Source organism: Streptomyces boninensis (assembly GCF_048572725.1).
Taxonomy (GTDB): Bacteria; Actinomycetota; Actinomycetes; order Streptomycetales; family Streptomycetaceae; genus Streptomyces; species Streptomyces boninensis.
This window is the reverse complement of record NZ_CP183837.1, coordinates 2,930,517-3,159,527: the sequence shown is the minus strand read 5'-3', so window position 1 is coordinate 3,159,527 and position 229,011 is coordinate 2,930,517. Positions and strand designations below refer to the sequence as shown.

Below are 229,011 nucleotides of genomic sequence, written 5' to 3'. Positions count from 1 at the left end.
ACTGGGGGCCCACGGAATGAGCCTGGACCGGCTGGCCGCCCTGCACGGCGTCGCGACCTCCTTCTCGCCCGCGCCGGGCCGCACCGTCGCGGTGCCGGAGGAGACCGTCGTGGCCGTGCTGGCCGCGATGGGCGTGGACGCCTCCACCGCGCGGGCGGTACGCGCCGAGCTGGACGCACACAGCCGCGCCCGCCCGCTGCTGCCCGCCGTCGTCACCAGGCGCCCGGCCACCGGGCCCGGCGCACCGGCGCCCGCGGGCCTCCCGGACGGCACTGAGTTACGGGTCGAGGCCGAGGACGGCGCCGCCCTCGACTGGGGCGCCGACCTGCCCCCCGGCGTGCACACCCTGCACGCCACCGCCCCCGACGGCCGTACGGACACCGCCACCCTCGTCGCCGCGCCGCCCCGGCTGCCCGCGCTGGAGAGCCGCGAGTGCGGCCTGACCATCCAGCTCTACTCCCTCCTCTCCGACCGCTCCTGGGGCATGGGCGACCTCGGCGACCTGGCCGAGCTGGCCGGCTGGGCGGCCCGCGCCCACGGCGCCGGGTTCGTGCAGACCGGCCCGCTGCACGCCGGAGTCCCCGCCGCCCCCGGCGAGGCCGCCGACCCGTCCCCGTACCGCCCGTCCTCGCGCCGCTTTCCCGACCCGGTGCACCTGCGGATCGAGGACATCCCCGAGTTCCGCTATCTCCCGCCCGAGCGCCGGGCCCTCGCCGCCGAGCTCGGCGAGCGCGCCGCCGCCCTCCGCCGGGGCGTGCTCGGCAAGGGCGAGCTCATCGACCGCGACGCCGTCTGGCAACTCAAGCTCGACGCCCTGGAGATCATCCGTGAGGTCGGCCTGACCCCCGGTCGCCGGGTCTCGTACCACGCCTTCCTCGCCGAACAGGGCCCCGCCCTCGACGACCACGCCACCTGGTACGCCCTCGCCGAACTGCACGGCCCCGACTGGCGCTCCTGGCCCGCCGGCCTCACCGACCCCCGCTCACCGGCCACCTCCCGGGCCCGGCACGAGCTGCTCGACCGCGTCGACTTCCACTGCTGGCTGGCCTGGCTCACCGACAACCAGCTCGCCCGCGCCCAACGCATCGCCAAGGACGCCGGGATGGCGGTCGGCATCGTCCACGACCTCGCCGTGGGCGTGCACCCGTCGGGCGCCGACGCCTGGGCGCAGCAGGACGCCTTCGCCGCAGGCATGTCCATCGGCGCCCCACCCGACGCCTTCAACCCGTACGGCCAGGACTGGGGCCTCCCGCCCTGGCGCCCCGACGCCCTCGCGGCCGGCGGCTTCGGCCCGTACCGCGAAGTGCTGCGCAACCTGCTCCGGCACGCGGGCGCGCTGCGCATCGACCACGTCATGGGCCTGTCCCGGCTGTGGTGGGTGCCGGAGGGCGCGAAGCCCGCGCACGGCACGTATGTGGCGTACGACCAGGACGCGATGCTCGGCGTGCTGGCGCTGGAGGCGCACCGCGCGGGCGCGCCGGTGATCGGCGAGGACCTCGGCACGGTCGAGCCCGCGATGCGCGACGGGCTGGCGGAGCGGGGGGTGCTGGGGACGTCGGTGCTGTGGTTCGAGCGGGACTACGAGGAGCGCGCGGGGGGTGGCGCGCGTTCCGGCGGTGGTACGGCCTCCGCCGGCGGCACGCACCGCCCCCCACCGCTGCGTCCGGACCGCTGGCGCGAGGCCTGCCTGGCGACCGCGACCACGCACGACCTGCCCAGCACCGCGTCCCGCCTCACCGGCGACCACGTCGAACTCCGCCACCGCCTCGGCCTCCTCGACGTGCCGCAGGAGCAGGCGGCGCAGGAGGAGTCGGCGGAGGTGGGGGAGTGGCTGCGGCTGCTCACCCGTACCGGCGTGCTCGGCCCCGGCGAGGGCCCGTACGACGCGGAGACGACGATCGCCGCCGTCTACCGCTTCCTGGCCCGCACCCCGGCCCGGCTGGTCGGCGTCTGGCTCCCGGACACGGTCGGCGACCTGCGCCCGCAGAACCTCCCCGGGACGGTGACCGGTTACCCGAACTGGCGCCTGCCGATCGCGGACGCGGAGGGCGCGCCGATGACGCTGGATGAGCTGGCGACCTCGCCGAGGGTGCATGAACTGCTGACGCAGCTGCGGGACGAACTCGGCCACTGATCCGAGGAATCAGCCGCAAGGTCTTCACGGCAGCGCACCTTTACGGGACTATCCCAACTCAACACCCCCTATAGGTCCGATCACTTGGGAGAGGTCCCGTCGTGAGAAGAGCCGTCCCCGCGCTCGTCGCCGCGCTCCTGTCCGCCATGCTGCTCCCGGCCTCCACCGCCCGCGCCGCCGACTGCTCGTCGAGAATCGAGCCCGCCACCTTCATGAAGATCGAGGACTGCGACACGCCGGACCGCATCATCGAGAAGGCCGCCAACGTCGTCCCCAGCAAGGGCCAACTCGGTTGGCAACAGCGCGAGATCACCGCCTTCACGCACTTCGGCGTGAACACCTTCACCAACCGCGAGTGGGGCTCGGGCGCCGAGGACCCGAAGACCTTCGCACCGGAGAAGGTGGACGTCGCCCAGTGGATGGACACGTATAAGTCCATGGGCGCCGAACTGGCGATGCTCACGGCCAAGCACCACGACGGCTTCAACCTCTACCCGACCCGCTACTCACCCCACAGCATCAAGAACAGCGCCTACGACGGCGACCTCCTGCGCACCTACGCCACCGAGGCCCGCAAGCGCGACATGAAGGTCGGCGTCTACCTCTCCCCGGCCGACGGCTCCGAGGTCCCGCACGCCTGGCACGCCGACTGGCTGGAGAAGCTCAAGGCCAAGCAGGACGCGGGCGAGCAGCTGACAAGCGTCGAGAAGACCGCCCTTGAGGACGGCGGCCCGCCGTCAGGCCTCGGCCGGTACGGCAACGGCAGCGCGGAGACCGTACGCACCATCCCGACGCTGGTCGAGGGCGACGACCGGCGGGAGAAGGTGGCGAGCGGCGAGCTGCCGACCTTCAAGGTGAAGGTGAACGACTACGACGCGTACTACCTCAATCAGGTCTACGAGATCCTCACGGAGTACGGGCCGATCGACGAGTTCTGGCTGGACGGCGCGAACCCCTGGCGGGACGCGGGCGTCGAGCAGAAGTACAACTTCCGCGCGTACTTCGACCTGATCCACGCGCTGTCGCCCAACACCGTGATCTTCCAGGGCTTCAAGGGCATCCGCTGGGTCGGCAACGAGAAGGGCATCGCCCGCGAGACGGAGTGGTCGGTCACCCCGCACTCGGTGGACCCGCGCTCGAATCTGGCTCCGCTCCCGAACGACTCCACCGACCCCGACATCGGCTCCCGCTCGAAGCTCCTGGCCGACGGCGTGAAGTACCTGCAGTGGTACCCGGCAGAGGCGGACGTCTCCAACCGCCCCGGCTGGTTCCACCACCCCGACCAGCAGCCGAAGACGGCGGCGCAGCTGACGGATCTGTACGAGAAGAGCGTGGGCCGCAATGCGCCGCTGCTGTTGAACGTCCCGCCGGGGAAGGACGGCCGCATCTCGGACGCGGACGTCCGCGAACTGAAGGCCTTCGGCGACAAGGTGCGATCGGTGTACGGCGAGAACGTCCTGTCCCGCGGCGGCCCGGGCAGCCCGCGGACTCCCGCGACCTTCGACCGCGTCCGCCTCGCCGAGGACATCAGCCGCGGCCAGCGGGTGGAGGCCTTCACGGTGCAGGCCCGCGACCCGGCGTCGGGCGCCTGGCGGGACATCGCCTCGGGCACGACGATCGGCGCGTACCGCATCCTGCCCCTCGCCGAGCCGGTGACGGCGGACGCCCTTCGCGTACGGGTGACCGAATCCCGCGCCACCCCGCACCTCAAGCGGCCCACGGCCCATCTCAGCACCGCAGGTCAGGGCGGGTAGCGGGACCCCGGGCGCGCGGGGCGTCCACACGTTCGCTAGTTTGGACGTGTGGTCAACAAGAACGCCCTGCGCGCCGGGACTCTCTCGGCCGGCACCTCGCTGATGCTGCTGCTGTCGTCCCCCGCCTTCGCGTACACCCCGGACGACGGCGACGACCCCGGTTCCGGCCTGAGCGCCGCCCAGACCCTCGGCCTGTACGTCGGCCTGCCGCTGCTCGCCTTTGTGGTGATCGCTGGGCTGGTGATGACGCTGGACCGCTCGCGGGACAGTGACGTCGAGGCGGTCAGCGCGCAGGCGAAGTCGCGCGGCTGAACGCCGCATCATTCAGTAAAACTGAAGAGCACCATCGAAAACTTTCGATGGACCTGACAGTTCCTCTCGGGTGAAGATCGGTCCCGTAAGCAATCGGGAAACGATCACCTGAAGGGGAACTGTGTCAGTCCTGGACCGCCCGCGTACGACGACGACTACTACCACTGCTGCAGGCACCACCACTGCCGGCACCTCCACTGCCGCCCGGAAGGGCGCGCGCTTCGGGCTCGCCCTCGCGGCCGTCGCGACGGTGGTCTGGTCGGGCAACTTCGTCGTCGCCCGCGCGCTCCACGACACGGTGCCGCCCATCCAGACGGCGTTCTGGCGCTGGGTCATAGCCCTGCTGGCCGTACTCCCGCTGGCCTGGCCCCAGCTGCGCGCGCAATGGCCGCACTTGCGCCGCCACGCGGGCTATCTGACGCTGGCGTCGCTGCTGGGCATCGCCTGCTTCAACACCTTCATCTACCAGGCCGGCCAGTCCACCTCGGCGACGAACATGGCGGTGATCGCCGCCGCGTCTCCGCTGCTCATCGTGGCTTTTGACCGACTGGCCGGCAGGCGCATCGGCGGCCGGCGGGCAACGGGCATGCTGATCGCCCTGGCGGGCGTGCTGGCCTTGGTGGCGAAGGGCTCTCCGGCGGCGCTGCTGGGCCTGGACTTCGCGACGGGCGACCTGTGGATGCTGGCCGCGGGCGCCACCTTCGCGGGCTACAGCGTGCTGCTCCGCCGCAGGCCGAAGGAGATCAGCGGCATCGTCTTCCTGTGCGCGACCTTCGCGCTGGGCGTGCTGGTGCTGGCTCCGGTGTACGCGATCAGCGTGTCCGTGCAGGGCGGCTTCGCTCCGACGATGTCGACGGTGGGCCCGCTGCTGTACGTGGGCGTGTTCTCGTCGGCGATCGCGTACTTCACGTGGAACAAGGCGGTCGCGTTGGTCGGCGCTGCTCGCGCGGGGATCGTCTACTACCTGCAGCCGCTGGTGGTCGCTGTGCTGTCCTTCGCGCTGCTGGGGGAGGCGGTGACGGCGGTGCAACTGGGGTGCATGGCAGTGATCGTCGCGGGCGTCGCCTTGGCCGCGAAGGAGTGACCGCCGCATGGTGCCCACCCGCCCGCCCGTTGCTGAGTGCGACAGGGCGGGCGGCTTGGCATCGGATGGTGACGGCCGCGTCGCCGGGTTGCGGCTGGCTCGGTGCCGGCTGGTTTGGCTGGCTGCGGAGGAGTGGGGGCGTGGGGGCCGGCTGGTCTGCCGGGCGGCGGCTTGGCTGGGGAGGGGCGAGGCCGCAGAGGCCGGGCGGCGGCCTGTCCGCGGGAGGGGCGGGCCTTCTTCGGGTTCGGCTGCCTTCGCCCGGCCGGAGGTCGGGAGGGAGAGGGAGAAGGGGCGGCACCGGCAGCGGGGGAGGGAGCGGAGGCGGCAGAGAAGGGGGGCGCGGATAGGCCGTGGGGGGCGCCCGCAGGGTACCCGTGCGCCCTTTTTCGTACTGCCGTGTCGGGGCGCTTGGTACCAAGGCTTCGTACCGGCGTGAGGGCGGCCAACCGACCGCATCCGGGCCGCCAGCACCTCGGTACCAAGTGCCCAGACACACCCCCAAGAAAAAGAGCGCCCAGCCACCACCCGCGCGCCCCCCGCCGACCAGACACGCCCCCACCCCCCACCTCCATAGCCGCTCCCACAGCCACCCTCACGCCCACGCCCCCGGCCCTTCCCGCCGCCCGGCAGGCAAACCGGCCCCCACGCCCCCACTCCTCCGCAGCCAGCCAAACCAGCCGGCACCGAGCCAGCCGCAACCCGGCGACGCGGCCGTCACCATCCGATGCCAAGCCCCCCGCCCTCGCCCCGCGACAGCAACGGGTGGGTGGGTGGGCCAAGATCCGGTGCCCCGGCAACCGTAAGGTTGCCATCGTGGTCGACTGGGACATCAAGAAACTCCGCATCCTCCGCGCCCTCGCAGACACCGGCACCGTCACCGCCGCTGCCGAGGCGCTGCACATGACCCCCTCCGCCGTCTCCCAGCAGCTCACCGGCCTCGCCAAACAAGTCGGCACCCCCCTCCTCGAAGCCCACGGCCGCCGCGTCCGGCTCACCGAAGCCGCGCATCTCGTCCTCCGTCACGCCGACACCGTCTTCGCCCAGCTCGAGCGCGCCGACGCCGAACTCACCGGCTACCTCGCAGGTGACGTCGGCGAGGTTCGCGTCAGCGCCTTCTCCACCGCCGTCCCCGCCCTGGTCGTCCCGGCCGTCGCGGAGCTGCGGCGCACCCACCCCGGCCTGCACATCCGCGTTACGGAAGCCGAGGCCGAAGCCGCCTACGAGCTTCTCGCCGCCGGCGAGGCCGACCTCGCCCTCTCCCTCGCCGCGCACGCGCCCGCCGCCCGCGACCCCCGCTTCAAGCGCGTGGAACTCCTCGCCGAACCCCTCGACGTAGCGCTCCCCGCCGCCCACCGCCTGGCCGCCGCCCCCGGCCTCCGCCTGGCCGATCTCGCCGAGGACCCGTGGATCTACGGCAGCAGCGGCCCCTGGTCGGACATCACCCTCGCCGCCTGTGAGGCCGCCGGCTTCGTACCCGAGCAGGCCCACGCCGCCGCCGACTGGACGGCGATCCTCGCGATGGTGGCCGCGGACATGGGTGTGGCGCTGATCCCGCGCATGGCCCTGGCCGGCGGCGAACCTCCGGCAGGCGTGGTCGTGCGCGCCCTCCAGTCCGACCAGCCCCGCCGCCACGTCGTCGCGGCCGTACGCAGCGGCGCCGAGGTCGCACCCGGCGTCTCCCGCGTCCTGGCCGCCCTGCAGACCGTTCACGCAGACTGACCGTTCACGCAAACTGAACGTTCCCATCAGAAAGTTTCGATGGACCTGATGGTGGTTTCACCGGCATCGTCAGAGCCATGACGACAACCCCGAACCCCAACGACGCCGCCCCCTACGTCTCCGGCGACCCCTACGCCGACTACCGCCCCGCCACCGACCCGGCCTTCGCGAAGCTCACCGAGCTCACCGACCTCGCCGACCGGCGCCTCGGCGGTGCCGTCATCGCCGCCAACGACGAGTTCTTCGCCGAGCGCGAGAACCTCCTCGTCCCCACCGCCGCCGTCTTCGACCCGGACGCCTTCGGCCACAAGGGCAAGGTCATGGACGGCTGGGAGACCCGCCGCCGCCGCGGCACCGCAGCGGCCACGCCCCACCCCACCGCCGACGACTACGACTGGGCGGTCATCCGCCTCGGCGTCCCCGGCGTGATCCACGGCGTCCTCGTCGACACCGCCCACTTCCGCGGCAATTACCCGCAGCAGGTCGCGGTCGACGGCGCCACCAGCCCCGACGGGCCGTGGCAGGAGCTCGTCGCCCGTACCGACGCCCGCGGGCACGCCGCGAACGGCTTCGCGGTCGCGTCGGAGCAGCGCTTCACCCACCTCCGCCTGCGCCAGTACCCCGACGGCGGCGTCGCCCGCCTGCGCGTCTACGGCGACCCCGTCCCCGACCCGCAGTGGCTGGAGCTGCTCGGCGGCTTCGACCTGGCCTGCGTCGTCAACGGCGGCTCGGTGGAGGCGGCTTCCGACCGCTTCTTCAGCGACCCGGCGAACCTGATCCGCCCCGACCTCTCCCGCAAGATGGACGACGGCTGGGAGACCCGCCGCCGCCGTGACGACGGCCACGACTGGGCCATCGTCACCTTCGCCGGCGAGGGCGAGATCCGGGCGCTGGAGCTGGACACCGCGTACTACAAGGGCAATTCGGCCGGGTGGGCCTCCGTGGAGGCCTACGCCGACGGCGAGTGGCGCGAGATCCTGCCGCGTACGCAGCTGGCCCCCGACGCCCCGCACCGCTTCCCGCTGGCGGCCCCGGCGCGGGCCACGCGGCTGCGCGTGAACATCTACCCGGACGGCAGCATCGCCCGCCTGCGCGCCCACGGCACGCTCACGGAGGACGGCTGGACCGCCCTCCGCAAGCAGTACAACGCCTAGCCGCTACGCGAACTCCGGCATCTCGCCCTCGGCCTTCGTCACATCGATGACCGTGAGCACCGACCCCTGCGGATCCGCCACCGTCGCGATCCGCCCGAAGGGCGAGTCCTCCGGGCCCCACGTGACCTGGCCACCGTGCTTCCGTACGGTGGCCACGGCCGTGTCGCAGTCCGCCACCGCGAAGCAGATGTTGAGGTGGGACGGGGCGTCGGCCGGGAAGTCGCCGTCGGTCATCGCCATCCGGCCCATCACCGGCATGTCCTGCCCCGGCAGGCTCCACACCGAGTAGTCCATGTGCTCGTCGGCCATTTTCTGCACGCCGTAGCCGAAGACGGCCGGCCAGAAGGCGTCGGTCTTCGCGGTGTCCCGGGTGTTGACCTCCGCCCAGCAGAAGGTGCCGGGCGGGGGCTGCTCGCCGGGCGGCGGAAAGCCCGCGTGCTCGCCGGCCTGCCAGAGCCCGAAGGCGACGCCGGCCGGGTCGGTGGCGAGCGCCATCGTGCCGAACGGGCCCACCTGCATCGGCTCCATGTGCACCTGGCCGCCGTTCGCCTTGATCTTCTCCGCCGTGGCCGCGGCGTCCGGCGTCGCGAAGTACAGCGTCCAGGCCGACGGCGCGTCCTCCCCGCCCGGCATCGGCGGCGCCAGCGCGGCCGCGGGCCGGCCGTCGGCGGCGGCGCGGGCCTGGGTGTAGTGCCCGAACTCCGCGCTACTCGTCTCGAAGGTCCAGCCGAAGAGGTCGCCGTAGAACTCCCTGGCCTTCTCCAGATCCGGGAAGGTCGCGTCCGCCCAGACGGGCGTCCCCTCAGTCACTCCACTCATGGTGCTTCGCCTCCGGAGGGAAAAACCGTAGTTATCCCTCCACGCTAGCCTCGCTCGACCGCACCAGCAGCCGCAGCAGCCCCGTGAGCTGCTGTGCCTGCCGCTCGTCCAGGCCCGCCATGGCCTCCCGCTGCACGGCCACCCCCACGACCACCGCCTCCTCGGCGAGCTCCCGCCCGCGCTCGGTGAGCGTGACCCGCAGCCCGCGCCGGTCCTTGGGATCGGGGCTACGGGTGATGAGCCCGGCCCGCTCCAGCTTGTCCAGCCGTCCCGTCATGCCGCCGGTGGTGAGCAGCGTGGTGGCGGCGAGCTCGCGCGGGGAGAGGGCGTACGGCTCGCCTGAGCGGCGCAGCGCGGACAGCACGTCGAACTCGCCGCGGGAGATGCCGTACCGGCCGTACGTCTTCGTCATCCGGGCGCCGACCGTGTCCGCGATGCGGAAGATGCGGCCGATGACGTCCATGGGCACGGTGTCGAGGTCCGGCTTCGCCGCGCGCCACTGGGCGTTGATGGTGTCGACGGGATCCGGGGTCGAGGTCATAGGAACATTCAAGCGCTGCGCGTGGTTCTCCCGCAAGCAACTGGGTTACCAGTAAGTGACTTGCGAGAGAGTTGCTTACTGCTAAGCTATTAGCAGCCAAAAGCACTCTGAGGGGGGTCGTCTCATGTCGAACACCACTGGCACCAGCCGCATCGGCACGGTGGCGCTCACCGCGCTAGCGCCGCTCGCCTTCGGTTCCACCTTCGCGGTCACCACCGAGTTCCTGCCGCCGGACCGGCCGCTGTTCACCGCCGCGATGCGCGCGCTGCCGATCGGCCTGCTGCTCCTCGCCCTGGTCCGCGTCCTGCCGCGCGGCGCCTGGTGGGGCAAGGCCGCGGTGCTGGGGGTGCTGAACATCGGCGCCTTCTTCGGCCTCCTCTTCGTCGGCGCGTACCGCCTCCCCGGCGGCATCGCCGCCGTGCTCTCCGCCGTCGGCCCGCTGCTCGCCATCGGCTATGCGGCCGCGCTGCTCTCCGAGCGCCCCACCGTCCACGGCGTCGTCGCGGGTCTGGCCGGCGTCTTCGGCGTCTCCCTGGTGGTGCTGCGCGGCGACGCGGCGCTGGACGCGGTCGGCATCGCCGCCGGTACGGGTGCCGTCGCCTCGATGACGCTCGGCGTCGTGCTGGCCAAGCGCTGGGGCCGCCCGGCCGGGGTCGGCGCGCTGACCTTCACCAGCTGGCAGCTGGTCGCCGGCGGCCTGTTCCTCGCGCCGCTCGCGCTGCTCGTCGAGGGCGCCCCGCCGGCGATGGACGGCGCGGCGATCGGCGGCTACGCGTACCTCGCGATCTTCACCACGGCCGTCCCGTACTTCCTCTGGTTCCGCGGCATGGCCCAGCTCCCCGCCACCTCGGTCGCCTTCCTCGGCCTGCTCAGCCCGGTCTCGGCCGCGCTGATCGGCTGGGTCGCCCTCGGCCAGGCCCTCGCCCCGGTGCAGATCGCCGGCATGGCGATCGCCCTCGGCAGCACGGTCCTCGGCCAGCTCCGCCCGCGCGCCACGGGGCCGACGCGGCTGGTGGCGGCGGGCGGGCCCGCGGTCCGGCGGGAGCCGGTTGCCTCCTGATTGCGTCACGTGGAGGGGACGTGATGTATTGCGCGGGTGCGGCGGTGGCGATTATTCGTCACGCCGCACCCGCGTGATGTTTGTGCGGCAGGGGTGCGACGTTGGGGGAGGACGGTCATGCCGGAGGAGACCGCCTGCGGCAGCTGCGGCAAGCCGCGGCCGGAACGCGGCGGCCGCCGGGGCCGGGCGTCCGTGTACTGCTCCGCGGCCTGCCGCCAGCGCGCCTACCGGGAGCGCAAGGCGCCGGAGGGCGCCGGGGTCGCGGAACTGATCGCCGACGTGGCGGCCCGGGCCGGGCGCCTCACGCCGCGGCCACCGGAGGCGTTCGCCGCGGACGTGGCTGACCTCGCCTCCGCCGTCGGGCGGCTTCGGCGGATCGCCCGTACGGTGGCGGAGGCGAAGCGCGAAGCCGCGCCGGCGGGCCCCGGGGCCGAGTCCGGCCCCGATTCCGTAACGCCGCCGTCCGTGACGGATTCCGCACCCCAGCCGCCCGCAGCGCCGCCGCTCTCCGAGGACGACCTCGCCGCCCGCCTGGAAGCCCACCGCCGCGAGGTCCAGGCGCACTGCTACCGCATGACCGGCTCGTACGACGAGTCCGAGGACCTGGTCCAGGAGACGTTCCTCAAGGCCTGGCGGGCCCGCGACAGGTACGACGACCGGGCGGCGAGCCTGCGCACCTGGCTCTATCGCATCGCCACCAACACCTGCCTCGACCACCTCCGCCGCCACTCCCGCACCCCCGCCCGCTACGAGCGCATCCCCGGCATGGCGCACGGCGACGCCGACCCGCCCGCCTTCATCTCCTGGCTGCAGCCCTGCCCCGACGAGCTGCTCGCGGACGTGCCCGACGCCGCCGCCGACCCCGAGGCCCAGGCGGTCGCCCGCGAGACGGGTGACCTGGTCTTCCTCGCCGCGCTGCAGTATCTGCCGCCGCGGCAGCGGGCCGTGCTGGTGCTACGGGACGTGGCCGGCCTCGCGGCAGCGGAGACCGCGGACCTGCTGGAGCTGAGCACCGCCGCCGTCAACAGCGCGCTCCAGCGCGCCCGCCCCGCGCTGCGCGAGCGCCTGCCGGCGGACGGGCGGCTCGACTGGTCGGCGGGCCCCGCGGGCCCCGAGGAGCGCGCGGCCGTGGAGCGCTACCGGGCGGCCGCGGCGAGCCTCGACATGGCCGCGATGGCGGCGGTGCTGACGGAGGACGCGAAGCTGACCATGCCGCCGAACCCGTTCTGGTTCATCGGGCGGCAGGCGATCGCGGACTTCGTGGCGACGTCCCTGGATCCCGTCCTGCCGACGTTCTTCGGCGAGTGGCGCCATGTGGCGACCCGCGCCAACGGGCGCCCGGCGGTGGCCGGTTACGTCAAGCGGCCCGGGACCACCATCTTCCGCGCGCAGACGCTGGAGGTGCTGCGGGTGGAGGGCGGGCTGATCGCGGAGATCACGACGTTCGAGCCGCATCTGCTCCCGGCCTTCGGACTGCCGATGACGCTGTGAGGCGGTGAGCGATGAGTCCGCGTGCCGCGCTGCGTATGTATGGGTGACACCGATACAAGGGAGCTCATCATGCTGCTGCACGACAAGAACGCGGTCATCTACGGCGCCGCCGGAAGCATCGGCGCCGCCGTCGCCCGCACCTTCGCCCGGGAGGGCGCGCGGGTGTTCCTCACCGGCCGTACGGAGGCCACGCTGGCGGCGGTCGCGAAGGAGATCGAGGCCGCGGGCGGCCGCGCCGACGTCGCGGTCGTGGACGCGCTCGACGAGCGGGCGGTGGAGGAGCACGCGGACGCGGTGGTGGCGGCGGGCGGCTCGCTCGACGTATCGCTGAACCTGGTCCCGCGCGGCGACGCACAGGGCACGCCCCTGCTCGACATGTCGGTCACCGACTACACCTCGGCCGTGACCACGGGCATCACCACCAACTTCATCACCGCACGCGCCGCCGGCCGCCGCATGGCCGACCAGGGCTCGGGCGTCATCCTCGCCCTGAACAGCGGTTCCGCGCACGCCACGCCGATGATGGGCAGCACGTGCCCGACCGACGCGGCGATCGACACGCTGATCCGCCAGCTGGCGCAGGGGCTGGGGTCGAGCGGGGTGCGGGCGCTGGGAATGTGGGTGGCCGGGGTGCCGGAGACGATCACGGCGGAGAAGCTCGGTGCGGTGGACCCGGCGCTGGGGTCGCCGGAGGCGGTGCAGGGGGTGCTCGCGAACTTGGACAGCCTGCGGATGCTGCCGAAGTCACCGCGCCTGCAGGAGATCGCCGAGCTGGCGACCTTCCTGGCATCGGACCGGGCGGGCGCGGTGACGGGGACGTGGGTGAACGGGACGGCGATGTTCGCGAGTTGAGCGATACGAGAGGGAGCCCGGCACTCTGTGCCGGGCTCCCTCTCGTATCGGAAAAGTGTCAGCTTGCCGCCGCGTCCGCGGCCTGCGCGCGCAGCGCTCGCTCCACGCCCGCCCGCGACTCCGTCACCATCCGGCGCAGCTTCGCGTTCGGCTGCGCCTCGGCCAGCCACGCGTCCGTGGCGTCCAGCGTCGCCTGCGACACCTGCAGCGTCGGATACAGCCCGACGATGATCTGCTGCCCGATCTCATGGCTCCGCGACTCGAAGACGCCCTTCACCGCCGCGAAGTACTTCGACGTGTACGGCGCCAGCAGCTCCCGCTGGTCGGTCTGGATGAAGCCGCCGATGACCGCCTCCTGCACGGCGTTCGCCAGCTCGCTCTTCTCGACGACCTGCTCCCAGGCGGCGGCCTTGGCCTCAGCCGTCGGGAAGGAGGACCGCGCCATCGCCGCATGCCGCTCACCGGCGGCCGTCTTGTCCCGCTCCAGCTCGGCCGCGATCTCGTCCTCGCCGACCCGGCCCGTGGCGGCCAGCCGCTGCAGGAACGCCCACCGCAGCTCGGTGTCCACGACCAGCCCGTCGAGCGACGACGTCCCGTCGTACAGCGACCGCAGCAGCGCAAGCTGCTCATCCGTACGGGCCGTAGCCGAGAACGCCCGCGCCCACGCCAGCTGATGGTCGCTCGACGGCTCCGCCGCCCGCAGCTGCTCCAGCGTCGCCGCGCTCCACTGCGCCAGGCCCGACTCGCGCCAGTCCGGCGCCGCGTACAGGTCGAGGGCCAGCTTCACCTGCCGGTGCAGCGACTGCACCACGCCGATGTCGCTCTCCTTGGGGATGCCCGACAGCACCAGCTTCAGGTAGTCGCGGGCGGCCAGCTCGCCGTCGCGGGTCATGTCCCAGGCCGAGGCCCACGACAGCGCCCGCGGCAGCGTGCTGTCGAAGTCGCCGAGGTGGCGGGTGACGACGGCCAGCGACTCCGCGTCCATCCGCACCTTCGCGTACGACAGGTCGTCGTCGTTGAGCAGCACGACCGCAGGCCGCCGCCGCCCGACCAGCTGATCGACCTTCGTCAGCTCGCCGTCGACGTCCAGCTCAATCCGCTCCGTACGGGTGAGCTTGCCGCCCTCCAGCTCGTACAGCCCGATCGCGATGCGATGCGGCCGCAGCACCGGCTCGCCGGTGGCGCCCGCGGGCAGCGCCGGGGCCTCCTGCTTGATGGCGAAGGACGTGATGACGCCGTCCGGGCCGGTCTCGATCTCCGGCCGCAGGATGTTGATCCCGGCCGTCTGCAGCCACGCCTTCGACCAGGCCTTCAGGTCCCGGCCGGAGGTCTCCTCCAGCGCGCCCAGCAGATCGGTCAGCCGCGTGTTCCCGAAGGCGTGCCGCTTGAAGTACGCCTGCACGCCGCGGAAGAACTCGTCCATCCCGACGTACGCGACGAGCTGCTTCAGGACGGAGGCGCCCTTGGCATACGTAATGCCGTCGAAGTTGACCAGCACGTCATCCAGATCGCGGATCTCCGCCATGATCGGGTGCGTCGACGGCAGCTGGTCCTGCCGGTACGCCCACGTCTTCATCTGGTTGGCGAAGGAGGTCCAGGAGTTGGGCCACTTGCTGCCCGGCGCGTACGACTGGCAGGCGATCGACGTGTAGGTGGCGAACGACTCGTTCAGCCACAGGTCGTTCCACCACTCCATGGTGACGAGGTCGCCGAACCACATGTGCGCGAGCTCGTGCAGGATCGTCTCGGCCCGCGCCTCGTACGCCGCGTCGGTCACCTTCGACCGGAAGACGTACTGGTCGCGGATGGTGACGGCACCCGCGTTCTCCATCGCGCCCGCATTGAACTCGGGCACGAAGAGCTGGTCGTACTTCTCGAAGGGGTACGCGTAGTCGAACTTCTCCTGGAACCAGTCGAAGCCCTGCCGGGTGACGGCGAAGATGTCGTCGGCGTCCAGATATTCGGCGAGCGAGGGCCGGCAGTAGATCGCCAGCGGGACGATGCGCCCGTCGCCCTCCCACGTGCTGTGCACCGAGTGATACGGGCCGACGATCAGCGCCGTGATGTAGGTGGAGATACGGGGCGTCGGCGCGAAGGTCCACACCCCGTCGGCGTCCGGCTTCGGCGTCGGCGAGTTGGAGATGACCGTCCAGCCGTCCGGCGCCTTCACCGTGAACTGGAAGGTCGCCTTCAGGTCCGGCTGCTCGAAGTTCGGGAAGACGCGGCGGGCGTCCGGGACCTCGAACTGGGTGTAGAGGTATGCCTGGTCGTCGACCGGGTCGACAAAGCGATGCAGACCCTCGCCCGTGTTGGTGTAGTCGCAGTCGGCGGTGATCTTCAGCTCGTTCTGCGCGGCCAGCCCGGGGAGGGCGATCCGCGAGTCGGCGAAGACGGCGGCCGGGTCGAGCGCGGTGCCGTTCAGCACCACCTCGTGCACGGTCGGCGCGACCAGGTCGATAAAGCTCTCGGCGCCGGGCTCGGCGGCCGTGAAGCGGACGGTCGTCACCGACCGGAAGGTGCCCCCCTCCTGCGCACCGGAGAGATCAAGATCGATCTCGTACGACTCGACGTCCAGCAGGCGCGCCCGCTGCTGCGCCTCTTCGCGGGTCAGGTTCGTGCCAGGCACCAGGGCATCTCCTTAACGGGTGGGCTTCCGGCCATCCTCGCACGCACGGATGGCCAGGAGCGCCCCGGTTTCGCCCTCGGCGTCAGCCTCCGACCGAGATACGCCACGGGCCGTCCGCGCGGACGCGGAGGAGGCCGGGGCCGGTGACCGGGGCCAGCAGGTTGATGCTGCCGATCTCGTTGACCAGCAGGTCGCTCTCCTCCGGCCACTCGGGGTCGCCGGATTTGGTGAGGTGGTCCACGACCACGTTGTCCTCGCCCTGGAAAGCCACGCTGAGCACGCCGGCCGCGCCTTCGTAGAGCACCAGGTCGTGGCCGTAGCCGTCCAGCGCGGGCGTCAGCCGGCGGGCCTGGTGCAGCGGCAGCACGCGCAGCGTCCACGGCTCGTCGGCCTCCACCAGCAGGCCGAGCGGGCGGTCGCCGGGGGTGAGCGCCGCGGTGCGGGCGTGGACCTCGTCCAGGTAGCTCTCGAGGACATAGTCGCCCGAGGACCGGCCGTAGACGTCGAGGTTGCAGATGCTGGCGGAAGGGCTCCCGCTGCAGTGGAACTCCAGCACCACCCAGGCGCCGCGCGGCAGGCCGGGGTCGCAGGTGATCCGGTCCCGGCCGCGGCCCTGGTACATGAGCGGCGGGAAGTCGAGGGAGAGGTCGGCGAGGGCGGCGGCGTCCGCGGCGGCGGCGTGGGACAGGTGGGCGGGCGGGGCTTCGTACGGGGCCGAGGCCGGGGTCGGGGCCGGTGCGCCGAAGGCGCCGGGATACGGGTCGGGCGCCGGGGCGGCGAATCCGGTGGGCGGGGCGGCCTGCGGTGCCGGTGCCGGTGCCGGTGCCGGTGGCGGGATCGGGGCAGCGGGCGGGGCCGGGGCGGGCGGGGCGTCCCCGACGGATATGCCGAAGTCCGTCGCCAGTCCCTCCAGCCCCGTGGCGTAACCCTGGCCCACCGCGCGGAACTTCCACTCGCCCGCCCGGCGATAGAACTCGCCGAAGACATACGCCGTCTCCGTCGTCGCGTCCACGATGGCGAAGGACGCGACCGGCCGCCCGTTTGGCAGCGAGACCCAGACGTCGAGCCGCGGGATCCGCCCGAAGGTGCCGCCGTCGGCGGACGCGGCCACGACGACGCGCTCGATCCCCGGCTCGATTGCCCGCAGGTCCACCTGCAGCCAGTCGGCGGCCGTCGGCTCCTGCGCGCCACCGGACCTGCCGAGGTGGCGGACGCTGCGCGACGGGTGCTCGCGCTGGTTGTAGAAGACGAGGTCGTCGTCATTGCGGACGGTGCCCGACGCGTCGAGGAGGAGGGCGGAGACGTCGACGTCGGGCATCCCCGGGCCGTGCTGCCAGGTCACCGCGACCTGCAACTGGTCGACCGGGACAGGGAGGTTGGCTCCCTTGGTCATCTGGGTCATGGCGGGATTTTTACACGCCGATACGGCGGAATGTTCGATTCCATCACCAACAGAAACCAACAAAAGCGACGGGGCGGGCATCTGTCGAGATGTCCGCCCCGTCGCTTTTGTTTTGTGCCGGTCAGCCCTTGAGCTCCTGCGCCACCAGCTCGGCGATCTGGACCGCGTTCAGGGCGGCGCCCTTGCGGAGGTTGTCGCCTGAGAGGAAGAGGGCGAGGCCGTTTTCGGCGGTCTCGTCGTGACGGATCCGGCCGACGAGCGAGACGTCCTTGCCGGCGGCCGCCAGCGGCGTGGGGACCTCGGCGAGCTCGACGCCCTCGGCGGACCCCAGCAGCTCGGTGGCCCGCTCCGGGGACAGCGGCCGCGCGAAGCGGGCGTTGACCTGCAGCGAGTGGCCGGTGAAGACCGGGACGCGGACGCAGGTGCCGGAGACCTTGAGGTCCGGGATCTCGAGGATCTTGCGGCTCTCGTTGCGGAGCTTCTGCTCCTCGTCGGTCTCGTTCAGGCCGTCGTCGACGATGGAGCCGGCCATCGCGAGGACGTTGTACGCGATCGGCGCGACGTACTTCTCCGGCTCCGGGAAGTCGGCGGCGCCGCCGTCGCGGGTGAGCTTGGGCGCGTCCGCGCCGACCTTCTCGATCTGCCCGTACAGCTCCTCGACGCCGGCGAGGCCGGAGCCGGAGACGGCCTGGTACGTGGCGACGACGAGGGAGGTGAGGCCGGCCTCGGCGTGCAGCGGCTTCAGCACCGGCATCGCGGCCATCGTGGTGCAGTTCGGGTTCGCGATGATGCCCTTGGGGCGGTCCTTGATCGCGTGCGGGTTCACCTCGGAGACGACGAGGGGGACCTCGGGGTGGCGGCGCCAGGCGGAGGAGTTGTCGATCACGACCGGGCCCTGGGCGGCGACCTTCTCGGCGATGGCCTTGGAGGTGGCGCCGCCGGCGGAGAAGAGCACGATGTCCAGGCCGGAGTAGTCCGCCGTGGACGCGTCCTCGACCGTGATGTCCTGGCCCTTGAAGGGGATCGTTTTGCCGGCGGACCGGGCCGACGCGAAGAGCCGCAGCTCCGTCACGGGAAAGTCACGCTCGGCGAGGATGTCGCGCATCACGCCGCCGACCTGTCCGGTCGCTCCGACAATTCCGATCTTCATGGGTCTCCTTCTCCCGGTGGGAACGCCATCCATCATGCCGGGCGGTCCGGGGCACGTTCCAATCGTTTCGCCTGCCCGGGGGCGTACGCCGAGGAACTGAGACGCGCGCCACACGAGCGCCGGGCGCAAAACCTCACGCCCGCGACGCGCCCGGTCGGCGTGCGCCGCCCAGCAGCCTGCCCTTCGGCTTGTAGATGGTCAGGGCGGTGGCGGTCAGGAGCATGATGAGCTGGACGGTGACCGCGGTGACGTTGCGCCACTGCTGGCCGGAGGTGAGGGTGTCGTTCTCGTACGCGGCTGCCAGCGCCTCCGGCTGGAAGAGGGCGGCGCCGATGATGATGACGGAGAGGTTCAGCAGCAGCTTTCCGGCCGTCCAGACGTGCCGCAGCACGCCCCACTTGGTGCCGAGGCCCAGCAGGACGCCGGTGGCCAGGGCGGTCAGGCTGAGCGGAATGCCGCCGGTGTAGGTGAGCACGGTCATGAGCTCGTACGCGGTGTGCGCCATGTCCGCGTCGGCGCTGGTCGTCACGTACACATTCAGCGACGTCAGCGCCCACACCTCCCCCAGCAGCCCCACGGAGGCGATGACGTGGAGGGTGAGCACGAGCTTGCGGGTCGCGGGCCGCATCCGCCACGAGGGGCGTGCCATGGGGGCCGCGGTGGCTTCGGTGGTCATGCCGCCAAGCTCCCAAAAGGCGCGGCCCGGGTCGTCGCACCCGGGAAGGCCGCGGGCGTACTCCGCGGGGTGTACTCCCGTGGGAGCAAGGGCCGCCGGCGGCAGGCCTCAGCCGCTGAACCGCAGCAGCCGTGGCACCCGTATCGCCACCGTCGTCAGGAAGGCGACCAGGGCCAGGCTGCTGACCAGCGTGGTCGCCTGGACGCCGTACTCCTCGGCCAGCGCGCCCAGGCCCAGGGAGGCCACGGGGATCGCGCCGATGGCCAGTTCCTGGATGCCCAGCGCGCGGCCCTGGACCGAGGGGTCCGTGGTCATCAGGAGGAGGGTGGTCTGGAGGACGCCGAAGCTCGCGCTCAGGATGCCGATGCAGGCCATCAGGGCGTACGCCACCGGCACCGCGTCGGAGGCGGCGAAGAGGGCCCACAGGCCGCCCCATACCGCCGTGCCGATCACGAAGACGCCACCCTTGAAGCGGAAGTCGCCCATTCGCGCGATGATCAGCGAGCCCACCAGTCCGCCCACGCCGCTGCACGCCAGCAGCCAGCTCAGGCCCGTCGCGTCCAGCGACAGCTCATCCGCGAAGGCCGGCATGAAGCCCTGGAAGATCGGCCACAGGAGAATGTTCGTCGACAGGGTGACGCCCAGGACCGCCGCCGCAAGGCGGTTGGTGAGCACGGTGCGCAGGCCCGAGGTGAGCATCCGGGCCACCGACTCGCGGCCGCCACCCCCAGCCGGTGCCCCGCGGGCGGCAGCCCGCCCGCGTAGCGGCCACAGCGCCGCCAGCGACACCCCGTACCAGGCCGTCGAGATCCACAGCGACGCCTCCGCGCCGATCGCGCTGATCATCGCGCCGCCGATCGCGGGCCCCACCACCTGGGTCATGTTCATCGCCATCGCGTTCAGCGCGTTGGCGTTGGACAGGTTCTCCCGGCCCACCAGGTCCATCACCAGCGCCATCCGGGCCGGCTGGGAAGGGGACTGGGACAGGCCCAGCACCAGACCGCCGAGCAGGAGCAGCCAGTACGGGACGGTGTACAGCGACTCGGCCGCCGCCACCACCGACACCGCCACCAGCGCCCAGGTGCAGGCGACCATCAGCAGCCGCACCCGGTCGTAGCGGTCCGACAGGACCCCCGCGACCGGGCCGAGCAGCATCGGCGCCAGTCGTACGGACGTGAACAGGGCCAGCAGAAACTCCGAGTGCGTGGACTCGAAGACGAGCCAGCCCAGGATCAGGGTCTGGGTCCATGTTCCGCAGAAGAAGAACAGGTTGGAGCACCAGAGCCAGCGGAATCCCGGGCTGTCCCGCAGCGAGGAGAAGGCGCCCATCTACGACGTCGTGCGGCTGCCGAGCCGCTCCGCGGCCACGTACACCACCAGCGCCACCACCAGCCCGCTCACGGCGTCCGAGAACTGCGGTGCGTACCAGTGCACGAGGCCACCGACCAGCGCACCCGCCGCCCACGCCGTGAAGGCGGTCGGGCGGATGGCGGTCTCCCGGCGGCCTTCGAGGCCGCGCCGCAGCAGCACCTGGTCGGCGATCAGCACGCCGCCCAGCGGCGGGACGAAGACCGACAGGATGACCAGCCAGTCGAGGAAGTGGTTCCAGACGCCCGCCAGCGCGGCCACCGTGCCGATGACGCCCAGGATCAGCGTCATCAGCCGCATCTTCGTCTTGGTCAGCTGCGCCCAGCTGAGCGCCCCGTTGTAGAGGCAGTGGCTGCACACCGAGCCCAGGTTGACGAAGACGAAGATCGCGGCGAGGGCGTCCAGGACGATCCCGTGGCCGCCGGTCAGGATCGGCAGGAAGTTGCCGCCCACCGTCGCCGCCGAGGCGATCGCGCCGGCCGCCACCACGATGCCGCCGGTGAGCTGCGCGACCAGCGACGCCACCGGGAAGGCGGTGGCGGTCGCCAGGACCGCTTCCTTGCCGTTACGGGACCAGCGGGTGAAGTCCGCCGTCATCGTGCCCGAGTCGGCGAAGGTCGCCATGATCATGGAGACAGCCGCGCCGAAGGTGATCGCGCTGTCGCCCGCCACCCCCTGGTAGTCGAAGATCGCGCCGAGGCTGTGATCCCGCGCCACCAGGACGATGGCGATGACGCCGACGAGGATGAACAGCGGGGCCGCCACCGCGCCGAGCCAGGACAGCGCGCGGATGCCGAGATACGTAATGCCGATGAAGAGCACGCCCGCGATCACCGCCACCAGCTGCTCCTGCCAGCCGAAGGCCTGGTGCAGCGTGGCCCCGGTCGCGCCCGTGTTGAAGGCGAACCAGCCGACCACGACGGTGGCCAGGAAGCCGGAGGCGACGACGTAACCGATGCGGCCGAAGGTCTTCGTGGCCTGGAGCGCGAAGTTCTCGCCGGTCTGGCCGGAGCGGTAGCTGAGCAGCCCGACGTAGGCGAGCATCACCAGGTTCGCGACCATGATGGCGCCGAGGCCGCGCCAGAAGCCGAGCATGGCGACCACGACGCCGCCCGGGACGGCGTTGGTGAGGATCATCGGGAACCCGAACCACACCGCCGACACGGTCAGCAGCGACTTGCGGTGCTCCGGTGGTACGGGGCTGTGCTCGTATTCGGACTCGGCCGCCGCGGTGTCCGCGGTGGCGTCCACGCCGGCCATCAGCCGATGACCTCGGCCAGCGCGGCGGCGGCCTTCTCGAAGGCCTCGACGGGCGGGTTGACGACGCCGGCGCCGATCATGCCGATGCCCGCGTCCTTGTGGGCGATGGCGGTGTTGATGATCGGGAGGATGCCGGTGCCGAGGACCTTGCGTATGTCGATGCCCGTGGGGATGCCCTGGAAGTCGAGGGCCGGGATGGTGACGTTGGGGTTCTGGGCGGTGGTGATCTCGCCCATCTCCCGGGTGTACTGCATCGCCTCCTGCACCGTGCCGCCGACGAGCGCGACGATCGCGGGCGCGGCCGACATGGTGAAGCCGCCGAAGCCGTACGTCTCCGTGATGGCGGAGTCGCCGATGTCGCGCCCTGAGTCCTCGGGCCGGTAGCCGGCGAACATCGGGCCGACGACCGTACCGGCCGGTCCGGTGAACCACTGGTTGCCGGGCAGCCCGGAGACCCGGATGCCGAATTCGACGCCGTTACGGGCCATCGTCGTCACGACCGTCGAGCCCTCGATGCCGTGCGCGGCGTCCAGGGCGGCCTTCGCGGTGGCCATCCAGGTCGGTCCCGAGAAGTAGTCGGAGGAGGCGATGAAGTCGAAGACCTCCTTCTTCTGCTCCGTGGAGAAGGAGGTCTGCAGGATCGGCGCGGACAGCGCCTGCTGGAGCAGCAGCGTGCCGGCGATGTTGCGGTTGTGGCACTCGTCGCCCATGTGCAGCGCCTGCGCGAGCATCAGGCGCAGGTCGATCGGGCCGCCGATCTCCATGGCCTCCTTGAGGACCGGGCCGAGGACGTCGCGCATCCACACCAGCCGCTCGACGACGGAGTCGTCGTTGGCGCCCATCCGCAGGATCTTCGCCATCTGCTCGGAGAGGTTGGTGTACGCGTAGTTGCCGTACGTCTCGTTCTTGACGATGTGCATGTACATCGACGCGGAGGTGACGCCCGCCATCGAGCCGACGGCGTCGTGCTCGTGGCAGGGGGAGAAGGTGATCTCGCCGGAGGCGGCCAGGGTGGCGGCCTCGTCGAGGTCCTTGGCGAGGCCCTCGAAGACCAGGGCGCCGGTGACCGCGCCCTGCATCGGGCCGTTCATCCGGTCCCAGGTGATCGGCGGCCCCGAGTGCAGGATCGTCGTCGGGGTCATGCCGGGGACGACGTCGAGGGCGCGGCCGAAGCCGACCAGCATCGGCTGGGAGCTGGTGATGCGCTCGACGGCGAGCTGGTTGGCGGCCTCGGTCTTCGCGGCGGCCGCCGGGGCCTCCAGCGCGTCGAGGGCGGCGAGCACCTCGGGCTTGCCGCCGGCCGGCGGGGTCCAGTCGAGGGTGGTGACCTGGGCGCCCTGGGCGGCTATGTCGTCCTCGAACATGGCGAGGCCGACGTTGACGACGTTGAGGTCAGCGCCGAAGAGGGGGTTGGTGGTGCTCATGCGTGGGTGGCCTTCCGGGCGATGGCGCGGGCGTACTGGCCCGTCTCGGTGCTGCTGGCGGTGACGGTGACACCGGCCTCGGTGAGGGCGGCGACCTGGGCGTCGAGGGCGGGGGCGTCGCGGTCGGTGCCGAGGACGTACCCGACGATCTCCAGGTGGCGGCCGGCGTCGGCGGCGATCTGCTTGGCCTCCCGGATGGCGGGGAGGGTGACGCCGACCGGGTCCTCGTGGGAGCCGAAGCCGAGGATGAAGTCCATGACGATGACGGCGACCTCGGGGTCCCGGGCCTCCTCGGCGAGGCGGGCGAGGCGCAGCGACGGGTCGATCATCGGGTGCGGACGGCCGTTGGTGAACTCGTCGTCGCCGAAGTCGAGGAAGGTGTGCCCGGTGCTGGGGGCGTCGGCGGAGAGCTTGAAGGCCGGGTTCTTCTGGATGTTGGAGTAGACGGCGTCGGTGTCCTCGAGGAGGGCGTACACCGCCTCGTCGGTGAGGGTGCCGCCGCAGAAGAGGCCGCGGACGTAGCGCTGTTCGGCGCTCAGCTTCGTGACGACCTTGTCGATACGGGCGGCGTCGAGGTCGCCGGCGGTGGGTGTGAGGCCGGTCCCGAGCCGTACGGCCTGCACCGCCGCATCCTCGGAGCCGGTGGCGAAACGCCCGCCGGCCGCGACCACCGCCTCCTCGGAGCCGCCGACGAACCACACCACGACCGGCTTCCCGGCGGTGGCTATCTCTGCCAGGACCTTCTTCTCCACGGCCGCGGCCGGCGGCTTGGAGATGAGGACGATGACGGAGGTCGCCGGGTCGGCGGCGAGGGCCCGGATCCCGTCGATCATCATGATGCCGCCGACCTCTTCGCTGAGGTCGCGGCCGCCGGTGCCGATGAGCTGCGAGACCCCTGCCCCGAGCGCGTGCACCCGTACGGAGACCTCCTGCGAGCCCGTACCGGAGGCGGCGACGATGCCGACGGTGCCGGGGCGGACGGCGTTGGCGAAGCAGAGGCCGACGTTGTTGATGATGGCGGTGCCGCAGTCGGGGCCCATCATCAGCAGGCCCTTGTCGTGGGCGAGCCGCTTGAGGGCGACCTCCTCCTCGACCGGGACGTTGTCGCTGAAGAGCATCACGTTGAGGTCGTTCTCGAGCGCCTTGCGGGCCTCGCGCCCGGCGAAGGTGCCGTTGACCGCGATGACGGCGAGGTTGGCGTCCTTGCGGTCCTGCACGGCGGCCGCGATGGTCCGGTACGTAACGGCGCTGTCGCCGCCCGCCGGGGCCTTGCGGACGAGGAGGTCCTCGATGCCGGCGAGGATCGGGTCGGTGCCGGCGCCGTCGGCGGCCACCACCACGATCATGAGGTCGCCGGTGCCGGCCGCCTCCAGCTCGGGGGTGAGCAGGCCGAGATTGCCCAGCACCCCCTTGTTCATCTCCGTGCCCATGGCCACGAAGGCCTGCTCCACGCCGTCGAGGCCGTTGGCCTTCGTCGAAATGGCCATCAGGGATACGGAGTCGAAGTAGGTGTTCTTCTTCACGACCGCTGTGCTGCTCAAAGCGGACCTCGCAATTCTTTCTCCAGGTGCAGCCCGGTCACCAGACCGGACACGGTGTCGGTGCCAGAGGTGTGGCCGTGGGCCAACGCGCGGCGGACCGGGTCTTGGATGGTGTCGGCCGCGTGCGCCGGGTCCTGGCCGCGGGTGGCGGCGAGGGCGAACAGCACGTCGGCCAGGGCGGCGCGGACCCGCCCGGCGAGCGCTTCGCGCAGGGTCGTGACACTCAAGTGGGTGGTGCGGTCGGGCTGTTCGGCGAGGACGTCGCCGAGGGTTTGGGCGTACGGGCCGAGCCGGCTGCCGTCGATGGCGGAGAGGACGGCGAGGCCGGTGAGGAAGTCGTCGCCGGCGGGGGTGAGGCCGGGGCCGAGGCCGAGGAGGGCGAGGATGCCGGTGCGTATGCCGGCCGGGTCGCCGGTGCGTACGGCACGGGCGAGGGTCGCCCGGCCCTCGTCGAGCGCGGCGCAGACGACGGACTCCATGGGCCAGGCGCCTTCGGAGGGGCCGAGCATGCCGCCGGGGGAGCCGTGCTCGCGGGTGACGCGGTAGAGGGCGCGGGCGGCGACGGCCAGCTCGTCGGCGGTGAGGTCGGCGAGGGTCGTCGGCAGGGTGGTATGCCATTCCTTGGCGGCTTCGAGGTCGATCCGCAGGGCGGGGGAGGCGGCCGGGAGGGCGACCCGGCCCGGCGTGAATTCGACCGGCTGCCCGGCGTCCACGCCGCTGCCGGGCCAGTGGCCGATGTCGACGACGAGGGTCCAGGGAGCGTTGTCACCGTCCCGGGCGGCCAGGGACATCAGCCTGCCGTCCGGGAGCAGGAGATTGATCACACGCTGGAAGACGCTCTCCACCCGGCCGCGGCCGAGGGGGGCGCGCAGGTGCGCGAGGAGGGTGGCGTCGCCGGAGAGCGCGCTGAGCTCCGTATCTGTGCTGCGCACGGTCCTCACCGCCAGTCCTGTCCGCTCCGAATCCACATCGCTCAGATTGGTATACCATTTTTTGTCCCAAGAGCAATCCGGTCGGAGGAGAACTTCATGCGCATCGTCGTGGCCCTCGGTGGCAACGCACTGGCCCGACGGGGCGAGCCGATGACGGCCGACCACCTGCGGGCCAACGTCAAGGCCTCGATGGAGGCCCTCACCGCGCTCACCCGCGAGCACGAGGTGGTCATCACCCACGGCAACGGCCCGCAGGTGGGGCTCCTCGCCCTGCAGAACCTCGCGTACCAGGACGTGGCGGCGTATCCGCTGGACATCCTGGGCGCGGAGACGCAGGGGATGATCGGTTACGTCATCCAGCAGGAGCTCACGAACGCCATGGCGGGGGAGCGCGAGGTCGCCGCGGTCCTCACCACGACCGAGGTCGACGAGTCGGACCCCGCCTTCGACCGCCCGACCAAGCTGATCGGCCCGATGTACTCGGCGGAGGACGCGGCCGACGCCGCGGCGGAGTACCGCTGGACCATAGCCCGCGACGGCAAGGGCTTCCGCCGGGTGGTGCCGTCGCCGGAACCGCTGCGGATCATGCAGGCGCCGCTGGTCCGCGATTTGCTGGACGCCGGTCGCCTGGTCGTGTGCGTCGGGGGCGGCGGCGTGCCGGTGCGCACGGACGCCAAGGGCCGCCAGGTAGGCCTCCAGGCCGTGGTCGACAAGGACGCGGCGAGCGCGGCGCTGGCGGCGGACCTGGAGGCGGACATGCTGGTGATGCTCACCGACGGCGACTTCGTCAGCGAGAACTGGGGCACCCCGGAACAGCGCGACATCCTCACGGCCTCGGCAGACGCCATCGCCGAACTCTCCTTCGCGGAGGGCTCAATGAAGCCGAAGATCGACGCGGCGATCAGGGTGGCCAAGGCCGGCGGCCGGGTCCTGATCGGCCCGCTGGACCGCCTGGACGACCTGATGGCCAGGCGGGTGGGCACGGAGATCCGCCCGGACTTGACGGAGGGCATCATCTGGGCCTGAGACCGCCCACCGACCAGGCCAAAGCCCCGGCAGGCGGGCGCGCGGGGGACTACTCCTTGCCTCGCAAGTGGGCGGCGGCCGCGCTGCGCCCCGTCTCCAGGTGCTTCAGCACCAGCTCCTCCACCCGCGGCACGTCCCGCGCAGCGATCGCGTCGTAGAGCTCCTCGTGCTCCTCCGCCACCGCCATCAGGTCGTCGTGCCGGCTGAGCAGCCAGCGCATGCGGCTGCGCAGTGTGCGCTCCAGCTCCGTCAGGAGTTCGTTGTCCGCCAGGGCGGTTACCGTCTCGTGGAAGTCGGCCGCCGAGCGCCTCGCCTTTACCGCGTCGCCCTTGCCGGCCGCCGCCAGCTCCGCGTCCAGGTCCGCGCGCAGGCGCTCCAGGCCCTCTCGCGTGCCGCGCTGCGCCGCCAGGCGGAAGGTCAGCGTTTCCAGCGCCGAGCGCACCTCGTCCAGATCGGATACGTCGGTCGGGCTGAACTCCCGTACCACCGCCCAGGTCCGCGGCCGCGGCGTGACCAGGCCCTCGGTCACGAGCGCGCGCAGCGCCTCGCGGACGGGCAGGCGGCTGACGCCCAGCTCGGCCGCGACCTCGCGCTCGACGAGCTTGCTGCCCGGCTGCCGGACGCCGTCGATGATCTCGTCGCGCAACTGCCGGGTCACCCGGTCCGACTCGGGTTCAAAGGCTTCTGGACTTGCCATGCGTACATTCTGTCATCAGCCCACGACATTCGGGATTTTGGTATACCAGAGAGAGCCCGCATCATCCGATCGGTTGACGCAATCCCCTCCGGATCAACGACCCGAACGCCCACGAACCACCCCGACCATGGACGTACGGTCCCTCAGCCACCCCACAGAGAAGAGGAACCCCATGTCCTCGACCCGACGCATCCGAAGCAGCCGCAGCGCCCGCCGCACCACCCTCCTCCTCGCCTCCCTCGCCGGATCCGCCCTGCTCGCGACCGCCTGCAGCACGCCCTCTGAAGCCGAGGAGCGCCCGAAGGCGGCCGCCTCCCAGTCCTCCGAGTCCGGCAGCGACGCCGGCCCCTCCGCCGGCAAGAGCAAGGAAGCCGACCCGGGCGCGAGCAAGGACCTCCTCAAGGCCGCGGAGAAGGGTGACGCCGACGCCGTTCGGGATGCCATCGAGCGTGGTGCCGATCTGGAGACCCGTGACGGCGAGCGCCACACGCCGCTGCTGCTCGCCTCCACCGGCGACCACGTCGAGGCCGCGAAGGTGCTCGTCGAGGAGGGCGCCGACCCCGACGCCGTGGACCACCAGCAGGACACCCCGTGGCTCGTCACCGGCGTGACCGGCAGCGCCGAGATGGCCCGGGTGCTCGCCGAGGCCGACCCGGACTACAAGCTCCTCAACCGCTACGGCGGCACCTCGCTCATCCCGGCGGGCGAGCACGGCCACGTCGAGTACATCCGCGAGGTCACCACCAACCCGAAGATCGACGTCGACATCGATCACGTCAACAACCTCGGCTGGACCGCCCTGCTTGAGGCCGTCATCCTCGGCGACGGCGGCGAGCGCCACCAGGAGACCGTGAAGCTCCTCCTCGAAGGCGGCGCCGACAAGTCCATCGAGGACAAGAACGGCGTGACCGCCCTCGAACACGCCGAGGACAAGGGACAGGACGAGATCGCCGAGCTGCTCCGCTAGGCGGCTTCGCCGCGGCCCACAGCGGAAAAGGGGTCCGGGGGCTTCGCCCCGGACCCCCAACCGCTACGGCACCACCTTCTCGATCGCGACCGACCCCTTCCCGGTCGCCGTCCCGCGCCCGTTGAGGAGCTGGACCTCGCCGAAGAACTCCCGGCCCGCCGGCGCCGCACCGGCCGCCGTCACCGTGGCCTTCACGTCCGCCGACGCGCCATTCCCCAGCTTCACCGGCGCATCATCCACGCCGACCTTGCCGAGCGACTCCGCGAAGTACACATCCCGGTAGTCGTACTCCGTGGTGCCACCCGGCACCGCGTATCCGTCCACCTCGATCGTGTACGTGCCCGGTGCCGGCTTCTCGATCGACACCGCCTCCTCCGAGTCGCCGTCCGCGGACTGGGCGACCAGCGCCCCGTCGCGGAAGACCAGGAGGTCCAGGTCGGCGCCGCGGTCGGAGGTGTTGCCGATCACCGCGTCCAGGCGCTCCACGCCCTCGCCGATCACGACCTCCGTGGTCTGCGCCTCGCCTTCCTTGATGGACGGCCGGGCGTTCTTCGCCGAGCCGAGCGAGCCGCCCTTGAGCTTCCCGTCGATCGGCGCGAAGCCGTTGATGACCTTGAAGTCGACCGGCGTCGGGGTGCCCGCCTTCGCCTCGGCCACCGTCGCGGTCTCCGGGTCGAAGGTGGTGCCGAGCGCCGTCGCCTCCACCGTGTACGGGTTGTCCAGCAGCGGTGACGTACGCCGCGACTCGACCTCGATCTCCCACACACCCGGGATCGGGTTCGGATACGAGCGCAGGTCGGGGCGGCAGGTGTTGGCCGGGTTGTAGTTCGGGTAGCACCCGGTCGTCGCCGTCGGATCCGCGGGCAGGCCCCACGGGTCGATGGCGATCCAGCGGGTCTGGCTCGTGCCCTTCAGCCCGCTCATCGCCACCTCGAGCGACTTGGCGCCCTCCGGCACCTTCACGAAGTACGACTTGGTGCTGTTGCGCTGCACCGAGCCGGACTCCTGCACCGCGTACGAAGGCTTCGCCTGCGCCTTCGACGTGACCACCGTGGCCAGCAGCTGCCGGTCGGTGCCCTCGGTCCGCGGGTCGTTGACCTTGAGGATCGCCGAGTGCGCGCCCTGGCTGCGCGGCTTCGCCTGCACCTTCACCGTGACCGGCTTGTTCAGCGGCAGCGAGACCACCGGGGAGCCCAGCAGCCGGAAGGTGCCGTCGTTGTTCTTCCAGGTCAGCGTGTGCAGCGACGACTTCGACGAGCCCGAGGTCCGGGTCAGCGTCATCTCGTACGTCTCCGACTTGCCCACCGCCGGACCCGACTCGCGGTCATAGATGCCGGTGCCGAAGCCCGGCGTCTTCAGGAAGCCGTCGAGCGCGCTGTCCACCGGTGCCTTCACGCTGTAGTCGTGCGCGGTGGCCTCGTCCTCGACGGAATCCCACGCCTCTTCGATGTCGATGAGGCCCGCCCCTTCCTCGTACGCCTGGACGCCGGGGATGTGGCGGGCGGTCGAGGTGAGCGCGGTGCGCAGGGTCAGCGGCGAGAGCTCGATGTCCTCGCGCTTCGCCGCCGAGAGCAGCAGCGCCGAGGCGCCCGCGGCCTGCGGGGAGGCCATCGAGGTGCCCTGGAGCATCCCGTAGCCCGGCGGCAGCTGGTAGCCGGCCTCGGCGACCGGCTCGCCCGGCTGCCAGGTCGGGATGGAGTTGACCGAGGCGCCGGGGGCGCTGAGGGTCGGGGTCTGGCCGCCGTCCTCGCGCGGGCCGCGGGAGGAGAAGGGCATCATCGCGTAGCGCTTCTCGACCTTCGAGCCGTAGTTGGCGGCCCAGGTCTCGCGCGACACCGTGGCGCCGACGCTGATGACCTTGTCCGCGAGGGCCGGGTCGCCGATGGTGTTCAGGCCGGGGCCCGAGTTGCCCGCGGAGATCACGAGCTGCACGCCGTATGTGTCGATGAGGCGGGTGTAGAGCTCGGAGCGGGCGTTGTTGCCGTCGTTGAGCGGCGGCAGGCCGCCGATCGACATATTGACGATGTCGACGCCGCGCTTGGTGACCAGGTCGATCATGCCCTCGGTCAGCGCCACGTTGGTGCAGCCGCCGTTCCAGGTGCAGGCCCGGGAGGAGACGAGCTTCGCGCCGGGCGCGGCGCCGCGCATCTTGCCGCCGAAGAGGCCGTTCGCGGAGGTGATGCCCGCGACGTGGGTGCCGTGCGCGCCCTCGACGACGCCGATGGAGACGAAGTCGCGCTTCTGCCCGAGCCAGTCGCCGCCGAGCGGGTCCATCGGCACGTCTTTCCGGATCTCCACGACGAACGGGATCCGCTCGGCGATCGCCGTCGCCGGGTCGTCCTTGCCGAAGTAGCCGACCTGGTGGTCGCTGCCGTACGGCTTCATGACCTCGTCATTGCCGAAGTCGGCGTCATCGCCGAGGTCCACCCGGACCGTCCCGGCCTTCGCGTCGTACAGCACCGCCCACGAGTCGGTGGTGTCGCCGTCGCGGTTGAGGTCGCCCTGCATCTCGCCGCCGGTGGTGGCGGACTCCCTGAAGAGGCTGATCCCGTACGACCCTGCCGGGGCCTTGTACGTGCGGTTGTTGAAGGTGAAGGACGGGCCCTCGACCTTCGTGAGCATCGGCCGCCAGGTGCCGTCGCCGTCCACGATCGGGTCGGTGGCCGTCACCCAGTCGGTGATCTTCCGCTCGCCGGTGGTGGTCTTCTGCAGCGCCGGATGCGCCAGGTCCACGCCGGAGTCGAGGACGCCGATGGTGACGCCGCGGCCGTCGGCCTTCGGGTGGTCCTCGGTGAAGTCGACGGCGCCGGTCTCGAAGGCCGGCTGATACGGATTCTCGGCCGGGGTGTTCTCGCCGGGCGCCGGATAGGTGCCGCCGCCCTTCGCCTTCTCGCCCTTCGCGGCGTCCGCGCGCGGCGACGGGTCCGGCAGCTTGACGACCTCGCGGAGGTCGATGCCGTGCACGCTGCCCAGCTTCTGCGCGGCCGCGAGGGCGGCGTCGGCGCGCTTGGTGGGGATGGTGGCCCGCACATACCCGAGCTTGTCGTACGTGCGGCCCACGGAGCCGCCCTTGACGGCGTCGAGCTGCTTCGCGACCTGCTCGGTGGCGCCCGGCGCGGTGGCGACCATCAGCGTGACGTTCCTGTCACCCTTCGCCTTGGCCTTGGCCAGCCGCTCGGCATCGGCCGAGCCGAGCTTGTCCCCCTTGCCATCGGCCGATTTGACCGTACGCGGCCCGGGGTCCGGCTGCTGTGGCGCGGCCCCGGCCATCCCTGGCGCGGAGGCGGAGAGCGCGGCGACGAGACCGGCGGCGAAGGCTATGCGGGCGGTGCGTCTCGCACCGGATATGCGTTTGGGCATGCGGCATCCCTGTCATGACGTGAGACGGGACCGGCCCGGAGGGCCGATTGTCCGCATAGATAACCGCAAGTGGCCCTCGTTCCGGGAGGGTTGCCGGTGGCGGGATTCCGAAATGGCGGAAACCCGCCATGCCCATGTCCGGTTAACGGACGATGAGCGCGGGTGTACGACTCGACGAGGATTCCGTGTCCATTCGCGATGGCGATGATCCACGTAGCGAACGTGACGCGCGCGTTTCGGACCCGTTCAGCCTGCGGTCATCCGCCCTGCCAAAGCTCCCTGGCAAGGGGCCGAACTGCGGCCGCACATTGCATTCGCATCTGGGGAGCAGCAATGAACCGGCTCAATCGCCGCGCCTTCCTCACCGCCGCCGGCGCCGCCGGAGTCGCGGGCGCAGCCACGGGCTTCGGCGTCAGCCTCGGCTCCGGCGGCGCGAGGGCCGCCGCCGGCACTCACCCACCGTCCCTTGCCCTCCTCCACCGCGGGCGCGAACATGGCCCGATGGGCGCCGCCGGAGCCGCCGCCCCCACCGCGGCGGGCACCACCCTGGAGACGGCGGCCGCCGCGCGCGGCCACGCCGGCTACCGGCGGCTGGCCAAGGGCCCCGGCTGGAAGCGCGTCATCCGCAACGAGCTGGCCGGCGGCAAGAAGGGCCGCACCGACCGCCGCATCACCCTCGCCGCCTTCGCCCAGTTCACCGACCTGCACATCGTCGACGTACAGCACCCGCTGCGCTACGAATACCTGCGCTCGGAGACCGCCAGCGCCTGGCGCCCGCAGGAGGCGCTGACGATCCCCGCGACGGTGGCGCTGATCGAGCGCGTCAACGCGCTCCGCCACGCGCCCGCGACCGGCGCCCCGCTGTCCTTCGTCATGACGACGGGGGACAACACCGACAACAACTCGAAGCTGGAGCTGGACTGGTTCCTGACCGCCATGTCCGGCGGCCCGATCGTCCCCAACAGCGGCGACCCGAAGGCGTACGAGGGCGTCCAGAACAGCGGCCTGCCGCTCTACTGGCAGCCGGAGTCCGACCACCGCGACAGCGACAAGAAGATCGGCTTCCCGCGCGTCGACGGCTTCCTCAAGGCCGCCATCCGGGAGGCGAAGTCCCCCGGCCTGCAACTCCCCTGGTACTCCACCATCGGCAACCACGACCTCCTCCCCGGCGGCTGCTACGGCTCCTCCGTCAACGGCTTCTTCGCCGACTTCGCCGTCGGCGGCCGCAAGCTGGAGGAGCTCCCGCCCGAGCAGGCCGCCCGCGCCTGGCGCGCGGTCAAGAAGGGCCTCGACCCGAAGGGCCGCGACTTCGAGGACCTGCTGCGTACGCACCACAAGAAGATGCGCGGCATCACCCCCGACCTGCGCCGGGCCCCGTTCAGCCGCCGCGAGTACGTGGAGGCGCACCTGGACCCGCGCAACAAGGGCGCGGGCCCGGTCGGCCACGGCTACACCCGCGCGAACCTCATGGAGGGCCACCTCTACTACACCTTCGAGGTCGCCCCCGGCGTGCTGGGCATCAGCCTGGACACGACGGACCCCGGCGGCGACTACCGGGGTTCGGTGGGCACGGCCCAACTCCGCTGGTTGGAGCGGATGCTGAAGCAGCACAAGGACGCGTACACGATCGTCTTCAGCCACCACACCAGCAGGACGATGACCAACACCCAGCCCGACCCGGCGGCCCCCAAGGAAAAGCGCCACGACGGCGACGAGGTGCTGGCGCTGCTGAAGGACCACCCCAAGGTGCTGGCCTGGATCAACGGCCACAGCCACAAGAACAAGATCACACCGCATGGCTCGCTGTGGGAGATATCCACCGCCTCCCACATCGACTACCCGCAGCTCGCCCGCATCATCGAGCTGACGGACAACGGCGACGGCACCCTGTCCCTCTTCACCACCCTGATCGAGTCCGCGGCCCCCGACCACGCCGACTTCACCGACCTCACCCAGACCGGCCTCGCCGCCCTCTACCGCGAACTGGCCTTCAACGCCCCCGCCCCTGACCGGCGGGAGCCGCTGACGGGCCAGCCGGCGGACCGGAATACGGAGCTCCTGCTGCAGAAGCCGTAGCAGCCGAGGAGCGGCTGCCCGCCGCCCACCGCGCGGCAGGCACCATCCCCGCCCCGGCCCCCAGGAATACGACCCCGAGCAGCAGCCACCCCCCGGCCCCCCACCCGAGGACGAGCGAGGTCAGCAGCAGCGGCCCCAGCATCCGCGCCACGGCCGTCCCCGACCCGAAGAACCCCTGGTACTGCCCGTGCTTCCCCTCGGGCGCAAGCCCGAAGCTGAGCTCCCAGCCTCCGGACGCCAGCATCATCTCGGCGGCCACCTGCACCACGGCCCCGGCGAGCAGCAGCAGCGCGGCGATCCAGGCCCCCGACCCGTACGCCGCCGCCGCGAACCCCACGCAGGCGACCAGCATCAGCGCCCCGGCCGCGCGCACGGCCCGGGCGGCGGAGGCGGTGCCGTTGACGCGCCCCGCGACCCGGACCTGGAAGACGACGACGCTGACGGTATTGAGCACGAGCAGCGCGGAGACCAGCCACGCGGGGGCGTCGGTGCGCCGGACGATCCAGAGCGGGATGACGAGGCTGAGCAGCGGCATGTAGAGCAGCAGCACGGCGTTGAGGAGCGTGATGAGCGCGTAGGGCCGGTCCCGTACGACATGCGGCTTCGCCTCTTCACCCGCCACGACGGGGACGGGCGCCGGCGCGACGGCCGGCAGCCGCAGCAGCGCCAGCGCGGAGACCAGGAAGCAGCAGGCATCGAGGGCGAAGGCCGCGAGATAGGCCCCCTCGCTCCCCACGGCGAGCGCCGCCCCACCGAGCGCGGCACCAACCGCGAGACCGGCATTGGTGGTCGACTGCAGATACGCCCGCACGGCGGTCCGCTGCCCGGCCTCGACCACCCCGGCAAGCAGCGCCTGCCGCGCTGCCTGCAGCCCGCACTGGCAGCAGGTGTAGAGCAGCGCGGCGGCGAGGAAGGCGGGCCACGACCGGGCGAAGAGGAACGCCCCGACGGCGGCCGCGGTGGCGACGGACAACAGCACGGCGGTCCCCCGCGCCCCCCGCCGATCGGCAAGGTGCCCCAACGGCACCCCGGCCAAGGCCCCCAGCCCCCACCCGAGAGTGAGCGCGAGCCCTACCCGGGCAGGGGAGAGGCCGACGACGTCGGTGAAGTAGAGGGCGGAGGTGACGTAGTAGGCGCCATCGCCAACGGAGTTGGTGAGCTGGGCGTAGGCGAGACGGCGGGGCGATCCGGGTGGCGGGACGATCTGGTGTCCTGGCATGGGACGAGCGTGGCAGGGGGGTGGACGGGGAGGGAGGGCCAGTTGTGGGAGGTCTTACTGGGCCATTCAACCTGACACCCTGGCCGCACCCACAACCCGACCGCACCCCCAGCCCGGCCGGCGTTTGAGGCCGAGGCGCGAAGCGCCGATACGGGGTCCGGGGCGGAGCCCCGGGGGCGAGGGCCGCGGGACCCCTCCCGCAGATTCGGGTAGGGGCGGGTCCGGGGCCCTCTCACCTCGGCAGCACCACCACATACGCCGCAGGCTCCCGCTCCGAAGCCGCCAGCAGCGCGGCTCGTACGACCTCCGCCTGCTGCTCCAGCGCCTCCCGCAGCTTCTTCGGCGTCACATGCACCACGGTGATGCCGAGCCGCTCAAGGGTCTCCCGCTTGCGTGCGTACTCCGACCACAGCGCATCGTCATCCTGCCGCGGCGACCGCGCATCGATCTCCAGCGCCACCGCGTGATCGGGCCAGTACGCATCGAGCCCACCCAGCGGCGGCCCGCCCGGCAGCCGCAGATCCACGTTCCACAGCGGGTCCGGCAGCGCGTGCACCCGCACCATCTCGTACAGCCGGCTCTCCGCCATCGCCCGCCCCTCGGCGATGAGGGTGTCGACGGCGTCGACGACATGCGGCCGCGACAGCAGCCGCGCCTGCGTCAACTCCCGCACCACGGAGGCCGCCTCACAGTGCCCGCCGCGCACCGCCTCGGTGAGCAGCCGCCGCACGGCGGCCGCATCGGTCAGCTGCCCGACGGCGTCGGCGAGCGCCCGCGGCACGGGGGCGACGGGCAGCCCCGTGACGTTCAGCGGGCGGGGGATGGCGTGCGCGCGCACGATGTGTACGTGTTCGGTCGAGCGCAGCCGCCGCGTCCGCGGCACCAGCACGTCGATCCGGTCAAGGGCGGGTAGCGGCGGCGCGGTCGCGAAGCCGTGCAGCGTCAGCGCGGCGAGACCGGTGATCATGGCCTCGCCGTACGGATTCGGCGCGCCGCCGCTGCGCCGCGCATCCGGGGTGCTCTGCGCCGGTACGGACCCGCGCTGCCCGGCGGCGGGGACCCGCCCGGCGTACAGCAGCACCGCATGCAGCCGCTCCTCGCCGGTGGGCGGCCCGGGGTGCAGTAGATACACGCCGGGCAGCAGCTGCTGCCAGGGTCCGCCGGGGCGGCAGCGCTCCGCGGCGAGCGCGGCGGTGATGCCGTGCTCGCGGAGCTGGCGGGCGGAGAGCACGCGGCGCTGGGCGCCGGAGAGCTCGTTGAGGGGTCGGGGGCTCAAGGGGGTGTTGTGGTTCATGCGCCCTGGATTCCCGGCCCGGTCCGCCCTCCTAACCGCTGTTACAGGCCCGTCGACAAAACCGGACAGCCCGGCACTAAAGGTCAAGCGTTCGAGTGCCGATCAGCATTGCTCGTACGGCCTAACGCCCGAGGTCACGCCGTCCCGTCACGCCATCCCGTCGCACCGCTGCGCGCGCAGCGCCCGCGCCAGGTCGTCGCGCGCCTCCAGCACCAGCCGCCGCAGCGCCGGCGGAGCGTCGCCATGGGCCTCGAGCCACTGGTCCGTGGCGGCGACGGTCTCCTGGCTGTCCTGCAGCCCCGGATACAGCCCCCGCACCACCGCCATGCCGATCTCGATCGAACGCTCCCGCCACAGCCGCTCGATCACGTCGAAGTACTGCGTGGCGTACGGCGCCAGCAGCGCGCGCTGCTCCGGCTGGGCCCAGCCGGAGATCGTGGCCTCGGTGAGGGCGTTGGACAGCTCGTCGGAGTCGACGACGTCGGCCCAGCCCTTCGCCTTCACCTCGGCCGTCGGGCGGGCCGCCATGCAGCGGGTCTCCCAGCGCTTGCCGGAGGCGGTGTTGTCGCGGGCCAGCTCGGCGCTGATCCGGGAGGCGTCGGCGCGGCCCTTCGCCGCCAGGGTGAGCAGCAGCGACCAGCGCAGCTCCTGGTCCACCTCCAGGCCGTCGATCCGGGCCTGGCCGTCCAGGAGGTGCTCCAGCAGCTGCAGCTCGGGCTCCGCGGTCGCCGCCGAGGCGAAATAGCGGGCCCAGGCCAGCTGGTGGTCGCTGCCCGGCGCCGCGCGGCGCAGCTCCCGCAGCGCCCCCTCGGCGGCCTTGGCCGCATAGGCGTCGCGGTGCGCGGGCGCGGCATAGTGCGCCAGCGCGTAACCGGCCTGCTGGTGCAGCGACTGCAGCACGCCGATCTCGGTCTCGTCGCCCGCATAGCGCAGCACCAGGTCGAGATAGTCACCCGTGGGCATCAGCCCGTCCCGGGTCAGATTCCACACCGCGGACCAGCACAGCGCCCGGGCGAGGGGGTCCTCCAGCCGGCCGAGCTGCTCGCGGACGGTGCGCAGCGAGTGCTCGTCGAAGCGGATCTTGCAGAAGGTGAGGTCGTCGTCGTTGACCAGCACCAGGTCGGGGGCGGCCTGGCCGACCAGCTCGGGCACGACCGTGCGCGGCCCGGTGACGTCCACCTCGGACTGCGCATAGCGCACCAGGGCGCCGCTGTCGGCCTCCCGACGGCGGTACAGCCCCACTCGCACCCGGTGCGGGCGCAGCTCGGGGTGCGTGGGGCTCGCCGCCTCCTGGTGCACCACCAGCTCCGTGATGTGGCCCTGCGCGTCGTACGTCACCTGCGGGGTCAGGACATTGACGCCCGCGGTCTGCAGCCAGGACCGCGACCAGGTCTGCAGGTCCCGGCCCGAGGTCTCCGCCAGCACGGCCAGCAGGTCGGCGAGGCGGGTGTTGCCGTACGCATGCCGCTTGAAATAGCGCCGCGCGCCCTCCATGAAGGCGTCCTGGCCGACATACGCCACCAGCTGCTTCAGCACGCTCGCGCCCTTGGCATACGTGATGCCGTCGAAGTTGAGCTTGGCGTCCTCCAGGTCGTGGATGTCCGCCGTGATCGGGTGGGTGGTGGGCAGCTGGTCGGCCCGATACGCCCAGGCCTTGCGCTGGTTGGCGAAGGTGATCCAGGCGTCCTTGAAGCGGGTGGCCCGCGCGAGCGCCAGGGCGCCCATGAAGTCCGCGAAGGACTCCTTCAGCCACAGGTCGTCCCACCACTCCATGGTCACCAGGTCGCCGAACCACATGTGCGCCATCTCGTGCAGGATGACGTTGGCCCGGCGCTCGTACGACGCCTCGGTCACCTTGCCGCGGAAGACGAACTCCTCCCGGAAGGTGACGAGACCCGGGTTCTCCATCGCGCCGATGTTGTACTCGGGGACAAAGGCCTGGTCGTACTTCCCCCAGGGATACGGGAAGTCAAAGGCGTCGTGGAAGAAGTCCAGGCCCTGCTTGGTGACCGTGAAGATGTCGTCCGGATCGAAGTGCTTGGCGAGGGACTTGCGGCAGAGGGCGCCGAGCTTGATGTCGAGCGTGCTGCCGTCGTCGAGGCGGCGCTGATAGCGGTCGTTGACGTAGTAGTACGGCCCGGCGGCGACCGCGGTGATGTAGGTCGAGATCGGCTTCGTCGGCTCGAAGCGCCAGGTGGCCGAGGCGTCGTGGTGCTGCTCGGGGGCGCCCTTCTGCTCGCCATTGCTGAGCACAAGCCAGTCGGTGGGTGCGGTCACCGAGAAGGTGAAGGGGGCCTTCAGGTCCGGCTGCTCGAAGTTCGCGAAGACGCGGCGGGCGTCAGCCGGTTCGTACTGCGTGTAGAGATAGACCTCGGCGTCCTCCGGGTCCACGAAGCGGTGCATGCCTTCACCCGTACGGCTGAAGGCGCACTGGGCGTCCACCACCAGCACATTCTCGGCCTGCAGCCCGTCCAGCTGGATGCGGGTGCCGTCGAAGACGGCCGCCACGTCGAGGCTCACGCCGTTCAGCTCCACCGACTGGACGTACGGCGCGATCAGGTCGGCGAAGGTCGAGGCGCCGGGGCGGGCGCAGCGGAACCGGATCGTGGTCTGCGAGCGGAACGGCTGCGGGCCCACGGGGGCGACCGCGGGGCGCAGGTCCAGATCCACCTCATAGCCGTCCACGGTGAGCAGCTGGGCTCGCTGCTGGGCTTCCTCGCGGGTGAGGTTTTCACCGGGCACGACCGGACTCCTTTGTCTCGCATCCTGGATAGACGAATCATGTCACGGGGCGCTGACAGCGGCCCGCTCGAGATGCCGTTTGCGGTTCGGTCACCTAGCTTCCGGGCTATGGACACACCTGTGCCGATACCCCCGCTGGGCAGGGACGGCGGCCGCGCCGAGCCGTACCTGACCGGCGACATCGCCGCCGCCCCGTACGGCAGCACGATTCCGCGCTTGCGCGACCATCTGGTGCGGCTGTCCTGCCGGGTGCTGGCGGGGCTGTGGCGGGCCATGGGGCTGCGGCATGCGGCCGGGATGCTGCGGCATTACGCGGCGGGGTCGGGGCTTCCGTACCGGGCGGATGCCGCCTCGCTGATGGCCGTGCCGGCCGCGCAGGAGGCGGTGGCCGAGCAGCTGGCGCGGTGGCGGGCGGAGGCGATGCAGCGGTGGGCCGAGGACGGGCGGGGGGAGAAGATCTACCGGGCCGACAGCGGGTGGCGGGGGCTGGTCATTGAGCGGGCGGCGAGTCTGGACTGGTGGCTGGCGCTGCGGGGGCTGAGCTATCGGATGGCTGGGACGGTGCATGTGGGCTGCGACGGCACGGTGACGGTGGATCACCGCTTCCAGGTCCACAAGAGCTGGAACTTCGACCATGGGGAGGCGGAGTACGGAATCCCGTTCACGCCGTTCGCGCGGCTGCACGAGGCGGGCATCGCCCGCGAGTACGAGGTGGTGGGCGAGGTCGACGGCCTCAGCTTCGTGCGTCCTGGGGGCGCTGCCCCCAGACCCCCGGATCGGCGCCGGCGCGCCTCGTCCTCAAACGCCGGACAGGCTTGAATTCGCGCCTGGCGGCGCTCGTCCGCAAGCGCCGGACGGGCTGAATGCGCGGCTGCGCCGCCAGCTGGGAAGCGGGCTGGAGATTCGGCGCTGCGCGCCCCGCCGCCCCACCCGAGACAGCAACGGGCGGGTGGGTGGGCACATCAGTCCCGGCAGATCAAGAGCAGCGCCCGATCATCCCGCACATCCTTCGCCACCGCCTCGATCAAATGCCACGCCGCCCCCCGAAAGCTCGTCGACGCGTACTTGTCCGCCTCCCCCGTCAGCCGATCGATCCCCTCCGTCAGATCCCGATCCGGGCTCTCCACGAGCCCATCCGTGAAGAGCATCAGCACATCCCCCGGCCGCAGCGTCCCCTTCACCGGATCGAACTGAGCCGCATCCAGCACCCCCAGCAGCGGCCCCTCCGCCGACTTCTCCTCCCACACCCCCGTGCCCTTGCTCAGCTGCAGCCCGGGCACATGCCCTGCCGACAGCAGCTCGTAATCCCCGGACTCCAGATCCAGCACCAGATGCACCGACGTGGCGAAGCCTTCCTCCCACGTCTGCCGCAGCAGATACCCGTTCGCCGCCGGAAGGAAGGAATGCGGCGGCAGCGAGCCCAGCAGCCCGCCGAAAGCCCCCGACAGCAGCAGCGCCCGCGAGGCCGCGTCCATGCCCTTCCCGGATACGTCCGTCAGGACGACCTCCAGGATCTGCCCGCGCTGCGTACGAGCCGCCACCACAAAGTCGCCGGAGAAGGACTGCCCACCCGCCGGCCGCAGCGACATCTCCGCATGCCACCCGCGCGGCAGCCGCGGCAGCTTGCTCTGTACGCGGATGCGTTCGCGCAGGTCGAAGAGCATCGTGCCGCCGCGCAGCCAGGGCACGCCGACCCGGCTGCGGAACTGGGCGATGGTCAGCCCCGTGAGCCCCACCGCCGCGACCACCAGCACCGTCCCGGGCGTCACCCGTGCCGGCCCCTCCTTGTACGGGCCGAGCACCACCGTCTCCACTATCAGCGCGGCCGCCGCGGCCGCGTACAGCGCCAGCAGGCTCGCCGGGCGCAGCACCAGGCCGCCGACGATCACCGGCAGCACCAGCGCGGAGGCGGAGATCCACTCGGGGGCGGTGATGGTGCCGAGCGCGATGGCCGGCACCGAGGCGAGGAGGACGACGAGGGCGATCCAGTCGGAGCCGTCGCCGCGGAAGTAGTCGACGCCGGAGCGGCGCACGCTGATGCGGACGCGGTGGAAGGACTTCCGCCACCGCGCCAGGAAGGGCGTCTTCCCTGCGCCCCCTGTGCCCGCACCACCTGCTGCCATGCCCCGGGACCCTATCCACCCGATCGGCGGCGCGTCGATTCACGGCGCGCCGTCCATGCTTTGCCCCGAAATCGTATGCGAATTGGAGTGCGTGAGGGTGAATTCCCCTGTTACGGATAGGGGATGACGATTGAGCTGCGGGAACTGCAAGCGGATGGTGTGGACGGCTGGTTGCGCGCCGCGGAGACGGGTTTCGGCGGGGTGCCGCTGCCCGCGGACCGGCGCGAGCACTGGGTGTCGGTGATCGAGACGGAGCGGGGCATCGCCGCCTGGGACGACGGCCAAGTCGTGGGCACCACAGGGGCGTACAGCTTCCGGATGGTGGTGCCCGGCGGCGGCCTCGTGCCGGTCGCCGGTGTGACACTTGTCTCGGTGCTGCCCACGCATCGCAGGCGCGGGCTGTTGACGTCGATGATGCGGCGGCAGCTGGACGGGGTGCGCGAGCGCGGCGAGCCGATGGCCGTCCTCCTCGCCTCCGAGCCGGACATCTACGGACGATTCGGGTACGGGACCGCCACCCAGACGCTCTCCGCGGAGATCGACACCGCCCGCGTCACGCTCCAGGTGCCGGACGGGACGGACGCGGTCCGGGTGCGGCTCGCGGACCCGGAGAAGTCCCTCGGCGCCTGCGAGGGCGTCTACGAGCGCCTGCTGCGCGCCCGCCCCGGCACCTTCGCCCGGCTGCCGCGCTGGCCGGAGAAGCTGCTCACCGACATCGGCTCGGGCGACGCCCGCACCTCGCCGCTCCAGGCCGTGCTGGCGACCGCGGGCGACGCCGACGAGGTGGTCGGCTACGCCCGCTACACCGTCACCCCGAAGTCCCGCCGCGACGAGGGCGTCGTCACCGTGCACGGCGTGCAGGCCCTGACCCCGGCGGCGGAGGCGGCGCTCTGGCGCTATCTCTTCGGGATCGATCTCACCTCGGTCGTCCATACCGGCGGCCACCCGGTGGACGCCCCCTGGCAGTACCTCGTCTCGGACATCCGCCGCTGCCGCGTCTCGTACGGGGACGGGCTGTATGTGCGCCTCGTCGACCTCGCCGCTGCCCTGGAGGCGCGTACGTACGCCGCCCCCGTCGACGTCGTCCTTGAGGTGACCGATCCCTTCTGCCCCTGGAACGAAGGCCGTTGGCGACTGTCGGGCGACTCCTCCGGCGCCTCCTGCAAGCGCACCGAGGACCCGGCCGACCTGGCGCTCTCGGTCCGCGACCTGGGCGCGGTCTACCTCGGCGGCAGCACCCTGAGCGCGCTGGCCGGCGCCGGGCGCGTGACGCCGCTGCGGGACGGGGCGGTGGCGGCGGCCTCAGCCGCCTTCGGCGGGCACATCGCGCCCTGGTTCCCGCACGGTTTCTGATGCCGTCAGCGGCGCTGGCAGCGCGGGCACCAGAAGAGATTCCTGGCGGCGAGCTCGGCGGTACGGACCTTCGTACCGCACAGATGGCAGGGCATCGCCGCCCGCCGGTACACGTACACCTCGCCGCCGTGGTCGTCGACCCGCGGCGGCCGGCCCATCGCCTCCGGGGTGTGCTCGGGCCGCACCGTGTCGATCCGGCCTGTGCGCACGCCCTCGCGCATGAGGGCGACGAGGTCCGACCAGATGGCCCGCCACTCGCCGGGCGCCAGGTCGCGGCCCGCCCGGTACGGGTCGATGCCGTGCCGGAAGAGGACCTCGGCGCGGTAGACGTTCCCGACGCCCGAGATGACCTTCTGGTCCATGAGGAGGGTGGCGATGGGCGTACGGGACCGGGAGATCCGCTCCCACGCCCGGTCGCCCGCCCCGCCGCGCAGCGGGTCGTCGCCGAGGCGCGCGTGCAGGGCGTCCTTCTCGGCCTCCGTGATCAGCTCGCAGGCCGTCGGGCCGCGGAGGTCGGCGTATGCCGACCCGGTGAGCAGGCGGAGGCGGACCTGGCCGACGGGGGCCGGCGCGGGACCGTCGCCGAAGGTGACCTTCCCGTACAGGCCGAGGTGGATGTGCACGTGCCCCACCGCGGCGAAGTCCAGGAAGAGGTGCTTGCCGTGGGCGTCGGTGCCGGTGAGGCGGGCGCCGTCCAGCAGCGCCGCGCCGTCGGCGAACTTGCCCTGCGGGCTGGCGGCCCGCAGGACGCGGCCGGCGAACCTGATGCCGTACTCGGCCGCCAGCCGGTGGATCGTGTGACCCTCGGGCATCAGGCCTGCGGGTGGTGCGCCGGGATGTCCGGGAGCTTGCCAGTCTCCTCGTACGCGCTGAGCATGTCGATGCGCCGCTGGTGGCGCTCCTCGCCGGTGAACGGGGTGGTCAGGAAGGCCTCGACGAAGCTCGTGGCCTCCTCCAGGGTGTGCTGGCGGCCGCCGATGCTGATCACGTTGGCGTTGTTGTGCTCGCGCGCCAGCTTGGCCGTGTCCAGGTTCCAGGCCAGGGCCGCGCGCGCGCCCTTGACCTTGTTCGCGGCGATCTGCTCGCCATTGCCGGAGCCGCCGATCACGATGCCGAGGCTGCCCGGGTCGGCCACGGTGCGCTCGGCGGCGCGGAGGCAGAACGGCGGGTAGTCGTCGACGGCGTCGTAGATGAGCGCACCGCAGTCGACGGGCTCGTGGCCATTAGCCTTCAGCCACTCGACGAGATGGGACTTGAGTTCAAAACCGGCATGGTCGCTGCCGAGGTAAACGCGCATGGGCATGAGTTTGCCAGACGCCCGGAAGACAACGATCCGGAGACGGCCCTTCCGTTTCGCCGCTCCCACAAGATCTAATCGTCCGGCTCGTCACCCGAGGCGCGAAGGACACCCCCCACATGAGCGTGAACGCACGCACCGAGAGCACCAAGACCGGCGATCCCGGCGACGGCGATCTACGGGCAGGGCTCAAGAACCGGCACCTGTCGATGATCGCCATCGGCGGCGTGATCGGCGCCGGCCTGTTCGTCGGCTCCAGCGCCGGCATCGCCAAGGCAGGCCCCGGCATCCTGATCAGCTACGCCCTCGCGGGTCTGCTGGTCGTCCTCGTCATGCGGATGCTGGGCGAGATGGCCGCGGCCAGCCCCGCCTCCGGGTCCTTCTCGGAGTACGCGGACCGGGCCCTGGGCCGCTGGGCGGGCTTCACCATCGGCTGGCTGTACTGGTTCTTCTGGGTCGTGGTGCTCGCGGTCGAGGCGACCGCGGCGGCGCAGATCCTCACCGGCTGGATACCCGACGTCCCGCAGTGGTCGTGGGCGCTGCTGGTGATGGTGATCCTGACCGTCACCAACCTCGCGTCGGTGGGCTCGTACGGCGAATTCGAGTTCTGGTTCGCCGGCATCAAGGTCGTCGCGATCGGCGCCTTCATCGTCATCGCGGGCCTGGCCGTCTTCGGCCTGCTGCCGGGTACGGACATGGCCGCCCCGGGCACATCGAACCTGACCGGGCACGACGGCTTCCTGCCCAACGGGCCGGGCGCGATCCTCTCCGGCATGCTCCTGGTCGTCTTCTCCTTCATGGGCAGCGAGATCGTCACCCTCGCCGCGGGGGAGTCGGCCGAGCCCGCCAAGATGGTCTCCCGCGCCACCAACTCCGTGATCTGGCGGATCGGCATCTTCTACCTGGGCTCGATGGCTCTGGTCGTGACCCTGCTCCCGTGGGATTCGAAGAAGCTGGAGGACCAGGGTTCGTACGTGGCGGCGCTGAACCAGATCGGCATCCCGCACGCCGGCACCATCATGGACGTGATCATCGTCACTGCGGTGCTGTCCTGCCTGAACTCGGGCCTGTACACCGCCTCCCGGATGGCCTTCTCGCTCGGCAAGCGCGGCGACGCGCCCGCGGCCTTCGGGCGTACGAACCAGCGCGGTGTCCCGGCGGCGGCGATCTGGGCGTCGGTGGCCTTCGGCTTCGTCGCGGTGATCTTCAACTACACGTCGCCGGAGACGGTCTTCACCTTCCTGCTCAACTCGTCCGGTGCGGTGGCGCTGTTCGTGTGGCTGGTGATCTGCCTCTCGCAGCTGCGGTACCGGAAGATCATCGAGCGGGAGATGCCGGAGCGGCACACGGTGAAGATGTGGCTGTTCCCGTATCTGACGTACGCGACGATCGCGCTGATCCTCTTCGTCGTGGGCTACATGTTCTACGACAAGGACGGCCGCGAGCAGATGGTGATGTCGGTCGTGGTCGGCGCCCTGGTCCTGGCACTCGGCCTGGTCCTGGACCGCCGCCGCCGCCGGCAGTCCAGCGCCATCGGTTAACGTCGCCTACGTCCCAGCAAACCCTCATGTCCCCGGAGCCCCGATGAGCAGCAACGCCGCCGTCATCCGCCCGGGCAGCGTCCTCGCCGACGTCCTGCCCGCCACCACCGCCGCCCGCGCCCGCGTCCGTAACGCCGCGCTCGTCATCGGCGGTGCCGCACTCACCGGCGTCTGCGCGCAGATCGCGCTGCCGGTGCCCGGCTCCCCGGTCCCGGTGACCGGGCAGACCTTCGCCGCGCTGCTGGTCGGCGCGGGCCTCGGCGCGCAGCGCGGCTTCCTCGCGCTCGCGCTGTACGCGATCGCGGGCGCGGCGGGCATGCCGTGGTTCGCGGAGGCGTCTTCGGGGGTCGGGATGCCGTCCTTCGGTTACGTGATCGGCATGCTGATCGCCGCCACGGCCGTGGGCTCGCTGGCCCGCCGCGGCGGCGATCGCAAGGTGTGGCGCACGCTCGGCACGATGGCGCTGGGCAGCGCCATTATTTACGCGGTCGGCGTCACGTACCTGGCTCTCTCGCTGAACATCGGTGCGGGTCAGGCCGTGAGCCTCGGCCTGGCCCCGTACCTTCTGGGCGATGCCCTGAAGGTGGCCCTGGCGATGGGCCTGCTGCCGGCTGCTTGGAAGCTCACCGGGCGCAACGGCTGACGCTCGGCTGTTCCCACCCGCCCGCCCGTTGCTGTGTGCGACAGGAGGCGGTGCGGGTGGGATCGAGCGGTGCGGGCGGTGGGGCCGCGGTTCCACACCGCCTCCGCGCCTAGCCCGCCTCCGCGCCTAGCCCGCCGCCGCGGGCTCCGGGGTGCGGTCCTCTGGCTTTGGGCCGTTCCCGGTCCCCGGGAGGTAGCGGCCCAGCCAGTCCGCGCGGCCTGCCGCCAGCGGGCCGAGGACCGCCAGCACCAGCACGTATCCCGCGATGAACGGGGACAGCCGCGGGTTCAGGCCCGCGCTCGCCGCCATCGTCGCGAGGATCAGCGCGAACTCGCCGCGCGCCAGCAGCGTCGTCCCGACGCGGGCCGCGGGTCCGCTGCCGAAGCCGTACATCCGGGCCGTCGCCACACCCGCCAGCAGGTTCATGACGATGGTCAGCGCGACCGCGATCGCCACCGGACCGGCCACCGAGGGCAGGTCTCCGGGGTTGATCGACAAGCCGAAGGCGAAGAAGAAGATCGCGCCGAAGGCGTCCCGCAGCGGGTGCACCAGCGTCATGATCCGTTCCTTGGACGACGTGGAGCCGAGCATCAGGCCGACCATGAAGGCGCCGATCGCGTCGGCCACCCCGAACCACTCGGAGACCCCGGCGACCAGCACGGCGGCGCCGAGGAACGAGATGACCAGCAGCTCGTTGTCGCGGGTGTCGAAGAGCCGGCCGATGACCTTCGTACCCCAGCGGGCGGCGATGGCGAGCAGCAGCAGGAAGGCGAGCGCCTTGGCGGCCTTGAGGGCGGCGTCGCCGGGGCCGTTGGTGCCGGACAGCAGCGGCTGCAGCACGGCGAGATAGACCGCGAGGAAGACGTCCTCGACGACGATGATGCCGAGGATCGGCTTGGTCTCGGGGGAGCCGACCCGGCCCAGGTCGACCAGGATCTTCGTCACGATCGCGGACGATGAGATGCCCAGAACTCCGGCGAGCACCAGCGCTTCGCGCGTGCCCCAGCCGGTGAGGAAGCCGAAGGCGAGTCCGGCGCCGACGTTGAGCAGGAGGTACGAGCCACCTGCCAGCGCCATCCGCCGGCCGCCCGACTTCAGGTCGTCCATGTGGAACTCGAGGCCCAGGTAGAACAGCAGCAGCACCAGGCCGAGTGCGGAGAGCATTTCCAGGTCGTGGGGGTCGGCGACCAGGACGATGCCGGGGGTGTTGGGGCCGAGCAGGATGCCGGCCAGGATGAACAGGGGAATCGTCGGCAGTCCGATGCGGCCGCCCAGGCGGGCGAGCAGGGCGGCGGCCACGAAGGCGCCGCCCATCGCTATCAGTGTGTCGGCGTGTCCGATGCTTTCACTCCCAAAGAGTCGTTGGTCCCGTGAGGCAGGGGACGGAAGGCTTTTACTTAGTTTACCTTACTGTTGGTTGGTCCCTCGATCGGTGCTCGGGTTTTCCCCACCCCCGATCCGCCAGCAGCCGCCATGGTTCGCGGACGTCGTGCTCCGTAGCTTCGAGATATCGGCTCGAGGAGAGGACACGACATGGGGCTGCGCCGCAGCAAGCGACACCAGGCGGACCAGGGACCGGAGATCGCGGGTACCCCTGGCCTCGCCGTCGAACTCCGCGGCGTCCGGCGGCAGTACGGCCGCGGGAGCTCTGCCGTGCACGCGCTCGCGGGTGTGGATCTCGCGCTTCTGCGCGGCACCTTCACCGCCGTGATGGGCCCGTCCGGGTCCGGAAAGTCCACCTTCCTGCAGTGTGCCGCGGGCCTCGACCGGCCGTCGGCGGGATCCGTACGGCTCGGTGGCACCGAGATCACCGGCATGAGCGAGAACAAGCTCACCGAACTGCGCCGCAGCCGCCTGGGCTTCGTCTTCCAGGCCTTCAACCTGCTGCCGTCCCTGACCGTGGAGCAGAACGTCCTGCTCCCGATGCGCCTCGCCGGACAGCGGCAGGACCGCCGCCGCGCGGCCGAGGTGCTGGCCCGGGTCGGGCTCGCCGACAAGGCGCGCCGCCGGCCCGGCGAGCTCTCCGGCGGCCAGCAGCAGCGCGTCGCCATCGCCCGCGCGCTGGTCACGTCGCCGGACGTGGTCTTCGCGGACGAGCCGACCGGCGCGCTGGACACCGGCACCGCGACCGAGGTCCTCGGCCTGCTCCGGCACGCGGTGGACACCCTCGGCGCCACGGTCGTCATGGTCACCCACGACCCGTCGGCCGCCGCGTGGGCGGACCGGGTGCTCTTCCTCGCCGACGGCGTCTTCGCCGACCGCCTCGACGGCGGCTCCGCGGAGCAGATCGCGACGCGGATGACCGCGCTCACGGCCCGTACCGGAGCAATGGTGGGGGCCGCGGCGTGAGAGGCCCCAATGGCCTCGCCCGCGCGGCCATCCGCTTCAAACCCGCGTCCTTCGCGGGCACTTTCGTGGCGCTGATGATGTCGGCGCTGATCGTCTCGGCCTGCGGCATCCTGCTGGAGACCGGCGTACGCGCCTCGGCACCGCCGGAGCGGTACGCGGACGCGCCGGTGGTGGCGGCCGCGGACCAGTACGCGCACATGGTCACGGGCAGCGGCGACGACCGCTCGGACTCGCCGCAGCTGCTGCCGGACACGGCGCGGGTGGACGCCGGGCTGGCGGCGAAGGCCGCGCGGGCGCCGGGGGCGAAGGCGGCGGTGCCGGACTTCACCTTCCCGGTACGGACCGGGGACGGCGGTTCGCGGGCGGCCGGCGACGGGTCCCAGGAGCCGGCGGGCTCCGCGCCCGCGCGCGAACTGCGGGTCCCGGGCGGTGCGCTCACCGCCCACGGCTGGGGCGCGCACGCTTTCACCGGGACCGGACTCGCTTCCGGTGCCGGGCCCGGCACGGGCGAGGTCGCACTCGACGCCGCCACCGCCCGCGCCGCCAAGGTCGCCGTCGGCGACACCGTCGCGCTCGAAACGGCCGCCGGACGGCAGGAGTTCCGCATCTCAGGGCTGGCCACCCCCGGCGCCGGGGACGCGGCCGGACCCGCCGACGCCGACGCCGGGACGGGCGGCAAGGCGACCGCCTGGTTCGCCGACTCCCAGGCCCCCGCCCTCGCAGGCCACCCCGGCAAGGCCGACGCCATCGCCGTACTCGCCAAGCCCGGCACCGACCCGGGAGCCCTCGCCGCCTCCGTAAAGAAGGCCCTCGCCGGCTCCGCCGCCAAGGTCCACACCGGCGACGACCGCGGCGCCGTCGAGGACCGCGGCGTCGACTACAGCAAGGAGATGCTCACCGGGCTCGGCGGGTCCTTCGGCGGCATCGCGACCATGGTCGCGGCCTTCACCGCCGCCGGAACCGTCGCGCTGTCCGTCGCCCAGCGCGCCCGCGAGTTCGCGCTGCTGCGCGCCATCGGCGCCACCCCGAAGCAGATCCGCCGCGCGGTCGCCGCCGAGGCGCTGCTGGTGGCGCCCCTCGCCGGGCTCGTCGGCTGCGTGCCCGGCATCGGGCTCGCGCACTGGTGGTTCGGGCAGCTGCAGGACCGCGGGGCGATTCCGGATGCCGTGCAGGTGCACGTCTCGTTCATCCCGCTCGTCACCGCCGTCGGCGCCGGGCTGCTCACCGCGCTCATCGCCGGGTGGGCGGCGGGCCGCAGGCCGTCGAAGATCAAGCCGGGGCAGGCGCTCACCGAGGCGTCGCTGGAGCGGCTGCGGCCCGGCATCATCCGTACCTTCCTGGGCCTGGCCGCCGTGGCCGGCGGCGCCTTCTTCGCCGCCTTCGCGGGCAGCGCGGCCGGGGAGGACGCGGCCACCGCGTCGCTCGGCGTCGTCATGTGCTTCATGCTCGCCGTCGCGCTGCTCGGCCCGCTGGTGGCGCGCGCCTGCGCGGGCCTGTTCGGGCTGCCGCTGCGCGGCGCGGGCGCCCCCGCCGAACTCGCCGCCGCCAACTCCCGCGCCGGCGCCCGCCGCCTCGCCTCCGCGATCACCCCGATCGCGCTCGCCATGGCCTTCGCCTCGACCCTCGTCTTCATGCATACGAGCGAGAGCCACGTCGCGGACAAGCAACTGCGCGCGGGCGTCACCGCCGACCACGTCGTCACCAACCCGGCCGGCCTCCCGGCCCACGCGGCGACGGACGCCGCCCGCGCGCCCGGCGTCAAGGCGGCCGTCGGCGTACTCAACGCCCAGCTGCTGGTACCCGTCGGCTCCGGCGGCGACAAGTGGCTGCAGGGCACGGCGGCGCAGGGGATCTCGGCGTCCGGCGGGCAGCTCGCGAAGGTGCAGGACCTGGACGTACGGGAGGGGAGCCTCGACCGGGTCGGCAAGGGCCGTATCGCCATCGACAAGACCCTGGCGACCGGCGCCCACGTCGGCCTCGGCGACCGGCTGCCGGTCTATCTCCCGGACGGCACCAAGGCGCGCCCCGAGGTCGTCGCCGTCTACGGCCGCGGCATCGGCCTCGCCGCCGTCACCATGGACCGCGCGTCGCTGGCCGGGCACGTCACGTCGCCGTTCGACAGCACGCTGCTGGTACGGGGCGGATCGGACAAGCCGCTCGCGGCCCTCGGCGCGGTCACCGACGCCTCCGGCTTCGCGACCGAGCAGAACCTGGACCGCGAGCTGAACGCCTGGGCCAACAACACCATGGCCGCGGTCCTCGGCGGCTTCGCCGCCATCGCCGCCGCCAACACCCTGGTGATGACGGTCCTCGCCCGCCGCCGCGAGCTGAGCACCCTCCGCCTGGTGGGCACCACCCGCCGCCAGGTGATGGGCATGCTCCGCTGGGAGAGCCTGCTGGTGTCGCTGGCGGGAGTGGGCCTGGGCACGGCGATCGCCGTGGTCACGCTGGTCCCGATGATGCGCGGACTGACCGGGGAGGGGCCGTACGTACCCCCGCTGGTGTACGGCTCCTTCGCGGCCGCCGCGGCGGCGCTGGCGCTGCTGGCGGTGACGCTGCCGGGGCGGGCGGCGCTGCGGAACCGGGCGTAGCCCGGACCGCTCGCGCCCGCCCGCGCCTCAGAGCAGCGACTTCAGCTTTCCGCGGTGGTTGCTCTTGGCGGCGTCCTTCTTGCCGGTGTTCTGCTTGAAGGCCCAGTCCATCTTGGGCTCCATCGCCCAGCGGAAGGCCCGCTGGAACGGTGGCGTGCACAGGAAGGTGATCAGGCCGACGGCGAGGATGGTGACCACGATCGCGCCCCACGGGGTGTGGACCCAGTCGTTCTCCTCGTACCAGCCCCAGAAGCGCGAGCCCTTCGCGACGAAGCCGTGCAGCAGGTAGCCGTACAGCGTGCCGGTGCCGAGCACGGTGAACCACATCTTGCGGCGCGGCACCCAGGCGAAGAAGCAGGCGCACAGCACCATCGAGGCGCCGAAGAGGGCGAGCGTCATCACGCCGCCGTACCAGGCGTGCGGCGCCGCCAGCTCCTGGGCGGAGTCGCGGCGGTAGAACCAGGCGGCGCTCATCCGCGGGGCCGCCCAGTAGGCGACCAGCAGGGCGAAGCCGAAGACCGGCAGCGACATGAAGCGGCCGCGCCAGCTGTGCACCAGCTGAAAGTGCTCAGGCTTGATGAACAGGCCGATGACGAAGAACGGCATGAACTGCAGCACCCGCTGCAGATCCAGGTCGTCGCCGATCTCCGGGCTCATCGCGGCGAGGGCGGCGATCGCCAGCGCGAGCGGCACCGGCCACTTGATCACCTTCCAGATCGGGGTGGTGACCCGCCAGACGAAGAGGGCGATCAGGAACCAGGTCAGATACCAGGGGTCCAGGATGCTGAAGGCATAGCCCGGGTCGTCGTCCGCGTACCTCTTGAAGAGGGTGTACGCGATCTCGAACAGGATGTACGGCACCAGCACGCCGGTGACCAGGCGCTGGATGCGCTTGCCGGTCATGTCGAAGTTCCGCGACATGAAGCCGGAGATCATGATGAAGGCCGGCATGTGGAAGGCGTACACGATCATGTACAGGGCGGCGGCGGCCCTGCTGTCGCCGCGCAGCGGCTCCCAGGCGTGGCCGCAGGCGACCAGGACGATCGCGAGGTACTTCGCGTTGTCGAAGTACGGGTCGCGGCCCTTCGGCTTCGGCTTGGGCGCGGGCGGCCCGGCCTGAGCGGCGGCGTCGTCCTGGCCCGGGCGGGGCCGGTCGGGGCGCCGGGGGGCTTCCTGGTGGGGGGCCGGGAAGCGGGTGTCGGCATCGGCGGGGGCGTGCGGGTGCAGCGAGCTAGTCACAGGCGCCCTCCCACCGGTGGCCGGGGGTGGGGGACCCGTGCCGCACTGCACGAGCGGGGATAAAGGCAGCGGGGAACATCCCAGGAACCATAGCCTCCACGTACCTCGGGAGTAAATTCAAAGTGGACTCATCTCACACTTCCCGTGTCGAGTGCCCGTTCGTCTATGAATTACTCGTGCTCCGGCAGCCGGGATGACGTGCTTTGATCGGCAACTTGTCAGGGTTTGTCCGACCTAAAAGCGACATAACCGCCGCGGATGGCGATCGCGATATGCCCGACTCATCGTGACTTGCCGGACCGTGTTCGTATCTGCGGCGCATCAACTGGGCCGTCTCCACGGGCGATCTCCGCGGCGCTTCCGTGAATTCCCTGTGCGGTATTGGTGTGTATGGAAACCATCGCTCGAAAATGCCTGCCCAATCGCCGCGGGGGGCGCACGGGGGCGGTCCGATTGCTCCGGCTCCCTACCACGCGCGCCGATTAGTGGCAGGATGGAACTGCAGGGCGGCGTGCGGGCGGTGCGCCTCTCTGGGCGGCGTTCGTGAAGCAAGGGGTGATCAGGCGTGGCCATTTCACTGTCTGTGGTGCTGATGCTGGGGATCATCCTCGTCGTGCTCATGCGCGGCGGCTCCATCAAGGCCGGCCCAGCCATCGTCGCGGTGCTCTTCGGCTTCTTCCTCGCGTCCACGGGAGCGGCTCCGGAAATAAGGGACTTCCTCGACCAGATCGCGGAGTCGATCAGCGCGGTGGGCACGTAGCGGCGGGCGCGGCCCCTGGTCTCAGCCCTTGGTCTCAGCCCCGGTCCGGGCCCGGCGTAGATCCGGCGTAGATCCGGTCAGGATCTGAGAAGCACTCGCGCCCCGGCCCGCATAGCCTGTCGGTCATGGACTCGAAGAAGACCGCGGCGCAGCCGCACCCCGCCGACAGTCACGATCTTCTCCGCGTGCACGGCGCCCGCGAGAACAACCTCAAGGACGTCGACGTCGAGCTGCCCAAGCGGCGGCTGACCGTCTTCACCGGCGTCTCCGGCTCCGGCAAGAGCTCCCTGGTCTTCGACACCATCGCCGCCGAGTCGCAGCGGATGATCAACGAGACCTACAGCACCTTCGTGCAGGGCTTCATGCCCACGATGGCCCGTCCCGAGGTCGACGTGCTCGACGGCCTGACCACCGCCATCACCGTCGACCAGCAGCGGATGGGCGCCGACCCGCGCTCCACCGTCGGCACCGCCACCGACGCCAACGCGATGCTGCGCATCCTCTTCAGCCGCCTCGGCAAGCCGCACATCGGCCCGTCCAGCGCCTTCTCCTTCAATGTCGCCTCGGTCAGCGCCAGCGGCGGCATCACCGTCGACCGGGGCGCGGACAAGACCAAGACCGAGAAGGTCACCTTCACCCGCACCGGCGGCATGTGCACCCGCTGCGAGGGCCGCGGCAAGGTCTCCGACATCGACCTCACCCAGCTCTACGACGACTCCAAGTCGCTCTCCGAGGACCCCTTCACCATCCCCACCTACACCGGCGACGGCTGGGTGGTGCGGGTGATCAGGGACTCCGGCTTCTTCGACCCGGACAAGCCGATCCGGGACTACACCAAGAAGGAGCGGCACGACTTCCTCTACCGCGAGCAGTGCAAGGTGAAGATCAGCGGGGTCAACCTCACGTACGAGGGCCTGATCCCGAAGATCCAGAAGACCTTCCTGTCCAAGGACCGCGAGCAGATGCAGCCGCACATCCGCGCCTTCGTCGACCGGGCGGTCACCTTCGCCGAGTGCCCCGAGTGCGACGGCAGCCGGCTGAGCGAGGCGGCCCGCTCCTCGAAGATCAAGAAGGTGTCGATCGCGGACGCCTGCGCGATGGAGATCCGCGACCTGGCGGAGTGGGTACGGGGCATCAAGGACTCCTCGGTCGCCCCCCTGCTCACGGCGCTGCAGCAGACCCTCGACTCGTTCGTGGAGATCGGCCTCGGCTATCTCTCGCTGAACCGCGCCTCCGGCTCACTGTCCGGCGGCGAGGCCCAGCGCGTGAAGATGATCCGCCACCTCGGCTCCTCGCTCACGGACGTCACCTACGTCTTCGACGAGCCGACCGTCGGCCTGCACCCGCACGACATCCAGCGGATGAACAATCTCCTGCTGCGGCTGCGCGACAAGGGCAACACGGTCCTGGTCGTCGAGCACAAGCCGGAGGCCATCGCGATCGCCGACCATGTGGTGGACCTCGGCCCCGGCGCGGGTACGGCGGGCGGCACCGTCTGTTACGAGGGCACGGTGGAGGGGCTGCGGGCTTCGGACACCATCACCGGGCGGCACCTGGACGACCGGGCCGCACTGAAGGACTCGGTCCGTACGCCCAAGGGCACGCTGGAGATCCGCGGCGCGAAGGCGAACAACCTCAAGGACGTCGACGTCGACATCCCGCTCGGGGTGCTCACGGTCGTGACGGGCGTCGCGGGCTCCGGCAAGAGCTCGCTGATCCATGGCTCGCTCGGCGCGTCCAACGACGACGTGGTGTCCGTCGACCAGACCGCCATCCGCGGCTCCCGGCGCAGCAACCCCGCCACGTACACGAGCCTGCTCGAGCCCATCCGCAAGGCCTTCGCCAAGGCCAACGGCGTGAAGCCGGCGCTCTTCTCCGCCAACTCCGAGGGCGCCTGCCCCACCTGCAACGGCGCCGGGGTCATCTACACCGACCTGGCGATGATGGCGGGCGTCACGACGACCTGCGAGGAGTGCGAGGGGAAGCGCTTCCAGGCCTCGGTTCTGGAGTACACCTTCGGCGGCAAGGACATCAGCGAGGTCCTGGCCATGCCGGTGACCGAGGCGGTGGACTTCTTCGCTACGGGCGACGCGAAGACCCCGGCCGCCCACAAGATCCTGCAGCGCCTGTCGGACGTCGGCCTCGGCTACCTCACCCTCGGCCAGCCGCTCACCACCCTCTCCGGCGGCGAACGCCAGCGCCTGAAGATGGCCACACACATGAGCGACAAGGGCGGCATCTACGTACTCGACGAGCCGACGACGGGCCTGCACCTGGCGGACGTGGAGCAGCTGCTGGGCCTGCTGGACCGCCTCGTCGACTCCGGCAAGACGGTCATCGTCATCGAGCACCACCAGGCGGTGATGGCGCACGCGGACTGGATCATCGACCTGGGTCCGGGGGCGGGCCACGACGGCGGCGAGATCGTCTTCGAGGGGACGCCGGCGGCGCTGGTAAAGGACCGCTCGACCTTGACGGCGGAGCACCTGGCGGAATACGTAGGAGCCTGAGCGAGGGCTCGCCGTGCGCGACGATGAGATGGGGGTACGTCGATGTACGAGTTCTACCTGGCGGATGCGGCAAGGGCGGCGGGGGCGACGGTCGGCCGCCTGTTCATGCTGGCCGTTCTGATCCTCGTAGTGATCTTCGTGATCCGGCGGATCAGCAACCGCCGGAAGTGAAGTGACCGGCCGCCGCCCTGACCCGGTCGACATGTCCCCGGTCAGCAGCAGCGGAAGCCTGTCGCCAGGGCCGTCACTGCGTCGTCGCCTCCCCGGGAATCCGGCCGCCGCCCGAGCCGAGCCCCGCGGCCGCCAGCTCCGCCTTCTCCTCCTTGGTGGGGAAGAGCTGCGCCGGGGCGGCGTACCGGGATTCGGTGTGCGGCTCCTCATGGCTGACCACCGACTCCGGGTTGCGCAGCGACTTGATGCAGACGCGAGCCGCGTCGACCATGACCACGACCACCAGGATCGCGAAGATCGCGGAAAGCACGCCGTCCACCGTCGTGTTGGTGACGACGGTGTGCGCGTCGTCGAGGGCCTTGCCCTTCAGCTCGCCGGAGTCGATGCCCTTCTGCGCGACATCGCCCTGCGCGAAGAAGCCGACCCGCGGGTCGTCGGAGAAGACCTTCTGCCAGCTCGCGGTGAGCGTGACGACGGCGACCCAGGCCAGCGGAACGCCGGTCACCCAGGCCCACTTCAGCCGCCCGGACTTGATCAGCAGGGTGGTGCAGACGGTGAGCGCCACGGCGCCGAGCAGCTGGTTGGAGATGCCGAAGAGCGGGAAGAGCTGGTTGATCCCGCCGAGCGGGTCGCGGACGCCGACCCACAGGAAGTAGCCCCACAGCGCCACGACGACCGCGCTGGTGGCGACCAGGCCGGGCCACCAGCTGACCCGCTTGAGCGGCTTGTAGAGGTTGCCCAGGGTGTCCTGCAGCATGAACCGGCCCACGCGCGTCCCCGCGTCGACGGCGGTGAGGATGAACAGCGCCTCAAACATGATCGCGAAGTGGTACCAGAACGCCTTCATGCTGTCCCCGGTCACCTCGGAGAAGACCTGCGCGACCCCCAGGGCGAAGGTCGGCGCGCCGCCCGTACGGGACAGCAGCGTCGGCTCCTCGACGGATGCCGCGGCCGCGGCGAGCGCCTCGGGCGAGATGGTGAAGCCCAGCCCGCGGATGGCCTCCGAGGCGGATTGCGCGGTCTCGCCGATTACGGTCGGCGCCGAGTTCATCGCGAAGTACAGGCCCGGGTCCAGTACGCAGGCGGCGATGATCGCCATGATGGCCACCGACGACTCCATCAGCATCGACCCGTAGCCGATCATCCGGATCTGCGGCTCCTTCTCGACCATCTTCGGCGTGGTGCCGGAGGAGATGAGCGCGTGGAAGCCGGAGAGCGCGCCACAGGCGATGGTGATGAAGACGAACGGGAACAGCGAGCCGGCGAACACCGGGCCCGTACCTGCCGTTGCGAACTCCGTAACGCCCTCCATCTTCATGGTCGGTGCGGCCACGAGGACGCCGATGAAGAGCAGCGCAATCGTGCCGAGCTTCATGAAGGTGGAGAGGTAATCGCGGGGTGCGAGCAGCATCCACACCGGCAGGATCGACGCCACAAAGGCGTAGATCACCATCCAGATGACCAGCGTCTCCTTGCTGAGCGTGAAGGCGTCGGCCCAGGAGGACTCGGCCACCCAGCGGCCCGCGATCAGGGCGAGGAGCAGCAGCGCGACGCCGATCAGGGAGACCTCGGCGACCCGGCCCGGCCGGATCACCCGCAGATAGAAGCCCATGAACAGCGCGATGGGGATCGTCATCCCGATGGAGAACACGCCCCACGGCGACTCGGCCAGCGCGTTGACGATCACCAGCGCCAGCACCGCCAGCAGAATGATCATGATGGCGAAGACCGCGACCAGCGCGGCCGCGCCACCCACCGGCCCGATCTCCTCGCGCGCCATCTGGCCGAGCGAGCGGCCATTGCGCCGGGTGGAGAAGAAGAGCACCACCATGTCCTGCACGGCACCCGCGAAGATCACGCCGGCGACGATCCAGATCGTGCCCGGCAGATAGCCCATCTGCGCGGCCAGCACCGGGCCGACCAGCGGCCCCGCGCCCGAGATCGCCGCGAAGTGGTGTCCGAGCAGCACTCTGCGGTCGGTCGGGTGGAAGTCGACCGCGTTGTCCAGCCGCTCGGCCGGGGTGGCACGCGTCTTGTCGACCTTCAGCACCCGATGGGCGATGAATTTCGAGTAGAAGCGATAGCCGATCGCGTACGAGCCCAGGGCCGCGGCCACCATCCAGGCCGCCGACACCTCCTCCCCACGGGACAGGGCCAGCACCGACCAGCCGATGGCGCCGACCACGGCGACGAGCGTCCAGATCAGGATGGATTTCGGGGCGGGTCTCGTGTTTCGGGCGCCGTTGAGGGACACGATTGCTCCAGGTATCGGGGTCGATGGGCCGGCGGATGCGCCTGCGTGAAGGTGGTTGCTGTCGGCCGCGATTCGGTTGACAGCGGCGTCAGCGTTCGTCGCCCGTCGGGACTTCGGGTCGCTCCGCCCGCTGCCTGATGACGTAGGCGCAGGTCAGCAGGATCGCGCCGAGCGGGACCCACAGGAACTGGTACCAGTAGAAGAAGGGCCAACCGAACAGCTGCGGATCCTGCCGCATGAACGCCGGTGTGAGCAGCGGCCCCGCGATCACGGCCGCCAGGCAGACGCGGCCTGCCGTACGGGTATGCGTCGGACCGACCGGCGAACGGCGTTGTTCGGACATGCCTCAGCCACCTCTCGATAGCCGCCGGAACCATTATCCGTGCAGGTCAGAGATAACTCTGTACGGAATCCTTCCCGGCGTTACAGGACTGTTCAATGGCTTGAATGGATGGTTCACTCCTGGATTGTCAGGCCCTTTCTCCTCCTAGCTGATGACGCTTCCGGCCCTCGCCGTGCCACCCGGCAGGGGGCCGCGTCCGGTAGTTGCGTACGGGCCCGTGAGGGTTTACCGCGCTGTGGCCGGATTTCCACCGACGAGCGTGGAGGAGTCATGAGCAACGTCGTCCCGGCGATCACCTGTGCGGCCGTGGTGCTGGTGGCCTCGGCCATCGCGCTGAGAGGTGCTCGCTTATCGTCGGCCGGCACCGGGGTCAGGGCGGACCTCGAGGACTGGGCACTGGCCGACCGCCGCCAGGGCAGTGTCCTCATCTGGTGTCTGCTCGGCGGCACCATCTACACCGCGTACACCTTCACGGCCGTGCCCGGCGCCGTGTTCACCTCGGGCGGGATGGGGTTCTACGCGCTGCCGTACACGGTCCTCATCTGCGTGATCGCCTTCGTCCTGCTGCCGCGCCTGGCGGCCACGGCGCGGGCCCACGGGCACATCACGGCCGCCGACTTCGTACGGGAACGCTACGGGTCGCCGCTGCTGGCCCTGGCCGTCTCCCTCACCGGCATCTTCGCCACGATGCCGTACATCGCGCTCCAACTGCTCGGCCTCAGAGCGGTGCTGAGCGTGCTCGGCCTGCGCTCCGACGGGCTCGCGGGCGACGCCGCGCTGACGGCAGTCTTCGCCGTGCTCGCCGTCTCCACCTTCCGGTACGGGCTGCGCGCGCCGTCCCTGGTCTCGGTGGTCAAGGCCGTGCTGATCGTGGGCTCGACGCTCGCCCTCGGCGGCCTCATCCTGTCCCGGCTGGGCTCGCCGGCCACCCTCTTCTCCCGGGCGGGCGCCGCGCTCACGGCCGACGACGGGGCCTCCGCCCTCGTGCCCCACCCCGAACTCGCCCCGGCGTACATGTCCCTCGCCGTGGGCTCGGCCCTGGCGCTGTTCGCCTTCCCGCATGTGCTGATGGTGGCGTTCTCCGCGCGCTCCAACCGGGTGCTGCGCCGGTCCTCCGTCACCCTCCTGGGCTGGACGGCCATGCTCGGCCTCTTCGCGCTCTTCGGCATCGCGGCGCTCGCGGCCAAGGCCGAACCGCCGCCGGGCCGCAGCGAACTGGCGATACCGCTGCTCATCCTGGACCTCGCGCCGGGCTGGGCGGCCGGGCTGCTGCTGGGCGCACTCATCGTCGCGGCGCTGGTGCCGGCCGCGGTGATGTCCATCGGCGCGGCGACGCTGTTCGCGCGGAACGTGTACCTGGAGTTCGTCAACCCGACCGCGACGGCCGCCCAAGTGACCAGGATGGCCCGGCTGATATCGCTGATCGTCAAGCTGGGCGCGCTCGCCTTCGCGCTCGGGCTGCGCGACCAGGCCGCGATCAACCTGCATCTGCTCGGTGCCGTATGGGTGCTGCAGATCGTGCCCGCCATCGCGCTCGGGCTGCTGCGCCGGACACCCCACTGGGGCGCCCTGCTGGCCGGCTGGCTGCTCGGCATGGTGACCGGGACCGGGCTGGTCAACACGGGCGCGTTCTCCTCGCTGGTGCGGGTGTCGGTCGGGCCGGTCGACACCCAGATCTACGCGGGCGTGATCGGACTCGCGGTCAACATCGCCGTCGTTGCGGTGGCCAGCCCGCTGTTGGGCCGGCTCGGCGTGCCGCGCGGCCTGTCCGGGGTGCTGCGGCCGGACGGCTCCGCCCGTAACGGCGAGGCCGTGTCATGAGCGATGTCGTACGGAACACCGACAAGCCCTGGCGCCGCATCGCGCCCGTGCCGGTCGCACCGCCCGCTACCGAGGCCGAGCCGGGTGTCGACCTGCGGGACGTGGAGCGGGAGACCGCGCTGATCAGACTCTTCGACGGGCACCACGCCAAACTGGTGCGCCTGGCGGCTCTGCTGGGCGCGGAACAGGACGCCGAGGACCTGGTCGCCGAGGCGTTCTGCGAACTGCACCGCCGCTGGTACCGACTCCGTGCACCCGAGGCCGCACCCGCCTATCTTCGTTCCGTGGTGTGCAACCTCGTGCGGATGCGGATACGGCGCCTGCAGGTCTCGCGCCGCCATGCCAGCGTGGAGGTGGTCGACATCGCCTCCGCCGAGACCACCGCGATGCTGCACGAAGACCAGCGCCAGGTCGTGGAAGCGCTGAAGAACCTGCCCACCCGCCAGCGGGAAGCGCTGGTGCTCCGCTACTGGATGGACCTCAAGGAGAGGGAGATAGCCGAGGCGATGGGCATCAGTCCGGGTGCGGTGAAATCGCATACCTCCCGGGGGATGCACGCACTGTCCCGCGCCCTGGAGAACCGGTGATGAGCGTGGACGACCCCGAGGCCCGGCTGCGGGACACCCTCGACTCCCTGGCGTCGACGACGCAGCCGTCCCCGGACGCGTATGCGCGGGCCCGCGCGGAGTGGCAGCGGCGGGACCGGCGCCGGCGGCTGATCATGCTGGTGCTCGCCGTGCTGACCGTGATCGTCGCCGACGTGGTGGGCCTGTGGGCGCTGCACTCCCTCGCAGAGCCGGACACGCCGCCGCGCAAGGAGCGGGTCGACGTGATCGTGCAGCCCTGAACGGCGCCTGCGGGCCGCGGAGTCGACTCCGCGGCCCGCAGGTCCTTGCTGCCCGTACGTACCCTCAGCTCATCTCGCGGGACAGCCGCCACATCGCGTCGGCGACCCGCTCCACGTCCTCCTTCTGGTGGAACAGGTGCGTGGAGACTCGTACCACCTGGTGGTTCTTGGACGAGCCGATCACCGGGAAGTCGCTGGTGCGGATCACGATGCCGTGCTCGTCCTTGAGCCGGGCGACGAACTTCGTCGCCTTGTCCGCGTCGTAGATATCGTCCCGGTCGCGGAAGGGTGCGAACGAGGTGAGCGCGCACACCAGCCGGGGGTCGTCCTTCGGCGAGTACAGGGACTTCACGCCCCACCGCTCGGCGATGAGCTCCTTGAGATAGCCGGAGAGCCCGAGGACATGCTTCTCGATCCGCTGCCGGCCGATGCGGTCCCAGATCTCGCAGACATTGCCGACGCCGGCCATGATCGCCAGGCTGCCGTTGCCGACGGACTGCAGGTCTGCGGCGATGTCGTAGCTCTCCTTGGGTCCGTCGGAGCGCGGCGGCCGGCCGCCCTCGGCCGGATAGCCGCTCGACACCACGGGCCAGAACTCCGGCAGCGGGTTCGGGTTGTGGCGCGACAGCACCTTGTTGCGGATGTAGAGGACGCCGGTGCCGCCGGGCCCGCACTGCCACTTCGCGGCCGAGCCGGCGAGGAAGTCCACGCCCAGCTCATGGAAGTTGTACGCCATCATCCCGGGTATGTGCGCACCGTCCACGAGCGTGGTCAGCCCGTGCTCCTGCGCGAGCCTGGCCAGCATCTTGATCGGCAGCATGGTGCCCGTCTTGTACGTGGGCGCGGAGAACAGCAGCACCTTGGTGCGCGAGGTGATGGCCTTCCGGAACAACTCCACGTAGTCCTCGGCCCGCTGGTCATTGCCGACGGGAAGCGCCACCCGCTTGATCACCACGCCGTGGCGGTCGTGGGCCAGCGCCATCGGCACGTTGCCGCCGGAGTGCTCGTGGTTGGTGGTGAGGATCTCGTCGCCGTCCTTCAGCGCGAGACCGGCGATGACCTTCGACATGCCGTCGGTGGTGTTGTGCGAGATGACGAGCTCGTCCGGGTCACAGCCGTAGCCGCGGGCCGCCACCGCGCGTACGTCCGCAAAGTTGCTGTACGCGGAGATCGCCCCGACGGCCACCTCGCGGTGCACCCGGTCCACGGTCTGCAGCACCTCGCGCGGCGGCGACCCGACGGTGCCGACATTCATGAAGAGCACGTCCTTGTCGAGGACGAACAGGCGCCGCACGGCGTCCCAGTAGCCCTTCGACGAGGGCGGCGGCAGCGCGGCCGAGCGGGCGGCCGACGCGGTGCCGGCCGCGGTGGGCGTTGCGGCGCGGGCGGAGGGGACGGCCAGCGTCCCCAGTCCCACGCTCGCGGCGCCGCCCCCGATGAGACCGGCGAAGGCGCGGCGGGAAACCCCGGTCGCCGGGCCGGTGTTGAGCCTCGGTATCGCCATGTCAGATCCCTTCATCGTACGGCGATTGCTGATATTTCGACCTTGGCGTCCCGCGGCACCCTGGCCGCCTCGACCGTGGCTCGCGCGGGCGGCGCCCCCGCGCCGAAGAACTCGGCATAGGCCGCGTTGAAGCGGTCGAAGTCATCGAGATCGGCGAGATAGACGGTGGTCGAGACGACGCTCCGCAGCGACATCCCGTCCGCCCTGAGCACGGCCCGGACATTGCGCAGCACCTGCCGGGTCTGCTCCTCGACGGTGGCGCCCGCCGGGATGGACCCGGTCTTCGGGTCGATGGGGAGCTGCCCCGAGATGAAGGTCAGGTTCCCGGCGGAGATCCCCTGCGAGTACGGCCCGATGGCGGCGGGCGCGTCGGGGGTGGAGATCACCCGGTGCCGGTGCTGCCGGTCCCCGTGATCGGCACTGGCCGAGGCCCCACCAACCCCCACCACCAGCAAGCCGGCCGCAGCCACGGCCCCCAGGACCCGCCCCCGGCCCCGGGTCCGAAGTGAATTCGAGCTCTGCATTCGTTGCCCTCCCGCACACATCAGCACATGGACGCGCCCGCCCTTTCGGGGCGCTGTGTGCTGTTTGGTTGCGGAAGGGCGGCCGGGGGTTTACCGGTTCCCGCGGTTTACGGGCGGGTGGCGGTGCCGATGATGTGTGCGGTCTTGGGGGCGAGCGGGGAGAAGGAGAATCCGAAGCGATCGAGGCGCTCGGTCCTGAAGCCGGCCGCGGCGATGGCCTTCCCCGTATCCCTGTTGACGTTGCAGCCGCCGGCGGCGCGGCGCCACAGCGGGTTGATCGCGTCCTCCAGCCATCCGCCGAGGCGGTTCCGGGCGCGCACGTGCTCGTAGAAGCGCAGCTCTCCGCCCGGGCGCAGCACACGGGCGATCTCGGCCAAGGCCGCGGGCGGGTCGCCGACGGTGCACAGCACCAGCGAGACGACCACGGCGTCGAACTCGCCGTCGCGGCCGGGCAGTCGGGCGGCCTGGCCGGCCAGGACCGTCACCGGCACGGCCGCGTCCGCGGCGGCGCGCTCGGCGGCCTCCCGCAGCGTGGCGTCGGGCTCGACGGCGACCAACTCCGTCACGGCGTCCGGATAGTGGCGGAAGCTGCGGCCCTGCCCCGCCCCGACCTCCAGCACCCGCCCGGCGAGCCCGTCGACGAGCCGGCGCCGGTGCTCGGCCGCGCCGCGCTGGTCGGCGACCTTGGCCATCCTCAGGTACTGGCGGGCGAAGCGCGGATTCTGCAGCGGCTCCAGATCACTCATGTGCCCTCCTTCGCTCGTTACGGCGGACGCGGGCGGGGCGCTTCAGGTTGCGGTGTTACGCGGTTACGCGCAGCAGTCGCAACCGGAGCGGCAGGCGTCGGCGTGCTGCGCCGGGTTTCCGCTCGCGTGGATCGCGCCTGCGGGGGCAGCGCAGCAGCCGTCGCCCTGCCATGCCGCGCGGCCTTCCTTCACGGCGATGGCGGCGATGGCCAGGGCGGCGATCGGATCAGCCAGGGACCAGCCGAAGAGGGAGTTGGCGAGCAGGCCGAGCAGCAGCACCGCGGAGAGATAGGTGCACAGCAGCGTCTGCTTGGAGTCCGCGACAGCCGAGGCGGAGCCGAGTTCGCGGCCGGCGCGGCGCTGGGCGGCGGACAGGAACGGCATGATCGCGAGGGAGAGGGCGGCGAGCACGATGCCCGGCGTGGAGTGCTCCGCTTCGGCGGCGCCGGTCAGCGCGCGCACGGATTCGAAGGTCACGTACGCGGCGAGGACGAAGAAGGACCCGGCAATGATCCGCAGGGTGCGCTGCTCGCGGGCCGCGCGCACCGCCTCGTCCTTGGCGGCGAACTGCCAGGCGACCGCGGCCGCGGAGGAGACCTCGATGACCGAATCCAGGCCGAAGCCGATGAGCGCGGTCGAGGATGCCACCGTCCCGGCAGTGATCGCGACGACCGCCTCGACGACGTTATAGGCGATGGTCGCGGCGACCAGCAGCCGTATCCGCCGGGCCAGCACGGCCTTGCGGTGCGGGGCGGGCCCGAGCGAGATCGCGGTCATCGTCAGCAGCAGCCCTTCTCGCCGGCGTCCGGGCAGCTGCGGTCCTCCGCCACGGCCAGGACGGCGTTGCGCAGGTCGTCGATGGCGTGCCCGAGGCGCGAGTCGGCGAGCTCGTACCGCACCCGGCGCCCGACCGGGGTGGCGACGACCAGGCCGCAATCGCGCAGGCAGGCAAGGTGGTTGGACAGCCGGGTACGGGAGATGCCGAGGGACTCGGCGAGATCGGCGGGGTAGGCGGGGCCCTCGCGCAGGGCCAGCAGCAGGCGGCAGCGGATCGGGTCGGCGAGCGCACGGCCGAAGCGGGAGAGCGCGTCGATGTCGGTGGCGAGAGTCAGCACACCCCTGACGATACAAGTCTTTCTGAATTCAGCAAATCATGAACCATCACGTCCGTCACGCTCTCGCGGGACCGCCCGCTCTCATTCGTGATCATGGGTCTGCGTAGCCGTCCACGAAGTAATCAAGGTCCGGGTTCGGTGGCCCGCAGCCCAAGATCTGATCGATGGCGGGCCAGGCATCGCGAGGCACCGGATAGCTGTGTACGTACCAGGGGTCGTCGAGAGCGGGTGGAACGCACTCGCGGATTGCGGCCAGTTGCTCTTTCGAGACCTGGTACTCGACGTGGAGTCGCTCGTCTTCCTTGCCGAACCCCGAGAGGACCCACTTCATGGCCGGAGGCTACCGCGCGGCCGGCGCGGGACCCTGAGAACGATCAAGGCCAGGCAGAGGAAATAGCCTCTGACCTGGCCTTGTGCCGTATCCGAGCGGGCGACGGGAATCGAACCCGCGTAGCCAGTTTGGAAGACTGGGGCTCTACCATTGAGCTACGCCCGCGGGTGCCGCCGATTGGTGTGCGGCACGGTGGGCATCGTAGCGGGTCGGGTGGGGCTTGCGCACACTCGTTGCCGTAGGTGATCGCCTGGGGTGGGCGTGCGGTGCGACCTGCGGGGTATTCGGGCGCTGCGGGGTGCTCCAGGCGTGTACCCTGCTGCTCGCACCAGCGGGGTGTGGCGCAGCTTGGTAGCGCGTCCGCTTTGGGAGCGGAAGGTCGTCGGTTCGAATCCGGCCACCCCGACCAGCAGTCCACCGGTCGCCGACGGTAGTCGGCCGGTGGCATGAGGTTCCTCACGATGATCCCGTTTCGGGAGCGCTTCAGCCTGCCGGTACTATGCAAGCTGCGCTCCCGTGTGTGCCCGCGCGGCACAGTGGCCATCGGCCCGGGCGGGGCGCTCCCCAAGCAGATCCCCCAAGATGTCAGCCCCAAGGAGACCGTACCGTGAAGAGCGCCGTGGAGAACCTGAACCCGACCCGGGTTCGGCTCACTGTCGAGGTGCCCTTCGAGGAGCTCAAGCCCAGCCTCGACGCGGCGTACAAGAAGATCAACCAGCAGGTCACGGTGCCGGGCTTCCGGAAGGGCAAGATCCCGGCGCGCGTCATCGACCAGCGGTTCGGTCGCGGCGCCGTGCTCGAGGAGGCCGTCAATGACGCGCTTCCGAAGTTCTACACCGAGGCTGTCAACGAGGGTGACCTCAACCCCCTCGGCCAGCCCGAGGTCGACATCACCGACCTCAAGGACAACGAGACCCTGACCTTCACCGCCGAGGTGGACATCCGCCCGGCGATCGAGATCCCGGACTACTCCGGCATCGAGGTCGAGGTCGACGCGGTCGAGGTCAGCGACGAGGACGTCGAGAAGGCCGTGGAGCAGCTGCGTGAGCGGTTTGCTTCTACGAGCCCCGTCGAGCGGGCCGCGGCCGAGGGTGACGTCGTCACCGTCGACCTCGAGGCCAAGGTCGATGGCGAGGTCCTCGAGGACGGCGTCGCCAGCGGCGTCTCGTACACCATCGGCTCCGGCGAGCTGCTCGACGGCATCGACGAGGCCGTCACCGGCCTGGAGGCCGGCGGCGAGGCCACCTTCACCTCCGAACTCAAGGGCGGCACCGCCGCGGGCAAGGAGGCCGAGGTGACCGTCAAGGTCACCCAGGTCGCCGCCCGTGAGCTGCCCGAGCTGGACGACGACTTCGCCCAGCTGGCCAGCGAGTTCGACACCCTCGAGGAGCTGCAGGCGGACAGCCGCAAGCGCCTTGAGCAGACCAAGAAGTACGACCAGGCGACGCAGGCTCAGGAGAAGGTCCTCGACGAGCTCATCGGGCTCATCGAGATCCCCGTCCCGGAGAAGCTCCTCGCGGACGAGATCCAGACCCGCAAGCACAACCTCGAGCACCACCAGCTCGGGCAGATGGGTCTCGACCTCGCCGGCTACCTGAAGATGCAGGAGAAGTCGGAGGAGGAGTTCGAGAAGGAGACCGAGGAGCAGGCGACCAAGGGCATCAAGACCCAGTTCGTCCTCGACGAGCTCGTCAACAAGGAGCAGGTGAACGTCGGCCAGGAGGAGCTCACCGAGCACCTCATGCGCCGTGCGGCCGGCTCCGGTATGTCGCCGGACCAGTTCGCCCAGGCTGTCGTCGAGGGCGGCCAGGTGCCGATGCTCGTCGGCGAGGTCGCGCGCGGCAAGGCCCTCGCCATCGTGGTCGAGGCCGCGACGGTCAAGGACACGAACGGTGAGGTCGTCGAGCTCGACGATGAGGATGAGACCGCGGAGACCGTGTCCGCGGAGTCCGCGGACGCGGGCGAGGTGACCGAGGCCGCCGACGAGAAGGCCGAGGCCACCGAGGCCAAGGCCGACGAGAAGGCCGAGGCCTGAGCCCTCCTGTACGTCCCTGGCGGGCCCCTGTCGCGCAGCTGCGTGGCGGGGGCCCGTCGGCGTCGTCCCTGGGGGCTCCGCCCCCAGACCCCCGTATCGCGCCTGGCGGCGCTCGTCCTCAAACGCCGGACTGGCTTGTAGTGGGCCTGCGCTCACAGCGAACAGTTCCGGAACCGGGATGGCACCTATCGACCAGCGCGTTAGGGTCCATAGCAAGTTAAAGAGAACCAGTAGGCGGCCCAGGGCCGCCGGACTACGCGAGCAGGTGGACACGTGACGAACCCGATGCTTTCCGCCCCGGGCGAGATGGCCGGCGGCCTCGGCGACCAGGTCTACAACAGGCTGCTCAACGAGCGGATCATTTTCCTCGGGCAGCCGGTCGACGACGACATCGCCAACAAGATCACGGCGCAGCTGCTCCTCCTTGCCGCCGACCCCGACAAGGACATCAACCTTTACATCAACAGCCCGGGCGGCTCGGTGACCGCCGGCATGGCGATCTACGACACGATGCAGTTCATCAAGAACGACGTCGTCACCATCGCGATGGGCCTCGCCGCGTCCATGGGGCAGTTCCTGCTCAGCGCCGGCACCCCGGGGAAGCGGTACGCGCTGCCGAACGCCGAGATCCTGATCCACCAGCCGTCGGCCGGCCTCGCCGGCTCCGCGTCGGACATCAAGATCCACGCCGAGCAGCTGATCCGTACGAAGAAGCGCCTGGGCGAGCTCTCCGCGCAGCACACCGGCCAGACCCTTGAGCAGTGGACCCACGACGCGGACCGCGACCGCTGGTTCAACGCCGAGGAAGCCCGGGACTACGGCCTCCTCGACCAGGTCATCGGCTCCGCCGCGGACATTCCGGGCGGTGGCGGCACCGGGGCGTAAGCGCCCGCGAGCCTTCTCCCGACGCCCCAGACCACCCCATCGCAGGACGGAACACCACGATGCAGAACTTCCCCGGCAGCGGCCTCTACGACCGCATGCAGGCCGAGCAGGCCGAGCGAGCCGACCGCGCCGCCCAGGGCGCCGGCGGCCTCGGCGCCGAGTCCCGTTACGTCATCCCGCGCTTCGTCGAGCGCACCTCGCAGGGCGTGCGCGAGTACGACCCGTACGCGAAGCTCTTCGAGGAGCGGGTGATCTTCCTCGGCGTGCAGATCGACGACGCCTCCGCCAACGACGTCATGGCGCAGCTGCTGTGCCTGGAGTCGATGGACCCGGACCGGGACATCTCCGTTTACATCAACTCGCCCGGCGGCTCGTTCACGGCGCTGACGGCCATCTACGACACCATGCAGTTCGTCAAGCCGGACATTCAGACCGTGTGCATGGGGCAGGCCGCCTCCGCCGCGGCCGTGCTGCTCGCCGCCGGCACCGCCGGCAAGCGGATGGCGCTGCCGAACGCCCGCATCCTCATCCACCAGCCGTACAGCGAGACCGGCCGCGGCCAGGTCTCCGACCTGGAGATCGCCGCGCAGGAGATCCTCCGGATGCGGACCCAGCTGGAGGAGATGCTGGCCAAGCACTCCAGCACCCCGATCGAGAAGATCCGGGACGACATCGAGCGTGACAAGATCCTCACCGCTGAGGACGCGCTCCAGTACGGCCTGGTCGACCAGATCGTCTCCACCCGCAAGATGTCCACGTCGATGGGCGGCTGAACCAGCTGATACGGCTGGCCGCAGCGGCGTATCGTCGAACCCCGGCCCCCCTGTGACGACCACTACCAAGTGAGTTGAGCGCAAGGGGGGCCGTTCGGGGGGTCCGGCAAGGTACCGTCGATAGGCAACCAGGTTCCGCCCGGCAAGCAAGCGCGGATCCCATGGCGAAGGGGAAGCACCTCGTGGCACGCATCGGTGACGGCGGCGACCTGCTCAAATGCTCATTCTGCGGAAAGAGCCAGAAGCAGGTGAAGAAGCTCATCGCAGGTCCCGGCGTGTACATCTGCGATGAATGCATCGACCTCTGCAACGAAATCATCGAGGAGGAGCTCGCCGAGACCTCCGAAGTGCGCTGGGACGAGCTGCCCAAGCCGCGCGAGATCTACGAGTTCCTGGAGAGCTATGTAGTGGGGCAGGAGGCCGCCAAGAAGGCGCTCTCCGTCGCCGTCTACAACCACTACAAGCGCGTCCAGGCCGGCGAGAACGGCACGATGAAGGGCGAGGACGGCATCGAGCTGGCCAAGTCCAACATTCTGCTGCTGGGCCCCACGGGCTCCGGCAAGACGCTGCTGGCCCAGACCCTCGCCCGGATGCTCAATGTCCCCTTCGCGATCGCCGACGCCACGGCGCTGACCGAAGCGGGCTATGTCGGCGAGGACGTCGAGAACATCCTGCTGAAGCTGATCCAGGCCGCTGACTATGACGTCAAGAAGGCCGAGACCGGCATCATCTACATCGACGAGATCGACAAGGTCGCCCGTAAGAGCGAAAACCCGTCGATCACGCGTGACGTCTCCGGCGAGGGCGTGCAGCAGGCGCTGCTGAAGATCCTTGAGGGGACCACCGCGTCCGTACCGCCGCAGGGCGGGCGGAAGCATCCGCACCAGGAGTTCATCCAGATCGACACCACGAACGTGCTCTTCATCGTGGGCGGCGCCTTCGCCGGCCTCGAGAAGATCATCGAGTCGCGGGCCGGCGCCAAGGGCATCGGCTTCGGCGCCACCATCCGCTCGAAGCGGGAGCTGGACGCCAGCGACCAGTTCCAGGAGGTCATGCCCGAGGACCTGGTGAAGTTCGGGATGATCCCGGAGTTCATCGGCCGGCTCCCCGTGATCACCTCCGTGCACAACCTCGACCGCGAGGCGCTCCTGCAGATCCTCATGGAGCCGAAGAACGCGCTGGTCAAGCAGTACCAGCGGCTCTTCGAACTCGACGGCGTCGAGCTGGACTTCGACACCCCCGCGCTGGAGGCCATCGCCGACCAGGCGATCCTGCGCGGCACCGGCGCGCGCGGGCTGCGCGCCATCATCGAAGAGGTGCTGATGTCGGCGATGTACGAGGTGCCGTCCCGCAAGGACGTCGCCCGCGTCGTCATCACCGAGGACGTCGTGCACTCGAATGTGAACCCGACGCTGGTCCCGCGCTCGCGCAGCGCCGAGTCCGGGCAGCGGCACGAGAAGAGCGCGTGAGCTCAAGACGTACGAAAAGGGGCCGCCCTCCGGAGGGCGGCCCCTTTTCCGTGTCCGTACGAACCCTTACTTGATCTCGACCCGCGTGTCCTGCCGCACCTGCGCCGTCGTCGACGACGCCTCCTCCAGGCTCGGGCCCTGCCCGGTCAGCACCGCCGTCGGGTCCGCGATCTGCACCAGCGCCATCGTGGAGCTGTCCGCCCACAGGCAGTTCGGGACGGTCGCGCTCTTGCCCTTCAGCTCGCCGCTGAGGATGGTGACCTTGATGTCCTGGCACTTCATCTTGGCGCCCTGGTCGAGGCCGGAGGGGTTCATCTCCTCGGGGCTGCCGACCAGCTCGGTCTTGGTGTTCCCGGACGCGTCGGAGTCCTTCGCCATGCCCTCGGCCATCTTCTCGAAGGCCTTGTCCAGGAGCGCCTCGGGGTCCTTGAAGGTGCCGTAGGCGCCGGCGAAGTTCAGGTTCTTCGCGCTCTCGCCCGTGCCCGACTTGTAGCCGGCGGAGACGTCGTCCGTGATGGTCGCCCCGAGCTGCTCCAGCTCGGCCTTCTCGGACTCGCTGAAGCCGGTGGTCGGGGTGTTGGACGGGTCCTTCTTGTACTGCCCGGCCACCGTCTCCGGGGTGGTGAGCTTGTACTTCTTCGCCGGGACCTTGGGCTTCTCCTTGCCCCCGTCCTTGCCCGCGATCTTGTCGTCCTTCTTGCCGTCGTCGTCATCGCCGCCGAGCAGCAGGTAACCGCCGCCGGCTATCACCGCGATGGCGGCGACGACGGCCACGATGATGCCGATCGTCTTGCCGTTGCCGCCGCCGCCCTGGCCGGGGGCCTGCGGCGGGGGCGGGGGCTGGCCGTAGGGGGTCTGCTGCTGGCCGTACTGCTGGTCGTAGCCGGGCTGCTGCTGGCCGTACGGGCCCGGGGCCTGCGGGGCTTGCGGCGCCTGCTGGCCGTAGCCCTGCTGGCCGCCCTGCTGCGGGTAGCCGTAGCCGGGCTGGCCCTGCGGCTGGCCGTACGGGTTCTGGTCCGGCTGCTGCTGGGGCTGGCCGTAGGGACCGGGCTGTCCATACGGACCTGGCTGACCGCCGCCGTACGGGCCAGGTTGCTGTGGCGGCTGGTTGTAGCTCATGTTGCGGTCCCCTCCGTGTGTGACTACTGGCGCACATACTGTCGAACCTCAGCTCTCTATGCGCGCCCGCCGCCGGTATTCGTCCGCTTCGCCCCACAATTCCTTACGGAATCTCCTCGACTGTTTGCGCGGCCCAAGGCATGCGCCACACCCCCGTAGACTGCATGGCGTGACCGACGCGACGAATCCCCAGAGCAGCGCAGCAGAACTTCCCACGCAGTACACCCCGGCGGACGTAGAGGCTCCGCTGTACGAGCGCTGGGTAGATCGCGGTTACTTCAAGGCGGACGCGAAGAGCGACAAAGAGCCGTACACCATCGTCATCCCGCCGCCCAACGTCACCGGCAGCCTGCACCTCGGCCACGCCTTCGAGCACACCCTGATCGACGCCCTCACCCGGCGCAAGCGGATGCAGGGCTACGAGACGCTGTGGCAGCCGGGCATGGACCACGCCGGCATCGCCACGCAGAACGTCGTCGAGCGCGAGCTCGCCAAGGAAGGCAAGTCGCGGCACGACCTCGGCCGCGAGGCGTTCATCGAGCGCGTCTGGCAGTGGAAGAACGAGTCCGGCGGCAAGATCTCCGGCCAGATGCGCCGCCTCGGCGACGGCGTCGACTGGGACCGCGAGCGCTTCACGATGGACGAGGGCTGCTCCGACGCCGTCCAGACGATCTTCAAGCGGCTGTACGACGACGAGTTGATCTATCGCGCCGAGCGCATCATCAACTGGTGCCCGCGCTGCCTGACCGCCATCTCGGACATCGAGGTGGAGTACCAGGAGGACGACGGCGAGCTCGTCTCCATCCGCTACGGCGAGGGCGACGCCTCGATCGTCGTCGCCACCACCCGCGCCGAAACGATGCTCGGCGACACCGCCGTGGCCGTGCATCCCGAGGACGAGCGCTATGCCCACCTCGTCGGCACCGAGATCGAGCTGCCGCTCACCGGCCGCCGCATCCCGATCGTCGCCGACGAGCACGTCGACCCCGAGTTCGGCTCCGGCGCGGTCAAGGTGACCCCGGCGCACGACCCGAACGACTTCGAGATCGGCCGCCGCCACAACCTGGAAAACCTCAACGTCCTCGACGAGCACGGCGTGATCACCGCGCACGGCCCGTTCCTCGGCCAGGACCGCTTCGAGGCCCGTAGCGCCATCGTCGCCGCGCTGCGCGCCGAGGGCCGCATCGTCGCCGAGAAGCGCCCGTACGTGCACTCCGTCGGCCACTGCTCGCGCTGCAAGACCACCGTCGAGCCGCGCCTGTCGATGCAGTGGTGGGTCAAGGTCGGCCCGCTCGCGAAGGCCGCGGGCGACGCGGTCCGCGACGGCCGGGTCAAGGTGCACCCGAAGGAGATGGAGTCCCGCTACTTCGGCTGGATCGACAACCTCAACGACTGGTGCATCTCCCGCCAGCTGTGGTGGGGCCACCGCATCCCGGTCTGGCACGGCCCGAACGGCGAGATCGTCTGCGTGGGGCCCGACGAGCAGCCCCCGACCGGCGACGGCTGGACGCAGGACACGGACGTCCTCGACACCTGGTTCTCGTCCGGCCTGTGGCCCTTCTCAACACTCGGCTGGCCCGAGCAGACCGAGAGCCTCGAAAAGTTCTATCCGAACTCCGTCCTGGTCACCGGCTACGACATCCTCTTCTTCTGGGTCGCCCGGATGATGATGTTCGGCCTGTACGCGATGGACGGCACCCCGCCGTTCCACACGATCGCGCTGCACGGCATGGTGCGCGACCAGTTCGGCAAGAAGATGTCGAAGTCCTTCGGCAATGCCGTGGACCCCCTCGACTGGATGGACAAGTACGGCTCCGACGCCGTCCGCTTCACCCTCGCCCGCGGCGCCAACCCCGGCGTGGACGTGCCGATCGGCGAGGACTGGGTGCAGGGCTCCCGTAACTTCGCCAACAAGGTCTGGAACGCCACCCGCTTCGCGCTGATGAACGGCGCGACGGTGGCGGGCCCGCTGCCCGCCGCGGAGTCGCTTTCGGCCACGGACCGCTGGATCCTGTCGCGCCTCAACGCCGTCGTCGCCGAGGTCGACGCGCATTACGAGGACTACCAGTTCGCGAAGCTCTCCGACGCCCTCTTCCACTTCGCGTGGGACGAGGTCTTCGACTGGTACGTGGAGCTGTCCAAGACCACCTTCGCCGAGGGCGGCCCGGCGGCCGACGCCTCGCGCCGCGTCCTGGGCGAGGTCCTGGACGTGACGCTGCGGCTGCTGCACCCGGTCGTCCCCTTCGTGACCGAGACGCTGTGGACGACGCTGACCGGCGGCGAGTCGGTCGTCGTCGCCGACTGGCCGTCCGACTCGGGCTTCCGCGACGCGGCCGCCGAGGCGGAGATCGCCAAGCTCCAGCAGGTCATCACGGAGGTCCGCCGCTTCCGCTCGGACCAGGGCCTGCAGCCGGGCCAGCGAGTCCCCGCCCGGATCGAGCTGTCCGGTACGGGCCTGGAGGCCCACGAGGCCGCCGCGCGGCAGCTGCTCCGGCTGCAGCCCGAGGGCGACGCCTTCAGCGCGACGGCGTCGCTGCCGGTGGCCGGCGCGAAGGTCTCCCTCGACCTCTCCGGCGCCATCGACTTCGCCGCGGAGCGCAAGCGCCTGACGAAGGACCTGGCGGCCGCCGAGAAGGAGAAGAAGCAGGCGGAGGCCAAGCTCGGCAACGAGGCCTTCCTGGCAAAGGCGCCCGACCAGGTGGTCGACAAGATCCGCACCCGCCTCACCACCGCCGAGGCGGACATCGCCCGCATCCAGGCGCAGCTGGAGTCGCTGCCGCAGGCGTAAACCCGCGGCCGCCCGCCCAAGGAGGGGTCGGGGTGGAGCGACGCCGCCGAAAAAACCCCCTTGGTCCTGCCAAGGTGCCCACAGAGGTTTTTTCGGTGGTGTCGTGGAACCCCGGCCCCGGCCCCGCTACTCCGCCGGCAGCGTGAACGCCACCAGCAAAAACTCCCCCAGCAGCATCAGCGTGCACGCAAGAAATGCCTTCCGCCGCGCTATCCCCTGCACCCGGTGCACATGATCCGTGCACTGCCACGCCAGCCACCCCCAGCACAGCGCCCGCGGCACCTCCAGCCACGCGGAGCCGACGGGCGCGACGTACGCGATGGCGCACACCGGCAGCGCGGAAAGCGGCGCCACGGTCCAGGGCACCGCGAGCGTGGCCCGAGCCGACCCCGTCCCGCCGAAGGCGACCCGTGCCGTCCAGGCCGCCGTCAGCCCCATCGCGATCCGCGCCAGCAGCAGCGCGACCACCATGCCGGCGAACCACACGGCTCCCTCGCCCACCGGCGTGCGCCCCTCGCTGATCATCCGGGCCTGGCCCGTATGCGCTGCGGCAAGGGCCACTTGAGCCCCGAGCGCCCCCAGCATGATCAACCCGCGCCGCAACCGCCCGGCCCGCGCCAACCACGGCCCCACGTCCAGCCGCCGCAGCCCCCGGCCGATCGCCCGCGGCACTGGCCCGGGACGCAACCCGCCCCCGGCCGTCCGGCGGGCGGACGACGCAGGGGCGGAACTCATGCGCTCACCCTACGGTGTCGGACAGACGCACGATCAAGGAATACGGGAGTCCGGAACCCCGCCACCCACCGGACCGGCCGACCGCCAGGTCACCCCGCCAGCACCAGCCTCCGCGAAGTCCCCGTATCCATCACGGACTTCAGCCGCTCGAAGTCCTCCACGCACTGCCCCGTCCCCTGCACCACACAATTCAGCGGATCATCCGCCACCGTCACCGGAATCCCCAACTCCTGCCGCAGCCGCTGATCGAGCCCCCGCAGCAGCGCCCCGCCACCCGTCAGCACCATCCCGCGGTCGACGATGTCCCCCGCCAGCTCCGGCGGACAGTCGTCGAGGGTGTCCCGTACCGCCGAGATGATCGCCTCGACCGGTTCGGCCAGCGCATGCCGGATCTGCTCCTCCGACAGCTCCAGCGTCCGGGGCAGCCCGGTCGCCAGCTCCCGCCCGCGGACCACGCACTTGTCCGGGGCCCGCAGCCCCGCCGTCTCCTCGGGGTCTCCGGCCGCCGCCGCGCGCAGCTCCGGGTCCTTGCCCATCTGGTCGATCAGCGCGCCGAGCCCGGCGGGGGAGAGGACTCCGGGCGACGCGGACCCGATGGACATCTTCAGCTCCTCGGCGGAGCGTTCGCCGAGCGCCAGGCCCATCTCCTTGTGGACGTACGTGGAGATGGCGGTGTCCATCGCGTCGCCCGCGACCCGTACCGAACGGGACGAGACGATGCCGCCCAGCGAGATCACCGCGACCTCCGTCGTGCCTCCGCCCACGTCCACGACCATGCACCCGGTCGGCTCCGCCACCGGCAGCCCCGCGCCGATCGCCGCCGCGAGCGGCTCCTCGATGAGGTGCACCTGCTGCGCGCCCGCGCGGTCCGCCGCCTCTATGACAGCACGCCGCTCAACGCCCGTAATGCCGGAGGGAATGCAGATGACGACCCGCGGGCCGCGTCGGAAGAGGCGGCTGCCGCTGACCTTCTTGATGAAGTGCCGCAGCATCCGCTCGGCGATCTCGAAGTCCGCGATCACGCCGTCGCGCAGCGGCCGTACGGCGACGATGCCGGAGGGGGTGCGGCCGATGGTCTTCTTGGCCTCGGCGCCGACGACGAGGACCTCGCCGGCGGAGCTGACGGCGGCGACGGACGGCTCGTTGAGGACGACGCCCTTGCCCTGGGCGTAGACCAGGGTGTTCGCGGTCCCGAGGTCTATGCCGAGGTCCCGCCCGCGATACGACTGCTGCTTGGTCATCGTGCTCCCACCCTCTGCCGGTCCGAGTGACCGATTATGGCAAATGGGGCACGGAGGATTTAAAGCGGCCTCGCACGCTCATTACGTCATGTACGCGTCTTTATGCTCCGCACGACTCCCGGACCCGCAGCTGCGGCAGGAGTTCGACATGGGTGCCTGGGTCGGAGGTGGCGCCCACGCGCCGCAGCGCCAGCCGCACCGCCGTCTCGCCGACGGCCCGCTTGGGCGGGGCGACGGCCGTGAGCGGCGTATCCGCGAGCGCCGCCATCTCGTCGTCGTACGCGATGAGGGCGAGGTCATCGGGCACCCGCACGCCGTGCGTGTGCAGGCGCTGCACCAGGGCGATCGCGTCGATGTCGTTGTGCACCAGCACGGCCTGGGTCTCGCCGGCCGTGACCGCCGCCGCCAACTGGTCCGCCGCCCGCTCCAGTTCCCCCGGCCCGCCGGAGAGGGGCTCCTGCGCCGGGAGGTCCAGCGCCTTCGCCGCCGCCGCGAAGCCCGCCCGTACCGCCGTCGCGGTCGGGCTGTCCGCGCGGGCGACGAGGCGGATCCGGTCGTGGCCGAGGGCGGCCAGGTGCCGTACGGCGAGGAAGCAGCCGTGGGTGTGGTCGGAGCTGACCCGGTCGAGGTCCGCGACGGGGGTGCCGGGGGCGGCGCGGCGCTCGACCAGCACGGCCGGGGTGGTGAGGCGGCGCAGCTGGTCGGACTCGGCGGCCGTGGGGTGGCCGTCCGGCCAGCTCGGGCTCAGCAGCAGGGCGTCGGCGCCGGACTCGGCGAGGCGGTCGAGCTGGGCGCGGTCCTCCTCGGGTCGGTAGCCGGAGATGCCGAGTACGAGCCGGGCGCCGGCCTCGGCCGCGGCCGCGCGGGCGCCGCGGATGATGTCGGCGAAGTAGTACGCGGCGTCCGGGACCAGCATGCCGAGCACCGCGGTCGCCGGGCGGTCGGGGGCGGCTGCGGCGCCCGCGGCAGCCGCCGGGCGCACCGCGCCGTGCGTGCGGTGCAGCAAGCCCTGCTGGGCGAGGGCCTCGACGTCGCGGCGGACGGTGACGGGGGAGACGTTCAGCCGCGCGGCGAGGTCGGCGAGGCGGATGACGCCCTGGTCCCGCACCACCGTGACGATCTGCTGGCGGCGCTCGGCCGCGGGCGTACGCATGGAGCACACCCTAGACCAGCTTCTGATCGATTGACCGAACGATCCGAGAACCCTTGACGTACGATCAGTCGCTCCCTAGCGTCCGGGGCCGTGATCCGACTCCGAGCGCTTCTTGGCATGGCCCTGGCGGCGGCAGCAGCAGCCCTAGCCGTCCCCGGCCCGTCCGCCGCGGCGAAGCCCGCCGCGTCCACCTACTACGTCGACTGCTCAGCCACCGCGAGCGGGAACGGCACCAGCGCGTCCCCCTGGAACTCCCTCGCGGCCGCGGGCGCCCGCACCTACGGCCCCGGCGACCGGCTGCTCCTCAAGCGCGGCGCCACCTGCACCGGCCAGCTCAAGCCCAAGGGCTCCGGCAGCGCGGCCGCGCCGGTCAAGGTCGGCGCGTACGGCACCGGTTCGTCCCGCCCGGTGATCGCGGGGGAGGGCAAGGTCTACGCCCCCGTGCACCTGTACAACGTCCAGTACTGGGAGGTCAGGGACCTGGAGGTGACCAACAACGCCGCCACCCCGGCCGAGCGCAACGGCGTCCTCGCCGAGCTGGAGGACTTCGGCACGGGGCACCACATCGTGCTGCAGAACCTGTACGTCCACCACGTGTCCGGGGACGACAACAAGCGGTCCAACGGCATCCAGTTCCGGGTGAGCGGGACGAAGAAGCCGACCCGCTTCGACGGCGCGTACGCCCTCGACAACGAGATCTACAAGGTCGACCGCGAGGGACTCACCAACGTCTCCACGTGGATGTGCCGCCCCGAATACGGCACCGGCGACGGCTGCTCGGGCAAGAACAACTGGCTGGCGTCGACGAACGTCGTCTTCCGCGGCAACGAGATCCACGACATCGGCGGCGACGGCATCGTGCTGCGCGCCTCCGACCGCGGGCTGGTCGAGCACAACGAGGGCTACGACCTGTGGATGCGCTCCAAGGGCAACAACGCCGGCTTCTGGACGATCAACAGCGACAACCCGGTGTTCCAGTACAACGAGGTGCACCACGTCCGCTTCCCGGCGCTCAACGACGGGATGGCCTTCGACGCCGACTTCGGCGTGAACAACGCCCTCTTCCAGTACAACTACAGCCACGACAACGAGGGCGGCTTCATGCTGCTGTGCGGCGGCTGCGGGGCGGGGTCGAAGTCGACCGGGACGGTCGTCCGCTACAACACCAGCGTCAACGACGGCGCCAAGCTGCTCCTGGCCGCGGGCGAGAAGAACGCCCACTTCTACAACAACACCTTCTACCTGCCGGAAGGCTCGACCACGGACTTCATCAAGCAGGACCAGGCGACCACGGTGAAGTGGACGAACAACCTCTTCGCGAACTACGGCAGCGGCGGCTTCGACTACATCGCCGGCGACCACACCTGGTCGAACAACCTCTTCCACGGCAACCACCCGGCGAACGAGCCGACCGACCCGGCCAAGGTGACGGGCGACCCGCGGCTGGCGGACCCGGGGGCCGGGGACGTACACCTCGGCTCCGGCTCCGCGGCACTGAAGGCGGGCAAGGCGGTGTCCGGCAACGGCGGCCGCGACTATTACGGCAACCCGGTCCCGGGCGGCTGCGCCCCGGACATCGGCGCCCACCAGGCGACCCGAGCCTGCTGACGCACCGGGGCGCGCGCTCCTCCTACACTGGCCCCGTGAGCGCGCGCCCCGATTCCGCAGGTCCTGACCCCGACGACGACCCCACCCCCGACGACGACGCCTTCGACGAGATCGTCGGCGAGGAGACCAACCGCGACCCCGACCTCGCCGTCATCGAGGCCGGCAGCCGCACCCTCCGCGCCCAGGCGGGCGCGCCGCAGGGGGACGGCATTCCGGCCCGGCCCAGCGACCCCGAGGTCGACCGCGAGCTGCGGGAGGTCGAGGCCGAGCTGCAGCAGCGGTGGCCGGAGACGAAGATCGATCCGACGCTCGCGCGGATCGAGATGCTGATGGACATCCTCGGCGAGCCGCAGCGCTCGTACCCGTCCATCCACATCACGGGCACCAACGGCAAGACCTCCACCGCCCGCATGATCGAGGCGCTGCTCCTCGCCTGCGACCTGCGCACCGGCCGCTACACCAGCCCGCACCTGCAGTCGATCACCGAGCGCATCGTGCTGGACGGGGCGCCGATCGCGCCGGAGAAGTTCATCGAGGCGTACCGGGACATCAAGCCGTACGCGGAGATGACCGACGCCCGGCAGGAGAACCCGCTCTCCTTCTTCGAGCTGATGACCGGCATGGCATACGCGACCTTCGCGGACGCGCCCGTCGACGTCGCGGTGGTCGAGGTCGGCATGGGCGGCAGCTGGGATACGACCAATGTCATCGACGCGCCGGTCGCGGTGATCACGCCGATCGACCTCGACCACACCAGCGTCCTCGGCGACACCCCCGCGGCGATCGCCGCCGACAAGGCCGGGATCGTCAAGAAGGACGCCACGGTGGTGCTGGCGCAGCAGCCCGTCGAGGCGGCGCAGGTCGTGCTGAAGCGGGCCGTCGAGGTGGATGCGACGGTGGCGCGCGAGGGCATGGAGTTCGGCGTCGTCGCGCGCGAGGTCGCCGTCGGCGGGCAGCTGGTGACGCTGCGCGGCCTCGGCGGCGAGTACGACAACATCTTCCTGCCGGTGCACGGCGAGCATCAGGCGCACAACGCGGCGGTGGCGCTGGCCGCGGTCGAGGCGTTCTTCGGCGTCGGCTCCGAGCACTCGCGCACGCTCGACGCGGACACCGTGCGGCAGGCCTTCGCTTCCGTGGTGTCGCCCGGTCGGCTCGAGGTGCTGCGGCGCAGCCCGAGCGTCGTCCTGGACGCCGCGCACAATCCCGCGGGGGCGCGGGCGGCCGCGGCCGGGATCTCGGAGGCGTTCGGTTTCAGCCGCCTTATCGGGGTCGTCGGCGCGACGGTCGGCAAGGACGTACGCGGGCTGCTGGAGGCCTTCGAGCCGGTCTTCGCCGAGGTCGTGGTGACCCGCAACGCCAGCGAGCGGGCGATGGACGTGGACGAGCTCGCGGGGCTCGCGGTCGAGGTCTTCGGCGAGGACCGGGTGGTTGTCGAGCCGCGGCTCGACGATGCGCTGGAGGCCGCGATTACCCTGGCCGAGGAAGAGGCCGAGTATGCCGGGGCCGGCGTGCTGGTGACGGGGTCCGTCATCACCGTGGGCGAGGCCCGGCTGCTGCTGGGCAAGGAATAGGGGTTACGCGCGATGCGGACGCTGTGTGCGAGCACGCTGATCGGCGAGTTCTTCATCATCGGCTTTGCCGGGCTGGTGGCGATGCAGCTGAGCTCGCTGTCGGCGGGTGCGGTGTGGGGGATCTTCGGCACCGCCATGGCGCTGAGCGTGCTGCTGTGCGGGATGCTGTCGCGGCCGGGCGCGGTGCAGCTGGGCTGGGCGCTGCAGATCGGGCTGATCCTGAGTGGCTTCGTCGTACCGCTGATGTTCTTCCTCGGCGCCTGCTTCGCGGCGCTGTGGTGGGCGGCGGTGCATTTCGGCCGCAAAGTCGACGAGATCAAGGCGGCCCGGGCGGCAGCTGACGAGGGCCCGGGCTCGGCCGCCCCGGCCGCCGGGTAAGGTCTGCGGCACCGTCCCGTACGCAAAGCCTTTGCAAGGAGCCGCACCGTGAGCCAGCGCAGCCTCGTCCTTCTCAAGCCCGACGCCGTCCGCCGCGGACTGGTCGGGGAGATCGTCGGCCGTATCGAGCGCAAGGCGGGCTGGCAGATCGCGGCGATGGAGCTGCGCACGCTGGACCGGTCGGTCCTGGAGCAGCACTACGGCGAGCACGTCGGCAAGCCCTTCTACGAGCCGCTGGTGGAGTTCATGGCCTCCGGTCCGGTGGTGGCGCTGGTCGTTGACGGCGAGCGGGTGATCGAGGGCCTGCGCACCCTGGCGGGGCCGACGGATCCGATCGCGGCGGCGCCGGGCTCGATCCGGGGCGACTTCGGCACGATCGTGCGCGAGAACCTGATCCATGCGAGCGACTCGGAGGAGTCGGCCGAACGCGAGCTGAAGCTCTTCTTCCCCGGCCTGGCCTAGTTGCCCACCCGCCCACCCGTTGCCCCGTGCGACGGGGGAGGGCAGCTCGTCGGCCGAGCGACCTATGCGGGCGCTGCCCGCGGCCCCTTTCGGGTGGGCGGGCGCGGGTGCTGCCCCGCGGGCCCTTTGGGGCGCGCTGCCTCGCGAGCGCTGCCTCGCGCGCTCTTTCCGGGGCGTGCGGGGACCGCGCGGGTGCTGTGCGCGGCTCTGTGGCCGTGCGACTGCCGGTGTGCCCGGCGGGCTTGTTGGGCCGTGCGGCTGCCGCGGGTCGCTGTGTGGCTGCCGCGGGTGGTGCCCGCAGGCTCTTTCGGGTGGGCGGGCGCGGGCGCTGCCTCGTGGGTCCTTTCGGGCGGGCGGCCTGGCGGGCGCTGCCCGCAGGGTTCGTTGGGCCGTACGGCGCACACAAGGGCTCGCGGGCTCTCTGGGCCGTGCGGCCCAACGCAAGTCCGCGGGTCGTGTGGTCGCCGCGGGTGCTGCTCATGGGCTCGTAGGGGGCCGTGGTGCCGCGGTCGCGCGTTCGGTGGAGGCGCTGGTCACCGGGGGGCTTCTGGCTCTGCGGCACGCCCGAGGTTGCTGCCCACGGGCTCCGCGGCGGTCGTGGACCGCCGAGGTTGCTGTTCACGGGCTCCGCAGCAAGTCGCGGCCCGCCGAAGTCGCAGCTCACCGGCTCCGTAACGGTCACGGACCCGCCGAAGCCGCCGCCCAGCGGCTCCGCAGGGGCTGCGGCCCGCCCAAGCCCAGCCCACCCCCTGCCACGCGACAGCAACGGGCGGGTGGGTGGGAGGATCACGTAAGGTGAACGCCCAGCTCACACCCCGTAACAGCCTGACCCCCAGTCAGAAGAAACCCAGAATTCGAGGCCCCCGACCGGCATATGCCGCCCCCACCCCGGGAAGGGGCATCGCACGACACGGGCCAAGATTCGGCCGGGTGGCGTCTCACTCGTAGCGACCTCGCGTGACTACGATGTCCCTACGGGACCAGTAGACGTACTGGCCGCCGCCGATCATCGCCCACCACCCACCAGAGCTCGGAAGGCCTGACGCATCCCATGGGGAACAACATGAGCTTCATCGGCCGCGACATGGCCGTCGACCTTGGGACGGCCAACACCCTGGTGTACGTGAGAGGCCGCGGCATCGTCCTCAACGAGCCATCCGTCGTCGCGATCAACACAAACACCGGCGGCATCCTCGCCGTCGGCGCCGAGGCGAAGAAGATGATCGGGCGCACGCCCGGCAACATCGTCGCCGTCCGGCCGCTGAAGGACGGCGTGATCGCCGACTTCGAGATCACCGAGCGGATGCTCCGCTACTTCATCCTGAAGATCCACAAGCGCCGCTACCTGGCCCGCCCGCGCGTCGTCGTCTGTGTCCCCTCCGGCATTACGGGAGTCGAGCGCAGAGCCGTCATCGAGGCCTCGACCCAGGCCGGCGCCCGCCAGGTGCACATCATCGAGGAGCCGATGGCCGCCGCGATCGGTTCCGGGCTCCCGGTCCACGAGGCCACCGGCAACATGGTCGTGGACATCGGCGGCGGCACCACCGAGGTCGCCGTGATCTCCCTCGGCGGAATCGTCACGGCACAGTCCATCCGCGTCGCGGGCGACGAGCTGGACAACGCGATCATCCAGCACATCAAGAAGGAGTACAGCCTCCTCCTCGGTGAGCGGACCGCCGAGTCCATCAAGATCTCGATCGGCTCCGCGTACGACACGGACAAGGAAGAGCACACCGAGATCCGCGGCCGTGACCTGGTCAGCGGGCTCCCGAAGACCGTCGTCATCTCCTCCGCCGAGGTCCGCAAGGCCATGGAGGAGCCGGTCAACGCGATCGTGGACGCCGTGAAGACCACCCTCGACAAGTGCCCGCCGGAGCTCTCCGGCGACATCATGGACCGCGGCATCGTCCTCACCGGCGGCGGCGCCATGCTGCGCGGCCTCGACGAGAGACTGAGGCACGAGACAGGGATGCCCATCCATATCGCCGAGGAGCCTCTCGACTCCGTGGCGCTCGGCTCCGGCAAATGTGTCGAGGAGTTCGAGGCGCTGCAGCAGGTGCTCGACGCCCAGCCCCGCAGATAGCACGGGGCGGGGGAAATAACTCGTGAGGGACACACGAGAGAGCAGGATCCTGCTGCTCCTGCTGGTGACCGTGGCATTCGCGCTGATCACCCTCGACATTCGCGGCGGCGACGACTCGCCGCTCGACTCCGCCAAGCGCGGCGCCGCCACCGCCTTCGGGCCGGTGGAGAACGGCGTCGCCACCGTGGTCGACCCGGTCGGCAATGCCATCGCGGCCGTACGGGACTCCGACGACCGGCACAGCCGGGTCGCCAAGCTCGAGCGTGAGAACGCCGAGCTGCGCGGCCGCCTCGGCAGCGACGACCGCAACCGTGAGCGCGCCCGCGAGCTCGACAAGCTGCTGAAGACCGCGGGCGCGGGCCAGTACGGCATCAAGGGCGCGCAGGTCATCGCCATAGGAGCGGCCCAGGGCCTGAACTGGACCGTCACCATCGACGCCGGCGAGCAGGACGGCCTCCGCCGCGACATGACCGTGCTCAACGGCAGCGGCCTGGTCGGCCGGGTCACCACCGTCGGCCCGACCACCGCCACGGTCCTCCTCGCCAACGACCCGGACTTCACCGTCGGCACCCGCCTGGAGAAGTCCAACGAGCTCGGCTTCGCCACCGGCCAGGGCGAGCGTGCCATGCGCGTACAGCTCCTCAACGGCAAGGCGAAGGTGAAGAAGGGCGACCGCCTCGTCACCTTCGGCTCCGAGGCCGACAAGCCGTTCGTGCCGGGCGTGCCGATAGGGCGTATCACCAAGGTCATGCCCGTCGGCGGCGACCTGACCAGGACCGTGTACGTGGAGCCGTACGCCTCCTTCACCAAGCTCGACATCGTCGGCGTCGTCGTACAGCCGCCGCGCGAGGACCCGCGCGACACCGTGCTGCCGCAGAAGCCGGCCAAGCCCAAGCCGGCCCCGACCGTCACGGTCACCGCCAAGCCCGACGAAGAGGGCGGCCAGGGCGGCGACGGACAGCCGGTCGACGAGCCGTTCGCCAACGACGGCGGCAACAACCCTGACGAAGGTCTCGACGACGGGAACTGAGAACGATGCACGTCAACCGTCTGCTGCTGGCGGCCTCCCTGGTCGTCGTGGCCCTGGTCATCCAGGTGAGCGTGCTCGCCCGGCTGCACCTCCCGGGGGCGGTCCCGGACCTGATGCTCCTCGTCGTCCTCGCCCTCGCCCTCGTCTACGGGCACACCGGCGGCGCGCTCGTCGGCTTCGGCGCGGGCCTGCTCGCCGACCTCGCCCCGCCCGCCGACCACGCGGTGGGGCGGTACGCCCTCGTGCTCGCCGTCATCGGCTACTTCGCCGGACTGGTCAAGCCCGAGAAGGGGCAGGTCAGATCGGCCGCCGGGCCGATGGTGGTGGTAGCGGGCGCGGCGATCTGCTCCACGCTGCTGTACGCCGGCGTCGGCGCCCTGGTCAGCGACAGCTCGGCGCGCGGCATCGGCCTCGGCGGGCTGATCTTCTCGTCGACGCTGTACGACCTGCTGCTGGCGCCGTTCGTGGTCCCCGCGGTCATGGCGCTGGCGCGGAAGGCCGAGCGCGAGGTGGTCGCGGACGGCACGGACGGCACCGCAGGATCGGCCGCGGGTGACGCGGCGTACCGCTGGCTGGCCGCAGGCACCGCGACGGGCCGCGGCGGCCGCCGCAACCGCGGCCGCGGACTGATCGGCCGCCAAAAGGGTGGGGTCTTCACGGGCAAGGCGCCCTCGAAGGTGAAGGTGAGCAAGATCAAGGGGGTCAAACGCCTGTGACCAATATTCCTGCCACCGGCCGGAACACCCGAGTCACGATCCGCCTGATCGCCATCCAGGTGCTGGTCTTCTCGCTCCTGGCCACGCTCGGCGGGCGGCTCTGGTATCTGCAGATCCGCAATGGGGACGAATACGAGAAGGAAGCCTCCGGCAACCACGTCCAGCAGGTCATCGAGCCCGCCGTGCGCGGCTCGATCATCGATGCCCGCGGCGTCCCGCTCGCCGACAACGAGACCCGCCTCGTCGTCTCCGCGTCCCGTACGGCGCTGATGAAGATGGACGACGACGGCAAGGAAGTGCTCACCAAGCTCGCCGGCGTGCTCGGTCTGCAGCCCAAGGACGTCATCCAGAAGGTCCGGCTCTGCGACGCCGAGACCCCCAAGCCGTGCTGGAACGGCTCCCCGTACCAGCCGATCCCGGTCACCGACGAGGCCACCCCGCGGCAGGCGCTGCAGATCCGCGAGCGCGCCGAGGACTTCCCCGGCATCTCCGCCGAGCCCGCCGCCCTGCGCCGCTACGCCGCCCCCGCGGGCGCCAACACCGCACAGGTGCTCGGCTATCTCTCGCCCGTCACCGACGACGAGATCAAGAAGGCCGAGGACAGCAAGAACCCGCTGCTGCGCACCGACCAGATCGGCCGCTCCGGCATCGAGCGCTCGTACGATGCGGACCTGCGCGGCCAGGCCGGCGTGAAGCGCTATCAGGTCGACAAGCTCGGCCGGGTGATAGGAGAGGCGAAGGGGCAGAAGGGCGTGCCGGGGTCGACGCTCGTCACCTCCATCGACTCGCGCGTCCAGGGCATCGCCGAGAAGGAGCTCGACAAGGCGATGAAGGCCGCCCGCAAGGAGTTCGACCGCAACACGGAGCGGAACTACAAGGCGGACTCCGGCGCGATGGTCGTCATGGAGGCGAAGACGGGCCGGGTCGTGTCGATGGCTTCCAACCCGACGTACGACCCGAACGCCTGGGTCGGCGGCATCGACGGCAAGGAATACCAGAAGCTGACGAGCAAGAAGTCCAACTACCCGCTGCTGAACAGGGCCATACAGGGTCAGTCGGCCCCCGGCTCGATCTTCAAGGTCATCCCGACGACGGCGGCGGTGAACGCGGGCTACCCGTTCGACGGCGGCTACCAGTGCTCCAGCTCGTACAACATCGGCGGCCAGGTCTTCAAGAACTTCGAGTCGCAGAGCCACGGCTCGATCTCGCTGGGCCGGGCGCTGGAGGTCTCCTGCGACACCGTCTTCTACCGCCTCGCGCACAAGGAGTGGCAGAAGGACGGCGGCAACAAGCCGAAGAAGAAGCCCAAGGACTGGTTCTTCAAGACCGCGAAGCAGTTCGGGCTGGGGAAGGAGACCGGCATCGACCTGCCGAACGAGGTGGCAGGGCGGGTCCCGGACCGGCAGTGGAAGGCGGACTACTGGCGCGCCAACAAGGACGCCTGGTGCAAGCAGGCCAAGTCCAAGAAGAAGGACTACGTCACCCAGATCGCGCGCGAGAACTGCCTGGAGGGCATGAAGATGCGCGCCGGTGACGCCGTCAACTACTCCATCGGCCAGGGCGACACCCAGGTCACCCCGCTGCAGATGGCGGTGATCTACGCCGGCATCGCCAACGGCGGCACGATGTACGACCCGACCGTCGGCAAGGCGGTGATCAGCCCGGACGGCAAGGACGTCAGGGAGATCAAGCCGAAGTCGCACGGCAAGCTGCCGATGGGCGAGGGGACCCGTAAGGCCATAGACAAAGCGCTGGCAGGTGTCGCCACCCGGGGCACCGCGGCCTGGCGCTTCGAAGGGTGGCCGCAGAAGCAGATCCCGATGCACGCGAAGACCGGTACGGCCGAGGTCTACGGCAAGCAGACGACGTCGTGGTTCGCCACGTACACCAAGGACTACACGATCGTGATGACGATCTCGCAGGGCGGCACGGGCTCCGGCGCCTCGGCGCCGGCGGTGCGCGCGGTCTACAACGCCCTGTACGGCGTCAACAAGGACGGCAAGATCAACCCGAAGAAGGCCCTGCTCCCGAAGCCGCAGCGCAAGCTGCCGAAGATCTCCGCGGATGGGACGGTGCAGTCGCCGTGATGAGCTCTTCCTCGTCGTCGGGAGGCTTCTACGTCCGGCGGTACCAGCCCGAGCAGGGTGCGTGGGGCAAGCTGACGGCTCCCGGCTCGCTGGTGCGGCGGCTCGACTGGCAACTGCTGCTGGCGGCGATGGCGCTGTCGGTGATCGGGTCCGCGCTGGTGTGGTCGGCGACGCGCAATCGCGATGACATCGGGGAAGGGTTTCTCTTCCGGCATGTGATGTTCACGGGCATCGGCTTTGCGCTGATGGCGGGGACGGTGTGGCTGGGGCATCGGACGCTGCGGGGGGCGGTGCCGTTCTTGTACGGCGCGTCCGTCCTGCTCATCATTCTGGTGCTGACGCCGCTGGGCGTCACCATCAACGGCTCGCATGCGTGGCTGAGTCTGGGCGGCGGCTTTACGGTGCAGCCGTCGGAATTCACCAAGATCACGATCATCCTGGGTATGGCGATGATCCTGGCGGCACGGGTCGACGCGGGGGACCGGGAGCATCCGGATCACCGGACGGTGCTGCAGGCGCTGGCGCTGGCCGCCTTGCCGATCGCCATCATCATGCTGATGCCGGACCTCGGGTCCGTGATGGTCATCGCGATGACGATTCTGGGTGTGCTGCTGGCGTCGGGGGCCTCGAATCGGTGGGTCATCGGGCTGGTCAGCGCGGCTGTGGGTGGCGCGGTGGCGGTCGTGTCGCTGGGGATGCTCGACGAGTATCAGGTGGCGCGATTCGCGGCCTTCGCCAATCCGGCGCTGGATCCGGCGGGGGTCGGCTACAACACGAATCAGGCGCGTATTGCGATCGGGTCGGGCGGGGCGCTGGGCAAGGGGCTGGGCGAGGGCAGCCAGACGACCGGGCAGTTTGTGCCGGAGCAGCAGACGGACTTTATTTTTACGGTGGCGGGGGAGGAGCTCGGGTTTGTGGGGGCCGGGCTGATCCTGCTGCTGATCGGTGTGGTGCTGTGGCGGGCGTGCCGGATCGCGCAGAATGCGAAGGATCTTTACGGCACGATTGTGGCGGCGGGGATCATCGCGTGGCTGGGGTTCCAGGCGTTCGAGAATATTGGGATGGCATTGGGGATCATGCCGGTGGCGGGGTTGCCGCTGCCGTTTGTGTCGTACGGAGGGTCGTCGATGTTCGCGGTGTGGATCGCGGTGGGGCTGCTGCAGTCGATCGCGGTGCAACGGCCGATGTCGGCGTAGGGGCCCACCCACCCGCCCGTTGCTCCGTGCGACTGGGTACCTGGCGGGGAGAGCCCACCCGCCCGCCCGTTGCTCCGTGCGACGGGTGCGTGGGGGCGGTGAGACTTGGCGCTCCGGTGCCACAGGACCCCTCAGTGGCTCCCGGTGCCCCGGCCCTCCGGTGCCCCGGTGCCCCGGTGCCCCGGCCCTCCGGTGCCCCGGTGCCCCGGTGCCCCGGCGCCCCGGTGCCCCGGCGCCCCCGTTCCGCCCGGCGCTCCGGCTCGCCCGACCCGGGACATTCCGCGCAACCGTCCCTACGTGCTGACCTACGTGCCTGCCAGCCCCATGCGACGCGTTACGCCCGCCTGCCCCCAGTCGCACCGAGCAACGGGCGGGCGGGTGGGAAAAACATCCGCTACAGCTCGCTCTCGGAAGGCCCCGGGTCAGGCTCCGGATCGTCCGGATCCGCCGGCGGCTCCTCCGGGTCCGGGGACGACGGCGGCGTGTCCTGCGGGTTCGCCTCCGGGATCTCCGGCGGCGCCGAAGAGCCCGGCTCCTCCGCCGGCGGCTCCGGCGCGGACGGCGGCGACGGGGCGAGCGGGCCGCCCTGTGACGGCGGGAGGGCGGGGGCCGGGGGGTCCTGTGTGGAGAGGGTGAAGGGCTGCACGGCAGTGCCTCGCAGGGCCGCCTCCTGGTACGCCGCCCAGATCCGCGTCGGATAGCCGCCGCCGTTGATGCGCGCCTCGCCCAGCGCCCCGTGCAGCGACTCCTGCGCCCCAGTCTTCGGATCCTGACCGAAGATCGCGACCGACGTCGCCAGCTCCGGCGTATAACCCGCGAACCACGCCGAGCGGTTGTGCTCGCCCGTACCCGTCTTCCCGGCCGCGGGCCGGCCCACCGCCTGGGCCGCCGCGCCCGAACCGTCGTCCACCACACCCCGCAGCACCGACGTCGTCGTATCCGCCGCCTCCCGCGACACCGCCTGCTTCGACACCGCCTCCGGCAGCTCGACCGCCTCCCCCTGCCGCGTCAGCTTCGACACGAAGACCGGCTCATGCGACTGCCCGTGCGCCGCCAGCGACGCGTACGCCGACGTGATGTCCAGCACCGAGGCCGTCGCCGGACCGAGAGCGATGGAGGGATACGCATTGAGGTCCGGCGTGTCCTTCGGGATGCCCAGGGCCACCGCCGTATCGCGGACCGCCTCAGGCCCCGCGTCCTGCGCCATCTGCGCGTACACGGAATTCACGGAGGCATCCGTGGCCCGCTGCACCGATATCTCGCCGTACGAGACGTCGTCCTCGTTCTGCGGCCGGTAGTCCGCGAAGCCCGTCACCGGCCGCCGGCTCGTCCCGTCGTACATCGTGTCGGGCCCGATCGGCTGCCCGTCAGTCGTCGTCGCGCCCTTGTCCACCGCCGCAGTGAAGACGAACGGCTTGAACACCGACCCGACCTGATAGTCCCGCCGAGTGGCGTTGCTGACGTACCGCTCGGCATAGTCGCGCCCGCCATACAGCGCGACCACCTGCCCATTGCGTGGATCGATGGACGCCGCCCCCGCCCGTACGCTCGCATCCGCCTTCCGGGAGTCGGAGAGCTTCGCCACCAGCTCGTCATTGACCGCCTTGACCAGCGCGTCCTGCCGCGGCTTCTGGATCGTCGTGGTGATCCGATAGCCCCCTGCCGCCAGCTCCTTCTCGGAGAGCGTGCCGGACGCCAGCAGATGCGACTTCACCGCCTCGACCAGATAGCCGCGCTGCCCGGACAGCCCGCGGTCGTCGCCCTGCTCGGACAGCTCGGGGAAGCCCGCCGCCCGGCGCTCCTTGGCGGACAGCCAGCCCTCCTTGCGCATGCCGTCGAGGACGTACGTGACGCGCTGCCCGGCCGCCTTCTTGTTCTCGGGGTGGGCGACCACGTCGTACGCGCTGGGGGAGTTGAGCGCCGCCGCCAGGAAGGCGCCCTCGGAGACGTCGAGGTCCTCGGCGTCCTTGGCGAAGTAGGCGTGCGCCGCCGCCTGCAGGCCGTACGCGCCGCGGCCGTAGTAGCTGGTGTTGAGGTAGCCCTCGAGGATGTCGTCCTTCGACATCTGCCGGTCGACCTTCACCGCCATGAAGATCTCCCGGACCTTGCGGGAGACCGACTGCTCCTGCGTGAGGTAGAGGTTCTTCACGTACTGCTGCGTGATCGTCGAACCCGACTGCACGCCTTCGCCGCGCAGCGTCTTCCAGCCGGCCCGCGTCATCGCGACGGGGTCGACGGCCGGCCGGTGGTAGAAGTCGCGGTTCTCGGCCGCGAGGACCGCGTGCCTGACGTGTTCGGGGACCCGGCTGAGCGGCATGTTCTCGCGGTCCACGTCGCCGTCCTTGGCGAGCAGCGACCCGTCCGCGTAGAGGTACGTGTTGTTCTGCGCGAGCGCCGCCTCATTGGCGGCCGGGAGCTTGGTCGTCGTATAGCCGTACGCGACCGCGCCGGCGCCCGCGACGAACAGGACGGCGGCGGTGAGCAGGGTCCACTTCAGCACCCGCCGGCGCCGGGACCGCGGACGCTCATCTGACGCGGAACGGGCAGACCGGGAGCGAAGCATGTAGACGACGTTAACCGGGCAGAGTACCCATTCCTCGGCTGGCCGATATCGGCCACCTCTCTGACCTGCGGTTTCATCAGGGGTGTGCGGGTAATGTCACATTCATGGCGGCTCGCCCCCTGCCTGCCCGCGTCATCCGCAGCTAGATTCAGGCCATGGCGGACACAGTGCGGGAGATCGAGCGTAAATACGAGTTCACTGCGACCCCTGACGGCCACGACGAGCGACTGCCCGACCTCACCGGAGTCCCCGGTGTCGAGGCGGTCGTGGACAAGGGCGCCGACGCCCTGGACGCCACGTACTACGACACCGCCGCCCGGCGCCTCGCCGCCGACGGCATCACCCTGCGCCGCCGCACCGGCGGCGACGACGCCGGCTGGCACCTGAAGCTGCCGGTGGCCCCTGGCGTACGCGACGAGATCCGGGCACCGCTCGCCGAGCAGGTCCCGGCGCGGCTCACCGCACTGGTCCGCTCCCGGGTGCGGGACAGTGCGCTCAACCCGCTGGTACGTATCGAGTCCCGCAGGACGGTGTGGCAGCTGCTCGGCGCCGAGGGCGTGCCGCTCGCCGACGCCTCGATCGACCGGGTCACCGCGAAGCGGCTGACGGACGGCGAGCTGCGTGCGGCGTCGTGGACCGAGGTGGAGGTGGAGCTGGCGGAGGGGCAGGAGCCGGCGCTGCTGGATGCGGTCGAGGCGCGGCTGATCGAGGGCGGGCTGCGGCCGTCCGATGCGCCGTCGAAGCTGGCGAGGGCGCTGGCGGAAACGGAGTTCGCCCCGAAGAAGAAGGGGAAAGGGGGCGGCAAGAGCGCTGGAGGCAAGGAGGCCGCCAAAGGCAAGAAGTCCACCAAGGGCAAGAAATCCGCCAAGGGCAAGAAGCCTGCCACCAAGCCCACCGAGCCACCACCCCCGCCGCCCCCCACAGCCGCCGACCACATCCTCGATTACCTCCGCGCCCAAGTCACCGCCATCGTCGAGCTCGACCCGGCCGTCCGCCGCGACCTCCCCGACTCCGTGCACCGCATGCGCGTCGCCACCCGCCGCCTGCGCAGCGCCTTCCGCAGCTACCGCAAGATCCTCGACCGCGCCGCCACCGACCCGGTCGGCGAGGAGCTGAAGTGGCTCGCCGCCGAGCTCGGCATCGACCGCGACCGCGAGGTGCTCACCGCCCGTATCCAGGCCGGCCTCGACGGACTCCCCCGCACGCTCACCGCCGGCCCGGTCCGGGGCCGCCTGCGCACCTGGTCGGCCGCCCGCCGCCAGGGCTCGCGGCGCCGGCTCGTGGCCGTACTCGACGGGAAGCGCTACCTCACCCTCCTCGACACCCTGGACGCGCTGCTCGCCGACCCGCCGCTCAAGCCCGCCGCGGCGAAGCCGCCGGAGGCGGTCATCCCGGACGTGGTCAGGCGCGACTACGAGCGGCTGGCGGCATACGTGGCCGACGCGCTCGACCGCCCGTCGAGCCCCGAGACGGACCTCGCCATGCACGAGGCCCGCAAGGCCGCCAAGCGCACCCGTTACGCCGCCGAGGCGGCCAGGGCGGCGGTCGGCAAGCCCGCCAAGCGGTTCGCGGCGCGGATGACCGAGGTCCAGGAGCTGCTCGGCGACCACCAGGACAGCGTCGTCGTACGGGAAGCGCTGCGCGACCTCGCCGCCCAGGCGGCCGCCGCCGGCGAGAACGCCTTCACCTTCGGCCTCCTCTACGGCCGCGAGGAGGCGCGCGCGGAGGCGTGCGAGCGCGAGCTGCCGGAGCTGTGGGAGCGGGTGAGCGAGCCGGGGCTGCGGGCGGAGCTGGGCTGAGGGGAAGCCTCTGACCTGCGGGAAGAGGAAGGTGCGCGGAGGGCACGTTACGCTGAATGGTCACCTTCGTAATCCCGGAACCCGCAGCTCAAGGACATTCCCCATGCCTGTCGAATCGGTCTTCCCGCGCCTGGAGGCCCTCCTCCCGCATGTCCAGAAGCCGATCCAGTACGTCGGCGGCGAGCTCAACTCCACCGTCAAGGACTGGGACGCCTGCGACGTCCGCTGGGCGCTGATGTACCCGGACGCGTACGAAGTGGGCCTGCCCAACCAGGGCGTCATGATCCTTTACGAGGTCCTCAACGAGCGCGAGGGCGTCCTCGCCGAGCGCACGTACAGCGTGTGGCCGGACCTCGAGGAGAAGATGCGCGCGGAGGGCGTCCCGCAGTTCACCGTGGACGCACACCGCCCGGTGTCCGCCTTCGACGTCCTCGGCGTCTCCTTCTCCACGGAGCTGGGTTACACCAACCTGCTCACGGCGCTCGACCTGGCCGGCATCCCCCTGGAAGCCGCCGACCGCACCGAGGACCACCCGGTGGTCCTGGCCGGCGGCCATGCCGCCTTCAACCCGGAGCCGATCGCCGACTTCATCGACGCGGCGGTCATCGGCGACGGCGAGCAGGCGGTCCTGGAGATCACCGACATCATCCGCGCCTGGAAGGCCGAGGACCGCCCCGGCGGCCGCGACGAGCTGCTGCTGCGCCTGGCCAAGACCGGCACGGTCTACATCCCGCGCTTCTACGACGTCGAGTACCTGGAGGACGGCCGCATCGCGCGCGTCGTCCCCAACCGCTCGGGTGTGCCGTGGCGCGTAGCGAAGCACACGGTCATGGACCTGGACGAGTGGCCGTACCCGAAGCAGCCGCTGGTGCCGCTGGCGGAGACGGTCCACGAGCGCATGTCGGTGGAGATCTTCCGCGGCTGCACGCGCGGCTGCCGCTTCTGCCAGGCGGGCATGATCACGCGCCCGGTCCGGGAGCGCTCGATCACGGGCATCGGCGACATGGTGGAGAAGGGCCTCAAGGCGACGGGCTTCGAGGAGGTGGGCCTGCTGTCCCTCTCCTCGGCCGACCACAGCGAGATCGGCGAGGTCGCGAAGGGCCTGGCGGACCGCTACACCGAGGACAAGATCGGCCTGTCGCTGCCGTCCACGCGAGTGGACGCCTTCAACGTCGACCTGGCCAACGAGCTGACCAGGAACGGCCGTCGCTCGGGCCTGACCTTCGCCCCCGAGGGCGCCACGGAACGCATCCGCAAGGTCATCAACAAAATGGTCTCCGAGGACGACCTGATCAATACGGTCGCCACGGCGTACGGCAACGGCTGGCGCCAGGTGAAGCTGTACTTCATGTGCGGCCTGCCGACGGAGACGGACGACGACGTCGTCCAGATCGGCGACATGGCCGCGAAGGTCATCCAGAAGGGCCGCGAGGTCGCGGGGTCCAACGACATCCGCTGCACGGTCTCCATCGGCGGCTTCGTGCCCAAGCCCCACACCCCCTTCCAGTGGGCCCCACAGCTCTCGGCGGAGGCCACGGACGCCCGCCTGGAGAAGCTCCGCGACCGCATCCGCGGCGACAAGCGCTACGGCCGCAACATCGGCTTCCGCTACCACGACGGCAAGCCGGGCATCGTCGAAGGCCTGCTCTCCCGCGGCGACCGCCGCGTGGGCGCGGTGATCCGAGAGGTGTACGAGAACGGCGGCCGCTTCGACGGCTGGCGCGAGTACTTCTCGTACGACGGCTGGATGAAGGCCGCGGCCGCGGCGCTGCCGCAGTTCGGCGTCGACGTCGACTGGTACACGACGCGCGAGCGCTCGTACGAAGAGGTCCTCCCCTGGGACCACCTGGACTCCGGCCTCGACAAGGACTGGCTCTGGGAGGACTGGCAGGACGCCCTGGACGAAACCGAGGTCGAGGACTGCCGCTGGACGCCGTGCTTTGACTGCGGAGTGTGTCCTCAACTCGGCCTCGACATTCAGGTCGGGCCCACTGGTCAGAAGCTTCTCCCGCTGACGGTCAAGAACTCATAGGGCAGCCATGTCCCGACAGAAACGGTGGCTTCCCTGCCGTGACAGCCCTGGGCGGGGTTGGTTTTCAGGAGTTCGCCGCGAATGCGTCCTGCCGGACAACGAGGCCTGCACGCACATCGTGAGGAATCTTCAGTCGCAGGCCAACTGATGGTGCGCGCACTCCCTTGACCTTCTGCCGGGTGACCTCGCAGGTGATACCGGCGCGGCGCAAGTCCTCGGCCATAGCTGCCATGCCCCCGGCTTCCCACGCCTCACGGAATGTCTTTCCGCTGTATGTGAGCGTCCACCGGTCCCGGGTCGATCCGCCGCCGGTGCCGGGCGTGTATTCACGGACCTGGACGGGGATATCGCCGAGGCTGCTCAGGACTTCTTGCACCAATCTGCCGTACACACCTTGCGGGTCGGGGGCGCCGAGACCACCGCTCTTGCACTTCCGGCAGCGCAGGTACGTGTACTCCCGATCCGTGCGTCTGGTCTTCTGCACTGTCATGTTGGTCGAGCAGTCGGCGCAGATCAGTACCCCCAGAAATTGTGTGGCCCCGCCCGAGCGCCGGGGCGGCTGGTCCTTGCCCCGGACATCGAGTGCGGCCTGGAGGGTGTCGTACTCATCCACCGTGAAGATCGGCGGAGCGATGAGCATCGGCCTGCCGTCGCGGCCGCGTACCGTGCGGCTTCGCCGCTTCCCGCCCTGCTTGTTCTCTTCCACCCGATAGCCCAGGAGCGCGGGGTTACGGAGTCGCCGGATGAGGGTCGCAGTTGTGAGGCCGGGCGACATGAGTCCGGAGCGGACGAGGCAGTGGGCCATGCGCCGGGCGGAAACGCCGCGGAGGGCCATGCGTCGGGCCCAGGACAGGGACCTGGCGGCGTCCGGATCGATGGCGAGGACGGTCCTGCCGCTCTCCGCTTTCGTCGGCATGTACCCGTACGGCGGCTTGCCGACGAGCCAGTCGGTCTGCGTGCGTGCGTAGTCCCAGAGGCTCGTGCTCCGTGTACTGGTGTTGGCCGCTTCGATCTCCGCGAGACCGCCGATCAGCCTGGCCATCAGGCGGCCATCAGGTGTGGACAGATCGATGGTGTCGTTTCGCGAGACGAGATTCTTCCCGTACTGCTCACACCACTCGATCATGGTTGAGAGGTCGGACATACGCCGGATGAAGCGGTCGAGTTTCCAGAAGAGGATGGCGTCGAACTCGGGGATGCGATCGTTGAGCCAAGTACCCAGTGCCTTCCGCTTCCACGGCGGCACCTTCGTCGCCGATACGTTCAGGTCCGAGGCAACTCCGATGACCCGGTAGCCCTTCTCGCTTGCCAGTCGGCGCAGGTCGAGTTCCTGACGGACCGGTGAGGTGGTGTTGTCCGTCAGCACTGACAGCCGGACGGAGAGTAGGGCGCGAGGGGCGTCCGGAGGGAGCGACGCCTCCCATTCGTGTAACTCCATCAGATGGGCGAGATCTGCAGGTGTCCACTTGGCCTTGATGTCGTATGTCGCCATGTTTGGGAAGCGTATTACGCGGCAACGGATGTGTGTTCATTTTTGTGAACTCCCTCGCTTTCCGCTGCCGCTGAAATGTTTCTTCAGTTCTGGTGCCTGGTTATCCTGGCTAATGTGATGCTGTTCCCGGAGGGGTGGTCGATGGCCAAGGCTGTATTCGATCTTGATGAAGAGGTGCTGCGGGAAGCGGCGAAGGAGCTGGGTACCAAGACCAAGGAGGACACCGTCAATGCCGCGCTCGCGGAAGTAGCGGCACGCGGCAGGCGCGAGCGGGCGTTCGTCGATCTCATCGAGCTGGATGAGGAGGGTGCCTTCGACAAGGGGCGGGAGCCTGGGTTCAAGGAGGAGGTCAGGCGCGCACGGAGCGGAGTCACGGAGCGGACTGCGGGGCCGGCGGAGCAGAGTGCGCCACAATGGCGCGATGCCTGAACTGAGCACACCGGATACGCGGTTCCATGCCTCCTTCCTGGAAGCGATGAAGGAGTTCGCCGCCGAGGGGCGGGGCGTGCCCGAGGACGGGTCCAATGTCGGGCGGGACCTGCGTGGTTGGGGTAGCCGCTGGGAGGACCCTGCGGTCTTCGCGGCGTATGCGGCAGGCCTGCGCGAGGAGGCCGATCACGCGGTGCCGCCGCGGCCCGGCTGGGTGCACTGCACGCAGCTGTGGGTCGTGGACGCGGACACCGACACGTATTACGGGCGCATCGCCGTCCGGCACGAACTCAACGAGTTCCTGCGCGACATCGGCGGTCATATCGGCTACGACATCCGCCCGACCGCCCGCCGGCGCGGCTACGCCACCGCGGCGCTGCGTGCGGTGCTGCCGGTGGCGCGGGAGTTGGGGCTTCGTTCCGTTCTGGTCACGTGTGACACCGGCAATGTGGCCTCCCGTAAAGTGATCGAGACCTGCGGGGGCGTGTTCGAGGACCAGCGGCACGGGAAGCTGCGGTACTGGGTCGATACGGGGGCGGGACATGGAGCCGGTGAAGCTCGAGAAGGCGGCGGCTGAGCCGCACCCACAGCGCGAACTGCCCGCCGAGGGCTGCCTGACGACCGCTATCCGGATTCCGGTGCGGATCGTGGTGCTGGTCCTGGTGCTGCCGGTGCGGTTCGTGTGGGACGCGGTCGTTGCCGGGGCGCGGGCGTTCCGGCGCGGGGTGCTGAGTCCGGCGGGGCGCGGGCTGGGCTGGCTGGGCCGGATGCTGGTGGTGGCGCCGCTGGCGTGGATCTACCGGGTGGTGCTGACCCCGGTCGGGCACGGCGTCGCGTGGCTCGTCCGCGGGCTGGCGGCCGGGACCGGGGCCGTATTGCGCGGCATCGGGGCGGGGCTCGGGTGGCTGTGGCGGTACGTGGTCGTGACGCCGGTGGCGTGGGTGTGGCGGTATCTGGTCGTCGCGCCGATCGCCTGGACCTGGCGCTATCTCGTGGTGGCCCCGCTCGTCTGGACCTACCGCTCGCTCCTCACCCCGGTCGGTCACGCCGTGATGTGGCTCCTCCGCCACGTGGGCCACGGCGCCTCGGCTACGGGACGCGGTCTGCGCACGGCGCTCTCCTGGCTACTGCACTGGCTCCTGGTGGCCCCGGCCGGCGCGCTCTACCGCTATCTCCTCACACCCGTCGGGCACGCGGTCCGCTGGGTGGCCCTCATGGTGGCCGCGGGGGTGGCGGCGGTCGCGCTCGGCATCGCCGCCGGGGCGGCCTGGCTGTGGCGGTACCTGGTCGTGGTGCCGGTCTCCTGGGCGTACGCGCAGATTCTCACCCCGCTCGGCCACGGGCTGCTCTGGACCGGGCGGATGCTGGTGGCGGGGCTGGTGTGGCCGTTTGTGGCGGTGTGGCGGTGGGTGCTGCTGCCGGGCGGGCGGCTGATCGGCACCGGTGTGGTGGTCGTGGCGCGGGAGACGTGGAACGCGCTGGGGCATGCCTGGCGGGCGGCCGGATATATCTCGCGGGCGATCTGGCGGGGCATCGCCTGGGTGGGGCGGGCGCTGTTCGCACCGTTCCGGTGGGTGTGGGGGTCGGTGCTGCGCCCGGCAGGGCGGGCGGTGCGTGAGCATGTGCTGCGGCCGGTCGGGGCGGCGTTCCGGGGGGCGGGGCGGGCCGTACGCGAGGCGCTCCGCGATGCCGGGCGGGCGACACGCGCGGCCCTGACGGCGGCCAGGGACACGGCCCGCCAGACGCGGGCGGACATCCGGCGGGCGCTCTTCGGCGCCCCGAAGCAGGCGCCGGAGCCGGTGGCCCTGGATAAGGGCGGCCGCCACCGCTGAGGGCGCGAGGCGCCGATTCAGCCCGGCCGGCGTTCGAGGCCGAGCGGCCGAACCGCTCTGTACGCGGCGTAACCTTGACGGAGTCACACCGTACGGAAAATCACGACGAAGGACTGACCGACCCTGGGCAAGCGCCAGCCCGAAGGCCCGCCGCCAGCACCCCCGGTGCAGCGCATCAGACTGCGCTACACCAAGCGCGGCCGCCTGAGGTTCACCAGCCACCGCGACTTCCAGCGCGCCTTTGAGCGCGCGCTGCGCCGCGCCGAGGTCCCCATGGCCTACTCCGCGGGCTTCACCCCGCACCCCAAGGTCTCGTACGCGAACGCCGCCCCGACCGGCACCGGGAGCGAGGCGGAGTACCTGGAGATCGCGCTCACCGCGCACCGCGACCCGCAGCCGCTCGCCGAGCTGCTTGACGAGTCGCTGCCCGACGGGCTCGACATCACCGACGCCGTCGAGGCCCGTACCCCCGGGCTCGCCGACCGGCTGGAGGCGTCCGTATGGGAGCTCCGGCTGGACGGCGTCGAGCCGGACGCCGCGCGGAAGGCCGTCGAGGCCTTCTCCGCGGCGGAGAAAGTCGAGGTCGAGCGGCAGACGAAGAAGGGCATGCGGACCTTCGACGCGCGGGCCGCGGTGGTGTCGCTCGAGGCCGTCGGGGAGACGGACGACGGGGCCGGTTATCCACAGGCCGATAGGCCAGGGGCGGGACCCTGTGCGATACTGCGCCTGGTAGTACGGCACCTGACACCTGCCGTACGACCCGACGACGTCCTGTCCGGCCTTCGAGCCGTGGCCGACCTGGCGCCGCCGGTCGCCGCAGCGGTGACCAGGCTGGCGCAGGGGCCGCTGGCTGAGGAGACCGGTTCGGTGACCGACCCGCTAGCGCCCGACCGCGACGCCGCTCCGGCCCCACCCACGGCCACGGAGCAGCCCGTCGCGAAGGCGCCGGACGGCACTGAATAGGGCTGCGTCGTAATCGCGCCGCCGCGGCACGAGGAGCCACCCGTCCTCGGCGAGCGCACGGACCAGCAGACTTTCGCCGGTCCGTCCCACTTCAGGTGGGGCGGGTACGGCGAGCGAGACAAGAGCTCCCGTGCGGCGCTTACGCCCCGGGCCGCGGCTCCGCGACGCAACGCGTCGCGGGCTGCCCGGCCGAGTCAGGGGCGTGGTGCCCGGGAGCGTGACGGGAGTACCACCCGCATGCTCGAGCCCATCGAGCCCACGGAGAACGAATCCGGGGCCAGCTTCGAGGTCAGCGACAGTCCCAGCGACACCCTGCCCCCGCGGCGCCGCCGCGCGGCGTCCCGCCCGGCGGGGCCGCCTGTAGGGGCGACTGGTGCCGAAGGCACCGCGAGCGCCGCTAGCGCCGCGGAGGCGGCGACGATACGGCAGGAGGAGCCGTCGGTGGCGGCGTCCGAGGACGCCCAGGTCACCGGGGGCGTAGAGCCCGGCGCGGGGGAGGCCATCGCGGCCGAGCCGCAGGCCACCGCGAGGGCGGCCACCGCGCAGAGCGACCTGCTGGATCCGGCGGCCGAGCCCGCACCGCTGGCAGCGACCGCACAGGACGAGCCCGCGACTCTCGCGGAGCCCACCGCGGAGCGGGCCGAACCGGCCACCGCCGCGGCCGAGCCCGCCGCGGCCGACCCGGCAGCGGCCGATCCGGCAGCGCCCTCCGAGCCGCAGCCGGAGACCGCGGCCCCTAGGCGCCGCCGCCGGGCGACCCGCAGCGTGGCTGCGCCTCAGGGCGAGGCCGCGGGCGAGATCGTCATGACCGCCGCCGAGGCCGCACCGGCCGCCGAGGCCGGGGCCGCCGCTGAGGCCGAGCCCGCCGCCGCGGCTTCCGAGCCCGAGCCTGCCGCCGCCTCCGCCGCGCCGCCCCGCCGGCGCCGCCGCGCCACCCGTGACGTCAGCGCCCCGAGCGCGGTGCAGGCCGAGCCCGCCGTAGTGGCGGAGCCCGCCCCCTTCGACGACGAGGCCGCCGCGGAGAGCCACGAGCCGGACTCGGCCGCCCAGCCCGACGCGGTCATCGAGACCGCCCAGCTCGACCCGGCCGCCCAGGCCGACGCGCCTGCTGAGGCCGACGCATCCGCCCAGGCCGCCCAGGCCAGCGCACCGGCCCAGGCTGACGCATCCGCCCCGGCTGACGCGCCGGCCCACGCCGACGCATCCGCCGAGACCGGCGCGGCCGCCCAGGCCGCACCCGACACCGCCCCGGAGCCCGCCACCGAGGCCCCGCGCCGCCGCCGTCGCGCCACGCGCCGCGTGACCGCCCCGGCCGCCGCGCCGGAGCCCGCCGAGCCCGCGCTCGCGGCCGCAGAGGCCGCCCCTGCGGCAGCACAGCCGGCGAGCCCCGAGCCCGAGACCGCCGTAACCGCCGAGGCAGCACCCGCGGCCCCCGCGCCCACCGCGGAGCCCGCCGCCCCCGCCGCCGACGCGGCCCCCCGCCGCCGTCGCGTAGCCCGCCGTGCGAGCGCCCCCGCAGGGGCCCCGCAGGCCGCCGCCGACGAGCAGAGCCAGACCACCACCGAGCAGGCCCCCGCCGAGGCAACGGCTGACGCCGCCGCCGGGCCGGAGGCCACTCGTAACGAAGCGGAACCGGTGGCGCGCAGGCGCCGTCGTACCACTCGCAGCGCAAGCGCACCCGCCGTTGCGCAGGAGGCTTCCGCCACAGCAGAGGAGCAGGTCATCTCGCAGACCGAGGACAGCACCGAGGCAAGCACCGCAGACCGGGCCGAGGAGCAGGCCGCGCAGGCCGCGCAGGCCGGAAAGGCCGAGGCCGCCGAGGAGGCGGCGCCGAAGCGGAGCCGTCGCCGGGCGTCCCGTAAGGCCGCTTCGCCTGAGGCAGCTCCCGAGGCTTCTCCGGAAGCCGCCGAGGCCGCCCCCGAGGCCGAGGGCGCTGCCCCCGAGCCGCAGGCCGCAGCCGAGCCCCCCGCCCCCGCCGCCGCGTCCACATCGCTCTTCCAGGCCCCGGTCTTCACCGAGCCCGCCTTCCAGACCCCGCAGCGCGCCGCCGTCGCCCTCGAGGCCGAGGAGAAGCAGGCCGAGGACGCCGACGAGGAGGCGCAGGACGAGGCCGCGGAGGCCGATGACAGCGGCGACAGCGAGGGCGAGGGCGGCGAGCGCTCCGGCCGCCGCCGCCGTCGTGGCGGCCGTCGCCGCAAGCGCGGCGAGTCCGCCGAGCAGGATGACGCCGACGGCTCCGAGCAGCGCGCCGCCGCCGATGCCGACGAGGCCGAGGACAAGGACGCCGGCGAGGCCGACGACAGCGCCGAGGACGAGGGCGAGCCGAAGTCCGGTGGGGGCGGCAGCTCCAGCCGCCGTCGCCGCCGCCGGCGTCGCCGGGACGCCTCCGACGCCGCGGGCGATGCCGCGGGCGACGACCCGGAGCGTACGGTCACCAAGGTCCGCGAGCCGCGCCCCAAGAGCGAGCCCTCCGACGAGGTGCAGTCCATCAAGGGCTCCACCCGCCTGGAGGCCAAGAAGCAGCGCCGCCGCGAAGGCCGCGAGCAGGGGCGCCGCCGGGTGCCGATCATCACCGAGGCCGAGTTCCTGGCGCGCCGTGAGGCCGTCGAGCGGGTCATGGTCGTACGGGAGAACGGCGACCGGACGCAGATCGGCGTGCTGGAGGACAACGTCCTCGTCGAGCACTTCGTGAACAAGGAGCAGGCGACCTCGTACGTCGGGAACGTATATCTCGGCAAGGTCCAGAACGTGCTCCCGTCGATGGAGGCCGCCTTCGTCGACATCGGCAAGGGGCGGAATGCCGTCCTGTACGCCGGTGAGGTCAACTTCGAGGCGCTCGGGCTCGCCAATGGCCCGCGGCGGATCGAGAACGCGCTCAAGAGCGGGCAGTCCGTCCTCGTGCAGGTCACAAAGGACCCGATCGGGCACAAGGGCGCGCGGCTGACCAGCCAGGTCTCGCTGCCGGGCCGGTATCTCGTGTACGTGCCCGAGGGGTCGATGACCGGCATCAGCCGGAAGCTCCCGGACACCGAGCGGTCGCGGCTGAAGCAGATCCTCAAGAAGATCGTCCCCGAGGACGCGGGCGTCATCGTCCGTACGGCCGCGGAGGGCGCCAGCGAGGACGAGCTCACCCGCGATGTCGAGCGGCTGCAGGCGCAGTGGGAAGAGATCCAGAAGAAGGCCAAGGGCGGCAATGCGCCGACGCTGCTCTACGGCGAGCCGGACATGACGGTCCGGGTCGTCCGCGACATCTTCAACGAGGACTTCAAGAAGGTCGTCGTCAGTGGTGAGAAGGCCTGGGAGACCATCCACGGGTACGTGGAGGGTGTCGCTCCCGACCTCGCCGGGCGGCTTGAGAAGTGGACGTCGGACACCGATGTCTTCGCCGCCAACCGGATCGACGAGCAGCTGATGAAGGCGCTGGACCGGAAGGTCTGGCTGCCGTCGGGTGGCTCGCTGGTGATCGACCGGACCGAGGCGATGGTCGTGGTCGATGTGAACACCGGCAAGTTCACCGGCCAGGGCGGCAATCTCGAGGAGACGGTCACCAGGAACAACCTGGAGGCGGCCGAGGAGATCGTGCGCCAGCTGCGGCTGCGCGACCTCGGCGGCATCATCGTGATCGACTTCATCGACATGGTGCTGGAGTCGAACCGGGATCTGGTGCTGCGGCGGCTGCTGGAGTGCCTGGGCCGGGATCGCACGAAGCACCAGGTGGCGGAGGTTACGTCGCTGGGTCTTGTCCAGATGACCCGGAAGCGGGTCGGGCAGGGGCTGCTGGAGTCCTTCTCCGAGCCGTGCGTGCACTGCAACGGCCGCGGCGTGATCGTCCACATGGATCAGCCGTCGGCGAGCGGCGGTGGCGGCAAGAAGAAGGGCAAGGGCAAGTCCAAGGAGGCCCGGGAGGCCAAGGACACTGCCGCCAAGGACGCCGCCGCTGCCCAGGACGCCGAGGCCAAGGAGCAGGCCAAGGAGCGGGCGCAGCAGGTGCACGAGGCCGCTGTCGCGGCTGAGACGACCATTGCGCCCGACGAGGAGCTGTACGGCAGCGCTGCCGAGGCGGAGGCCGCGGCGGGCGCGAAGCCGGCGCGGCGGCGCGGGTCGCGTAAGGCGACCGCGCCGGCGGGGGCGCCGAAGGTGTCGGAGCCGGAGGCTGTGGTGGTCGCGGAGCCGGAGCCGGTGGCCCCGGAGCCGGTTGCGGAGCCGGCGGAGGCCAAGGCCGAGGCGGAGGCGCCGGCGGAGGAGCCGAAGCCGCGTACGCGCCGCCGGGCGACGCGGAAGGCGTCGTCGCCTGCGGGTCCGCCGAAGGCGGCGGAGTCGGCTGCGGCTGAGTCGGCTCCGGCGGAGGTCGCTGCCGGGGAGGCGCCTGCGGAGGCGGCCGCCGAGGCCGAGGAGAAGCCGAAGAAGCGGGTCCGTAAGACCGCGGCCAAGAAGACGGCCACCAAGAAGACCGCGGCGAAGAAGACGACCGCTAAGAAGGCCGCGTCGAAGAAGACCGCCGCAGCTGAGCAGGAGACAACCCCGCAGGTCACGGCCTCCGCGGACGAGTAGAGGGCTGTACCCACCCACCCGCCCGTTGCTCCGCTCCGCGGGGTGGCGGGCGGGTTTGGGTGGGGCCCCACCGTTTCCCTGCCTCTGACCAGGCCGGGAAGAGGTCTCGTGGCCCCGTCAGACCTGGTTTGACCTGGTCGTAATCGGTCCCGTAACCTGGAGCGTCGGTGTGTGAGTAGTGCACGCCGATTGTCTCTGAGCCACCTTCCCTCCCGGCCCTCGGCCAGGAGAGGCCGCTCGGGATCAGACGGGTCATCGGCCCGCCCGGCCCCGGGGGCTAGCGTCAGAGGCCCCACCACGAGCAAGAGAGAGAGTTCCGCGTGTACGCGATCGTGCGCACCGGCGGCCGTCAGCAGAAGGTTTCTGTTGGCGACGTCATCGAGGTTGACCGTCTTTCCACCACCAAGCCCGGCGACAGCGTCGAGCTCTCCACCCTGCTCGTCGTGGACGGCGACACGGTCACGAGCGACCCGTGGGTGCTGGACGGTGTGAAGGTCACGGCCGAGGTCGTCGACCACCACAAGGGCGACAAGATCCGCATCCAGAAGTACAAGAACAAGACGGGCTACAAGAAGCGGATCGGCCACCGCCAGCTGCACACCGCGCTGAAGATCACCGGCATCCCCGCGCCGGCCGCGAAGTAAGGACTGAGGAGACATGGCACACAAGAAGGGCGCATCGTCCACCCGGAACGGTCGCGACTCCAAGCCCCAGTACCTTGGCGTTAAGCGCTTCGGCGGCCAGAACGTCAAGGCCGGCGAGATCATCGTCCGCCAGCGCGGCACCCACTTCCACCCGGGCGCCGGCGTCGGCCGTGGCAAGGACGACACGCTGTTCGCGCTGGACGCGGGCGCCGTGGAGTTCGGCACCGCCCGCGGCCGCAAGGTCGTGAAGGTGGTTCCGGCCGCTGCCGAGTAGGGCAGCCACCGACCAAACGCTGAGGGCGGATCGCGCTCCCGGGCTTACGCAGCACGGGAAGCGGGTCCGCCCTCAGCGTGTTACGTCTTAGAACATTCCGCACGTATCGGAGGACCCTCCACAATGACCACCTTCGTCGACCGCGTCGAGCTCCATGTCGCCGCGGGCAACGGCGGGCATGGCTGCGCCTCCGTGCACCGGGAGAAGTTCAAGCCGCTCGGCGGCCCCGACGGGGGCAACGGCGGCCGCGGCGGGGACGTCATCCTCGTCGTCGACCAGGACGTCACCACGCTCCTCGAATACCACCACTCGCCGCACCGCAAGGCCACCAACGGCAAGCCCGGCGAGGGCGGCAACCGCGCCGGGGCCGACGGCAAGGACCTCGTCCTGCCCGTGCCCGACGGCACCGTCATCCTCGACAAGTCCGGCGAGGTCATCGCCGACCTGGTCGGCCAGGGGACCACGTACGTCGCCGCCCAGGGCGGCCGCGGCGGCCTCGGCAACGCCGCCCTGTCCTCCGCCCGCCGCAAGGCCCCCGGCTTCGCGCTGCTGGGCGAGCCGGGCCGTACCGACGACGTCATCCTCGAGCTGAAGACCGTCGCCGACGTGGCCCTCGTCGGCTATCCGAGCGCCGGGAAGTCGTCCCTCATCTCGGTGCTCTCCGCCGCCAAGCCGAAGATCGCGGACTACCCCTTCACCACCCTGGTCCCGAACCTGGGCGTGGTGACCGCGGGCGCCGTTACGTACACCATCGCCGACGTCCCCGGGCTGATCCCGGGGGCCAGCCAGGGCAAGGGGCTCGGGCTTGAGTTCCTGCGGCACGTCGAGCGCTGCTCCGTGCTGGTGCACGTACTCGACACCGCCACGCTGGAGTCGGAGCGGGACCCGCTCAGCGACCTGGACATCATCGAGGCGGAGCTGGCCGAGTACGGGGGGCTCGAGGGGCGGCCGCGCGTGGTCGTCCTCAACAAGATCGACATCCCGGACGGCAAGGATCTGGCGGAGATGGTCCGGCCCGACCTGGAGGCCCGCGGCTATCAGGTCCTCGAGGCGTCCGCCGTATCCCGCGAAGGGCTGCGGGAGCTGTCCTTCGCGCTCGCCAAGCTCGTCGACGAGGCGCGCGCCGCCAAGCCGAAGGCGGAGGCGACGCGGATCGTCATCCGGCCGCAGGCGGTGGACGACTCCGGCTTCACGGTGAAGCAGGAGGGCGACGTCTATCGCGTACGGGGCGAGAAGCCCGAGCGCTGGGTGCGGCAGACGGACTTCTCGAACGACGAGGCCGTGGGCTACCTCGCCGACCGCCTGAACCGCCTCGGCGTCGAGGACCAGCTCAAGAAGGTCGGCGCCCGGCCCGGCGACGCGGTCGCCATCGGCCCCGGCGACGACGCGGTCGTCTTCGACTGGGAGCCGACGATGGCCACCGGCGCCGAGATGCTGGGCCGTCGCGGCGAGGACAACCGCTTCGATACGCCCCGGCCTGCTGCTCAGCGCCGCAAGGACCGCGAGGCGGAGCAGGCGGATGAGGAGTACGGGGACTTCGATCCGTTCGGGGCGGACGGGCCCGTGTAGGGCCCGTAGAGGCCACGAGAGAAATCCTGGGGGCTTCGCCCCCAGACCCCCGGCCATGACTACGGCCCCGAGGCGCTGCCTCGGGGCCGTAGTCATCTACCTGGGCGCGGGTCAGACCTCCGCGACCTCCGACTCCGACACCTCCGCCGACTCCGACGGGTCCAGCTCGAGCTCCTCCGCCGCGTCCTCGCGCTCGCTGCGCGGGCCCGGGACGTCGCTCTCGCCGCGCAGCTCCATGCGGCGGGCGCGCTCCTCCGCCTTGTCGCGCAGCGCCAGCGCCGCCGCGTCGAAGCGGACCAGGGACGGCGGATCCGACGGGCCCAGCAGGTGCTCCTTGAGCTCCGCGCGGGCGCCGGACAGGGCGTCGAGCGACGGGTCGCGGACGTACGCCAGCAGGTCGCCGACCTGCTTCGCGTCGGGCGTCAGGATCGTCGCGGCCCGTACGGTCGGGAACTCCGCGATGAAGTCGGCCTCCGCCTTGCCGCTGGTGTTGGCGACGGCGTAGGGCTTCTCGCTGGACAGGTAGTCCGAGATCACCGAGGACACGTCCGCGATCAGGACGTCCGCCTTGTTGTAGCAGGAGAAGACGCCGGGGCGCGGGCCCGTGACGACCTGGTGCTCCCAGTCCGGGACCGAGGCCCAGAAGGCGGCCTCCCAGGCGTCCACGGCGGCCTGGATGGCCTCCGCGCGGCCCTCCTCGACCTTGGACTGCAGCAGCATCCGCTCGACCTCGTCGGCGCCCTTGCGGAAGCCGGTCGCGGTGAGGTGCTCCAGCTCGGCCGTGGCCTTCTCCAGGGCGGCCGTGGTCTCCGGGCCCGGGCGGGCGCCGGAGCGCCGCGCCGCGGCGTCGGCGATCATGGCGCGCATCCGCTGGTCGGCCTCGCCGGCCCGCTTGTCGACCGAGCCGGTCATCGGGTGCGGCTTGTAGATGAGGCGGACCTTGGGGTCGGCGAGCAGCTCGCGGACGATGTTCTCGCCGGCCAGCACCACGGAGGTGTTGCCCGGGTTGCCGTCCCAGCCCTCCCAGGTGGGGGCGTAGAGCACGTCGGTGTAGCCGTCGGCGGCCGGGGGACCGGCGTAGGCGGTGATCGGCGCCAGCTGCGGGCGGCCGACCTCCACGACGTCCTTGTCCTCGACGCCGACGTCGGCGAGCTGGTAGCGGTCGCGGGCCGCGGGCCCGGCCACCCAGACCTCGTCGTAGGCCTTGGCGTACGGGTTGCAGGACGACAGCTTGTCGCTCTCGCCGTGGTTGGTGAAGGCGTGCTTGATCGACGGGATGCGCAGGACCTGCGAGGTCTTGCCGGAGTTCGCCGGGTGCAGCAGCACCTTCAGCGTGGAGTGCTCCAGCATCATCAGGTCGGCGACCTTGGGGATGCAGACGATCGGCACCTCGGTGGCCTCGATCTTCTGCACCATGAAGCGCTCACGGAGCACGATGATCGGCTTGCCGTCGAGGGCGGCCAGCGTGGAGAGCCACATGTTCGCCTGGTACGCGGACGAGGCGCCGCCGGAGAAGTACATGCCGACGGTCGGCTGATACGCGTCCAGCCAGCCCTTCATCCACGCCCGCACCTTGTCGTCGGACGGGGTGCGCTTGCCCGGCAGCAGCCAGGTGGCGAGGTAGACGGCGCCGCCGATGGACAGGGCCAGGGCGAGGCCCAGGCCGATGTCGCCCCATACGGCGTCGCGGGTGCCGGTGGTCAGCAGCAGGCCGATGGTGGCCGGCACGGAGACGTACAGCAGGCGGTGGCTCGGGCGGCGCGCGAGGATGCGCGGCGGGCCGGCGGTGAGGCCGAGCGCGGAGGCGTCGATGTTACGGGTGACGATCGGCAGCTGGCGGGTGCGGCGGACCAGCACGGCGAGGGCCTGGCTGACGAAGTGGGTGCCGTACAGGGCGAGCAGCATCACCGTGATCGGCGACTGCTCCTCCAGCGGAGCGATGCCGTCGATCTGGAAGAGGCCGAGCAGGATGAACATGTCGCGCAGCAGCTGGCGCAGCTGCACATCGAAGCGCACCTTGCTGAGCAGGGAGAGCAGGCCGGGCTGCTTGTGCTGGAGGTACAGATCCAGCGCGAGGCCCGCTGCCGATGCCGCGATCAGCATGGGCACACTGGGCAGCAGGGCGCCGACGAGCTGCACGGCGAAGGCCGCTAGCAGCGCGAACAGCGCCGAGAGCTGCACGGCTCGGCGATTGGAGAATCCGGCGATCTGCACGGGGGGTAGCTCCTGGCAGGAAGGGGGGTCGGACAGTGCCGGGACGGCTTTATCACCGCCCTGGCGGGGGCTGCGGTGCAAGATTGACCCCTGACCGTATGACGGCCACAGCCTTATAGACAATCTTCCGCTGCCCACAAGCCGCTAAATAGGGTCAAAGGTACTTTTGTCGTTGACGCCGTCCGTACGGTGAAACGAAGGGGCGGCCGCGTGGGTGCCTGCCGTAGATTGCGGCCATGGCAGGTGTACGACGCAAGGATGTGGCCGAGGCCCGCAGGGTCGTGGTGAAGGTGGGGTCCTCCTCGCTGACCACGGCGGCCGGCGGGCTGGACGCGGACCGGGTGGATGCCCTGGTGGACGTGCTGGCCAAGCATGGCGAGCGGGAGATCGTCCTCGTGTCGTCCGGCTCGATCGCCGCTGGTCTGGCGCCGCTGGGGCTCTCGCGGCGGCCCCGGGACCTGGCGCGGCAGCAGGCCGCCGCTTCTGTGGGGCAGGGGCTGCTGGTGGCCCGTTACACAGCGTCGTATGCCCGTTACGGGCGGCGCGTCGGGCAGGTGCTGCTCACGTCGGACGACATGGCGCGGCGGGCGCACTACCGGAACGCGTACCGGACCTTCGAGCAGCTGCTCGCGATGGGTGCGGTGCCGGTGGTCAACGAGAACGACACGGTCGCCACGGATGAGATCCGCTTCGGCGACAATGACCGGCTGGCGGCGCTGGTGGCGCATCTCGTACGGGCCGATCTGCTGGTGCTGCTGTCGGATGTGGACGGGCTGTACGACGGGCCGCCGTCCAGCGGCGGGGCGTCGCGGATCGAGGAGGTCCGCGATCACGCGGAGCTCGACGGGGTCGAGATCGGGCAGCGGGCGGGTGCGGCCGGGGTCGGCACGGGTGGGATGGCGACGAAGGTGGAGGCGGCGCGGATCGCTGCCGCGGCCGGGATGCCGGTGGTGCTGACGTCGGCGGTGTACGCGGACGCCGCGCTCGGCGGGGCGGCGACGGGGACGTACTTCCACCGGACGGGGCGGCGCGGGCGGGGGCGGCTGCTGTGGCTGGCGCACGCGTCTACGCCCCAGGGGGCGCTGGTGCTGGACGCCGGGGCCGTCGAGGCGGTGGTGGACCGGCGGAAGTCGCTGCTGCCGGCGGGGATCAAGGCGGTGGAGGGTGTCTTCGCGGCTGGGGATCCGGTGGAGCTGCATGACACGGGGGGGCGGGCGGTCGCGCGGGGGCTGGTGAACTTCGACAGCGGGGAGCTGCCGCAATTGCTGGGGCGCTCGACGAGGGACCTGGCCCGGGAGCTCGGTCCGGCGTACGAGCGGGAGGTCGTCCACCGGGACGATCTGGTCCTGCTGCGCTGAGCGCGCGGGTCCTTAGTGTGGGCCGGGCCGGGGTTCCACGACACCACCGAAAAAACGCTGTGGTCGGCGCGCTGCTCGGTGCTGGGTTTTTTCGGCGGCGTCGTTCCACCCCGACCCTCCCTGGGCGGGCGGCCTACGTCTCCGGGTCCTGCGGCAGGGGCTTGACGCCCATGCATAGGTCTGTCGAGTCTGACGTACCCGGGTACGACGCCGCCTTGATGCGGGCAAAGCCCAGGGCGTACGCGTCGTGGACCGAGTCGTCGTCCACCTTCACCAGCGTCTCGTCGTTCTCGCGCAAGGACGGGCCCGTGTAGTTGTGGCTGCCCGTGAAGGTCAGCTTGTCTCTTGCGCCCAGGTACATGCCGTCCACCAGCAGGTATTTCGAGTGGATGATGTACGGCGTCGACAGCGGCTTCGACGGGTCGTTCGGGTTGCGCGGGTCGTTGTAGCAGCGGACCGACGGGCCGCCCGTCGCGTGCAGCGCGTCCCATGTGCCCGGGGAGCCGTTCTGGCTCCGCGCGCTGTCCGCCTCCGCGTAGACGACGTCTACCGTGCAGCCTGCCTTCTGGAGCGCGGTCAGCTTGTCCGCGATCACCTTTCGCGTGATCTTGAAGATGCCGACCCGCACCTTCGTGCGCTGCGTCGCACCGCTCGCGTCCTGGTACGTGCACTGCACGTTGTTGAGGATCGCGTCGATCGTGTCCGTGGAGTTCGTGGTGCCGGCCCGCGGGAAGAAGTAGGCCTTGTACGGGTCCGTGCCCACCGTCCGGTACCGCCAGGCCTGCCAGTTCGTCGCCAGCAGATCGCGGAAGTAATTCGAGTACGCCGTGTGCAGCGTCGGGTTGTCCGGGAGGATCAGGGCGTCGTTGTTGAAGCGGGAGAAGGCTCCCGGGGTCATGTTGGAGGTGGTCTGCACGACCACGTTCGAGGCGCCCGCCACCTGGGAGAAGAGGAAGAACTTGTTGTGCATGATCGAGACGCCGAACTGCGGGTCGCCAAGGCACGACTTGCCGGTGGGGCAGAGGCGTATGAACGACCCCTGGGCGGTGTTGGAGCCCAGCTCGGCGAGGAGCTGGTTGTAGGCCGGGGTGCCCTTCGGGTCGGACTTGTTGGTGGAGTCCAGGAGGATCTGGACGTGGACGCCGCGGCGGTGGGCGGCTATCAGTGCGTCTATGACCGGCTGGTCCCAGATGTGATAGATGGCGACCTTGATCGACGAGCCGGGCACGGCGGACGCGGTGAGCTGGAGTATGCGCTCGCGTATCGCGTACTTCTGGGCGTCGGTGCCGAGCGGATCGTTGAAGACCGGGCCCTCGGCCAGGATTCCGGGCGCCGGCGCGGCCGGCTGCGCGGCGGAAGGCGATGCCCCCAGGGCGGGCTGCGCGCCCGCGGCGGTCATGATCACGGCGATGGCAAGCGTGCGTAGCCCGACCAATCGAAACCCCTCTCTCCGGCGCATCCGCCCCCACGAACGCGCGTTGCATGTGTACGTGTTCGACTGGTCAGCCGGGTGAGGATCTCATCGGGATATGACCTTGTTCAAGGACGCACGCGGCCGAAACTGCCCGCCGGATCGCAGCGGTTCAACGAAAAGCGCCCCATCGCGCCGCTGAGACTGGTCAACTTTGTTGATGGGACCGTCGCTGGAAGGCGGTCAGTGAAGATACGTATTCAGGAGGCCGCCCGTGAGTCGAGGGCGCCCGGGGGCGCTGCCCCGAGTTGTGGCGGAACGGAACCTGTCCAGCGTCGGGACGGGTCCGGGAGCGGACGGGACGGAGGGAGACGGCACAGCGGCGGTGGACGGCCGCCAGGCGGGGCCGCGGAGCGTCGAGCACCTGAGGGGCCTGGGCAGCGGGGAGCCGGAGCGGGAGACCGCGCGGCTGTGGCACATCACGCTGAGCGTCTCCGGTCCCGAGGCGCCGCTGAAGGAGGTCCGGCGGTCGCTGGAGCAGTTGGCGCACGACCACCCGTTCCTGCTGACCAGCCGGTACGCGAACGACCACGCCGAGATCAGATACTGGGAAGAGGCCCGCGACCTGCACGACGCCGCCGCGGTGGCGCTGCGGCTGTGGGGCGAGCACCGCACCTCGGCCAAGCTGCCGCCGTGGGAGATCGTCGGCCTTGAGGTGATCGACCGGGAGACGTATCACCAGCGGGTGGCCGATGGGTACGGGCCGCCGCCGGCGCATCCGGTGGGGGTGCACCCGTTCTGAGTGCGCCCTGACCGTGCGCTGAGAGCCCCGGAAGATCTCAGCCTGTGGAAAACTCGGCCCGCCGCACCCGCGCCTCGCTACCCTGCATCGCATGAGCAGCAGCTTCAGCAGCGGTAGCGGCAGCGACTCCTTTCGTCTCAGCGCCCCCGACCCCATGCCCCAGTCCCCGGTGCTCCGGGCCGCCTATCGCGCCCGGGCCGCGGCCGCCGACCTGGCCCCGCTGCCGCGGGCCGCCAAGGACGATGTGCTGCTCGCGATCGCGGACGCCCTTGAGGTGCGTACGAGAGAGATCGTCGAGGCCAATGCCGAGGACGTGGCACGGGCCCGTCAAGCCGGCACCTCCGACGCGATAATCGACCGCCTCACCCTCACCCCCGAGCGGGTCCGCGCCATCGCCGCCGATGTGCGGGATGTGGTGCGGCTCCCCGACCCGGTCGGCGAGGTGGTCCGCGGCTCCACGCTGCCGAACGGTCTGGAGATGCGCCAGGTGCGGGTCCCGCTCGGCGTCGTCGGGATCATTTACGAGGGCCGGCCCAATGTCACCGTGGACGCCGCCGCGCTGTGCCTGAAGTCCGGCAATGCGGTGCTGCTGCGCGGCAGTTCCTCGGCGTACAAGTCGAATGTCGCGCTGGTCACCGTCCTGCGGGACGCGGTCGGCGGCGCCGGGCTGCCCGCCGACGCGGTGCAGCTGGTGCCGGGGGAGTCGCGGGAGGCGGCGCAGGAGCTGATGCGCGCCCGCGGGCAGGTGGATGTGCTGATCCCGCGCGGCGGGGCGGGCCTGATCCGTACGGTCGTGGAGCAGTCCACGGTCCCGGTGATCGAGACCGGCACGGGCAATTGTCATGTGTACGTGGACCAGCACGCCGATGTGGACCTCGCCGTCGACATTCTGGTCAATTCCAAGGCCCAGCGACCCAGCGTGTGCAATGCCGCCGAGACCGTGCTGGTGCACCAGGAGGTGGCCGACGCCTTCCTGCCGCGGGCGCTGGCGGCGCTCAAGAACGCGGGCGTGACGGTGCACGGCGACGAGGCCTGGGCGAAGGCGGGCGCGGCCGCCGGGGTCGAGGTGGTGCCGGTCACGATGGACGACTGGGACACGGAGTATCTGTCGTACGACATCGCGGCCGGCGTGGTGCCGTCCCTCGACTATGCCGTCCAGCACATCAGGACCTGGTCCTCGGGCCACACCGAGGCGATCGTCACCCGCGACACCGCCGCCGCCCGGCGCTTCGTCGCCCATGTGGACTCCGCGGCCGTGATGGTGAACGCCTCCACGCGCTTCACCGACGGCGCCGAGTTCGGCTTCGGCGCCGAGATCGGCATCTCCACGCAGAAGCTCCATGCCCGCGGGCCGATGGGCCTGCCCGAGCTGACCTCGACGAAGTACGTGGTCACCGGCGACGGACACCTGAAGGGCGGCCCGCGGCCATAGCCTGGCGGCGCTTTGGTCATCCGGCACGCCCTGCCCAAATTGACCGGTTCGGTCTACGCTTTGGGTGTGCCGGACGACGTGGGGGGCAGGCCGCCGTTCCAGGACGGCGAGGAGCCCGACAGCCATTCTGTCTATGAGGGCAGCGACGCGGCCGCGGAGGATGAGTTCGCCGCGGTCATTCTTGACGAGGAATTCGTGCACGCGGCGCGGATTCACGAGCCCAGCGCGGTGGAGCGGATGGTCGCGGCCGCCGAGGCGCGGGTCGAGGCCGAGGCGGCGCTGGCCGGGGAGCCGGAGTTCGACGACGGCCTCGACGAGGACGGCTATGGCCCGTACGGACCCTACGGCGGGCGGCTCAGCCCGTATCGCGGACACCTGCGCTGGCAGCGCCCGGTCGCGCTGATCCTCGCCGTCGTGATGGGCGTCGGGATCGTGGCGCTGGTCTTCACGGCCGTGTACCGCAGCAGCGGGTCGGGGCAGGACGAGGCGCCGACTCCGGGCGGCTCCAGCAGCTCCTCGACGTCGGCGGAGTCCGGCGTGCCCTCTGCGCCTGTGGCGCAGCGTTGACGCAGGTAATCGCCTGCCGTGCGTAACTTGTGGTGACGGGGGCGGTTTACGAACGGGCGGGGCGACCTACCCTTCTGTTATGACCGGGCGTGGAGACCCTCCAGAGGGGACACCCGACGGCGTTCCGGGAGGCGGCGAAGACGAGTTCCGATCCGTCGTATTCGACGAGTCGTTCGTCAATGCTGCCCGCCTGGAGGAGTACTCGGCCCAGGAGCGGATGGGCGATCACTCGCCCGCCGTCAGACGCCGGCGCAGCAGCGTCAGCGGGGTGTCGAAGCAGGCGCTGGTGCTGGTGCTGCTGATCGCCGTGGCCTTTGGCACGGCGATCTACATGGGCATCCGGCATCCGTACCAGCAGCCGCCCGCGCGCGCCGACACCGATCCGCTGCATGCGTCGGTGGTGCCGCTGACGCCGTCGGGCCCGGTGCCCGGGGGCGGCGCTAAGCGGCTGTACGAGCACAGCCCGGCGGTGCACTTCCGTACCGGGGCGGCCGGGGTGATCCTGCCGTCCGGGCGGGGCACGGCGCACTTCTCCCGGGAGCAGGTCAGCGCGGCGCTGGACCTGGCCAAGGAGTACGTCCTGAACTCGGCGATCACGCCGCGGACGCTCACGGGCGGGGACACCCGGGCGGTGCGGCTGCAGCTCGATCCGGATCTGCTGGCCCAGTTCGACCGCAGCGTGGACCGGCCGGTGGCGGACGGGGAGCATGCGGCGACGGGGTGGATGGTGCGGTTCAACCCGGCGCGGGTGGCGCTCGCGGACCGGAAGGTGCGGGTGGACGGCACCGTCACGTATGCCGAGGCCAATGCGCAGGAGCTGGAGGTCGTCGCGGATCACACGTTCGTGTACGCGCTGCGGCCCGCGGAGGGGGCGTCGTCCGCGGAGGACGGGCGGGAGCCGGCGTCGCTGTTCACGGCGCACCGGGTGGTGCGGATGCGGTTCGACCGCGACAACCTGCGGCAGCATCAGCTGCGGCCGGTGGCGAGCACGCTGGCGGCGGGGCCGCTGGGCTGCTCCACGGATCCCTCCGGGTACTTGCAGCCGCTGCTCGCGGGTGAGAAGGACCGGGGGCTCGGGCGGGCCGGCACGGACCCGTACGCACGGGCGGGCGACCGCCAGGCGAACCTCTGCGGCGTGCTGTCGCCGAGCTCGCAGCCGTCGCCGTAGCCCGGGCGTCCGCTCGCCAGGCTTGGGCTCGGTGCGGGCTGGGAGGGGCGGCTGCGCGAAACGTCCCGGGCCAGCCCGTCCCGCCTTGCGGGACGCCCTCCCCCGGAGTGCGGGACGGCCTTCCGGGAGTGCGGGATGCCCTCCCCCGGAGGAGCGGGCGGCGTGACCGCCCGCTCCGCAGGAAGTGCTACTCGCCCGAGTCGCGCGGAGGCGGCGGTGTGGAGCCGCCGTCGTCGCCGCCGCGGCCATTGCCGCCGAAGCGGTCCTTGATGCGGCCGCCGATGTCGCCCGCGCCGCCGGCCAGGTCGGTGACCAGCTTCATCAGCGGGTCCTTGGAGGTCTTGACCGACTCCGTGTAGCTGGCGGCGGACTCCTTGAAGGAGTCGCGGGCCGAGGCGTCCTTGTCGTCCTGGCGCTTCGGGTAGTGGCCGTCCATGATCCGCTGGTAGTCCCGGGACTCCGCCCACTTCTTCAGCTCCGCGGCGCGGATGGTGGTGAAGGGGTGGGAGCGCGGCAGCACGTTGAGGATCTTGAGGACCGAGTCGCGGAGGTCGCCGCCGCGCTCGTACTCCTCGGCCTGCCCCAGGAAGGCGTCCACGTTCATCTCGTGGAGGTGGTTGCCGCCGGCGATCTTCATCAGGCCGCGCATCGACGCCTGCAGGTCCTGGCCGACGAGTAGCCCGGCGCGGTCCGCGGAGAGCTCCGACTTGCGGAACCACTCGCGCAGCGCCGTGATGATCGCCATGATCGCGAGGTTGCCCAGCGGAATCCAGGCGACCCGGGCGGCGATCGAGGTGAGGAAGAGCAGGATGGTGCGGTTGACCGCGTGGCCCGACAGGGCGTGGCCCACCTCGTGGCCGACGACGGCGCGCATCTCCTCCTCGTCCAGCAGCTCGACGAGGCCCGTGGTCACGACGATGATCGGCTCGTCCATGCCGATGCACATCGCGTTCGGCTGCGGGTTCTGCGTCACGTACATCGGCGGGACCTTCTCCAGGTCCAGGATGTAACAGGCGTCGCGCAGCATCGCGTTCAGATGCGCGAACTGCGCATCGCTGACGCGGACCGAGTCCGAGAGAAACAGCAGCCGCAGTGAGCGCTCCGGCAGCATGCCGCTGAGCGCCTTGAAGACCGTGTCGAATCCGGTGAGCTTACGGAGCGCGACGAGCGCGCCGCGGTCAGCCGGGTGCTCGTATGCGCGGGATGAAATACCAGGGAACCGCTTGCGTTCCCGGCTGGGTACGTTCTTGTGAAGGTCCGACATCGGTGGCCTCCCCCTCCTGATCCCCGTAGTCAGCGTCCGACTGGCTGCCCAGCCTAAAGGGTGGAACTCACAATTGCCGTGGTTGGTTCCAGTGCGGTCTCAACTGGCCCGTACGCAGGTGTGATTGAGCGCACATTCCCCGTAAGGTAATGGCTTCGGGACGGAGAGTGAGGGGGAGCGATGAGTGAAGGCGTGATGATCGCCGTCGAGCCGAAGGACGCCGCCGCCACACCGCAGGCGGTGGACCGGCTGGAGCGATGGCTCGGCGCGCAGGAGGAGTTCAAGGGGCTCGTCCGCCCTGTGGACCGGCCGGACGCCGACCCGGCGATGGGCGTGGTCCAGGACCTGCTCGTCGAGCTGGGCCCGGACTCCGTCCAGGTGCTCGCCGGCGCGCTCATCCGCTCCCTCGTCGCGCACCTGAAGACGCAGCGCAATGACGACCTCAACATCGTGATCCACAACGGCGAGGAGCGCCTCGACATCCAGGCGGACGGCATGGACCGCGGCCGGCTCGAGGAGCTGGAGCTGCGGATCCGGCAGTGGCTGCGGGGGTCGTGAGGACGTAGGCGGGACCAGGGGGAGGAGACGCCATGCCGTACGCGGCCACGCCGGCCGCCTCCCGCGCCCTGCTCATCGGCGCCGGTCACTTCGCCCACGGCGGTGACTTCGAGCGGCTGGACGCGGCACACCGCAATATCGAGGTCTTACGGGACGCGCTCACCGCCCCGCAGACCGGCCTGCTGCGCCCGAGCGGCGTGCGGCTGCTCACCGACCCGCCGAGCCGGGACACGGTGCTGCGGGCGATCGACGGCGCCCAGAAACGCGCGACCGACCTGCTGCTCGTCTATTACGCGGGGCACGGCTTCCACAACCTCGACACCGGCGAGCTGTATCTCGCCGTGCGCGAGTCCAGCCTCGACCGGCCGGGCCTGACCGGGCTCAGCGTCGCCGACCTGATGGCCCAGCTGAGCACCGGGCGCAGCAAACGCGTCGTGCTGATCCTCGACTGCTGCTTCTCCGGCAACTTCCCCTTGGATCTGCTGCCCCCGGGCCGCGCGGTATCCCTGATCACGTCCTCCGGCTTCAACGCCCTCGTCTCCCCGGGGGACCTCCCCGGCGCCCCCACCCCGTTCACGGCGGCCCTCGCCGAGGTGCTGCGGTGGGGCATCTCGCCCGACGAGTACGTGACGGTGCAGAGCCTCGGCGCCAGGCTGCGCGAGCTGGCGGAGGGCAAGGACAACAACGAGATGTTCCCGTACCAGCCACGGGAGATCTCCACCTCCGGTGGCGCCGACACCGTCCTCTCCCTCGCCCTCGGCACCGCCCGCGTCCCGCGCGAGCAGCAGCTCCGCCGCGCCGTCCGCCGCGCCGCGGGCCTGGTGCCGCCGCCGCGCGCCCTGTGGCATCCCGTGGTGCCGAACCGGGTGCTGTCCCTGGGCCTGGGCCTCCTCCTGCTCGCCGGCGGCATCTTCGGCGGCATCACCGGCTATCAGAACGCGACCCGCGAAGACCCCTGCCCGCCCCCGCTCGAACTGCGCATGGCCACCGCCCCCGAGGAGGTGGCACCCATGTCGGAGCTGGTGGAGGCGTTCGAGAAGTCCGGCAAGGACCATGCCGACAACGGCCGGGCGCGCGACTGCCGCACGGCCCGTATCACCGTCTACGGGACCGGCCTCGACGCGCTCGGCGCCGCCTTCGCCCACGCCGGGGACTGGGGCGCCGGGGCCCGCGGCGTGCTCGCCGACGTCGGGCCGCAGCCGGATCTGTGGGCCGCGCAGTCCAGCGCCGAGGTGGAGCTGATCAGGGGCGGGCTCTCCGGGCTCGGCAGCCAGCAGCGGGAGAATTTCTTCGTCACGAAGCTGATGGCGAGCGACCGGCCGGTGCTCGTCGTCACCGACGCCGCCCGCAAGCGGCTCGGGCTCAAGGACACCGGCGGCGCGGTCGGCACCACCGACTGGCGGCAGTTGCGCGCGGCGCTCAAGAAGGAAGACGGCACAAAGCTGCTGCGGCCCAACCCCGCCGTATCCGGCGTCGGCCTCGACCACGCCCTCGGCATGTACGCGAAGGAGCCGGTCACCGACCAGCCCTTCGACTACGCCCAGGGCGTCCTGGACGACCAGGCGATCCGGAAGCTGGAGACCGGCGCGATCAGCCAGGCCAGGTCCGTATCGGACGCCGGGCAGGCGCTCTGCGAGCTGCGCACCGCCGCCAGGGACGGCACCGGCGACGACGACGGCGCGCCGGCCGGGGCGCTGGTGACCGGTCGGCAGGCCCAGCAGCTGATCGACGGCGAGCCGCTCGGCGGCCAGTGCCCCGGCGGCAGCCCGCCCGCCGCATCCTCGGACTTCCAGCGCTACGAGCTGAGCGGCGTCCCGCGCTTCGACTATCCCCTGGTCGCCGTCCGCTGGCAGGCCGCCGACCGGAAGGCCAGGGACGACGCCATCAAGGCCTTCCGCAGCTGGCTGCGGTCCCCGGCCGGCCGCGACAAGATCGACAAGGCCGGGTACGAATCGCAGGCCGCCCTCGCCGTCGACATCGGCGCCACCGAACTCGACGACCGCCTCGACACCTTCCGCGCCGCCCACCCCGACCTGCGGCTCACGGTGCTCTTCGACGTATCCGCGTCGATGCGCGAGCGCGGCCGCTTCGAGGCCGCCAGGGAAGCGGTCGGGGAGTCGCTCGGCCGCCTGGGGGCCAAAGACCGGTTCGCGTTACGAACTTTCCCCAGCGGCAAGGACGGCGGGGGCACGGACGAGGTGACCGACGGCTGGCGCGAGCCCGGCGCAGGCCTCGGCCTGGAGCGGTCGGCGCTGCGCCCGGTCGGGCAGCGGCAGGCCGACCTGCTCGAGGCCGTACGGGAGGCGGCCGAGGGCGGCACGGAGGACGGCACCCAGCACGCCGTGCTGCTCGTCACCGACGGCGACTACCTCAAGGGCAAGGAGCCGCGCACCGCGCAGCTGCGCTCGCTGGGCCGGGAGTTGCACCGCCGCGGCGTCCCCGTGGTGGTGGCGTCGATGCGCCCGTACGGCTGCGCGGACTCCAAAGCGGCGCCGCACGAGCCCGGCGCCCTGGCCACCGCCTCCGGCGGCGCCTGCGCGGCCCTCTCCGGCGACCTGCCCGCGCAGCTGTCGCGGGCGGTGGCGGCGCTGACGGAGGGGAGGCGGCGGTGAGGTCCTGTCTTCGAGCACCCGTCGTTCGCGCGAAGCGCGGCGCAGCGGCGGTCGGTGCGTGCGCTCGGCGTGCGCTGTCCCCGGTCATGTGGCGGAGCCACCTGTCCGGGGGCGGCGTGCGGCGAGCGTGCGTGCCGGGCGTCGCTGCGCAGGCGGGGGCTCGAAGACAGGACCTCAGGCGGCTGCTGGTGATCGCGGCGGTGGTGGCGCTGCTCGCCGGTGGGTGCGCGGCGCCGCGCGAAGGCGGTGCGGGACCCGTGCCGCGCGAGCCCGGTGCGGGGCCCGTCGAGCTGCGCATCGCCACCGGCACCGACCTCACCAACAGCGGGATCCGGCGCAAGCTCATCGAGGCCTGGGACCGCGACCACCAGGACGTCACCGTAAAGATCGTCGAACTCGCCGACGACGCCGACCGGCAGCGCAGCCAGCTCGCCGCCGCGCTGCAGGCGGGCAACAAGGACCATTACGACATCGTCAACCTCGACGTCACCTGGACCGCCGAGTTCGCCGAGCAGCGGCTCATCGCGCCGCTCGGCGCCGGCCTCACCAAGCAGCTGCGCGGGCTGTGGCCGCGGGTGCGGCAGACGGTCCAGTACGAGGACAAGGACTGGGCGGTGCCCTGGAACACCGACGTCGGGCTGCTCTACTTCCGCGCCGACCTGCTCGGCCGCGACTTCGCCCCGGACGACTACGGCGACCTGACCGCGGCCGTGGCCCGCTTCCGTACGGCCAAGGACCAGCAGGTCAGCGCCGGGCTGATCACCCAGCTCAGCCCGTACGAGGGGCTGACCGTCAACGCCCACGAGGCCGTCTGGCGGCACAAAGGCACCATTGTCGACGGCGACCGCTCCCGGGTCGCGGAGCGCCGCGCCCGCGCCGGGCTGGACGAGCTCGCGGCGAGCTTCAAGCCCGCGGGCCCGTACGACCAGGACAATCCGCCGCTGCCGCTGCTCAGCGCCGACTCCCTCGGCGCCACCGAGACGTCCAGCGTCGAACGCTTCCTCGCGGGCGAGACCCTCGCCATGCGCAACTGGCCCTTCGCCCTCGACCGCCTCGCCGACGCCCAGACCAAGCGGGACGGCGGGCCGCGGGCGGAGTACGGCGTCACCACGCTGCCCGGACCCGCGGCGCTGGGCGGGCAGAACCTGGCGCTCACCCCCGGTGCGCCGAAGGAGGCGCGGCAGCTGGTCGCCGACCTCACCGGGACCGCGGCGGGCCGGTGCCTGCGCGAGGGCGGCTTCGTGCCCGCCAAGCGGGCGGCGCTCGAAGGGAGCTGCGGGGCGCGGCTGGTCGCGGGCGACCGGCCGCAGCAGGCGGAGGTGCCGGGCCCGCTGCACACGGCGTACGACAAGGCGCTGCGGGCCGCGCTCGAGACGGCGAAGGCGCGGCCGGTCACGCAGTACTACGCGGCGGTGACGCGGGACATACAGGAGGCGGTGTACGAGCAGCTCTCCGCCAGGCAGCGGGGCAAGGACGTGCCCAAGGGGGCGGATGTGGAGTCGCTGGCGAAGCGGCTCGATGAGGCGCTGCAGGGGCGCTGACCTGGCTCGGACCGGGTGCCGCGGCCCGGACACGTTCCTGATCGGCGCAGGCCGACGTGAGGCGGGCGGGCCGTCCCCCTTACGATGTGCCCGAGAACACTGCCCGCCCACCGACGAAGCAGGTCTGCTGACGATGAGCGCTCTCCACACCGTCCACACCTTCGCCGCCACCCTTGCCGCAGAAGGCCACGGTGAGCTGAACCCCAACACCGGCAACCACGAAAGCCTCAACGCCTACGCCATCGGCGGCGGCGCCCTGGCCACGCTGCTGTTCCTGCTGATCGTCGTCACCCGCTTCAACCGGGACCGCTGACCCGATCGGCACGACCGGTAGGCTCTGACCGCATGGCAGCAGACGGCAGCACGGAGGCCGGTGCGGAGGCCGCTCCCGCGCCCGGGGCGCCGGTGAAGCGGCGGCTCGGCGTCATGGGCGGCACCTTCGACCCGATCCACAACGGGCACTTGGTGGCCGCGAACGAGGTGGCGCACCGCTTCCACCTCGATGAAGTCATCTTCGTCCCCACCGGCCAGCCCTGGCAGAAGAGCGACCGCAAGGTGTCGCCTGCCGAGGAGCGGTATCTGATGACGGTGATCGCCACCGCCGAGAATCCGATGTTCTCGGTCAGCCGCATCGACGTCGACCGCGGCGGCGCCACATACACCATCGACACGCTGCGCGAGCTGCGGGCCGAACACCCGGACGCGGACCTGTTCTTCATCACGGGAGCGGACGCCCTCGGCCAGATCCTCACCTGGCGGGACGCCGAGGAGCTGTACTCACTCGCCCACTTCGTCGGCGTCACCCGCCCCGGGCACGTATTGCACGACCCCGGGCTTCCGGACGGTGGATCCTCGCTGGTCGAGGTGCCGGCGCTGGCCATTTCGTCGACGGATTGCCGGGAACGGGTGGCTAACGGCGAACCGGTCTGGTATTTGGTGCCCGACGGTGTTGTGCGGTACATCAGCAAACGAAACCTTTACCGCGAGGACGTTTAGCCCGCAGGATGCGGGTAGCGACTGACGGGGCGGGGGGTACGACCGGGACCGGCGGGGACCGAGAGCACGGCCACACGGCCACCATGGAAGGGGCACCGGTGAACGACAGACGGCGCTACGGCGACGGAGGTCCCCAGGACGGCGGCCGCGGACCGTACGGGCAGGACCCGTACGGACGGGATCAGTACGGGCAGCAGGATTACGGCCAGCAGCAGCAAGAGCAGCAGCAGTACGGCTATGACCCGTACGGCACGAATGGCCAGGGATACGACCACGACCCGTACGGGACGAATGGTCAGGGATACGACTACCAGCAGGGGCAGGGGCAGGGTCAGCCGCCCGGCCAGGGCTACGGCTACGACCCGTACGGGCAGCAGCAGCCGTACCAGCAGCCCCCGCAGCAGGCCCCCCAGCAGGCGCCCGTCTACGACCCCTACGGCCCCGCCGCCGACACCGGTCAGCAGTGGTCCACCCAGCAGATGCCGCAGGTCCCGCAGCAGCGTCCGGCGCCGGGGCACGGTCCTGGTCCTGGTCCCGGTCCTGGGCAGCACCCGCCGCGGGAGTACCACACCGAGCAGTTCTCCTTCATCGAGGACGAGCCGGAGCAGGCCGAGGACGTCATCGACTGGCTGAAGTTCACCGAGTCGCGCACCGAGCGGCGCGAGGAGGCGAAGCGGCGCGGGCGCAACCGGCGCACGTTCCTGGTGGTCACGCTCTGCGTCGCGCTGCTCGGCTGCACCGGTTACCTGTGGTGGGCGGACAAGCTGCCCTTCGTCTCCGGCGGTACGGAGAATGCCGCCGCCGCGGGCGACAAGCGTGACGTGATCGTCGTCCACCTGCGCAACACCAAGGGCGGCGGCAGCTCCACGGCGCTGCTGGTGGACAACGCCACCACCAAGAAGGCCACCACCGTCCTGCTCCCCAACTCCGTCGCCCTGTCCACCGACGAGGGCGGCGCCACCACCCTCGGCAAGTCCGTCGAGGCGGAGGGCGCGGGCGCCACCCGCGACGGCATCGGCCAGCTGCTCGGCTCCAAGCCCAAGGGCACCTGGCGCCTCGACACCCCGTACCTGGAGCTGATGGTCGAGAGCCTCGGCGGCATCCAGGTGAACGCCGACACCACCGTCCCCGGCGCCAAGAAGGGCGACCAGCCGCTCGTCAAGAAGGGCGCCGCCCAGGAGCTCAACGGCAGGGCCGCGGTGGCGTACGCCACGTATCGCGCCAAGGGTGAGCCGGAGGGCAAGCAGCTGGAACGGTTCGGCACGGTCATGCAGGGCGTCCTCAAGAAGATGCCGAGCGACAGCTCCGGCGCCCGCCAGATCGTCAAGACGCTCGGCCAGATCCCCGACCCGTCGCTGACCGAGGGCCAGCTCGGCGCCTCGCTCGCCGCGCTCGCGGAGCACGCCAAGTCGGGCGCGTACGCCACCGAGCTGCTGCCGGTCCAGCAGAACGGCACGCTCAGCGCGGCGAAGACGGAGCGGGTGGTCAAGGACGTGCTCGGCGGCACGGTCAAGAACACCGACCAGGCGGCGGAGCCGCGGGTGAGCGTCCAGAACGCCACCGGCACCAAGGCGCTCGCCGAGAAGGCCAAGGTGGCGCTGGTCAACGGCGGCTTCTCGTACACGGGCGGCAGCGCCGCCGCCGGCGCGCAGCCGGCGACGCGGATCACGTACGGCGACGACCAGCAGGCGGAGGCCGCCAAGGAGGTCGCCCGCACGCTGGGGCTGACCGACAAGGCCGTGAAGAAGGGCAAGGTGCCGGCGAGCGCCGACATCGCGGTGGTGCTCGGGCGGGACTTCCGCGGGTGAGCAGGCCGAGGGCGGCCGGGGCGGTCGCCGGTGAGCGGGAATGCCCGCCGGTGAGCGGGGGCGGCTGCTGTCGGTGGGGCGTGCGATCCTTGGTGCGTAACCGCTCATCGACTGGAAGCCAGCTACGTGACCGCTGAAGACCGCTCCATCGAGCTGATCCGCACCGCCGCCCAGGCGGCCGCCGACAAGCTCGCGCACGACATCATCGCCTACGACGTGAGCGACGTCCTCGCCATCACCGACGCCTTCCTGCTGGCGTCGGCGCCGAACGACCGGCAGGTCAAGGCGATCGTCGACGCCATCGAGGAGACCCTGCTCAAGGAGCAGGCCGCCAAGCCGGTGCGCCGCGAGGGCGAGCGCGACGGCCGCTGGGTGCTGCTCGACTATGGCGACATCGTCGTCCATGTCCAGCATGCCGAGGAGCGCGTCTTCTACGCCCTGGAGCGGCTGTGGAAGGACTGCCCCACGCTGCCGCTGCCCGCGGACGCCGAGGCCACCCGCGGCAAGGCCCGGGAGTATGCGGAGGCGCACGCGGAGGCTGTGACACCTGTCGCCGGCGCTCCGGACGCCGGGAGCTCCGGCAATGACTGACCGCCGCATTGTCCTGTGGCGGCATGGCCAGACCTCCTGGAATCTTGAGCGCCGCTTCCAGGGCTCCACGGACATCGAGCTCACCGAGACCGGCGTCGAGCAGGCCCGCCGCGCGGCGCGGCTGCTCGCCTCCCTCCAGCCGGACGCGATCATCGCCTCCGACCTGCGGCGCACCCGCGCCACCGCCCACGAGCTGGAGGCGGTGACGGGCCTGGAGGTGACGTATGACTCCGGGCTCCGGGAGACGTATGCCGGCAGCTGGCAGGGGCTGACGCACGACGAGATCATCGCGCGGTTCGGCGACCAGTACGCCGCCTGGAAGCGCGGCGAGCCGGTCCGCCGTGGCGGCGGCGAGCTCGAGACCGAGGTCGCCGACCGGGCGGCCCCGGTGGTGCTGGCCCACACGGACAAGCTCCCGGAAAAGGGCACCCTCGTCGTGGTCAGCCACGGCGGCACCATCCGTACCACCATCGGCCGCCTCCTCGGCCTGGCGCCCGGCACCTGGGAATCCCTCGGCGGCCTCTCGAACTGCTGCTGGTCCGTCCTCGGCGAGGGCGCCCGCGGCTGGCGCCTGCTGGAACACAACGCGGGCACGCTGCCGGAGCCGGTCCTCGGGGATGACGACTGACGCCCGCTGAACAGCCGATTTCTCTTTTCGGCAGGTCCCCGGTTAAGCTTTTCCTCGTTCGCGGCGCTCCCCGGAGCAAGGCGGCGAGTGCGGGGCTATAGCTCAGTTGGTAGAGCGCTTGCATGGCATGCAAGAGGTCAGGAGTTCGATTCTCCTTAGCTCCACATCAGACAGAATCCCGCCCGGTCGAGTCGACCGGGCGGGATTTTTGGTTTTCACGGCTTGAGCAGGACCTTGCCCGTGGTGCGGCGCTGTTCCAGAGCGGCGTGGGCCGTTGCGGCTTCGGCGAGCGGGAAGGCCTGGACGGCGGGGGTCAGATCGCCCTCGGCGGCGGCTGCGAGGGCGCGGTGGCGGTGGTCGTCGCTGATGCCGCCGAAGGTTTCCAGGATGTGGAGGAGGGCGTTGGTGAAGGTCTGGTCGCGGGCGGTCAGCAGATCCTGCGGGGGTTCGGCGAAGCCCTGCTGGGAGCTGGCGCCGATGGTCAGGAAGCGGCCGCCGTCGGCCAGGGTGGCGTAGGCCGCCGCTGCCTTGGCGCCGCCGACGCCGTCGAGGACGACGGTCACCCGGCGGCCGCCGAGGGCCTCGCGGACGGACTTGTCCCACTCCGGTTCGTTGTAGTCGACCGCGTGGTCGGCGCCCCCTTCGCGTACGGCCGCCGCCTTCGCCGGGCCGCCCGCGGCGCCGACCACCGTGGCGCCGACGTGCCGCGCGTGCTGCACCGCGAGCGCGCCGATGCCGCCGGCGGCGGAGGTCACCAGCACCACGTCGTCGGCGGTGATCTCGGCCAGGTCCAGCAGGGCGATGGTGGTCCCGCCGGTGGTGATCATGGCCGCGGCGGTGTCGTAGTCCATCGCGTCGGGGACGGGGATGAGGGTTGGGACGTCCGCGACGGCCAGCTCCGCGTAACCGCCGGGCTGTGCCTCCGCGGTGACGACGCGGCGGCCGGCCCAGGTGGGGTCGACCCCTTCGCCCACCGACTCCACCACCCCGGCGAGCTCCCCGCCCATGACGGCGGGCAGGTCCGGCGCCGGTGGTGAGGTGTCGCTTCCGCCGGTGCGCATCACCGTGTCTACGAAGTGCACCCCCGCCGCGCGCACGGCGATACGGACCTGGCCGGGCCCCGGCTCCGGGTCGGGGACGGTTTCGTAGCGGAGGCTTTCCGCGGGGCCGTACTCGTGCAGGACGACGGCGTGCATGGCTGCTCCCGGTGGGCTCGGTGGTTGTGTCCTGGTGCTGATTCGAGCCTCTGACCTGAACCTTGGTTCAGGTCAAGTCCCTTCCTTTACCGGGAAGGCCAGGCGGCGGGAGAGGTACGCGTAGACCGCGTCGTCCTCGACACCTCCGCGGCGCGGACGCACGCCAACCTCGCAGCGCCCCTACTCGCCGTCGGCCACAGCTCCGGCAGCGACCTGCTGCATGGCCTCTGCGCCGGGGCGCGGCTGATCGGCGGCACGGCAGCCGCAGCCGCGCCGTAGCAGGAGCCGGAGCGCTCACACCGCGGCGGCCGCAGCCGCCTCGGCCTGAGCCTCCGCCTGCGCCGCCAGCGCCTCCGACAGCGGGCGGGCGTGGTACTCGCAGCCTATGAGCGGGTCTTCGAGCGCCATCAGCTGTCGCATCTTGGCCTGCGACTCCTCGCCATGCGGCGTATAGACCACGATCCTGGTCTCCGGCGCCCCGCTCACCGCGAGCGAGGTCGTCACGCATTCCAGGCGGTCCACCGACGCATGCTGCACCACCTTGACCCGCGCCCCGGGCGGGGCCACATTGCCGCTGTCCCACAGCTCCTTGAAGTACGGGCTCTCGCCGCACAGGTCGGCTATGAACTCCTCCCACGCCGGCTCGCCGACATGCGGCCCGTACGCGCCGCGCAGGGTGGCCACCAGCGTCGGCAGCTCGGCCTCCCGGTCGATCATCACGCAGCAGCAACTGGGGCCCGTGAAGAGGCTCCAGAGGACATTCCGCCGGTTCCGCCGCAGGTGTACGGACGGGAACAGGTGGAGGTAGGAGGCGTTGGCGGCCAGGACGTCGAAGCGGGAGCTGTATGCCGCCGCGGGCAGCGGATTCAGGGCGTCGAGTATGCCCAGGACCTCGCCCGGCAGCTCGCCGAACGGTGGCTCCTCGTCCCGATCCTGCTCATACGGCACCTCGGCCAGGTGATACAGGTGCATGCGCTCCGCGGTGTCCAGCCGAAGCGTGCGCGCCACGGCATCCAGCACCTGGGCGCTGGCGTTGATCGGGCGGCCCTGCTCCAGCCACGTGTACCACGTGACTCCCACGCCGGAGAGCTGCGCCACCTCCTCGCGGCGCAGCCCGGGCGTGCGGCGGCGCAGGCCCGGAGGCATGCCCACATCGGCCGGTGTCACCCGCGCTCTGCGGCTGCGCAGGAAGGCCGCCAGCTCGGGCCGGCGACGGCTCGTCGATTTCGCCACGGTATGGCTCACCCCCTCAGCATCCGGCGTGCGGCGGACGGCTGCCAGGTGCTGTCAGTACCAGCATCGGCAGGCTCTCGTTACCAGTACTCGGCCGGGTCCACGCTCTGTCCCATGACCGAATCCGCCACCGCAACGTCAACTTCCGAATTCAGTAAAGCGGATGCCACTGACAACGCCTCCGCGCCGGCCCCTCGCAGCCGGCCGGGCTGGCTGCTCGCCATCGTCCTGACCGGCCAGTTCATGGCCCTGCTCGACGTTTTCATCGTCAACGTGGCCGCGCCCACGATCCGTACGGAACTCGACGCGGGCGGCGCCGAACTCCAGCTGATCATCGCCGGATACACCATCACGTACGCGGTCCTCCTCATCACCGGCGCCCGCCTCGGCGGCATCCTCGGCCACCGCCGGGTCTTCCTCGCCGGACTCGCCGTCTTCACCGCCGCCTCCCTCGCCTGCGGCCTCGCCGCGGACGCCGGGCAGCTGATCGCCTTCCGGCTGGTGCAGGGCGCGGGCTCGGCGCTGTTCATCCCGCAGGTGCTCAGCCTGATCCAGCGCACCTTTACGGGACCGGCCCGGGTCCGGGCCCTCGGCTGGTACGCGGCCGTGCTGGCCACCGGCGCCGCCGCCGGGCAGATCGTCGGCGGGGTGCTGGTCAGCGCGGACCTGTTCGGCGCCGGCTGGCGGCCGGTCTTCCTGGTCAACGTGCCCATCGGCCTCGCGCTCCTCGCCCTCGGCCTGCGCCTGCTGCCGCACGATGAAGCCGCCCCCGGCGCCTTCGGCCGCGCGGTGCGCGCCCTGGACCGGGGCGGCCTGGTGCTGCTGGCCGCGGTCGTCTCGCTCTTCACCGTGCCGCTGGTGCTGGGGCAGGAGCTGGGCTGGCCGCTGTGGGGCTGGTTCTCGCTGGCGGCGAGCGCCCTGCTGGCGGTCGTCTTCGCCGTGCACGAGGCGCGGCTCGCCCGCCGCGGCGGCGCCCCGCTGTTCCCGCCGCGGGTGCTGCGCGCGCCAGGGATGCCGGTGGCCGCTGTCCGTACGGGCCTGTCGCTGGCGATCAACGGCGGATTCCTCCTGGTGATCACCCTGCACGTCCAGGGCGGCCTCGGCTACAGCGCACTGCGCTCCGGCCTCACCCTCGTACCGGCGGCGATCGGCTTCGGCATCACCGGCCTCACCTGGCAGCGCCTGCCCGCCCGGCTGCAGCCGCTCACGGTCCCGTTCGGCTTCGCGCTCGCGGCCGTCGCCTCGGTGGGGATGGGCGCGGTGCTGCGCGACGGCGGCGACGGGGGCCTCGCCTTCTATGTCGCGATCGCGGGCGTCGGCGCAGGTCTCGGCCTCGCCTTCAGCCCGAACCTGACCCTCGCGCTGGCGACCGTACGACCAGAGGACGCGCCGCACGCCAGCGGCCTCCTGGTGACCACCGCCCAGCTCGGCATCACGGTGGGTGTGGCCACGATCGGCACCCTCTACCTGAACCAGCTCGACGCCCCCGGCCCCGCGGCCTCCGCCGACGCCCTGTGGGTGGCGGCCCTGGCACAGGCGGCCGCGGCCGTGGCGGGCATGGCGGCGGGCATCATCAACCGGGCGCGGGCGCGCTGAACCGGGTCGGGGGCCGGGGCGGCGCGGTCCGACCCTTGGCCCCCTCCGTACGGATGGTGCCCTCCTCCGCCCGCCGTGGCAGAATCAACCAGGCCGGGAAGGGGGACCCAGAGCACCGAAGGGAGGGGTCTGCGCGATGCCGCCGAGCAGCACCGCGGAGCGACCGGGGCGACACCCCGGCCCGACCGCGGCAGCCTCGGCAGGACACGGCGCGGCCGCCCTCCAGTGCCCGGCCTGTGGATCGACGCATGTCGCCCAGGTGCTCGGCGACAACGGCGGAGTGACCTATGTGTGCACGGCCTGCGGCCATAGCTGGAGCTGAGTAGATGGGGGCCCACAGCAGGAAGTGCGACTGGTGCGGCAACGGCACCCCCATCGTCCGGGACATGGAGCCCCTGAACCCGGACTACCAGTACTGGTGCGAGGAGTGCGCCCGCGCCCTGATCATCAAGGGCGACCCGATCGAGACGTACCGCGAGCTGGAGGGCGAGCCGATCTACGGACGGCTACTGGACGAACACTGCACGCTGAAGCGCTTTTACTCCTTCGCGACCGCCTGACCAGGTCGTGTAAAGTAGGCGAAGCCGCAGGCCGGACGACGACCGGCGAGCGGTGTGATGCGGGGCTATAGCTCAGTTGGTAGAGCGATTGCATGGCATGCAATAGGTCAGGAGTTCGATTCTCCTTAGCTCCACGTTTTACGGATCCTGCCCGGTAGAGACGACCAGGCAGGATCTCGGCGTTTCCGACGGCGTGTAGCTCAGCAGCAGAGCACCGGGCTCGCATCCCGGAGGGCGCGGGGGCAGCACCCGCCACGTCGGCTATGGACGACGAAGAGACAGGGCGGATACGTCCCGCCGCGACCGCCAATCCGGACTATGCGCAGCGGCAGCTGGCCGCCGCGTTCCGCACCGCGCTCGCCCATGAGGACGCCGGCACCCGTGAGCGGGCCGAGCGACGGGTCGAGCGGTGGCGCGCCGTACTCGGCGGGATGGCCGACGGCAGCCTGCAGATCGGATCCCGTACTCCCGTCGCGGGACTGCCCGCCTGGGTCACGCCCGAGGTGGTGCGCGGCGGCTTCGCCACGGGGGCGCCCGCGGCCGGTGGCCCGCTGGAGCCGTACGAGGAGGAGGCTGCGCGGCGCGGGGGTCTGCCCGCCGAGCGAGGGGCGCTGTTCGCGTACGCCCTGACCGAGGGCGGGTTCGCGGAGCTGGAGGCGCTGCTCGACAGCGGGGCGTACGAGGTGCGGCTGCCTGAGGAGGCGGCGCTGCTGACCGTGGTCTGGCTGCTCCGCAATGGTGACCGGGGGCGGGCCGTCGAGTTGCTCGATGAAATCGAGCCCTTCGCCGGGCAGTTGCGATTCTGGCCGCGGCCCGGGCAGGCCGCCGTCTCCGGCGGGGACTCGTCCTGCGTGCACCGGCGGACCGCCGGGCAGGCGCGGGCGGTGGTTGCCGCGCGTCCGCTCAAGCCCGCCATCGCGGCGATGAACGAGGCGCTCATCGTCTGGAATCCGTTTGCCGACGAACTGCTCGTCCACTGGCTTGAGTCCACCGACGACGGGGGGCGGATCCTCGCCCGGTTGCCCGTGGGTGGCTGGGAGCCGTGGTACGGCCGCGGGCGGGCGCTGCTCGCCCGCTACCGCGAGCTGGCGGCCGCCCACCCGCACTGCGGCAAGCACCGGCGGCCGCAGGGCAACCTGGCCATCCTGCGGGCCGGGTTGGAGGGGTTGCAGCCACTCGCCGACGGCGGGCAGCCCGCGCTCGGCGCCCGGCAGCGCGGACTGGTCCAGCACGCCGTGGACTCCATGGTGCGACGCCGCGGAGCCCCGGGCAGCCCGGCGCATGCCGCGCTGCGCGCCCGGCAGGCCGCCGATGGCGCGCGGCCGACCCATCACGCGCTGGCGCAGCTGGTGGCGCGCCGACTGTCCGGGCTGCAAGTGGACGCGGGGCTGCCGCGCACCGAGCCGTACGTGGCGCCCGTCACCGACGCCGAGCAGGCGGATACCGGACTCCCCGCGGGCACGCGGATCCCGGTCGCCATCCGTAAGGCGGTTGAGGGCGCGTTGAGTGCACCGGTGGAGACGCTGATGGAGCGCGGAGTCGTCCCCTCCGCCGACGTCCTCGCCGAGCTGGTGCCACAGCTCGTGGCGCACACGACTGCCCTCGGCTACGCCGATCCCACCGTGCGCACCCTCATGGCGGCCACGTACCGCGCCTTCCGTAACCGCCGCTCCCTGCTCCTGCTCAACCTCGAGCACCAGGTGACCATCGACGAACTGCCCTGGGTACGGGCCGTATCGGACCACCGCGGCGGGCCGGACCCCCGCACGGGCTTGCGCCGCCCGGGCCGGGACGAGGCCCGTACTGTCCTGCGGCAGCTCGGCGAACTTGCGCTGCACGGCTTCCCTGCCGCGATCCTCCCCAACCCGCTGATCAGCGAGCTGGTCGCGCTGTCCAAGGCGGCCGGTCTCAAGGATGTGCCATGGACGGAGGAGCTGGCGGCGGACATCTTCATGGGGACGTTCACCGGGAAGTTCCTGCGGGCGGCTCAGGAGGCGGGCGAGCTGCTCTCCGGGAGTCTGTACGAGCGGTATTACGGCATCGATTACGCGGCCGTCTCCGGCCTCGCCACCCCGACCGCCTTCGCCGGGCTGTGTACGGAGCGGGCAGACTCGCGCGGGCCGACAGACGGCTGGTCGGTGGCGGCGAACGGCGCGATCGTGGAGCAGGCGCAGATCCTCACCACCCACAATCTCGCGACTCTCGTACGCCACGCATCGGTCGCCCCTACCCCCGGCTGGACGGACCTCGCCCGCCGCAGCTTCACCACGGCCTGCCTCCTGACATCCCGACTGGCCGGCAACGCGCGCCCGCTACCGATGGTCAAGAACGCCGCTTACGCCTGGCGGCAGTTCGTCTTCTACCTGTCCATGGCCACACCCGAGGAGCGCGCCGCAGTCCTGGCCTGGCTCGACGAGGACACCGCGGACCATCGCGCCGCGGCGCTCGCCCCCGCAATCAACGGCCTCCGGATGGTGGCGGCGGGCGGAGCCTTCGGGGCTGACGGGACGGCGGAGGGTGGACGTTCGCGGCGACTGCTGGGGTGGACGACGGCGGGGCACTGGTTGCTGCCTGAGGGGAGGACGTGAGCTGAACTCTAGATATTCGTTTTCTGCGGGCCGGGTGGCGGCCCTAGCGTTCGGGGCATGACAACAGAAGACGATGCGCTTCTTGCCGAGCAGGTCACCTACTACCGGGCCCGGGCCGGTGAGTACGACCGGGTCTATGACGAGCGTGCGGATCTGCGGGACTTACGGGGCGTGGTGGATGAGCTCCCCATTGCGGGGGATGTGCTGGAGCTGGCCTGTGGGACGGGGCAGTGGACGCAGGGGCTCGCCGGGCGGGCGCGGACGGTAACCGTGCTCGATGCGTCGCCCGAGGTGCTGGAGATTGCCCGTAGCCGGACTGCTGCCGCCAACGCGCGCTTCGCCCAGGCCGACATCTTCGCGTGGCAGCCGCCGCGCCGCTATGACACCGTCTTCTTCGCCTTCTGGCTCTCGCATGTGCCGGCTTCCAGATCGGGCGCGTTCTGGAGCACTGTCGCGGGCGCGCTCGCGCCGGGCGGCAAGGTGGTCTTCGTCGACGAGGGGCCCGCTGAGGCCGTACGTGAGGAAGTCGCCTCGACAGTGCGGCAATTGGAGGACGGCAGCCGGTATCGCATCGTGAAGATCTTCCACGACCCGGGCGCCCTTACCGACGACCTCGCGGGGCTGGGCTGGTCCGCCGACGTCCGGCTCCGGGGCAACTTCATCGTCGGCGTCGCGGAACCTGCGGCGGAAGCGCGCTGATCGTCCCCGTGGCGGCGGGAGTTGTCAGACCCGCCTGGCACGCTTGGGCATCGCGGAAGCAACTGCGGAGGGGGACCCGTTGTGTCGAAGCGAGAGCGCCGGCCCGTGCAGCCGGGAAGTGATCGGTATCTGTGCCCAGGGCCTGTGTCCGGGGTGCTCGGAGTCAAGCGACGCGTCGTTGCCGAGGCCATACGGCAGTCCGGGCGCGAGGAGCCGCTCACCGCGGCAGAGGCCAGGTCGTGGCGTGATTGTCCGGAGAATGCATCCGAAGTCGGGGTGGCCGTGCTCGCCGCCGTGGCCGCTGTGAAGGCCGCGCGTGATCATCGTGACCGTCAGGCCGACATCGAGGCCGAGCGGCGCATGCTCAGCCTCCCCGACAAGGTCGCCAAGCGATTACTGGCCGGGGCGAAGCACTTTCGCAGCCCGGACGCCGAGTTGATCGCCCAGGACATGGCGTGGCGTGCGAGCAAGGAGCTGTGCCGCGCCCATACGGACGTGTGCGGTGCTATCGATCCGGAACTGCTCTCCGCCCTCGACGTAGCCGCGCTGAGGTGGGCCGGCGTCGACCCGTCCGACCACTCGACATGGATCGTGCACCGAGGGGACTGTCCGGACTGAAGCATTACCCGGCCGCAGCCGGGTTTCGTGGTCCGAGCGCGCGGCTTGGCACTCCCGCGTGCCCACCCGCGGCCGCGGGGCCACGAGTGGGCAGGCAGCGTCAGTTGTTCTCGGCGGCCTTGTAGACCTCCAGGAACTCCTCGAAGGACAGGGTGCCGTTGGCGTCGCGGTCCTTGGAGTTCAGGACTGCCTGGGCCATGCCTACCGTGTAGTCGAGGTCGCCCAGTTCCAGCATGACCTGCTGGAATTCCGCGGCGGTGACCTGGCCGTCCCCGTTGAGGTCGAACTTGTCGAAGACCTTGCGCGCTGCCGTCTCGTCGGCCACGGGGCTACCTCCTGCTGCTCAAGAAAGGATTATCGCAAATGCGTGCCCACCCTACGACGAGCCGATCAGCGGCCGTCACCGCGTCAGGCGCAGCGCCAGCGCGGGGCAGCGGTGGACCGCCTGGCGGGCGCGGGCCGTGAGGTGTGCGGGGAGTGGGGTGTCGGTGCGGGACGGGTAGCCGTCGGCGTCCAGGCGTACGGCCTCGGGGAGCAGGTCGGCGCACAGGCCGTGTGCTTCGCAGAGCGTCCAGTCCACGGTGAGGCGGGCGGCGGGCGGGTCCGTGAGGTCGGATGGCGATGGGGTGCCACTGCCGGGCGGGGCAGCCGTGCCTGGTGTCCCCGGCAGTGGCAGCACGCCCTGCACCGGGCGGCCGCAGCCCGCGCCGAGGACGTGTGCGGCCAGGTCGTCCGTGAAGGCGGCCAGCGCCGAGAGCACCATCCGGGACGAGCCGTCCGGGTGCTTGCAGGCGCCGCGCCGGCGGACCGACCGCGCCGTGTCCCGCAGCGCCGCCAGCGGGGCCCGGCCCTCGCCCCGTACCACCGCGTCCAGCTGCCCGGCGAGCGTCGGCAGGCCCAGGCGGCAGGGGCCGCACTGGCCCGCGGACTCGGCCGCCAGCCAGTGCGCGACGCGGGCGGTCTCGCCCAGGGGGCAGGTCGAGGCGGGGAGGGGGAGTATCGCGCCGGCGCCGAGGGTGCGGCCGCTCGCGGCCAGGGTGGTGTGGGCGAGCGAGATCTCCCGCGCGGCGTACGGGTCGGCCCAGGCGCCGTGGTAGCCGCCGATCAGCACGCCGGAGAGGTCGGGGGCGGCGCCCAGGGCCTGGAGCAGGTACGCGAGCGGGGTCCCCGTCGGGGCCTCGACGACGGTCGTCGCGGGGACGCCGCCGGAGAGGGTGAGGAGGAGGGTGCCGGGCTCGGCGGGGATGCCGGTGGTGGCGTACGCGTCGGCGCCCAGGCGGGCGGCGATGGCGAGCTGGGCGTACGTCTCGGCGTTGCAGAGCAGCACGCCTTCGTCGCTGGCGTGTGCGCGGGCCGCGGCGCCGGCGGGGAGGGAGGGGCCGCCGCGGACCGCGCGGAGGAGGGCGGAGGCTTCGCCGGAGACCATGCGCTCGGGTACGCGCACGACGGAGGTCTGGGGCGCGCGGTGGCGCAGCGAGCGGCTGCGGCTGCGGCTGCCGGCGCCGCGCCGGTGCAGACCGCGTTCCGCCAGGGCGGCCCGTATGCAGGCCTCGGCCCGCGGGCGGGCGACGCCGAACGCGACCGTGTCCGCGCCCAGGGCGGCCGCGGCAAGCAGGGCGCCGTCCAGGACGAGGTGGGGGGTGCGGGTGAGGAGGACGGTGTCCTTGAAGGAGGCGGGTTCGCCTTCGCAGCCGTTGACGATGACGGTGGGGCGGGGACGTTCCCCGGCGCCGTCCGTCGCGGCGGCGACCGCGCGCAGCTTCCGGGCCATCGCGAATGCGGCGCCGCCGCGGCCGCGTAGGGCGATGGCCTCGGTGAGGGAGATCAGGTCGGGGAGGGGGAGCGGTGAGAGGCGGCCGTGGGCGGCGAGGTGTGCGCGGTGGGTGAGGCGCGGTGCGCCGGGGGTGAGGCCGGCGGTTAGGCGGGGGAGGCCGAGGGTGCGGAGGCCGGGGGTGCTGAAGTCGGGGGTGGGGGTGTCCGGGGTCATGGGGTGCCGCCTTGGATGGTGCCGTCGGCGTCGTGGTGGGGGGATCTAGGCGGCGAAGTGTCGTCCTCGTGGCGCGGGATCCAAGGTGGCGAGGTGTCGTCCTCGTGACGCGGGATCCAAGGTGGCGAGGTGCTGCCCTCGTGACGCGGGGCCCAGGGCGGCGAGGTGCTGCCGACGGCGGGTGGCATCGCTCCGGGTGTGGTGGTCCCGGGACGGGGCGGACGCGGGGTGGGGGCGCGCCATGGCGGGGCGGGGGTGGGTACGGGCTGAGGGAGTGCGAGCCAGGGGCGGTAGGCGAGGCCTTGGTGGTTTGGGCGTATGGGCGCGTCTGAGTCCACCGGGTTGGCGGCGTCCGGGTCCGTACGGAGCCGTGGCCGGGCGTCGTCCGTACGGAGCCCCCTCCAGGCGTCGCCGGCCGGCAGGCCTCCCCAGCGCGATGCGTCGTCGGCCGGTAGGCCTCCCCAGCGCGATGCGTCGCCGCCCCCCGGCCACGCCGGAATCTCGCCCCGACCGCCCCGACCGCCCCGACCGCCCCCGCTCGGCTCCGCGAGCAGCCCGTACGCCGCCCCCGCATCCAACGCCCCCTGCCCGCCACCCGCCCCCCGCGCCTCCGGCGCACCTCGCACACCCCGGGCACTCCGGGCGCTCCGCGCCCCCAGCCCCCACGTCCCCCGCCCCCGCGCGCACCGCCATGCCAGCACCCCCGCCACCGCCGCCAGGCTCATTGCGTACGACGCCGTCACCCAACCCGCCGGCTCGCGGCCCGACTTCAGGCCGTGTACCAAGGCCGCGCACCACGCCGGATAGGCGCACGCGTGCAGCGCGCGCCAGCGCGCCGACGCGCGCCCCCGGCCCGCCAGCGCCCCGCGCAGCACCCCCGTCACCACCGCCGCGAGCAGCAGCCACGCCGCCAGGCTGCCGATGCCGATGACCAGCGCCCGGCCGTCGACACCAGCCCGGCCGCCCGCGGCAAAAGGCACCAGCACCCCCCGCACCCCCACCCGCGCCTCCGCCACCTTCACCCCCACGTGCAGCGCGAGCGCCCCCAGCGCCGCCACCGCCGTGGCCCGGTGGATCGCCTGCGCGAGCAGCCGGTGCCGGGCCGTCGCCAGGGCCGTACGCTCGCCGGCGAGCAGTCCCCAGCACACCGCGGCGGTCAGCAGGACCAGGGTGAACACCCCGGCCGCGTAGTCGAGGAAGCCTCGCATGGGCGGCACGCTAGGCCGCCGCCACCGCACCGGACCGCAGTTGCGCCAATACGCGCCGCCACCACCCCGCACCCTGCTAGCGTCCGACCGGCCCGCTCCTCCCCGCCTCCAGAAGCGCCAGCAGTGCCCTCAGCGCCCTCAGCGCCCTCAGCGCCCTCAGCGCCCTCAGCGCCCCGATGGACCCGGAACCCCGCCGTCGCCGCTCCCGCACCGCCCCAAAGCCGGTCGGCCCCCCACCCGCGCATGCGCTACCCTGACCGCATGCGTGCCGTACGCCTTCTGCTTAGCGGGCCGCGCTGAATCCAGGGAACACTCAGCGCGGCGACCCCTCCTGTGCGAGGGGTTTTTTCGTTCCTGCACGAAGCGAACCCGCAAGTCCGCAGACATGGCGTAAGACGATCCCGATGGAGCTTTGACGACGATGAGCGAGAACACGCCCGCCCCCAACGCCGAGGCGGCAGCCAACCCGCACCGCTACACGGCCGCCCTGGCGGCCGACATCGAGGCACGCTGGCAGGACGTCTGGGAGCGGAACGGCACGTATGAGGTCGATGACGACAAGGTCGCGGGCTCCGAGAAGCCGCACCAGTTCATCATGGACATGTTCCCGTACCCCTCGGGTGCGGGCCTGCACGTCGGCCACCCCCTGGGGTACATCGCGACCGACGTCTTCGCCCGCTACCAGCGCATGACCGGCAAGAACGTCCTGCACACCCTGGGCTTCGACGCCTTCGGCCTGCCCGCGGAGCAGTTCGCGGTGCAGACCGGCACGCATCCGCGTATCACCACGGAAGCCAACATCAAGACGATGAAGGGCCAGCTGCGCCGGCTGGGCCTGGGCCACGACAACAACCGGTCGTTCGCGACGATCGACCCGGACTACTACAAGTGGACCCAGTGGATCTTCCTGCAGATCTTCAATTCCTGGTACGACCAGGAGCAGGACAAGGCGCGGCCGATCGCGACCCTGATCGAGCAGTTCGAGTCCGGCGCCCGTAAGACCCCCGACGGCCGCCCCTGGGGCGAGCTGAGCGAGATCGAGCGCGCGAACGTCCTGAGCGGCTACCGCCTGGCCTACGCCTCCGACTCGCCCGTCAACTGGTGCCCGGGCCTGGGCACCGTACTGGCGAATGAGGAGGTCACCGCCGACGGCCGCTCCGAGCGCGGCAACTTCCCGGTCTTCAAGGCCAAGCTGCGCCAGTGGAACATGCGCATCACGGCGTACGCGGACCGCCTGATCGACGACCTGGACGGCCTGGACTGGCCCGAGGCGATCAAGCTGCAGCAGCGCAACTGGATCGGTCGCAGCCATGGTGCGAAGATCAGCTTCCCGGTAGGGGATGCCGGCGCGATCGAGGTCTTCACCACCCGCCCCGACACCGTCTTCGGCGCCACCTACATGGTGCTGGCGCCCGAGCACCCCCTGGTCGAGCAGGTCACCCCGGCCGCCTGGCCCGAGGGCACTCACGACGTGTGGACCGGTGGCCACGCCACCCCGGTCGAGGCGGTGGCGAAGTACCGCGCCCAGGCGGCCGCCAAGTCGGACGTGGAGCGGCAGGCCGAGGCCAAGGACAAGACCGGCGTCTTCACGGGTGCGTACGCCATCAACCCGGTGAACGGCGCCCGCGTTCCGGTCTTTATCGCCGACTACGTGCTGATGGGCTACGGCACCGGCGCGATCATGGCCGTACCCGGCCAGGACCAGCGCGACTGGGACTTCGCCGAGGCCTTCGAGCTGCCGATCATCCGTACCGTGCAGCCGTCCGAGGGCTTCGACGGCAAGGCGTACACGGGCGAGGGTGCCGCCATTAACTCGGCAGGCGACGGCATCTCCCTGGACGGCCTGGACATCGACGAGGCCAAGCGGAAGATCATCGACTGGCTGGTGGCGGAGGGCCACGGCGAGGCGACGGTGAACTACAGGCTGCGCGACTGGCTGTTCAGCCGGCAGCGCTACTGGGGCGAGCCCTTCCCGATCGTCTACGACGAGAACGACGTCGCGCACCCGCTGCCCGAGTCGATGCTGCCCCTGGAGCTGCCCGAGGTCGAGGACTACTCCCCGCGCACCTTCGACCCCGACGACGCGAACACCCAGCCGGAGACCCCGCTGTCCCGTAACGAGGACTGGGTGTACGTAGACCTGGATCTGGGCCGGGGCGATGGCGTGAAGCGCTACCGGCGCGAGACCAACACCATGCCCAACTGGGCAGGATCCTGCTGGTACGAGCTGCGCTACCTGGACCCGCACAATGACGAGCAGCTGGTCAGGCCCGACCTGGAGAAGTACTGGATGGGCCCGACGGCGGCGAAGCCGCACGGCGGCGTCGACCTGTACGTCGGCGGCCAGGAGCACGCGGTGCTGCACCTGCTGTACGCGCGTATGTGGTCGAAGGTGCTGTTCGACCTGGGGCACATCTCGTCCCCCGAGCCGTTCCACAAGCTGTTCAACCAGGGCATGATCCAGGCGTACGTCTACCGCGACGACCGCGGCTTCCCGGTCCCGGCCGCCGAGGTCGAGGAGCGCGAGGACGGCTGGTACTTCGAGGGCGTGAAGGTCTCCCGCGAGCTGGGCAAGATCGGCAAGTCGCTGAAGAACGCCGTCACGCCGGACGAGATCTTCGACGAGTACGGCGCGGACACGCTGCGGCTGTACGAGATGGCGATGGGCCCGCTGGACGTCTCGCGGCCGTGGGACGACCGGGCGGTGGTCGGCCAGTTCCGGCTGCTGCAGCGGCTGTGGCGCAATGTGGTGGACGAGGGAACGGGCGCGGTCACCGTCGTCGACGAGGAGCCGGACGAGGCCACGCTGCGCGCCCTGCACAAGGCGATCGACGGCGCCGGCGCCGACATGGACGGCCTGCGCTTCAACACCGCGATTGCCAAGATCACCGAGCTGAACAACCACCTGACCAAGCAGTCCTCGGTCCCGCGCTCGGTCGCCGAGGACACGGTCAAGCTGATCGCCCCGCTGGCTCCGCATATTGCCGAGGAGCTGTGGCACAAGCTGGGCCACGAGTCGTCGGTGGTCTTCGAGCAGCTGCCGGAGGCGGACCCGCGCTATGTGGTCGACGAGACGGTGACCTGCGTCGTACAGGTGAAGGGCAAGGTCAAGGCGCGCCTGGAGGTGCCGCCGTCCATCGCGGAGGCGGAGCTGGAGGCGGCGGCGCTGGCCGACCCGGCGATCGTCAAGGCGATCGGCGACGCGCAGATCCGCAAGGTGATCGTGCGGGCGCCGAAGCTGGTCAACATCGTGGTGTGAGCGGTCGCGGGATGGCCGGCTGAGCCCCGGGAGTGACGTACGCGCTCTCGGGGTCCTCCTCAGGTCTGGCTCATCCCCAGGGTGGGGTCGTTCTGGGGGATGGTCCAGGGTCGCGTACGGCCCCGCACCTTGCCTTTCCCTTTACGCTGGGACTGACGGAGCGAGAGGAGTCCTCATGGAGGTCGGAGTGGCGGTGGTCGCGGCGCTGCTGGCACTGTTCGTGGTCCTCGCGGTGATCGTCGCCGTACGGGCCGGGCGGGCGGTCAAGCGCGGCGTCGAGCGTACGGTCTCGGACACCCGGCGCACCGTCGAGGAGACGTCGCTGCGCGCCCGCCGCGCGGTGCAGCCCGGCCCGGTCGGCGAGATCGCGGCGCTGCGCCTGGGGCTGCGCGAGTCCATCGACTCCACCCGGCGCGAGCTGGAGACCGCGGTGCCGGGCGACCCTGGGCTGCGCGAGTCCCTCGACCTCCTGGACCGCCTGCACGACTTCGGCCGCCAGCTGGACGGCGAGCTGCGCCAGCTGGAGCGCGAGCCGGACAAGGGCCGGATCGCCGACCGGCTGCCGGAGGCGCGACGCCGGGCGCAGCGGATCCGTAACTCGGCGGACTCGCTGCGCTTCGCGGCGCAGGACCGGCGGCGGCATACGGCGGGCGATGGCCTGGAGGCGCTGAGCGCGCAGATCGAGGTCGAGGCGGGGGCGCTGCGGCATTGGGCGCCGGCGGATGAGGGGGCGGGGTCGGGCTCGGGTTCGGGTTCTGGCTCGGGTTCTGGCTCGGCGGGAAAGTCGGAGGTTCCCGAAGCCCGGGATGCCCAGTCCCAGTCCCAGCCCCAATCCCAGTCCCAGGATGAGCTGACTGACGGCAAGTCGGGGTCGCTGTCGCAGGACGCGTTCCAGGCGCTGCTCAACAAGATCGAGAAGGTGCGGCGGCCGGAGTCGCCGGCGTAACCGCCGGTCGGCAAGCGTTTACGGCCAAGGGCGCAGTGCGGCGGACGCCCGCCCCCCAGTAATGTCTTGAGCATGTCCTCCGATGTCGCGATCGTCGCCGATTCCACGGCCTATCTGCCGCCGCAGGCGCTGCGCCGGCACGGCATCACGTCCGTACCGCTGACGGTGGTCCTCGGCGACCGCGCGCTGGAGGAGGGCACGGAGATCTCGGCCCGTTCGGTCGCCGAGGCGCTGAAGAAGCGGCGCCCGGTGACGACGTCGCGGCCGAGCCCGGAGCAGTTCGCGTCGGTGTACCGGGCGGCGGCGGAGGCGGGCGCGACCGGGGTGGTGTCGCTGCACCTGTCGGCGGAGTTCTCGGGCACGTACGACGCGGCTGTGCTGGCGGCGAAGGACGCGCCGGTGCCGGTACGGGTCGTGGACACCGGCATGGTGGCGATGGCGCTGGGCTTCTGCGCGCTGGCGGCAGCTGAGGCGGTGGCGGCGGGTGCATCGCTCGACGAGGCGGTGGCGGCGGCGGAGAAGCGTGCAGCGGGCACATCGGCGTATTTCTATGTCGATACGTTGGACTACCTGCGCCGCGGCGGCCGTATCGGCGCGGCCCAGGCGCTGCTGGGTTCGGCGCTGGCGGTGAAGCCACTGCTGCAGCTGGAGAACGGCCGGATCGAGCTGCGCGAGAAGGTCCGCACGGCATCGAAGGCGATCGCCCGGCTGGAGGAGATCGTGGTGGGCCGCGCGGGCGCGGAGCGGGTGGACGTGGCCGTCCACCACTTGGCGGCCGCTGAGCGGGCAGAGCTGCTGGCGGAACGGCTGCGGGAGCGGGTGCCTGCGCTGCGGGATGGGGTGGGCGAGCTGCACTTGAGTGAGGTGGGTGCGGTGATTGGGGCGCATACGGGGCCGGGGTTGCTGGGGGCTGTGGTGTCGCGGGGGTGATGGGGCTCGGGGGTGACGAGGTTTTCCACAACCGGCAGGTAATCCACAGCTCTCCCGCTTGATCAACTCGCCAGTCCGGCGTGGCCGTAGCGTCCCCGGACATGAGCACACGTATCGCAACGAGGGGCCCGGGCGGCCCCCCCGACAGCCGCATCCGCCACCGCGCCCGGGCACGCTTTCTCCGTGGACCGGGTCGGGCGGGTGGTTCTGGTGGCTCGGCTGGCCCGGGTGGACGGGGCGGATCGGGTGGCCCGGGTGGGCGGGGTCGAGGCGGAGGGCGGGACCGCGATGCTGACCCGCGGGGACCGGCGGGTGCGGGCGGTTTCCGGGGCCGTGCGCGGGTCCGTTCCCGCGATGTGAGCAATCGAGCCCGTGCAGCGGCCCTCTTCGACTTGAAGGACCTGCCGACCCCATCGCCCAGCCGCCGCGACTGGAACCGCCTCCCGGTCCCGAGGGATGCAGGCCGTCCGCGGCGAGCTGCTCCACCGCGGTGGGAGGAGCGGACGCTGGATGAGGCGATGGAGGGGGAGGGCGAGCGGGATGGTGCGCGCGAGGGAGTAGCGGAGGGGGAGGGTGAGCGCGAGGGCGCGGCGGAGGCAGATGCGGGGCGACGGGGCGCGGCGTATCGCGGGTTGGCCGCGGGCGTCGGGCTAGCCCCTTCCGGGCGCCGGGGGCTGCGCGGTGGCCGGGTCCCGCGCCGCAGCCCAGCTGTGCGCGGCGATCCGACCTCGCCATACGGCCTGGGGCCGCGTCGCGGTGTGGCACTGCGGTCGCGATCCGCGGAATGGCGTGCAGGTGCGCAGGGCCGCCATGCAGCCGACGACCCTGCAGGTACGGGTCCGTCGGCGCGGGCGGGACCAGTGGCGTTGCGGGGCGGGGTGCCACCGGGCCTGCCGGGCGGGATCCTGGCCGCTCGGCCGGGCCGAGCTGCAGAGGAGAGGCCCGGCCGAGCTGCGGAGCAGAGGTCTGGCCAAGCTGCGGAGCAGAGGCCTGAGCGGGCCGCAGAGAAGGGGCGGTCATGGGAGGAGAGGCCAGCACTTGGCCGGTCGGCTGCCGCAAGTCCCCGGCGAACAGCTGAGGCAGTGGCCGACCGCGCAGCCGCGGGGGCGGCCCGTGGAGTCGCGGAGGCGCTGCCCGGAACGGGAGCGGGCTCGCCGCCGGCGGGTGTGGGCCGGTCCGGGCCGGCGGCAAGCTCGCCGGAGGACGTGGCTCAGGAACGTCGTCCGGTCAGGTCCGGCTGGTGGCAGGACGTGCGGGACCGGTTGCCGCTGTGGCTGCAGTTGCGCTGCGGTGTTGAGCCGCGCGCGGCGGCCGCGCTGGGCGTCGTACTCGTGGCCGCGGTCGCCTTTGCTGCGTACCACTTCTGGGCCGGGCGCCCGGAAGCGATCAGTCCGCCGCCCGCCGCGCAGCGGGCCGAGGTGCAGACGTCCGCGGCGGGTGCGGGCGGTGGCCCGCAGGACGACCAACCGCCGTCGGGTGGCGGATCGGGCGGGCGCCGGCTGGTGATCGACGTGACCGGGAAGGTGCGGGACCCGGGCGTGCACCATTTGCCGCCCGGCACCCGTGTGGAGGACGCGCTTGAGGCGGCAGGCGGCGTACGCCCCGGGGCTGATCTGCGCGGGCTCAACCGCGCCCGTCTGCTCGTGGACGGCGAGCAGATCGTCGTCGGTGGATCGGGAGCGTCCGGCTCGGCCGCAGCGGCAGGCGCCTCGGGCGCAGGAGGGGCGGGCGGCGCGACCGGTACGGGAGGGACGGCCGGTGTGCCTGGCTCGTCGGCGGGCGCGGCCGGTTCGGCGGGCCTCGGCGGTGCGCCTGGCAGCCCGTTGAGCCTGAACTCCGCCACCGCCGAGCAACTGGACGCCCTGCCCGGCATCGGCCCCGTACTCGCCCAGCACATCATCGAATTCCGCACGCAGAAGGGCGGCTTCACCTCCGTCGACCAGCTCCGCGAGGTAAACGGCATCGGCGACCGCCGCTTCGCCGACCTCAAGCCCCTGGTCCGCCCATGACCCGACCAGCCACGACCACGACCACGTCCGGCCTCACAACCACGTCCACTGCCACCGCCACGGCCGCCGGCACCCCCGCTTCGGCGAGCACGGCCAATTCCGCCCGCTCTCCGGTGCACGCGGCGGCGAACTCTCCGATGGGCGCCTCTGACCCCCATGCGGACGGCCCGGCGGATCTCCGCCTGCTCCCGCCTGCGTTGGCGGCTTGGGCGGCTGCGGCAGCCGCGCTGACGGCACCCGCAGCGGTGGTGGTGGTTGCGTGCGGGACGGCGGTGGCCATCGCAGCAGCCTTGCTGCTCGTCGCCCGGCAACGGGACAGAACCGGGGCCTCGGGACGGTCAGAGCCGGCAATGCGACCGACGGCACCACACCAATCCGTGCCGGTGCCGCCCCCGCCGTCGAGGCTGCGAGCGGTTGCCCTCGCTCTCCTCTGCGCCACGGCAGCCGCCACCACGGCGGCGTTGCACGGGGCGCAGGCGCGCAGCGGTCCGCTCCCGGCCCTGGCGCGCACCTACGCCCACGCCACCGTCGAGCTCGAACTCACCACAGACCCGCGCCCCACCCGCCCACACGTCAGCGGCGCCACCCGCGCACCGGCGGGCATCGTGGCCGAGGCCGAGGCGCTCCGCGTGACGCCTTCCGGCGCACCACCGAAGTCACCCACTGCCACCCGCACACCGGTCCTGCTGATCGTGCAGCACCGTCCCAGCCCTGGGGAGGACACCTCCCACTCCCCGCAGCGGGCCACCGCCTGGCAGCAGGCCTGGCTGCAGCTGCTGCCCTCCACGCGTGTGCGCGTTCAAGCGCGTCTCGCCCCGGCGACCCGTGCCGGTCCCGGGGGCGACCGCATCGCCGCGGTCCTCCGGGTCGTGGGCGCAGAGGCCCCGGCGCCCGCCATCACCCGCACTCCCACCACCCTCCAGCGCGCCGCAGGCGCATTGCGGGCGGGGCTGCGGCGGGCCACCGACGGGCTGCCTGCAGATGCTCGTGCGCTGCTTCCCGGGCTCGTCATCGGCGACACCACGCGCATCCCCGCCGAGCTCGACGAGGCCTTCCACGCCACCGACCTCACCCATCTGCTCGCCGTCTCGGGCGCGAACTTCACCATTCTCCTGGCCGTGCTCATCGGGCCTCCGCACCTGGCCACCCGCCCCGAGCGGCGCGGGCTGGCGCCGCGCGTCGGGATATCCCTGCGCGGCACCGCGCTCCTCGGCGGCGCGCTCACCCTCGGCTTCGTCGTCGTGTGCCGCCCGGAGCCCAGCGTGCTGCGCGCAGCCGCCTGCGGGCTGATCACGCTGGTCGCCATTGGCACCGGGCGCCGCCGCTCACTGTTGCCCGCGCTGGCCGCCGCCGTGCTGTTGCTCGTCCTTTACGACCCTTGGCTGGCACGAGACTTCGGCTTCCTGCTGTCCGTACTCGCCACCGGCGCGCTGCTCACCATCGCCCCGCGCTGGAGCTCCGCCCTGCGCAGGCGCGGCCTGCCGCCCCGCCTCGCCGAGGTGCTGGCGGCGGCTGCCGCCGCCCAGGCTGCGTGTGCGCCCGTGGTCGCGGTCCTCGCCGCTCGGGTCGGCCTGGTCGCCGTCCCCTGCAACCTCCTTGCCGAGCTCGCCGTGGCCCCGGCCACCGTGCTCGGCTTCGCCGCGCTCGCCGCCGCACCGCTGTCGCTGCCGCTCGCCAAGGCGGCTGCCTGGCCGGCGGCGTTGCCCGCCGAGTGGATCGCCGGCGTTGCCCGTACCGGTGCCGCGCTGCCCGGAGCCGAGGTCAGATGGCCCGGCGGCTGGGCAGGAGGCCTGCTGCTCGCGGCACTTACCGCCCTCGTACTCGGCGCGGGCCCGCGGCTGCTGCGGAGCAGGGCGGCCCGCCGGTCACCTCTGGGTGTGGGGGCGGACGTTCCTGGTGCGGGACCGGATGCGCCGGGCGCGGGACCACCGCCCCCGCTCTCCCGCCGCCCCACGCCATGGCTCGCGGGTGGCGTCGTGCTGCTCCTGCTGCTAGCCGTCGTCCGGCCGCCGCCGCTCACGCGCGTGCTCACCGGGTGGCCGCCACCCGGCTGGCGGTTGGTCGCCTGTGACGTCGGGCAGGGGGACGCACTCGTCCTCGCCACGCGGCGGCCGGGGACCGCCGTGGTGATCGATACCGGGCCCGAGCCGCGGCTCGTCGATCGCTGCCTGCGCCGCCTGGGCGTGGACCGCATCCCCCTGCTGATCCTGACCCACTTCCACGCCGACCACGTCGACGGCCTCCCCGGCGCGCTGCGCGGCCGCGCGATCGGCGCGATCCAGACGACCACCTACGCCGAACCACCCGGCCAGGCGGCCTTCGTACGCCGCACCGCCGCCTCTGCCCGCATCCCGGTGATCACGGCGGCGGCGGGGGAGCGCCGCCGCCTCGGTCCGGACCTCAGGTGGCAAGTGCTGTGGCCTCCCGCCCAAGCCCCCGCAGGCGACGCAGGCGAGCCGCACTTCGAGGACGTCAACGACGCCAGCGTCACCCTCCTAGTCCGCACCGCAGGCCTCACCCTCTTCCTCCCAGGCGACCTCGAGCCACCCGCCCAGCAGCAACTCCTCACCGCCCACCCGGACCTCCCCGCCGTGGACGTACTGAAGGTCGCGCACCACGGCAGCTCGTACCAGGACCCGTCCCTCCAGCAGCGCCTCCACCCCCGCCTCGCCCTGCTGAGCGTCGGCAGGCGCAATCCGTACGGTCACCCCTCCCCGCGCACTCTCGCGGCCCTCGCCGGCCAGGGCGCGAGCGTGCTCCGCACGGACCTGGACGGGGCCGTGGCCGTGGTCGCGGGGCGGCGGCCGGGCGCTGACAAGGAAGCAGATCGCCCTCGACTGCTTGTAAAGACTTCTTTAGAAAGGTAGCTTTAGATGCATGCCCAGTCCCAGCTCCAAGCCCGGCCGCGACTCCGAGCAGCCCAGGCACTCCGTCGTCCATGTCACCGACCCCCGTGCGTTGCGCGCTCTCTCCCATCCCACGCGGATGGAGCTGGTCGGCCTGCTCCGCATCGAGGGTCCCTTCACCGCGACCCGCGCCGCGGAGCTGACCGGCGAGTCCGTCGCCAGCTGCTCGTACCACCTGCGAATGCTTGCCAAGTACGGCCTGGTAGAGGAGGCGGAAGGCGGCCGCGGCCGGGAGAAGCCGTGGCGGGCGACGGCGAAGTACACCACCTGGAGCGACGCTTTCAATACGGACAGCGAGGTCAGGGTGGCCGCCGCAGAGGTGCTCAGCGCCGCGGTCGCGGAACGGTATTTCTCGCAGTTCTCACACGCCATCGAGACCCGCCGCCACCTTCCCCAGGCGTGGCGCGAGGCGGAGTGGTCCGGCGACGACCTCATCTATCTCACGGCCGCCGAACTCGTCGACCTGACCGAGAAGATCTCCGCGCTGGTCGATCAGTACGCGGGCCGTTTCCATGACCCGTCCCGGCGCCCGGAAGGCGCAGAGCTCGTGAACCTGATCCGCTTCGCCTTCCGCGACCGCCGCTACGTCCCCGAACTCCGCGGCCCGAAAGGCGAATCCGACCGCCGGCAGACCGAGGAACAGGAACAGGAAGAGGAACAGCCATGACCCTCCACCCCTACGTCCACGAACACCTCCACGCCCTCCGCAGCACCACCCTCCGCGCCCAGGCCACCGCCCACGCCCAGGCCACCGCCGCCCACGCGCAGGCCACCGCCCACGCCCAGGCCACCGCCGCCCACGCGCAGGCCACCGCCGCCCACGCCCAGGCCGCTGCCGACCCCGCCGCCCTTGCCCGCCCCCACCCCAACCCCCTCCGCACCCGCCTAGGCTGGCTCCTCGTCGAGACCGGCCTCCGCCTCATCCGCCCCCCGGCAAGGGCAAGCGACCCCCTCACATGACGACGACGCCTCACAAGCACTCCCTCCGCAAGCGCCCCCACCTCCCCACCCTCCTCCGCAGCCCCCCTTTCCGCCGCTACTGGACCGGCCAGACCATCTCCGTCCTCGGCGACGAGATATCCGCGATCGCCATGCCCGCCACCGCCGTCCTCCTCCTCGACGCCGGCTCCGCAGACATGGGATGGCTGACCGCCTCCGTCCTCCTCCCCTCCCTCTTCTTCTCCATCCCCGCCGGCGCCTGGGCCGACCGCCGCCGCAGCCGTCGCCGGGTCATGCTCCTCGCCGACCTCGGGCGCTTCCTGCTCCTCTGCTCGATCCCCCTCGCGTACGTGCTCGACGCGCTCACCCTCCCGCAGCTCTACGTGGCCTCCTTCGCCGTCGGCACCCTCGCCGTGCTCTTCGACGTCTGCGCCGGCACGCTCTACGTATCGCTGCTCAAACCCGCGCAGTACGTGGACGGCGCCGCGCTCCTCCACGGCAGCCGCTCGCTCGCCCGCGTCGCGGGCCCCGGCACCGGCGGCGCACTCGTCTCCGTACTCACCGCACCGGTCGCCGTCCTCGCCGACGCGCTCAGCTATCTCGCCTCCGCCGCCTGCCTCGCCCGCATCTCCCCACCCGAACCGCCCCCCGCAGCCCCGCAGAAGGGCCACCTCACCGCCGGCCTCGCCTGGCTCGCCCGGCACCCGGTCATGCGCCCCACCCTGCTCGCCTTCGCCACCCTCAACTTCTTCAACTTCATCTTCCAGGCCCTGTTCTTCCTCTACGCCAACAAGGAACTCGGCCTCAGCCCCGGCTTCCTGGGCGCCGTCATGAGCGCGGGCGCCATCGGCGGGCTCGCGGGCGCGGCTGCCGCCGGGCGGATCGTCCGGCGGTTCGGGTACGGGCCCGTGATCACGGGCGGGTTCGTCGGCTTCGCGGCGCCGCTCATGCTCATACCGGCCGCTTCCGGTCCGCAGGCCGCCGTCATCGCCCTGCTCTTCCTCGCCTACCTCGGCGCCAGCTTCGGCGTGATGGTCGTCGACATCACCGCCAACGCCTTCCAGGCCGCCCTCATCCCCGACGACCTCCGCTCCCGCGTCCTCGGCGCCTTCCGCACCGTCAACTACGGCGTCCGCCCCCTCGGCGCCCTCGCGGGCGGCGGTCTCGGCACGGTGCTCGGCCTGCGCCCCACCCTCTGGATAGCCACGGCGGGCGCCCTGCTGGGCATCCTGTGGCTGCTCCCATCCCCGCTGCCCCGGATGCGCGAGCTGCCCGCCCCCACATCCCCCGAACCTGGCGCCCCCGCCCCCGCCCCCGATCAGCGATAACAGACCCCATGGACTCAACCCAAGCCGACGCCTACCTCGCCCGCATCGACGCCCGCCGCCCCGCCGCCCCCACCACCGAGGCCCTCCGCGACCTCCAGCTCCGCCACCTCACCGCCGTCCCCTTCGAGAACCTCTCCATCCACCTCGGCGAGCCCATCGTGCTCACCGAAGAGGCCCTCTACGCCAAGCTCGTCGAGCGCCGCCGCGGCGGCTTCTGTTACGAGCTCAACGGCGCCTTCGCCGCCCTCCTCACCCATCTCGGTTACGAGGTCGACCTGCTCGCGGCCCGCGTCTTCACCGACGAAGGGCGACTGGGCCCGCCGTACGACCACATGGTGCTGCGCGTCCGCACCCAGGACGGCGACGGCCCCTGGCTCGCCGACGTCGGCTTCGGCCGGCACGCCGTACGCCCGCTGCACGCGGCGGACCGCGGCGAACAGCACGACCCCGCCGGCGTCTTCCGCATCGCCGAGGCGAGCGGCGGCCCGTACCCGGCCGACGACCTCGACTGCCACCACGACGGCCGCCCCGTCTACCGCCTCGAGCAGCGTCCCCGCGAGCTCGCCGCCTTCAACGCCACCTGCTGGTACCAGCAGACGTCCCCCGAGTCCCACTTCGCCCGGTCCCTCACCTGCTCCCGCCTGACCGCCGACGGCGGCCGGATCACCCTCAGCGGCGACAAGCTGATCACCACGAGCCCCGGCCCGGACGGCGGCGAGCGCCGCGAGGAGCGGCTGCCAGGCGCCGCCGCGATCCTCGCCGCCTACCGCACTCATTTCGGCATCGACCTCGACCGGGTCCCACCTACCCCGAAGTAACCATTCCAGTGCAGATAGCCCACGAGGCCGAGTTTGCCTCGAAACCCCCAGCGGTGTTCGAATGATGCTTCTGAGCTCAATCATCTTGTTTTCTCACCCGCGGGGGGTAGCACCACATGCTGGGACTGCGACGGCGTCGGCACACCGGGTCCGGATCCACCACCGCCCTGCGGCAGTCAGGCCTCGCCGGCCTGCGGCTGCCGCAGAGCGCGGGACTGCTGAGCTGCCGGGTCCTCGACCCGGTCAACCAGCCCCTCGCGCAGGCCGCCCTGACCATCAGCGACGCGGCCGGGCGCAAGGTCGTCAGCGGTGAGACGGACCCGTACGGCACCTTCGTCGCCGCCGTCCCGGCCGGCAGCTACCGGCTCGCCGTCGGCCACGAGGGCTTCACCCCGTACCGCGGCGATGCCGACGTCGCCGAAGGCGGCCACACCGCGCTCGGCGATCTCCCGCTCGCCCCGGTCGAGCTGCCGCAGCTGCCGCCGCCCGGCGACTGGGAGATCGACCCCGCGCACACCACGATCGCCTTCATCGCCCGGCACATCGGTATGGCCCGGGTCCACGGCCGCTTCAACAACTACTCCGGCGCGCTGCGCATCGGGCAGCGGATGGAGGACTCGGCGATGCACGTCATCATCGACGCCGCCTCCATCGACACCAACATCAAGATGCGCGACGACCACCTGCGCTCCGCCGACTTCCTGGACGTCGAGCGGCACCCGACGCTGGAGTTCTACAGCGACTCCTTCGCCCACCGCGGCGGCAACCGCTGGGCGATCACGGGCGCCCTGTCCATCCACGGCGTCAGCCGGACGGTGACCCTCGACACGCAGTACCTCGGCACCGGGGTCGGCATGGAGGGCGAGATCCGCGCCGCCTGCCGCGCCGTCACCGAACTGCACCGCGAGGACTTCACCCTCAACTGGCAGCACATGCTCGCCCGCGGCATCGCCGTCGTCGGCTCCAGCATCCAGATCGAACTGGACATCCAGGTCACGGGCAAGAGCTGAGGACCGCGGCCGCGCGGCACAATGATCGCGTGAGCGACGTACGACATGTGCTGGTGCTGCCCGACCGCGACGCCGCGGAAGAGGTGGCCGAGGAGGCGGCGGAACGTTTCGGCCTGGGCGAGGAGCCCCAGCTGGTACGCGACGCCCTGGCCGGCGAGGACGACGCCGAGGACGCCCAGTGGCTGGTCGTCATCGAGGACCCACAGACCCGCCTCGCCCCGGCAGACCTGGACGCGCTGGCCGCGGAGCACGAGGGCTGGCTCGAGGCGCCCTGAGACAGCCGCCCGGGCGGCGTTGTCGGTGCCGCATGGGATGCTGTACGACGATGGCAGCCAGGAACGCAGCGACCCAGAGCGACGACCCCCTCGCACCCGTGACCATCGCGGTCGGCCAGGAGGACCTCCTCCTGGATCGCGCGGTGCAGCAGATCGTGTCCGCGGCCCGCGCCGACGACCCGGACACCGATGTGCGCGACCTTGCCTCGGCCGATCTGCAGCCCGGCACCCTCGCCGAGCTCACCAGCCCGTCCCTCTTCGCCGAGCGCAAGGTCGTCGTCGTACGGAACGCGCAGGACCTCGGCGCCGACTCGGTCAAGGCGGTCAAGGACTATGTCGGCGCGCCCGTCGAGGAGATCATCCTGGTGCTGCTGCACGCCGGCGGCGCGAAGGGGAAGGGCCTGCTCGACGCCGTCCGCAAGGCCGGCGGCCGCGAGGTGCCCTGCGCCAAGGTCACCAAGCCGTCCGACCGGCTGGCGTTCGTGAAGGCCGAGTTCCGGCACGCGGGCCGCAAGGCCACGCCCGGCGCCTGCCAGGCCCTGGTGGACGCCATCGGCAGCGACCTGCGCGAGCTGGCCAGCGCCTGCGCCCAGCTGGCCGCGGATGTCGAGGGTGCGATCGATGAGGCCGTCGTCGGGCGCTATTACACCGGCCGCGCCGAGGCCTCCAGCTTCGAGGTCGCCGACCGCGCCGTGGAGGGCCGCGCCGCCGAGGCCCTGGAGTCGCTCCGCTGGGCGCTGGCCACCGGCGTCGCGCCCGTCCTGCTCACCAGCGCCCTGGCCCAGGGCGTACGGGCCATCGGCAAGCTCGCCTCGGCCCCGCGCGGCATGCGCCCAGGCGACCTGGCGCGCGAGCTCGGCATGCCGCCGTGGAAGGTGGACCGGGTGCGCGGCCAGCTGCGCGGCTGGTCCGCGGACGGGGTGGCGGCCGCGCTGCGCGCGGTGGCGGAGGCGGACGCCAATGTGAAGGGCGGCGGCGATGATCCGGCGTACGCGCTGGAGAAGGCCGTGGTGACGGTGGCCCGAGCAGCGCGCAGCCGCTGACGCAGGCTGCTCAGCCCTTCATCTTCTTCAGCGTCGCCTCCGTCGCCTCGCGCAGCATCCGCTCGACGGTGTCGGCGTCCGGGGTGCTGTCGTCGTCGCCCGAGGTCAGCGGCGTCCAGCTCATCTGGTAGGACATCCAGCCCTGTCGCACCGCCAGGTAGACCGCGCCGTTCTGGGAGGAGTCCTTGGGCTTCACCAGGTACGCGTCGTCGCCGAGCCCGCTGACCTTCTCCACCTGGTAGCTGGTGTCGCCGTTGCTGCGCTGCTCGTAGCTCTCGTACGTGCCGCGGAAGTTCTCGGCCGGGTCGGTCTTCTTGTACAGCCACATCTCCATGGCGACGCTGGCCTCCGCCGTGCCCTCGGAGCCCTGCGGGGAGTTCCAGCACCACATGGCGTCCACGGCCCGGTGCGTCGAGGACTGGTCCTCGGAGTTGCCCAGGTCGTTGTACTCGCTGCGGAAGGCCGAGAAGTCGGTCTTGGCGCAGGGATCCTTCTGGTACGTGTAGCCGCGCAGGTCCGGCTTCGCCGCCTCGTCCTTGTCGCCCCCGAGCGGCCCCGCGAAGACCAGCCCGGCCCAGACGGCGGAGGCGACCACGGCCCCGGCGAGCCCGCCCCACAGCCACCCGAGCCCCTTTCCCCCGCCGCCGCCTCCCGGCCCGACGGCCGGCACCGGTGGCGTGGGGTAACCAGGGGCCGGCTGACCCGGCTGCTGCCCCGGCTGACCCGCCTGACCTGGGATGTAGCCCTGCTGCCCGTAACCCTGCTGCCCGTACCCACCCTGCTGATAGCCCGGCTGCTGATACGGATTCGGCTGCTGCTCGCCCCCGGATTGCCACATGTCCGGGAGCGTACTCCTCCGCCAGGAACGGCTGTCAGCCCGCAGTGAGCTTCGCCGCCCAGGCCTCCCAGGCGGGCTGTTCGCGGTCGCGGGCTGCCGCGCCGTCCGGGCCGTAGAAGGCACCCCGGGCGACAACCATTCTGGTGTCGCCCCACTCCGCGGTGGCGAGCTCGAAGATGCCGGCGGCGGGCTCCGTGGCGCGGATGGTGACGGTCTTGCCGTCCACCGCCTCTACCGTGCCGCGCACACGCGGTGCCGTCGAGGCGCTCTCGACATCCTGGCCGGGCCGGACGCCCGCGAGGCCGGCGGCCGCGAGGACGTCGGGCATGGGCGCACCCTCGGGCAGTTGGTGCATGACCTGCAGGGTCGTGACCGGCAGGCCCGCGAAGTGGGTGAGGTAGATCCGCAGGTTGCGAAGGGCGGCGGTCCAGCCCTCGAGCGTGCCGTCGATGTCCTCGTGCCAGTCGTCGCCGCCGGCGAGGAAGCCCGAGGACAGCCGCACCACGCAGGTGTCGCCCGAGACGGCCTCGACGAGGATCTCGGTGTTCCAGGGCGGGACGGGGGTGTCGGGCCCCTGCCAGTCCGGCTCGTCGTAGCCGAGCCGGTGCGGCGGCTCCCAGGCGGTGACGACACCCTCCGAGGCGCCGAATTCCCCGTGGTACGTGACGAAGCGCCCGCCTTCCCGCGGTTCGACCTCGGCGGGCACGAACCAGGCCTCGATGCCGGGACCGGTCGCGATGACCTCCCAGACCTCCTCCGGAGTGCCGGGAACCTCGACCTCGCACACGGCGCGGTAGCGGCCGTCCTCGTCGTCGAGATGGCTGTGAACGTCCGTCATGGCTGCTGCTCCTCTGCGGAGGGAAGGGGGTAGGCGCCGACGACGAGACGGTGGACGCGACCGCCCGGTGTCCCCTCGTCGTGATAGCGGGCGACGACGCCGGTCACCGCCGCGGCGAGATCCCGGGCGAAGTCCGCACGCGCGGCCGGTGACGCCAGGGCCACGTCGGCCTGGATCGCGAAGGTCTCGGCGGCCTTGCCGGTCCGCCGCGAGCGGGCGAGCAGGGCGCCGAGGTGCCGGACTGTCTGGGCGGCGAGCGCTAGGAGGAACGCGGCCGAGAGGCGGTCCGGGCGCTCGGTCGGCGCCGGTGGCGGTGCCGAAGGCCCGAGGGCCTCGGGCGAGATCACGTACGCCTTGGCCGTCGCGATCACGAGGCGTTCCGTTATCCCGCCCCACTGCCGTTCGCCGGCGCCGACGACCAGCCCGTGATTTTCGAGCTGCCGCAGGTGGTACGTGACCCGCTGCCGGGGCAGCCCGAGCTTGCGGGCGAGGCCGCTCGCGGAGTGGGGTTCGCGCAGGTGGGCCAGGAGCTGGGAGCGCACCGGGTCGAGGGCGACGATCGCTGCGTCCGAAGCGCTGATGACATCCACGGGGGTCGGTTCCACAGCGCCAGAGTGCCTTTGACAAATTTTTTTGTCAAAGGGTGGGCATACGAAGACGGGCCCCGACCCGGCTCCTGGGGAAGGAGCGAGGCCGGGGCCCGACTACAACAGGCTTTGCTGTGCGCCGACCGCACCCGCGTGGCGAACGCAGATCGTGTGCGGCGGCATGATGCAGGCTCCGGAGCGGAGAGAGGGGCCGCTTGGCCCGGAAAACCGGCGAATAAAGGGCTTCTCAGCCCTTCAGCGAGCTGACCCGCTTGGCGAGCGCCGACTTCTTGTTGGCGGCGGCGTTCTTGTGCAGCACACCCTTGCTGACGGCCTTGTCGAGCTTGCGGCCGGCGGCGCGCTGCGCCTTCTCGGCAGCCTCGGCGTTGCCCGCCTCGACGGCCTCACGGGTCTGACGGATCGCGGTACGAAGCTCAGACTTGACGGCCTTGTTGCGCAGGCGCGCCTTCTCGTTCGTCTTGATCCGCTTCATCTGGGACTTGATGTTCGCCACGAAATTAAGCCTCTGCTGTAGATCAGTGTTCTTTACCCAGTACCAGGGCATACCAGGGCCCAGGCACAGTGGACCAGGTTATCAGCAGGCGCGAGGCCCTCCCAAACCGCGCCGACTCCGTCGCGCATGGGACGATGGGGACGGCAAAGCCAGAGTCAAACACAGCCAGCCGCCGACCCCGACAAGCCCGACAGGATCCTAGGTGCCCGCGACCCCTGCCAATGTGCCCGAGCCGAGCCGTACCGACCCGGCCGTGATTCGCAATTTCTGCATCATCGCGCACATCGACCATGGCAAGTCCACGCTTGCCGACCGCATGCTCCAGATCACCGGCGTCGTCGAGCAGCGCCAGATGCGTGCGCAGTACCTCGACCGCATGGACATCGAGCGCGAGCGCGGGATCACGATCAAGTCCCAGGCGGTCCGGCTGCCCTGGGCGCCCACGGAGGGTGACGGGTCGGACACGACCCACATCCTCAACATGATCGACACCCCGGGCCACGTCGACTTCACGTACGAGGTCTCCCGCTCCCTCGCCGCCTGCGAGGGCTGCATCCTCCTCGTGGACGCGGCCCAGGGCATCGAGGCCCAGACCCTCGCCAACCTCTACCTGGCGATGGAGAACGACCTCACGATCATCCCGGTGCTCAACAAGATCGACCTGCCGGCCGCGCAGCCGGAGAAGTTCGCCGCCGAGCTCGCCGGGCTCATCGGCTGCGACCCCTCCGATGTGCTGAAGGTCTCGGCGAAGACCGGCGAGGGCGTGGAGGCGCTCCTCGACCAGGTGGTACGGGACGTCCCGGCCCCGGTCGGCGTCAAGGACGCCCCAGCCCGCGCGATGATCTTCGACTCGGTCTACGACTCGTACCGCGGCGTGGTCACGTATGTGAAGGTCGTCGACGGTCAGCTCAACAAGCGCGAGCGGATCAAGATGATGTCGACGGGCGCCCAGCACGAGCTGCTGGAGATCGGCACGAACTCGCCGGAGATGACCCCGGCCGACGGCCTCTCCGTCGGCGAGGTGGGCTATCTCATCACCGGCGTGAAGGACGTCCGCCAGTCCAAGGTCGGCGACACGATCACGCAGTACACCAAGGGCGCCACCGAGCCGCTCGGCGGCTACAAGGACCCGAAGCCGATGGTCTTCTCCGGCCTGTATCCGCTGGACGGCTCCGACTACCCGCTGCTGCGCGACGCCCTCGACAAGCTGCAGCTCAACGACGCCGCCCTGGTCTACGAGCCGGAGACCTCCGCGGCCCTCGGCTTCGGCTTCCGCGTCGGCTTCCTCGGCCTGCTGCACCTCGAGGTGATCCGCGAGCGCCTGGAGCGCGAATTCGGCCTCGACCTCATCGCCACCGCCCCCAACGTGATCTACCGCGTGATCATGGAGGACGGCGAAGAGCACGAGGTCACGAACCCGAGCGAATTCCCGACCGGCAAGATCGACACGGTCCACGAGCCGGTCGTACGGGCCACCATCCTCGCCCCCAGTGAGTTCATCGGCTCGATCATGGAGCTCTGCCAGAACCGCCGCGGCTCGCTGCTCGGCATGGACTACCTCTCCGAGGACCGCGTCGAGATCCGCTACACGCTGCCGCTCGCCGAGGTCGTCTTCGACTTCTTCGACCAGTTGAAGTCCAAGACCCGCGGCTACGCCTCCCTCGACTACGAGCCCACCGGCGAGCAGACCGCCGACCTGGTCAAGGTCGACATCCTGCTCCACGGCGACAAGGTCGACGCCTTCTCCGCGATCACCCACAAGGACAAGGCGTACGCATACGGCGTCCGGCTCGTCGCCAAGCTGCGCGAGCTGATCCCGCGGCAGAGCTTCGAGGTGCCGGTGCAGGCCGCCATCGGCGCCCGCGTCATCGCCCGCGAGACCATCCGCGCCATCCGCAAGGACGTCCTCGCCAAGTGCTACGGCGGCGACATCTCCCGTAAGCGGAAGCTGCTGGAGAAGCAGAAGGAGGGCAAGAAGCGGATGAAGATGGTCGGCAGCGTCGAGGTGCCGCAGGAGGCCTTTATCGCGGTGCTGTCGTCCGACGACGGGGACAGTGGCGGCAAGGGGAAGAAGTAGTCACTGGTTCAGCACGTTGATGTTGACCTCGTGGTGGTTGAGGAAGTTCTGCAAGAAATTGCCCACCACGGGGGAGCCGGCGGGCTGCGCGGCGGGAGCCGGCTGGGCGGGTGCCGGGTCCTGTCGCGCGGTGGCGGCCGCGTCCTTCGGCTCGGGCGCGCAGGCCTGGGCCGAGCCCGCGGACAGGCCCGCCATGGCGATTCCCGCGCTGGTCAGGAGGGCTGCGCTGAGGATCCGCTTGCCAGTAGCCATCGAGTCGTCCCTTTCGTGAAGTTTTGAGCTCTTCACGAGGCTAAAGGGGGAGTCAGTGGCAAGTTTCGTTTAGCTGCCCATTGCCACCCGGCCGGACGATTTGTAACTTCGTAGCTCCGAGCAGCGGATACGAGCGTGACGACCCCCCTTACGCTCCACCCCCGAAGGGCTCTAATCTGCTGGTTACTCGTGAGTTAGTTACCCAGCAGTGCAAAGAGGCAGGGCCGGAGGAAGCAGCGTGACCGACATCGAGACCAACCTCGAGAACCGACCGCCGTCTGTGGCGCACCTTCTTCTTGAGAGAGTGGCTGCGACCCCGGACGCGGTCGCGTACCGCTACCCCGTGCCCGCCGCCTCCGGCGAGGGCCCCGACGAGTGGCGGCCGCTGACCTGGACGGACGCCGCGACCCGGGTCTTCAACATCGCCGCCGGGCTGATCGAGCTCGGCCTGCTGCCGGAGCAGCGGGTGGCGCTCGCCGCCGAGACCAGCGCCGACTGGATCCTCTCGGACCTCGGCATCATGTGCGCGGGCGGCGCCAACACCACCGTCTACCCCTCCACCAACGCCAGTGAGACGCAGTTCATACTCGCCGACTCGGGCAGCCGGGTGCTGATCGCGGAGGACGGCGTACAGCTGGCCAAGGTGGTCGAGAAGCAGACCGAGCTGCCGGAGCTCACCCACGTCATCGTGCTCGCGGAGGCCGAGGCCGTGCTGCCGGCCGGGGAGATCGCGCCCTTCCAGGTGCTCTCGCTCGCCGAGCTGGAGCGGCGCGGGGCCGCGTACCTGGAGAAGAACCCGGACGTGGTCAAGGAGCGCATCGCCGGGCTGCAGCCCGAGCAGCTCGCCACGCTGATCTACACCTCCGGCACCACCGGCCGCCCCAAGGGTGTGCGGCTCTCGCACGACACGTGGTCGTACATGGCGTACGGCATCGAGGCGACGCGGCTGGTGGAGCCGCACGACGACCAGTTCCTGTGGCTGCCGCTGGCGCACGTCTTCGGCAAGGTGCTCACCGCCGGGCACATCAAGGTCGGGCATGTGATGAGCGTCGACGGCCGGGTCGACAAGATCATCGAGAATCTGCCGGTGGTGCAGCCGACCAAGATGTGCGCCGTGCCTCGGATCTTCGAGAAGGTTTACAACGGCGTCGCCGCCAAGGCGAAGGCCGGCGGCGGCGCCAAGTACAAGATCTTCCAGTGGGCGGCCGGCGTCGCCCGCGACTACGCCAAGACCACCCAGGCCAACTACATCAAGACCGGCAAGCGCAGCGCCCCCATGGGCCTGTCGATGAAGCACGCCGTCGCCGACAAGCTGGTCTACAGCAAGCTCCGCGACGCCTTCGGCGGCCGCATCGTCGGCACGGTCTCCGGCTCCGCGGCGCTGGCCCCGGAGATCGGCTTCTTCTTCGCCGGCGCCGGCATCCCGATCCTGGAGGGCTACGGGCTGACCGAGTCGGCCGCGGCGTCCTTTGTCAACCGCGAGGAGTCGTTCCGTACCGGCTCGGTCGGCAAGCCGCTGCCGGGCTGCGAGGTCCGTATTGCCGAGGACGGCGAGATCCTGCTGCGCGGGCCCGGCATCATGCAGGGCTACCACGGGCTGCCGGAGCAGACCGCCGAGGTGCTGGAGGCGGACGGCTGGTTCCACACCGGGGACATCGGCGAGCTCTCCGAGGACGGGTTCCTGCGGATCACCGACCGTAAGAAGGACCTGATCAAGACGTCCGGCGGCAAGTACATCGCGCCGACGGAGGTCGAGGGCCAGTTCAAGGCGATCTGCCCGTACGTGGGGTCCGTGCTGGTCATCGGGGCCAACCGGAACTTCTGCACGGCGCTCGTGTCGCTGGACGAGCCGGCGCTGCTCGGCTGGGCCAAGGAGGCCGGGCTCGAGGGCAAGTCGTACGAGGAGCTGGTGCAGTCGCCGCAGGCGGCGGAGCTCATCGACGGGTATGTGAAGGAGCTGAATCAGGGCCTGCAGCGGTGGCAGACGATCAAGCAGTTCCGCATCCTGCCGCGCGACCTGGACGTTGAGCACGGCGAACTCACGCCGAGCCTGAAGCTCAAGCGCCCGGTCGTCGAGAAGCGCTTCGGGGACCTGATCGAGGACATGTACGCGGGGTCGCGCGAAGCGTAGCGACTTCGGCGGGCTTCTTGGATTTTTCCCGCCCATCCGCCCGTTGCTGCCGCGGCAGCAACGGGCGGATGGGCGGGTTCAGCTAGTCGCCGTAGCGATACTGCAGCTCCCTGATGCTCTCCTCCAGCGAAGCCACCCGCCCCGCCAGGTCAGGCGCGTCCGGGGCATCCCCCGTCGTCAGCTGGCGCTCCACCGCCGCCAGGCGGTCGGCTACCTCCGTCAGCTGGGCGCGGTCGCGGTCCAGGAGCTGCTGCAGCTGGCGGTTCTTGCGGTGCAGCTCCAGGAAGACGCTGACCTTCGCGCGGAGCATCCACGGGTCGAAGGGCTTCTGCAGGAAGTCCGCGGCGCCCGTGGCATAGCCGCGGAAGGCGAAGCCCGAATCGCCGTCATTGCCCGTGAGGAAGATGATCGGGACGTCCTTGGTCTGGTCGAGGCGCTTGATGTTCGCGGCGGTCTCGAAGCCGTCCATGCCCGGCATCAGCACGTCGAGGAGGACGACGGCGAAGGGCTGCCGCAGCAGCGCCTTCATGGCCTCCTCGCCGGAGCGGGCGCGCACCAGCGGCTCGCCGAGCGCGCTGAGGATCGCTTCGAGGGCGGCGAGATTGTCCTCCATGTCGTCGACCAGGAGGATGCTGGCGCGGTCGGTGTCCGTGGTGGTGGCAGTTGGATTCACGGCAGTCAGTCCTGGGTCGGGGTGGGTCTGCCGGCCGGGTCCCTGCGGTCGGCCCCGGCGAGCAGGCGCAGGGCGACGGTGAGCAGGCGGTCGACATCCACGGGCTTGGGCACATAGTCGGAGGCGCCCGAGGCCAGGGCGTCCTCCCGGTCGCCCGGCATGGCCTTGGCGGTCAGGGCGACGATGGGCAGGCCGGCGTGGAGCGGCATCGCCCGTATCCGCCGGATGGTCTCGTAGCCGTCCAGCTCCGGCATCATGATGTCCATCAGGATCAGTGAGACGTCGGGGTTGCGCTCCAGCACCTCGATCCCCTCGCGGCCGTTCTCCGCGTACACGACGGACATGCCGACCCGGCCGAGGACGTGGGTGAGGGCGAAGACATTGCGGATGTCGTCGTCGATGATCAGCACCTGCAGGCCGGTGAGCTCGTTCGTCGCGCGCACCCGCAGATCCGGGTCGGGCGTCGCGGCCTGCCATTCCGGCTCCGGTACGGGGGCCAGCTCCGGCGTCGCCTCCGGTTCGGCGGCGCCCGGCACCTGCACGGGGATGCGCAGCGTGAAGGTCGAGCCGCGGCCCGGCTCGCTGGTGGCGGTGATGCTGCCGCCGAGCAGCCCGGCGATCTCCCGGCTGATGGACAGGCCGAGGCCGGTCCCGCCGTATTTGCGGCTGGTGGTGCCGTCCGCCTGCTGGAACGCCTCGAAGATGCCCGGGAGTTTGTCCGCGGCAATGCCGATGCCGGTGTCGGAGACCATGAAGTCCAGCAGGTCGGCGCCGTCCTGGCCGTCCACGACGGCGCGCTGCACGCGCAGCACGATGCGCCCTGACGGGGTGAACTTCACCGCATTGGAGAGCAGATTGCGCAGCACCTGCTGCAGCCGCCGCGGGTCGGTGACCAGCTGCTTCGGCACGTCCTCCGCGACGGCGACGTCGAAGGCGAGGCCGCGGTCGAGCGTGAGCGGGCGGAACGCGTCGTGGACGAAGTCGAGCACCTTCACCAGCGGCAGCGCCCGGGGGCGTACGTCCATCCGGCCGGCCTCGATCTTCGACAGGTCGAGGATGTCGCTGATCAGGGTCAGCAGGTCGGTGCCAGAGCGGTTGATGGTTTCTGCGAACTGGACCTCCTGCTCGCTCAGATTGCCGTCGGTATTGTCCGCGAGCAGCCGGGCGAGGATGAGCAGCGAGTTGAGCGGGGTGCGCAGCTCGTGCGACATATTCGCCAGGAACTCCGACTTGTACTGCGAGGCGGCCGCCAGCTGCGCGGCCTTGACCTCCAGTTCGTCGTTGGAGCGGCGCAGCTCGGCCTGCTGGCCCTGCAGCTCGTCGGAGCGCATCCGCAGCTCCTTCGTCAGCCGCTGCGACTCGCTGAGCAGGGACTCCGTGCGGGAGTTGGCGAGGATGGTGTTGATGGCGACGCCGATGGTGTTGCCGAACTGGTCGAAGAACGCCAGGTGGACGTCGCTGAACCGGCCGAAGGTCGCCAGCTCGATGACGCCGAGCACCCGCTGCTCGAACATCACCGGCAGGATCACCACCGACGCCGGGCGGGCCTCGCCGAGCCCGGAGCTGATGGTGATGTAGTCGGCCGGCACATCCTCTACGAGGATGCGCTCCTGCTGCGCGGCCACCTGCTGGACCAGGCCGCCGCCGGTCTGCCGCCCGCCCAGCGCGATGCTGCCGCGGTCGGTCGCGTACCCGGCGATGAAGTGCACTGAATCCGGGCTGCCGCTGCCGCCGCCGTTGGTCGCCTCCCCGGCCAGATAGAAGGCGCCGAACTGGGCGTTCACCAGTGGGGTGAGCTCGCGCAGGATCAGGTCGGCGACCTCGACCAGGTCGCGGTGGCCCTGCATCAGGGCGGCGAGGCGGGCGAGGTTGGACTCCAGCCAGTCCTTGGCGCGGGTGGTCTCGCGGAGCGTGGAGACCATGATGTTGACGTCTTCCTTCAGCTCCGCCACCTCGCCGCGGGCCTCTACGTCGATGGCGCGGGTCAGGTCGCCGTCCGCGACCGCGGAGGCCACCTCGGCGATGGCGCGGACCTGGGTGGTGAGGTTGGCCGCCAGGTCGTTGACGCTGGCGGTGAGGGACTTCCACGTACCGGAGACGCCCTCGACGCGGGCCTGGCCGCCCAGCTGGCCTTCGGTGCCGACCTCGCGGGCGACGCGGGTGACTTCGGCGGCGAAGGCGGACAGCTGGTCCACCATCGTATTGATCGTGGTCTTCAGCTCCAGGATCTCGCCGCGCGCGGTCACGTCGATCCGCTTGGAGAGATCTCCCGCGGCTACGGCGATGGACACCTGGGCGATGTTGCGTACTTGGCCGGTGAGGTTGTCGGCCATGAAGTTGACGCTTTCGGTGAGGTCTTTCCAGACCCCGGAGGCGCCGATTACCTGGGCCCGGCCGCCCAGCTGGCCTTCGGTGCCGACCTCGCGGGCAACGCGGGTGACTTCGGCGGCGAAGGCGGACAGCTGGTCCACCATCGTATTGACCGTGGTCTTCAGCTCCAGGATCTCGCCCTTGGCGGCGACGCCGATCTTCTGGCTCAGGTCGCCCTGGGCCACGGCCGTGGTGACCTGGGCGATGTTGCGTACTTGGCCGGTGAGGTTGTCGGCCATGAAGTTGACGTTCTCGGTGAGGTCTTTCCAGACCCCGGAGGCGCCGATTACCTGGGCCCGGCCGCCCAGCTGGCCTTCGGTGCCGACCTCGCGGGCAACGCGGGTGACTTCGGCGGCGAAGGCGGACAGCTGGTCCACCATCGTGTTGACCGTCAGCTTCAGCTCCAGCAGCTCGCCGGCCGCCTGCACCGTCACCTTGCGGTTCAGGTCGCCCTGCGCCACCGCCGTGGTCACCACCGCGATGTCGCGGATCTGCGCGGTCAGCCCGGCCGCCATGTTGTTCACGGCCTCGGTGGTCTCCCGCCAGCTGCCCTGCAGCCCCTGCACCTTGGCGCGGACGCCGAGCCGGCCGGAGGTGCTGACCTCCTCCGTCATCCGGCTCACCTCGCCGGTGAACCTGGACAGCTGGTCGACGCAACGATTCACCGCCTGCCCCAGCCTGCGGGTGTCCCCGCGCAGCTGCCGGGTGCCGTCGTGCAGCGCCATCCGCTGCTGCAGATCCCCCGCGGCGACCGCGTCCAGCACTCGCGTGGCGCTGGAAACCGGCACCGTAAGGGCGTCCAGAAGCGCATTGCCGGCGTGCACATTGGTCGTCCACGCCCCCCGCCCCGGGCTCTCCGACAGCCGCTCGTCGAAGCGCCCGTGCCGCACCACTTCGCGCCGCACCCGGTCGAGCTCCTGCGCGAAGTGCCGGTTACGGTCCGCGACCCGGGCCACGGCGGCGGCCAGCTCAGCGGCCATGCCGTCGTGCGCGCCCATGGGGCGCGCGGCGAAGTCGCCGTCCGCCAGCGCCGTCAGCGCGGCGAGCAGCGGCCGCAGCTCTGCCGTACGCACCCAGCCCCCGTCGGCGAACGCGCCATCTTCCGGAGCGTTGTCCACGGAGTGACGCGGGGCGCCCAGTGCCGGATTACCACCCATGTACCCCACCACTTACGTAACTTCCTGCGTATGGGCGGACTCAGTCTGTCACTCTTTCCGTGTGGGATCCGGTGCTATGCCGGAACTGGTCAGGGAGTGCACAGTGGGTTCCTTCTCAGCGGCGCAATCGGCGTCCGAAGGGGCAGTGGGGGAAGGCTCTCGCGTGGGTTCGAAGGCGAAGCGCGCGGAGGCGTCCATCAGCCTGCCCGGCGACGCGCTCGCGGCCGCGGCCGCCCGCAGGTTCGTCCGTACAGCCCTCGATCAGTGGGCGACCGGACGGGGCCTCGCGGACGCCGGGCTGACCGAGCGGGTGGCCGCCGATGCGGTGTTACTGGTGAGCGAGCTGGTGACGAATGCCGTGGTGCATGCCGGCACGGACGTCGGCCTGCACTGCCGCGCGGAGCCGGCGCCCAGCGCCGGGCCCGACTCGGCCAAGGGCGGCTGCCACCTGATCGTCGAGGTCACCGACCGGCATGCGGCCCGCCCGGTGGGCGGCGCCGCCCCCGACCCGGACGACTACGGCGGCCTCGGCGACGTCGACGACGGCTCGCTCGGGCGCACCGGGCGCGGGCTGCGGCTGGTCGCCGAGCTCGCCGAGTCCTGGGGCGTGACGTACCGGCGGGTGAGCAAGACCGTCTGGTTCCGGCTCGTACTCGACGGCTCGGAGGCGGACGACTGCCTGGAGCAGATGCCCGCGCCGGCCTCGATCGTGCCGCGGTCCCGCGGCGCCGCGGAGGACCGCGGTGACATGCGGTGGACCGGGCACAGCGCGTTCTCGTTCCTGGCGGAGACCTCCGACATCCTCGCCGGGCAGTTCGACGAGGAGATGGTGGCCTCGCTCGCCACCCAGCTGCTGGTGCCGCGGCTCGCCGACTGGAGCGCCGTGTGGCTGCGCAGCGAGACCGCGGGCGGCGGCGCCGGGCGGGCCCGGCTCGCCCAGGTGTGGCACACGAAGGAAAGCCGCATCGAGCCGCTCCGCCGCGCCCTTGAGAAGGACCCGCCGGTGCTGCCGGAGTCGCTTCGGGCCGGCGCGGTCCCGTGGAAGTGGCCGGGCGGCCCGGCGGCGTACGGACCCGGGGGCGCCACACTCGCCTGCCGGCTGGTGGCGGGCGGCCGCGAGGTCGGGCTGCTGCTGCTCGGCCGCGGCGGCCTCCTCGGCATCCCCGGCGAAGTCGCTGGCGTGGTCGAGGACTTCGCCCGCCGCGTCGCGCACGCGGTGCTCGCCGCCCGGCAATACACCCGACAGGCGACGATCAGCCAGGTGCTGCAGCGCGGCCTGCTGCCCAGCGGCATCTCCCGGCCGCCGAACCTGGAGACCGCGATCGTCTACGAGCCGACCGAAGGCGCGTGGGCCGGCGGCGACTTCTACGACATCTTCCCGGCGGGCGAGAGCCGCTGGTGGTTCGCGCTCGGCGACGTCTGCGGCAAGGGGCCGGAGGCCGCGGTCGTCACCGGGCTCGCCCGCCCTGTGCTGCGGCTGCTGGCGCGCGAGGGGCACGGAGTCGGGGAGGTCCTCGGAAAGCTGAACCGCACCCTGGCCGAGGAGACGGCCGCCGCCGTCGAGGCGGCTGCGGCCGCGGTGTCGGCGGCCGGGGTGCCGGTGGCCGGGACCGGTGGCGGCGGCAAGTTCCTGTCGATGCTGTGCGGGCAGCTGGTGCCGTATCCGGAGGAGGAGGGCGGCGGCGTGCGATGCACTCTGGCGAGTGCGGGGCATCCGCTGCCGCTCATACTGCGGCCGGACGGCTCCGTGCAGGCCGCGGCCAAACCGCAGATGCTGCTCGGGGTGATGGAGGACGTGGAGTACGCGTGCGAGTCCTTCGACCTCGCGCCGGGGGACACGCTGCTGTGTGTCACGGACGGGGTGACGGAGCGGCGGAGCGGGCGTCGTCTCTTCGACGACGGCGACGGTCTTTCGGCGGTGCTGGCGACGTGCGCGGGACTTACCGCGGCGGGAGTCGCCGAGCGGGTGCGGCGTGCGGTGGACGAGTTCGCGGCGTCGCCGCCGGAGGACGATCTGGCGATGCTGGTGCTGCAGGCGAGGTAGGGCTGGGGCGTCAGAGGCGGCGTGGCAGCGGGACGCGCATCAGGTCCGCTGCCACCGTCAGCTCGCCCTCGTAGCCCGCCGCCCTCGCCTCCGCCTCGAAGGCCGAAGGGTCGCCGTAGCGCTGGGAGAAGTGGGTCAGGACCAGGTGGCGGGTCTTGGACTCGGCGGCCACCTGGGCTGCCTGGTGGGCGGTCAGGTGGCCGTACTCCTCCGCCAGAGCCGTCTCGCCCGCCAGGAACGTCGACTCGATGACCAGCATGTCCGCCGACGCCGCCAGGTCGTAGACCGCATCGCACAGCGCCGTGTCCATCACGAAGGCGAAGCTCTGGCCCGGGCGGGGCTCGCTGACCTCCTCCAGGCGGACGCCGCGCAGCTCGCCCGCCGCCTGCAGGCGGCGGACCTCCGGGCCCGCGATGCCGGCCGCGGCCATGCGGTCGGGGAGCATGCGGCGGGTGTCCGGTTCCTGGAGCCGGTAGCCGTACGACTCGACCGGGTGCCGCAGCCGCCGCGCGGTCAGGGCGTACGCGTCCGTCTCCGCCGCCACCGCCGCCGCACCGGACAGCGGCCGTTCGGCGATCTTCGCGGTCTCGCGGTACGCCGTCGCGTACCGGAGGCGGTCGAAATAGTGCTGGCCCGAGGCCGGATAGTGGGCCGCGACCTCGTGCGGCACCGCGTCGAGGTTGATCCGCTGGATCACCCCGGCGAGGCCGAGGGAGTGGTCGCCGTGGAAGTGGGTGATGCACACCCGGTGCAGGTCGGTGGCCGTGACCCCGGCGTGCAGCAACTGCCGCTGGGTGCCCTCGCCGGGGTCGAAGAGGATCGCCTCGGCGTCCCACCGCAGCACATAGCCGTTGTGGTTGCGGCGGCGGGTCGGGACCTGGCTGGCGGTGCCGAGGACGACGAGTTCGCGTACGGACATGCCGGTACGGGCAGGTGGTCTAGCCGGGCGGCCAGTTGAGGCCGCGGCCGCCCAGGACGTGGGCGTGGGTGTGGAAGACCGTCTGGCCGGCGCCGGAGCCGGTGTTGAAGACGATGCGGTGCGCCTCCAGCTTCTCCTCCTCGGCGACCGCGCCCGCCTCGCGCAGCAGGTCCGCGGCGAGCTGCGGCTCGGCCGCCGCGAGGGACGCGGCGTCCGGGTAATGCGCCCTGGGGATCACCAGGATGTGCGTGGGCGCCTGCGGGTTGATGTCCCGGAAGGCGATCGTCGTTTCCGTCTCGCGGACGACCGTCGCCGGCACCTCCCCGGTGACGATCTTGCAGAACAGGCAGTCCGCCTGCGGCTCCCCGGCCATGCTCCCAGGCCTCCTTAGCCCTCGATCGGCCCGCATCGGGTCGGCTCCCGGCGCATGTTACCGGTCTGGGGGCCGGATCCGGTCATCGTGCGGCCGCGGCGGCGGCCGGGTCCCAGCCCGGGCGCGGCACGGCCGCCAGCAGGGCGCGGGTGTACGGCTGCGCGGGGGCGGCGAGGACGTCGGCCGTGCGGCCCTGCTCGACGGGCCGGCCGCGGCGCATCACGACGGTGTCGTCCGTGACGTGCCGGACCACGGCCAGGTCGTGGCTGACGAAGACCAGTGCGACGCCGGTCGCCGCCCGTATCTCCGCCAGCAGCTGGAGGATCTGCGCCTGGATCGAGACGTCGAGGGCGGCGACCGCCTCGTCCAGGACCAGCACCTGCGGGTCCACGGCCAGCGCCCGGGCGATGGCCAGGCGCTGGCGCTGGCCGCCGGAGAGGCCGTGCGGGCGGGCGTCGGCCTCGCGGGCGCCGAGGCCGACCTGGTCGAGGAGCTCGGCGATCCGGTCGTCTTCGGTGCAGCCGCGGGCCTCGGGGCGACCGTGCAGGCGCAGGGCGGTGCGCAGGCACTGGCGGGCGGTGAGGCGCGGGTCCAGGGAGACGTACGGGTCCTGGAAGACCATCTGGATCTCCCGGGCCCGGGCGAGCCGGGCGGCCGCACCGCGCGCCCGGGTGGAACGGGCCTGTCCCGCCACGGCGATGGCCCCGGAGTCGGGTCGTACGAGGCCGACGAGCATGCGGGCGACGGTGGTCTTGCCGGAGCCGGACTCGCCGACGATGCCGGTCGAGCCGCCGCGGGGGACCGTGAAGGAGACGTCGTCGACGGCGGTTAGGCGGGTGCCGCCGGGGAGGGGGTAGGTCTTGCGGAGGTTTTCTACGGACAGGACGGTGTCGGTGGTGGGCTCGGTGGCGGTGGCGGTGGCGGTGGCGGGGTCTGGGCCGGTCGGTGCCGGGGGAGTGGTCACGGCAGGCTCCTTGTGGCGGAGGGCGACTTGGCGGCCGGGGCGGCTTCCGCCTCTGCGGCGGGCGTGGGCGCGGTGGGGGCGTCGCCGGGCGCGGTGGCCGTGCCGGCGGGCGGGGACAGCAGCCGGCACGCCGCCGTGCCGCCGTCGGCTAGCGGCACCGGCTCCGGCGTCCACGTACCGCAGGCGTCCTCCGCCTCAGGGCAGCGGGCGGCGAACGGGCACCCCGTATAGCCGTCCGCGAGCGACAGCGGCCGCCCGGGTATCGGGCGGATCGGGCGGTCGTCGCCGAGCTCCGGCGAGCAGGCGAGCAGGCCGCGGGTGTACGGGTGCCGGGGCCGGTCGAACAGCGCGTCCGCGGGCTGCTCTTCGACGACCGCGCCCGCGTACATCACGTACACGCGGTCGCAGTACGCCGCCGCCAGGTGCAGGTCGTGGGTGATGAACAGCATGCCGAGCTCCCGCTCCGCGCGCACCCCGCGCAGCAGCGCGAGGATCTCCGCCTGCGTGGTGACGTCGAGCGCGCTGGTGGCCTCGTCGGCGAGCAGCAGCCGCGGCTCGGCGGCGAGCGCGCCCGCGATGACGACGCGCTGCAGCATGCCGCCGGAGAGTTCGTGCGGCCGCTGCCGGATGCGGCGGTGCGGCTCCGGCAGCCCGACCGACTCCAGCAGCGCCACGGCGCGGTCGCGGGCGGTGGTGCGGTCGAGGCCCGGGGTGCGCAGGGCCAGCCGCTCGGTGAGGAAGTCGCCGATGCGGCGGACCGGGTTGAGCGCGGCGCGCGGGTCCTGGTGGATCATCGCGACCGTACGGGCCCGGTGGGCGCGCAGCTCCGCCGCGGGCAGCGCGAGCACGTCGGCGCCGTCCACCAGCACCCGGCCCGAGGTCTCGGCGCCCGCGGGCAGCATCCGCTGCACCGCCTTGGCGGTGGTCGACTTACCGGAGCCCGACTCGCCGACCAGGCCGACCACTTCGCCGGCGGCGACCCGTAGCGACACGTCGGCGAGCACCGGGCGGGCACCGCCGGGCAGCCGCAGCGTCAGGCCTTCGAGGGAAAGAAGCGACACGGGGCTACCTCCTGCTGCCGAGCCGGTCGGCGAGCCAGACGCCGACGATGTTGAAGGACACCACCACGGCCGCGATGGCCGCGCCCGGCACCAGCGCGGGCAGCAGCGCCTCCTGGACGACGGCCGCCTGCCCCTCCTGGACCATCAGCCCCCAGTCGGAGCTGGGCGGCTGGGCGCCGAAGCCGAGATAGCTGAGCGTGGCCAGGCTCATCAGCGCCTCGCCGAATAGCACCACGAGATAGCCGACGACCAGCCGCCCGAGGTTCGGCACCAGGTGGGCGACGCAGATCCGCGCCCCCGACATGCCCTGCACCCGGTACGCCTCTATGTACGGCTTGGCGCGCTCGGACATCGCGATGCTGCGGGTGTATTTGGCGACGGTCGGGGTGTACGCCAGGCCGAGCGCGAGCACCGATGTGGTCATCCCGGCGCCGAACACGGCGATGATCAGGACCACGAACAGCAGCCCGGGGAAGGCGTACATCACGTCGGTCGCCCGCGACAGCAGGGTGTCCACCCAGCCGCCGCGCCAGGCCGCGACCGTGCCGAGCGTGATGCCGAGGACGGCGGCCACGGCGAGCAGGGCCAGCGGCGCGACGAGGCTGCCGCGGGCGCCGTGCAGCACCCGGGAGAGCAGGTCCTGGCCGGAGGCGTCGGTGCCGAGCAGATGGGCGCCCGACTGGCCTGCCAGGGACTGCGACAGGTCGACCTCGTCGGGTGCGTACGGCGCCAGCAGCGGCGCGAACACCGCGGCCAGCACCACGAGTCCGAGGAACGCCCCGGCGGCGAGCACCGCCCAGGGCCGCTGGGCGCGCGGCCGGGAGGGGAAGAGGGTCCCGGCGGGGGCGGAGGCCGCCGCGGGGGCGGGCGCGGTGGTCATACGGGGCTCCTTCCGGCCTTCACGCGCGGGTCGAGCAGCGGATGGGCTAGGTCGACGGCCGTGGTCACCACGACATAGCCGGTGACCATGAGCAGCAGCACCGCCTGGGCGACCGGGAAGTCGTGGGTGTTGATGGCGTTCACCAGCAGCGAGCCGATGCCGCTCAGGCCGAAGGCGGTCTCGATGACGACCGTCCCGGCCAGCATCCCGGCCATGATCAGACCGCACATGGTGGCGATGGGGGCGAGGGCGTTGCGCAGCACGTGCCGCAGCACGATCTGCCGCTCCGGCAGCCCGCCGGCCCGCGCCGCCTCGACATGGTCGGCCTCGCCCGCCTCCACCATGGACTGGCGGGTGACGCGGCTGATGACGGCGAGGGCGCCGAGCGCCATCGACAGCGCGGGCAGGGTGAGATGGTGCAGCGTGCCCGTGAAGCCGGAGCCGCCGCCCGTCACCGGGAACCAGCCGAGGCGGACGCCGAACAGCGACACCAGCGCGATGGCGGCGACGAAGTTGGGCACCGACGCGGCGAGCGTGGTGCCGCCGACCACCGTCGAGTCCACCCAGGTGCCGCGCCGTATCGCCGCCAGCATCCCGGCGCCGACGCCGAGGACGACGAACAGCACCGTGGCATACCCGACCAGCGCGAGCGTGGTCGGCAGCCGGCTGGTGAGCAGGTCGGCGACCTGGTCGTTGTACTTGAACGAGCGGCCGAGGTCGAGGTGCAGGCAGTCCCACAGCCAGCGGCCGTACTGCACCACCAGGGGCTCGTCCAGGTGGTACTGCGCCCGCACCTCGGCGAGCCGCTCGGCGGTGAGCTTGTCGCGGCCGCCGGCGAGGAACACCGCGGGGTCGCCGGGCGCCACGTACACGGCCGCGAAGATGACGAACGAGGCGGCCAGCAGCGTCGCGAACAGCCCCGCGGCGCGCCGCCCGGCAGCGGCGAGCAGGCGGACCGGTGCAGACCCGGCGGCCACGGTTGACAGGGCGGACACGGCGGATCAGCCCTTCTTCGCGCCGAGGTCGGCGGCCCACGGGTAGTAGAGGTACGCCATGGACGCCGGCGCGCCGGTCAGCTTGCCGCTGAGGATCAGCGTGGACGGTATCTGCGCGACCGGGATCCACACGCTCGCGTCCGTGAACAGCCGCTGCGCCTTGACCGTCAGCCGGGCCCGCTCGGCGTCGTCGATGGTGGCGAGCGCCTTGTTGACGGCGGTGTCGTACGCCTTGTCCTTGAAGCCGGTCCAGTTGTTCTCGCTGCCGGACAGCGCGTTGTCCAGCACGCCGACCGGGTCGCTCTTGGAGATGTACCAGTCGCCGACGAAGAGATCGACCTCGGAGCGCTTGGCCTTGTCGCCGTAGAAGGTCTCGAACTCCGACGGCGGCACGGTCTTGATCTCGCCCCGGAGCCCGATCTGCTGCAGCGCTGCCCGCACCGCATTGGCCATCACCGTACGGCCCTGGGTGGAGTCGGTGCCGATGAGGATCGGGTCCTTGGGTCCGCCCGCCTCCTTGACCAGCTCCTTCGCCCGGGCCAGGTCCTTCGCGCCCGGCTTGGCGGGGGCGTAACCGGTCTCCTTCTGCGCGGCGGCGAAGGCCGTCTTCTCGTATCCCCACGCGCCGGAGCCCGCGGGCAGGTTCCACGGCTCGACCAGGCCGCCATAGCCGGACTTGGCGATGCCGGTGCGGTCGAGGGCCAGGGACAGGGCGCGGCGGATCTTCGGGTCCGCGAGGCCGCCGCGCTCGGTGGGCATCAGCGTCAGGACGGCGGTGGACGGGCCGAAGTGCAGGTCGACGCCCTTGGCGGAGTCCAGCGCGGCGGCCGTGTTGGGCGCCTCGGTGTACGCGCCGTCGGCGGCGCCGGTCTTCAGCGCATTGACCATGGCGCTGTCGGCGGCCCAGGTGAACTCCACCTTGCCGGTCAGGGGCTTCTTGCCCCAGTAGTCGTCATAGCGGGCGATGGCGACCGAGTCGCCGGACTTCCAGCTCTTCAGTGCGTACGGCCCGGTGCAGGCGTCGGGGTGCCCGGGGGTGCCGAACTCCTTGCCCGCCTTCTCCACCGCCTTGCGCTGGTAGATGATGCCCGCGTCGCCCGCGAGGGCCTTGGCGAACATGGCGTCGGGGCGGCTGAAGCGGACCGTGATCTCGCGCTCGCCGGTGGCCTTCATCGACTTCACGTGCTCGAACTCGTCGGCCTGCTCCATGCCGTCGGCGGCATGCCGCTTCAGGCTGAACAGCACGTCGTCCGCGGTCATCTTCGACCCGTCGTGGAAGGTGACGTCATCCCGGAGCGTAAGGACGAGGGTGCGGTCGTCGGGGCGGCTCTCCTTCGCCGCCAGATGCGGCTGTACGGACATGTCGGGACGCAGCTGGTACAGCCGCTCGCAGACATTGCTGAGGATGACGCGGCCTGCGCTGGTGCCCTGGGTGTCCAGGTCGAGGGAGTCGGGCTCGTCCTCGAGCAGCCACTTGACCGTGCCGGTCGGGCCGCCGGCGGCCGGGGTGGTGGCGGTGAGCTTCAGGTCGGCGGCCTTCTTGGCGGAGCCGCCGGCGCTGTCCGGTGCGCCGCCGCAGCCGGCGAGGGCGAGCGCACCGGCCGTACAGGCGGCGGCCGTGGCGAGCGTGTGGGTGAGCTTCATGGCGGGGCTCCCTGAGGGCGTCGGGCGGGTCAGCCGGCGTGCGGGCCGTCGTAGAGGTTCCAGGGCAGGTGCTGGTACTCGCGGTCGCAGGGGGTGCCGGGAGTTATCCAGTAGTCGCCGGTGGTGAGGTCGGCGCAGGAGGAGACGAGGGTGGCCCAGCGGCCGAGCTCGGGCCTGCGGGTGTCGGGGTGGGTGCACAGCGACTCGGGATAGCCGAGGTGGTCGGACATCGCGCGGCGGATCAGCTTCAGCGACTCCGCCTGCGAGGTGGCGCCGCGCAGCGCCTTCAGGCCGTCCTCTGCGCGCGGGACGCGCACCAGCGAGTCGGAGGACATCGGGCGGTAGCCGGCGGCGAGTTCGGCGGGGATGTGCGCCTGGTAGTGATTGCCGTGCACCAGCAGCCCGTCGGCGGGGTGCAGCCAGCCGACGCCCGCGGGGGTCGTCTCCAGGTCCACGGCATAGCCCTCGCGGCAGGTCAGCAGCGCATTGCTGGCGATGTGGGCGCGGGTGGAGCAGAGCACGTCGAGCGCGTCGGTGATCGACGGCTGGTCGAGCACGCTGCGCCTGATCACCGTCTGCGGCAGCCCGACGGCGTCGTCGAAGCGGCCGCCGAGCCCGTTGGCGTTGAGCGCGAGGCCCGCGGAGTTGGCGCCCTGGCGGCCGATCTGGCCGGCTTCGACCTGCATGATCAGCGTGGGCTTCGGCGGCTGGACGATGCGCAGCATGACGACGGTGTCGCCGACGCCGGCCCGCCAGTCCCAGTTCTGCCCGGCATAGACATGCCCGTCGCCGCTGGCCTCCCCGTACAGAGCGAAGGAGGTGCAGCCCTCGGCGGGCTCGGGTTCCCGCGCTTCCGCCATGGCGGCGAAGGAGCTGTCATAGAGCACCTCACCGCGGGCATTGAGCGCGAGCACGTCGAGCAGCTCCACCCCGGCCCCGTCCGCGATGCCCGCCATCTCCTCCACGAGATGCGGCGCATACGTCCGCACCGGCTCCAGCCAGCGGGCGGCGCGCCGGGTCACCTCCTCCCAGGTCAGGCCGGAGGACGCGGCGAAGGCCGCCTCGTAGTAGGCCAGGGAGGCGTGCAGCAGCGGCCGGACTGCCTCTCCGTACTGCCGCCCGCGCTCGGCCGGGCTGCCGGAGATCTCGATGACCGGGAGGGTGCGCATCGCCATACTTCTCCTTGCCGTCCCCGCACCGCCGTAGCTGCTGTAATGTCTGTTACGAGATGCGGGGTTCCTGAAATGGACTGCTCGGCAGTAGAGTAACGGGCATCACAGAGGAGTCAATACCTGTAATGGAAGTTTCAGACGCGTTGACCCGGCTCCGCACCGCCGTGCGGGACAGCTGGGAGGAGTTGTCGGCATCGGAGCGCGCGGTGGCGCACTATCTCGTGAGTGCGCCGGTCGAGCAGCTTCTCTTCGCCAGCGCCCAGGAGTTGGGCGCCGCGAGCGGCACCAGCAACGCCACGGCCGTGCGCGCCCTCAAGCGCCTCGGCTACGGCGGCCTGCCCGCCCTCAAGCGCGAGCTGGCCGCCGACTTCACCACCGCCGTCTCCCCGGAGGTGCGGCTCCAGCAGCGCATCCACCACGCGGGGCGGGACCTCGACGGCGTCTGGAACGACGTCTTCGACGAGGCCCAGGAGCGCATCGAGCACGGCCGCCGGCTCACCGATTCCGAGACCCTCAAGCGCGCGGTGGCCGCCCTCGCCGAGGCCCGCGAGGTGTTCTGCTACGGGGTCGCCGCCTCCGAGCTCGCCGCCCGCCATCTCGCCCTCGCGCTCGGCCGCATCGGCCGCCGGGCCCGCTTCGTCGGCGCCACCGGCTTCGCCCTCGCCGACCCGATGCTGTCCCTGGACCGCGGCGACGTCGTCGTCCTCTTCCAGCCCGGCCGCGAACTCGCCGAGATCGAGCTGCTGGTCGACCGCGCCCGCACCGTCGGCGCGAAGGTGCTGCTGGTCACCGACACGCTCGCCGAGACGTACGCCGACCGCGTCGAGGCCGCGCTGACCACCTCGCCGTCACCGACCGGCATCACCACCGAGTCGCTGGGCGGCCTCCTGGTCGCCGACGCGCTGCTGCTTGCGCTCGCCGCGCTGGACGAGCCGCGCGCGGTCGAGACCTCGCATCAGCTGACGGCGCTGCGCGAGCGGATCCTGGGGCAGCGGGAGCGGGGGTCCCGTAAGGCGTAAAGCGGGGGTCTCGTAGGGCGTAAAGCGGGGGTCCCGTAAGGCGTAAAACGTCAGAGCCCCCGCCCGCCGCCTACAACTCCGGCCGCTCCGGCGGCGTCTTCGCCGGGTTCTCCGCGAGCGCCGCCAGCGCGATCCGGATCGCCTCGTCGAGCTGCGGATCGCGCCCCGCCACCGAGTCCTGCGGCGTGTGCACGACCTCCACATCCGGGTCGACGCCGTAGTTCTCCACGCCCCAGCCCGGACCCTCCAGCCAGAACGCGTACTTGGGCTGGGTCACCTGCGTCCCGTCCACCAGCCCGTACCGGCTGTCGATGCCGATGACGCCGCCCCAGGTCCGCATGCCCACCACCGGCCCGATGCCGAGCGCCTTGATGGCGGCATTGACGATGTCCCCGTCCGAGCCGGAGAACTCGTTCGCCACCGCCACCACCGGCCCGCGCGGCGCATCCTGCGGATAGCTGTACGGCTGCCCGTCGCGCGGCAGATCCCAGCCCACGATGCGGCGCGCCAGCTTCTCCACCACCAGCTGCGAGGTGTGCCCGCCGCGGTTCTCCCGTACGTCCACCACCAGGCCCTCGCGCGCCACCTCCACCCCCAGGTCGCGGTGGATCTGCGCCCAGCCGGGCGCCTGCATGTCGGGCACGTGCAGATACCCGAGCCGCCCACCCGACCGCTCATGCACATAGGCGCGCCGCTCGGCGACCCACGCGTGATAGCGCAGCGGCTCCTCGTCCGATACGGGCACGACCACCGCATGCCGCACCTCACCGCCGCCCGCGGGCGAAATGGCCAGCTCAACCGGCTTGCCCGCGGCGCCCGTCAGCAGCGGCCCGGGCCCCGTCTCCGTATCGACAGGGCGGCCGTCCACCGCCACGATCGCGTCGCCCCGGCGCACCGCGGCGCCCGGCGCGGCCAGCGGGGAACGGGCGCGCGGGTCGGAGGACTCCGACGGCAGCACCCGGTCGACGCGCCACCGGCCCTCGGCGTCGCGGGAGAGATCCGCGCCCAGCAACCCCTGCCGCACGGCCGGGTCGTAGCCGCCGCGCGGCCGCACGTACGCATGCGACGTACCGAGCTCGCCCTGCACCTCCCACAGCAGGTCGACCAGGTCGTCATGGGTGGCGACCCGGTCGAGGACCGGGCGATAGCGCTCCAGGACGCCGTCCCAGTCGGTGCCGCTCATGTCGGCGCGCCAGAAGTTGTCGCGCATCAGCCGGCCCGCCTCGTCGTACATCTGCCGCCACTCCGCGGCCGGGTCGAGGACGTGGCGGATGCGGGAGACGTCGACGGTGATACGGGCGCCGTTGCCGTCGTCGTCCTCGTCGTGGCGGGTGGTCTTGCGGTCCGCCGGTACGACCTTGAGCTTGCCGCTCGCGCGCAGCAGCACCCGCTTGCCGTCGCCGCTGACCGCGTACGAGTACGTGTCGTCGGCCAGTTCCTCCAGGCGCTGCTGGGCCAGGTCGTACCGCTCCAGCGCGGTCGACGGGCCCTCGTCGTCCGGGTCGGCGAGGGCGGTGCCGAGGACGCCGGTGAGCGGGTGCTTCAGCCACAGCACGCCGTTCTCGGCGGCGCGCAGCGTCGAATAGCGGGCGGCTTCGACCGGGAACGGGACTATGCGGTCCGCGAGCCCCTCCAGGTCGACGCGGGTGGCGGGCACGCTGTCCGAGTCGTCGCCGTCGCCGGAGTCCTTGGGCTTCTCGGCCGGGCGGCCGTGCCGCTGCGGGCCGAACGGCGACGGGGTGTCCGCGGCGAGCGTGATCAGGTGCGGGCGGCAGGCGTTGGGGAACGACAGGTCGAAGCTGTGCCGGTCGTAGACCGGATCGAAGGCCCGCTCGGACAGGAACGCGAGGTGCTTGCCGTCCGCGGTGAAGGCGGGCGAGAAGTCGTCGAAGCGCAGCGGCGTCGCCTCGGCCACGGCCAGGTCGGCGGTGGCGGCGAGCTTCAGCTGCCGCAGGTCGGCGGGGCCCGGATGCGACCAGGCCAGCCAGGCGCTGTCCGGCGAGAAGACCAGGCCGCTCGCCCGGTCGTACGCGCTGCGGTCGACCTCGCGCGTCTCCCCGCTCGTACGGTCCACCAGCAGCACCCGGCCGTCGTGCGCGGCCACCGCGAAGCGGGTGCCGTCGGGGGAGACGGCGAGGTCCACCACCCGGCCGAGTTCGCCGCCGGCCAGCCTTCTTGGTGTGGCGCCGGGGGCGAGGCCGGTGGCGGGGGCGGTCTCCAGGGCGTCCGCGCCGTCGGCGTCGGTGACCCAGACGACGTGTTCGGCCGGCTCGGCGCCGTCCACCCGGAAGACCCGGGGCAGCCGGGCCCGTACCCCCGGCTCGGCCGCCAGCGAACGGGCCGGGCCCTCGCGGTGGGTGACCCAGTGCAGCGAGCCGCGGACCAGCACGGCGCTGCCGCGGGCGGTGTGGTCGGGGCGGGCGGCGGCCAGCCAGCCGGCCGGGTCGACGGGGCGCGGGCGCTGGTCGGTGCGCTGCCCGCCCAGGTGGACGGCGAGCTCCTCCGGCTCGTCGTCGAGGCTGCGCAGGAGGTGGAGTTCGCCGGCCGCGGCGAAGACGACGCGGGTGCCGTCGGTGGCGGCGTGGCGGGCGTAGAAGCCGTCGAGGGGGGTGTGGCGGCGGAGGTCTGAGCCGTCGGGGAGGGAGGAGTAGAGGGCGCCGGTGCCTTCGTGGTCGGAGAGGAAGGCGAGGCGGTCGCCGATCCAGAGGGGGGATTCGATGTTGCCGTCGAGGTCGGGGTGGATGCGGGTGAACTCGCCGTCGCTGTCGGGCTGCGAGAGCCACAGCTTGCCCGCGGTGCCGCCCCGGTAGCGCTTCCAGTACGCGGCCTCGCGGCCCATCGTCACCGACAGCAGCAGGACGCGTCCTTCCGGCCCGTACGCGACCCCGCCCACCGGCCCGTACGGCAGCCGCTCGGCAGGGCTGCCGTCGACCGGGACCGCCCACGCCCAGCTGCGGCGCAGGGAGGCCTGGCCGTACGTGCTGATGGCCAGCACCCGGCCGTCCGGGGTCCAGCCGCGCACGGAGGTCGTGGCGCTGCCCCAGTGGGTGAGGCGGGTGGCGGGGCCGCCGTCGGCCGGGGCCACGAGGACCTCGGGGGCGCCCTCGCGGGTGGAGGTCCAGGCGACGTGCGCGCCGTCGGGGGAGAGGCGGGGGTGCGAGACGGGCACGTTGTCGGCGCTGACCCGCCAGGCGCGGCCGCCGCCGGTCAGCGGGGCCGCCCAGACGTCGTCCTCGGCGGTGAAGGTCACCAGGTCGTCGCGGAGGTGCGGGAAGCGGAGGTAGGCAGGCTGCGTCACCTCGCCATCCCATCATGGGGGTTGGGGAGGTGACATCGGTTTCCCGGATCCTTGATCCTTACTTGGCCGGCCGCTCAGCGGGGATCGGCTCGTCCTTGCGCATGCGCTCGAAGAGGTCCTTGGCGCGCTTCCTGTCCCACAGGACGCTGCTGCCCTTGTCGGTCCAGTGGTACTTGTCGGCGATCGGGATCTGCACCTGCCTGCCCTTGCCCTGGGACACCTTCTGCACTGCCTGTGCCATACGTACGAGGTCGGGGATGTCGGTGTCCTGGTCGACGATGACGGAGCCGAGCGCGGCCTCGACGATGCCGCGGACCTTGCCCGGGCTCATGAGGGTCTTCTTTGACGCGGCCTGGTGGGCGAGGGCGCTGAGGAACTTCTGCTGGTTCTTGGCGCGGCCGAGGTCGCCTTCGGCTTCCTGGTGGCGTTGCCGTACGAAGGACAGGCCCTGGGCGCCGTCGAGGACCTGGCAGCCCTTCTTGAGGTCGGCGCCGGAGTTCTCGTCCTTGACCGGCCTGTCGAGGCACATGCGAACGCCGCCGACCGCGTCGACGATGTTCACGAAGCCGGCGAAGCCGACCTCCGCGTAGTGGTCGATGCGCAGGCCGGTGTTCCGCTCGATGGTCTTCACCAGGAAGGGGGCGCCGCCGTAACTGAACGCCGCGTTGAGCTTGTTGTGCTCGGCGCCGTACTGCTTGCCGTTCTCCGGGCGGATGAACGACGGCATGTCCGACCACGAGTCGCGGGGGAGGCTGGTCATGGTGGTGCCGTGCTTGCCGGTGTGCACCAGCATCATCGAGTCCGTGCGACGGCCGACCGGGTCGCCGGTGTGCAGCTTCTCGCGGTCCTCGCGGGAGAGGCCGGCGCGGCTGTCGGAGCCGACGATGAGGTAGTTGGTGCCCTCGCCGGGGAGGGGCCGGTCGTTGACCTTGTCGAGGTCGAGCCCGCGATTGAGCTTGCTGTCGGCCCAGCCGTACGCCCCGAGGGGGGATAGCAGCGCGAGACAGGCGATGACGGCCAGGAGGCGCCGGCGTATTCGGCGGCGGCGCCGGCGCCTTGCCTCGGGCGGCTCGGCGGGTTGCGCGTCGGGGTCGCCGCCGAAGTGATCCTCGGGGGGCAGGGGGGTGGCGGGGGCGGTACGGGTGAGGATGACGGTGCCGTCGGGGGACCAGGGGGTGCGCGGGGCGCCAGGGGCGCCGTGGGGCGCGGGAACTGCCGCGCCGGGGCGGCCGGGCAGGTGGGCCCCATCCGCGGGCATTTGGAGACCGCCTGACGGCGGATGGACCGCGCCCCCAGAAGCATGCGCGCTGCCGCCCAGCCGATAGACCCCGCCTCCGGCGGACAAGTGGGCAGCGCCTCCAGGTGAGTGGGCATTGCTCTCGGCCTGGTGAGCTCCGCCGCCGGGCGGGTATGCCTCGCCTCGGATCGGGGCAGATGGGTCGCCTAGTGGGTACGCCCCGCTTCCGGCCAGGTGAGTTCCAGCCGGCCCGTAGCTCTCGCCTCCGGCCAAGTGCCCAGTCTGAACCGCGGGGTGGTCTGCGCCCCCGGCCATGTACGGCCCGCCGCCGCCCGGCGGGTAGACCTCGCTCCTGGCCATGGGTCCGGATTGCCCCGCGGGGTGGACCACGCCGCCGCCCACGTACGGCGCCCCGCCTCCCGGCGGATGGATGATGCCCTCCGCCAAGTGGTCCGTGCCGTGGGCCAGATGCCCAGGATCCGGGTGCATGGAGGCCGCGCCCGCAGGCATCGGCGCGCCCCGCCCGTCCGCGGGCTGTTCCGCGCCGGGACTCTCCGCACCGCGACGACCCGCACCGCGCCTGCGCTCGCCGCGGCGCCCAGCGCTACGACGGCCCGAGCCTCCGCCACGTCGCCTCGCGCCGCGCCGGCCCGTACCGTCGGAGCCCTCCCCGGAAGGCCCTTCGGAGCCCCTGCGGCCCCCGGAAAGCCCCTCCGACCCATGCACAGCGACCGTCTCCCTCTCCTTCACCCGCTCCTCCGGCTGCGTCACCTCGACGCCGCCGATGGCGTCCGCCGCGCTGCCCGAGCGCTTCATCCGGCCCCAGTTCAGGGTGATCCCCGACAGCACCGTCACCATCGACTGGATCACGACCAGGTACATCAGCAGCCGGTACGTGAACAATTGCAGCGGCAGCGACCACAGCGTCCGCAGCCGCTCGCCGTCGAGCTTCAGCGCGTAGCCGGCGATCGCGATCTGGGCGCCCATGAAGAGCAGCCACACGCTCGCCGCCTTGAGCGGGTTGCCGAACAGCAGCCCGTACAGCGCGAAGACGTCCAGCAGCGGCGTGAACAGCGGCAGCGCCACCTGGAAGACCGAGATGTACGTGAGGCCGCGGCGCGCGAAGCGACCCGCCGCGCCGACCTCGCGGATCGCGTGGCGGTGCTTGGCCATGGCCTGCAGCGTGCCGTAGCACCAGCGGTAGCGCTGCCGCCACAGCTGCCGCAGCGTGGTCGGGACCTCGGTCCAGGCGACCGCGGTCTCCTCGTAGACGACCCGCCAGCCGCCCCGCCACAGCGCCATCGTCAGGTCGGTGTCCTCGGCGAGGGTGTCGTCGCTGACCCCGCCCACGCCGATGAGCGCGTCCCGGCGGAAGGCGCCGATGGCGCCGGGGACGGTTGTGATGCACTCCAGGACGTCGAACATCCGCCGGTCGAGGTTGAACCCGCAGACGTACTCCAGATGCTGCCAGCGCCCCAGCAGCCGCTTCCGGTTGCCGACCTTCGTATTGCCGGAGACCGCGCCGATCGCCGGATGCGCGAGAGGCTGGATCAGCCGCTCGATGGCCTCGGGCTCGAGGACCGTGTCGCCGTCGACCATCACCACGATCTCCGACTCGGCATAGCTCAGCCCGGTGTTGAGCGCCGCCGCCTTGCCCGAGTTGGGCTGCTTGACCACCAGCACGCGCGGGTCGCCCAGTTCGGCGGCGAGTTCGGACGTACGGTCCTCCGAGCCGTCGTCGATCACGATGATCTGCAGCTGCTGGTGCGTGGCGGCGAGCAGCGAGCGCAGCGTCGACTGGATGCCCGCCTCCTCGTTGTGCGCGGGCACCAGCACCGTCACCGGCTCGTTGACCTCGCGCAGCCAGGGCGAGCCGGGGCGGAAGCGGCCGAGCCGCCGGACGTGCGTACGGGCCCAGAACCACAGCAGCCCGAGGCGCAGCAGCGCGAGGCCGATGGTGAGGCCGAGCAGCCAGCCCATCGCGTCGGTGAAGGCGTGCGAGACATTGCGTACGGCGATCAGGGCCATGCCCTGCCAGATCTCCACGCTGGACGCGCGCTCGTCGGTCGACTTGCGCCCCGTCGCCTTCGTCACCGTCTCGAAGTGGTCGACGCCGCGCGCCTTCAGCAGCTTCTCCGCCTGCGCGAAGCCGTTCTCGGTCTGCGAGAACTGGCGTACCACGCCGGTTTCGTCGTCCCGGTACCACTTGTCGGAGGCGACCACCGTGTAGCCGTCCTCGGTGAGCCGCATGGCGGCCTTGCCCTCAGCGCCGCACAGCGTGTCGATGGCCGAGCTCTGCGGCAGCCGCAGCAGCCCGGTGTGGTAACCGGTGGCGCCGGCAAGGGCCTTCTGCGCCAGCCCCAGCTCCATGGAGGAGCGCAGCGCGGACGTCGTGCCGAGCGGGGCGCCGGTGTAGGTGAGCGAGCCGATCTCGTGGCCTGCCGCGCGGATCTTCCGCAGCAGGTACGGGTGCTGGGCGGCCTGCGCGCCGTGCACGAAGAACGTGGCGTGCGCGTTGTGCTGCTTCAGCAGGTCCAGGATGCGTGGCGTCCAGGTCGGGTCGGGCCCGCCGTCCACGGAGAGCGCCATGGTGCCGGGGGGTGCCGTGTCCGACACCTGCCGCCCGTGTTCGTACGCGCGTACCGGCCCGCCGTCGTCGACGGACTTCGCCGCCGGGCGGGTGCAGGCCTGCCGGGAGCCGGGGTCCTCGACCTGGTGGGTCGTCCACCCCTCGAAGAGCACTGCCGCGAACACCAGCGGCAGGATGGTCAGCATCAGCAGCCAGTGCCCTCGGGGCTCGCGCTGGCGCGCGTGTCTGCCTCTCATATACGCAGGCCTTTGCGGCCGCGGATATAAGGCGGGTTGTGGGGGGTCGCCTTACGCATGGTGCGCGAGCATAGTCAAGAGCCCGGGTGGTCTCACCCCAAACCCTGGTGACTTGTGACACCGGTGTGAAGAATCCATGGATGGGCAGGATGGCCGCGTACGGTGTCAGCCCCAGCGCCCCGTACGCGCCAGCAGCACCGCCGCCGCGGCCGTGCCCGCCGTGGAGGTGCGCAGCACCGTCGGCCCCAGCAGGCACGGCTTCGCGCCCGCGGCGGCGAAGGCGGCCAGCTCCTCCGGGGACACCCCGCCCTCCGGGCCGACGACCAGCACGATGTCGCCCGTCGTCGGCAGCTCGGCGCGGGCCAGCGCCTCGCTCGCTTCCTCGTGCAGTACGGCGGCGAAGGCGGCGCCCGCGAGGAGCTCCGCCAGCTGCTTGGTGGTGTGCGGCTCGGCGACCTCGGGGAAGCGCAGCCGCCGCGCCTGCTTGCCCGCCTCGCGCGCCGTCGCCCGCCACTTGCGCAGCGACTTCGCGCCCCGCTCGCCGCGCCACTGCGTCACGCAGCGGGCGGCGGACCAGGGCACGATCACATCGACGCCGGTCTCGGTCATCGTCTCTACGGCGACCTCGCCGCGGTCGCCCTTCGGGAGCGCCTGGACGACGGTGATGCGGGGGGCGGGCTCGGGTTCGTTACGGACCTCGCCGACCGTCACGGTCAGGGCTTCCTTGCCGTCGACGGCGGCGATCTCGCCGTACGCGCCGGTGCCCGCGCCGTCCGTGAGAATGATCTCCTCGCCGGCGCGGAGGCGGCGGACGGAGACGGCGTGACGGCCCTCGGGTCCTTCGAGGCGGACCGCGGCGCCTTCTCGTACCCCCGCGAGGGACTCGACCACGAACACCGGTGCCGTCACAGCTTGCTCCCCGTACTTCCCGTGGTCCCCGCGCTCCCGCTCAGCGCCGCCGTCAGCTCCTCGCCCAGCAGCTCCACCAGCTCCGCCGCCGGGAGCTCCCGGGCCAGGCCGAAGCCCTGGCCCGCCCACAGCGCCATGCCCTGCGGGTCGCCGGCCTGGGCGGCCGCGGCGCGGAGGGGGGCGGTCATGTGGTGGACCTGAGGGTAGGCGGCGGGGGCGTACGGGCCGTGTTCGCGGAGGAAGCGGTTGACGAGGCCGCGGGCCTGGCGGCCGGAGAAGGCGCGGGTGAGTTCGGTGCGGGTGTAGAGGCTGCCGGTGATCGCCCGCTTGTGGAGCGGGTGGGCGCCGGATTCCGGGCACACCAGGAACGCCGTGCCCAGCGCGGCCGCCTGCGCGCCCGCCGCCAGCACGGCGGCGATCTGGGCGCCGCGCATCAGGCCGCCCGCGGCGATCATCGGCAGCTCGGGGACGGCCTCGCCGACCTCGGCGAGGAGGGTGAGCAGGCCGCGGCGCGCGGAGTCCTGGCGCGGGTCGTTGCGGAAGGACGCCTGGTGGCCGCCCGCCTCCATGCCCTGTACGACGACGGCGTCGGCGCCTGCCCACTGCGCGGCCTGCGCCTCGGAGGCGCTGGTGACCGTGACGGCGGTGAGGGTGCCGGCGTGGGCGAAGGCGTCGAGGACGGCGCGGTCGGGGCAGCCGAAGGTGAAGGAGACGAGGGGGACCGGGTCGTCGAGGAGGACGGCGATCTTCGCGTCGTAGGCGTCCTCGCCGCCGGTGTTGGGGTCGCCGAGGGGGGTGTCGTACCAGGCGGATTCGCCGGCCAGCTGCTCGGCGTACGACTCAATGGCGCCGCCCGGCCGGGCCAGCGGCCCATCGGATGCGGCCGGGGTGCCGCGGTGGGGCATGAACACGTTCACGCCGAAGGGGCTGTCGGTGAGGGCGCGGAGCTGGCGGACCTCCTCGTACATCGCCTCGGGGGTCTTGTACCCCGCGGCGAGAAATCCGAGCGCCCCGGAGGCGGACACGGCGGCGGCCAGCGCAGGACAGCTGGCGCCGCCGGCCATCGGGGCCTGGACGATCGGGTGCGGTGAGAGATCACTCAGCGCGCTGGGCATGCCGTTATGTTGTCATGCGGGCGCGCGTGGCCTGGTCCGGGTGCCCGTCGCGTCGCCCGCCGCCGGAAGTCACCTTCCGTTGAAGGCGTCCTTCAGGCGTGAGAACAACCCCTGCTGCCCTGGCTGGAACTGGCCCGTCGGGCGCTCCTCGTCGCGCAGCTTCGCCAGCTGGCGCAGGATCTTCTCCTGCTCCTGGTCCAGCTTCGTCGGCGTGGTCACCTCGACGTGCACGATCAGGTCGCCGCGGCCGCCGCCGCGCAGGTGTGTGACGCCGCGCTGGTGCAGCGGGACCGACTGGCCGGACTGGGTGCCCGGGCGGATGTCGATCTCCTCCAGGCCGTCCAGCGTCTCCAGGTTGACCTTCGTGCCCAGCGCAGCCGCCGTCATCGGGATCGTCACCGTGCAGTGCAGGTCGTCGCCGCGGCGCTGGAACGTCGGGTGCGGCAGCTCGTGGATCTCCACGTACAGGTCGCCGGCGGGGCCGCCGCCGGGGCCGACCTCGCCCTCGCCCGCGAGCTGGATGCGGGTGCCGTTGTCGACGCCGGCCGGGATCTTGACCGTGAGCGTACGGCGCGAGCGGATGCGGCCGTCGCCCGCGCACTCCGGGCACGGGGTCGGCACGATGGTGCCGAAGCCCTGGCACTGCGGGCACGGGCGCGAGGTCATGACCTGGCCGAGGAAGGACCGGGTGACCTGGGAGACCTCGCCGCGGCCGCGGCACATGTCGCAGGTCTGCGGGGAGGTGCCGGGGGCGGCGCCCTCGCCGTTGCAGGTGTTGCAGACCACGGCGGTGTCGACCGTGATCTCCTTTGTCGTGCCGAAGGCGGACTCGTCCAGCTCCACGTCCAGGCGGATCATCGCGTCCTGGCCGCGCCGGGTGCGCGAGCGCGGGCCGCGCTGGGATGCCGTACCGAAGAAGGCATCCATGATGTCGCTGAAGTTGCCGAAGCCGCCCGCGCCGAAGCCGCCCGCGCCCCCGCCGTTCTGGGAGAGCGGGTCGCCGCCGAGGTCGTAGATCTGCTTCTTCTCCGGGTCGGAGAGGACCTCATAGGCGGCGTTGATCTCCTTGAACCGCTCCTGGGTCTTCGGATCCGGGTTCACGTCCGGGTGCAGCTCTCGGGCCAGCCGCCGGAACGCCTTCTTGATCTCGTCCTGGGATGCGTCGCGCTGGACGCCGAGGACCGCGTAGTAGTCCGTCGCCACTGTTATGACTCCGCCAGGATCTGTCCGACGTAACGTGCCACTGCGCGTACCGCTCCCATCGTTCCGGGGTAATCCATGCGGGTCGGGCCGACCACGCCGAGCTTTGCGAGGGCCTCGTTCTGAGGGCCTCCCGCACCGTAGCCGACCGAGACGACGGAGGCGGAGGTGAGTCCCTCGTGAGGGTTCTCATGCCCGATACGCACCGTGACGCCCGGCTCCTTCGCCTCGCCGAGCAGCTTCAGGAGGACGACATGCTCCTCCAGCGCCTCCAGCACGGGGCGGATGGTGCGGGGGAAGTCGTGGTCGAAGCGGGTCAGGTTGGAGGTGCCGCCGATCATCAGGCGCTCCTCGCTCTCCTCGACGAGCGCCTCCAGGAGGACGGCGAGCACGGTCGAGACCGTGGGCCGGTCGTCCGCCTCGAAGGCGTCCGGGAGGTCCTGCACCAGCTTCGGCACATCGGCGAACCGGCGGCCGACCACCCGGCTGTTGAGCCGGGCGCGCAGGTCCGCGATCGAGGTCTCGCCGAACGGGGCCGGGCAGTCCACGAGGCGCTGCTCGACCCGGCCGGTGTCTGTGATCAGCACGAGCATGATGCGGGCGGGGGCGAGCGGCAGCAGCTCGACATGCCGGACCGTGGAGCGGGTCAGCGACGGATACTGCACCACCGCGACCTGCCTGGTCAGCTGCGCGAGCAGCCGCACCGTACGGCCGACGACGTCGTCGAGGTCGACGGCGCCGTCGAGGAAGTTCTGGATGGCGCGCCGCTCCGGGACGGACAGCGGCTTGACGCCGGCGAGCTTGTCGACGAAGAGGCGGTAGCCCTTGTCCGTGGGGATGCGGCCCGCGGAGGTGTGGGGCTGGGCGATATAGCCCTCGTCCTCCAGGACCGCCATGTCATTGCGGACCGTGGCCGGGCTGACGCCCAGCTTGTGCCGCTCGGTGAGGACCTTGGAGCCGACCGGCTCCTCGGTGCCCACGTAATCCTGGACGATGGCACGCAGCACCTCGAGTCTGCGCTCGCTGAGCATGCCGCCCACCTCCAGCCGTGGTCCCTGGTGCTTCCCCCTGGCACTCTACGAGGCTGAGTGCCAGCTTTTCCCTGGCCAGTGTACGGCCGACCGCCGTCACCCCGGCAAGGCGGTCCGGGCGCGGGGCGGGGTGACTTCGCATAGCGTCGCGCTATGGACGCGGAGAGGGAAGAGCACGCGCGCTGGGAACAGCTCGCGCCAGGCGTCGTGCGCCGGAGGCTCCCGCACTGGGACGCGACCGCCGGTGCGGTGTGCGGTCCGGACGGCCTGCTGCTGATCGACTCCGGGGCGTCGCTGCGGGAGGGGGCGGAGCTGCGGGGCCAGCTCCGCTCGCACTTCGGCCGGCCGGTGACGCATATCGCGCTCACCCATCCGCATTTTGATCATGTGCTGGGCACGGCGGCCTTCTCGGGTGTGGAGGTGTACGGGCCGCACGGCATCGACTCGGTGCTGCGGGAGGGCAAGGACGAGCTGCGCGGCGATGCGGTACGGCACGGGCTTGGGCACCGGGAGGCCGCGGAGGCGGCGGATGTGGTGGTGGCGCCGCAGCATCTGGTGGCGGGGGAGTGGTCGCTGGACCTGGGGGGCGGGGTGGAGGTGCTGCTGGCGAATGTGGGGCCCGCGCACTCGTCGCACGACATGGTGGTGATGGTGCAGACCTCCCCGCCCATCGTCTTCTGCGGCGACCTGGTCGAGGAGTCGGGCGTACCGCAGGCGGGTTCGGATGCGCATCCGGCGCGCTGGTCGGAGGTGCTCGACCAGGTGCTGGAGATGGCGGGCGAGGACGCGGTGTACGTGCCCGGGCACGGGGCGGTCGTGGACGCGGCCTTCGTACGGCGGCAACGCGACGAACTGGCCGAGGGCTTGGGCTAATCTCACCGGATGCGATACGGCGACGTCGACCTCACACCCCCCTGGAAGAAGCCCAAGGCCGTGCCCGAGGTGGCGGCGGAGCCGGAGCTGGTGGTCGAGGAGGTGACCACCGGCTTCTGCGGTGCGGTGGTGCGCACCGAGAAGACCGCCGAGGGCCTGACGGTCACGCTGGAGGACCGCTTCGGCAAGCACCGAGTCTTCCCGATGGCCCCGCGCGGCTTCATGATCGACGGCCGGACCGTGACGCTGGTACGCCCCGCGGGCCCGTCCGCTCCGTCAAAGCCCTCCCGCACCGCCTCCGGCTCGGTGGCCGTCCCCGGCGCGCGGGCGCGGGTGGCGCGGGCCGGGCGGATCTACGTCGAGGGGCGGCACGACGCGGAGCTGGTGGAGCGGGTGTGGGGGGACGACCTGCGGATCGAGGGTGTGGTCGTCGAGTATCTGGAGGGCATCGACGACCTGCCGGGGATCGTGACGGACTTCGGCCCGGGGCCGGACGCGCGCCTGGGCGTGCTGGTAGACCACCTGGTGCCAGGCTCAAAGGAATCCCGCATCGCAGCAGAGGTGACAAGCACCCACGCCCTGGTGGTCGGACACCCGTACATCGACATCTGGGAAGCCGTAAAGCCGTCCTCGGTAGGCATCACGGCCTGGCCGCGGGTCCCGCACGGCCAGGACTGGAAGACGGGCGTCTGCCGAGCCCTGGGCTGGCCGGAGAACACGGGCGCCGCGTGGCAGCGGATCCTGTCGTCGGTGCACAGCTACCGCGACTTGGATCCGGCCCTGCTGGGCCGGGTCGAGGAGCTGATCGACTTCGTGACCCAGCCCGCCGCCTAGTCGACCAGGTCCCGGACCACGGCGTCGGCCAGCAGGCGGCCGCGCAGGGTTAGTACGGCGCGGCCTTCCTTGTAAGGGGCGGGCTCCAGGAGGCCGTCGCTTACTGCGTGCTCGGCGGCGGCTGCGCCTGCCGGGCGGAGGAGGTTCAGCGGGCAGCCGTCAGCCAGTCGCAGCTCCAGGAGGATGCGCTCGACCCGCCGGTCCTCCGCCGACAGCAGCTCGCGGCCCGCGCCTGGGGAGCGGCCCGCCGCCAGGGCTTCGCCGTATGCCGCCGGGTGTTTTACGTTCCACCAGCGGACGCCGCCGACGTGGCTGTGGGCGCCGGGGCCTGCGCCCCACCAGTCGGCGCCGGTCCAGTAGAGCTCGTTGTGGCGGCAGCGGGCGGCTTCCGAGGTGGCCCAGTTGGAGACCTCGTACCAGCTCAAGCCCGCAGCCCGCATCGCCTCCTCGGCGATCAGGTAGCGGTCCGCGTGGACGTCGTCGTCCGTCATCGGGACCTCGCCGCGGCGGATGCGGCGGGCGAGCTGGGTGCCTTCCTCGACGATGAGCGCGTATGCCGAGATGTGGTCGGGGCCCGCGCCGAGCGCCGCGTCCAGGGAGGCGCGCCAGTCGTCGTCGGTCTCGCCCGGGGTGCCGTAGATCAGGTCCAGGTTCACGTGGTCGAAGCCCGCCGCATGCGCCTCCGCGACGCACGCCTCCGGGCGGCCGGGAGTGTGGGTGCGGTCCAGAACCTTCAGTACGTGCTGCCGCGCGCTCTGCATGCCGAAGGAGATCCGGTTGAAGCCGGTCGAGCGGAGCTCGGACAGGTACGCCGGGTCCACCGACTCCGGGTTCGCCTCCGTCGTCACCTCCGCGCCCGGCGCCAGCCCGAACTCGTCCCTGATCGCCCCCAGCATCCGCCCCAGATCGGCGGCCGGCAGCAGCGTCGGCGTGCCGCCGCCCACGAAGACCGTCTCCACCTGGCGCGGGTCGTCCCCGAGGACCTTTCGCGCCAGCCGCACCTCCTCCACCAGCGCGTCCGCGTACGTCTCGCGCGAAGCGCCGCGCACCTCGCTCGCCGTGTACGTGTTGAAGTCGCAGTAGCCGCAGCGGGTGGCGCAGTACGGGACGTGCACGTAGAAGCCGAGCGGGCGGTCGGCGGCACCGGCGCGGGCGGAATCGGGGAGAGCGCCGTCGGCGGGCATGGGCTCGCCGTCGGGGAGTGCGGAAGGCATGGGTTCCATTGTCCGGCATCGGGCGGGGTGCCCGGCACCGGTTCAGGAAGCCCGCGACCCGTTCAGCTGCCGATGAGGAGGGCCGCGGTGACCGCACTCGCGAGGCCGAAGATGACGGCGGGCAGGGCGCGGGCCAGCGGGTCGCCGACTCGGCGTAGGACCAGGACGGCGCCGATGAGGAGGGCGATCAGTCCTGCGCAGGCGGCGATGGCCAGGGGAGTCCACAGCAGGCCGGTCAGGAGCCCGGCGGCAGCAGCGAGTTCCGCGGCCCCGATGAGCCGGTATCCGCCCACCGTAAAGCCCAGGTGCTGCGCCTCGCGCCGTACGGCCGGGAAGGCGATGATCTTCGCGGTGCCGATCGCCGCAAAGAGCGCTGCCAGCGTCGAAGCCATGATCTCGGCGACCGTCATGATGCGCTCCCAGTGGTGTGCGGTCGCGGGCCGGCCGGCTTGGTGGCTTCGATGACCAGGAACGGGACGGCCAGGCTGCCCAGGACCGGCACGGCGAAGCGGGTGCAGGTGTCGATGCGGAGGGGGCTGCTTCGTACGGCGGCCTCGGTGTCGCGCGTCGGGTCGCAGCCGTGGTCGAACAGGCGCGTCCAGGGGCGCGCCACGCGCTGTGCCGCCCTGGCGAGGCTTCCCGGTGGGGCGGCGACGTGCTCGGCGAGTACGAGGCGGCCGCCGGGTCCGAGGACCCGGGCGATCTCGGCGAGGACCTGCGCCTGGTCGCGGACGCTGCACAGGACGGTCGTCGCGAGTACGGCGTCCACGTCGGCGTCCGGCAGCGGTATCGATTCGGCGCCGGCCTGCAGCGGCGGCGCCCGGTGGCCATGGCGGCGGGCGTTCTCGGCCAGGGAGCCGCAGCGGCGGGACGACGGCTCAAGTCCGAGCCACTCCACGTCGCGGTCCAGCGCCCCGAAGTTTGCGCCCTGACCTGCGCCGATCTCCAGGACCCGGCCGCGCAGACCGCGGATCGCGTGCGTACGCGCGGCGGCGAAGGCCGCCCACCCCGTCGCCGCGGGTATGTCCGAGACCGCGCTCATGGTGTCACCAGCCCTCGCTCGAAGAGGTCGATCAGCGTCCCGGCGAATGCCGCGGCGTCGAGTTCCGGATCGTCGGTCAGCGCCTGCTGATAGCCCTCGACCGCGCACAGGATCGTCCCGGCCACCCATTCCTCCTGCACCGGGCGCAGCACCCCCGTCGTACGGCCCTCGCGCAGCACCCGCAGCAGGGGCTCCCGCAGCGGGGCCTCGTCGAAGGCGGCCGGTTCGCCGGGGCGCTTCCAGCCGGCGGACAGCCGCCACAGGGCGCCGACCTCGTCGCGGTGGGTGTCCTGCCAGCGGATGAATGCCGTGAGGTAGGCCGCGAGTCCTGCCGCGGGGCCCTCGGCCGCGTCGACGGCCTCGTCGATGGCGGCCACGAGGTCGTCGAGGAGCGTGTCGCTGAGCACCGTCAGCAGTTCGTCCTTGTCGGCGAAGTGGTAGCTGATCATGCCGGGGCTCGACAGTCCCGCCTCGGCGGCGATGCGACCGAAGGACGCCTTGGAGAGTCCCTCGCGTGCGATCACGCGCACCGCCGCGGCCACGATCTGCGTGCGCCGGGCCTGGGCGGTGAACGACTGTCTTGTTCGCATGAACAAAGAATAGCATGCATGAACAAAAACCCGGGCATGAAAAAAGGGTTCCGGCATGCCGCCGGAACCCTTCCCCCTGGTCGCGCGCCTACTCCTCGGGATTCTCCTGCAGGGCGCGGACCTCGATCCTGGACCCCAGGGCCGCGGAGCACTGCTCGGCCCAGGTGATCGCGGACTCCTGGTTGTCGGCCTTGATGATCCAGAAGCCGCCGACGTACTCGGTCGCGTCCACGAACGGCCCGGGAGTGTGCTGTGGCTTGTCACCGGTCGCGTCGACGGTGACGGCGGTCGACGGCGGGTGCAGGCCGCCGGCGGTGACGAAGGCGCCCGACTCGGTCAGTGCGGTGTTGAAACGCTCGACGGCGGCCATCATCGCTTCCAGCTCGGCCGGGTCCATCTCCTGCATGGACTCCATGGTCGGCTCGTCGGCGGTGTCGTGCGGGATGGTCAGGAAGTACTGCGGCACAGTGCTGCTTCCCTTCTGTTTGCGTGAACTGAATTTAGGTCACGTAAACAAGAAGAGGCAAGGGTCGCGTTGACCCAAAATTTACTCAAAAATGGCTCAGAACCCCAGCCGCCGCAGCTGCTTCGGGTCCCGCTGCCAGTCCTTCGCCACCTTCACGTGGATGTCCAGATACACCGGCGTCCCCAGCAGCGCCTCGATCTGCCGCCGCGACTTCATGCCGATGTCCTTCAGCCGGGCGCCCTTCGGGCCGATGATGATGCCCTTCTGCGACGACCGCTCGATGAAGAGGTTCGCGTGGATGTCGGTGAGCGGCTTGTCGGCCGGGCGGTCCGGGCGCGGCTCCATCTCCTCCACGACCACCGCGATGGAGTGCGGCAGCTCGTCCCGTACGCCCTCCAGCGCCGCCTCGCGAATCAGCTCCGCGATCATGACCTGCTCGGGCTCGTCCGTCAGCTCGCCGCCCGGGTAGAGCTCGGGGCCCTCCGGCATCATCGGGATCAGGAGATCGGCCAGCAGCTCCACCTGCTCGCCCTTCTGCGCCGATACGGGCACGATCTCGGCCCACTCGATGCCCAGCTCCTTGCCGAGCTGGTCCACGGCGATCAGCTGGGCGGTCAGCGCCTCGCGGTCGACCAGGTCGGTCTTCGTCACGACCGCGACCTTGGGGGTGCGCTTGAGGGCGGCGAGTTCGTTGCCGATGTAGCGGTCGCCGGGGCCGATCTTCTCGTTCGCCGGGATGCAGAAGCCGATCACGTCGACCTCGGCCCAGGTGGCGCGGACCTCGTCGTTGAGGCGCTCGCCGAGGAGGGTGCGGGGGCGGTGGTAGCCCGGGGTGTCCACCAGGACCAGCTGGGCCTCGGGCCGGTGCACGATGCCGCGGACGCTGTGCCGGGTGGTCTGCGGGCGGTTGGAGGTGATCGCCACCTTCGTGCCCACCAGGGCGTTGGTGAGGGTGGACTTGCCGGCGTTCGGGCGGCCGACAAAGCAGGCGAAGCCGGCGCGGTGCGGCGTCGCGGCGCCGCCGTCCTGGCCGGTGGAAGGTGCGGTCATGCGTGCCATTCTCGCCGACGGCGGGTCAGCCCGCGGCCACGGTCGTACGCAGCGCGCCGTCCGGGCCCGCGAGCAGCACCGGGGTGCCGGCGCCGCCCAGGTCCCGTACCGCCGCGATGTCCGCCTCCGCGGGGGTCTCCGCCTCGGTGACGACCGCGGCCGCCTCCAGGGACTTGGCGCCGGAGGCCACCGCCATCGCGACGGCGGTCCGCAGCGCGGAGAGCTGGAGCGAGGGGAGCGCGACGGTGCCGGCGACGTAGGTGCGGCCGGTCTCGTCGCGCACGGCCGCGCCCTCCTCGACGCCGTTACGGGCACGGGCGCTGCGCGCCAGCGTGATGATCTTGCGGTCCTCGGGGTCGAGGGCGGACGGGTCCTGCGGGGTGCTCTCGGTCATGCCTGTGAGCATAAGAGGGCGGGGCTGGGCCGGTGCTCCCGGTCCCGCCCCGCCCTCGCCGCGCCCGTGTGGCTCAGACCTTGTCGCCCTCGGCGGCGTCCTTGGCCGGGCCCTTGGCCGCCTTCTCCAGCTTGGCCACGGCCGTCCTGATCGCCTTGTCGAAGCCGTCGGCGTCCGGGCCGAGGACGCTCGCCTGCACCATGGCTACGACCGCGCCGTCCACACGGACGCCTGCCACGTCCATCTGCATGGGCGGCATGTCCTTGTCGTCCAGGGACGTCAGGGTGAAGCGGCTGGCGCGGGACTCGTCGCCGAGGTCGGGTGCGGAGGCGCGCTGGTAGGCGACCTCCACCTTGCCGAGGTCCGCGTCCTTCGCGGTGAAGGTGTCGCAGCCCGCCGGGACCTTGGCGGGGGCCAGGAGCTGCTTGGCCTCCTTGGGGGTGAAGGCACCCACAGCCGTCATCATGAACGGCCCCATCTCGCCCTTGGAGAACGAGGCGTCCGCGTCGGTCTCGGTGTCGGCGTCGTGCGCGAAGCCGACGGAGTCCAGCAGCGGCTGGCACTTCTTGTCATCGGCGACGATGTCGTCGGCAACGCCGTCGCCGCTGTCGTCGGCATCGGAGTCGTCCGAACCGCTGTCATCGTCCGAGTCGTCCGCCGCCCAGCCGCCCGGCAGGTCGTCCACGGTGAGCACCGCCCGGTCGACCTGCGCCTGGGTGAGCGGCTTCGGCTCGGACTTGGCGGCGGGCGCCGGCTTGGCGCCGTCCTTGTCCTCCGCGTCGGCGGAGCCGCCGCAGGCGGCGGTGAGGGCGAGGGCGCCGATCGCGAGGGCGGCGGGGGCGGTGCGGCGGATGGCGGTGCGCATGGCCTTCTTTCGGTACGTGCGGGATCTGCCTCGCACGTTATGCGGCCCGTATCAGCCCACTTCCCGCCAAAAGTCCCGGATCGTACGGACCTTGGTCACGAGGCCGCCTTCGCCGGCCGCGCCCCCGCCTGCGTCGTCACCGCACGCATCGCCTCCCGGCGTCCCGCGGGCGAGGTCAGCCGGACCAGCTTCGCCATCGTGTCCGTGTCCGGTACGGCGTTGTGGACCGCGATGGTCAGGTCCGGGCGGGCCGGGACCTTCAGCTGGGTGACCTCGAGGTAGAGCGTGCCGGCGTACGGGTGCTCCATCTCCTTGATCATCTGCCCGCCCGCGGAGACATCGCCGCGCTCCCACAGCTCGCGGAACTCCTCGCTGAGGCCGGACAGCTTGTCCACCACCGCGTGAAAGCCCTCGTCGTCGAGCCGCTCCGACATCGCCGCCCGGTACTGCGCCACGACGGTCGGCGCCGCCTCCGCCCAGCTCTTGGCGCGGACCCGGTAGACGGGGTCGGTGAAGAAGTTGATCAGGCAGTTGTCGTCGTTCTCCGGGCGGAAGCCCATGACCACCGTGGCGGCGTCGTTGTACGTGATGCAGTTCCAGTACTGGTCCATGATGTGCGCGGGCAGCGGCATCCAGGCGTCGATCAGGCGCTTCATGCCGTCGCACAGATAGTCCGGGGTGAACTCGGACTCCCGCTGCGGCGGGTTGAGCCCGGCCAGTACGTACAGATGCCGGCGCTCGTCGCCGGTCAGCTTCAGCACCCGGCCCACCGCGTCCAGCACCTGCGGCGAGACGGTGATGTCGCGGCCCTGCTCCAGCCACTGGTACCAGCTCGCGCCGACCCCCGCGAGCACCGCGACCTCCTCGCGGCGCAGCCCGGGCGTGCGGCGGCGGGCGCCGCCGTCGGGCAGGCCCGCCTCGGCCGGGCTGACGCGGGCGCGGCGGGACATCAGGAAGTCCCGCAGCTCCTGTCGGCGGCGGGACTTCGCGCTGGTCGAAGCCGTGCTCGGCATCTACTCCCCCTGCTTCCCCTGGCTGGTGGTGCGGCCACCAGGATAAGTGCCCGCTCCCCACGCAACCGCGGACGACCGGAGTCTGTTCCGCATGGCAACAGACACCGCACCCTCCACGACCGCAGAAGGGACCGCAGCCCCGGCCGCGCCCGCCGCCGGCCCAGCGGCCCTGACCGGCCGCGCCCGGCTGGTCCTCATGGTCCTCTGCGCGGCCCAGTTCATGGTCGCGCTGGACTTCTCCATCCTCAACGTCGCCCTCCCCGAGCTCGGCGCCGACCTCGGCTTCAGCACCGCCAACCTGCAGTGGGCCGTCACCGCCTTCGCGCTGCCCTCCGGCGGCCTGCTGCTGCTCTCCGGCCGGATCGCCGACCTGTACGGCAGGCGCCGGCTCTTCCTCACCGGCCTCGGCGTCTTCGCCGCCGCCTCCGCGCTGGCCGCGCTCGCCTGGAGCCCGGCCGCCTTCCTCACCGGCCGGGTGCTGCAGGGCATCGCCGCCGCGGTGATCGTCCCGGCGGGCATGTCCCTGCTCACCACCTCCTTCCCGGAGGGCCCGCAGCGGGCCAAGGCGATGAGCGTGATGGGCTCGATCATGGCCCTCGGCTTTACGGCGGGCATGGTGCTCGGCGGCGTACTGGCGCAGGCCTTCGGCTGGCGCTCCACGATGTACCTGCTCGGCGCCGCCGCCCTGGGCGTGCTGTTCGCCGCGCCCCGGCTGCTCACCGAGAGCCGCCGCCCGGACCGGCCGCGGCTCGACATCCCCGGCGCCGCCACCGTCACCGGCGGCCTGCTGGCCCTGATCTACGCCCTGTCCACCGCCGCGGAACACGGCTTCGGGCGGGCCGACGTCATCGCCGGGCTGATCGCCGGTGCCGTACTGCTCCCCGCCTTCGTCGCCATCGAGTCGCGGGCGGCCGAGCCGCTGGTGTCGATGCGGCTGCTGCGCCGGCGCAATGTCGCCTTCGGCGCGGTCGGCGGCCTGATCACCTTCTCGATGATGAGCTCGGTGATCTTCCTGGCCACGCTGTACCTGCAGGAGATCCGCGGCATCTCGCCGATGACCTCCGGCCTGATCTTCGGCGTGTGGGGGCTGGCGGCGGCCGCCGGCGGCGCGGTGGCGCCGAAGGCGCTCGCCCGGTACGGCGCCAAGACCACGCTCGTCGCCGGGCTCGTCGGACAGGCGGTCTTCACCGCGACGCTGATCGCCATCGGCGGCTCGGCGCTCGGCCTGTGGATGATCCTCATCCCCGGCACGGTGGCCTGCTTCTTCCACCTGTTCGCGGTCGTCGCGTACCAGATCACCGTCACCTCCGGCGTCCCGAATGAGCAGCAGGGCCTCGCCACCGGCATCGTCACCAGCGCCCAGCAGGTCGGCCTGACGGTCGGCATCCCGCTGCTGTCCGCCCTGGCCGCGAGCAACGCGGAGCTGCTGAGCGGGCTGCGGCTCGGGATCGGCGCGGACGCGATCGTGGTCGGTGCGGCGGCGGCACTGGTCGCCGTGGCACTGCCGCGGGGTGGTGCGCCGCTGAAGCGTCACTGAACCGGAGAAGGACCACTGACGGAGCCGCCCGCGTCGAGGGCGGCTTTGTCAGTGGCGTCCGGCACACTGCATTGCATAGACCCCAGGGAGGTGCCAGGCATGGGAGGCAAAGCAGGACTCGACCCGCTCGCCGGTGCCCGCGGCCCCGGCTTCCCGGCGATCGACGTGTATCTCACCGGCCAGGTCTTCCTCGACATCATCTTCACCGGCCTGGACAGCGCCCCCGTCCGCGGCACGGAGTCCTGGGCGCGCGGCATGGGCATGAGCCCCGGCGGCGTCGCCAACATGGCCACCGCCCTCGCCCGCCTCGGCCTGCGCACCTCCCTGGCCGCCGCCTTCGGCGACGACATGTACGGGGACTACTGCAAGGAGGCCCTGGAGCTCGGCGAGGACATCGACCTCGCCCAGTCGCGTACGGTCCCGGGCTGGCACTCGCCGGTCACGGTCTCGATGGCGTACGAGGGGGAGCGCACCATGGTCACCCACGGCCATGAGGCGCCCGCCCCCGAGGAGCCCGACCCCGCCTGCCCGCCCCGCTCCCGCGCCGCCATCGCCTCGCTCGCCCCCGGCCGCCCGCAGACCTGGGTGGGGCAGGCCGCCCGGCACGGCAGCCGCATCTTCGGCGACGTGGGGTGGGACGAGACCGGCCGCTGGGACCTCGACGACCTCCCGGACCTGGCCCACTGCGAGGCCTTCCTGCCCAATGCGGCCGAGGCCATGGCGTATACGCGCATGGACTCCCCCCGCGCCGCCGCCCACAAGCTGGCCGAGCGGGTCCCGCTGGTCGTCGTCACCATGGGCGCGGACGGCGCCTATGCCGTGGACAGCGCCGCCGGGGTCACCGCCGAGGTGCCCGCGATCAGCGTCGAGGCGCTGGACCCGACCGGCGCCGGCGACGTCTTCGTGGCCGGGTTCGTCACCGGCACCCTCGCCGGCTGGCCGCTCGCCGACCGCCTGGCCCTCGCAGGGCTGACGGCGGCGCTCTCGGTCCAGGAATTCGGCGGCTCCCAGTCCGCCCCCAGCTGGTCCGAGATCGGCTCCTGGTGGGACCGGGTCCGCAAGGTCAAGGACCAGGACCCGGCGGCCCTGCGCCGGTACGCCTTCCTGGACACCCTCGTGCCATGCTCGGCCCGGCCGTGGCCGCTCCGGCGGGCGGTGCCGACCATCGGCTTCCGGGCTGCCGGGGCACGCGGCGCATGAGCCCGGCCACCGACGCCCGGCGGGGCCCGGGGCGAAGCCCCGGAATTCTCCTCCGCGGGGCAGCGGCGGAGCCGCACCGCGCGCAAAAGGAGTCGCCTCAGCCACCCGCCACCCGACTACCATGGCCATTGACCCTGTCGTCGAAGCAGAAATGGGAAGACAGGCCACAGCGCCGGCCCATGACACAGACACCCTCAGTAGCGAAGATCCGCATCCCGGCGAAGCACCCCATGGTCACCGTCCTGGGGTCCGGGGACTCTCTGTTGCGCGTCATCGAGAAGGCCTTCCCGGACGCCGACATCCACGTCCGCGGCAATGAGGTCACCGCCACCGGCGACGAGACCGAAGTCGCACTCATCCAGCGCCTCTTCGACGAAATCCTGCTGGTGCTGCGCACCGGCCAGCCGATGACCGAAGACGCCATGGAGAGGACCATCGCGATGCTCCGCAAGTCCGAGGAGGGCGAGGCCGGCGGCCACGCCGCCCCCTCCGAGGTCCTCACCCAGAACATCCTCTCCAACCGCGGCAAGACCATCCGCCCGAAGACCCTCAACCAGAAGCGCTATGTCGACGCCATCGACAAGAGCACGGTCGTCTTCGGCATCGGCCCGGCCGGCACGGGCAAGACCTACCTGGCCATGGCCAAGGCGGTCCAGGCCCTCCAGTCCAAGGCGGTCAACAGGATCATCCTGACCCGCCCGGCGGTGGAGGCAGGCGAGCGCCTCGGCTTCCTCCCCGGCACCCTGTACGAGAAGATCGACCCGTACCTGCGCCCCCTCTACGACGCCCTGCACGACATGCTCGACCCCGACTCGATCCCGCGCCTGATGGCGGCAGGCACGATCGAGGTGGCGCCGCTGGCCTACATGCGCGGCAGGGCGCAGCCGCGCTGGATGAAGGTCCTCACCCCCGAGGGCTGGCGCCCGATCGGTGACCTCCAGGTGGGCGACCTCGTCATGGGCTCGAACGGCGAGCCGACCCCGGTCCTCGGCGTGTACCCGCAGGGCGAGAAGGACGTTTACCGCGTCAGCGCCCAAGACGGATCATGGACGCTGGCCTGCGGCGAGCACCTGTGGACTGTGCGTACAGCTTCCGACCGTCGCCGTAACAAGCCGTGGCGGGTCATGGAGACCCAGGAGATGATTGGCGACCTGCGTGCGGCACACGCCCGCCGGTACGAGCTGCCGATGCTCACCGCTCCCGTGGAGTTCCCGGCACGCGACGTCCCGATGGATGGGTACGCCCTGGGCCTGATGCTCGGTGACGGCTGCATGACGGGGAGCACCACTCCGTCGTTCGCCACGGCCGACAGGGAACTCGCGACGGCGCTCGACGAGGCCCTCCCCGGCGTGACGGTGAAGTCTCGGGGTGGCGTCGACTACACCCTGAATCGCGTCCGACAGCCGGGTGAAGTCATCACGCTGGAGAACCCGGTCACCGGCATCCTCCGGAAGCTGGATCTGATCGGTGCGCGTTCCTGCTCGAAGTTCGTGCCGGACGACTACCTCTACAACACCGCTGAGATCCGGCTCGCTGTCCTCCAGGGACTGCTCGACTCCGATGGCGGGCCGGTGGCCCAGAAGGACCGCACCTGCCGGATCCAGTACACGACCACGTCCGTGCTGCTCCGCGATGACGTCATCGAACTGGTCCAGTCGCTCGGCGGCGTCGCGTACAGCCGGGTACGCCGGAAGGACGGGCGCAAGCCGGGCCTGGCGAACGGCCGCCCCGTCCCGTACCGCCGCGACGCCCACGTCATCGACATCCGCCTCCCCGAAGGCATCGAGCCCTTCCGTCTCGCCCGCAAGCGCGACAGGTACCACGCCGCTGGTGGCGGTGGCCGTCCGATGCGCTTCATCGACGACATCCAGCCCGCGGGCCGCGAGGAGACCGTCTGCATCCAGGTGGCGGCGGAGGATTCGCTGTACGTCACGCAGGACTATCTCCTGACGCACAATACCCTCAATGACGCGTTCATCATTCTCGACGAGGCGCAGAACACGAACCCCGAGCAGATGAAGATGTTCCTTACCCGGCTCGGGTTCAACTCGAAGATCGTGGTCACCGGAGATGTCACGCAGGTCGACCTCCCCGGCGGCACGAAGAGCGGGCTGCGTCAGGTGCGGGATATCCTCGAAGGCGTCGACGACGTCCACTTCTCGCTGCTGACCAGCAAGGACGTGGTCCGGCACAAGCTGGTGAGCCGGATCGTCGAGGCGTACGACCACTACGACGACCAGAACGGCCGCGGCTGACGCACATGTCCATCGACGTCAACAACGAGTCCGGCACGGACATCGACGAGCAGGCGGTCCTCGACATCGCCCGCTATGCCCTCGCGCGGATGCGCATCCACCCGCTGTCCGAGCTCAGCGTGATCGTCGTGGACGCCGCGGCGATGGAGCAGCTGCACATTCAGTGGATGGACGAGCCGGGGCCGACCGATGTGATGTCGTTCCCCATGGACGAGCTGCGGCCGCCCGCCAAGGACGACGACGACCCGGCCCAGGGCCTGCTCGGCGACATCGTGCTGTGCCCGGAGGTCGCGAAGCAGCAGGGCGCCGACGCCCCGACGCAGCACTCCATGGACGAGGAGCTGCAGCTCCTCACCGTCCACGGGGTGCTGCACCTCCTCGGCTACGACCACGAGGACCCGTCGGAGAAGGCCGAGATGTTCGGCCTGCAGGCGGCCATCGTCGATGGCTGGCGGGCGGAACGCGGCATCGAGGGCGAGTCCCCGGCGCCCACCACCCGATGACCGCGCAGCTCGTCACGGTCGCGGTCCTGCTGGTCGTGATCGCCTGGCTGGCCGCCTGCGCGGAGGCCGGCCTGGCCCGTACGACAAGGATCACCGCCGAGGAGGCGGTACGGGCGGGCCGCCGCGGCAGCGCAAAGCTGCTGGCGGTCGCCTCCGACCCGGTTCGCTATCTGAATGTGGCGCTGCTGGTGCGCGTCGCCTGCGAGATGGCGGCGGGCGTCGTGGTCACATACGTCTGCCTGGAGCGCTTCTCCGCCACCTGGGAAGCGCTGACGGTGGCGATCGGCGTGATGGTGCTGGTGTCGTACGTGGCCGTCGGCGTCTCACCGCGCACCATCGGCCGCCAGCACCCGGAGGGCACGGCGACGGCGGCCGCGTATGTGCTGCTGCCGCTGGCGCGGATCATGGGGCCGATCCCGCGGCTGCTGATCCTCCTGGGAAACGCGCTGACTCCCGGCAAGGGCTTCCGCTACGGCCCCTTCGCCTCCGAGCAGGAGCTGCGCGCCATGGTGGACCTCGCGGAGAAGGAGTCGCTGATCGAGGACGAGGAGCGCCGCATGGTGCACTCGGTCTTCGAGCTGGGCGACACGCTGGTGCGCGAGGTGATGGTGCCACGCACGGACGTGGTGACGATCGAGCGCTACAAGACGATCAGGCAGGCGCTGACGCTCGCCCTGCGGTCGGGCTTCTCGCGGATCCCGGTGACGGGCGAGAACGAGGACGACGTGGTCGGGATGGTCTATCTGAAGGACCTGACCCGCAAGACCCACATCAACCGCGACTCGGAGACGGAGCCGGTGTCCACGGCGATGCGCCCGGCGTCCTTCGTACCGGACACGAAGAACGCGGGCGACATGCTGCGGGAGATGCAGCAGCAGCGTAATCACGTGGCCGTGGTCATCGATGAGTACGGCGGCACGGCCGGGATCGTCACGATCGAGGACATCCTTGAGGAGATCGTCGGGGAGATCACCGACGAATACGACCGGGAGCTGCCCCCGGTGGAGGAACTGGGCGACGGCCGCTACCGCGTGACGGCCCGCCTGGACATCGGCGACCTCGGCGACCTGTACCGGCTCGAGCTGGACGACGAGGACGTGGAGACGGTGGGCGGCTTGCTCGCCAAGTCCCTTGGCCGGGTCCCGATCGCCGGAGCTACGGGCGAGGTGGACGTCAGCCACGACGGCTCGGACCCGGAGCTACGGGCGCTGCGCCTGACGGCGGAGTCCCCCGCGGGCCGCCGGAACAAGATCGTCACGGTGCTGGTGGAACCGGTCCGCGAGCCTGCGGCGGCGGACGACTAGGGCCTGTCCCCGGCGGTCAGTGCCTCGAAGTAGTCGCGTTGCGCGGGGTAGTAGTCGTCGAAGTCCGGCGGTTCGGCGCCGCTGCGTGCGGCCAGGAGCATGTCGAGGTAGTACTCCCAGCCCGGTCCCACCTCGCCGATCCCCTTTGTGGTCGTGAGGTGGTGGATCAGCTGCAGCTGCGTCGTGCCCTCCGCCTCGGACAGCCGCAGCTCCATGGGCCAGTCGCCCGCCTCGTCGACCATGGCGACGGCCAGCAGGCGCGGCGGCTCGCACGCGTCGATGCGCAGGTCGCACCAGGGCGCCCCGTCCTCGTAGGCCATCTGGACCCGCACGGTGCGACCGGGGGCGGCGTCGCCCTCCCAGGGGCCGAACCACCGTGCGGTGCGTTCGGGCTCGGTGACGCTGGCCCAGACGTCGTCGATCGGGGCCCGGAACGTGCGGCTGAGCACCAGGTCGTGGCCGTCTTCGGTGGGCATGAGGCGGCCTGTGGGTGCGGGGTTCATGCGGTGTCCTCCTTGCGGTCTCGGTGATGTGCGGTGCGGCCTGAGGTCCGCTCGCGGCGGGTGCGGTGGACCTCGGTCTCCAGGGCGTCCAGACGGTGGCTCCAGCCGGCCGGTGTACGGATCAGGGCGATCCATTTGGCGACCTGGGCCAGCGGGGCCGGGTCGAGGGTGTAGAGCCGTTGCCTGCCGGCGAGTTCGTCGCGGACCAGGCCGCTCTCGCGCAGCACGCGCAGATGGCGGCTGACCGCCGGCCGGCTGATGGCGAAGCGACGGGCGATCTCACCGGCGGTGAGCGTGGTGCCGTTGAGCATGAGGAGGATCTCCCTGCGCACCGGGTCCGCGATGGCGCCGACAACCTCGTCCATGAGTGAAAGCGTAACGCATAGGTTACGGGTTAGGTGGGGTCCGGGCCGAGCCTGCGCAGATACGTCAGGCCAGGGCGCCCCGAGAGCCGCGTCTCGCCGGTGACGGTGAATCCTGCCCGGGCCAGCACGGCCCGAGACGCCGCGTTGTCGAGGGTGGTGGCGGCCCGTAGGGCGGTCAACCCGTACCTGTCGGCGGCCAGGCCGCACACTTCCCGTACGGCCGCGGTGGCCAGTCCCCGGCCCGCGGCCCGCTCGGCGATCCGGTAGCCGAGCTCGGCGGCGCCATCGGCCACGTCCACCAAGTTGACCCGCCCCAGGACCTCGCCCTCGGCGCTGACCAGCAGGTGGAAATAGCAGACCCCGGCCTCCTGCTCGGCCAGCAGGTCACGATGCCGCTCGTCGAACCAGGCGAAGTAGTCCTCGCCTCGGTCGGGGATGGATGCGGCGAAGTAGGCCCGATTCTCCCGCTCAAAGGTGAGGAGCGCGGGGGCATGGTCCGAACGAAGCAGCTGCAGCTCAGGCATGGGTTCAGCGGACCCCTCGGATCCGCGTCACCAGCACCGCCCCGCCCAGACCGATCACCGCCGCCACCCCGTACAGCGCCGGATAGCCGCCCATATGGCTCACGATCGGGGCTGCCAGCGCCGGCGCGGCCACCTGTGGCAGGGAGTTGGCCACGTTGATGACGCCCAGGTCCTTGCCTCTGTCCGACGCCGTCGGCAGGACATCCGCCATCAGCGCGAAGTCCACCGACGTGAAGACGCCGAAGCCGATACCCAGCAGCACCGCCGCGCACAGCGCCCCCGGCCACGTCTGCCACAGTGCCAGCAGCGCGGTCGCGGCAGCCATCAGCACGCCCGCCCACATCACGAACGGCTTCCGCCGCCCCACCCGGTCCGACCAGATGCCGCCGACCAGCACCGTCGCGAGGAGGAAGACTCCGTTCACCGCCGTCAGGATCAGCACCCCGCCCTCCGCGTCGTCGCGGTGCAGGCCGTCGCGCAGGAAGTACAGCAGGTACAGCAGCACGATCGCGTTGCTGAGGTTCATCAGGAAGCGGGTCAGCCAGGCCCAGCCGAAGTCGGGGTGGCGGCGCGGGGAGAGCCAGAAGCCCGTCAGGAAGCCGCGCCAGGCAAAGGGTGGACGGGCGGCCGCGGGGAGTTGCGCGTCCCCTCGCGCCAGGACGTACGGCAGCGCCGCCAGCACCACGAAGACCGCGCACGCCGCATACCCCCACCCAATCCCGCCCGCCGCCGTCGCCAGCCCCGTCCCCAGCAGCACGCTCAGGATCTGCGCCACCCCCAGCCAGCCACCCACCTCGCCGCGCTGCAGCCGCGGCACGCGGTCCGGCACGGCGGCCGTCAGCGCTGCGAAGGAGGCGTTCAACGCCAGTTGCACCAGGCACCAGCCCAGCACCATCGCGGGCAGCGACCCCGCGCCCGACAGCAGCACCAGCGCCGCCGCCCCGGCGAGGCCGCCGCCGCAGACCCAGGGGGTGCGGCGGCCGAAGCGCGAGGTCGTACGGTCGGACAGCGCGCCGAAGACGGGGTTCGAGACGAGCGCCACCGCCGCACCGATGCCCGAGACCCAGGCCAGCGCCGACTCCTTGCCGTCCGGCGCCAGGTCCTCGGCCTGCAGCGCGAGCAGGATCTGGATCGGGCCGTACCAGCCCACCCACACCCCGCCGTTGGCCACCGCCAGCGCCGCCGTCCAGCCGGGCCGGACCCGTAACTGCGGCTCCGCCAGTGCCGCTTCCGCGGCAGCAGCGTCAGCAGCCGGCGTCGGCGTCACCGCAAGTCCTCCGCGAGCGCGGCGCGCAGCCAGTGGTACGAGGCCTTCGGCGTCCGTGCGAGCGTGTCGTAGTCGACGTGGACCAGGCCGAAGCGCTGCGTATAGCCCTCCGCCCACTCGAAGTTGTCGAGCAGCGACCAGACGAAGTAGCCGCGCACATCAGCGCCGTCCGCCATCGCCGCGTGCAGCGCCCGCAGATGCCCGTCGTGGTACGCGATCCGCGAGGCGTCGTCCACCCCGTCGTACGAGCAGCCGTTCTCCGTGATGACCAGCGGCGGCAGCGCGTCCCCGTACCGCTCCCGGAAGCCGCGCAGCAGCTCACCCAGCGCCTCGGGCACCACCGGCCAGCCGAAGTCCGTACGCGGATATCCCTCGATCTCCCGCGGCTCGAAGGGCAGTCCCGGCGGGAGCCGTACCCCGGAGAACTCGACGCCCGCTGCCGCCCCCGGCGCCCCCACCATCGTCGGCTGGTAGTAATTCACCCCGTAGAAGTCCAGCGGCTCCGCGATCACCTTCAGGTCCTCCGCCACCGGCCCCGGCAGCAGCGCCGCCAGGTCGTCGTCCGGGTAGCGGCCGGTCAGCACCGGGTCGGCGAAGAGGCGGTTCAGCAGGACGTCGTAGAGCTCCGCCGCCTCCAGGTCGGCGGCGGATTCGGACGCCGGCCACGTCGGCCCGTGCGAGTTCGCGATGCCGACCGACTCCGCGCCCGCCGCGCGCAGCGCGCGCACCGCGAGGCCGTGACCGAGCAGTTGGTGGTGCGCCGCCGGCAGGGCGTCGAAGACGAGCTGCTTGCCGGGGGCGTGCTGGCCGACCCCGTAGCCGAGCAGGGTGAGCTCGGCCGGTTCGTTGAGGGTGATCCACTGGCGTACGCGGTCGCCGAGCCGCCCGGCGACCACCGCCGCGTAGTCGGCGAAGCGCTGCGCCGTGTCGCGGGCCAGCCAGCCGCCCGCCGCCTCCACCGACGCCGGGGTGTCCCAGTGGAAGAGCGTCGGCACCGGGCGTATCCCCGCCGCGCACAGCTCGTCGACCAGCCGGTCGTAGAAGTCCAGACCCGCCTCATTTACAGAGCCTTCAGGCAGCACCCGCGGCCACGCCACCGAGAAGCGATACGCGTCCACCCCCAGCTCCCGCAGCAGCGCCACATCCTCGCGATAGCGGTGGTAGTGGTCGCAGGCGACCGCCGCCGTGCTGCCGTCCTTGATCCGCCCGGCCACGGCCGTGAAGTCGTCCCACGCCGACCGGCCGCGGCCGTCCTCGCCGACGGCCCCCTCGATCTGGTGGGCTGAGGTGGAGGCGCCCCAGAGGAAGCCGTCGGGGAAGCGCGGCAGCCGGGCTGCCCCAGAAATATGCTGCATGCGCCGCGATTCTGGTGATCACCGCGCGGCGCCGTCAAGACATCGGGCGGCGGCTCTACTCACCCTCCTTCATCACCGCGGTGATAAGCGCCCGCTGGGCGTCCGTCAGCCGCGGATCCGCGCAGTAGGCGGTCTTGCCGTCCACCGTCAGCTCGTACGAGAAGCCGTCCGGCACCCCCACCGGCGGCGTCGCCCTGCCCCCCTCCAACGCCTGCCGGGCCAGGGCCTGCAGGCCGACCGCGTCCGCGCGGCCGGCCGTGTCCAGGGTGCGGTGCCGGCTGATCCCGCCGAAGCCGCCGGTGCGTTTCACGCTGATACGCATGCCCGGCGCCTACCCCTCAGGCGGCCTCGGTGCACCTTCCTTCTCGGCGGCCTTCTCGCCCTGCCGCGGCACCGAGGCGCCCTGCCCCTCCGTCGGCACGCCCACCTGCGTCCATGCCTTCTGTACGGCCGCGAGCTCGGGCCCCTCGCCGTGCCGCTGCTGCGCCGCCGCCACGGTCAGCCGCGCGAAGTCGGCGAAGTCGGCGGAGGAGGTCAGCTCGCCGCCGGTCAGCACGTCGTACCAGAGCTGCCCGGCCCGCTCCCATGCGTTCCCGCCGAGCTCGTAGGCGACCAGATAGAAGGCGTGGTTGGGGATGCCGGAGTTGATGTGCACGCCGCCGTTGTCGGAGGAGGTGCGCACATAGCCGTCCATCGTGGCCGGCTGCGGGTCCTTGCCCAGGACGTCGTCGTCGTACGCCGTGCCCGGCTCCTTCATCGAGCGCAGCGCCTTGCCGGTGACGCGCGGGGCGAGAAGCCCGGCGCCGATCAGCCAGTCGGCGTTCTCCGCGGTCTGGCCGAGGACGCGCTGCTTGATCAGCGAGCCGAAGACGTCCGACATGGACTCGTTGAGCGCGCCGGACTGGCCGAAGTACTCCAGGTTGGCGGTGTATTGGGTGACGCCGTGGGTGAGCTCGTGCCCGATGACGTCGAGCGCGATGGTGAAGTCGAGGAAGATCTCGCCGTCGCCGTCCCCGAAGACCATCCGCTGCCCGTCCCAGAAGGCGTTCCCGTACTCCTCGCCGTAGTGGACGGTGGCGTCGAGCGGCAGCCCGGCGGCGTCGATGGAGTTGCGCTCGTACGCGCTCAGGTACAGGTCGAAGGTGGCGCCCAGGCCGTCGTACGCGCGATTGACGGTGGCGTCCTTGACGGCCTTGCCGCCTTCGCCGCGGACCTTCCTGCCGGGCAGCGACTCCTTGTGCTTGGCGTCGTAGATCGTCCGCTTCGGCTTCGCCTCGGCCTCGGCCTTGGGGGTGACGGCGGTGGTACGGACGGTGGTGATGCGGCGGCGGGTGCGCTGCAGCGCGTCCCGCTCCAGGGTGCGGCGGGCAGGTGCGGCGAGTCGGTCGTCGTCGCTGCGCGCCAGCTTGTCCAGCATGTGCGGCGGCACGATGCCGCAGAAGACAGTGTTCATGCACGGCAATGTGGCACTGCGTGACCGGCTTGTCGCCGGACAGTAAGCGTATTTACCGAGATCGAGTGGGGTGGAGTCGCCGGGTTGCCGCTACGACGGCGTCCGTGCCGCCGCCAGCAGCCGCGCCGTGTCGTCGGCGCAGAGCAGCAGCGCACTGCCGATCGTGGTCAGCACCTCACGCTCCACCGGCGAATACGGGCCGTCCGCGAGCGCGATCCGCGCGCCCAGCAGCAGCACCCGCTCCCGCCCGGCCGGGGCCAGATGCGGGGCGAGCGGCTCCAGCGCCTCGTGCAGCTCGATCTCCAGCGACGGGGCGCCGCCGGGGGTGCTGCCGGACGTGTCGAACATCTCCGGCAGCCGCCCGGTGTCCGCCTCCAGCGCGGCCACCAGCGCCAGCAACTGCTCCTCGGTGCAGTCCTCGTACCCCGCGCCCCGCACCGCGGCCAGGGCCGCGTCCCGTACCGGCTCGGCATGCGCGCCGCCGGTCGCCAGCACGGCCAGCGCGACCGTGTGCACGGCGTCGCGGAGCATCACGGACAGGCGGGTGGAGGTGGGGTGGTCGAGGGAGTCGGTGCCGAAGTGGCCGCGGCAGTCGGCGCATTCGACGACCGGGCCCGCGACGCCGCGGGGGAGGAGCGGGATGCCGAGCACGGTGAACCGCCGGCGGCCCGTACACCGCCGGTAGTTGCGGTCGCCGCCGCAGTCCGGGCAGAAGAACTCGCCGTCGGCGACGGTATGCCAGGCGGTGCGCACTCCTACGGCAGCGCGAATCCGGTGGGCCCCCTGAACCTGGCGCTTCCGCCGCCGCGAGTGCATCACGTCCCGTACCTCCAGCTAACAATCCGGCAACGCTGCCGCATTGGACGTGATGTTAGCCACAGGGACCGCTCCCCGTCAGCCCTTGTGCCCCCGGCGGGCGTCAATATGACGCCCGCCGGGGGTGGTGCGGAGAAGAAGCACGCGGTGGTGCCGGGAAGAAGTGCGCGTCAGCGGGTCGCGCGGTTGACCGCGGAGATGACGGCCTTCAGGGAGGCGCGGGTGGTGTTGGCGTCGATGCCGATGCCCCACAGGACCTTTCCGCCCACGGCGACCTCGATGTACGAGGCGGCCTGCGCCCGCGCGCCCTCGGACATCGTGTGCTCCTGGTAGTCCAGCAGCCGCGCGTCGATGCCGATGCCCTGCAGCGCGTGGAAGAACGCCGAGATCGGGCCGTTGCCGGTGCCGACCAGGGTGCGCTCGACGCCGTCGACCACGGCCTCGACGGTGAGCGTGTCGACGCCGTCCTTGTCGGTGGTGGACTGGCCGTTGCGCAGCTGGATGCGGCCCCAGGCGTTGCCGTTGGGGGTGGGCAGGTACTCGTCCTGGAAGACCGACCAGATCTGCGCCGGGGTGACCTCGCCGCCCTCGGCGTCCGTCTTCGCCTGGATCAGCTGCGAGAACTCCACCTGCATCCGGCGCGGCAGGTCCAGCTGGTGCTCGTTGTGCAGCACGTAGGCGATGCCGCCCTTGCCGGACTGCGAGTTGACCCGGATGACGGCCTCGTACGACCGGCCGACGTCCTTCGGGTCGATCGGCAGATACGGAACGAACCAGCCGATCTCCTCGACCGGCTTGCCCTGCCGCTCGGCCTCGGCGTCCATCGCCTCGAAGCCCTTCTTGATGGCGTCCTGGTGGGAGCCGGAGAAGGCGGTGTAGACCAGGTCGCCCGCGTACGGGTGGCGCGGGTGGACCTCCATCTGGTTGCAGTACTCGTACGTGCGACGGATCTCGTCGATGTCCGAGAAGTCGATCTGCGGATCGACGCCCTGGGAGAACAGATTCATCCCCAGCGTCACCAGGTCGACATTGCCGGTGCGCTCGCCCTGCCCGAACAGGCAGCCCTCGATCCGGTCCGCGCCCGCCATGACGGCCAGCTCGGCGGCGGCGACGGCGGTGCCGCGGTCGTTGTGCGGGTGCACGGACAGGCAGACGTGCTCGCGGCGGGTCAGATTGCGGCTCATCCACTCGAAGCGGTCCGCGTGCGTGGACGGGGTGGACCGCTCGACGGTCGCCGGCAGATTCAGAATGATCTCGCGACCCTCGCCCGGCTGCCACACGTCGCAGACGGCCTCGCAGACCTCCAGGGCGAAGTCCAGCTCGGTGTCGGTGAAGATCTCCGGGCTGTACTGGTAGCCGAAGGTGGTCCGCTCATCCAGCAGCTTCTCCGCGTACTGCATGACGTGCTTGGTGCCGTCCACCGCGATCTGCTTCACGGCGTCGCGGGAGCCGCGGAAGACGACCTCGCGCCAGACCGGGGCGGTGGCGTTGTACAGGTGCACGGTGGCGCGCTTGGCGCCGACGACGGACTCGACGGTCCGCTCGATCAGCTCTTCGCGGGCCTGGGTCAGGACGGAGATCGTCACGTCCTCGGGGATCGCGTCCGGGTCCTCGATGATCGACCGTACGAAGTCGAAGTCGGTCTGCCCGGAGGACGGGAAGCCGACCTCGATCTCCTTGTAGCCCATGCGTACCAGCAGGTCGAACATCTCGCGCTTGCGGGTCGGCGACATGGGGTCGATCAGCGCCTGATTGCCGTCCCGCAGGTCGGTGGACAGCCAGCGGGGGGCCTTGGTGATGCGATTGCCCGGCCAGGTCCGGTCCGGGATGTCGACCTGCTCGTAGCCCGGGTAGCGGTGGATCGGCATGCCGGAGGGCCGCTGCTTGGCGGTGGCATTGGTGATGGGCGTGGGCTTCTTGCTGATGCTCATGATGCGTGGGCTTCCTTCGCGGAGTGCTTCATGAGACCGACGAGGGCAACGCAGAACTCCGCGGGGAGGGGGTCGGTCTTACGGACGCAGACCCTCGCCGCGGCAGCTAAGAAGAAGCAGCCCGAAACGCATGGTGCGATGAGCTTAACCGGAGCGGTTCTGTTCGCGAGGGTCCGTATCAGTATGCGATACGCCTGGCGGCCGGCTTGCCCGGTTTGTGTGACTTCAGCCCCGGGCGATCGCGCCTGGCGGCGCTCGTCCTCAAGCGCCGGACGGGCTTGGGGGTGGGTGCGTCGGGAGGGAGGGCGAGGGTCCGTGCCCTGCCGGGGATGGGGCGGGGCACCATTTCAAGCCCATCCGGATTTCAAGCCCGTCCGGCGTTTGAGGCCGAGGCGCGCAGGCGCCGATACGGGGTCCGGGGCGGAGCCCCGGGAGCGGGGGCCGGGGGCTCCCCCCGGTGTACTCCCCGGGGAGTAACACCCGCCCTGTGTCGCCCCGGGCAGTAGCCCGGATCTCGCCCCGCCGCGCGACGAAAGCCGCCGATCCCACCGAGAGCCTGGTTAGCGAATCGGAAACCGCTGAAGAGGGGTGGGCCCCGCCATGGGCGCCGTATCGGAAGAGCAGACCGCACCAGCGCCACCGCCACACACAAAACCACCGGCCACCGCCCGCCGAAGGCGGATCGTGCCGTGGACCCTCCTCGCCATCTGGATCGGGGTCCTGGCACTCGCCATGCCCTTCGCCGGCAAATTCGGCGACGCCGAGGAGAACCGGGCCGTCGACTACCTCCCGTCGAACGCCGACTCCACGCAGGTGGCGAAGGTCCAGGACCAGCTCCCCGGCGGCGAGACCACCGACCTGGTCCTCGTCTACCACCGCGCCGAGGGCCTCACCGCCGCCGACCGCGCCACCGCCGCCGAGCAGGTCGGCAAGGTGGCCGGCGCGCACGACCTCACCGCGAAGCCGCGGGGCGTGCCGTCGAAGGACGGCAGCACCCTCATGTACCCGGTGGCCAGCAATGAGCCCGGCATCGACGAGGAGAAGCGGAATGACTTCGTCGCCGACATCCGCGACACCGTGCGCGACGAGGGCGGGCTCTCCGCCGACGTCGGCGGGCCCGGCGCCTTCCAGGCCGACCAGGGCAAGGTCTTCGACTCCCTCGACGGCCCGCTGCTCTACACCACCGTCGCCGTCGTCGCCGTCCTGCTCATCCTCATCTACCGCAGCCCCATCCTCTGGCTGATCCCGCTCGTCGCCGCCGGCGTCGCGAACATGATCTCGATGGCGGCCGCGTACGGCGCCCACGAATGGTTCGGCACCACGATCTCCGGCCAGACCGGCGGCATCATGACGATCCTCGTCTTCGGCGCCGGTACGGACTACGCGCTGCTGCTCGTCTCCCGCTACCGCGAGGAGCTGCGCCGCATCGAGCGCCCGTACGACGCCATGCTCGCCGCCCTGCGCGGCTGCGGCCCCGCCGTTCTCGCCTCGTCGGGCACGGTCGCGGCCGGCCTCTTCTGCCTCCTCGCCGCCGACCTCAACTCCAGCCGCGGGATGGGCCCGATGGGCGCGATCGGCGTGCTGAGCGCGCTCGTCGCGATGATGACGCTGCTGCCCGCGCTGCTGGTGGTGGTGGGCCGCAAGGCCTTCTGGCCGCTGATCCCGGCGTACGGGAGCGAGCCGAAGCAGCGCCGCTCGCTCTTCGCCGCCATGGGCTCCTCCGCGGGCCGCAGGCCGCTGGCGGTGCTGGCGGGCGGGGCCGTACTGCTGGGCGCGCTGGCGCTGGGCTCGCTCAACATGCCGGGCAGCCTCAAGGACGGCGATGTCTTCACCGACAAGCCGGAGTCCATCGCCGCCACTGAGACCCTCGCCGCCGCGTACCCCGATCGCAGCTCGCAGCCGATCGCCGTGATCGCGCCGACGGGGAAGGCGGATCAGGCGGTGGCCAAGGCGGAGTCGGTCAAGGGCGTCGAGTCCGTGCAGCGCGGCCGCAGCGGCGGCGGCTGGACGGAGATCGCCGTCACCGCGAAGGACGCCCCGGAGACGGCGGGGGAGACCGCCACCATCCACGCCCTGCGCGCCGGCCTCGACAGCGAGGGCGCGCATGTAGGCGGCCCCAGCGCTCAGGTGCTCGACCTGGAGGACACGAATGCGAGGGACACCAAGATCGTCGTGCCGCTGGTCCTGGTCTCGGTGCTGCTGATCCTGATCGCGCTGCTGCGCAGCCTTGTCGCGCCGCTGATCCTGGTCGCCGCGGTGGTCGCGGTCTGGGGCGCCGCGCTCGGCATCGGCGGCCTGGTCTTCGGCCCGGTCTTCGGCTTTGAGGGCGTGGACCCGTCGCTGCCGCTGCTGTCCTTCGTCTTCCTCGTCGCGCTCGGCGTGGACTACGGCATCTTCTTGATGCACCGCATGCGCGAGAACGGGCTCGCCGGCGCCGATCCAGTCACCGCGGCGCTGTCCGCGCTGCGCACGACGGGCGGCGTGATCGCCTCGGCGGGGCTGGTGCTGGCCGCGACCTTCTCGGTGCTGATGAACATGCCGATGGTGTTCCTGGTCGAGATGGGCTTTGTCATCGCGGTCGGGGTGCTGCTGGACACCTTCCTCGTGCGGACGTACCTGGTCACGTCGGCGAGTGTGCTGCTGCGCAGGAAGGTGTGGTGGCCGGGCGGTCTGTCGAAGGAGCCGGCGGGCGCGATGCCTCCGCCTCCGCCTCCGCCGCCGGCGGCGTCGGCGGAGCGGGAGCCGGCGGCGGCCCGCTGACGGGGGCCGGGACCGCTGCCGCAGTTGCTCGCCGCCGGACCGACGGGTCCGGCGGCGAGCGCATCGGGGAGGATGGGAGCCGTGTTGACCGTACGCGTACACCCCCGGCACCGCGCCGCCGGGCCGAACCGGCGCGACTGGCTGTTCACCGCGGCCATCGCGGCGGTGAGCGGCTGCCTCGCCGTCGTGGCGAGCGACGGCAGGCGGCCGGACGCGCTCGGGTGGGCGCTGCTCGCGTTCGCGGTGCTGCCGCTGGCCTGGCGGCGCCGCTACCCGCTGGGTGTGCTGCTCGCGATGCTCGCGGCCGAGGCCCCGTACCACGCGCTGGACAATTCCCACTCCGCCGCCACCCTGGCCACGACGGTCGCGACCTACTCGCTGGCGGTGGCGGGCCCGCGCAAGCGCACCCTGATCGTCATCCCGACGCTGCTGGCCGGGACGCTGACGTTGATGATGTTCGTCAACCCGGACAAGGGCGCGGACATGTTCCGCACCGCCGGCTGGCTGCTGCTTGCGCCGCTGCTCGGCGAGGCGGTGCGGGTGCACCGCAACTACATCGCCGCGATCGTGGAGCGCGCGGAGCGCGCCGAGCGGACGCGCGAGGAGGTCGCCGCCCGCCGGGTTGCGGAGGAGCGGCTGCGCATCGCGCGCGACCTGCACGATCTGCTGGCGCATTCGATCACCGTGATCGGCGTGCAGACGTCGGTGGCGGCACACGTGCTGGTTGCTGATCCGGACCGGCTGGACCGGGAGGCGCTGGCGTCGTCGCTGGATTCGATCGCGGAGACGTGCCGGGACGCGCGGCAGGAGCTGCGTACGACGCTGAAGGTGCTGCGGTCGGGGGAGGGGCCGGGTGGGGGTACGGGTCCGGTGCCGGTTGCCGCCGCGACCGGAGGAGTGACGGCCGGCGCCGGGAGGGGTGGCACCGGGCCGGTCGGAGCCGCGGGTACGCCTGGCGCGGGCCCCGCTCCGGGGCCGGTCGGCGGCGCGTCCGACCGCGGGCCCCTGCCCGGTCTCGCGGGCTTGGCGGACCTGGCGGAGGCTGCGCGGGCGGCGGGCACGACGGTGGAGCTGTCGCTGGACGGCGCCGCGGAGGACGCGTCCGGCGGGGACGATCCGGCCGCACCGGCCGAGTTTCCCGATAAAGCGCCGTCTCGCCCCGTTCCGCCCGCGGTCGGTGCGGCTGCGTACCGGATCGTGCAGCAGTCGCTCACCAATGCCGTGCAGCACGCGGGCCCCGGGGCGGCGATCCGGGTGCGGCTGACCCGGGACGACCTGGCGCTGCACGTGAGCGTCACGGACTCCGGCCCGGCGGCCGGTGTGCCGGGCAGCCGCCCGAAGCCACCGGAGTCCCCGGAGCCTTCTGGCGGCTACGGCATCCCGGGCATGCGCGAGCGTGCCCGCAGCGTCGGCGGCACGCTGGCAGCAGGCCCGCGAGACGACGGCGAACCGGGCTTCGCGGTGACGGCGAAGCTCCCGCTGGTGGACCGATGAGCAAGTGCCCGGGTGCGGATCACCACCCGCGCGACGGTGGTGCCACTCGCCCCACCGCTGTCGCACCGAGCAACGGGCGGGCGGGCGGGAGGGCCTACCCCATGAGTCAGCCGCAGGTCATACGTGTCGTGCTAGCCGACGACCAGCACCTCGTCCGCGCCGCCTTCGCGATGCTCATCGCCTCCGCACCCGACATGGAGGTGGTCGCCGAGGCCGCCTCCGGGCGGCAGGCCGTGGAGCTGGTGCGCAGCGCGCGCGCCGACCTCGTAGTCATGGACGTACGGATGCCGGACCTCGACGGCATCGAGGCGACCCGCCTCATTGCCGCCGACGACGACCTCGCCGGCGTCAAGGTCCTCGTCCTCACCACGTACGACACCGACGAGCACATCATCGAGGCGCTCCGGGCCGGCGCCTCCGGGTTCCTGGTCAAGGACACCAAGCCCGCCGACCTGCTCGACGCCATCCGCACCGTCGCCGCCGGCGAGGCGCTGCTGTCGCCCGGGCCGACCGCGCGGCTCATCGAGCGGATCGTCAAGGCCCCGGCGGCCCCCGCGGCGGCAGCCGCCAGCGCGCCGCGGGCGCTTGCGGCTCTCTCCAGCCGCGAGCGCGAGGTGCTCGCGCTCGTTGCCCGCGGGCTGAACAACACCGAGATCGCCGACGCCCTCGGGCTCTCCCCGCTCACCGCCAAGACACATGTGAGCCGCATCATGGGCAAGCTCGACGCCCGCGACCGGGCTCAACTGGTCGTCCTCGGCTACGAATCCGGCCTGATCATTCCGGGCTCTTCGGGCACTTCGTGACGAATCGCACGTAGGATGTCCCACCCTTGTGCGTACGATGACGCCATGTCACAGGAGCTACAGCGTCCGCGCCAGCAGGCCCGCCCCCAGCCCCAGGCGCGCGCGGAGCGACAGCGGCGCATGGGCGGGCAGATCCAGCGCGAGATCATGCAGTTGATCCTCGACCGCGGGCTGCGGCCCGGTGAGCTGCTGCCCACCGAGACCGAGCTCATGGACGATCTCCAGGTCAGCCGCAATTCCGTACGGGAGGCGCTCAAGGCGCTGCAGGCCCTCGACATCGTCGAGATCCGGCATGGGTACGGGACGTACGTCGGGCAGGCGTCGCTGACGCCGCTCGCCGACGGGCTCACCTTCCGTACCTTGGTGCAGCTCGGCGGCGATGACGTGCACGCGCTCAGCGAGATCCTCCAGGTGCGTGAAGTGCTGGAGGAGGGACTGGTCATGCGGATCATCGACACCATCCCCGATGCCGACATCGACGAACTTGATGCCATCGTCAAGCGGATGGAGGCCCGCGCCAAGGATGGCGAGGTCTTTCCCGACGAGGACCGCGACTTTCATGAAGTGCTCTATCGCTCGATGGACAACACCCTCGTCCCGCAGCTGCTGAGCGCCTTCTGGAATGTCTTCCACCGGGTCGCCGGCGCGCGCGGCTGGGCCGAGGATCCGTCGCCGATGGGGACCGCCCGGCGGCACAAGGAGATCGTCCGGGCGCTGCGGGCGCGCGATCGCGAGCGCGTGGAGGCCGCCATGTCGACGCACTTCCGGGGCATCGAGACGCGGGCCAAGAAGGCCATGCGCGGCGTCGGCTGACGCCCAAACCGATCTTTTTCCGGTGGTATCGCATGCCTGCCTCAAGGTGAACAACAGGTAGCGCTGTTAGGTCTATTGACCATCGTCCAGGTGAATCAATAATTTACGTGGCCCTGACATCCCACGTCCCACGTTGGTTCTCCCTGACGATTGCGAGGCAGCGATGCCCTCCCTCCTGGCCGGACGACCGGCGGTCGCCCTCGCGGCGGCCGCCGCGGCAAGTGCCCTCATGGCGGGTGCCCTTACGGTCGGCGCCGGCGGCAGCGCGGCCGCGGCCCAGCCCGAGTTCAGCGAGTCCGTGCTCTTCCAGGCCGGGTCCGGCGGCTACAGCTGCTTCCGCATACCCGTGGTCACCAAGGCCAAGGACGGCAGCCTGCTCGCCTTCGCCGAAGGGCGGGTGAACTCCTGTGGCGACAAAGGTGACATCGACATCGTGCTGCGGCGGTCGACGGATGGCGGGGTCACCTGGAGCGGGCTGAAGGTGGTGCTGGCCGGTGACGGTGACACCCGCGGCAATCCCGCGCCCGTCGTCGATACCGGCAGCGGGCGGATCTCGCTCATCTCCACCCACAACCCCGGGGCGGATGACACCAAGCGCACCCCGTATCTGCAGACCTCCACCGATAACGGTGCGACCTGGTCGGCCGCCAAGAACATGGCGGACACCCTCTCCAAGCCCTCCTGGAATCGCTGGTACGCCTCCGGGCCCAACTCCGGCATCCAGCTCAAGCGCGGCCCGCACGCCGGGCGTCTCGTCGTCGGCGGGAATCATGAGGGTGCGGACGGCAGCCAAGGCGCCCATCTCATGTACTCCGACGACGGCGGCGCCACCTGGAAGCTGGGCGCCGACGACACCCGCACCGACCTCACCGTAAAGCCGCAGGAGCTCAGCCTCTTCGAGAAGTCGGATGGCGCTCTCGGCGTCCAGGCGCGGGACGAGCGCGGTACGGAGGACGGCAATCGGGCCTTCGCCACCAGCTCCGACCAGGGCGGCAGCTTCGACGCGCCCTTCGAGGCCGATCCCGGCGTCTCCAGTCCGGTGGTCCAGGGGTCGACGGTCAACCACGGCGGGAAGGTGCTGCTCTCCGCGCCCGCGCATCCCGCCAATCGGGAGGCGATGGCCGTACGGGCCTCCGGCGATGACGGCAAGACCTGGGAGCCGTGGGAGGAGGGGCGGATCATTCACTGGGGGTCGGCGGCGTACTCGAGCCTCGTCGATCTCGGCGGTGACCGGGCCGGGCTGCTGTACGAGGCCGGGAAGGCCGGTCCGTACGAGGCGATCCGCTGGGCCCGCTTCAATGACGCCTTCCTCGGTCAGCCGAACGGCACCCCGCCCGGCTTCCCGCCGTCCCCGGCGCCCGGGCCGACCACCGCCGACGCGTCAGGAAATGACAACAAGGGCTATGTGCGCGGCACTTCGAGCCTGCAGGCGGGCAAGTTCGGCAAGTCGCTCTACCTCAACAACGCCGACGATCACGTCGACGCCCGCGTGGAGGTTCCGTACGACGACTCCCTCGACCTCGGGTCCGGGGACTTCACCTTCACCGGCTGGTTCAAGTACGGCCGGGCGGACGGGCGGCATGCGATCGCCTGGGCCTATCGGTATGGCAGCGGGACCGGGAAGCCGCAGATCTGGCTGCGGGCCGAGCCTGCCGACAACCGGGTGCGGGCCTACCTGCAGACCGAGCAGGGCGGGGTCGAGGTGAAGACGGCCAAGGCGTACAACGACAACGCCTTCCACTTCTTCAGCCTGCAGCGGAGTGGCGGCAAGCTCACCCTCTCCGTGGACGGCACCGCCGTGTCCGCCGCCGCGCCCAAGGGGTCCGTGACGATCGGCAAGGACTTCGGCATCGACGGGATGCATTTCGGCGAGAATCTGGGCGGCGGTGACCGCTTCCACGGCTATCTCGACGACGTGCGGGTCTACGACCGCGCCCTGACCGCCGACGAGCTCAGCGGCATCCGCGGCAGCAATGCGGCCGTGACCAGCGGGCAGAAGCTGCGGCTGCCCCTGGACGCCGTCAACTGAGGAACGTAGATTGCAGGACGTCCTACGTCCTCCGTAAGTGGAAGGCAGCACCACTGTGTCACCCCGCCTGCAGCGCTATTACGACAAGCTCTCCTCGATCGCGTACGGCGGGGACTACAACCCCGAGCAGTGGACGAAGGCGGTGTGGGCCGAGGACGCCGAGCTGATGTCCGAGGCCCGCGTCAACCTCGCCACCGTCGGGATCTTCTCCTGGGCCGTCGTCGAGCCCCGGCCCGGCGCGTACGACTTCGGCTGGCTCGATGAGCACCTGGACCGGCTGGCGGCCGGCGGGCAGGCGGTCTGCCTCGCGACGATGACCGCGTCGCCGCCGGCCTGGCTGTCGCAGGCCCACCCGGAGATACTCCCGGTCACCGAGGACGGCGTCCGCCTCTCGACCGGGTCCCGGCAGCACTACTGCCCGTCGTCGCCGGTCTACCGCGACCATGCGGTGCGGCTGGCGGAGAAGGTCGCCGAGCGGTACGGGGACCATCCCGCGCTCGCGCTGTGGCACATCGGCAACGAGTACGGCTGCCACATCTCCCGGCACTGCTACTGCGACGTCTCGGCGGAGGCCTTCCGCGGCTGGCTGCGCGACCGGTACGGGACGGTCGAGGCGCTCAATGACGCCTGGTCGACCACCTTCTGGTCGCAGCGCTACGGCACCTTCGACGAGGTCCTCCCGCCCCGCAAGGCGCCCTCCTTCCGCAATCCCACCCAGCAGATCGACTTCCAGCGCTTCTCCAGCGACGAGATGCTGAAGCTGTACCTGGCGGAGAAGGCCGTCCTCGACCGGATCACCCCGGACATCCCGGTCACCACGAACTTCGTCCCGGTCGCCAAGACCCTCGACCTCTTCAAGTGGGCGAAGGAGATGGACGTCGTCTCGTACGACTCCTACCCCGACCCGCACGACCCCGGCGCCGCCCACCTGACCGCCTTCTCGTACGACGTGATGCGCGGCCTCAAGGACGGGCAGCCCTGGCTGCTGATGGAGCAGTGCACCTCGGCGGTGAACTGGCGCGACGTCAACGGCGCCAAGCCGCGCGGGCGCATGGAGCTGGACAGCTGGCAGGCGGTGGCGCACGGGGCCGACTCGATCCTGTTCTTCCAGTGGCGGCAGTCGCGGGGCGGCGCCGAGAAGTACCACGCCGCGATGGTGCCGCACGGCGGCCGTGACACCCGCACCTTCCGGCGGGTGCGGGAGCTGGGGGCGGACCTCGCCGCCCACCCTGAGCTGTTCGGCGCCCGGCCGCAGCGGGCCGACGCGGGTCTGCTCTTCAGCTGGGACAACTGGTGGGGCCTGGAGCTGCTCGGCGCCGACAAGGCCCGCCCCAGCCACGACGTGCGGCAGATGGACACCGCCCTCGCCCACCACAAGCCGCTCTACGACGCCTCGGTGGCCTGCGACATCCTGTCGCCGGACGCGGACCTGTCGCCGTACAAGCTGCTGGTGGTGCCGAACCTGTACCTGGTCACGGAGGCGCAGGCCAAGGCCCTGGAGGAGTGGGTGGCGGCGGGTGGCACCCTGCTGATGTCGTACTTCTCCGGGATCGTCGACGAGGCCGACCGCGTGCACCTCGGCGGCTACCCGGCGCCCTTCCGCCGCCTCCTCGGGCTGACGGTGGACGAGTGGGACCCGCTGCCGAGCGGGGGCACCCTCGGCCTGTCGTACGGGCCCGCGGCCACCGGCTCCGTGTGGTCGGAGTGGGTGGAGCCGGAGGGCGCGGAGACCCTGGCGACCTTCACGGAGGGTGAGCTGGCGGGGCGGCCCGCGGTCACCCGGCACCGGTTCGGGCGGGGGACGGCGTACTACCTGGCCACCCGGCCCGATGCGGCGACGATGCGCGCCGTCGTGGACGAGGTGCGGGCGCAGGCCGGTGTCGAGCCCGTGCTGGCGGGGCTGCCGGAGGGGGTGCAGGCGCGGACGCGGGTCACGGCGGACGGGGTGGAGCGGCATGTGGTGCTGAACCACACGGAGGCCGAGGTCACGGTGGCCGGGCGGGCGATCCCGGCGCGTGGGACCGCGGTCGTGTAGGTGGCCTGATACGCCGGAAAGCCCGCACCCCCCGAGGGGTGCGGGCTTTTTGGCAGGAAAGGAGCCGCCGGTCTGGCTTGGGTCAGCCGTGCAGCTTGACGCCCTTCTTGGTGAGGAACGCGACCGGGTCCACGGCGGAGCCGTAGTTCGGCGTGGTGCGGACCTCGAAGTGCAGGTGCGGGCCGGAGCTGTTGCCGGTGGAGCCGCTGTTGGCGATGACCTCGTTGGTCTTGACCTTGTCGCCCAGCTTCACGTCGAACTTCGACAGGTGGGCGTACTGGGTGTAGACGCCGTCGGAGTGCTTCACGACGATGTTGTTGCCGTAGGCGCCGCCCCAGCCGGCCTCAACGACGGTGCCGCCGTGCGCGGCGTGGACCTTGGTGCCGGTCGGCACGGCGAAGTCCTGGCCGGAGTGCTTGGCGGCCCAGCGGGCACCGCCCTGGTTGTACTTGCCCGTGAAGGTGTAGTCGCCGTCGATCGGCGAGACCCAGGAGGGGGACGCCGCGCTCGCCACACCGCTGCCCGCGAGGGCAATGACACCTGCGCCGGCCGCGAGGGCGGCGGTGCGGTGGATGGTGCGGACGTTGAATATGGCGCGCTTCGACATTCGAGAAATACCTTTCAAATTGCTTATGAGCCCGGCTGCGCTCCGAACTCGCAATTCATTGGTAACCCGGGTGGCCGAGGGGTATCAAGGGGCGCTATTGCTAAGCGTGGTAGTAGGCGTGGGTGCGGGAATTTAGTCCCTTGCGGACCCCTGTTTACGGCCGGCTGCCGCCGATGAGCCGGTCGCGTTGGGGGGTCCCGTCCGCTGCTTGGCCAGTGACGCCAAGGGTCGTAATCGTCAACCCGATGGTCCCGGCAGCCCCCGCCCCGAAAGCCCCGGGCCCGCCGGGCCCAAAGTCCCGGCCCTTGGTCATAATTCGGACACTAGGCGGCCTAGTAGGGCGAAAATGGGTGTGCGACACCCCACAGCCAGATAAAGAGAAATGCCCTTCCGGAGGGACTTTCTGCAATTCTGGCGGGACCTTCGGCCCGCGCGTGCCACAATGTGCCCATGACCCTGTTCCGCGACGACGGCATCGTGCTGCGCACCCAGAAGCTGGGCGAGGCGGACCGGATCATCACGCTGCTGACGCGCGGCCACGGCCGGGTGCGGGCGGTGGCCCGGGGCGTACGGCGCACGAAGTCGAAGTTCGGCGCCAGGCTGGAGCCGTTTTCGCACGTTGACGTGCAGTTTTTCGCCCGCGGCGGGGAGCTTGTCGGGCGCGGGCTGCCGACCTGCACGCAGAGCGAGACCATCGCCCCGTACGGCGGCGGCATCGCCCTGGACTACGCCCGCTACACCGCGGGCACCGCGATGCTGGAGACCGCCGAGCGCTTCACCGACCACGAGGGCGAGCCGGCGGTGCAGCAGTACCTGCTGCTGGTGGGCGCCCTGCGCACCCTCGCGGGCGGCGGGCATGCGCCGGGGCTGGTGCTGGACGCCTTTCTGCTGCGCTCCCTGGCCGTGAACGGCTATGCCCCGTCCTTCGCCGCCTGCGCGAAGTGCGGGCTGCCCGGGCCGAACCGGTTCTTCTCGGTCTCCGCGGGGGGCGTGGTGTGCGGCGACTGCCGGGTGCCGGGTAGCGTCGTACCCTCGCCGGATGCGGTGGCGCTGCTCAGTGCGCTGCTCACCGGCGACTGGGAGGCCGCGGACGCGGCCGAGGCCCGGCACGTACGCGAGGGCAGCGGTCTGGTGGCCGCCTACCTGCACTGGCATCTGGAGCGCGGGCTGCGGTCGCTGCGGTACGTGGAGAAGTAGGCGTAGTGAACTAGGCGTAGTGAAGCAGGGACGGGAAGGCGGAGTATCCACATGGCACGTCGAGGGATCCTGGGCCGGCCGCGCCGGGAGTACCGGGCTCCGGACCGGCACCCGTCAGGGGCCACGCCGCCGAAGCTCCCCGGCGAGCTCGTCCCCGGGCATGTCGCCATCGTCATGGACGGCAATGGCCGCTGGGCGAAGGAGCGCGGCCTGCCGCGCACCGAGGGCCACAAGATCGGCGAGTCCGTGGTGCTGGACGTGGTCAAGGGCTGCATCGAGCTCGGCGTGAAAGACCTCTCCCTCTACGCCTTCTCCACCGAGAACTGGAAGCGCTCCCCTGACGAGGTCCGCTTTCTGATGAACTTCAACCGCGATGTCATCCACCGGCGCCGGGACGAGCTGGACGCGCTGGGCGTACGGATCCGCTGGTGCGGCCGGATGCCGAAGCTGTGGAAATCCGTGGTGAAGGAGCTCCAGGTCGCGGAGGAGCAGACCAAGGACAATGACGCCATGACGCTGTACATGTGCGTCAACTACGGCGGGCGTGCGGAGATCGCCGACGCGGCGGCGGCGCTGGCGGCGGATGTGCGGGACGGCCGGCTCGACCCGTCCAAGGTGAGCGAGAAGACCTTCGCGAAGTACCTCTATCACCCGGATATGCCGGACGTGGATCTCTTCATCCGCCCGTCGGGCGAGCAGCGCACCTCGAATTACCTGATCTGGCAGAGCGCGTACGCCGAAATGGTCTTCCAGGACATCCTCTGGCCCGACTTCGACCGCCGCGACCTCTGGCGCGCGTGCGTGGAGTACGCGTCGCGGGACCGGCGCTTCGGCGGCGCGATCCCGAACGAGTCGGGGGAGCCGGCGGCAGCCGACGCGCAGGCCTAGGCCTCCAGGCGCCGCGTGATGTAGAACTCGGCGAAGTCGCAGATCAGTTGCAGGCGCTCGTCCTCGGCGGCCGGGTCGGGGTCGATCTCGCGGCGGATGGTTTCGCCGTCGAAGGTGTGCTCCGCGGTGTTGAGCAGCATGCGCAGTTCGGCGTCCGAGAAGAGCTCGGTGCCCGGCACCATGCGGGCGACCTGCACGATGTCGTCGAAGAACCGGCGGCCGGTCGCGCTCAGCCGGGTGCGCAGTTCCGCGTCGGTACGGGCGGCCACCATCAGCTCGAACCACACCACGTTCTCCGTGGCCCGGTGACGCGCGCGCATCAGGCGGAACGCTTCCGCGACCGTCGGCTCGCGGAGCTCCTCGAACTGCTCGCGGATGCGCACGATATGCCGCCGCCCGACCTCGGCGGCCGCGGCGACCAGCAGGTCGAGGCGGGAGTCGAAGTGGCGGAAGAGGCCGCCACGGGACACACCGGAGCGCGCGCAGATCTCGCCGAGCGAGGCCCTGGCATACCCGACCTCCGCGATCGCGTCGATCGTCGCGTCGATGAGCCGGCCGATCGTCGCCTCGCGGCGCTCGCGCTGGGTGCGGCGGCGAGGTGCCGCGGGCGGGACGGTCGTCGCGTTGTCCACCATGGCCCCACCCTACGGGGCGGCGGCACCGACTGGTTGACGTTTTGCGACCGGTCGGTTTCTATCTACCGCATGGGATGGGATCCAGTCATTCGCGGTGGGCGCGGCACGGCGTCACGACCGTGCTGTTCGGGTCCTGCTCGCTCGACAAGCTCTCCGCCTGCGGAGCATGGCGTTCTACAACTTCCCGCTGCGGTTGCGTGGTCGACCCGGCCGGGCTCGACGAGGCGGTGGGCCGGCACGACGAGGCGCCGGTCCCGGAGTTCGGCGGGCTGCGCCGCAGGGTGAACCGCAACGACCGTGCGGTCACGGCCACGGTGGTGGCGGGGAATCGGCTCTACGGGGCCGGGGAGTTCGCCGCGGACTGGGGGCGGCGGCGTACGGGACGCTTCCTGCGCGCGGGGGAGCGGGGTGCTGCCGACCGGCCCGCGCCGCGGAATGGCGGCGGGCCGGCAGCACTGGACGGACCCGGGTAGCGGAGGCTGTGTCAGCCGAGCGGGCAGCTCTGCTCGATCGCGGAGAGCTTGGGGTCCTTCGGGGCGGGGCACAGGAACTGGTCGTAGCGGGTGTCGTTGTCCACGAACCGCTTCAGCCAGGAAATGCTGTACTTGGCGTAGGTGACATTCGGGAACAGGGGGTCGAAATGACTGCCCCCGGCCAACTCCACGTAGCCCTTCTCGGTGGAGTCCGGAATGCTCTTGTAGAACGACTTCCCCATGGCGGCGGGGGCCACGAAGTCGGCCAGTCCGGTGAAGACCAGCGTCGGCACCTGGACCTTCGAGAAGTCCGACGTGAGCTCCCACGGGGTGAGCGGGATGGCCGCCTGAAGGCCCGGTGTCCTGGCCGCCGCGTGCAGGGTGCCGCCGCCAGCAGCTGGTCGGCGCGGCTGCTCGGTATGTCCATCGGCGTGAAGGTGCCGATGGTGAACACGACGAAGCCCTGCGAGGCGAGCCGGGGGCCGTACCAGCCGACCATGGCCTCGAACGACATGAAGCCGGGTGAGATCGCGACACCGCCGAACTTGCCCTCGCTGGTGTCCTTGGGGAAGTAGATCGTGCCGCCGGCGAAGCCGTCACCGGCGGGGACGGTGACCTTGTCGACCTCGAACGGCCCCTTCTCGGCCTCGATGCTCTGCTGAGTGGGATCCGGGCCGCGTTGATGCGGGTTTTGGCCGGCCTGCGGAACGGTGCCGCCGAAGGCCGGACCGGACCATAAGAGCGCCGCCGCGGCGAGGACCGCGATCACGGCCGACACGATAGAAACCGATCGGTCGCAACAGCGTCAAGGAGGGCGCCGGAAGACGCGCGGGCGATGAGCAGGAACGGCGCGGCGGGTCGAGCGACTTACGCATCGAGGTGCGCCGCCACCGTCCAGAGAGTTGTAGCCGCCGGGCGTTAGGAGCGGGCGGCCGCCGCGCAGTCGGCGCAGGTGCCGAAGATTTCCACGGTGTGGGCCACGTCCACGAAGCCGTGTTCTTCGGCGATGGCGTCAGCCCACTTTTCCACCGCCGGGCCGTCGACCTCGACGGCCTTGCCGCAGATGCGGCAGACCAGGTGATGGTGGTGTTCGCCGGTGGAGCAGCGGCGGTAGACCGCCTCGCCCTCGCCGGTGCGGAGTACGTCCACGTCGCCGGCGTCGGCCAGCGACTGCAGGGTGCGGTAGACCGTGGTCAGGCCGACGGACTCGCCGCGGTGCCTGAGCAGGTCGTGCAGCTCCTGGGCGCTGCGGAACTCGTCCACCTCATCCAGCGCGGCCGCCACGGCGGCCCGCTGCCGGGTCGAGCGTCCGCGTACGGGGGGCCCTGCGGTAGTCACCCTTGCCTCCTGCTCACGTCGTGCTGCCCGTCGCTGCTTCCCGACGGGCCATTGTGCCAGGGCGGCGGGGCCTGCGGTCATGCCCGGGCCGCGGCCACCGGGTCCCTGGCCTCGTCACCGGGGGTGCCGCCTTCCTTCATGGCCTTCGCCCGCCGCCGCGCCAGTGGCGTCGCCAGCGCTGTGACCAGGGCAAACAGCCCGATGGCCAGCAGCACGATGGAGGCGCCCGGCGGCACGTCCACGTAGTACGAGAAGACCGTCCCGGAGAGCGTCGTGACCACGCCGAGGCCGATGGCCCCCGCCAGCGTCGCCGCGAAGCCGCGGGCCAGCTGCTGCGAGGTCGCGACCGGGATCACCATCAGCGCGGAGACCAGCAGCAGGCCGACCACCCGCATCGCCACGGTGACGGTGACCGCGGCGGTGACCGCGAGCAGCAGGTTCAGCGCCCGCACCGGCAGGCCGGTGACCTTCGCGAACTCCTCGTCCTGGCAGACGGCGAACAGCTGCCGCCGCAGGCCCAGCGCCACCAGCAGCACGAAGACGGAAAGCCAGCTGATCACCACCACGTCGGAGTCGGCGACCGTCGTGACCGACCCGAAGAGGTACGTCGTCAGGTTCGCCGTCGACCCGTTCGGGGCCAGGTTGATCAGCATGACGCCGCCGGCCATGCCCCCGTAGAAGAGCATCGCCAGCGCGAGGTCGCCGCGGGTCTTCCCGTACGACCTGATCAGCTCCATGATCACCGAGCCGACGGCGGCGACCAGCACGGCCGTCCACACCGGGTTCGTCTGCATCAGGAAGCCGAGCGCGACGCCGGTCAGCGCCACGTGGCCGATGCCGTCGCCCATGATCGCCTGGCGGCGCTGGACGAGGTAGATGCCGACGGCGGGGGCGGCGATGCCGACGAGCAGCGCGGCCAGCAGGGCGCGCTGCATGAAGGCGGGTTCGAGGAAGCTCATGTCAGCAGTCCTGTGCGGTCGGGCTCGGACTCGGGTTCCGTGTGCGGGTGGCAGGCGATGTCGTGGACGGCGGCGGCGCTACGGGCCTCGGAGCGGCCGTACTCGTGCTCGACGAGCCCGCTCTTCAGCACCACCGTGCGGTCGATGAGCGGCTGCAGCGGGCCCAGCTCGTGCAGCACCAGCAGCACGGAGGTGCCCTGCCCGACCTGCTCGTGCAGCGCCTCGGCGAGGATCTTCTGGCTGCCCAGGTCCACCCCGGCCAGCGGCTCGTCCATGATCAGCAGCTCCGGCTCGGACGCCAGCGCCCGGGCGATGAGTACCCGCTGGTGCTGGCCGCCGGAGAGCTGGTTGACGGAGTCCCGGGCGCGGTCGAGCATGCCGACCAGGTCCAGGGCCCGGTCCACGGCAGCCCGGTCCCCACGACCGAGCGGCCGCAGCCGGGTGCGGGAGAGCCGGCCGGACGACACGACCTCCCGCACGCTCGCGGGCACGCCGCTCGCCGCGGTGGAGCGCTGGGGCACGTATCCGACGCGCTGCCACTGCTTGAAGCGGTGGATGGGGGCACCGAAGAGCTCGATGCCGCCGGAGGTCAGCGGGACCTGGCCGACGACGGCGCGCACGGTGGTGGACTTGCCGGAGCCGTTGGCGCCGAGCAGCGCCACGACCTCACCGCGCTCGACCTTGAGGTCGATGCCGCCCAGGACCGGGCGGCCGCCGAGGGATGCGGTGGCGTTGCAGAGGCATATCGCGGGCTCGAGGGGCATGGGCAGTCGATTCCTTACCGTCGTCCGTACGCTCAGCTGGCTCCGAGGGCCTTCTGCAGGGCCTTCAGGTTGGCCTCCTGCACCTGCATGTAGTCCTTGCCGCGCGACTTGTCCGTGATTCCCTCGATGGGGTCGAGGACGTCGGTCTTGAGGCCGAGGTCGGCGGCGAAGGTCTTGGCGGTCTTGTCGCTGACGAGGGTCTCGAAGAAGACGGTGCTGACCTTGTCCTTCTTCGCGATCTCGTGCAGCTCCTCCATGCGCTTGGCGCTGGGCTCGGACTCCGGGTCGAGGCCCTTGATCGACTCCTGTACGAGCCCGTACCGGTCGGCGAGGTAGCCGAAGGCGGCGTGGGTGGTGAGGAAGGTGTCGGTCTTCTTGTTCTTGAGCCCGTCCTTGAACTGGCCGTCGAGCTTGTGCAGCCGGTCCTCGAGGTCCTTGGCGTTCTTCTTGTACGCGTCCGCGTGGTCCGGGTCCGCCTTGGCGAAGGCCTTGCCGACGCCGTCGGCCATCTGTGCGTACCGGACCGGGTCGGTCCATACGTGCGGGTCGGTGCCCTCTTCGCCGTGGTCGTGGCCCTCGTGGCCGCCTTCCTCCTCGGCGTGCTCGCCCTCCGCCTCGTGCTCGTGGCCGTGGCCGTCCTCCTCCGTGCCGTGCTTCTCCATGGAGGTGAACTTGGACGCCTCGACGGTGTGCTCCACGCCGGCCTGCTCGATGGCCTCGTCGACGGCGGGCTGCATGTCCTTGAGGTAGAGGAGCAGCCCGGCATCGGCCAGCTCGCCGGTCTGCTGCGGGCTGAGCTCCAGGTCGTGCGGCTCGGTGCCGGGCTTGGTGAGGGTGGAGACCTCGGCGTGCTTCCCGCCGATCTGCTCGGCCAGATACTGCATGGGGTAGAAGGACGCGGTCACCTTGAGCTTGCCGTCGTCGGTGGTGGTGCCCGAGGCCGAGTCGGAGCAGGAGGACAGGGCCAGGGCGCCGGCCGCGGCTATCGCGGCGGGGGCTATCAGGCGACGACGTATGTTCATGGGAACCATTTTCATCAAAGCTGGAAATGATTGTCAACTGCCTGCTCGGCCACCACCCGATTTGCCGTGCGGGCCACACCCGCCGGTACCCTGTAGCACTGCTTCCTCGCCGTAAGAATCGCCGTAACAGAAGAGAGCACCGTGGCCGCCGACAAGATCGACACCATCGTCAGCCTCAGCAAGCGCCGGGGCTTTGTCTACCCGTGCAGCGAGATCTACGGCGGACAGCGCGCCGCCTGGGACTACGGCCCCCTGGGAGTCGAGCTGAAGGAGAACATCAAGCGTCAGTGGTGGCGCTCGATGGTCACCTCGCGGGAGGACGTCGTCGGTATCGACTCGTCCGTCATCCTGGCCCCCGAGGTCTGGGAGGCTTCCGGCCATGTAGCCACCTTCACCGATCCGCTCACCGAGTGCACCTCGTGCCACAAGCGCTACCGCGCCGACCACCTCATCGAGGCGTACGAGGCCAAGCACGGCCGCGAGCCGGAGAACGGCCTCGCCGACATCAACTGCCCGCACTGCGGCAACAAGGGCGGCTTCACCGAGCCGAAGCAGTTCTCCGGGCTGCTCTCCACCCACCTCGGCCCGACGCAGGACTCCGGCTCCATCGCGTATCTCCGCCCGGAGACCGCGCAGGGCATCTTCACGAACTTCGCCGCCGTGCAGCAGACGTCGCGCAAGAAGCCGCCGTTCGGCATCGCGCAGATGGGCAAGTCCTTCCGGAACGAGATCACGCCGGGCAACTTCATCTTCCGGACCCGTGAGTTCGAGCAGATGGAGATGGAGTTCTTCGTCAAGCCGGGCGAGGACGAGCAGTGGCACGACTACTGGATGCAGCAGCGCTGGGACTGGTACCGCGGCCTCGGGATCCGCGAGGAGAACATCCGCTGGTACGACCACCCCAAGGAGAAGCTCTCCCACTACTCCAAGCGGACCGCCGACATCGAGTACCGCTTCAACTTCGGCGGCACCGAATTCTCCGAGCTGGAGGGCGTCGCGAACCGTACCGACTTCGACCTGGGCGCCCACTCCAAGCACTCCGGCCACGACCTGTCGTACTTCGACCAGGAGGCCGGGGAGCGCTGGACGCCGTACGTGATCGAGCCGGCGGCGGGCGTCAACCGGGCGATGCTCGCCTTCATGCTCGACGCGTACGTCGAGGACGAGGCGCCGAACGCCAAGGGCAAGATGGAGAAGCGCACGGTCATGCGCCTCGACCCGCGCCTCGCGCCGGTCAAGGTGGCCGTGCTGCCGCTGTCCCGTAACCCGGAGCTGTCGCCGAAGGCGAAGGGCCTGGCGCAGACGCTGCGGTCGCACTGGAACATCGAGTTCGACGATGCCGGCGCGATTGGCCGGCGGTATCGGCGGCAGGATGAGATCGGCACGCCGTTCTGCGTGA

189 protein-coding genes and 5 tRNA genes (1 of these 194 cut by a window edge) are annotated in these 229,011 nt (G+C 71.4%); 104 read left to right on the top strand and 90 right to left on the bottom strand.

Annotated features, from left to right (window positions below):
* Positions 1-16 precede the first annotated feature (16 nt).
* The 6 genes from malQ to alc all read left to right on the top strand — a co-directional run bounded on the left by malQ (position 17) and on the right by alc (position 8,157).
* Entirely contained in the window at positions 17-2,134 is a 2,118-nt protein-coding gene (gene malQ, locus ACNNMR_RS14240; RefSeq protein WP_419994968.1) for a 4-alpha-glucanotransferase, read from the top strand.
* Positions 2,135-2,280: 146 nt separating this feature from the next.
* Entirely contained in the window at positions 2,281-3,888 is a 1,608-nt protein-coding gene (locus tag ACNNMR_RS14235; RefSeq protein WP_420000360.1) for an alpha-L-fucosidase, read from the top strand.
* A 102-nt stretch (positions 3,889-3,990) separates the two neighbouring features.
* Positions 3,991-4,200, top strand: coding sequence for a hypothetical protein (locus ACNNMR_RS14230; protein WP_420000359.1), 210 nt, complete (start codon positions 3,991-3,993; stop codon positions 4,198-4,200).
* Between the two features lie 121 nt (positions 4,201-4,321).
* A complete protein-coding gene (locus tag ACNNMR_RS14225; RefSeq protein ID WP_419994967.1) occupies positions 4,322-5,284 on the top strand; it encodes a DMT family transporter in 963 nt (320 codons plus the stop codon).
* 813 nt (positions 5,285-6,097) lie between these two features.
* Positions 6,098-7,003, top strand: coding sequence for a LysR family transcriptional regulator (locus ACNNMR_RS14220; RefSeq protein ID WP_419994966.1), 906 nt, complete (start codon positions 6,098-6,100; stop codon positions 7,001-7,003).
* 77 nt (positions 7,004-7,080) lie between these two features.
* Positions 7,081-8,157: an allantoicase gene (alc, locus tag ACNNMR_RS14215; protein ID WP_419994965.1), complete on the top strand. Its 1,077-nt coding sequence runs from the start codon at positions 7,081-7,083 to the stop codon at positions 8,155-8,157.
* Positions 8,158-8,160: 3 nt separating this feature from the next.
* Here the strand turns inward: alc and ACNNMR_RS14210 are convergent, their stop codons facing one another.
* Together ACNNMR_RS14210 and ACNNMR_RS14205 are read right to left on the bottom strand one after the other, a co-directional pair.
* A complete protein-coding gene (locus ACNNMR_RS14210) occupies positions 8,161-8,976 on the bottom strand; it encodes a VOC family protein (RefSeq protein ID WP_419994964.1) in 816 nt (271 codons plus the stop codon).
* A gap of 31 nt (positions 8,977-9,007) precedes the next feature.
* The gene (locus ACNNMR_RS14205; protein WP_419994963.1) at positions 9,008-9,517 is read right to left on the bottom strand and encodes a MarR family winged helix-turn-helix transcriptional regulator; all 510 of its coding nucleotides are present in this window, start codon (positions 9,515-9,517) and stop codon (positions 9,008-9,010) included.
* A 124-nt stretch (positions 9,518-9,641) separates the two neighbouring features.
* Here ACNNMR_RS14205 and ACNNMR_RS14200 point away from each other — a divergent pair, with 124 nt between their 5' ends.
* The 3 genes from ACNNMR_RS14200 to ACNNMR_RS14190 all read left to right on the top strand — a co-directional run bounded on the left by ACNNMR_RS14200 (position 9,642) and on the right by ACNNMR_RS14190 (position 12,920).
* On the top strand, positions 9,642-10,577 hold the full coding sequence (locus ACNNMR_RS14200; RefSeq protein WP_419994962.1) for an EamA family transporter: 936 nt from the start codon (positions 9,642-9,644) through the stop codon (positions 10,575-10,577).
* Positions 10,578-10,694: 117 nt separating this feature from the next.
* Positions 10,695-12,068 carry an RNA polymerase subunit sigma-70 gene (locus ACNNMR_RS14195; RefSeq protein ID WP_419994961.1) on the top strand — a complete coding sequence of 458 codons (1,374 nt, stop codon included), beginning with the start codon at positions 10,695-10,697 and terminating at the stop codon, positions 12,066-12,068.
* A 69-nt stretch (positions 12,069-12,137) separates the two neighbouring features.
* Positions 12,138-12,920 (top strand): SDR family NAD(P)-dependent oxidoreductase, encoded by a 783-nt coding sequence (locus ACNNMR_RS14190; RefSeq protein ID WP_419994960.1) that lies wholly within the window; start codon positions 12,138-12,140, stop codon positions 12,918-12,920.
* A gap of 58 nt (positions 12,921-12,978) precedes the next feature.
* Here ACNNMR_RS14190 and pepN (ACNNMR_RS14185) read toward each other — a convergent pair whose 3' ends face one another.
* The 9 genes from pepN (ACNNMR_RS14185) to ACNNMR_RS14145 form a co-directional block, all read right to left on the bottom strand.
* Complete coding sequence (gene pepN / locus ACNNMR_RS14185; RefSeq protein ID WP_419994959.1) at positions 12,979-15,546, bottom strand: aminopeptidase N; 2,568 nt, start codon at positions 15,544-15,546, stop codon at positions 12,979-12,981.
* An 82-nt stretch (positions 15,547-15,628) separates the two neighbouring features.
* Positions 15,629-16,948 carry a TerD family protein gene (locus ACNNMR_RS14180; RefSeq protein WP_419994958.1) on the bottom strand — a complete coding sequence of 440 codons (1,320 nt, stop codon included), beginning with the start codon at positions 16,946-16,948 and terminating at the stop codon, positions 15,629-15,631.
* Positions 16,949-17,069: 121 nt separating this feature from the next.
* A complete protein-coding gene (locus ACNNMR_RS14175) occupies positions 17,070-18,098 on the bottom strand; it encodes an aspartate-semialdehyde dehydrogenase (protein ID WP_419994957.1) in 1,029 nt (342 codons plus the stop codon).
* A 133-nt stretch (positions 18,099-18,231) separates the two neighbouring features.
* Entirely contained in the window at positions 18,232-18,774 is a 543-nt protein-coding gene (locus ACNNMR_RS14170) for a hypothetical protein (protein WP_419994956.1), read from the bottom strand.
* A gap of 108 nt (positions 18,775-18,882) precedes the next feature.
* Positions 18,883-20,103 carry an MFS transporter gene (locus ACNNMR_RS14165; RefSeq protein WP_419994955.1) on the bottom strand — a complete coding sequence of 407 codons (1,221 nt, stop codon included), beginning with the start codon at positions 20,101-20,103 and terminating at the stop codon, positions 18,883-18,885.
* Entirely contained in the window at positions 20,104-21,402 is a 1,299-nt protein-coding gene (locus tag ACNNMR_RS14160) for a purine-cytosine permease family protein (RefSeq protein ID WP_419994954.1), read from the bottom strand.
* On the bottom strand, positions 21,402-22,826 hold the full coding sequence (locus tag ACNNMR_RS14155) for a DUF1116 domain-containing protein (RefSeq protein WP_419994953.1): 1,425 nt from the start codon (positions 22,824-22,826) through the stop codon (positions 21,402-21,404). The genes ACNNMR_RS14160 and ACNNMR_RS14155 overlap by 1 nt, the downstream gene beginning before the upstream one ends.
* The gene (gene fdrA / locus ACNNMR_RS14150; RefSeq protein ID WP_419994952.1) at positions 22,823-24,367 is read right to left on the bottom strand and encodes an acyl-CoA synthetase FdrA; all 1,545 of its coding nucleotides are present in this window, start codon (positions 24,365-24,367) and stop codon (positions 22,823-22,825) included. The genes ACNNMR_RS14155 and fdrA overlap by 4 nt, the downstream gene beginning before the upstream one ends.
* Positions 24,364-25,299, bottom strand: coding sequence for a DUF2877 domain-containing protein (locus tag ACNNMR_RS14145; protein ID WP_419994951.1), 936 nt, complete (start codon positions 25,297-25,299; stop codon positions 24,364-24,366). The genes fdrA and ACNNMR_RS14145 overlap by 4 nt, the downstream gene beginning before the upstream one ends.
* Positions 25,300-25,395: 96 nt before the next feature.
* Between ACNNMR_RS14145 and ACNNMR_RS14140 the strand changes: the two genes are divergently transcribed.
* Positions 25,396-26,325 carry a carbamate kinase gene (locus ACNNMR_RS14140; protein WP_419994950.1) on the top strand — a complete coding sequence of 310 codons (930 nt, stop codon included), beginning with the start codon at positions 25,396-25,398 and terminating at the stop codon, positions 26,323-26,325.
* 49 nt (positions 26,326-26,374) lie between these two features.
* On the opposite strand, the gene ACNNMR_RS14135 is transcribed toward ACNNMR_RS14140, so the two are convergent.
* Positions 26,375-27,022, bottom strand: coding sequence for a GntR family transcriptional regulator (locus ACNNMR_RS14135; protein WP_419994949.1), 648 nt, complete (start codon positions 27,020-27,022; stop codon positions 26,375-26,377).
* Positions 27,023-27,275: 253 nt separating this feature from the next.
* Here ACNNMR_RS14135 and ACNNMR_RS14130 point away from each other — a divergent pair, with 253 nt between their 5' ends.
* On the top strand, positions 27,276-27,989 hold the full coding sequence (locus tag ACNNMR_RS14130) for an ankyrin repeat domain-containing protein (RefSeq protein WP_420000358.1): 714 nt from the start codon (positions 27,276-27,278) through the stop codon (positions 27,987-27,989).
* A 63-nt stretch (positions 27,990-28,052) separates the two neighbouring features.
* Here the strand turns inward: ACNNMR_RS14130 and ACNNMR_RS14125 are convergent, their stop codons facing one another.
* Positions 28,053-31,349 (bottom strand): S8 family serine peptidase, encoded by a 3,297-nt coding sequence (locus tag ACNNMR_RS14125; protein ID WP_419994948.1) that lies wholly within the window; start codon positions 31,347-31,349, stop codon positions 28,053-28,055.
* Between the two features lie 333 nt (positions 31,350-31,682).
* Here ACNNMR_RS14125 and ACNNMR_RS14120 point away from each other — a divergent pair, with 333 nt between their 5' ends.
* Positions 31,683-33,425 (top strand): TIGR03767 family metallophosphoesterase, encoded by a 1,743-nt coding sequence (locus ACNNMR_RS14120; protein ID WP_419994947.1) that lies wholly within the window; start codon positions 31,683-31,685, stop codon positions 33,423-33,425.
* Here the strand turns inward: ACNNMR_RS14120 and ACNNMR_RS14115 are convergent.
* The 3 genes from ACNNMR_RS14115 to pepN (ACNNMR_RS14105) form a co-directional block, all read right to left on the bottom strand.
* Positions 33,340-34,644: an MFS transporter gene (locus ACNNMR_RS14115; protein ID WP_419994946.1), complete on the bottom strand. Its 1,305-nt coding sequence runs from the start codon at positions 34,642-34,644 to the stop codon at positions 33,340-33,342. The genes ACNNMR_RS14120 and ACNNMR_RS14115 overlap by 86 nt on opposite strands.
* A 232-nt stretch (positions 34,645-34,876) precedes the next feature.
* The gene (locus tag ACNNMR_RS14110) at positions 34,877-35,938 is read right to left on the bottom strand and encodes a hypothetical protein (RefSeq protein ID WP_419994945.1); all 1,062 of its coding nucleotides are present in this window, start codon (positions 35,936-35,938) and stop codon (positions 34,877-34,879) included.
* Between the two features lie 147 nt (positions 35,939-36,085).
* Complete coding sequence (gene pepN, locus ACNNMR_RS14105) at positions 36,086-38,680, bottom strand: aminopeptidase N (RefSeq protein WP_419994944.1); 2,595 nt, start codon at positions 38,678-38,680, stop codon at positions 36,086-36,088.
* 108 nt (positions 38,681-38,788) lie between these two features.
* Here pepN (ACNNMR_RS14105) and ACNNMR_RS14100 point away from each other — a divergent pair, with 108 nt between their 5' ends.
* Positions 38,789-39,499, top strand: coding sequence for a hypothetical protein (locus tag ACNNMR_RS14100; protein WP_419994943.1), 711 nt, complete (start codon positions 38,789-38,791; stop codon positions 39,497-39,499).
* A gap of 143 nt (positions 39,500-39,642) precedes the next feature.
* Here ACNNMR_RS14100 and ACNNMR_RS14095 read toward each other — a convergent pair whose 3' ends face one another.
* Positions 39,643-40,803 (bottom strand): PP2C family protein-serine/threonine phosphatase, encoded by a 1,161-nt coding sequence (locus ACNNMR_RS14095; RefSeq protein WP_419994942.1) that lies wholly within the window; start codon positions 40,801-40,803, stop codon positions 39,643-39,645.
* Between the two features lie 123 nt (positions 40,804-40,926).
* Here ACNNMR_RS14095 and ACNNMR_RS14090 point away from each other — a divergent pair, with 123 nt between their 5' ends.
* The gene (locus tag ACNNMR_RS14090) at positions 40,927-42,156 is read left to right on the top strand and encodes a GNAT family N-acetyltransferase (RefSeq protein WP_419994941.1); all 1,230 of its coding nucleotides are present in this window, start codon (positions 40,927-40,929) and stop codon (positions 42,154-42,156) included.
* A gap of 5 nt (positions 42,157-42,161) precedes the next feature.
* Here the strand turns inward: ACNNMR_RS14090 and ACNNMR_RS14085 are convergent, their stop codons facing one another.
* On the bottom strand, positions 42,162-42,968 hold the full coding sequence (locus ACNNMR_RS14085; protein ID WP_419994940.1) for an Fpg/Nei family DNA glycosylase: 807 nt from the start codon (positions 42,966-42,968) through the stop codon (positions 42,162-42,164).
* Positions 42,968-43,453 (bottom strand): ribose-5-phosphate isomerase, encoded by a 486-nt coding sequence (locus ACNNMR_RS14080; RefSeq protein ID WP_419994939.1) that lies wholly within the window; start codon positions 43,451-43,453, stop codon positions 42,968-42,970. The genes ACNNMR_RS14085 and ACNNMR_RS14080 overlap by 1 nt, the downstream gene beginning before the upstream one ends.
* 119 nt (positions 43,454-43,572) lie before the next feature.
* Here ACNNMR_RS14080 and ACNNMR_RS14075 point away from each other — a divergent pair, with 119 nt between their 5' ends.
* Both ACNNMR_RS14075 and ACNNMR_RS14070 read left to right on the top strand, forming a co-directional pair.
* Positions 43,573-44,994 carry an amino acid permease gene (locus tag ACNNMR_RS14075; RefSeq protein WP_419994938.1) on the top strand — a complete coding sequence of 474 codons (1,422 nt, stop codon included), beginning with the start codon at positions 43,573-43,575 and terminating at the stop codon, positions 44,992-44,994.
* 43 nt (positions 44,995-45,037) lie between these two features.
* The gene (locus ACNNMR_RS14070; protein ID WP_419994937.1) at positions 45,038-45,637 is read left to right on the top strand and encodes a biotin transporter BioY; all 600 of its coding nucleotides are present in this window, start codon (positions 45,038-45,040) and stop codon (positions 45,635-45,637) included.
* A 126-nt stretch (positions 45,638-45,763) separates the two neighbouring features.
* On the opposite strand, the gene ACNNMR_RS14065 is transcribed toward ACNNMR_RS14070, so the two are convergent.
* Positions 45,764-46,951: a cation:proton antiporter gene (locus tag ACNNMR_RS14065; RefSeq protein WP_419994936.1), complete on the bottom strand. Its 1,188-nt coding sequence runs from the start codon at positions 46,949-46,951 to the stop codon at positions 45,764-45,766.
* Positions 46,952-47,170: 219 nt separating this feature from the next.
* Between ACNNMR_RS14065 and ACNNMR_RS14060 the strand changes: the two genes are divergently transcribed.
* Both ACNNMR_RS14060 and ACNNMR_RS14055 read left to right on the top strand, forming a co-directional pair.
* Entirely contained in the window at positions 47,171-47,986 is an 816-nt protein-coding gene (locus ACNNMR_RS14060; RefSeq protein WP_419994935.1) for an ABC transporter ATP-binding protein, read from the top strand.
* Entirely contained in the window at positions 47,983-50,577 is a 2,595-nt protein-coding gene (locus tag ACNNMR_RS14055) for an ABC transporter permease (RefSeq protein ID WP_419994934.1), read from the top strand. The genes ACNNMR_RS14060 and ACNNMR_RS14055 overlap by 4 nt, the downstream gene beginning before the upstream one ends.
* Positions 50,578-50,604: 27 nt before the next feature.
* On the opposite strand, the gene ACNNMR_RS14050 is transcribed toward ACNNMR_RS14055, so the two are convergent.
* On the bottom strand, positions 50,605-51,816 hold the full coding sequence (locus tag ACNNMR_RS14050; protein ID WP_419994933.1) for an acyltransferase family protein: 1,212 nt from the start codon (positions 51,814-51,816) through the stop codon (positions 50,605-50,607).
* Positions 51,817-52,381: 565 nt separating this feature from the next.
* Between ACNNMR_RS14050 and ACNNMR_RS14045 the strand changes: the two genes are divergently transcribed.
* The 3 genes from ACNNMR_RS14045 to ACNNMR_RS14035 all read left to right on the top strand — a co-directional run bounded on the left by ACNNMR_RS14045 (position 52,382) and on the right by ACNNMR_RS14035 (position 55,257).
* Positions 52,382-52,576 carry a hypothetical protein gene (locus ACNNMR_RS14045; protein ID WP_419994932.1) on the top strand — a complete coding sequence of 65 codons (195 nt, stop codon included), beginning with the start codon at positions 52,382-52,384 and terminating at the stop codon, positions 52,574-52,576.
* 125 nt (positions 52,577-52,701) lie between these two features.
* A complete protein-coding gene (locus ACNNMR_RS14040) occupies positions 52,702-55,086 on the top strand; it encodes an ATP-binding cassette domain-containing protein (protein WP_419994931.1) in 2,385 nt (794 codons plus the stop codon).
* 42 nt (positions 55,087-55,128) lie between these two features.
* A complete protein-coding gene (locus tag ACNNMR_RS14035) occupies positions 55,129-55,257 on the top strand; it encodes a hypothetical protein (protein WP_419994930.1) in 129 nt (42 codons plus the stop codon).
* A gap of 73 nt (positions 55,258-55,330) precedes the next feature.
* Here the strand turns inward: ACNNMR_RS14035 and ACNNMR_RS14030 are convergent, their stop codons facing one another.
* Both ACNNMR_RS14030 and ACNNMR_RS14025 read right to left on the bottom strand, forming a co-directional pair.
* The gene (locus ACNNMR_RS14030) at positions 55,331-57,511 is read right to left on the bottom strand and encodes a carbon starvation CstA family protein (RefSeq protein WP_419994929.1); all 2,181 of its coding nucleotides are present in this window, start codon (positions 57,509-57,511) and stop codon (positions 55,331-55,333) included.
* A gap of 88 nt (positions 57,512-57,599) precedes the next feature.
* Positions 57,600-57,854: a DUF3311 domain-containing protein gene (locus ACNNMR_RS14025; protein WP_419994928.1), complete on the bottom strand. Its 255-nt coding sequence runs from the start codon at positions 57,852-57,854 to the stop codon at positions 57,600-57,602.
* Between the two features lie 270 nt (positions 57,855-58,124).
* Between ACNNMR_RS14025 and ACNNMR_RS14020 the strand changes: the two genes are divergently transcribed.
* Genes ACNNMR_RS14020 through ACNNMR_RS14010 form a run of 3 tightly spaced genes read left to right on the top strand, consistent with a single transcriptional unit; the run spans position 58,125 to position 60,522 of the window.
* Positions 58,125-59,675 carry a sodium:solute symporter family protein gene (locus ACNNMR_RS14020; RefSeq protein ID WP_419994927.1) on the top strand — a complete coding sequence of 517 codons (1,551 nt, stop codon included), beginning with the start codon at positions 58,125-58,127 and terminating at the stop codon, positions 59,673-59,675.
* Positions 59,672-60,262, top strand: coding sequence for an RNA polymerase sigma factor (locus ACNNMR_RS14015; protein WP_419994926.1), 591 nt, complete (start codon positions 59,672-59,674; stop codon positions 60,260-60,262). The genes ACNNMR_RS14020 and ACNNMR_RS14015 overlap by 4 nt, the downstream gene beginning before the upstream one ends.
* Positions 60,262-60,522, top strand: a complete 261-nt coding sequence (locus tag ACNNMR_RS14010; protein ID WP_419994925.1) for a hypothetical protein — start codon at positions 60,262-60,264, stop codon at positions 60,520-60,522. The genes ACNNMR_RS14015 and ACNNMR_RS14010 overlap by 1 nt, the downstream gene beginning before the upstream one ends.
* 64 nt (positions 60,523-60,586) lie before the next feature.
* On the opposite strand, the gene ACNNMR_RS14005 is transcribed toward ACNNMR_RS14010, so the two are convergent.
* From ACNNMR_RS14005 to ACNNMR_RS13975, 7 genes are all read right to left on the bottom strand, one after another.
* A complete protein-coding gene (locus tag ACNNMR_RS14005; RefSeq protein ID WP_419994924.1) occupies positions 60,587-62,026 on the bottom strand; it encodes an aminotransferase class V-fold PLP-dependent enzyme in 1,440 nt (479 codons plus the stop codon).
* Between the two features lie 11 nt (positions 62,027-62,037).
* Positions 62,038-62,412 (bottom strand): Rid family detoxifying hydrolase, encoded by a 375-nt coding sequence (locus ACNNMR_RS14000; protein ID WP_419994923.1) that lies wholly within the window; start codon positions 62,410-62,412, stop codon positions 62,038-62,040.
* Positions 62,413-62,657: 245 nt separating this feature from the next.
* Positions 62,658-63,296, bottom strand: coding sequence for a class I SAM-dependent methyltransferase (locus ACNNMR_RS13995; RefSeq protein ID WP_419994922.1), 639 nt, complete (start codon positions 63,294-63,296; stop codon positions 62,658-62,660).
* Between the two features lie 63 nt (positions 63,297-63,359).
* Complete coding sequence (locus tag ACNNMR_RS13990) at positions 63,360-64,073, bottom strand: cation transporter (protein WP_419994921.1); 714 nt, start codon at positions 64,071-64,073, stop codon at positions 63,360-63,362.
* Between the two features lie 2 nt (positions 64,074-64,075).
* Positions 64,076-64,411 (bottom strand): ArsR/SmtB family transcription factor, encoded by a 336-nt coding sequence (locus ACNNMR_RS13985; protein WP_419994920.1) that lies wholly within the window; start codon positions 64,409-64,411, stop codon positions 64,076-64,078.
* 91 nt (positions 64,412-64,502) lie between these two features.
* Positions 64,503-64,742: a DUF7683 domain-containing protein gene (locus ACNNMR_RS13980; protein ID WP_419994919.1), complete on the bottom strand. Its 240-nt coding sequence runs from the start codon at positions 64,740-64,742 to the stop codon at positions 64,503-64,505.
* 94 nt (positions 64,743-64,836) lie between these two features.
* Positions 64,837-64,907 (bottom strand) — tRNA-Gly (locus ACNNMR_RS13975).
* Between the two features lie 167 nt (positions 64,908-65,074).
* On the opposite strand from ACNNMR_RS13975, the gene ACNNMR_RS13970 reads away from it, so the two are divergent.
* The 5 genes from ACNNMR_RS13970 to clpX all read left to right on the top strand — a co-directional run bounded on the left by ACNNMR_RS13970 (position 65,075) and on the right by clpX (position 69,904).
* Positions 65,075-65,151: transfer RNA gene (locus ACNNMR_RS13970), tRNA-Pro, on the top strand.
* Between the two features lie 198 nt (positions 65,152-65,349).
* The gene (gene tig / locus ACNNMR_RS13965) at positions 65,350-66,777 is read left to right on the top strand and encodes a trigger factor (RefSeq protein WP_419994918.1); all 1,428 of its coding nucleotides are present in this window, start codon (positions 65,350-65,352) and stop codon (positions 66,775-66,777) included.
* A 273-nt stretch (positions 66,778-67,050) separates the two neighbouring features.
* Positions 67,051-67,662 (top strand): ATP-dependent Clp protease proteolytic subunit, encoded by a 612-nt coding sequence (locus ACNNMR_RS13960; RefSeq protein ID WP_419994917.1) that lies wholly within the window; start codon positions 67,051-67,053, stop codon positions 67,660-67,662.
* A 59-nt stretch (positions 67,663-67,721) separates the two neighbouring features.
* On the top strand, positions 67,722-68,435 hold the full coding sequence (locus tag ACNNMR_RS13955) for an ATP-dependent Clp protease proteolytic subunit (RefSeq protein WP_419994916.1): 714 nt from the start codon (positions 67,722-67,724) through the stop codon (positions 68,433-68,435).
* Between the two features lie 182 nt (positions 68,436-68,617).
* Positions 68,618-69,904 carry an ATP-dependent Clp protease ATP-binding subunit ClpX gene (gene clpX / locus ACNNMR_RS13950; RefSeq protein WP_419994915.1) on the top strand — a complete coding sequence of 429 codons (1,287 nt, stop codon included), beginning with the start codon at positions 68,618-68,620 and terminating at the stop codon, positions 69,902-69,904.
* 66 nt (positions 69,905-69,970) lie between these two features.
* On the opposite strand, the gene ACNNMR_RS13945 is transcribed toward clpX, so the two are convergent.
* On the bottom strand, positions 69,971-71,023 hold the full coding sequence (locus ACNNMR_RS13945) for a hypothetical protein (RefSeq protein WP_419994914.1): 1,053 nt from the start codon (positions 71,021-71,023) through the stop codon (positions 69,971-69,973).
* A gap of 169 nt (positions 71,024-71,192) precedes the next feature.
* On the opposite strand from ACNNMR_RS13945, the gene ACNNMR_RS13940 reads away from it, so the two are divergent.
* Entirely contained in the window at positions 71,193-73,811 is a 2,619-nt protein-coding gene (locus ACNNMR_RS13940) for a valine--tRNA ligase (protein ID WP_419994913.1), read from the top strand.
* 126 nt (positions 73,812-73,937) lie between these two features.
* Here the strand turns inward: ACNNMR_RS13940 and ACNNMR_RS13935 are convergent, their stop codons facing one another.
* The 3 genes from ACNNMR_RS13935 to ACNNMR_RS13925 all read right to left on the bottom strand — a co-directional run bounded on the left by ACNNMR_RS13935 (position 73,938) and on the right by ACNNMR_RS13925 (position 76,940).
* Positions 73,938-74,546 (bottom strand): hypothetical protein, encoded by a 609-nt coding sequence (locus ACNNMR_RS13935; RefSeq protein ID WP_419994912.1) that lies wholly within the window; start codon positions 74,544-74,546, stop codon positions 73,938-73,940.
* An 89-nt stretch (positions 74,547-74,635) separates the two neighbouring features.
* A complete protein-coding gene (locus ACNNMR_RS13930) occupies positions 74,636-75,787 on the bottom strand; it encodes a rod shape-determining protein (RefSeq protein WP_419994911.1) in 1,152 nt (383 codons plus the stop codon).
* 100 nt (positions 75,788-75,887) lie between these two features.
* The gene (locus ACNNMR_RS13925) at positions 75,888-76,940 is read right to left on the bottom strand and encodes a substrate-binding domain-containing protein (RefSeq protein ID WP_419994910.1); all 1,053 of its coding nucleotides are present in this window, start codon (positions 76,938-76,940) and stop codon (positions 75,888-75,890) included.
* Between the two features lie 90 nt (positions 76,941-77,030).
* Here ACNNMR_RS13925 and ACNNMR_RS13920 point away from each other — a divergent pair, with 90 nt between their 5' ends.
* The 9 genes from ACNNMR_RS13920 (at position 77,031) to rodA (ending at position 88,071) form a co-directional block, all read left to right on the top strand.
* Positions 77,031-78,548, top strand: coding sequence for a right-handed parallel beta-helix repeat-containing protein (locus ACNNMR_RS13920; RefSeq protein WP_419994909.1), 1,518 nt, complete (start codon positions 77,031-77,033; stop codon positions 78,546-78,548).
* 35 nt (positions 78,549-78,583) lie between these two features.
* Positions 78,584-80,119 carry a bifunctional tetrahydrofolate synthase/dihydrofolate synthase gene (gene folC, locus ACNNMR_RS13915; protein ID WP_419994908.1) on the top strand — a complete coding sequence of 512 codons (1,536 nt, stop codon included), beginning with the start codon at positions 78,584-78,586 and terminating at the stop codon, positions 80,117-80,119.
* 12 nt (positions 80,120-80,131) lie between these two features.
* A complete protein-coding gene (locus ACNNMR_RS13910; RefSeq protein ID WP_419994907.1) occupies positions 80,132-80,497 on the top strand; it encodes a DUF4233 domain-containing protein in 366 nt (121 codons plus the stop codon).
* A gap of 48 nt (positions 80,498-80,545) precedes the next feature.
* Positions 80,546-80,959, top strand: a complete 414-nt coding sequence (gene ndk / locus ACNNMR_RS13905; protein ID WP_419994906.1) for a nucleoside-diphosphate kinase — start codon at positions 80,546-80,548, stop codon at positions 80,957-80,959.
* A 1,063-nt stretch (positions 80,960-82,022) separates the two neighbouring features.
* Positions 82,023-83,042 carry a rod shape-determining protein gene (locus tag ACNNMR_RS13900; protein WP_165244236.1) on the top strand — a complete coding sequence of 340 codons (1,020 nt, stop codon included), beginning with the start codon at positions 82,023-82,025 and terminating at the stop codon, positions 83,040-83,042.
* Positions 83,043-83,064: 22 nt separating this feature from the next.
* A complete protein-coding gene (gene mreC / locus ACNNMR_RS13895; protein WP_419994905.1) occupies positions 83,065-84,072 on the top strand; it encodes a rod shape-determining protein MreC in 1,008 nt (335 codons plus the stop codon).
* Positions 84,073-84,077: 5 nt separating this feature from the next.
* Positions 84,078-84,788: a rod shape-determining protein MreD gene (gene mreD / locus ACNNMR_RS13890; RefSeq protein ID WP_419994904.1), complete on the top strand. Its 711-nt coding sequence runs from the start codon at positions 84,078-84,080 to the stop codon at positions 84,786-84,788.
* Positions 84,785-86,875: a penicillin-binding protein 2 gene (gene mrdA / locus ACNNMR_RS13885; protein ID WP_419994903.1), complete on the top strand. Its 2,091-nt coding sequence runs from the start codon at positions 84,785-84,787 to the stop codon at positions 86,873-86,875. Before mreD ends, mrdA begins: the two co-directional genes overlap by 4 nt.
* The gene (gene rodA / locus ACNNMR_RS13880) at positions 86,875-88,071 is read left to right on the top strand and encodes a rod shape-determining protein RodA (RefSeq protein WP_419994902.1); all 1,197 of its coding nucleotides are present in this window, start codon (positions 86,875-86,877) and stop codon (positions 88,069-88,071) included. Before mrdA ends, rodA begins: the two co-directional genes overlap by 1 nt.
* A 394-nt stretch (positions 88,072-88,465) precedes the next feature.
* On the opposite strand, the gene ACNNMR_RS13875 is transcribed toward rodA, so the two are convergent.
* Entirely contained in the window at positions 88,466-90,571 is a 2,106-nt protein-coding gene (locus ACNNMR_RS13875; protein ID WP_419994901.1) for a transglycosylase domain-containing protein, read from the bottom strand.
* A gap of 218 nt (positions 90,572-90,789) precedes the next feature.
* Between ACNNMR_RS13875 and ACNNMR_RS13870 the strand changes: the two genes are divergently transcribed.
* Positions 90,790-92,433, top strand: coding sequence for a CHAD domain-containing protein (locus tag ACNNMR_RS13870; RefSeq protein ID WP_419994900.1), 1,644 nt, complete (start codon positions 90,790-90,792; stop codon positions 92,431-92,433).
* Between the two features lie 103 nt (positions 92,434-92,536).
* The gene (locus ACNNMR_RS13865; protein ID WP_419994899.1) at positions 92,537-94,465 is read left to right on the top strand and encodes a TIGR03960 family B12-binding radical SAM protein; all 1,929 of its coding nucleotides are present in this window, start codon (positions 92,537-92,539) and stop codon (positions 94,463-94,465) included.
* 64 nt (positions 94,466-94,529) lie between these two features.
* Here the strand turns inward: ACNNMR_RS13865 and ACNNMR_RS13860 are convergent, their stop codons facing one another.
* Entirely contained in the window at positions 94,530-95,957 is a 1,428-nt protein-coding gene (locus ACNNMR_RS13860) for a recombinase family protein (protein ID WP_419994898.1), read from the bottom strand.
* A 114-nt stretch (positions 95,958-96,071) separates the two neighbouring features.
* Between ACNNMR_RS13860 and ACNNMR_RS13855 the strand changes: the two genes are divergently transcribed.
* From ACNNMR_RS13855 to obgE, 8 genes are all read left to right on the top strand, one after another.
* On the top strand, positions 96,072-96,386 hold the full coding sequence (locus ACNNMR_RS13855) for a hypothetical protein (protein WP_419994897.1): 315 nt from the start codon (positions 96,072-96,074) through the stop codon (positions 96,384-96,386).
* The gene (locus tag ACNNMR_RS13850; protein ID WP_419994896.1) at positions 96,379-96,963 is read left to right on the top strand and encodes a GNAT family N-acetyltransferase; all 585 of its coding nucleotides are present in this window, start codon (positions 96,379-96,381) and stop codon (positions 96,961-96,963) included. Before ACNNMR_RS13855 ends, ACNNMR_RS13850 begins: the two co-directional genes overlap by 8 nt.
* On the top strand, positions 96,929-98,218 hold the full coding sequence (locus tag ACNNMR_RS13845; RefSeq protein WP_419994895.1) for a hypothetical protein: 1,290 nt from the start codon (positions 96,929-96,931) through the stop codon (positions 98,216-98,218). The genes ACNNMR_RS13850 and ACNNMR_RS13845 overlap by 35 nt, the downstream gene beginning before the upstream one ends.
* A gap of 165 nt (positions 98,219-98,383) precedes the next feature.
* Positions 98,384-99,181: a TIGR03936 family radical SAM-associated protein gene (locus tag ACNNMR_RS13840; protein ID WP_419994894.1), complete on the top strand. Its 798-nt coding sequence runs from the start codon at positions 98,384-98,386 to the stop codon at positions 99,179-99,181.
* Positions 99,182-99,418: 237 nt separating this feature from the next.
* Positions 99,419-103,732, top strand: a complete 4,314-nt coding sequence (locus ACNNMR_RS13835; protein ID WP_419994893.1) for an Rne/Rng family ribonuclease — start codon at positions 99,419-99,421, stop codon at positions 103,730-103,732.
* A gap of 320 nt (positions 103,733-104,052) precedes the next feature.
* Positions 104,053-104,376 carry a 50S ribosomal protein L21 gene (gene rplU / locus ACNNMR_RS13830; protein ID WP_419994892.1) on the top strand — a complete coding sequence of 108 codons (324 nt, stop codon included), beginning with the start codon at positions 104,053-104,055 and terminating at the stop codon, positions 104,374-104,376.
* A gap of 13 nt (positions 104,377-104,389) precedes the next feature.
* Positions 104,390-104,650 carry a 50S ribosomal protein L27 gene (gene rpmA, locus ACNNMR_RS13825; RefSeq protein WP_419994891.1) on the top strand — a complete coding sequence of 87 codons (261 nt, stop codon included), beginning with the start codon at positions 104,390-104,392 and terminating at the stop codon, positions 104,648-104,650.
* Between the two features lie 123 nt (positions 104,651-104,773).
* Positions 104,774-106,219, top strand: a complete 1,446-nt coding sequence (obgE, locus tag ACNNMR_RS13820; protein WP_419994890.1) for a GTPase ObgE — start codon at positions 104,774-104,776, stop codon at positions 106,217-106,219.
* A 111-nt stretch (positions 106,220-106,330) separates the two neighbouring features.
* Here the strand turns inward: obgE and ACNNMR_RS13815 are convergent, their stop codons facing one another.
* A complete protein-coding gene (locus tag ACNNMR_RS13815) occupies positions 106,331-108,433 on the bottom strand; it encodes a hypothetical protein (protein ID WP_419994889.1) in 2,103 nt (700 codons plus the stop codon).
* Between the two features lie 236 nt (positions 108,434-108,669).
* Here ACNNMR_RS13815 and proB point away from each other — a divergent pair, with 236 nt between their 5' ends.
* Complete coding sequence (gene proB / locus ACNNMR_RS13810) at positions 108,670-109,791, top strand: glutamate 5-kinase (RefSeq protein ID WP_419994888.1); 1,122 nt, start codon at positions 108,670-108,672, stop codon at positions 109,789-109,791.
* A gap of 133 nt (positions 109,792-109,924) precedes the next feature.
* Here proB and ACNNMR_RS13805 read toward each other — a convergent pair whose 3' ends face one another.
* Positions 109,925-111,190: a phospholipase D-like domain-containing protein gene (locus ACNNMR_RS13805; protein WP_420000357.1), complete on the bottom strand. Its 1,266-nt coding sequence runs from the start codon at positions 111,188-111,190 to the stop codon at positions 109,925-109,927.
* A gap of 286 nt (positions 111,191-111,476) precedes the next feature.
* On the opposite strand from ACNNMR_RS13805, the gene ACNNMR_RS13800 reads away from it, so the two are divergent.
* From ACNNMR_RS13800 to ACNNMR_RS13785, 4 genes are all read left to right on the top strand, one after another.
* The gene (locus tag ACNNMR_RS13800; protein ID WP_419994887.1) at positions 111,477-112,004 is read left to right on the top strand and encodes a hypothetical protein; all 528 of its coding nucleotides are present in this window, start codon (positions 111,477-111,479) and stop codon (positions 112,002-112,004) included.
* Positions 112,005-112,158: 154 nt separating this feature from the next.
* A complete protein-coding gene (locus ACNNMR_RS13795) occupies positions 112,159-113,436 on the top strand; it encodes a glutamate-5-semialdehyde dehydrogenase (protein ID WP_420000356.1) in 1,278 nt (425 codons plus the stop codon).
* A 66-nt stretch (positions 113,437-113,502) separates the two neighbouring features.
* Complete coding sequence (locus ACNNMR_RS13790; protein WP_419994886.1) at positions 113,503-114,003, top strand: hypothetical protein; 501 nt, start codon at positions 113,503-113,505, stop codon at positions 114,001-114,003.
* Positions 114,004-114,082: 79 nt separating this feature from the next.
* Positions 114,083-115,171, top strand: a complete 1,089-nt coding sequence (locus ACNNMR_RS13785; RefSeq protein WP_419994885.1) for a hypothetical protein — start codon at positions 114,083-114,085, stop codon at positions 115,169-115,171.
* Positions 115,172-115,358: 187 nt separating this feature from the next.
* On the opposite strand, the gene ACNNMR_RS13780 is transcribed toward ACNNMR_RS13785, so the two are convergent.
* Positions 115,359-116,435 carry a M48 family metallopeptidase gene (locus ACNNMR_RS13780; protein ID WP_419994884.1) on the bottom strand — a complete coding sequence of 359 codons (1,077 nt, stop codon included), beginning with the start codon at positions 116,433-116,435 and terminating at the stop codon, positions 115,359-115,361.
* Between the two features lie 180 nt (positions 116,436-116,615).
* Here ACNNMR_RS13780 and ACNNMR_RS13775 point away from each other — a divergent pair, with 180 nt between their 5' ends.
* The 9 genes from ACNNMR_RS13775 (at position 116,616) to ACNNMR_RS13735 (ending at position 125,333) form a co-directional block, all read left to right on the top strand.
* Positions 116,616-116,993, top strand: coding sequence for an effector-associated constant component EACC1 (locus ACNNMR_RS13775; RefSeq protein ID WP_419994883.1), 378 nt, complete (start codon positions 116,616-116,618; stop codon positions 116,991-116,993).
* A 32-nt stretch (positions 116,994-117,025) separates the two neighbouring features.
* Positions 117,026-119,605: a caspase, EACC1-associated type gene (locus tag ACNNMR_RS13770; RefSeq protein ID WP_419994882.1), complete on the top strand. Its 2,580-nt coding sequence runs from the start codon at positions 117,026-117,028 to the stop codon at positions 119,603-119,605.
* A 131-nt stretch (positions 119,606-119,736) separates the two neighbouring features.
* Positions 119,737-121,146, top strand: coding sequence for an extracellular solute-binding protein (locus ACNNMR_RS13765; RefSeq protein WP_419994881.1), 1,410 nt, complete (start codon positions 119,737-119,739; stop codon positions 121,144-121,146).
* 133 nt (positions 121,147-121,279) lie between these two features.
* A complete protein-coding gene (locus ACNNMR_RS13760; RefSeq protein WP_419994880.1) occupies positions 121,280-121,459 on the top strand; it encodes an LPXTG cell wall anchor domain-containing protein in 180 nt (59 codons plus the stop codon).
* Between the two features lie 32 nt (positions 121,460-121,491).
* On the top strand, positions 121,492-122,142 hold the full coding sequence (nadD, locus tag ACNNMR_RS13755) for a nicotinate-nucleotide adenylyltransferase (protein ID WP_419994879.1): 651 nt from the start codon (positions 121,492-121,494) through the stop codon (positions 122,140-122,142).
* 98 nt (positions 122,143-122,240) lie between these two features.
* Positions 122,241-123,950 (top strand): LCP family protein, encoded by a 1,710-nt coding sequence (locus ACNNMR_RS13750; protein WP_419994878.1) that lies wholly within the window; start codon positions 122,241-122,243, stop codon positions 123,948-123,950.
* Positions 123,951-124,076: 126 nt separating this feature from the next.
* Positions 124,077-124,541, top strand: a complete 465-nt coding sequence (gene rsfS / locus ACNNMR_RS13745; protein WP_419994877.1) for a ribosome silencing factor — start codon at positions 124,077-124,079, stop codon at positions 124,539-124,541.
* Entirely contained in the window at positions 124,534-125,169 is a 636-nt protein-coding gene (locus ACNNMR_RS13740; RefSeq protein WP_419994876.1) for a histidine phosphatase family protein, read from the top strand. Before rsfS ends, ACNNMR_RS13740 begins: the two co-directional genes overlap by 8 nt.
* Before the next feature lie 91 nt (positions 125,170-125,260).
* Positions 125,261-125,333, top strand: a tRNA-Ala gene (locus ACNNMR_RS13735).
* Positions 125,334-125,384: 51 nt separating this feature from the next.
* Here ACNNMR_RS13735 and ACNNMR_RS13730 read toward each other — a convergent pair.
* Both ACNNMR_RS13730 and ACNNMR_RS13725 read right to left on the bottom strand, forming a co-directional pair.
* On the bottom strand, positions 125,385-126,365 hold the full coding sequence (locus tag ACNNMR_RS13730) for a zinc-binding dehydrogenase (protein ID WP_419994875.1): 981 nt from the start codon (positions 126,363-126,365) through the stop codon (positions 125,385-125,387).
* Between the two features lie 294 nt (positions 126,366-126,659).
* Positions 126,660-127,598: a helix-turn-helix transcriptional regulator gene (locus tag ACNNMR_RS13725; protein ID WP_419994874.1), complete on the bottom strand. Its 939-nt coding sequence runs from the start codon at positions 127,596-127,598 to the stop codon at positions 126,660-126,662.
* Between the two features lie 114 nt (positions 127,599-127,712).
* On the opposite strand from ACNNMR_RS13725, the gene ACNNMR_RS13720 reads away from it, so the two are divergent.
* From ACNNMR_RS13720 to ACNNMR_RS13690, 7 genes are all read left to right on the top strand, one after another.
* Positions 127,713-129,194 carry an MFS transporter gene (locus ACNNMR_RS13720; protein WP_419994873.1) on the top strand — a complete coding sequence of 494 codons (1,482 nt, stop codon included), beginning with the start codon at positions 127,713-127,715 and terminating at the stop codon, positions 129,192-129,194.
* A gap of 326 nt (positions 129,195-129,520) precedes the next feature.
* Positions 129,521-129,754, top strand: a complete 234-nt coding sequence (locus ACNNMR_RS13715; RefSeq protein WP_026276023.1) for a hypothetical protein — start codon at positions 129,521-129,523, stop codon at positions 129,752-129,754.
* Positions 129,755-129,815: 61 nt separating this feature from the next.
* Positions 129,816-129,888 (top strand) — tRNA-Ala (locus tag ACNNMR_RS13710).
* A 55-nt stretch (positions 129,889-129,943) separates the two neighbouring features.
* Positions 129,944-130,015: transfer RNA gene (locus tag ACNNMR_RS13705), tRNA-Ala, on the top strand.
* A 2-nt stretch (positions 130,016-130,017) separates the two neighbouring features.
* A complete protein-coding gene (locus ACNNMR_RS13700; protein ID WP_419994872.1) occupies positions 130,018-132,342 on the top strand; it encodes a hypothetical protein in 2,325 nt (774 codons plus the stop codon).
* 57 nt (positions 132,343-132,399) lie between these two features.
* Entirely contained in the window at positions 132,400-133,041 is a 642-nt protein-coding gene (locus tag ACNNMR_RS13695; protein ID WP_419994871.1) for a class I SAM-dependent methyltransferase, read from the top strand.
* A 294-nt stretch (positions 133,042-133,335) separates the two neighbouring features.
* Positions 133,336-133,659, top strand: coding sequence for a hypothetical protein (locus ACNNMR_RS13690; protein ID WP_419994870.1), 324 nt, complete (start codon positions 133,336-133,338; stop codon positions 133,657-133,659).
* 100 nt (positions 133,660-133,759) lie between these two features.
* Here ACNNMR_RS13690 and ACNNMR_RS13685 read toward each other — a convergent pair whose 3' ends face one another.
* The 3 genes from ACNNMR_RS13685 to ACNNMR_RS13675 form a co-directional block, all read right to left on the bottom strand.
* Positions 133,760-133,984: an EF-hand domain-containing protein gene (locus ACNNMR_RS13685; protein ID WP_419994869.1), complete on the bottom strand. Its 225-nt coding sequence runs from the start codon at positions 133,982-133,984 to the stop codon at positions 133,760-133,762.
* A gap of 75 nt (positions 133,985-134,059) precedes the next feature.
* Positions 134,060-135,646, bottom strand: a complete 1,587-nt coding sequence (locus ACNNMR_RS13680) for an NADH-ubiquinone oxidoreductase-F iron-sulfur binding region domain-containing protein (RefSeq protein ID WP_419994868.1) — start codon at positions 135,644-135,646, stop codon at positions 134,060-134,062.
* The gene (locus tag ACNNMR_RS13675) at positions 135,643-136,854 is read right to left on the bottom strand and encodes a hypothetical protein (protein ID WP_419994867.1); all 1,212 of its coding nucleotides are present in this window, start codon (positions 136,852-136,854) and stop codon (positions 135,643-135,645) included. Before ACNNMR_RS13675 ends, ACNNMR_RS13680 begins: the two co-directional genes overlap by 4 nt.
* Positions 136,855-137,275: 421 nt before the next feature.
* Here ACNNMR_RS13675 and leuS point away from each other — a divergent pair, with 421 nt between their 5' ends.
* From leuS to holA, 13 genes are all read left to right on the top strand, one after another.
* The gene (gene leuS, locus ACNNMR_RS13670) at positions 137,276-140,113 is read left to right on the top strand and encodes a leucine--tRNA ligase (RefSeq protein ID WP_419994866.1); all 2,838 of its coding nucleotides are present in this window, start codon (positions 137,276-137,278) and stop codon (positions 140,111-140,113) included.
* A 175-nt stretch (positions 140,114-140,288) separates the two neighbouring features.
* Positions 140,289-141,059 carry a hypothetical protein gene (locus ACNNMR_RS13665; RefSeq protein WP_419994865.1) on the top strand — a complete coding sequence of 257 codons (771 nt, stop codon included), beginning with the start codon at positions 140,289-140,291 and terminating at the stop codon, positions 141,057-141,059.
* Positions 141,060-141,131: 72 nt separating this feature from the next.
* Positions 141,132-141,989: a DegV family protein gene (locus ACNNMR_RS13660; protein WP_419994864.1), complete on the top strand. Its 858-nt coding sequence runs from the start codon at positions 141,132-141,134 to the stop codon at positions 141,987-141,989.
* 183 nt (positions 141,990-142,172) lie between these two features.
* Positions 142,173-142,349, top strand: coding sequence for a hypothetical protein (locus ACNNMR_RS13655; protein ID WP_419994863.1), 177 nt, complete (start codon positions 142,173-142,175; stop codon positions 142,347-142,349).
* Between the two features lie 722 nt (positions 142,350-143,071).
* Entirely contained in the window at positions 143,072-143,998 is a 927-nt protein-coding gene (locus tag ACNNMR_RS13650; protein WP_419994862.1) for a helix-hairpin-helix domain-containing protein, read from the top strand.
* A gap of 137 nt (positions 143,999-144,135) precedes the next feature.
* The gene (locus ACNNMR_RS13645) at positions 144,136-146,865 is read left to right on the top strand and encodes a ComEC/Rec2 family competence protein (RefSeq protein ID WP_420000355.1); all 2,730 of its coding nucleotides are present in this window, start codon (positions 144,136-144,138) and stop codon (positions 146,863-146,865) included.
* Positions 146,866-146,875: 10 nt separating this feature from the next.
* On the top strand, positions 146,876-147,571 hold the full coding sequence (locus tag ACNNMR_RS13640; protein WP_419994861.1) for a winged helix-turn-helix domain-containing protein: 696 nt from the start codon (positions 146,876-146,878) through the stop codon (positions 147,569-147,571).
* The gene (locus ACNNMR_RS13635) at positions 147,568-147,864 is read left to right on the top strand and encodes a hypothetical protein (protein WP_419994860.1); all 297 of its coding nucleotides are present in this window, start codon (positions 147,568-147,570) and stop codon (positions 147,862-147,864) included. Before ACNNMR_RS13640 ends, ACNNMR_RS13635 begins: the two co-directional genes overlap by 4 nt.
* On the top strand, positions 147,861-149,171 hold the full coding sequence (locus ACNNMR_RS13630) for an MFS transporter (protein WP_419994859.1): 1,311 nt from the start codon (positions 147,861-147,863) through the stop codon (positions 149,169-149,171). Before ACNNMR_RS13635 ends, ACNNMR_RS13630 begins: the two co-directional genes overlap by 4 nt.
* A gap of 8 nt (positions 149,172-149,179) precedes the next feature.
* On the top strand, positions 149,180-149,989 hold the full coding sequence (locus tag ACNNMR_RS13625; protein WP_419994858.1) for an arylamine N-acetyltransferase family protein: 810 nt from the start codon (positions 149,180-149,182) through the stop codon (positions 149,987-149,989).
* Between the two features lie 116 nt (positions 149,990-150,105).
* Positions 150,106-150,999, top strand: a complete 894-nt coding sequence (locus tag ACNNMR_RS13620) for a YceI family protein (RefSeq protein ID WP_419994857.1) — start codon at positions 150,106-150,108, stop codon at positions 150,997-150,999.
* A gap of 29 nt (positions 151,000-151,028) precedes the next feature.
* Positions 151,029-151,274 carry a hypothetical protein gene (locus tag ACNNMR_RS13615; protein ID WP_419994856.1) on the top strand — a complete coding sequence of 82 codons (246 nt, stop codon included), beginning with the start codon at positions 151,029-151,031 and terminating at the stop codon, positions 151,272-151,274.
* Between the two features lie 50 nt (positions 151,275-151,324).
* The gene (holA, locus tag ACNNMR_RS13610) at positions 151,325-152,317 is read left to right on the top strand and encodes a DNA polymerase III subunit delta (protein ID WP_419994855.1); all 993 of its coding nucleotides are present in this window, start codon (positions 151,325-151,327) and stop codon (positions 152,315-152,317) included.
* Positions 152,318-152,327: 10 nt separating this feature from the next.
* On the opposite strand, the gene ACNNMR_RS13605 is transcribed toward holA, so the two are convergent.
* From ACNNMR_RS13605 to rpsT, 4 genes are all read right to left on the bottom strand, one after another.
* The gene (locus ACNNMR_RS13605) at positions 152,328-153,155 is read right to left on the bottom strand and encodes a hypothetical protein (protein ID WP_419994854.1); all 828 of its coding nucleotides are present in this window, start codon (positions 153,153-153,155) and stop codon (positions 152,328-152,330) included.
* A 34-nt stretch (positions 153,156-153,189) separates the two neighbouring features.
* Positions 153,190-153,993 carry an SRPBCC family protein gene (locus ACNNMR_RS13600; RefSeq protein WP_419994853.1) on the bottom strand — a complete coding sequence of 268 codons (804 nt, stop codon included), beginning with the start codon at positions 153,991-153,993 and terminating at the stop codon, positions 153,190-153,192.
* A complete protein-coding gene (locus ACNNMR_RS13595) occupies positions 153,990-154,598 on the bottom strand; it encodes an ArsR/SmtB family transcription factor (RefSeq protein ID WP_419994852.1) in 609 nt (202 codons plus the stop codon). The genes ACNNMR_RS13600 and ACNNMR_RS13595 overlap by 4 nt, the downstream gene beginning before the upstream one ends.
* 229 nt (positions 154,599-154,827) lie before the next feature.
* Positions 154,828-155,094, bottom strand: a complete 267-nt coding sequence (gene rpsT / locus ACNNMR_RS13590; protein WP_419994851.1) for a 30S ribosomal protein S20 — start codon at positions 155,092-155,094, stop codon at positions 154,828-154,830.
* A 202-nt stretch (positions 155,095-155,296) separates the two neighbouring features.
* On the opposite strand from rpsT, the gene lepA reads away from it, so the two are divergent.
* Entirely contained in the window at positions 155,297-157,171 is a 1,875-nt protein-coding gene (lepA, locus tag ACNNMR_RS13585) for a translation elongation factor 4 (protein WP_419994850.1), read from the top strand.
* On the opposite strand, the gene ACNNMR_RS13580 is transcribed toward lepA, so the two are convergent.
* Positions 157,172-157,423 (bottom strand): hypothetical protein, encoded by a 252-nt coding sequence (locus tag ACNNMR_RS13580; RefSeq protein WP_419994849.1) that lies wholly within the window; start codon positions 157,421-157,423, stop codon positions 157,172-157,174. It lies immediately after the preceding gene.
* Positions 157,424-157,661: 238 nt separating this feature from the next.
* Here ACNNMR_RS13580 and ACNNMR_RS13575 point away from each other — a divergent pair, with 238 nt between their 5' ends.
* A complete protein-coding gene (locus tag ACNNMR_RS13575) occupies positions 157,662-159,554 on the top strand; it encodes an AMP-dependent synthetase/ligase (protein WP_419994848.1) in 1,893 nt (630 codons plus the stop codon).
* Positions 159,555-159,636: 82 nt separating this feature from the next.
* Here the strand turns inward: ACNNMR_RS13575 and ACNNMR_RS13570 are convergent, their stop codons facing one another.
* Positions 159,637-160,167 (bottom strand): response regulator, encoded by a 531-nt coding sequence (locus tag ACNNMR_RS13570; protein WP_420000354.1) that lies wholly within the window; start codon positions 160,165-160,167, stop codon positions 159,637-159,639.
* Between the two features lie 65 nt (positions 160,168-160,232).
* Positions 160,233-163,754 (bottom strand): HAMP domain-containing protein, encoded by a 3,522-nt coding sequence (locus tag ACNNMR_RS13565; protein WP_419994847.1) that lies wholly within the window; start codon positions 163,752-163,754, stop codon positions 160,233-160,235.
* 76 nt (positions 163,755-163,830) lie between these two features.
* On the opposite strand from ACNNMR_RS13565, the gene ACNNMR_RS13560 reads away from it, so the two are divergent.
* The gene (locus ACNNMR_RS13560; protein WP_420000353.1) at positions 163,831-165,798 is read left to right on the top strand and encodes a SpoIIE family protein phosphatase; all 1,968 of its coding nucleotides are present in this window, start codon (positions 163,831-163,833) and stop codon (positions 165,796-165,798) included.
* 10 nt (positions 165,799-165,808) lie between these two features.
* Here the strand turns inward: ACNNMR_RS13560 and ACNNMR_RS13555 are convergent, their stop codons facing one another.
* From ACNNMR_RS13555 to ACNNMR_RS13520, 8 genes are all read right to left on the bottom strand, one after another.
* A complete protein-coding gene (locus ACNNMR_RS13555; RefSeq protein ID WP_419994846.1) occupies positions 165,809-166,717 on the bottom strand; it encodes a ribonuclease Z in 909 nt (302 codons plus the stop codon).
* 19 nt (positions 166,718-166,736) lie between these two features.
* Positions 166,737-167,090: a histidine triad nucleotide-binding protein gene (locus ACNNMR_RS13550; protein WP_419994845.1), complete on the bottom strand. Its 354-nt coding sequence runs from the start codon at positions 167,088-167,090 to the stop codon at positions 166,737-166,739.
* An 82-nt stretch (positions 167,091-167,172) separates the two neighbouring features.
* On the bottom strand, positions 167,173-167,973 hold the full coding sequence (locus ACNNMR_RS13545; protein WP_420000352.1) for an ABC transporter ATP-binding protein: 801 nt from the start codon (positions 167,971-167,973) through the stop codon (positions 167,173-167,175).
* A 77-nt stretch (positions 167,974-168,050) separates the two neighbouring features.
* A complete protein-coding gene (locus ACNNMR_RS13540; protein ID WP_419994844.1) occupies positions 168,051-169,115 on the bottom strand; it encodes an ABC transporter ATP-binding protein in 1,065 nt (354 codons plus the stop codon).
* A gap of 4 nt (positions 169,116-169,119) precedes the next feature.
* A complete protein-coding gene (locus ACNNMR_RS13535) occupies positions 169,120-169,995 on the bottom strand; it encodes an ABC transporter permease (protein ID WP_419994843.1) in 876 nt (291 codons plus the stop codon).
* Entirely contained in the window at positions 169,992-170,945 is a 954-nt protein-coding gene (locus ACNNMR_RS13530; RefSeq protein ID WP_420000351.1) for an ABC transporter permease, read from the bottom strand. Before ACNNMR_RS13530 ends, ACNNMR_RS13535 begins: the two co-directional genes overlap by 4 nt.
* 51 nt (positions 170,946-170,996) lie before the next feature.
* Complete coding sequence (locus ACNNMR_RS13525) at positions 170,997-172,634, bottom strand: ABC transporter substrate-binding protein (protein WP_419994842.1); 1,638 nt, start codon at positions 172,632-172,634, stop codon at positions 170,997-170,999.
* Positions 172,635-172,663: 29 nt separating this feature from the next.
* Positions 172,664-173,809, bottom strand: a complete 1,146-nt coding sequence (locus ACNNMR_RS13520) for a C45 family autoproteolytic acyltransferase/hydolase (RefSeq protein ID WP_419994841.1) — start codon at positions 173,807-173,809, stop codon at positions 172,664-172,666.
* A 122-nt stretch (positions 173,810-173,931) separates the two neighbouring features.
* On the opposite strand from ACNNMR_RS13520, the gene ACNNMR_RS13515 reads away from it, so the two are divergent.
* Entirely contained in the window at positions 173,932-174,825 is an 894-nt protein-coding gene (locus ACNNMR_RS13515) for a MurR/RpiR family transcriptional regulator (protein ID WP_419994840.1), read from the top strand.
* A gap of 70 nt (positions 174,826-174,895) precedes the next feature.
* On the opposite strand, the gene ACNNMR_RS13510 is transcribed toward ACNNMR_RS13515, so the two are convergent.
* The 6 genes from ACNNMR_RS13510 to hrcA form a co-directional block, all read right to left on the bottom strand.
* Complete coding sequence (locus ACNNMR_RS13510) at positions 174,896-178,123, bottom strand: S41 family peptidase (protein ID WP_419994839.1); 3,228 nt, start codon at positions 178,121-178,123, stop codon at positions 174,896-174,898.
* 58 nt (positions 178,124-178,181) lie between these two features.
* On the bottom strand, positions 178,182-182,186 hold the full coding sequence (locus tag ACNNMR_RS13505; RefSeq protein WP_419994838.1) for an LCP family protein: 4,005 nt from the start codon (positions 182,184-182,186) through the stop codon (positions 178,182-178,184).
* A 165-nt stretch (positions 182,187-182,351) separates the two neighbouring features.
* Positions 182,352-183,095 (bottom strand): 16S rRNA (uracil(1498)-N(3))-methyltransferase, encoded by a 744-nt coding sequence (locus tag ACNNMR_RS13500; protein ID WP_419994837.1) that lies wholly within the window; start codon positions 183,093-183,095, stop codon positions 182,352-182,354.
* Entirely contained in the window at positions 183,092-184,210 is a 1,119-nt protein-coding gene (locus tag ACNNMR_RS13495) for a nitronate monooxygenase (protein ID WP_419994836.1), read from the bottom strand. Before ACNNMR_RS13495 ends, ACNNMR_RS13500 begins: the two co-directional genes overlap by 4 nt.
* Before the next feature lie 69 nt (positions 184,211-184,279).
* A complete protein-coding gene (gene dnaJ / locus ACNNMR_RS13490) occupies positions 184,280-185,413 on the bottom strand; it encodes a molecular chaperone DnaJ (RefSeq protein ID WP_419994835.1) in 1,134 nt (377 codons plus the stop codon).
* 2 nt (positions 185,414-185,415) lie between these two features.
* On the bottom strand, positions 185,416-186,441 hold the full coding sequence (hrcA, locus tag ACNNMR_RS13485) for a heat-inducible transcriptional repressor HrcA (protein ID WP_419994834.1): 1,026 nt from the start codon (positions 186,439-186,441) through the stop codon (positions 185,416-185,418).
* A 153-nt stretch (positions 186,442-186,594) separates the two neighbouring features.
* On the opposite strand from hrcA, the gene ACNNMR_RS13480 reads away from it, so the two are divergent.
* Entirely contained in the window at positions 186,595-187,314 is a 720-nt protein-coding gene (locus tag ACNNMR_RS13480) for an MBL fold metallo-hydrolase (RefSeq protein ID WP_419994833.1), read from the top strand.
* Positions 187,315-187,323: 9 nt separating this feature from the next.
* Entirely contained in the window at positions 187,324-188,148 is an 825-nt protein-coding gene (locus ACNNMR_RS13475) for a DUF3097 domain-containing protein (RefSeq protein ID WP_419994832.1), read from the top strand.
* Here ACNNMR_RS13475 and hemW read toward each other — a convergent pair.
* The 9 genes from hemW to ACNNMR_RS13430 form a co-directional block, all read right to left on the bottom strand.
* The gene (gene hemW, locus ACNNMR_RS13470) at positions 188,145-189,362 is read right to left on the bottom strand and encodes a radical SAM family heme chaperone HemW (protein ID WP_419994831.1); all 1,218 of its coding nucleotides are present in this window, start codon (positions 189,360-189,362) and stop codon (positions 188,145-188,147) included. The genes ACNNMR_RS13475 and hemW overlap by 4 nt on opposite strands.
* Before the next feature lie 62 nt (positions 189,363-189,424).
* On the bottom strand, positions 189,425-189,772 hold the full coding sequence (locus ACNNMR_RS13465; protein WP_419994830.1) for a DoxX family protein: 348 nt from the start codon (positions 189,770-189,772) through the stop codon (positions 189,425-189,427).
* Positions 189,769-190,404, bottom strand: a complete 636-nt coding sequence (locus ACNNMR_RS13460) for a class I SAM-dependent methyltransferase (protein ID WP_419994829.1) — start codon at positions 190,402-190,404, stop codon at positions 189,769-189,771. Before ACNNMR_RS13460 ends, ACNNMR_RS13465 begins: the two co-directional genes overlap by 4 nt.
* The gene (locus tag ACNNMR_RS13455; protein WP_419994828.1) at positions 190,401-190,994 is read right to left on the bottom strand and encodes a TetR/AcrR family transcriptional regulator; all 594 of its coding nucleotides are present in this window, start codon (positions 190,992-190,994) and stop codon (positions 190,401-190,403) included. The genes ACNNMR_RS13460 and ACNNMR_RS13455 overlap by 4 nt, the downstream gene beginning before the upstream one ends.
* 88 nt (positions 190,995-191,082) lie before the next feature.
* A complete protein-coding gene (locus ACNNMR_RS13450) occupies positions 191,083-191,460 on the bottom strand; it encodes a YciI family protein (RefSeq protein ID WP_419994827.1) in 378 nt (125 codons plus the stop codon).
* Between the two features lie 96 nt (positions 191,461-191,556).
* Positions 191,557-192,510 (bottom strand): GTPase Era, encoded by a 954-nt coding sequence (era, locus tag ACNNMR_RS13445; protein WP_419994826.1) that lies wholly within the window; start codon positions 192,508-192,510, stop codon positions 191,557-191,559.
* 25 nt (positions 192,511-192,535) lie between these two features.
* Complete coding sequence (locus ACNNMR_RS13440) at positions 192,536-192,904, bottom strand: cytidine deaminase (RefSeq protein WP_419994825.1); 369 nt, start codon at positions 192,902-192,904, stop codon at positions 192,536-192,538.
* A 73-nt stretch (positions 192,905-192,977) separates the two neighbouring features.
* The gene (locus ACNNMR_RS13435) at positions 192,978-193,769 is read right to left on the bottom strand and encodes a hypothetical protein (protein WP_419994824.1); all 792 of its coding nucleotides are present in this window, start codon (positions 193,767-193,769) and stop codon (positions 192,978-192,980) included.
* 95 nt (positions 193,770-193,864) lie between these two features.
* A complete protein-coding gene (locus tag ACNNMR_RS13430; protein WP_419994823.1) occupies positions 193,865-194,782 on the bottom strand; it encodes a helix-turn-helix transcriptional regulator in 918 nt (305 codons plus the stop codon).
* 91 nt (positions 194,783-194,873) lie between these two features.
* On the opposite strand from ACNNMR_RS13430, the gene ACNNMR_RS13425 reads away from it, so the two are divergent.
* The 5 genes from ACNNMR_RS13425 (at position 194,874) to ACNNMR_RS13405 (ending at position 201,581) form a co-directional block, all read left to right on the top strand.
* The gene (locus ACNNMR_RS13425; RefSeq protein WP_419994822.1) at positions 194,874-196,319 is read left to right on the top strand and encodes an MFS transporter; all 1,446 of its coding nucleotides are present in this window, start codon (positions 194,874-194,876) and stop codon (positions 196,317-196,319) included.
* Between the two features lie 99 nt (positions 196,320-196,418).
* Positions 196,419-197,519: a carbohydrate kinase family protein gene (locus ACNNMR_RS13420; RefSeq protein WP_419994821.1), complete on the top strand. Its 1,101-nt coding sequence runs from the start codon at positions 196,419-196,421 to the stop codon at positions 197,517-197,519.
* Positions 197,520-197,698: 179 nt separating this feature from the next.
* Positions 197,699-199,774, top strand: coding sequence for a PhoH family protein (locus tag ACNNMR_RS13415; RefSeq protein WP_419994820.1), 2,076 nt, complete (start codon positions 197,699-197,701; stop codon positions 199,772-199,774).
* A gap of 5 nt (positions 199,775-199,779) precedes the next feature.
* On the top strand, positions 199,780-200,277 hold the full coding sequence (ybeY, locus tag ACNNMR_RS13410) for an rRNA maturation RNase YbeY (RefSeq protein ID WP_419994819.1): 498 nt from the start codon (positions 199,780-199,782) through the stop codon (positions 200,275-200,277).
* Positions 200,274-201,581 (top strand): hemolysin family protein, encoded by a 1,308-nt coding sequence (locus ACNNMR_RS13405; protein WP_419994818.1) that lies wholly within the window; start codon positions 200,274-200,276, stop codon positions 201,579-201,581. Before ybeY ends, ACNNMR_RS13405 begins: the two co-directional genes overlap by 4 nt.
* On the opposite strand, the gene ACNNMR_RS13400 is transcribed toward ACNNMR_RS13405, so the two are convergent.
* From ACNNMR_RS13400 to leuA, 9 genes are all read right to left on the bottom strand, one after another.
* Positions 201,578-202,084, bottom strand: a complete 507-nt coding sequence (locus ACNNMR_RS13400; protein ID WP_419994817.1) for an SRPBCC family protein — start codon at positions 202,082-202,084, stop codon at positions 201,578-201,580. The two genes, ACNNMR_RS13405 and ACNNMR_RS13400, sit on opposite strands and share 4 nt — an antisense overlap.
* Positions 202,081-202,449, bottom strand: coding sequence for a metalloregulator ArsR/SmtB family transcription factor (locus tag ACNNMR_RS13395; RefSeq protein ID WP_419994816.1), 369 nt, complete (start codon positions 202,447-202,449; stop codon positions 202,081-202,083). The genes ACNNMR_RS13400 and ACNNMR_RS13395 overlap by 4 nt, the downstream gene beginning before the upstream one ends.
* A 29-nt stretch (positions 202,450-202,478) precedes the next feature.
* A complete protein-coding gene (locus tag ACNNMR_RS13390) occupies positions 202,479-202,973 on the bottom strand; it encodes a GNAT family N-acetyltransferase (RefSeq protein ID WP_419994815.1) in 495 nt (164 codons plus the stop codon).
* Between the two features lie 4 nt (positions 202,974-202,977).
* Positions 202,978-204,240 (bottom strand): MFS transporter, encoded by a 1,263-nt coding sequence (locus ACNNMR_RS13385; protein WP_419994814.1) that lies wholly within the window; start codon positions 204,238-204,240, stop codon positions 202,978-202,980.
* On the bottom strand, positions 204,237-205,595 hold the full coding sequence (locus ACNNMR_RS13380; RefSeq protein ID WP_419994813.1) for a GH1 family beta-glucosidase: 1,359 nt from the start codon (positions 205,593-205,595) through the stop codon (positions 204,237-204,239). Before ACNNMR_RS13380 ends, ACNNMR_RS13385 begins: the two co-directional genes overlap by 4 nt.
* A gap of 55 nt (positions 205,596-205,650) precedes the next feature.
* Positions 205,651-205,917, bottom strand: coding sequence for a protealysin inhibitor emfourin (locus tag ACNNMR_RS13375; RefSeq protein WP_419994812.1), 267 nt, complete (start codon positions 205,915-205,917; stop codon positions 205,651-205,653).
* A 9-nt stretch (positions 205,918-205,926) separates the two neighbouring features.
* Positions 205,927-207,048 (bottom strand): M4 family metallopeptidase, encoded by a 1,122-nt coding sequence (locus tag ACNNMR_RS13370; RefSeq protein WP_419994811.1) that lies wholly within the window; start codon positions 207,046-207,048, stop codon positions 205,927-205,929.
* 90 nt (positions 207,049-207,138) lie between these two features.
* On the bottom strand, positions 207,139-207,864 hold the full coding sequence (locus ACNNMR_RS13365) for a TerB family tellurite resistance protein (protein WP_420000350.1): 726 nt from the start codon (positions 207,862-207,864) through the stop codon (positions 207,139-207,141).
* Positions 207,865-208,034: 170 nt separating this feature from the next.
* Positions 208,035-209,795: a 2-isopropylmalate synthase gene (gene leuA, locus ACNNMR_RS13360; RefSeq protein WP_419994810.1), complete on the bottom strand. Its 1,761-nt coding sequence runs from the start codon at positions 209,793-209,795 to the stop codon at positions 208,035-208,037.
* 732 nt (positions 209,796-210,527) lie between these two features.
* On the opposite strand from leuA, the gene ACNNMR_RS13355 reads away from it, so the two are divergent.
* The 6 genes from ACNNMR_RS13355 (at position 210,528) to ACNNMR_RS13330 (ending at position 219,729) form a co-directional block, all read left to right on the top strand.
* Positions 210,528-212,555 (top strand): MMPL family transporter, encoded by a 2,028-nt coding sequence (locus ACNNMR_RS13355; protein WP_420000349.1) that lies wholly within the window; start codon positions 210,528-210,530, stop codon positions 212,553-212,555.
* A 72-nt stretch (positions 212,556-212,627) separates the two neighbouring features.
* Positions 212,628-214,049 (top strand): sensor histidine kinase, encoded by a 1,422-nt coding sequence (locus ACNNMR_RS13350; protein WP_419994809.1) that lies wholly within the window; start codon positions 212,628-212,630, stop codon positions 214,047-214,049.
* 101 nt (positions 214,050-214,150) lie between these two features.
* Entirely contained in the window at positions 214,151-214,852 is a 702-nt protein-coding gene (locus ACNNMR_RS13345) for a response regulator transcription factor (protein ID WP_419994808.1), read from the top strand.
* A gap of 120 nt (positions 214,853-214,972) precedes the next feature.
* Entirely contained in the window at positions 214,973-215,665 is a 693-nt protein-coding gene (locus tag ACNNMR_RS13340; RefSeq protein ID WP_420000348.1) for a FadR/GntR family transcriptional regulator, read from the top strand.
* A gap of 163 nt (positions 215,666-215,828) precedes the next feature.
* Positions 215,829-217,694: an exo-alpha-sialidase gene (locus ACNNMR_RS13335; RefSeq protein WP_419994807.1), complete on the top strand. Its 1,866-nt coding sequence runs from the start codon at positions 215,829-215,831 to the stop codon at positions 217,692-217,694.
* A 55-nt stretch (positions 217,695-217,749) separates the two neighbouring features.
* Positions 217,750-219,729: a beta-galactosidase gene (locus ACNNMR_RS13330; RefSeq protein ID WP_419994806.1), complete on the top strand. Its 1,980-nt coding sequence runs from the start codon at positions 217,750-217,752 to the stop codon at positions 219,727-219,729.
* Between the two features lie 82 nt (positions 219,730-219,811).
* Here ACNNMR_RS13330 and ACNNMR_RS13325 read toward each other — a convergent pair whose 3' ends face one another.
* Positions 219,812-220,336: a M23 family metallopeptidase gene (locus ACNNMR_RS13325; RefSeq protein ID WP_419994805.1), complete on the bottom strand. Its 525-nt coding sequence runs from the start codon at positions 220,334-220,336 to the stop codon at positions 219,812-219,814.
* 450 nt (positions 220,337-220,786) lie between these two features.
* On the opposite strand from ACNNMR_RS13325, the gene recO reads away from it, so the two are divergent.
* Both recO and ACNNMR_RS13315 read left to right on the top strand, forming a co-directional pair.
* Entirely contained in the window at positions 220,787-221,533 is a 747-nt protein-coding gene (gene recO, locus ACNNMR_RS13320) for a DNA repair protein RecO (protein WP_419994804.1), read from the top strand.
* 51 nt (positions 221,534-221,584) lie between these two features.
* A complete protein-coding gene (locus tag ACNNMR_RS13315) occupies positions 221,585-222,421 on the top strand; it encodes an isoprenyl transferase (RefSeq protein ID WP_419994803.1) in 837 nt (278 codons plus the stop codon).
* Here the strand turns inward: ACNNMR_RS13315 and ACNNMR_RS13310 are convergent.
* A complete protein-coding gene (locus ACNNMR_RS13310; protein WP_419994802.1) occupies positions 222,418-223,056 on the bottom strand; it encodes a TetR/AcrR family transcriptional regulator in 639 nt (212 codons plus the stop codon). The two genes, ACNNMR_RS13315 and ACNNMR_RS13310, sit on opposite strands and share 4 nt — an antisense overlap.
* Positions 223,057-223,253: 197 nt before the next feature.
* On the opposite strand from ACNNMR_RS13310, the gene ACNNMR_RS13305 reads away from it, so the two are divergent.
* Positions 223,254-223,529, top strand: a complete 276-nt coding sequence (locus ACNNMR_RS13305; RefSeq protein ID WP_419994801.1) for a hypothetical protein — start codon at positions 223,254-223,256, stop codon at positions 223,527-223,529.
* A gap of 11 nt (positions 223,530-223,540) precedes the next feature.
* Here the strand turns inward: ACNNMR_RS13305 and ACNNMR_RS13300 are convergent, their stop codons facing one another.
* From ACNNMR_RS13300 to ACNNMR_RS13280, 5 genes are all read right to left on the bottom strand, one after another.
* Positions 223,541-223,822, bottom strand: a complete 282-nt coding sequence (locus ACNNMR_RS13300; protein ID WP_419994800.1) for an alpha/beta fold hydrolase — start codon at positions 223,820-223,822, stop codon at positions 223,541-223,543.
* A 625-nt stretch (positions 223,823-224,447) separates the two neighbouring features.
* The gene (locus ACNNMR_RS13295; protein WP_419994799.1) at positions 224,448-224,867 is read right to left on the bottom strand and encodes a Fur family transcriptional regulator; all 420 of its coding nucleotides are present in this window, start codon (positions 224,865-224,867) and stop codon (positions 224,448-224,450) included.
* A 77-nt stretch (positions 224,868-224,944) separates the two neighbouring features.
* Positions 224,945-225,826: a metal ABC transporter permease gene (locus ACNNMR_RS13290; protein WP_419994798.1), complete on the bottom strand. Its 882-nt coding sequence runs from the start codon at positions 225,824-225,826 to the stop codon at positions 224,945-224,947.
* Positions 225,823-226,590, bottom strand: coding sequence for a metal ABC transporter ATP-binding protein (locus ACNNMR_RS13285; RefSeq protein ID WP_419994797.1), 768 nt, complete (start codon positions 226,588-226,590; stop codon positions 225,823-225,825). Before ACNNMR_RS13285 ends, ACNNMR_RS13290 begins: the two co-directional genes overlap by 4 nt.
* Positions 226,591-226,622: 32 nt before the next feature.
* Positions 226,623-227,612 (bottom strand): metal ABC transporter substrate-binding protein, encoded by a 990-nt coding sequence (locus tag ACNNMR_RS13280; RefSeq protein WP_419994796.1) that lies wholly within the window; start codon positions 227,610-227,612, stop codon positions 226,623-226,625.
* Positions 227,613-227,753: 141 nt separating this feature from the next.
* On the opposite strand from ACNNMR_RS13280, the gene ACNNMR_RS13275 reads away from it, so the two are divergent.
* On the top strand, positions 227,754-229,011 hold the 5' portion of the coding sequence (locus ACNNMR_RS13275; RefSeq protein WP_419994795.1) for a glycine--tRNA ligase. It continues 125 nt past the right edge of the window; 1,258 of the gene's 1,383 nt are visible here — the first part of the coding sequence; the start codon lies at positions 227,754-227,756; its stop codon lies beyond the right edge, outside the window.

What these genes read in the sequence shown, in the direction of transcription:
- ACNNMR_RS14035 (WP_419994930.1), top strand. Translation starts at nt 55,129, where the DNA reads ATGTACGAGTTCTACCTGGCGGATGCGGCAAGGGCGGCGGGGGCGACG.
- ACNNMR_RS13925 (WP_419994910.1), bottom strand. Translation starts at nt 76,940, where the DNA reads ATGCGTACGCCCGCGGCCGAGCGCCGCCAGCAGATCGTCACGGTGGTG.
- ACNNMR_RS13430 (WP_419994823.1), bottom strand. Translation starts at nt 194,782, where the DNA reads ATGCCGAGCACGGCTTCGACCAGCGCGAAGTCCCGCCGCCGACAGGAG.
- ACNNMR_RS13980 (WP_419994919.1), bottom strand. Translation starts at nt 64,742, where the DNA reads ATGAAGTGGGTCCTCTCGGGGTTCGGCAAGGAAGACGAGCGACTCCAC.
- ACNNMR_RS13870 (WP_419994900.1), top strand. Translation starts at nt 90,790, where the DNA reads ATGGCGGACACAGTGCGGGAGATCGAGCGTAAATACGAGTTCACTGCG.
- ACNNMR_RS14125 (WP_419994948.1), bottom strand. Translation starts at nt 31,349, where the DNA reads ATGCCCAAACGCATATCCGGTGCGAGACGCACCGCCCGCATAGCCTTC.
- ACNNMR_RS13720 (WP_419994873.1), top strand. Translation starts at nt 127,713, where the DNA reads ATGACCGAATCCGCCACCGCAACGTCAACTTCCGAATTCAGTAAAGCG.
- ACNNMR_RS13495 (WP_419994836.1), bottom strand. Translation starts at nt 184,210, where the DNA reads ATGCCCAGCGCGCTGAGTGATCTCTCACCGCACCCGATCGTCCAGGCC.
- ACNNMR_RS13990 (WP_419994921.1), bottom strand. Translation starts at nt 64,073, where the DNA reads ATGACCGCGATCTCGCTCGGGCCCGCCCCGCACCGCAAGGCCGTGCTG.
- ACNNMR_RS13555 (WP_419994846.1), bottom strand. Translation starts at nt 166,717, where the DNA reads ATGTCCGTACGCGAACTCGTCGTCCTCGGCACCGCCAGCCAGGTCCCG.
- obgE (WP_419994890.1), top strand. Translation starts at nt 104,774, where the DNA reads ATGACCACCTTCGTCGACCGCGTCGAGCTCCATGTCGCCGCGGGCAAC.
- ACNNMR_RS13600 (WP_419994853.1), bottom strand. Translation starts at nt 153,993, where the DNA reads ATGACGGACGTTCACAGCCATCTCGACGACGAGGACGGCCGCTACCGC.
- ACNNMR_RS14160 (WP_419994954.1), bottom strand. Translation starts at nt 21,402, where the DNA reads ATGGCCGGCGTGGACGCCACCGCGGACACCGCGGCGGCCGAGTCCGAA.
- ACNNMR_RS14165 (WP_419994955.1), bottom strand. Translation starts at nt 20,103, where the DNA reads ATGGGCGCCTTCTCCTCGCTGCGGGACAGCCCGGGATTCCGCTGGCTC.
- ACNNMR_RS13845 (WP_419994895.1), top strand. Translation starts at nt 96,929, where the DNA reads ATGGAGCCGGTGAAGCTCGAGAAGGCGGCGGCTGAGCCGCACCCACAG.
- ACNNMR_RS13370 (WP_419994811.1), bottom strand. Translation starts at nt 207,048, where the DNA reads ATGAACACTGTCTTCTGCGGCATCGTGCCGCCGCACATGCTGGACAAG.
- ACNNMR_RS14115 (WP_419994946.1), bottom strand. Translation starts at nt 34,644, where the DNA reads ATGCCAGGACACCAGATCGTCCCGCCACCCGGATCGCCCCGCCGTCTC.
- ACNNMR_RS13850 (WP_419994896.1), top strand. Translation starts at nt 96,379, where the DNA reads ATGCCTGAACTGAGCACACCGGATACGCGGTTCCATGCCTCCTTCCTG.
- proB (WP_419994888.1), top strand. Translation starts at nt 108,670, where the DNA reads ATGGCAGGTGTACGACGCAAGGATGTGGCCGAGGCCCGCAGGGTCGTG.
- ACNNMR_RS13550 (WP_419994845.1), bottom strand. Translation starts at nt 167,090, where the DNA reads ATGGCCGGGGAGCCGCAGGCGGACTGCCTGTTCTGCAAGATCGTCACC.
- ACNNMR_RS13390 (WP_419994815.1), bottom strand. Translation starts at nt 202,973, where the DNA reads ATGCCTGAGCTGCAGCTGCTTCGTTCGGACCATGCCCCCGCGCTCCTC.
- ACNNMR_RS13380 (WP_419994813.1), bottom strand. Translation starts at nt 205,595, where the DNA reads ATGCAGCATATTTCTGGGGCAGCCCGGCTGCCGCGCTTCCCCGACGGC.
- ACNNMR_RS13350 (WP_419994809.1), top strand. Translation starts at nt 212,628, where the DNA reads ATGGGAGCCGTGTTGACCGTACGCGTACACCCCCGGCACCGCGCCGCC.
- ACNNMR_RS13955 (WP_419994916.1), top strand. Translation starts at nt 67,722, where the DNA reads ATGCAGAACTTCCCCGGCAGCGGCCTCTACGACCGCATGCAGGCCGAG.
- ACNNMR_RS14110 (WP_419994945.1), bottom strand. Translation starts at nt 35,938, where the DNA reads ATGAACCACAACACCCCCTTGAGCCCCCGACCCCTCAACGAGCTCTCC.
- ACNNMR_RS13630 (WP_419994859.1), top strand. Translation starts at nt 147,861, where the DNA reads ATGACGACGACGCCTCACAAGCACTCCCTCCGCAAGCGCCCCCACCTC.
- ACNNMR_RS14075 (WP_419994938.1), top strand. Translation starts at nt 43,573, where the DNA reads ATGAGCGTGAACGCACGCACCGAGAGCACCAAGACCGGCGATCCCGGC.
- ACNNMR_RS14170 (WP_419994956.1), bottom strand. Translation starts at nt 18,774, where the DNA reads ATGACCACCGAAGCCACCGCGGCCCCCATGGCACGCCCCTCGTGGCGG.
- ACNNMR_RS14120 (WP_419994947.1), top strand. Translation starts at nt 31,683, where the DNA reads ATGAACCGGCTCAATCGCCGCGCCTTCCTCACCGCCGCCGGCGCCGCC.
- ACNNMR_RS14235 (WP_420000360.1), top strand. Translation starts at nt 2,281, where the DNA reads ATGCTGCTCCCGGCCTCCACCGCCCGCGCCGCCGACTGCTCGTCGAGA.
- ACNNMR_RS13580 (WP_419994849.1), bottom strand. Translation starts at nt 157,423, where the DNA reads ATGGCTACTGGCAAGCGGATCCTCAGCGCAGCCCTCCTGACCAGCGCG.
- ACNNMR_RS13570 (WP_420000354.1), bottom strand. Translation starts at nt 160,167, where the DNA reads ATGGAGGACAATCTCGCCGCCCTCGAAGCGATCCTCAGCGCGCTCGGC.
- ACNNMR_RS13785 (WP_419994885.1), top strand. Translation starts at nt 114,083, where the DNA reads ATGACCGGGCGTGGAGACCCTCCAGAGGGGACACCCGACGGCGTTCCG.
- ACNNMR_RS13805 (WP_420000357.1), bottom strand. Translation starts at nt 111,190, where the DNA reads ATGACCGCCGCGGGCGCGCAGCCCGCCCTGGGGGCATCGCCTTCCGCC.
- ACNNMR_RS13665 (WP_419994865.1), top strand. Translation starts at nt 140,289, where the DNA reads ATGGAGGTCGGAGTGGCGGTGGTCGCGGCGCTGCTGGCACTGTTCGTG.
- mreD (WP_419994904.1), top strand. Translation starts at nt 84,078, where the DNA reads ATGCACGTCAACCGTCTGCTGCTGGCGGCCTCCCTGGTCGTCGTGGCC.
- alc (WP_419994965.1), top strand. Translation starts at nt 7,081, where the DNA reads ATGACGACAACCCCGAACCCCAACGACGCCGCCCCCTACGTCTCCGGC.
- ACNNMR_RS14135 (WP_419994949.1), bottom strand. Translation starts at nt 27,022, where the DNA reads ATGGCAAGTCCAGAAGCCTTTGAACCCGAGTCGGACCGGGTGACCCGG.
- ACNNMR_RS14205 (WP_419994963.1), bottom strand. Translation starts at nt 9,517, where the DNA reads ATGACCTCGACCCCGGATCCCGTCGACACCATCAACGCCCAGTGGCGC.
- ACNNMR_RS14100 (WP_419994943.1), top strand. Translation starts at nt 38,789, where the DNA reads ATGGACACACCTGTGCCGATACCCCCGCTGGGCAGGGACGGCGGCCGC.
- ACNNMR_RS13700 (WP_419994872.1), top strand. Translation starts at nt 130,018, where the DNA reads ATGGACGACGAAGAGACAGGGCGGATACGTCCCGCCGCGACCGCCAAT.
- ACNNMR_RS14020 (WP_419994927.1), top strand. Translation starts at nt 58,125, where the DNA reads ATGAGCAACGTCGTCCCGGCGATCACCTGTGCGGCCGTGGTGCTGGTG.
- ACNNMR_RS14190 (WP_419994960.1), top strand. Translation starts at nt 12,138, where the DNA reads ATGCTGCTGCACGACAAGAACGCGGTCATCTACGGCGCCGCCGGAAGC.
- ACNNMR_RS13625 (WP_419994858.1), top strand. Translation starts at nt 149,180, where the DNA reads ATGGACTCAACCCAAGCCGACGCCTACCTCGCCCGCATCGACGCCCGC.
- ACNNMR_RS13435 (WP_419994824.1), bottom strand. Translation starts at nt 193,769, where the DNA reads ATGCGCACCGCCATCCGCCGCACCGCCCCCGCCGCCCTCGCGATCGGC.
- recO (WP_419994804.1), top strand. Translation starts at nt 220,787, where the DNA reads ATGACCCTGTTCCGCGACGACGGCATCGTGCTGCGCACCCAGAAGCTG.
- ACNNMR_RS13675 (WP_419994867.1), bottom strand. Translation starts at nt 136,854, where the DNA reads ATGCGAGGCTTCCTCGACTACGCGGCCGGGGTGTTCACCCTGGTCCTG.
- ACNNMR_RS13480 (WP_419994833.1), top strand. Translation starts at nt 186,595, where the DNA reads ATGGACGCGGAGAGGGAAGAGCACGCGCGCTGGGAACAGCTCGCGCCA.
- ACNNMR_RS13365 (WP_420000350.1), bottom strand. Translation starts at nt 207,864, where the DNA reads ATGCACTCGCGGCGGCGGAAGCGCCAGGTTCAGGGGGCCCACCGGATT.
- ACNNMR_RS13335 (WP_419994807.1), top strand. Translation starts at nt 215,829, where the DNA reads ATGCCCTCCCTCCTGGCCGGACGACCGGCGGTCGCCCTCGCGGCGGCC.
- ACNNMR_RS14155 (WP_419994953.1), bottom strand. Translation starts at nt 22,826, where the DNA reads ATGAGCACCACCAACCCCCTCTTCGGCGCTGACCTCAACGTCGTCAAC.
- ACNNMR_RS13285 (WP_419994797.1), bottom strand. Translation starts at nt 226,590, where the DNA reads ATGCCCCTCGAGCCCGCGATATGCCTCTGCAACGCCACCGCATCCCTC.
- ACNNMR_RS13535 (WP_419994843.1), bottom strand. Translation starts at nt 169,995, where the DNA reads ATGACCACCGCGCCCGCCCCCGCGGCGGCCTCCGCCCCCGCCGGGACC.
- ACNNMR_RS13645 (WP_420000355.1), top strand. Translation starts at nt 144,136, where the DNA reads ATGGGCGCCTCTGACCCCCATGCGGACGGCCCGGCGGATCTCCGCCTG.
- ACNNMR_RS13395 (WP_419994816.1), bottom strand. Translation starts at nt 202,449, where the DNA reads ATGGACGAGGTTGTCGGCGCCATCGCGGACCCGGTGCGCAGGGAGATC.
- ACNNMR_RS13730 (WP_419994875.1), bottom strand. Translation starts at nt 126,365, where the DNA reads ATGCACGCCGTCGTCCTGCACGAGTACGGCCCCGCGGAAAGCCTCCGC.
- ACNNMR_RS13355 (WP_420000349.1), top strand. Translation starts at nt 210,528, where the DNA reads ATGCCCTTCGCCGGCAAATTCGGCGACGCCGAGGAGAACCGGGCCGTC.
- ACNNMR_RS13865 (WP_419994899.1), top strand. Translation starts at nt 92,537, where the DNA reads ATGCCTGTCGAATCGGTCTTCCCGCGCCTGGAGGCCCTCCTCCCGCAT.
- ACNNMR_RS13505 (WP_419994838.1), bottom strand. Translation starts at nt 182,186, where the DNA reads ATGAGAGGCAGACACGCGCGCCAGCGCGAGCCCCGAGGGCACTGGCTG.
- ACNNMR_RS14015 (WP_419994926.1), top strand. Translation starts at nt 59,672, where the DNA reads ATGAGCGATGTCGTACGGAACACCGACAAGCCCTGGCGCCGCATCGCG.
- hemW (WP_419994831.1), bottom strand. Translation starts at nt 189,362, where the DNA reads ATGCCTTCCGCACTCCCCGACGGCGAGCCCATGCCCGCCGACGGCGCT.
- holA (WP_419994855.1), top strand. Translation starts at nt 151,325, where the DNA reads ATGGCAGCCAGGAACGCAGCGACCCAGAGCGACGACCCCCTCGCACCC.
- ACNNMR_RS13340 (WP_420000348.1), top strand. Translation starts at nt 214,973, where the DNA reads ATGGGCGGGCAGATCCAGCGCGAGATCATGCAGTTGATCCTCGACCGC.
- ACNNMR_RS13515 (WP_419994840.1), top strand. Translation starts at nt 173,932, where the DNA reads ATGGAAGTTTCAGACGCGTTGACCCGGCTCCGCACCGCCGTGCGGGAC.
- ACNNMR_RS13760 (WP_419994880.1), top strand. Translation starts at nt 121,280, where the DNA reads ATGAGCGCTCTCCACACCGTCCACACCTTCGCCGCCACCCTTGCCGCA.
- ACNNMR_RS14195 (WP_419994961.1), top strand. Translation starts at nt 10,695, where the DNA reads ATGCCGGAGGAGACCGCCTGCGGCAGCTGCGGCAAGCCGCGGCCGGAA.
- ACNNMR_RS13280 (WP_419994796.1), bottom strand. Translation starts at nt 227,612, where the DNA reads ATGAACATACGTCGTCGCCTGATAGCCCCCGCCGCGATAGCCGCGGCC.
- ACNNMR_RS13565 (WP_419994847.1), bottom strand. Translation starts at nt 163,754, where the DNA reads ATGGGTGGTAATCCGGCACTGGGCGCCCCGCGTCACTCCGTGGACAAC.
- ACNNMR_RS13405 (WP_419994818.1), top strand. Translation starts at nt 200,274, where the DNA reads ATGACCGCGCAGCTCGTCACGGTCGCGGTCCTGCTGGTCGTGATCGCC.
- ACNNMR_RS14085 (WP_419994940.1), bottom strand. Translation starts at nt 42,968, where the DNA reads ATGCCCGAGGGTCACACGATCCACCGGCTGGCGGCCGAGTACGGCATC.
- ACNNMR_RS14200 (WP_419994962.1), top strand. Translation starts at nt 9,642, where the DNA reads ATGTCGAACACCACTGGCACCAGCCGCATCGGCACGGTGGCGCTCACC.
- ACNNMR_RS13420 (WP_419994821.1), top strand. Translation starts at nt 196,419, where the DNA reads ATGGGAGGCAAAGCAGGACTCGACCCGCTCGCCGGTGCCCGCGGCCCC.
- ACNNMR_RS14180 (WP_419994958.1), bottom strand. Translation starts at nt 16,948, where the DNA reads ATGACCCAGATGACCAAGGGAGCCAACCTCCCTGTCCCGGTCGACCAG.
- ACNNMR_RS13935 (WP_419994912.1), bottom strand. Translation starts at nt 74,546, where the DNA reads ATGAGTTCCGCCCCTGCGTCGTCCGCCCGCCGGACGGCCGGGGGCGGG.
- ACNNMR_RS14025 (WP_419994928.1), bottom strand. Translation starts at nt 57,854, where the DNA reads ATGTCCGAACAACGCCGTTCGCCGGTCGGTCCGACGCATACCCGTACG.
- ACNNMR_RS13620 (WP_419994857.1), top strand. Translation starts at nt 150,106, where the DNA reads ATGCTGGGACTGCGACGGCGTCGGCACACCGGGTCCGGATCCACCACC.
- ACNNMR_RS13425 (WP_419994822.1), top strand. Translation starts at nt 194,874, where the DNA reads ATGGCAACAGACACCGCACCCTCCACGACCGCAGAAGGGACCGCAGCC.
- ACNNMR_RS13775 (WP_419994883.1), top strand. Translation starts at nt 116,616, where the DNA reads ATGAGTGAAGGCGTGATGATCGCCGTCGAGCCGAAGGACGCCGCCGCC.
- ACNNMR_RS13310 (WP_419994802.1), bottom strand. Translation starts at nt 223,056, where the DNA reads ATGGTGGACAACGCGACGACCGTCCCGCCCGCGGCACCTCGCCGCCGC.
- ACNNMR_RS13715 (WP_026276023.1), top strand. Translation starts at nt 129,521, where the DNA reads ATGGGGGCCCACAGCAGGAAGTGCGACTGGTGCGGCAACGGCACCCCC.
- ACNNMR_RS14175 (WP_419994957.1), bottom strand. Translation starts at nt 18,098, where the DNA reads ATGAAGATCGGAATTGTCGGAGCGACCGGACAGGTCGGCGGCGTGATG.
- leuS (WP_419994866.1), top strand. Translation starts at nt 137,276, where the DNA reads ATGAGCGAGAACACGCCCGCCCCCAACGCCGAGGCGGCAGCCAACCCG.
- ACNNMR_RS13660 (WP_419994864.1), top strand. Translation starts at nt 141,132, where the DNA reads ATGTCCTCCGATGTCGCGATCGTCGCCGATTCCACGGCCTATCTGCCG.
- ACNNMR_RS14230 (WP_420000359.1), top strand. Translation starts at nt 3,991, where the DNA reads ATGCTGCTGCTGTCGTCCCCCGCCTTCGCGTACACCCCGGACGACGGC.
- ACNNMR_RS14140 (WP_419994950.1), top strand. Translation starts at nt 25,396, where the DNA reads ATGCGCATCGTCGTGGCCCTCGGTGGCAACGCACTGGCCCGACGGGGC.
- ACNNMR_RS13995 (WP_419994922.1), bottom strand. Translation starts at nt 63,296, where the DNA reads ATGAGTGATCTGGAGCCGCTGCAGAATCCGCGCTTCGCCCGCCAGTAC.
- ACNNMR_RS13460 (WP_419994829.1), bottom strand. Translation starts at nt 190,404, where the DNA reads ATGAGCGCGGTCTCGGACATACCCGCGGCGACGGGGTGGGCGGCCTTC.
- nadD (WP_419994879.1), top strand. Translation starts at nt 121,492, where the DNA reads ATGGCAGCAGACGGCAGCACGGAGGCCGGTGCGGAGGCCGCTCCCGCG.
- ACNNMR_RS13680 (WP_419994868.1), bottom strand. Translation starts at nt 135,646, where the DNA reads ATGACCCCGGACACCCCCACCCCCGACTTCAGCACCCCCGGCCTCCGC.
- ACNNMR_RS14080 (WP_419994939.1), bottom strand. Translation starts at nt 43,453, where the DNA reads ATGCGCGTTTACCTCGGCAGCGACCATGCCGGTTTTGAACTCAAGTCC.
- ACNNMR_RS14065 (WP_419994936.1), bottom strand. Translation starts at nt 46,951, where the DNA reads ATGGGCGGCGCCTTCGTGGCCGCCGCCCTGCTCGCCCGCCTGGGCGGC.
- malQ (WP_419994968.1), top strand. Translation starts at nt 17, where the DNA reads ATGAGCCTGGACCGGCTGGCCGCCCTGCACGGCGTCGCGACCTCCTTC.
- ACNNMR_RS14210 (WP_419994964.1), bottom strand. Translation starts at nt 8,976, where the DNA reads ATGAGTGGAGTGACTGAGGGGACGCCCGTCTGGGCGGACGCGACCTTC.
- ACNNMR_RS13770 (WP_419994882.1), top strand. Translation starts at nt 117,026, where the DNA reads ATGCCGTACGCGGCCACGCCGGCCGCCTCCCGCGCCCTGCTCATCGGC.
- ACNNMR_RS13415 (WP_419994820.1), top strand. Translation starts at nt 197,699, where the DNA reads ATGACACAGACACCCTCAGTAGCGAAGATCCGCATCCCGGCGAAGCAC.
- ACNNMR_RS13780 (WP_419994884.1), bottom strand. Translation starts at nt 116,435, where the DNA reads ATGTCGGACCTTCACAAGAACGTACCCAGCCGGGAACGCAAGCGGTTC.
- era (WP_419994826.1), bottom strand. Translation starts at nt 192,510, where the DNA reads ATGACCGCACCTTCCACCGGCCAGGACGGCGGCGCCGCGACGCCGCAC.
- ACNNMR_RS13455 (WP_419994828.1), bottom strand. Translation starts at nt 190,994, where the DNA reads ATGCGAACAAGACAGTCGTTCACCGCCCAGGCCCGGCGCACGCAGATC.
- ACNNMR_RS13400 (WP_419994817.1), bottom strand. Translation starts at nt 202,084, where the DNA reads ATGAACCCCGCACCCACAGGCCGCCTCATGCCCACCGAAGACGGCCAC.
- ACNNMR_RS13520 (WP_419994841.1), bottom strand. Translation starts at nt 173,809, where the DNA reads ATGGCGATGCGCACCCTCCCGGTCATCGAGATCTCCGGCAGCCCGGCC.
- ACNNMR_RS13290 (WP_419994798.1), bottom strand. Translation starts at nt 225,826, where the DNA reads ATGAGCTTCCTCGAACCCGCCTTCATGCAGCGCGCCCTGCTGGCCGCG.
- rodA (WP_419994902.1), top strand. Translation starts at nt 86,875, where the DNA reads ATGAGCTCTTCCTCGTCGTCGGGAGGCTTCTACGTCCGGCGGTACCAG.
- ACNNMR_RS13465 (WP_419994830.1), bottom strand. Translation starts at nt 189,772, where the DNA reads ATGACGGTCGCCGAGATCATGGCTTCGACGCTGGCAGCGCTCTTTGCG.
- ACNNMR_RS13315 (WP_419994803.1), top strand. Translation starts at nt 221,585, where the DNA reads ATGGCACGTCGAGGGATCCTGGGCCGGCCGCGCCGGGAGTACCGGGCT.
- ACNNMR_RS13475 (WP_419994832.1), top strand. Translation starts at nt 187,324, where the DNA reads ATGCGATACGGCGACGTCGACCTCACACCCCCCTGGAAGAAGCCCAAG.
- ACNNMR_RS13695 (WP_419994871.1), top strand. Translation starts at nt 132,400, where the DNA reads ATGACAACAGAAGACGATGCGCTTCTTGCCGAGCAGGTCACCTACTAC.
- ACNNMR_RS13835 (WP_419994893.1), top strand. Translation starts at nt 99,419, where the DNA reads ATGCTCGAGCCCATCGAGCCCACGGAGAACGAATCCGGGGCCAGCTTC.
- ACNNMR_RS13440 (WP_419994825.1), bottom strand. Translation starts at nt 192,904, where the DNA reads ATGACCGAGAGCACCCCGCAGGACCCGTCCGCCCTCGACCCCGAGGAC.
- rpmA (WP_419994891.1), top strand. Translation starts at nt 104,390, where the DNA reads ATGGCACACAAGAAGGGCGCATCGTCCACCCGGAACGGTCGCGACTCC.
- ACNNMR_RS14090 (WP_419994941.1), top strand. Translation starts at nt 40,927, where the DNA reads ATGACGATTGAGCTGCGGGAACTGCAAGCGGATGGTGTGGACGGCTGG.
- leuA (WP_419994810.1), bottom strand. Translation starts at nt 209,795, where the DNA reads ATGAGCATCAGCAAGAAGCCCACGCCCATCACCAATGCCACCGCCAAG.
- ACNNMR_RS13860 (WP_419994898.1), bottom strand. Translation starts at nt 95,957, where the DNA reads ATGGCGACATACGACATCAAGGCCAAGTGGACACCTGCAGATCTCGCC.
- hrcA (WP_419994834.1), bottom strand. Translation starts at nt 186,441, where the DNA reads ATGCTCAGCGAGCGCAGACTCGAGGTGCTGCGTGCCATCGTCCAGGAT.
- ACNNMR_RS14005 (WP_419994924.1), bottom strand. Translation starts at nt 62,026, where the DNA reads ATGGCGATACCGAGGCTCAACACCGGCCCGGCGACCGGGGTTTCCCGC.
- ACNNMR_RS13930 (WP_419994911.1), bottom strand. Translation starts at nt 75,787, where the DNA reads ATGACCAAGCAGCAGTCGTATCGCGGGCGGGACCTCGGCATAGACCTC.
- ACNNMR_RS13900 (WP_165244236.1), top strand. Translation starts at nt 82,023, where the DNA reads ATGAGCTTCATCGGCCGCGACATGGCCGTCGACCTTGGGACGGCCAAC.
- ACNNMR_RS14060 (WP_419994935.1), top strand. Translation starts at nt 47,171, where the DNA reads ATGGGGCTGCGCCGCAGCAAGCGACACCAGGCGGACCAGGGACCGGAG.
- ACNNMR_RS13605 (WP_419994854.1), bottom strand. Translation starts at nt 153,155, where the DNA reads ATGTGGCAATCCGGGGGCGAGCAGCAGCCGAATCCGTATCAGCAGCCG.
- ACNNMR_RS14010 (WP_419994925.1), top strand. Translation starts at nt 60,262, where the DNA reads ATGAGCGTGGACGACCCCGAGGCCCGGCTGCGGGACACCCTCGACTCC.
- ACNNMR_RS13945 (WP_419994914.1), bottom strand. Translation starts at nt 71,023, where the DNA reads ATGAGCTACAACCAGCCGCCACAGCAACCTGGCCCGTACGGCGGCGGT.
- ACNNMR_RS13640 (WP_419994861.1), top strand. Translation starts at nt 146,876, where the DNA reads ATGCCCAGTCCCAGCTCCAAGCCCGGCCGCGACTCCGAGCAGCCCAGG.
- ACNNMR_RS13375 (WP_419994812.1), bottom strand. Translation starts at nt 205,917, where the DNA reads ATGCGTATCAGCGTGAAACGCACCGGCGGCTTCGGCGGGATCAGCCGG.
- ACNNMR_RS13325 (WP_419994805.1), bottom strand. Translation starts at nt 220,336, where the DNA reads ATGTCGAAGCGCGCCATATTCAACGTCCGCACCATCCACCGCACCGCC.
- ACNNMR_RS14040 (WP_419994931.1), top strand. Translation starts at nt 52,702, where the DNA reads ATGGACTCGAAGAAGACCGCGGCGCAGCCGCACCCCGCCGACAGTCAC.
- ACNNMR_RS13795 (WP_420000356.1), top strand. Translation starts at nt 112,159, where the DNA reads ATGCCCCAGTCCCCGGTGCTCCGGGCCGCCTATCGCGCCCGGGCCGCG.
- ybeY (WP_419994819.1), top strand. Translation starts at nt 199,780, where the DNA reads ATGTCCATCGACGTCAACAACGAGTCCGGCACGGACATCGACGAGCAG.
- ACNNMR_RS13635 (WP_419994860.1), top strand. Translation starts at nt 147,568, where the DNA reads ATGACCCTCCACCCCTACGTCCACGAACACCTCCACGCCCTCCGCAGC.
- ACNNMR_RS14070 (WP_419994937.1), top strand. Translation starts at nt 45,038, where the DNA reads ATGAGCAGCAACGCCGCCGTCATCCGCCCGGGCAGCGTCCTCGCCGAC.
- ACNNMR_RS13345 (WP_419994808.1), top strand. Translation starts at nt 214,151, where the DNA reads ATGAGTCAGCCGCAGGTCATACGTGTCGTGCTAGCCGACGACCAGCAC.
- ACNNMR_RS13560 (WP_420000353.1), top strand. Translation starts at nt 163,831, where the DNA reads ATGCCGGAACTGGTCAGGGAGTGCACAGTGGGTTCCTTCTCAGCGGCG.
- ACNNMR_RS13525 (WP_419994842.1), bottom strand. Translation starts at nt 172,634, where the DNA reads ATGAAGCTCACCCACACGCTCGCCACGGCCGCCGCCTGTACGGCCGGT.
- ACNNMR_RS13740 (WP_419994876.1), top strand. Translation starts at nt 124,534, where the DNA reads ATGACTGACCGCCGCATTGTCCTGTGGCGGCATGGCCAGACCTCCTGG.
- ACNNMR_RS13910 (WP_419994907.1), top strand. Translation starts at nt 80,132, where the DNA reads ATGCGGACGCTGTGTGCGAGCACGCTGATCGGCGAGTTCTTCATCATC.
- ACNNMR_RS14095 (WP_419994942.1), bottom strand. Translation starts at nt 40,803, where the DNA reads ATGGCAGCAGGTGGTGCGGGCACAGGGGGCGCAGGGAAGACGCCCTTC.